This is a genomic window from Kordia sp. (genome assembly GCF_022447245.1).
In the GTDB taxonomy this organism is placed as follows: domain Bacteria; phylum Bacteroidota; class Bacteroidia; order Flavobacteriales; family Flavobacteriaceae; genus Kordia.
On the sequence record NZ_JAKVBC010000001.1, the window covers coordinates 1 to 230,686 of the forward strand.

A 230,686-nucleotide genomic window follows, 5' to 3' on the forward strand; every position below is an offset into this window, starting at 1 on the left:
TTTATAGCTAAAACAAATTACTGGTTATCAGTAAGATGAACAATTTTTTCTTTTCAAATCAAAATGCTCAACAGGTTTATAGTTATCTTTATTTAAAGAGCTAGTAAAGTTCCCCTCACTAGAATTAGTTAGTATAAAAACACTTTGTTCTATAAATCCTTGAAACTTAAAATTCATTCTTTAAAAATATATCGTTATTCCTTTGTTCTTATGTAAAAGTAAGTTGTGAAACTAAGCAAAGGTATTTAGTTTTTGATTAAAAGTATGATAGATAAAACTATTCTTATTGCACTTTTTCTTATATATATCCAATTGCGATTTCAGTAATTTACAATAATTTTACATTTAAATTTTTAACAAAATCTTATGAAAGGTTCTGAAAATATATGACTAAATCTTACGTTTTACCCATCTTTGGTAAACATTAATTAAAGTTTAGTATTTTTACTCAAATTAAAGAAATCTTTATGGATACTCTTATTATTGAAGCTGAGAAGTTTGTTATTGACTTTTTAAACACGAATTTAGATAGCAAATTTGTGTATCATAATTTATCACACACCAAACGTGTCGTTTCAAAAACAGAAGAAATTAGTGAAGGCTTATCGCTTTCTGAGATCGAGAAAGAGCAGTTAATATTAGCAGCTTGGTTTCACGATACAGGATATACAAAAAGCATGGACGATCATGAAGATAAAGGTGTTGCTATTGCCACAGATTTCTTAAAAATGCATTCGGCTACTGAAGAAACCATTACAGCTGTTAGCCAATTAATTATGGCCACAAAAATCGGACACAAACCACAAACACAACTTGAAAAAGTAATTTGTGATGCAGATTGTTCACATATTGGAAGTAAAAACTTTAGCGATTTAACAGAGTTACTTCGCAAAGAATGGGAACTTACTAAAGATCGAGTTTTAACGGAGAGCGAATGGCTTAGTGAGAATATTGAGTTTTTAACACACTCGCATAAATTCCATACAACATTTGCTTCCAAAAATTGGGAGAAACAAAAAGGGAAAAATTTAGCGAAGCTTTTAAAAGATAAAAAGAAGATTGAGTTAGAAGGTTCTAAATTAAAGCAGAAAAAAGCAGAGTTAAAATTTAAACAAGAGAAAATAGAATTGCCAGAACGTGGAATTGAAACCATGTTTCGCGTTGCGTTGCGAAATCACATCACCTTAAGTGATATTGCAGATACCAAGGCAAACATACTATTATCGGTAAATGCCATTATTATTTCTATGGTATTATCAAATTTGGTATCTAAACTTGACAATCCTTCAAATGACTATTTAATTTACCCAACTATTATCTTCGCCACTTTTACGGTGATTTCTATGGTACTTTCTATTTTGGCAACACGACCAAATGTAACACAAGGAAAGTTTAGCAAAGAAGATGTGGCTAATAAGAAAGTGAATTTATTATTCTTTGGAAATTTCCATCACATGAAATTAGATGATTTTGAATGGGGAATGAATGAAATGATGAAAGATCGCGATTATTTATACGGTTCACTTACCAAAGATTTATACTTTTTAGGATTGGTATTGAATAGAAAATATAGTTTGTTACGAACTACTTATACCGTTTTTATGGTTGGTATTGTAGTTAGTGTATTATCATTCGTAATTGCTTTTTATACAAGAGATCCAGAAGCTGGCAGAAAAGTTCATGAGACTACTACCGCATTACTTTATTAATGTACGAATGTTTCTATTTTAAAAATATAATAATTTGATAATTCTATGTTCTTTTTGAGAAATGAAAAAGCTCGATTCAAATTGTTCAATTTCTTCCTAAAATATTGGTTTTATATACGTATTCCCATGGCATAAAAATCATTGGCACAATAATTAACATAAAGATTTGTGGCCAATCGGCGGCTTCACTTCCTTCAAGTGTACCGTTTTTCCACATTGGATACGCAACAAAACATAACCATAATCCTTCGTATAAAAACATAAAGAGCATTATAGGCAATATTTTGAGCGTATGAATAATTCCCAAGCCTGATAAGGTTGTATACGCTGCTATGACACACCAAGCAACTGCAATTTCAGGATTCCAAGGACCTTCATGTCAAATCAATTCTATCCATGCGTCTTTGCCTGCTAATACAAACACCATTGCAAAAAATAATTTCATCACATATATTTTGATAGCCCAAATTCCTTGATATTTTTAAGATGGAGTAAAGAGATGTTGTACGACTTTCATAATAAGATGCTTTAAAAAGTTAAAGATTGGAATTTTAAAGCAGTTTAAACTTCACATTTGTGAAGAACTTAAAACAAGGGGAATACTACTTATGATACTTCTTGACGAATTCTACTCACACTTCCAGCATTCAACCCTAAATAAGAAGCTGTGTAAACCAAAGGAATATCGTGAATGATTGAAGGACTAAATTTCATGAGTTTTAAATAGCATTCTTTTTCTGATAATGTTGTAGGATCAACCATTCTTTGTTTACTTACGTGTAAATAATATTGAAGAGCTTTTTTTGTATATTCTTGAGATGTTAAACCAATAGCGGCAGCTTTTTCAACATTTTTTCTGGTAATTCGAAGTAATTCACAATCAGTAACGCATTGCAATTTTTCATTAGAGACTGTTTGAGAAATGAAATGATTATACGAGGTAAAAAAACGCATTTCATCACTAATTTCTGTAGTAACTTCTTTTCCATTTTCAGTATGATGGAAATTACGCATATGTCGAGAAACAATAAAGTTATGGTATTTATGTATGGGGCTTTCCGATTACAGAATGGTATTCTTTCTAACAAAAACAGGTTCAAATAATTGACGACAATATTCACGATCACTTTTAGGTATATCTACCAAAACTCTAACATAATCAAAGAAAACTTGAAACACCCGAGAGATTTGATCTGGATCAGTAATAACAGTACAATGATTCATGCAGGCGATAAAATTTAGTCAATCATATTTAAAACTTATCTAAAATTTGAAAAAAATGATAAAAAAAGAAAGAATTTTTACTTGAATTCTTCCATTAATTCATCAATAGTGATGGATGATTTGTCACAAAAATCGTCTTGGTATATAACTTCTACACGTAACGCTCGCAAACCAGAAACACCTTGCAAATCTTCCAATTCTAGCTTTTCAAGCTTACCAAAATAGTTTTTAGACTGCATGTATTTAATATACTTAATGTATTCACGTGCATCTTTATCTTGCGAGTATACAATAGCAATTTTTCCTGGAACTGTTAAACGTTCCGTTGTATTTTTGATATTGGCTTTATCAATACGTTTTTTAATGATTTCATAGCGAATATTATAAGCGCCATCTACATCAAACTGCTTTTCGTCCATACGGAATTTAATCGCTAACGGATTGCTGTGTACTAAGATTAATGAAGCTACTTGTAAGTCATGATCCATTTCTTTGCGCGCATTGTGCGCTACTTGCTCCATTTCATACATATTTTGCAACTGCCACAAACGTAAATTATATAAATACAATGAGTGGAAAGTTTTGTCGCGCACTAACGATTGCCCAATATACATATTGTACTCAACTCCGTCAGTTTTGTAACGTTCAAAATAATGTGGAAACATTTTTTGCGCTTCTTCCTGCTTTTTGTCTATGTAATTTGCCAGTTTATTATTTAAAATCGTAACGCTATTCTCATAGGCTTTTCGCTTTTCGTACACTACTTTTAGATTGTCATCCAAACGATCCATGTAGGTATTTACTAGCTTTGCTATATCTTCGTCTGTATCTTTTAAATGTCTAAAAACTGGATAAATATCTTTCTTTAAGAATTCTAAAATCCCCAATTCATCTCCCGCATTCAAACCTTCTTTTGTGCTGTCTAAATACTCACTAATTCTAAATGCTAACTCTTCATAAATTGGCAAGTTTGCCTTTTCTAACGCGCCTTTTAGTACATTAATAGCCAACTCTAATTGAAGCGTTAAATCTTCTTGAATTGCCGTATTTCTTGCGATAGATGAACCTTTAATGTCGCTTTGTCCAAACAATGGATGCACTTCATCAAAAATGATATCTTCTACCACAGGATTTTCTACATTTTCAGTCAACGCAGCTTGATATTTTTCGGCAGCTTCATAAAAACGCCATTTTACTGATGGATGAATCGATGTGTAATGTTCTTGAATAGTAGCTTCTAATATATTTTGAAACGATTCTGATTCACGAGTTACTGCCGCTTCAAATACTGGAATAATATCTCGTAACTTTTGCTGATTTACAGAATTGAGCTCATATGGTCTTGGTGATGCAATTTCTAATATTGCCAAATCTCCGTTATCTCTCGCATTAATTGGAATTAAGATAATACTACGTATGTTTATTGCTTTTAAACGCTTGTAGAATTCGTTTTGATGCGTTCGTTCACCGTATACATCCACATCCGAAATAGCCATGGTTTCTCTGTTGTGAAATACTCTTTGAGCAATCCCGTCACAGAAAAATGTACTACATGAAATCTCTTTGTCTTTATTGAAAATTAAGCTTTCAGACTTTTTGATTCGCGTAATATTTTTTCCTCCTTTGGTTCCATTAATGTATACAGAATATCCTAATTCTAAATCTTTTATATTGAAAAATTCACGCAAATTCTGACGTACATCTTCTAACAGATTGTCATCACTACGTAACAAATTGGCACGAATAGAAGAAAGTGTTTCATCAAACGTAACATCAAATAAATTCATGATTCCGAATCCTTTGAAGATATAACTATCTAATGGAAATTTTTCTTTCCAAACATCAATATTGTCATAATTATCAAGCAATACTTGTACATCTTCATCAGTGATTTTTGGTGCGTTTTCTGTTGGAATTACTTGACAGAAATCTCCATTAAACGCAACTCGGTAATGTTTTGTTATCCCTAAATTCACATCAGGAATGTCGAAATAAAATGGGCGTTTTAAATCAACTTTATGACCATAACATACATTCAAAATCAAAACACAGGCATGCAAATACATTTCCTTTTCAGCTAAGTTTCTAGCTGTAAAGTCATAATCATCTCCTGCATTTTTTAAAATCGTTTTCAGTCTGTTTGTATAATAAAAAGATTGAAACGAGAATGGAATCGTTGCCACTTTGATTTCATTATCCGTAAGAATTTGTGGGAACAAACCATCCATTATCAAATGAATTTGATCTTTATATTGTTCAAGTCTAGAGAAATCTTTGATTCCTTCTCTCAACTCAGGATAATTGTCTAAATATTCAACTATTCCGACCGCTGATTTATGATACGGATGATTTTCATCTTCTACATATTTATCATAAAAAGACATTACTTGATCAAAACTGATCAAGAGTTGTAGCGGTAAATGTATATCGTTTTGTGTATGTTTCTTGTCCATGATCGAAACTATTTGATTTACAAAGATACGAAATCCTTGGTTGTGCAGCTATGAAAGCTATTTTGAAAGCTTTATGGTGCTATTATTTTTTCTATTTGAAACAGTACAATTTAGACGTATTTACAGGTAAAATGTTACAGGTTTTTACGCTTGATTTGCCTTTTTGTTGATTCGGCTATTTACTTGCCTTTTGTTTGAGAAATACTCAATTTTTTAACATTTATAGACGCAACTATTGTATATGTCGTTCATCTTACAGACATAATAATCAATACCATGATAAAAATATATTTTTTACTTCTTTATCGGATTCACACTTTTAAGTTGCTCAAACGATGATGATCAAACAGCTGTTACAGAGCCAAGGATTATTGGAAATAGGAGCTGGATTCAATCTTCTGGAGGAATTGGCGGCTGGACGAATACGCCAGAATCTACTGGAAATACGCAACAACTTCAAATTTCTGCAACTACCATTAAACGCTATGTAAATAACGAATTGGTTTCAGAAACTAATTATACTATAGAAACAGGAGAATCTACTATTCTTAGCGGCGAACACGAATTACTGATTGAAGATAGCGGATTTAAAAGCATTATTGAGTTGCATGATGGCAATTTATTCCTTAGTGGCGATTGTAATGATTGTTTCGTTTCTGAGTATTCTAAGGTGTATGTGTATTAGTTTGTTGGACTTGCTTAGATTTTTATTTTCTACTTCCAAGCGCTTCTCAACACAAAATTTTACACTAAAATTTCACTCGAAGTGAAGTTTTTTTTTAATTTGACAATGAAGCGATTTGATAATTTGAAAATGTAGCAATGTTTTAATAATTCGTCATTGCGAACGTAGTGACGTAATTCTACACTTTAATGAATGAGTACATTTTAAAATAAACAGGTTACCACGCTATCACTCGTAGAGACGAATCATAATTTTTACAATTGTAATAGCTAAATCAACTCTCAGGAGCCAATTCCACTTCCAAACCTTCCAATTCTGGAGTCATTTGAATTTGACAACCTAAACGGCTGTTGTCTTCTACATAAAATGCCTCTGCAAGCATCATGTCTTCATCAACGCTCATTTCTGGCAATTCATGATCAGAGTGTACATAACATTGGCAAGAAGCACACATCGCCATTCCACCACAAATTCCAATAGTTCCCTCTGGCGCTAATTCGTACGAACGTACTACTTCCATTAAGTTCATTGCCATGTCGGTAGGCGCTACTATTTCGTGAGTAACGCCTTCTCGATCTTTTATTTTTATGCTGATGTCTGCTGACATGATTTTAACCTATGAGACTTTATGTATCGATTTTCAGTTCAAAAATAATTAAATAATCTACTACTGATAAAGAGATTGACGTGATTTTCACAAAATCTCTCTGTAATGTTTTAAAGTTTAATTAATTGCCTTTACTACTGCTTTTGGGGCTTCTTTACGTGATCCATCAAAACCATTAATTCCACTTACCGTTGTGTATTTAAGCACAAACTTTTTATCTGGATAGATACGTTGATACGCACTTTGACACATTAAGGTAGCTTCATGGAATCCACAAAGAATCAATTTTAACTTTCCTGGATAGGTATTTACGTCACCAATAGCATAAATCCCTGGAATATTGGTTTGATAGTCTAGCGTATTATCTACTTTTATAGCGTTCTTCTCAATTTCTAATCCCCAATCGGCAATTGGACCAAGTTTTGGTGCCAATCCGAATAATGGAATGAAATGATCTGTTTCCAACGTAAACGATTCTTCTCCTTTTTTGGTTACCTCAACACCAGTGACATGATTTTCTCCATGAATTGCTGTAATTTCAGCAGGTGTAATTAGATTGATTTTTCCAAGATTTTTAAGCTCCTGTACTTTTTCAACAGAATCTAACGCGCCACGGAATTCTGTACGTCTGTGAACCAACGTCACTTCTGAAGCAACATCCGTTAAAAAGATACTCCAATCTAAGGCTGAATCTCCTCCACCAGCAATTACTACTCTCTTATCTCTATAAATTTCAGGATCACGAATAATGTATTCAACTCCTTTATCTTCGTAGTTCGCTAAGTTTTGAATAGGTGGTTTTCGCGGTTCAAAACTTCCCAATCCACCAGCAATGGCAACTATTGGCGCATGATGTTTTGTTCCTCTATTTGTAGTTACGATGAAGGTTCCATCGTCTAGTTTTTCAATGGTTTGAGCGCGTTCCCCTAAGGTAAATGTAGGTTCAAACGGTTCAATTTGCTTCATTAAATTGTCTACCAAATCACCTGCTAATACTTCTGGATATCCCGGAATATCATAGATTGGTTTTTTTGGATAGATTTCTGCACATTGTCCACCAGGTTGTGGAAGCGCATCTATGAGGTGACATTTTAATTTTAATAATCCTGCTTCAAAAACAGTAAATAGTCCTGTAGGACCAGCTCCAATAATTAGTATATCGGTCTTAATCATTTTGTTTGTGTAATTGTATTGTAAGAAATATTTTTAGTCGTGTCTCATTCTTAATAACAATTTGACGCTTAGTCAACACTTATCACTTTTTCGATTTGTGGCACATGTTTCTTAATCGTCATTTCAACACCAGATTTGAGTGTCATTTGATTTACACTACAGCCAGCGCAAGCTCCTTCTAGTTGTACTTTTACCAACGTATCATTCTCTATTTCTACGAGTTTGATATCGCCGCCATCACTTTGTAAAAAAGGACGAATTTCTTCTAATGCCTTTTCTACGTTGTTTTTTATTTCTTCGCTTGTCATCTGTATATTGTTTACTAGATTTATTTTTTCACGGCTGAACATCCAGCCATTGTTGTAATTTTTATAACTTCCGTAGCAGGTAAACTTTCATTACGGTTTACCACTTCTTGCACTACATTTTGTGTCAACTTTTCAAAAGCTGCTTCAATTAATGTAGCAGTTTGCATTGCTGCTGGTCTTCCAACATCTCCTGCTTCACGAATGCTTTGTACCAATGGAATTTCTCCTAAGAATGGCACCTCAATATCTTCTGCTAGGTTTTTAGCACCTTCTTTTCCGAAGATGTAATATTTATTATTAGGCAATTCTTCAGGAGTAAAATACGCCATATTTTCTATAATTCCCAATACAGGAACGTTAATACTTTCTTGTTGAAACATTGCAACTCCTTTTTTAGCATCTGCCAATGCTACATTTTGCGGTGTACTTACTACAACTGCACCAGTTATTGGTAGTGATTGCATAATGCTTAAGTGAATGTCTCCTGTTCCTGGAGGTAAGTCTAACAATAAAAAGTCCAATTCATCCCAAGCAGCATCAAAGATCATTTGGTTTAAGGCTTTGCTTGCCATTGGTCCACGCCAAACTACTGCTTGATTTGGTTTTGTAAAGAATCCGATGGAAAGAATTTTAACTCCGTAACTTTCAACAGGTTTCATTTTAGAAGCACCATCTATACGAACCGCCAAAGGTTTTTCTCCTTCTACATCAAACATGATTGGCATCGATGGTCCGTAAATATCAGCATCTAATACACCAACTTTAAAGCCCATTCCCGCCAAGGTCACCGCTAAGTTTGCAGTTACGGTAGATTTACCAACACCACCTTTTCCAGAAGCAACTGCAATAATATTTTTGATGTTTGGTAATTGTTTCCCTTTAATTTCTGGTTTTTCTGGTCGTTCTACCTTGATATTCACTTTCACCTTTGCCTCCGCATATACTTTTTCACGCATTACAGACGTAATATCTGCTTGCACTTTTTTCTTAGCTTGTAAGGCAGGATTCGTTATGACAATATCTACTACAATTTCATCTGCAAATGTCATAATATTTCGTACAGCTCCACTAGCAATCATATTAGCACCTTCACCAGGAACGGTAATGGTACTTAATGCTGCTTCTATATCTTTCTTTTGTATTTTCACGAAGTCTTATTTTTTATCAATAATGTAAATTGATTATAAATTGCAAAGATACTATGAAAAGTTCGGTTTATGAAGTTCCTAAATCAAAATCGTCTATACTGTCATTTGACAAGCTTATACTTACCAAATAATTTATTATTATTGCGAATATTAAAATCATTTAATGCAAATAAAGATTGTTACCACGCTCTTTTTTTAACTTTTTCTTTTCTTTTCTTTTTCTCAAAATAAAACAAACGATTATTCGTCAATTCAAACAGATTCACTGTCTACAAAATCAATTAAGGTACTTCAAGAATTAACTCTAAATCACTTAAAAAGTGATTTGGACAAAGCACGAGTATATACCATTGCATACCTTAAAAAAGTAATAGAAGAAGATGCTAACAAGTATTTAAATCACGCTTACTACACGCGTTATTTGGTAGAAGAAAAATCGGGAAACTATGCGTTAGCGCATACAAACATTAAAAAAACCATTTCGTATTATCGAAATAACAAACCTCAAACTATTATAAAACATTTAATGATGAAAGGAAATCTTGAATCTTTACTTGTTTTAAATGAAGAAGCTATTAATACTTTTTCTCAAGCATTAGATATTTAGTTATGAGATCAAAGACACAAACTCTCAGGCTTTTATTAAGGATAATATTGCTATCATTAAGTTAGATATTGGTAATTACTTTAAGATAGAAGATATTGAGAAGATTTTTAAAAAGAATTAAGTGTATTATGTAAAGGAATATACGGAAACAAAAAAAGAACTTTATTTGATGGCGTCTGTTAAGTCTCTTTAGTATTTGGGGCTCATAAGTATTTATAAATACAATTATATAAATGCAGTAAAGATATACGAACAAGCTTTAGATATTTGTGAAAAGTACGGTTACACAAAAAGAAAAGTAGTTTTACTCTGCGGATTGGCAAATGCATACACACGATCTAATAGAAATTTTGAAGAAAATGAACTCGCATTAGATTATTTAATGCAGGCTGAAAAAGTTGCGTATTCCAATCATCAAAAAGAATACATTCCTCTTATCTTATTATTGAAAGGGAGAGCTTTGTATCATCAGGAAAAGTATCAAGAAGCAATTGATGTATTAGTTGCTATTGAAAAAAATCCGCTCCCAAATGCCAAAGATTTTGAGACACAATAGTTTTTATCAATTTTAACTAATTGTTATTTAAAATTAGACGATCCTAAAAATGCTAAATCTAGACTTGATCAGTTTACTGAAACGAATAAGAAAAATGAATATCAAAAAGTAAAATTAGCCAATAGAGTATTTCAAAAAATTGATCTTCAAGAGGCTACTCAAAAAATTGAAAACCTAGAAAAAAAGTTAGTTGAACGAGATCAAAAAACGTTGTTTCTTGCTTCTCTCATTTTTATATTACCAGGGATTGTGTCCCTTATTATTTTCTTCTTCAGAAAAGACAACGCATTTATAGAAATCGTTTTCAAATGTTGGTTGAAAACCTAGAGTCTAAAACTAAACTTGAAACAACCGAAACTACAAGTCATATTATCTCATACAAAAAAGTACAAGAGATATTAGATAAGCTTATTGCTTTTGAGAACAAAAAATTATTTAGGAATAATAAATATACTCTTGGTAGTGTTGCTAAAAAGCTGAACACAAATTCAAGTTATTTATCTAAAATTATTAATGCTCATAAAGAGAAAACATTTACTGAATATATTACAGAATTAATAATATTGTAGAGCGCTTACAAAAAGATGCTAAATTACGTTATTTCACCATGCAATCTATTGCTGAAGAAGCTGGTTTTAGAAAAGCGCAGTCATTTTCTAAGCATTTAAAAACCACACTGGAATTTACCCTTCATTCCTCATAAAAAGAATTGATAATCAACAAAATAAACACTCTTAAAGACACTTTATTTTCATAAAATTAAAGTCCTACTTTTTTCTTTTTTATGAAAAGTAATCTATGTTAGCGTTTTAACATTAAAACAATTCACAAATGAGAAAAATGAAAAGATTAAGTTTAGGAAAAGTGAAGGAAGTAACATTTAGTAATTCAAAACAAATTTATGGAGGCTAACAAGGAGTAACTTACTTATGTTCCTCGTATACGACACTTGTTAAAACTACATTGCAAAATCAATCGCATAACAGTAACAGTACAGATGATTTATCAGCCGATACTGATTGTATTGTTTAAAATAGCTTTAAGTTGTATGAAAGCCCGCTTTTTTGCAGGCTTTTTTTGTTAATGCATACAATTCGTTCGCAAACCTGTTTGCAAGCCACAAATTGTTGGTTGTGTTCCACAACAGACAGAGTTATTCGTTGTTTCACAATTAATAGCGTTTGTCCCATATTGACAGGTTTCAGTATTTGGCGGCAAATCGCAATCTCAAGAATCTCTTTGAAGTGTTTCTGTACATCTTGTATCTTGCGAAGCTTCTAGGGTAACAGAGGTGTTGTTACCTCCTTAAATACTTTTAAAGTTTACTACCGAAACTTTTTTAAGTGCTAACTTCCTTGTCAATCTCTTTTTCTTCATAATTTGATCATTTAAAAATTATTAATTTGATGATCAAAACTATAACCTAGGATACTCTTCAACAACTCATTACACCTGACTTTCATATAATTCAACTTGATTTTTATAAAAATAAACACCAAAAACAGCTACTAAACAAGCAATCTATTCTATTCAAAAAAAGAAAAAAGATTCATGCTCTTTAAACGAGAAAAGAGTTCATTAAGAATGATTTTGATTAAAAAAATAAAGAGAGGTTTACAACTCTTGAGAAGGATCCCAAAAGTATTTTTCAAGATTTTGAATTTGATTTTCAACAACTTGTACACCTTCACTTTCTAGGAGTTGCTGCATCAAATTTGTTCCTTGGAAATGATGTTTTCCGGTGAGCAAACCTTTTCTATTTACTACACGATGTGCGGCAATATCTTCATATTTACCAGCTCCATTCATTGCCCAACCAACCATACGAGCACTTCTTGCAGCGCCTAAATACTTGGCAATGGCTCCATAACTGGTGACTCTTCCGTAAGGAATTAAACGAGCGACTTCGTATACACGTTCAAAGAAATTTTGATTTTCTGGTTTCATACGGAAGTGTCTTTATTGTAAAAAATACGAAACAGCGTTACGATGACTAAAATCAACATTAACACGCTTAAAATATGATCTGAATACTTAGAAAAGCTTCCCGATTTGGATTGCGATTTGTTAAAGTAAAAAACATACATATACAACATGGCAAAAGTTCCAAATCCTGTTCCAAATACAAATACAATAATATCAGGAATGGTAAACTCCATCAAACCAGAAGTTCTCCACAAAGCATTTAATCCTACAAAATAAGGAATGGGTAATACATTGAGCATCGCCAAGAAAATTCCTTTAAAGAAACTTCCCTTTTTGCTCACTTTTACCATACGGATTCGTTTTTCTTTTTCTTTTTTCTTTTGAGCAATGATAAAAAAGTAGATTCCTAACAGTCCAAAAATCACCAAGGCAGCTTTTTCCAATACTGCTATAATTTGTTGATTATTGTATAAATATTTGGAAATCATCACCGCAATAATTGCCTGAATCAATACAACAATAGAAGCTCCAATAGAAAAAACAACGCCATTCATTTTCCCTTTTTGCGTACTAATTTTAGCTGCTGTAATATTAATTAAACCTGGAGGCACTACACCTAAAAGTGCTGCTGAAAAGGTGATAAAAAAGAGAATAATGAGATCCGTCATTACTTGATTTTGAAGTGAATATAAGTAATTGCTTTGTTAACTTCCAAATATTGTGACTCGTAAAATGTTTGTATATCAGTAACTTCTTCAGGACTTCCTTCATTTGTATACACATCATGATTTGCATATAACACCTCGTGTCCTGCGCCATGTAAAAGTCCTAGAGTATAGCCGTGCATAAATTCGCTATCCGTTTTTAGGTGCACAGTACCTTCTGCATTTAATATGTTTTTATAACGTGCCAAAAATGCTTCATTGGTAAGTCTGTGCTTGGTACGCTTGTATTTAATTTGCGGATCGGGAAATGTAATCCAAATTTCAGCTACTTCATTTTCTGAAAACATTCCTTCTATCAATTCTATTTGCGATCGGATAAAAGCTACATTTGGCAGTTCTTCTTCAATAGCGGTCTTAGCTCCTCGCCAAAATCGCGCACCTTTAATATCAATTCCAATAAAATTTTTGTTTGGAAATTTTTTAGCCAAAGCCACAGTATATTCACCTTTTCCACAACCTAATTCCAATACAATTGGCGCATCATTCTTAAAGAAATCACTGTTCCATTTTCCTTTGTATGGAAACTTTTCTGCTACAATTTCCTCACGTGTTGGTTGTATTACATTTGAAAATGTATCGTTTTCTCTAAAGCGTTTTAGTTTGTTTTTACTTCCCACAATAGTTTCTTAATATTTTGACAAAACTAAGGAAATCTTGCAGACCTTTTTATATTCTTATCTTTGATTTTATGAAGAATTCAAAAACTGTGCTGGTTGCTCCACTAAATTGGGGCTTAGGTCACGCCACAAGATGCATCCCGATTATACGAGGTTTGCTTGCTGAAAATTTCACGCCTGTCATTGGTTCAGATGGAGTTGCGCTTCAATTGTTAAAAAAAGAGTTTCCCGATTTAGAGACTATTACACTACCTGATTATCAAATTGAATACGCAAAAAAAGGAAAGAATTTTAAGTTGAAAATGCTGAAAGATTCTCCTAAAATGCTAAAAGCTATTGCTGAAGAAAAGAAGATTATCAAGAAGCTGGTCAAGCAACGTGATTTTTGTGGAATTATTTCTGACAATCGCTTAGGTGTTTACAGTAAAAAAGTACCTTCTGTTTTTATAACGCATCAATTGAATGTATTAAGTGGTGCTACGACTTGGTTCAGCAGTAAAATTCATCAAGCTATTATAAAAAAGTTCGACGAATGCTGGGTTCCTGATGTTGCTGGAAAACCAAATCTTTCTGGGAAATTAGGCCATTTAAAGAATAGCTCGCTTCCTATAAAATATATTGGTCCACTGAGTCGATTACAAGCGAAAGAAATGCCTCTTGTATATGATTTAATGGTGATTCTTTCTGGTCCTGAACCACAACGTACGATACTAGAAGAAAAATTATTTGAAGAAGTAAAACACTTCAATGGAAAAGTATTATTTGTTCGTGGAAAAATTGAACCAAAACAAGAACATTTTCAGTTTTTGAATTGTGAAGTGTATAATTTTATGCAAAGCGATGAACTTGAAAAAGCATTCAACGAAAGTGCTTTTGTATTATCGCGTTCAGGCTATACCACTGTGATGGATTTAGCAAAATTGAATAAGAAAGCCTTTTTTATTCCAACACCTGGACAATTTGAACAAGAGTATTTAGCCAAACGTTTACAAAAACACAAACTTGTACCTACAGCTAACCAAGATGATTTTTCGATTCATCAATTAGCTCGTGTGGAAGATTTTGAAGGATTAAGTCAGTTTAATTATGACGAGGATTATAAAGCGCTATTCCACCTTTTCCAAGGTAAATGAAAACTCTGATCCGACATCGTATTCACTTTCAACATATATTTTTTCGTTATGTGCTTCAATGATATGTTTTACGATAGAAAGTCCTAAACCAGAACCACCTTCTTTTCGAGCTCTACTTTTATCTACGCGATAAAAACGTTCAAACAATCTTGGAATGTTTTCTTTTTCAATTCCCTCTCCATTATCTGTAACACGAACAATTACTTTATTTCGAATTAGGTTTTCGATACTAATTTCAGTGGTTCCTTTTTCGCGACCGTATTTGATGGAATTTACAATTAAATTTGTCAATACTTGTTGAATGCGTTCTTTATCAGCAGACACTATAATTGGTTTCGTATAATTCATATCAAATGCCAAAGAAATCTCTTTCTTTGTCGCTTTCATTTCTAGCAAATCGAGTACATTTTGTACTAGTTCAACAATATCAAATTCCTCTACATCCAGATTTAAATCACCTGTTTCCAGTTTGGTAATCATATCCAAATCTTTTACAATATAGATCAATCTTTCAACACCTTTTTCTGCGCGATTCAAGTATTTTTTACGAATTGCTTTGTCTTCCATGGCACCATCTAACAAGGTCAAAATATAGCCTTGCACCGTAAACAATGGCGTTTTTAATTCGTGTGAAACGTTTCCAATAAACTCTTTTCGGTAATTTTCTCGAACTTTTAAAGTTTCAATTTCTAATTTTTTATTGGTAGCAAATTTTTCAATTTCTTTGGTCAAAGTTGCCATGTCTGTTGTAATTGGATAGTTATGAAAGTCACTCACATCCAACAAGGTTACATCATCATATATTTTTTTGACCCTTTTGTAGATAAATCGTTCTACTCGAAACTGAATAATAAAAAAACAAAATGCAAAACTTGTGGCAAAAAATAGCATTGGAACTACTATATAATTCTGAATCTCAAAAAAAAATAGTAAGGCAACTAAGATAGACGTTGTAAACAATGTAATATACAACGACGAACGCAATGCAAAACGATATGATTTCTTAAGCTTTCTAGTCATTTTCTTCCTCTACTTTTGAGATACAATCATTTCTTATTTATACTATTCAATTTAATGTACATATTTGTACCCAACACCTTTTACAGTTTTGAAGTGGTTTTCGCCAATTTTTTCTCTCAGTTTACGAATATGTACATCAATGGTTCGTCCACCAACAATTACTTCATTTCCCCAAACTTTATCTAAAATTTCTTCTCTTTTAAACACTTTTCCAGGACGCGAAGCTAACAATGATAATAATTCAAACTCTTTTCTTGGCAAGATGATTTCTTCACCATCTTTTTCAATCTTGTATTCTTCTCTATTAATTACAATGTTTCCAACCGTAACAATTTGCGGATTTTCATCATCATCTTTTAATCGACGAAGCAATGCTTTTACCTTACTTACCAACACCTTTGGCTTAATTGGCTTTGTAATAAAATCATCTGCTCCAGCATCAAAACCAGCTACTTGCGAATAATCTTCTCCTCTTGCCGTTAAAAATGTAATAATGGTATGGGCCAAACTGCTATCTTTTCTAATATTTTCACAAGCTTCAATACCATCCATATCGGGCATCATGACATCCATAATGATTAAATGTGGTTTTACTTTTTTTGCTTTTGCAATCGCATCAACTCCATTAGAAGCTGTTGTTAATTGATAGCCTACAGAAGATAAATTATATCCTACAATTTCTAAGATATCTGGCTCATCATCGACAAGCAATATTTTAATATCCTTTTTTTTCATTGCGTACTGTTTTAGTTTAAGTAGTTGATTTTGTTTCTATTATATCTTCTTTAAATCAAAGATAACTCCACAAAAGTAAATATAAAATTAATTATTGAAACCTGTTAACACTCTTTTAATATCATAACATTAAGCTAACATACATATTACAAAGTTTTAACCTGCAAGTAACATCATCTTTACACTTTGCTCATTTCTTTGCGCTGTGAAATAAAAACTTAGATGAGACAAAAATTTACACTTACGATTCTCCTATTCTTTACCTTTATTATAGGATTTGCACAAAACGGTTCTATCGTTGGAAAAGTGCAAGATAAAGAAGTTAATAATGAACCATTACCTTTTGCTAATATAACAATTAAAGGTACTACAAAAGGAACCACTTCTGATTTTGACGGTTTATACCAATTAAACGATGTAGCTCCTGGTACTTATACATTAATATTTAGTTTTGTTGGATACAAGACACAAGAAGTTGCTAATGTTATTGTAAATCCTGGAAAGATTACAAACGTAGATGTAATTTTATCTGTTAATGCTGCTGCATTAGACGCTATTGTCATTACAGCGACAACTCGAAAAGTTTCAGAAGCTGCTACCTTATTAGAGCAAAAGAAATCTAAAGATATCAAGCAAATTATCGGAGCAGAGGAATTGGCTAGAAAAGGTGTAAGCGATGCTGCTGGTGCCGTAACTAAAATCTCTGGTGTATCAAAACAAGAAGGATCTAGCAACGTGTATGTACGTGGTTTGGGTGACCGTTACTTAAACACTACTTTTAATGGATTGCCATTACCATCAAACGATATTAACAAAAAGAATATTGAATTAAGCTTATTTGCTTCTGATGTTATTGAAAATGTAGCTATCAGCAAAGCGTATTCTGGACAACAATACGGTGATTTTGCTGCTGGTAATGTAAACATCAACTCAAAAGATTACAAAGGAAAAGGATACGTAGAAGCTTTTGCTGGATCGAGTGTAAACACAAACGCTATTGGAGAAAACTTTGTAAAAAGTGAAGGTTCTGGTTTCTTTGGAGATTATGCAAGACACAATCAAAACCCTTTTGCCGTGATTTTATCTCATGGAGTTGACCCAGAAGAGGTAAGCGCACCTATCAATGTTACTTTTGGTGTTTCAGGGGGAAAATCATGGGATTTTGAAAATGATTCTCGTTTAAGTGTTTTCGGAACAGTTTCTTTTGATAATAGTTACGAATACAGAAGAGGAGAAGCAACAGACTTTACAACAGTTGAGAAGAAAGCTTTCCAAGATGCAGAAGAGTTTGAATACAGTACCACTACTACTGCTATGGGAACTTTGAATTATAAAATCAATGATAAAAACAAGTTAAAATTCAACTCTTTATTTATCAACAGTTCTTCTAATGAAGTTGGATACTTTGGTATTGATGGAAAAGGTAGAAACAGAGATGCTATTTTAAATACAGATGAAGGTTTTTATCAAATGAACGCACAGTTTGATCAAAATCAAGTTTTTGTAAACCAATTAATTGGTAATCATAAATCAGGAAAGTTTGAATTGGATTGGGCAACAGGATACAACGTGGTATATGCAAAGCAACCAGATCGTAAGCGTATTAGTATTGAAAATTATCAGTTTGCTTTGGATAATGATCCAACAACAAATCCGACATTCTTTAGCAACGTAGATTATGATAACCAACGTTACTTCCAAGATATTGATGATACAGAATTTAATGGACGTGTAAATACTAAGTATGAAGCTAACGAAAACTTTACCTTAAACTTTGGTTTCAACGCAAGAAGCAAAGAGCGTAACTTTGAAAACATCCGTTACGGATATGATATCGTAGATTCAGATTTTCAGATTACTGATGTAAACAATTTAAATAATGTATTTACTCCTGGAAACTTAAACTTAACTTCTGGAGGAATTTACGAAATCAAAGTTATCAATGCATTCCCTGGATTAAGCAATACCAACAGACCTGGATTGGCTGAAAACACATACACAGGAAATTTAGACATCTTTGCAGGATATGCTGACGCAGAAATTAAAACTGGTAAATGGTTAATCGTTCCTGGTGTTCGTGTTGAATCATTTGATCAAAGTATTGCTTATGATGTAATCAACTTAGGAAACAATGGTAACTCTAGCAGAAGTGCTAATGAAAACTTCATCTTACCAAGTTTAAATATTAAATACGCATTAACTGAAGAACAAAATCTTCGTTTCTCTGCAAGTAGAACGGTTTCATTACCTGAATTTAAAGAAACTGCACCATTCGTATACATCGATGTAACAAATAGAATTGGTGGTAACCCTGACTTATTAGGAGCTAATGATGCAAGCTTTGTAAACGTAAGTGATAAATCATACTCAAACGTATTAAACTTCGATGTAAAATATGAGTGGTTCTTTGGAAAAGGTGAAATCTTCTCTGTATCTGCATTCGCAAAACAAATCTCAGATCCTGTAAACCGAGTAGTTGCTTTTGATGCTACAGGAACACAACGTTACTTTAGAACTGGTGAACAGGCAGATGTATATGGAGTTGAAATTGAAGTTAGAAAGAACTTATTGGAAAACGAAGATGAAGAAACATTGCTTTCAGCAGGATTGAATACAACATTCATGCATACAGAACAAGATTTATATGATGTCATTCAAGGAACTTACAGTGTAAACTTTAGAAATGACAGTGAGCAATTACAAGGAGCATCTCCATTCATTATCAATGCAGATGTAAGCTACTCACCAACATTTGGAAGCTACAAGCCAACTGGTAACTTAGTATTCTCATACTTCGCAGATAGAATTGATGCTTTAGGTTCTGGACAATTAGGGAATATTGTAGAGAAATCAGTACCGACTTTAGATTTCATCTTAAGAAATAAAATCACAGACAAGTTCGAAGTGAACTTTAGCCTAAGAAACATATTAAATCCTGACATCAAATACGTTCGTGAAACTAGCGGAGGAGACGTACTAGTAACATCTACAAATGGTAAAGGAGTCTCTGGATTTGATAGAGGTAGAAATATCGGATTACAATTAAAATACAAATTTTAACAAACACAACAATTAAGAAATTACAATTAAAACAAAAAACACAATGAAAAATCGCATACTACTTGGATTTGCACTTTTAGCAGCTTTAGCTTTAACTTCATGTGCATCAGATGACACTGCAGATATCAATATTACAGATAACAGTGTAACGAACAACACAACAACTGGAGGAGGAAATACTGGAGGACAAACAATCTTCTTATCAGGAACATATACTACTGACTTAACACTTGACGCAAATAACACATATAAAATCAATGGTTCTTTAATCATGGCTGCAGGAACAACATTAACGATTCCTCCATGTATGACAATTGAAGCTTTAGCTGGTGGAGCTGATGTTTATATTGCTATCTCTGTAGGTGCTCAAATTGACGCTCAAGGAACTGCTGATTGCCCAATTGTATTTACATCTGATGCTGCTGCACCTGCTGCTGGTGACTGGGGTGGATTAATTATTTTAGGAAGTGCGCCTATTAACTCTGTATCTGGAAACGCAACAGCAACTTCTGAAATTGCAAGTTTACCTTATGGAGGAACAGTAACTAATGATAACTCTGGTACATTACGTTATGTACGTGTACAATATTCAGGAGGATCTGCTGATGGACAGTCTGAAAACAATGGTGTTTCTTTCTACGGTGTAGGAAATCAAACTACTGTTGAGTATGTACAAGTATTTGAAGGAAAAGATGATGGATTTGAATTCTTTGGAGGAACGGTAAACGCTGATTATATTTCTGTTGTAAATTCACAAGATGATTCTATCGACTGGACTGAAGGATATACTGGAACTATCACAAATGCATATGTAAAGCATGGAGCTGATCACGATAAAGGAATCGAAGCTGATGGTTTCAACACTGATATCGGAAACAACTCTAGCCCAATCTTTTTCTCTGCTCCTAATGTAACTAACTTAACTATTATTGGATTAGGTTCTGCTAACAGTAGTGAAGCTATCCGTTTAAGAGCTGGAACAAGAGCGATCTTTAACAATGTATTATTAGAAGGATACAATGAAGGTTTTGATTTAGATGGAAATGATACTGATAGCCCAACTGGAGCTGGAGTAACGAGTGGAGAAACACAAGTAACTGATATTACATTTACTGACATCACTACAAAAGTTAAAAATGATACTGGAGTTATGTTTACAGAAGCTGATTTAATCGCTGGTGACGGAAACGGAACTGGAACTGACTATGCAACTTGGGGAGCTGGTTGGACTGTAGGAAACTAAACTTAAAAAAACATATCTGTAAAAAAACACTTTCATTTGAAAGTGTTTTTTTGTTTTATACCTATTAATACTTTTGTTATCAAATGGTTAAAACAACCTACAAATACGTAAGTCTAGTGTTTCAATTCGGCTACTTTTGTATATTTGTGCTATAATTACAAATAGTTAAAATTTATCGTATGAACAAAAATTACTTTTTATTAGTTGCATTATTGATCTCTTCTTTGTCATTTGGACAAGTATTGGAAGAGAATTTCGATTATGGAATGACGAATGGAGACTTGACTGCAGCTAGTGGAGGTGCATGGGCTCAGCACTCAGGTACTTCAGATCCAGTACAGTATGTGGCAACGCCAAGTTTGACAATGACAGGATATCCTTCATCAGGAATCGGTGGACATGTATCAGTTTCTGGAACTTCTCAAGATGTGAACAGATCTTTTTCAGGAATTTCATCTGGGACAGTATATGGAAGTGCACTAGTAAACTTAAGTGCTGTAGGTAGCGGGAACTATTTTATGCACTTTAATATTGCTGGTGGTTTTACTACAAGAATTGGAGCAAGAGATGATGGAAGTGGTGGTGTACAATTCGGTGTTGGAACTAGTAGTTCTACCTTAACATACGGAACAACATCGTACGCTTTAAATACTACATACCTTTTAGTATTTTCTTATGAGGTTTCTTCAGGAGTGTCTAACTTACACGTTTTATCTGCAGTAACTGCTACTGAACCTGCAATGCCAGAAGCTACAAATACTGGTACTACTGGAAGAACCATAAGTGCTATCGCTATTCGTCAATCTAACAATATTCCAACGTTCCTTATCGATGGTATTCGTGTTGCTGAGAGCTGGACAGAAATTATGAACAACTCTTCAATACCTTCTGTAAGTATTGTAACGCCAGGTGACGGCGCTACTTTTGATCCAGGTACTTCTAGTGTTGATGTTTCTTTTACAGTACAAAACTTAGACTTAATGGTAGCCGGAAATCAAGTAAATATTACAGTAAACAGTGATCCAACGGATACAGATGTTTCAAGTCCTTACGCAGTTCCTACTATGAACGGAGGAATGTACAGCGTTACTGTTGAGTTACTGGAAAATAATATAGTTATTGATACAAAGATGGTATCTTTCTCTGTTGCAAGTATCACACAAGTAAGTAGCATAACAGAGTTGCGAAATGGAAATTTAGGAGATTACTATGAGTTAGATGCGGAAGCTATCATCTCTTACATCGTAACAGAAAATACAAGAAACCAAAAATACATCCAAGATAGTGGTGCTGGAATCTTAATTGATGATACTGCTGGAACACTTAGCACTACTTTAGCAGCAGGAGACGGAATCTTCGGATTACAAGGACAATTATCTCAATTTAGTGGAGTACTTCAGTTTGTACCTATTTCAAACTTACCTGGAGCTTCTTCTAGTGGAAATTCAATTACACCTTTATTTGTAACTGCTAACGAATTAGCTACAAATGGAGAAGCATACGAAAGTAGATTAATTAGAGTATTAAACGTAGAGTTCTCAGATATGGGGAATTTTGCGGATAATACAAACTACACAGTAACTACTGCTGGTGGTTCAGACACAACTGTTTGTAGAGCATCTTTTGGTGATGAAGACTTAATAGGAACTGCAATCCCTGCTGTACCAGTTGATATTATTGGTTTAGGTGGTGAGTTCAACGGATCATACCAAGTTTTGCCAAGATTTTCTAGTGATATTGATACTACATTAAGCACTGAAGAATTTGGAACAACTGAATTCAACATGTATCCAAACCCTGCTACTGGAAATATAGTAACTATTGCTTCTGCTTCAAACAATACAAAAGATGTTCAAGTATATAGCATTCTTGGAAAGCAAGTAATCAACACCACAATTACAAATACATTAAACATTGCTGATTTACAATCAGGAGTATATGTAGTTAAAATTACAGATAACGGTAAATCTGCTACTAAGAAATTAGTGATCAAGTAATTTTATCACACACAATATTCAAAAAGCATCTTGAGTTTTCAAGATGCTTTTTTTTATTTTATACTTTTGCAGCATAGTTTACATCAAAATGAATTCCAACACTATTTTCAATATTAAAAATGAAGCTGATTTTGAAACCTGCGCATTTCAAACATTTCAGTATCAATTTGAAAATAATCGTACTTATCGTTCGTTTTGTGACTTACTATATGTGCACCCAAGCGACATTACAAAAATTGAAGATATTCCGTTTCTTCCCATACAATTTTTCAAGTCACATGAAATTGTCTCTAATCAGCATCCTTTTCAAGAAACATTTACAAGCTCAGGCACTACAGGAAGTACACCAAGCAAACATCTTGTCACAGATATTTCCGTCTACGAAGAAAGTTACCGCAAAGGTTTTGAATACTTTTATGGAAACATTGAAAACTATGTCGTTTTAGCTTTATTACCAAACTATTTAGAACGAAAAGGCTCCTCTTTAGTCTATATGGCAAACGACCTAATACAACGGAGTAAACAGCCTGAAAGTGGATTTTATTTGCATGATATAAAAGCTCTCACTGAAAAACTCGTGCAACTCGATCAACAAGGAAAAAAAGTATTGTTAATTGGTGTTTCTTTTGCGTTGTTAGATTTGATTGAAACAACACAATTTAACTTGAAACATACCATTGTAATGGAAACTGGCGGTATGAAAGGTCTTAGAAAGGAAATGATTCGTACTGAACTACATCAACAACTCTGTGAAGGTTTTGGAGTCTCAGAAATTCATTCCGAATATGGCATGACCGAATTACTTTCGCAAGGCTATTCTAAAGGAGACGGAATCTTTGATACACCGCCTTGGATGAAACTCTACACACGCGATCCAGAAGATGCGTTAACCATTCAACCCAAAGGAAAATCAGGAGGAATTAATGTAATTGATTTGGCAAATATCAATTCCTGCGCTTTTATTGCTACACAAGACTTAGGTAAAGTACATACTGATGAAACTTTTGAAATCCTCGGACGTTTTGATCATTCTGACATCAGAGGCTGTAATTTGATGGTATTTTAAGCCCCAAACAGCTCACTTTTACACATTCAGGTATTTCAAAAATATCATTATCTTAACAGTTACAACAACCTAACTGTTAACCACTAAAAATATGTCAAAAACATGTATTGAAATTGCCAAGGTTTCTGCCCTCGAAGAAAAGAAACCTTCACACGCATTAGTGCTCAATACTGATTTAGTTATTATAAAATACGGAGAGGACATTTCCATTCTCTATGGAAGATGTTTGCATCGCGGCGCATTAATGTCTGATGGTTTTATACAAGGCAACAATCTTATTTGTGGACTTCACGGTTGGGATTATCGCTATGATACAGGAGTTAGCGAATACAATGACGAAGAAAAACTACACAAATTCACCACCTATATTGACAGTGATATCTTAGCTGTTGACGAAGCAGAAATTAAAGCTTTTCAAACAGAACATCCACAACCTTTTCAGCGAGATGAATACTTAGGAACGTATGCCGATACACATCCTGAAGCAACAGAACCTTATACTGGGTTTATTAAAGAGTTGGCTAAAAACAGACTCAAAAATTACGGGCATCACGGACCATCTTCTTCTATGGGAGTTGATAGAAATACTTTGCCTAAATGGGAAGATATTCAGTTTTTACCTGCACAACTTTCCAAACGTCCTTTATTAGATCATGAAGGAGTGAATACAGAAGTTACTATTGGTTCGAGAGCAAAAAAACCTTTGTATTTAAACATGCCTGTTTTTGTGTCTGACATGAGTTTTGGCGCTTTATCTAGAGAAGCAAAAATTGCCTTATCAAAAGGAGCTGAATTAAGCGGAACTGGAATTTGTTCTGGTGAAGGCGGAATGCTTCCAGAAGAACAAGCCAACAATTCACGCTACTTTTACGAACTGGCTTCTGGAAAATTTGGCTTTTCTTGGGATAAAGTCAAAAAAGCACAAGCTTTTCACTTTAAAGGCGGACAAGGAGCTAAAACAGGAACTGGTGGCCATTTACCAGGAAGCAAGGTTACCAAAGAAATTGCAGAAGTTCGTGGTTTAAAAGAAGGCGAAGCTGCCATATCACCAGCAGCATTTCCAGATTTATTTACCGTAAATGACTTTAAAGCTTTTGCAGAAGAAGTTCGCCAACAAACAGATGGAATCCCTATTGGTTTTAAAATTGCCGCGAGTAGAATTGAAGAAGATATCGATTTTGCGCTAGCAGTTGGTGTAGATTATATCATTTTAGATGGCCGTGGTGGCGGAACTGGTTCTGCTCCAAATATTTTACGAAACAACATCAATGTGCCAACCATTCCTGCATTAGCAAGAGCCAGAAAACATTTAGACAATGTTGGCGCAAAAGATGTAACTTTAGTGATTACAGGTGGATTGCGTGTTGCAGAAGATTTTGCCAAAGCCATGATGCTTGGCGCAGATGCAATTGCCGTTTCGAATGCTGCTTTACAAGCTATAGGCTGCTTAGGTATGCGTGCTTGTGGAAGTAATAATTGCCCTGTTGGAATTGCCACTCAAAAAGAAAACTTACGTGCACGACTTATTATTGATCAATCAGCAAAACAATTACACAACTTCTTTACTGCTTCCAACGATCTTTTAAAAGTTGTAGCACGATCTTGCGGACATGACAATATTAAGAAGTTTAACTTTTCAGATTTAAGTACATTAAACATAGAAATGCACAGACTTACGGGCATACCATACGCTGGTGTAAACCCGTAAAATAAAAATTTTAATAAGCTTGTTTGTAAGGTTTATCGCAACAATACGAACAAACTGTAAGTTTAACATCTTATTAGTTTATTATTTAATAAAATCAAAACCCTGAATATAGATCCTACTACACTATATTCAGGGTTATTTATTTTTAATATCTAAGAGGTAAAGCCGACACTAACAATCTAAAAGCATCAGTGTGTCTAAAAGGTGAAGCCGAGTCTAAACCTTACTTCACAATCAACAAGAAATTTTTCTTCCTTCCGCGTTGAATGGTTATAAATTTATCATTGATTAAATCGTCTGTAGTGATTTTATAATCTTCCTTTACTTTCGTTTTATTCACTGCTACAGAATTCTCTTTTAAAGCTCTTCTTGCATCTCCATTAGAGTTTAAGAAATTTGTTTTAGCAGACAATGCAGCAATCATATCTAAACCTTCTTCAATATCAGCTCTATCGATTTCCGCTTGAGGCACACCTTCAAACACATCTAATAAAGTTTGCTCATCCAATTGCTTGAAATCTTCTGCAGTAGATTTCCCAAATAGAATTTGCGTTGCTTTAATAGCATTTTCTAAAGCTTCCTCCCCATGCACTAAAGTAGTTACTTCCTGCGCTAAACGCTTTTGTAAAACTCTTGCGTGTGGCGCTTCAGCATGCTCAGCAATCAAACCTTCTACTGTTTCTTTATCTAAAAATGTAAAGATTTTAATATACTTTTCTGCATCTACATCCGAAGCATTTAGCCAAAACTGGTAGAAACGGTATACCGAAGTTTTATCAGCATCTAACCATACATTTCCTCCAGCTGTTTTTCCAAATTTAGAACCATCAGCTTTAGTGATTAATGGACAAGTCATGGCGTATGCTTTTGAAGCTTCATCGTTCATTCTACGCACTAATTCTGTTCCTGTCGTAATATTTCCCCATTGGTCCGATCCTCCCATTTGTAACAAACAGTTGTGCGTTTTATGTAAATGGTAAAAATCGTATCCTTGAATCAATTGGTAAGTAAACTCCGTAAACGACATTCCTGCTCCTTCGCTAGAAACACGTTTCTTTACAGAATCTTTTGCCATCATGTAATTTACGGTAATTCGCTTCCCTACATCACGTGCAAAATCGATAAATGAAAAATCTTTCATCCAATCGTAATTATTCACTAAAATTGGTGCATTATCAGTATTTGAATTAAAATCTAAAAAGCGAGATAACACACGTTTAATTCCAGCTACATTATGATTTAAAATATCTTCTGTTAACAAGTTACGCTCGTCCGACTTTCCTGAAGGATCTCCAATCATACCTGTTGCGCCTCCAACCAAAGCAATTGGCTTATGTCCAGACTTATACAAATGCATCAACAAGATAATAGGAACCAAACTTCCAATGTGTAATGAATCTGATGTTGGGTCAAATCCAATATACGCAGTCGTCATTTCTTTGTTCAATTGTTCTTCAGTTCCTGGCATAATATCGTGTATCATTCCTCTCCAACGTAATTCTTCTACTAAATTGCTATTCATTGTATATTCTTTTTAAAGCTCCGCAAAGATATAAAAGTGAAAAGAAAAAAGTTTATTTTAGTGGCATGATATTAGTCACTGGAGGAACTGGATTGGTTGGTGCGCATTTATTGGCACATTTAGCACAAACGGAAACGCGTATTCGTGCCATTTATAGAACGTCTGAAAAACTAGAAACTGTCAAAACTGTTTTTGGGTATTATTTTGACGATGTTCCTTATTTTTATGATAAGATTGAATGGCATCAAGCAGATGTGACCGATGTTCCTTCCTTAGAAAATGTATTTCCAGATATTACCTACGTATATCATGTAGCGGCTTTGATTTCGTTTGATCCGAAATTGTTCGAAAAACTCCGTAAAGTCAATATCGAAGGTACTGCTAATATTGTGAATTTATCGATTGCACATGGCGTAAAAAAAATCTGTTTTGTAAGCTCTATTGCTGCGATTGGTGAAAATACAGATCCTACTATTCCAATTACAGAGGAAACACACTGGAATGCTGAAGCTGATAATAGTGTATATGCAATTTCCAAATACGGCTCTGAAATGGAAGTTTGGCGTGGTTCGCAAGAAGATTTAGACATGGTGATTGTGAATCCCGGAATTATTTTGGGTGCAGGATTTTGGCGTGGTGGCGGAAGTGGTTCCTTGTTCCGAAAAATTGACAAAGGATTAAAATATTATACTAAAGGAATTTTAGGCTATGTTGATGTGATAGATGTCGTTTCTGCCATGGTTCAATTGATGAATAGTGATATTAAAAACGAACGCTTTATTCTAGTTGCCGAAAATTGGAGTTTTGAAAAATTCTCAAATCTCACCGCAAAAACATTGAATGTGCAAGCTCCAAAAAAAGAAGCTAGTTCATTTTTACTGGGAATTGCTTGGCGTATGGATTGGTGGCGACAGTTTTTTACAGGAAAACACAGAAGATTGACGCGTTTGATGGCTAAATCAATTCAATCACAAACACTTTATGATAGTAGTAAAATTCAAAAAGCATTAGATTTTTCGTTTACACCTGTAGAAGAAACTATTGCACGTGTATGTAAGCGCTATAAAAATAATGTATAAAATGAGATTTTTTAGTGACTTTGTACAGTATGTAAAGCCTTCGATACTTCCAATACTAATTGTGTCAGCACTTATTTTTTTGGATTGGCATATAATGACGCCACATATAAAGCAGAAATACTTGTTTATTGACACAGTGAATTTCGAGTACGATTATTGGAAATACTTTTTTATAAGCGCAGGAATTATGTATGCCACATTTCTGATTGGTCTTCTATTTGTTAAAAATAAAAAAAGTCTCATTGCGAGTGGTTTTTTAGCAATCTTCCCTGCAATATTTTCAGCTTTCATTTTAGATAGTTTTGTTGAAAAAACAGTATTATGTGCAAATACTTACTATACTTCAGAGATCATTCAAAAAGAATATAAAATTGAAAGTGACAATACTCAAAAAAAGCTACATGCAATTAATGGAGAATACGTTATTTTTAATAAAAGAGAAATATCCATTATTGATGATATCCGTAAAGAAAAAAATCTACCATCAATTTACGATCTAAAAAACGGAGACACTATCCTCGTAGAGTTTCACAAAGGCTATTTGGACACTAAATATTTCAAACAATAAATTACTATCCATCATTTGAAGCATCTCCAAACTCCGTTTTTGGTTTTGCTTTTGTTAGAGAATCATTCTTTTTCTTGCGTGCTAATTTTTTCGATTTCTGAACAGAATCTCTACGTTTTTGTTCAGCTTCCAACTCGTCGCCTACTTTTTTTCGTTCTTTAGTTAGCCTAGCCGGAACTATTCCATAAATTTCATTGTATAAAGCTGGATTGGCAGCATAATAATTATTACTTGACAAAAACTGTGTGCTATCTGTATCATGTTTTTTGTACAAATAAGTATCTAAATGCATATATCCATCTTCCAATTTCTTTTTATTGACTCCTTTTATCGAATTAATCAAGGATATATCATATAAAATTGCTGCCATTCGCTCTTTAGACAGCAAATTATCAGGCTTTGGCACAGCTTCTTCATTACAAGAAACTATTGTCAACAGTACAGTTAGTAAGCAAATTATATATTTTTTCATCTGTTAAATTCTAATTGTTTTCCATGACGTTTTTCAGAAAACGTTCCTTCATGATACGCCAAGTTACCATTTAAAAATGTGTGCGTAACGACACTATCTAGCGTGACTCCTTCAAATGGCGACCAACCACATTTGTACAATACGTTGTCTCTAGAAACCGTGTATGATTTTTCTAAATCTACTACAACCAAATCAGCATAATAGCCTTCTTTGATAAAACCTCTTTCTTTTACTTGGAACAATCGTGCTGGATTGTGGCACATTTTCTGTACAATTTTCTCCAAAGAAATTTTTCCTTGTTTGTGTGCTTGAATCATAGCGTTTAACGCATGTTGCACTAACGGTCCGCCCGAAGGAGCACTTGTGTATGGATTGTCCTTTTCTTCTAAAGTATGAGGAGCATGATCGGTTGCAATAACGTCAATACGATCGTCCAATAAAGCTTCCCACAATTGATCTCTGTCATTTGCAGTTTTCACCGCAGGATTCCATTTGATATGTGTTCCTTTTCGTTTATAGTCTTCATCCGAAAACCATAAATGATGAATACATACTTCGGCAGTAATTTTCTTTTTTTCTAACGGAATGGAATTGTCAAACAAATTGGTTTCTTTTCCTGTTGATAAGTGAAATACATGCAAACGCGCACCTGTTTTCTTTGCCAATTCAATCGCTCTTGAAGAAGATAAATAACATGCTTCTTCACTTCTAATGATCGGATGATACTCAATTGGAATATCATCTCCATATTTCTCTTTGTATTCTGCTAAATTCTTTCGGATGGTTCCTTCATCTTCACAATGCACAGAAATCACCATATCGGTACTTGAAAATATTTTTTCTAAAACTGCTGCATCATCTACCAACATATTTCCTGTAGACGAACCTAAAAATAGTTTTAATCCAGCTACTTGTGTTGGATCAACTTTTAAGATTTCATCTAAGTTGTCATTTGTTCCTCCAAACATAAATGAATAGTTGGCAAACGAAGTTTTTTTTGCAATGTCTAATTTCTCTTGAAGCTTTTCAACAGTAGTTGTTTGTGGTTTTGTATTTGGCATTTCCACAAAAGAAGTAATTCCACCTGCAATGGCTGCTCGTGATTCTGTACCAATATTTGCTTTATGCGTTAATCCTGGTTCTCTAAAATGCACCTGATCGTCAATTACGCCTGGGAAAATATGCTTTCCAGTAATATCAATCACTTCATCAGCCTCTTCGGTGAGGTTGACTCCAATTTTAGCAATTCGTTCCCCTTCAATTAAAATATCAGCCGTTTTTACTTCGACTTCACTAACTAGTTGTGCGTTTTTTAGTAGTATTTTATGCATTGCGTTTTGTTTTAGTAAACATACTTCGAATTTTCATTTTTATAATTCCGAAAAAGGCTTCTGAGAATATAGAGCTATCCATTTTAGATTCTCCCTTGGTTCTATCGGTAAAAATAACTGAAACTTCTTTGATATTGAAACCGAGTTTCCAAGCTTTGAACTTTAATTCAATTTGAAATGCATATCCGACAAATCGGATATTCTCCAAACCAATGGTTTCGAGCACTTTTCTATGATAACAGACAAATCCTGCCGTAGTATCATGAATGCGAATTCCTGTAATAAAGCGTACGTACTTTGAGGCAAAATATGACATTAGCACACGATTCATTGGCCAATTGACTACATTTACACCTTTTACATAACGTGAACCAATAGCAACATCTGCGTCTTCTTCTTGACAAGCAGCCAATAAGCGAACTAAATCTTTTGGATTATGTGAAAAGTCAGCATCCATTTCAAAAATATATTCATAAGCGCGTGCTAAAGCCCATCGAAAACCATAAATGTAAGCAGTACCCAAGCCTGTTTTAGCTTCTCTGACTTCTAAAAATAATTGTGTTGGATATTTTTCTTGAAGTTCACTAACTTTTTTGTGAGTTCCGTCAGGAGAATTGTCGTCTACAATCAACACATGAAAAGTCCTTTCTTGAGCAAAAACTGCTTCAATAATCGCTTCTATATTATCAATTTCGTTATACGTTGGTATGACTACAATTGCGTCTGACATTTTCTAAAATTAGGCTAATACCAAATAAACTTTAAAATAACCGATAAATTTGTTTCTAATTCCTTTATATTTTCAATATGAAACAGAACCGTAACTAGGGCTATGCTTATATTTTCTATTTCATCTAAAGAAACTATAATTCAAATTTTGCATCAATCATTTTAAAGCTTATTGAGCATGACAAAAGTACACAAATTATAAGTTCTGCAACTGTCTATAGTATTTTGTCCTAAATTTTTATGTATTATTTAACATACTTGCTAATTTTACCAAATGTTATCTACCGTAGTAAGAAGTGTAATTTCGAAAGATTGGCTCACATTGTTATTTGTAACGACTTTGTGTTTGCTAGTTATAACACGTTTTGTTTTTCGGAAAAAGTTTGCACTGTTTTTTACGTTTCTCTTTTCGAATAAATATCAAACCCAAGTAGAATCGAAGCAAGAAAACATTATCAACGGATTTACCTCTTTGTTATTTTGTGTGCAAGTCATTTCGTTTTCTATTTTTGGATACATTGCGGTTACTTTTTTCCGTCCGTATTTGATTGATGCGCCATTTTTATTCGTGAAAATTATCTCGTTTATGATGTTTTTCATCATGATTAGATACATTTTGGAAAAAATTATGGCAGTTATTTTAGATATCGAAGTGTATATTAACGCTTATAATTTTCACAAAATTAACGCTCGAAACCTATTTGGTTTATTATTGATTCCCATCAATTTAGTCCTTGTTTACTACGATTATAAGAATAAGATTATATTTTTCTCAGTAATTTTTATATTTTTCTCCTATAACCTCATCGTATTATTTCTTCTACTGAAGAATTATCAAAAATTGATAATCAACAAGTTGTTTTATTTTATTTTGTATCTTTGCGCACTTGAAATTGCCCCTTATTTAGTTATCTATAAATTATTAATTGAATAACGCGACATAAAACATAGGTTTATGAAAGTAAAAACCATTTTAGTTTCTCAACCGGAACCAAAAATTGAGAACTCACCTTACTCAAGGCTTATTGATAAGCAAAAGGTAAAAATTGATTTTAGACCGTTCATACACGTTGAAGGTGTAAGCGCAAGAGATGTGCGTCACCAAAAAATAGATTTGACAAAGTTCACAGCTATCATTTTAACGAGTAGAAACGCCGTCGATCACTTTTTTAGAGTAGCAGAAGAAATGCGCTTCAAAGTGCCTGATACCATGAAGTATTTCTGTCAATCAGAAGCTGTAGCATACTATTTACAGAAGTATGTAGTTTACAGAAAACGTAAAATTTATGTAGGTAAGCGTACCTTCCAAGAATTATCTCCGCTTATCAAGAAATACAAAGATGAAACATTTTTGTTACCGTCTTCAGATGCGTTGAAACGTGCAGTTCCAGAGACTTTAAATTCTTTAAATATTACATGGGAACGTGGAATTTTTTACAAAACTGTAGTTAGTGACCTTTCAGACTTACGCGATGTGTATTATGACATTTTAGTGTTCTTTAGCCCATCAGGAATTAAGTCCTTATTGGCAAACTTCCCAGACTTTGAACAAAATGACACACGTATTGCTGTATTTGGTAATTCAACCATTAAAGCAACTACAGAAGCAGGTTTACGAGTAGATATTAAAGCACCAACTCCTGAAACACCATCAATGACAATGGCATTGGCAAAATACATTGACGAAGTGAATAAGAAATAATTACTTTATACAACAATTAAAAAAGCGTTTATCCATTTTAGATAAACGCTTTTATGTTTTTTGGTTGGTTACAGTATTTTAAACTGATTGTTTCTTATTAAAATCCATATCGTTGTGGTCCTCCTCTACGGATTTCTTCACTAGCATACGATTCAAACTTTTTAAAGTTTTCTCTAAATGCATTTGTTAGCTTAAATGCTGTTTCGTAATATTTTTGATCATCATTCCAAGTTGCTCTTGGACTCAATATAGAATCTGGCACACCAGGACATTTTCTTGGCTGCGCTACTCCAAAAACAGAATGTATATGATAATCTTCATACGTGTAGTCACCTAGGGCTCCATCTAAAACAGCGGCAATCATTGCTCTAGTGTATTTTAAAGCCATTCTTTTCCCTACACCATATTGACCACCAGACCATCCAGTGTTTACAAGCCAAACATTTACACCAGCTTCTTTCATTTTTGCACTTAACATTTCAGCATAAGCTGTTGGATGTAATGGCATAAATGGTGCTCCAAAACATGCTGAGAAACTTGGCACAGGTTCTGTTACCCCTGCTTCAGTTCCTGCAACTTTGGCTGTATATCCAGAAATAAAGTGATATGCTGCTTGACTAGGCGTAAGCTTTGAGATTGGAGGCAATACTCCAAAAGCATCAGCCGTTAAGAAAAATATATTCTTAGGATTTTTCCCAATAGAAGGCACCTGAATATTATTTATATGATGAATAGGATAGCTTACACGTGTATTTTGCGTAATAGAGGTATCTTTAAAATCAACGTTTCCATTGTCATCCATGATAACGTTTTCAAGAATTGCTCCTTTTTTAATCGCGCCATAAATATCTGGTTCTTTTTCCTCGCTTAAGTCGATCACTTTTGCATAACAACCACCTTCAAAATTGAAGACTGTGTTTTCGTTTGTCCATCCGTGTTCATCATCACCAATTAACTTACGATCTGGATCTGCTGATAAGGTAGTTTTTCCTGTTCCTGATAGTCCGAAGAAAATAGCTGTATCACCATCTTTACCAACATTGGCACTACAGTGCATTGGCAAAGTGTTTTTAAATACTGGAAGAATAAAGTTCAATGCAGAGAAAATTCCTTTTTTGATTTCACCTGTATATCCTGTTCCACCAATAAGTGCAATTTTCTTTTCAAAGTTTAAGATTGCAAAGTTATGCTGGCGTGTTCCATCGACTGCTGGATCTGCCATAAAGCCTGGCGCATTTACAATAAGCCATTCTTCTTTAAAATCTACAAGTTCTGCTTCTGTTGGACGCAAAAACATGTTGTGTGCAAACATATTGCTCCAAGGATACTCATTTACGACACGAATATTTAGTTTGTAATTTTCATCAGCACAAGCATAGGCATCACGCACATATACTTCCTTTTCAGATAAATACGCAACTACTTTATCGTATAGTTTATCAAAAGCAGCTGGCTCAAAAGGAATATTGATGTCTCCCCACCAAATTTTATCTTCTGTGATGCTGTCTTTCACAATAAATCGGTCCTTAGGGGATCTTCCTGTAAACTCTCCTGTATTTACTGAGATAGCTCCAAAAGAAGTTTCAATTCCCTGTCCCTTTTGGATTGTTGCATCATGAAGCTGACCTGAGGAAAGTTGGTAGTGTGCTTTCGCATCTTTGATTCCGTATTGATTTAACGAAATCGTTTTCGTTGAGAAGGTGTTATTCGTCATAACTTTTAACTCTTGTTGTGTTTTGTGTAAAGAGCAAAAGTATAAATATTTTTATAGATATCGTATTTTCAAACGATTTAATCTACTTTAATTAAAAAAAGTATTTGCTTTTCTTAAAATTCTGCATTTTCAATTGATTTTCTCAGTTTTAAGTTTGATAAAATTAATAATCAGTGCTATCCATCCAATTATTAATAAAGTTCCTCCTATTGGTGTAATAAAACCTACTGAAGAAATATCTATCGAAGTCACATCTTTCGATGCTAATAGATAAATAGAACCTGAAAAAAGTACAATTCCCCACAAAACAAATACATAGATCAATCGTTGCATTTTAGGTGTGATAAACCCAGAAATTCCAACAATCAATAATAAAAGAGCATGATACATTTGGTAACGAACACCTGTTTCAAAAGAATGAAGTTGATCTGCACTTAGTACTTTTTTGAGTCCATGTGCCGCAAAAGCGCCCAGTATAACAGCCAAACATCCAAGAATTGCACCTGTAATCAATATTTTTTTTCTCATAAAATCACGAAGTTATTTTTATAAATGTAACAATTTGCTACATTAGTGTTATATTTGTCATTTTACAAAATTACGCAACAAAACCCACTATGCGAAACATTTTAATTATTGGTGCAGGAAAATCTGCTTCGTACCTTATTAAATATTTTTTAGATAAAAGTCATAATGAAAACTTACATATTACTGTTGGAGATATCAACATTAAGAATGCACAAAAATTGGTTGGAGACCACGAAAACGCTTCTGCCATTTTACTAGACGTCTTTAATGCCGAAAGTCGAAAAGCAGCTATCGAGAAAGCTTCTATTGTAATTTCGATGCTTCCTGCGCGCTTTCATATTGAAGTCGCAAAAGATTGTGTGCATTTTGGTAAAAATATGGTTACAGCATCCTATATCAGCAAAGAAATGCAAGCCTTGGATGAAGCTGTAAAAGAAAAAGGATTGGTGTTTATGAACGAGATTGGTGTAGATCCAGGAATTGACCACATGAGCGCCATGGAAGTGATTGATCGTATTCGCGACAATGGCGGAAAAATGATTTTGTTTGAGTCGTTTACAGGTGGATTGGTTGCTCCAGAAAGTGACACAAACCTGTGGAACTACAAGTTTACATGGAATCCAAGAAATGTGGTACTGGCCGGACAAGGCGGAACTGCTAAGTTTATTCAAGAAGGAACATACAAGTATATTCCGTACAACCGATTGTTCCGTAGAACAGAATTTTTGAGTGTAGAAGGCTATGGAAAGTTTGAAGCTTATGCAAATCGTGATTCTTTGAAATACAGAAGCGTATATGGTTTGGATGACATTTTGACTTTGTACCGTGGAACGATTAGAAGAGTTGGATTTTCTAGAGCCTGGCAAATGTTTGTCATTTTAGGAATGACTGACGATAGCTACACTATTGAAAACTCTGCTGATATGAGCTACCGCGATTTCGTAAATTCATTTTTACCTTATAGCCCAACAGACTCTGTTGAGCTGAAAATGCGCCACAATTTAAAGATCGATCAAGATGATACGCTTTGGGAGAAGTTATTAGAACTCGATCTTTTCAATCCAACTAAAAAAGTAGGTTTAGAGAATGCTACTCCTGCGCAAATTCTACAAAAAATATTAATGGATAGCTGGACATTGGCTCCCGATGATAAAGATATGATTGTGATGTATCACAAGTTTGGCTATGAAAAAGATGGCAAGAAGCATCAAATTGACTCCAAGATGGTGATTTTAGGGGAAGATCAAACATATACAGCAATGGCTAAAACCGTAGGATTGCCTGTGGCTATAGCTGCTTTAAAGATTTTGAACGAAGAAATCACAACACCAGGTGTACAATTGCCTATTACAAAGGAAGTATATACGCCAATCTTAAAAGAATTGGAAGATTACGGAGTATTGTTTAAAGAAGAAGAAGTTCCGTATTTTGGGTATAATCATGATAATGTGTAGAAACATTTTCAAAGTACTTCTTGATACTATTTTTCTTCACTTCCTTTTAAAAAATCACTCGAAGTGACCTCAGGAATTTTGTATTAAGAGCTACTTTCTCACAAATACCTCGTTATTTTTATAAAACTTCAATTATAAAGTAAATGTGTTGGAAAAATATCAGATTCACTTAAAAAATTAGCAAGCGATTTAGATTTAAAACAAAAACCCGTATTTTAGATTTTCATTTGAAAAACAGCTGTTTATGAAAGTGATTAATGAACAAATTGAAATTGACGGAATCGATAAAAAGATACTCCGTGCCTTGATGAAAGATGCGCGTACACCTATTTTAAGTATTGCGCGAAGCATTGGTATTTCTGGTGCAGCCGTACATCAAAGGCTTCGAAAGTTAGAAGATGCAAAGTTAATTGTAGGCTCTAAGTTTGTCATTAATCCAAAAGTTTTAGGTTATAAAACAATGGCATTTATTGGTGTGTATTTAGATAAAGCTATGCGAAATCCAGATGCGGTGAAGGCTTTGGATCAAATTCCTGAAGTTATGGAAAGCCACTACACCACAGGAAATTGGTCGTTATTGATAAAGATTTTATGTAGAGATAATGAGCACTTAATGCACATTTTAAATCACAAAATACAAGCTATCAAAGGCGTTTCTAGAACGGAAACGTTTATCTCTTTAAATCAACAAATTGATCGACAGATTAAAGTATAATTTGCAAACGATATACATCTAAGCTTAACAAAACATAAAAAACCAAATGTTTCTATACATTCAGTTTTTTTTATGCCTGTTTATAATATAAGTTACCTCCGTTTCAAATATTTCATAAAATACACCAAGGTTGCCAAGGAGCCTAAAGCTGCAACCACATAGGTCCTGGCTGCCCATTTAAGTGCGTCTTGTGAACCAGCATATTCTTCTTGGGTTACCATGTTTTTATCTTTTAACCAACGTAAAGCTCTGTTACTTGCGTCGTATTCTACAGGTAAGGTTACAAAACTAAAAGCGGTTCCTGTTGCAAACATAATCAATCCAACGATTAAGATATTTTTTCCTATTGTTGTATCGCCTGCTACTTGTTGACTTGCTATCATTGCAGCACCTGCATAAATGACCCATTGCGAAAATTTAGATGCAATACTTACCAACGGTACTAATTTCGATCGCATCTGCAACCATTTGTAGGAACGTGCATGCTGAATAGCGTGTCCTACTTCATGTGCTGCAACAGCCGCGGCAGCTGCATTTCGCTCATGATATACAGCTTCACTAAGGTTTACCGTTTTATTTCTTGGGTTGTAATGATCGGTCAATCTCCCTTTTACATGTGTTATTTCCACATCTCTAATTCCATGATCTGCTAACATTTTTTCAGCGATTTGTGCACCGCTCATTCCATTTCGTAAGTGTAGTTTTGAATAGTGTGCAAATTTGCTTTTGAGTTTATTACTCACAAAAATACTTACTAACATAATTACTCCTGCCAGTATAAAATATCCGCTATCGTAGGTCATAATCCATATTATTTATTTAATTAAAATACAAAAATCATACTAGTTTAATTTTTACTCAAAAAAGTACTTATTATACTTTGTAATCGGAAACCACATTCCTCATTTATTAGACTTTACGATAAAAAATACAAAAACCTCGTCAAATAGTCGAGGTTTGCTTTATATGATTCTTTTATTGATCTCAGAACTTAGTCACGTTCTACTTTACGCAAAGTAGCTTTTTGAAGAAATGTTGTATGGTAACTTATAACCGAAAGTTTTTCATCTCCTGTTTTTCTTGCATCTGCTTTTTCAGTCACTGTAATTGAGAAGAAAACACGTCCATCATTATTAAATTCTACACGACTATTTAAGATTCTGTTATTAAGTTCGAATGTGCTAAATAACGTTTGTCGCATATAATTAGCTCTTAATACTACTCCATTATTTTCATCCAAATCGTATAATCCTTTTTCTTGATCTACTAAGTTCAGCGTATACTTTCGTTCATCTTTTTTGTTTGAAACAATGTAAGCAAGCGTGTACGAGTATTTCATTGGATCGTCAGTTGGTTCAATAATCAGCTCCATTGGAACATTTTGCAAAACACCAGTAGCATCTGCTATATTTAGATTTCCAGCATAGGTTCCTACATATTCTTTTGGAAACGCATACTCAGTAGGAAATTCCTTGTCTTCAGAACTTTTTCCAGCACGCTCTTTTACTTGCTTTTTTTGCGCCATGACATTCGTGGTCATACAAACTAGCGCGATTAAAAAGACGATTTTTTTCATTTTTTTATAAGTTTTTTACAATATAACAATTATATTTAAAAGTCACATAGCGATTATTATACCAAGTCTGCTATACTAACCAACAATATTGATAATTCTTCCTGGAACTACAATCACTTTTTTAGGAGTTCTTCCGTTTAATTGTGCTTGTGTACGTTCGTCTTCCAAGATAATTTTCTCGATTTCTTCTTTTGATAATTCTAATGATAATTCTTTCTTGAAACGCATTTTTCCGTTGAACGACACTGGATATTCTTTTGAGCTTTCGACCAAATGTTTTGGCTCAAATTTTGGAAATTTCGCTGTAGCGATAGAACCTTCGTTTCCTAGACGCTCCCATAATTCTTCAGCAATGTGTGGTGCATACGGAGAAACTAAAATCGTTAATGGTTCTAGAATTTCTCTGCTGCTACATTTTTGATCTGTCAATTCATTAACACAAATCATAAAGGTACTTACAGATGTATTGAACGAGAAATTTTCAATGTCTTCCGCTACCTTTTTGATGGTTTTATGCAAGGTTTTCAAATTGTCTTTTGTTGGTACTGCATCCGTTGCTTTTGACACACCTTCTTCTCCAACATACAACTTCCAAAGTTTCTTTAAGAATCCAAAAACTCCTGTAATTCCGGCAGTATTCCAAGGTTTTGATTGCTCTAATGGCCCTAAGAACATTTCATACAAACGTAGACTATCTGCTCCATATTCCTCACAAATTTCATCTGGGTTTACAACATTAAACCAACGTTTTGACATTTTCTCTACTTCACGACCTACAATGTATTTACCTTCTTCTAAAATAAATTCAGCGTTTTCAAATTGCGGTTGCCAAGCTTTTAAATCATTTATATCTAATTCATCAGATGTGTTAATCATATTTACATCTACACGAATTTCATCTACTTCATGTTGGTCTTTTAAACCTTTAGACACATACGTATTTGTTCCAGTAATTCTATACACTAATGCACTCGTTCCTAAAATCATTCCTTGGTTGATCAACTTTTTAAAGGGTTCATCAACACCAACAAAGGCTCTGTCTTTTAGGAATTTTGTCCAGAAACGCGCATACAACAAGTGTCCTGTAGCATGTTCGCTTCCTCCAATGTATAAATCTACATTTTCCCAGTATTTTAAAGCAGCTGAACTTGCAAAATCACCTTCACGAGCTGCTTTTTCCATATAACGGAAGAAATACCAAGAACTTCCTGCCCAACCTGGCATCGTATTTAATTCTAATGGGAATATAGTTTCGTTGTCAATTTTATCATTACCAACTACTTCATTTGTTTCCGTATTCCAAGCCCAAACCTCAGCATTTCCTAATGGTGGCTCACCTGTTTCCGTTGGTAAGTATTTTTCTACTTCTGGCAATGTGATTGGTAAATGCTGTACATCTATCATTTGTGGCATTCCATTCACATAATACACTGGAAATGGTTCTCCCCAATAACGCTGACGCGAGAATACCGCATCACGCAAACGATAGTTGATTTTCCCTTTTCCAAAACCGCGTTGTTCCATTTCATAGATCACGGTTTTCATCGCTTTTCTATAGGTTAAACCATTTAGGAAATCGGAGTTGGCAATTTTTACACCTTCTTTTTCACTAAACGCTTCTTCTGAAATGTCTTCATTTTCAAAGATGTTTGGAATCTCTAAACCGAAATGTTTCGCAAAGTCATAATCACGTTGATCTCCACATGGAACTGCCATTACGGCTCCTGTTCCATAACTTGCCAAGACATAATCTCCAATCCAGATTTGTATTTTTTCTCCTGTAAATGGATGCAATGCATACGCACCCGTAAAGACTCCAGAAATGGTTTTTACATCCGCCATACGTTCACGTTCACTACGTTTTGAAGTTGCTTCTACATAGTTTTCTACCGCTTCTTTTTGATCGGCAGTCGTAATTTTTGCTACTAAATCGTGCTCTGGCGCCAAAGTCATAAAACTTACACCGTAAATAGTATCAGGTCGTGTTGTGAATACATCAATATTTGCATCGTGCCCATCTACTTTAAACGTCACCATTGCTCCTTGCGAGCGACCAATCCAATTGGTTTGCGAATCTTTTAAAGGTTGTGGCCAATCAATCGTATTCAAACCGTCTAATAAACGCTGTGCATACGCGGAAATTCGCATGCTCCATTGCGTCATTTTTTTACGTACTACAGGATGACCTCCACGTTCAGAAACTCCATTCACGATTTCGTCATTCGCTAACACAGTTCCCAATGCAGGACACCAGTTTACTTCGGTTTCTGCTAAATACGTAAGTCTATATTTTAATAATATTTCTTGTTTTTCTTCTGAAGAATAATTGTTCCATTCCGCCGCAGCGAATACAGTTACATCATCATCACAAACTGCTTTTACCGTAGCATTTCCTTCTGCTTCAAATGTAGCTACAAGCGTGTCAATATGTTCCGCTTTATCTGTTTCAATATTATACCATGAATTGAACAATTCGATAAAAATCCATTGTGTCCATTTATAATATGCTGGCTCAGACGTACGTACTTCTCTACTCCAATCGAATGAGAAACCGATTTTATCTAACTGCTCGCGGTAACGTTTGATGTTTGTTTTTGTAGTAATTGCTGGATGCTGTCCAGTTTGAATTGCATATTGTTCTGCTGGCAATCCAAAACTATCGTATCCTTGTGGATGCAATACATTAAATCCTTGATGACGCTTGTAACGCGCATAGATATCTGAAGCAATATAACCTAATGGGTGACCAACGTGTAATCCTGCTCCTGATGGATATGGAAACATGTCGAGCACGTAATATTTTGGTTTGTCAGAATTATTTTCGGCATGAAAGGTTCCGTTTTCTGCCCAATATTTTTGCCATTTGGCTTCAATTTCGTTGAAATTGTACTTCATCATGATCGTTTTTAAAGAAGCGCAAATTTAACGGTTATTGTATGAAAGACAAAAGATTATTTGGTTGTTTACTCTTACATAATGTTTTATGTTTTTGTTCCTAACAGGCGTATCTATTTTTTTCCTTTATTTTTACTTAAAAAATCAGATGAGTTCTAAATACGAATACAATTATGTTCCTGTTGAAAATGATGTTCAAGATACTACTACGGAAGCATGGGTAAAATTATGTGAATATGTGGAAATAATTGCAGAAAAAGGACTTACAGAATTTAATCTTGGTGAAGCAATCGACGCAAAATATTGGAGTCATATCCATACACTACCTCCTTCCATTGCTAAATTAAAAAAGGTTAAAAAACTATTTTTATATGGAAGTAACATTAAAAGAATTCCTCCTGAAATTGGTGAAATGGATGCTTTAGAAGAGTTTACACCGTACACTTCATACAATTTGCATTGGTTTCCCTATGAAATTACCAATTGCAAAAGATTAAAAAATAGCACTGTAAGTACGAGAGCGTTATATGGAAATTATAAATACAGAAAACCTTTTCCTGACTTAAAAGACAATCCAGTAACTTATGATAAAGAAATGATTGCCTGTAGTGTTTGCAGCAAACCTATCAAACAATCTGAAACCGAGCAATGGTGGATTTCAATTGGCATCGCAACAGATGTGCTACCCTTATTAGTAAATGTATGTTCAAACTCGTGCAAAAAAGCACTGCCCAAGCCTGCAAAAGGGTATTTACAATATCCACACAAAGGCGCGAAAAATTTAGGTCAACCACCTCGAGATGAATGGTATAGATAAGAAACTACAAGAATTAAGATGTCATTTATATTTCTTTAAACTATAAGAAAATTCTAGATACGTTCACTCATTAATCCATTGTGTTCACTCATCTGTGATTTTTTATGAAATTATAAATCTTAGTTTTGAGTATACCAACGAATACTTTACAGATGAAAAAGACAGTTCTTCTATTATTTTTAGCAATTCCTTTTTTAGGAATAAGTCAAACCGATTATCTAAGTCTATACCAAGAAGCAAAACAACTTGCTGAAAAAAACCAAGTAGATGCTTCGTATGTAAAATTTAAAGCTCTTGAGGAAAGAATTCCTAAAAGTGACACTTAATACGAACATATTGTTTGGTATAAAACCGCAACTGCAACGTATTTGGAAGAAACTAATCGTTACCAACAAGATTATGATAAGTCTCTTGTATATGGTTTAGCTGCACTTGGCGACATCCGTAAAGGAAGATTTATGTTTGGAGAAAAATTTGCTAAACGCGAATATTTTATGATGAAAAATATCATCGTTTCTCACTTTGGCTTGGGCAATTTTGAAGAAGGTAAAAAGTGGAAAGAAAAAATGTATGCTGCTCAAAAAGAAAATAAGCTTCCTGAAGGATTGGACACTTATTTCAATTTTGACTTTTTTAAGATCGGTGATAAAAATGTTTGGGGTTATGAATGGTTTGAAGAACTTCCAAAAAATAGATTCTCAAAAAGTTTTACCAAAGTCGTGTATTATGTGTGTACTACAAATCCTGACGGTTCTGATAAGGATCAATTGTACAGATTGCATGTATTAATGTTTCATTCATCAGATTCGAAGTTTGATCATGTATTAACAAAACGTCTTGAAACTGCTAAAAATGAATTTAGCGGAACACTGTATCAATATACATACCAAGAAGATATTGATTTTAAGAAGCTTCAAAACGATGTCAAGGAAATTGTTAGTGGTAATATGAAATCAATTGAAGAGTATTTGGAGGAACAAAAAAGAAAAAGGAATCTTAGGAGAAAGAAAATTAAACTTTATAACCTTTTATATACGAATTCACTCTTATAGGCGTTTTTTTAGATATACCTGTTTTGAGTAACTGCACTTTTACATTTAAAATTCGATATTTATAATTATTAATTTATAATTTTACCTAATTAATGCACTGTTTATGAGTTCTTCTTTTGAAAAATATCAAAAAAAACGATTGATTTCTTCTTATTTTTCTGTGGTATTGAGTACAACGCTAGTACTTTTTTTACTTGGAATTTTAGGATTGTTGGTTCTGAATACAAAAAAAGTAGCCGATTACTATAAAGAACAAATTGCACTGACGGTATATTTGAAAGATAGTGCCAAAGATGTAGAAATTAAACAATTACAGAAGATATTGGCACTGGCAGAATATACTAAATCTGCCGAGTTTGTCTCTAAAGAAACAGCTGCTGCTAATTTAACCGCTGATATTGGAGAAGATTTTGTAGCATATTTAGGAGAAAATCCATTGTTGAATTCGCTGGATGTATATTTGAAAACTGATTTTGTTTCTAGTAGTGAATTAGAAGAAATTGCTGCTGAGATTAGTGAAAAGAATTTTGTTGAGGAAGTAACGTTTGATAAACAATTGGTTTCTAAACTCAATGCCAATATTAAGCGTGTGGGACTTGGTATTTTGATTGCTTGTATCTTTTTTGCTTTTGTGGCTGCTTTGCTGATTAATAGCTCTATTCGACTGTCTATTTATGCAAAACGTTTTACGATTAAAACCATGCAAATGGTTGGCGCTACTAAAGGTTTTATTCGCAGACCTTTTATTTGGAATAGTGTAAAAATGGGACTTATTGCAACCATTCTAGCTTTAGGAGGAATGGCAGGCGCTTTGTATTATGCCGATAAATCACTTCCTCAATTGCAACTAACAAGTGACACTACTAATATCGGAATTGTATTTTCAGGTATTTTAGTAATTGGCGTTTTGATTACCTTAATCAGTAGTTTCTTTGCAACGCAACGTTTCTTGAATTTACGTACAGATCAGTTGTATTATTAATTCTGTATTAAAAAATCATTACTTCCTCTTTTATTGAGTGTTTTTGATTATTGTCAATTTGGCGACTTCTGAAGCTTTAGACAGAGGCTTTTGGATGCGATCGCTTTCGAGTGTTTTGTTGATTCCCGCGATGATTCTTACCATTAAAAGTCAACCGAAAAGGAACTAATATCAAGGTTTTACTTTTAAATAATGTGATTTCAACACGACTTTAAATTGAATATATAATATTCGGTTAATTACAACTAATTTAATGATTTCATTGAAGTTTACAAAGATTTGTAGGTAGTCAAAACTGATTAAGGAGCAAAAGGTATCTTTTAAGATTGCACCATTTTTGAAGCTAATATTGGTTTCCCTTTTTATTTACTAGTAATTTAAATAGTTTTCTAATGCGTTGTTCCTATTAGGAATACTTTTTTAGTGCATGCTGCTTTTATAATCATGATATTACGGAATTAAAAGTTAATACTTGTTTAAGAGACAAGTGAAAAAAATTCCATGTCAAGGAGAATAAGGCATTTCAATTTTTAACGATTCCCTTTTCAAAGATGCTTGATTTTCTAAACATTAACAAAATTTAACCCTTCATTATAAAATAATTAGGAAAATAGGCTGTTATATTTGTAACAATAAATCAACCCCAAAATTTATATGATGAAAATATTTACGTGATTGAATAAGACATTTTAATTTTTAAAAAATTATAAATTATGAGAAGATTCACATTTATATTTTTAGGCATAGCACTTGTTGTATTTTTAGCATATTCGTTCAAGCCAGTAACTGCGGCTAAATCGGACGTTTGTGTACTTATTTCTGGAAAAATAGTTTCTATTAAAAAAGGAGCTTCTAACGATATACAAATCCGATTGGAAAACGATAGTCATTATTACTATATCAATCGTGGTTTAGAGAAAGGAATAAATTTAGCGCAATTAAGTTCAAAAGTTTTAAATAAAACCGTTACTTTGTATTGTCTGAACCGATGGACAATTGTCAATCCTGACGGAATTGTTCCGCATATTTCAAAAATGGAAAAAGGCACTACCGTTGTTTACAGCGAATTTTAAAACCTTTTTTATTTGATTTATGTTTCGGTTGACACTTTGTAAACTTGAGCGTACATGAAAAACAAAAAGTCAAAAAGCAACCGCAAGAAAGCAAAAAATACTCCACAACAAACGGAGCAAGTTGCTGCTACTAAAAATTCACCAAAAGTAGACAGCACGAGTCAACAACAAAAAGATACATTACAAGCTAAACATGGATTTGTTTTTGGAAAGAAAAACTATATGTTCATGTTTATTGGTTTGGCTGTCATTGCTTTAGGTTTTATACTTATGGCTGGTGGCGGAAGTGATGATCCAAAGGTCTTTAACGAAGACGTCTTTAGTACGCGTAGAATACACATTGCACCTATGGTTGTTATTATTGGATTTATCATAGAAGTGTATGCTATTTTGTTGAATCCGAATTCAGACTCCTAATTCATGGATACAATTAATGCAATTATCCTTGGTATCATACAAGGACTAACGGAGTTTCTACCTGTTTCATCTAGTGGCCATATTGAGCTAGGAAAAGTCATTTTAGGTGCCGAAATCAAAGAAGATATGTTATTTACTGTCGTAGTTCATTTTGCAACGGCTTTGAGCACGATTGTTATTTTCCGAAAAGATATTATGGAGTTACTAAAAGGTATATTCCAGTTTAAATGGAATGAAGAATTTCAATTTGCCTTAAAGGTGTTGATTTCTATGATTCCTGCAGCTATCGTTGGTGTGTATTTTGAAGATCAACTAGAGGCCTTGTTTGAAGGAAATCTTTTATTAGTAGGTTGCATGTTGATTATTACTGCAGCGCTGCTATTTTTTGCAGATAAAGCCAAAAACACCAATAAAAATGTGAGTTATTCCAATGCTGCAATTATTGGTATTTCGCAAGCCATAGCCATGTTACCTGGAATTTCACGTTCTGGCGCTACTATTTCTACCTCTGTGCTGCTTGGAAATGATAAAACCAAAGCTGCACGCTTTTCATTTTTAATGGTTGTACCGTTAATTTTTGGAAAGATTGGGAAAGATATTTTTAGTGGTGAGCTTGCGCTAGAAAGCTCTGATATTTTACCAATGTCACTTGGGTTTATAGCTGCCTTTGTTGCTGGATTGTTTGCCTGTACTTGGATGATTAACCTAGTAAAGAAAAGCAAACTTACTTACTTCTCTATATATTGTTTGATTGTCGGATTGATCGCAATCGGTTATGTTGGATACCAAACGCATTTGTAAAATGAAGACGCTCGAAGAATACCAAGCTGGACAAACTTTATTGATTGACAAACCATTGACATGGTCTTCGTTTCAAGCTGTAAACAAAGTGAAATGGGCATTAAAATCAACGTTTAAAGTCAAAAAATTAAAGGTTGGACATGCAGGAACACTTGATCCTTTAGCCACTGGATTGTTGATTATTTGTGTTGGAAAAAACACGAAGAAAATTGCAGAATTTCAAGGACAAACTAAAGAATATACAGGAACCATTACTGTTGGCGGTACAACACCTTCGTATGATTTGGAAAGTGAAATCAATGAAACATTTCCAACAGTTCACATTACTGATCAATTGATTCATGAAGCTGTAAAACAGTTTTTAGGAGAAATTGATCAAAAACCACCAATATTTTCTGCACTTAAAAAAAGATGGAAAACGCTTATACGAATTAGCGCGTGCTGGCGAAGAAGTAGAAATTCCATCACGAAAAATTACGATTCACGAATTTGAAATTACACGTATTGACTTACCAGAAATTGATTTTCGTGTAGTTTGCAGTAAAGGAACATATATTCGTTCCTTGGCGCATGATTTTGGAAAAGCGTTAAATTCTGGCGCACATCTTTCGGCATTGCGTCGTACAAAAATTGGAGACTTTGATGTTAAAAATGCCATTTCTCCTGAAGCTTTCGGAGAAAGTCTGAGAAGTATTGAGTAGTACTCCTCGACTTCACACATGCACTACATTTTCAATACAATTTGCTTCATAAAAAAGGACTGAAACATACTGCTTCAATCCTTAATCTTGTATTATAATTTTACTAATTCAATATAGGCTATATCAATTTCAGTAAATCTGCAACTGTGTTTTGTCCTTTGTCTTTATTGTACCAAACTTGTAAATCTTGCTTAAACTCTGGAGTTAACTTTCCGTGTTTAGCTTTGTAATCATGTACCATTTGTGTTGCTATTGAAGGTCTTGGTCCCCAATCACCTATTACATTTCCTGAAGTATTATCAATAGCAATTAGCTTTGGAATTGACTTTCCACCATTTGTCAAAAACTCATTCATCAACGCTTCATTTTCATCACGCAATACTACTTTCATTGTAATATTATCATTCAATTCTGCTAACTTATTAATTATTGGCATTGTTTGCGCGGCATCACCACACCAACTTTCGGTTAATACCAACCAAGTTACATTACCATTATATGCTGTAACTTCGTTAATAGTTTCTTCCGTTAACTTTGTAGTTTTGTCCAAACGCTTCATACGCTTATCATTCAACATTGAGTAATTAGACAAAGCATCCGTTTGTGTTTCTCCTGTAGATTTTCCTTCAGCGACTAAGTTTTGCACTAAAGTTCTATATTCTTGGTATGAAGTTGCTTTTAACAAGCTCTCTTCAATTATATTCTTTATTTGTGTGTCTGTTGTGATCATACCATACATACTTTTTACACGAATTCAGTCGTGGTTTTTTATAAAACTTACGTTCTTATTTTTCGTTGGGCTTTTGCAGTTTATTTTTAGCGTTGTAAATTTACGAAACGATTCAGTGGAAGCAGCTGATGTTTGTCATGAAATGATTAAAAACTAGTACTCAATGAATTTTACTGAAAAAAGAAGATGTGCATGGTGTGGCGATGATCCTTTATATGTTGCCTATCATGATGAAGAATGGGGCGTTCCTGTATATGACGATGACAAATTATTTGAGTTTTTAATTTTGGAAACGTTTCAAGCAGGTTTGAGCTGGATTACCATTCTTCGGAAGCGTGAAAATTTCCGAAAAGCTTTTGATGGTTTTGATTATAAAAAAATTGCGAACTACGGAGAAGATAAATATGAAAGCTTACTACAAGACGCCGGAATCATTAGAAATAAACTAAAAGTAAAAGCAGCTATTAGCAATGCGCAAATGTTTCTAAAAGCGCAAGAAGAGTTTGGCAGTTTTTCTAAATATATTTGGCAATTTACAGATGGAAAGCCGATTCAAAATGCTTTTGTTCGAGAAGAAGATGTTCCTGCAACAAGTGAAATCTCAGATAAAATATCTAAAGACTTAAAAAAGCGAAGTTTTAAATTTGTCGGTTCAACCGTTATGTATGCATATATGCAAGCAGTTGGAATTGTAAATGATCATATTGTGAGTTGTTTTAGATATGAAGAAATAAAAAACGGACTATCATGAGGTATTTTTGTTTACTACTATTTTTAGGTTTTTCCTTGTGTTGCTCTGCACAAAAAACATACAAACATGAAAAAGAAGAGCGCATTGAAAAAAAGGTATTTCCTCAAAATGCATTACATCTTTTAGAAGAAACCTTACCTAAAAAAATCAAAAAAGCAAAGTACTATAAAGAACAAGACAGCTCCAAAATTAGCTACGAAACAAAACTTAAGTATAAGGGGCGAAAATACAGTGTTGAGTTTAGTCAAAAAGGTATTTTGGAAGATGTGGAAGTTACTGTAAAGCAGAAACATATTCCACCAAAAACACTTGAAAAGATAAAGAAACATTTATACAATAACTACAGCGCTTTCCGTTTCATAAAAATACAACGTCAATACAATAACAGCAATACTATTGATGCAGAGACAGTCATAAAAAACGCATTTTCAAACGATCGAAAAAGCCCATATTTGTATGAAATCATAGTAGAAGTAAAAACAAAGAAGAAACGCTATTTTATTGAAATTACCTTTACTAAGGATGGCGATTTTAAAATGGAAAGAACCATTATTCAAAGCTCATATGATCATATCTTGTATTAAAAAAACATCCTTTTTGTCTGTCTGATATGTTCATTTGCAGCTTTTTCACAAAACGATTTTACGACATTTTTTGAACCATTATTTGCTGTAAATCATAAAGTAAATGATAGTTATAAGGTAAATTTTGCTACTGTTTCAAGAAACTATGTGTATCGTGATAGCGAATTTGAATTTACTACTCGACAGCTTCAATTTGTACATTTTTCTACGTTAAGTTTTAACTCTAATCACAGTGTAAGTGCTGGCGTAATGTATCGTTTCCGAGAAAATTTTGAAGACAAAAGCAACGAGTTGCGATTCACACAACAATACAATTATGCACATCGTCCGAATATAGTTCGTTTTGGACATCGCTTCCGCACCGAACAACGCATTACTACAAACAATACTGTACATGGTTTCCGTTACCGATTTACCATTGACTTACCATTATCTGGAGAAAAGCTAGATGTTGGAGAACCGTATTTTGTCGCCAATACCGAGTCGCTATTAAGTGTTGTAAAAGCGAGTACACCGCAACTAGATCAACGATTTACTACTCAGATTGGTTGGTTATGGACGAAGTCGTTAAAGTTTCAAACTGGTTTGGAATATCGTTTTGAAAACTACAATCAAGACACTAAAGAAATTCTATTTATTCTTACATCTGTGATATTGAAATTGTAGAGACCAGAATGTATTTTATGTTTTAAGAAATTTCTTTTCTAAAATCACAAGTACGACAAAAACACTTCTCTAGCAACTTCATACGCGCCTAAACTTGCCAAATGGTTGGTATGCATCTGACAATCGATGATTTGACAACCATTTGCTTTTAGTTGTTGTACCAAATGAATGAAGCCAAATTTGCTGGCATTGCTTTCAAAAGCAAACATACTTTCGCCACAAAAAACATGTCCGAGATTCACACCGTATATGCCGCCAACAAGCATATTGTCCCGCCACACTTCTACGGAAGTGACATATCCCATTTTGTACAATTCAATATAGGCTTCTTCCATTTCATTGGTAATCCACGTGTCGTCTTGTCCAGGACGCTCAATCAAGGCACAAGCGCGAATTACATGTTCAAAAGCTGTATTATAGGTTACAGAAAATGTTTCACGACGTAGCAACTGCTTCATACTTTTAGAGATTTTTAAATCTTCTGGAAACAATACCATTCGCGGATCTGGCGACCACCAAACGATAGGATCTTCTTCGCTATACCAAGGGAAAATTCCGTTTTGATATGCTAATAATAAACGCTCAGGCTTTAAATCGCCACCTATGGCTAAGATACCTTCTGGCGACGTTTCTGAGACTGGAGGAAATACGATTTCGTCTGTTAAAAGATACATGTAATTGTTGTTTTCTGAGAGTTCATGCAAGAAAAGAAAGGGTAATTCTTTGATTTTAAGTATTTTTTCGTCAAATTTGTAATTAGTCTAAATACGTCTAAACATTTATTTTCATCATTGCTTTTTGAATTAGTGTATGAAGACTAAAGCCTAAAACCACAATATTAAGTCCCGTTTTCGGGACTTTTTTTATAGCAATAGCAAGCCTAAAACATATACTAGAATACCAACCAACATTAAAATAATGGTGTATGGTAATATTTCTTTTGCTTTTAATCGTGTAATGCCCAATAATGGTAATGCCCAAAACGGTTGTAACATGTTTGTTATTTGATCACCATACGATAATGCCATGACTGCTTTTTGCAACGGCACACCTAATTCTATTGCCGATTGCACTACGATTGGACCTTGTACAGCCCATTGCCCGCCGCCACTTGGTACAAAAATATTGACCAATCCTGCGCTAAAGAATGTATAAATTGGCAAGGTAGTTTCGTTGGCAATAGCTACAAAACTATCCGAAATCATTCCAATCATTCCTGAACTTTTCATAATGCCCATGATTCCAAAATATAAAGGAAATTGAATCAATATACCCGAAGTTCCTTTAATTGCTTCTTCTACTGCATTGAGGAAACTTTTAAAATTTCCATGCAATACAATTGCCAAACCTAACATAAAAAAGTTCAACATGTTGGGTGAAATTTTTATACTTGAAAGTGAGCTTAAGTTTTTAGCATATTGAATAAAGAATACGATTAATAGTAGCACACCGAACGCGATGGCAAACACAGAAGAATGATCTAGTTTGTCTGCTCCTTCTATGTCTTCTTTCTCTTTTTTGTTGAATTGATATTTTGGCAGATTTAATTTTGTCGGAGCTACTTTTTTAGAAAGCATTGTTAATGTCAAAGGAATCAATACAAGTAATATTCCAAATAAGAGTAAATTCCACCAACTAAAGATGGTACTACTTGAGGTAATAACTTCTGGCACTTGTCCAAATTGATCAACAGTCAATACGCCATTCATCATTTCGAGTAGATGTCCTTGTTCTGCTACTTTTGATGGTGCCGAACCACTGATTCCACCATGCCAGATCATGAGTCCAACATATCCTGCTGCACCTACCAATGGATAATTGATAGGAATATTATTTTCTTGCGCATGTTCGCCAACTTTCCGAGCTAGAATGGCGCCGAATATCAAACCTAATCCCCAATTGAAAAACGCCACTAACATTGTGGTTACACTAACCAATACAACCGCATTTGTCGTATTTGTGACAGACTTTGTTAGAGTCACAATCAGCGAATTCATCGGTTTACTGAGTACTAACACGTGTCCGAGTACCAAAATCAGCATCATTTGATAGGCAAAAACTAGCAAGCCAGAATTCCAGATGCCATCTTCCCAAAATGACAGCACTTCAACTAAATGATCAATAGTACTGATACTTTCTGGTCTGGTAAAAAACGTTGCCAGCACAATCGTAAGCAGCGTTAATAGAACCGCAATGGTAAACGGCGAAGGTAAATATCGCTGAAAAATAGTTTCTATGGTTTTGGTAATGCGCATGGTTGATTTTTGCGTGAATTTACGATTTTTTTAGACTTGTTTCTATGTAGACAGAAATCTCTTAGATTGCTTACTTTTATCATAGAAATTGAAGGAGCAACTAAAATATTTTGAATTGAATATATACAATAACCTATTTTTCAAAGTCAAAAAAACCTCTTGATGAGTAAGCAATCAAGAGGTTTTTTATTTGTTTTACAATTTTCTTAGAAAGGCAAATCGTCGTGATCTTCTTCTTTGAAATCGTTTACTGGTTCAAACGCGTCTGCTGGTGGCACTGGCGGCATTCCTGCAGGTGGTTGCTGTTGTTGTAAACTTTCAATTCTCCATCCTTGAATAGAGTTGAAATATTTTGTTTCTCCTTGTGGATTTACCCATTCTCTACCACGTAAATTGATACTGATTTTTACAGGTTGTCCTACTTGGAAATTGTTTAATAAATCTACTTTATCTTGTACAAATTCCACCATAATGTGTTGTGGATATTGCTCTTCTGTTGTTACGACAATTTCACGCTTTCTGAATCCGTTGTTTCCAAACGTCTGCGTTTGCCCGATCATTTTTACTTTTCCCTGTACTTCCATGTTATTTATTTTGCTAATAAGATTTTCCAAGCAGTTGCTACATCTCCTTTTACCAAAAATGTTTGCGCTGCTTTGTGATTTGTTTCTATACTGTCTGAAATATCAATTTCAGTTGTTTGTTTAAATGCTTGTATTTCTGCTTCAGTTGGTAGTTTTTCTACATTTCCTAAGATTCCAAGATCATTTCCAGTCAAGACTTTACTAGTTCGAATTTCTGTAGGAATTTGATCCACACCAATTCCTAAAGTGGCAATTGGTTTTGGAATTTCAAAGAATCCGTCTCGTGCTCTGCTATAGAAGCTTCCTCCTGCTCTGGCTACCAAATCAATTTTGTAATGATCAATGGTTCCGCGATCGTTCAACACGTCTTCACTGATATGCAGTTTTACGACTTCACAAATGATTAAATTTCCTGCGCCACCTTCATCTCCTAAAGAAACCACTTCTCGCACTTTGCATTCAAACTGTGCAGGCGATTCTGCTACGCGAAATGGTTTTACTTTTTCAGAAGGCAGCATTGTCAATCCAGCTTTTTCAAACTCGTTCACACCTTCAGCATATTCTGTACTACTTAAGGACATTTGTTGCACAATAGCATGGTTCACTACATTAATTACTACTTCTTTTGTAGCAATTGCATTTTCAAGTGTATGTTTTGTAGTGTTATTACGAACTCTACGCGCAGGCGAAAAAATCATAATTGGCGGATTGGCACTAAACACATTAAAAAAGCTATACGGAGATAAGTTTGGATTTCCTTCAGCATCTACTGTACTTGCAAATGCAATCGGTCTTGGCGCTACTGCACCTAATAAATATCCGTGCAATTTTGCTGTTGGAATTTCTTTTGGATCTATTGATAACATTTTTGATGTTTTTAGTGCGACAAAATTAATGTAAAAAAGCGGAGCAAGCAATAATAGTTATCAACGCAAAAGCAGTGTTTTTAACATGTAAATTTCCTTTGCAGCACTTTTCTATTTTATTGATCTTCAAAAGTTCAATACAATCACAATAAAACTGCTGCTTTTCGTTTATATTAGTGGTTTCAAAGTATTTGTATGATTTTAAAAAACAGACCTGTTTTAATTCGTTGGATATTAATCCTAGCTTCTTTTGCAATTGTGTCAGGGATTTTATGGAATACCTATATTTTCTTTCAAGAGTTTAAGAAAGATGAACGCACTAAAATGCAAATTTGGGTAAGAGCACTAAAATCAATTAATGCTGGAGAAGATTTACTTTTGGCAGGAGACATTATTGCCTCTGAAAATTCAAACCCAAGAATTATCAAAAATTACAAAGGAGGTATAGAAACACTCAATATCGATGAAGAAAAGATTAATGATTCCATCTATATTCAAGAGAAAATTGTTCAATTCTCCAAAGAGAATCAACCAATTGACATCACTTACTTTGACGAGGAATTAAAAAAAGATGTAAAACAAGGAACTTTATATTACGGAAACTCCGAAACCTTAAACAAACTCAAATATTATCCACTTGCCTTATTATTGATTATTGTCCTGTTTGCTGGTGTTGCGTACTTCTTTTTTAGCGCTTCCAAAGCTTCCGAACAGAATAAATTGTGGGCAGGAATGGCAAAGGAAACCGCGCATCAAATTGGTACGCCGCTTTCGTCTTTGGTCGGTTGGACTGAAATTTTAAAGACCGAAAATGTAGATCCGGATTATATTCAAGAAATTGAAAAAGATATTGACCGTTTGCAAACCATTACAGAACGTTTTTCCAAAATTGGTTCTATTCCAACCTTAGAACGACTTGATATTGTAAAAGAAACGAAAGATTCCTATGACTATTTACTTTCGCGAACTTCTAAATTGGTCAACTTTACGTTTGAAGCTCCAGAAACACCTATTTTTAGCGAAATTAATGCGCAATTGTTTAGTTGGACCATTGAAAATATGGTAAAGAACGCCATTGACGCTATGAAAGGAAAAGGCGATTTGAAACTAGAAATTATGCAAGCAGATACGTATGTAAAGGTTTTGATCACCGACAATGGAAAAGGAATTCCAAAACGAAACTTCAAAAAGGTTTTTCAACCAGGATTTACTAGTAAAAAACGTGGTTGGGGATTAGGTTTGTCCCTAGCAAAACGTATAGTTGAGAATTACCACAAAGGAAAAATTAAAGTCTTAAAATCAGAACTTGGCAAAGGAACTACAATGCAGATTTCTTTAAAAACAGTTGGTTAGACTTTTAGACTTGCTTTGCTTTTAGATTATTTTAGATGCGCTTCATTCCGATTCCGTTCAATGTACCCCTTTTTAGAGTTCCGCACGAATTTTAGCTGCAACTGCTTCAAAATCTTCTGGAGATAGTTTTTGACTATTTTTGAAATTCATACTATCCATTCCGTGTAATGGAATTAGATGTACATGTGTATGAGGCACTTCCAAACCAATCACAGTAATTCCAACACGCAAACAAGGAATTGCTTTTTCAATCGCCATTCCCACTTTTCTTGAGAATTGCATTAATCCCATGTATGTTTCTTCTGGAAGATCAAAAATTTTATCAATTTCTACTTTCGGAATGCATAATGTATGACCAACTGCATTCGGGTTAATATCTAAAAATGCATAGAAATTTTCATCTTCTGCAATTTTGTAAGATGGAATTTCTCCGTTTATTATTTTGGTAAAAATTGATGCCATGTGTAGAAATTTGTATGGTTGGTAAGATAAAAAAGTTCTTGCGTATTTATATAGAAAAATCCTTTTTTAACAAGTAAGAAAGGATTTTATAATATATTATTTTTTTGGAATGTTAGCCACGTGTAATTTCTAACACTTCAAATTTCATTGTTCCGTTAGGCACTTGTACATCTGCAATTTCTCCAACAGATTTCCCAAGTAAACCTTTCCCGATAGGAGATGTTACTGAAATTTTTCCTGAAGCTAAATCTGCTTCACTTTCTGCTACTAACGTATAGGTCATTTCCATACCATTTACGGTATTTTTGATTTTTACAGTGGAAAGCACTAACACTTTTGAGGTATCTAATTGACTCTCATCAATGACTCTAGCTGTTGATAAAACGGTTTCCATTTTTGAGATTTTCATCTCTAACAATCCTTGTGCTTCTTTTGCCGCATCATATTCTGCATTTTCACTCAAATCTCCTTTATCTCTCGCTTCTGCAATTGCCTGAGACGCTTTTGGTCTTTCAACACTTTTTAAGTGCTCTAACTCGTCTCTTAATTTTTTTAGTCCTTCAGCTGTATAATAAGATACTTTACTCATAATTTCTTCGTTTTCTATATGTTCATAGATTTTTAGTTGCTTAATACACACAGACAAAGTGTATTATATAACGCAAAAAAATCCCATTAGAACGGGATTTGTTATACAAATATAAGAAAATATTTAAAGTGTTTGCCTATGTTCGTTTTTAAAAAAATGATTTATGTAAATTTGTAGAACTTTTAAAATTCTTTATAAATGAAACGATTTTTGATGATTTGTTGTGCCGTAGTATGTTTGATGTCGTGTAGTCAGGATGATGGTGGCGTAAATAACAACCCTTTTATTCCTAATGCATTAGTGCAGTTTCAGATAAATTTGAATTTACCTCAATTTGATGATTTACGCTTTGCAGGCGGATCTGTTTATATCTCAAACGGTGGTGGTGTCCGTGGATTTTTTGTGTTTAATTTATCTGGCGATCAGTTCTTAGCTTGGGAAGCAAGTTGCCCTAACCAAGTTCCTAGCAGCTGTACTACAATGTATATTGAAGGAGTTTTAGCAATATGCCCTTGTGATGATTCTCAATATAGTTTGGCAACTGGTCAGTTATTAAATCCTGAGGAAGGCACGGAAAGTTACCCAATGGTGAATTATCGTGCAACAAAATCCGGTGATATAGTGACAATCTCGAATAACTAGTTATATCCATTTATAATATATACAAAATAAAAAAGCGACTCAAAAGAGTCGCTTTTTCAATATGGTAATGGTTGGTATTTCCTAGAACTTCAATGTCATTCCAACTAAAAAGTTTCTAGTGGCTTGTGGATAGAATCCTGCGCCTTCGATGGTTGTTGTTGTACCAGGATTTGTCCATGTATCATCGAATGTAAAGAAGTATCCGTTAGATACATATTCTACACCAAAAACATTGTTGATTAATCCTGTAAACGCTATAGATTCAAAGATAGAATTCACTTTGATTTCGTAATTCAAATTCAAATCATTGATAAAGTAGCTATCTAATTTTGACACATCTGAGTCAATATTCCCCATGTATTGCTCGCCTACATACTTAGACAATAATGATACTTGGAAACTACGAGATGGTGCATACGACATAATATTTCCTGCGATGAAGTTAGGAGAAAAAGAAATATTTGTATTTCCTAAATCCACTAAACTTCCATCTTTTGATGTAATGAAATCTACATTTTTATTAGTACTGATTGCCACATTCGGACGTACTATAAATTGGTCACTTAACTTTACAGTTGCGTCAATTTCCAATCCTAAACGGTAGCTTTTTCCACTGTTTGTACGCAATGGCGTTCCTGTATCATCCAATGCACCAGTTAATACCAATTGATCGTTGTATAACATATAATATGCATTTGTATTTACAGTGAAGTTTTCTCCATTCCAACGCCAACCTAATTCAAAGTCATCTAATTGCTCAGACTTTACATTGTTGTTATTTTCAAAGTCGCTTCTATTTGGCTCTCTGTTTGCTCTTGCATACGAGAAATACAAACTATTATTATCGTTTACTCGATAGTTAATACCTGCTTTTGGATTAAAGAATGTAAAATCTTCATTAATATTAAAAGGATCTAAATCAGAGTTGATTCCATTCGTTTTATAACTTACCGTACGTAACTGTAGATCTCCAAAAAGACTTACTTTTTCGTTCAAACGAATTGTTGCTTTGGTAAAGAAGCTTAATTCATTTTTCTTTCCTGTTCCATCATAATAACGATCTCTAATTTCGCTGTCACTTGCAAAACGTGCCCAGATTACTTCTCCGAAATGATCTCCTTCGTAGATTCCTAAAAAGGCTCCGAAGTCCATATCCAAGTTATTTTTTCTATAGTTTGCATTCGCATTGATTACATAGAAATCATTGTCTAACCAACGTCTGCGAATTAAGTCTGTTTCGTTGATCGTAGTTCCATCAATTACTATTTCTTCAAAACCGTATTCATCAAAAGGTTCATCTTCTTTGTATTGCTCAAAGAAACCTCTTCCTTGTGTATAGTTTAAACCAAGATTTGTTGTCCAGCTATCAGAAATCTTCTCATTCCAGTGAAATTGGTAGTGATCTTGACGATAATTATCTACTTCATTATCATGGAAACGTACATTTCCGTTTTCATCTGTAAATTGTCCTGAAGGATTGAAGGTACGATTGGTTTCTAATGTTTGTCGGTCAATTCCATTCCATGCTTGGTATGTAATTTCGTGTCCTCCAAATGCCAACGCTTTAATCAAAGTAGTTTCTGTTACATACGAACCTTGTAAAAAGTACGCGCTTAAATTAGAAGATGCACGATCGATATATCCATCAGATTTAATTTTTGACAAACGTCCTGCCAACTCAAAATTATTAGCTAGTTTTCCAGTACTAAATTTTACCGTATGTTTTCTGGTGTTGAAGCTACCAAATGAATTTGAGATTTCTCCGTTTGCTTCCTCTGAAACTGCATCTGTTAATAAACTTAAACTTGCTCCAAAAGCACCAGAACCGTTCGTAGAAGTTCCTACTCCACGTTGCAACTGAATACTTTCTGTTGAAGAAGCCAAATCAGGCATGTTTACCCAAAAAGTTCCTTGACTTTCAGCATCGTTGTACGGAATTCCGTTAATCGTTACATTGACACGTGTTGCATCGCTACCACGCACACGAATTCCTGTGTATCCAACACCTGCTCCAGCATCTGAAGTTGTAACTACAGATGGCATGAAGTTCATTAAAATTGGTACGTCTTGCCCCAAATTACGTTCTGCAATTTCTTCTTTTTCTATGTTGGAATACGTAATTGGTGAATCGGCATTTACACGAACCGCTGAAATTAATACAGCATCAAGTGCTTCTTGCGAACTAGATAAGGTAAAGTTTAGCGTAGTGTTTCCTGTAACCGCCACTTTTTTCGTGACAGATCTCATTCCCACAAAAGAGCAAACAATTTCAACATCTCCTTGAGAAATGCTCAAAGCATATTTCCCATCAGCATCGGTAGTTGTTCCAATAGAAGCTCCTTTTAAGACTACAGTTGCTCCTAATAATGGTGTTCCTTTTTCATCAGAAACAGTTCCTGATAAAGTAACGTTTTGCGCTTGCATGCTGACTGAAAGCACGAAAAGGCATAAAAAAGCGAATAAATTCTTCATATTCGTAATACAAATTTGTTACGAATAAAAGGGGTAATTATTCTTTGTTAAAAATTAAATATATGATTTTGCTTTGGACTACGAAGTCCTCCCGCTAGCTGGCACTTTCGCTAAAAATGTCCACTGGATATTTTTTCGACGCGCAGTCCTCCCTTGGCAGCATTACCTGCCCAGGTTCATTGGGTATAATCTCAGCGTTTTAAACATTGTTCAAGTTGCACCCCTTTGAGATAGCGCAAAAATACGCCAGTTTTTTTAATTGCCCAGTGTTTTTTTTAACAAATATCATGCAAGTTGACCTTTCAGACTTCTCCTATTTGTCAGTAAGAAAAATTAACTTTTTAAATGTGAAAATAAACTGAAAATCAGTAACTTTAATTATTAACCAAAAACTTTATAATCATGAAAAAACAAAATTTTCAAAAGAAGCTAAACTTAAAGAGTAGAAAAATTTCCAATTTAACTACGAAACGTGAAATTATTGGAGGAAGAACACTTACGTGTAATCCTTGTATTATTTCTGATGTGGAAACATGTACTTCAATAAAACAGACACAAGCAATACGTTGTGGACATACGATTGGAAATGGTCAAAATCCAGATGGAACTCCGTGTACACATTAATACAATAACATTGTTATTTTAAAATGCATTACAAATTGCATTGATATAGGTTTTAAAAGACTCATTATCAATGCAATTTCTTTTTTTTAAGAACTATTTCTTACTTCCTTTAATTATCGAATCATGACTTGCTTCCTTTTTATAAACAGCAGAAATGTAGTTGTTTTACCATCGTAACATTAAAACTTGTTAAGTATGAAAAAACAAAATTTAAACAACAAATTGTCACTTAAGACTTCAAAAATCTCAAAGTTAGGAAACGCGTCAGAAGTTATTGGAGGAGCTACAACATTTTGTCCTTCTGCATTTTTATGTGAAATTACGGAGTATCATCGTTGCGGACATACGATTGGAAACGGTCAAAATCCAGATGGAACTCCGTGTACATTCTAATTTTAGAACTTAGAGAAAGTACTGCTGGGAATGATTGATTCATGACAATCAACGATTGTCTCGGCATGCTTTACTGGGAACTGTAAGATTGAAAGATTCAATAATACAAGAATTAAAAATTGTTTTAGCTTACTTGATGTGTTGGTTTTAGCAAGTCATTGATAGTTTTTACAGGATTGAATGTCACTAAAGGAACCTCCACAAAAATAGTATTCCAAAAGGCCATTCCGCCATTCCATAAACCTGGCAACTCTAAGGCTTTTATTTTTTTACCGCTTTTTGATTTGGAAGCGATAAAATATGATTTGCGATCTACAAATTTTGTAAGATCGTATTTATTTCCTAGATAATCTTTTACACCACAAACAATATCTACCGGATTAAAATGTGTAGCTAACTTTTGAATGCTTTGGTGATACTCATTCTTTTTGTCTATTTGTACAGACTCTACAATTTGTAAAGAAATGGAACCATTTTCGTGCTTTACCCAAAACGGTCCACCGCCAGGTTCACCTTCATTTTTTACCATACCACAGACACGAATAGGTCTATTTAATTTATCAATGAGGTATTCTATTTGATACTTTTGTGAATATTTTTCAAATTCTTCACTGATTTGAATATTGAGTTCTTTGTATAGAAATTTTAAAATTGTATGCAATTCTTCACTTGAAACTCCATTGTGCAGCATTTCCATGAATTTGAATGCTTTTTGCTGAACAGAAATAAGTTTCCCTGCAAGGATTTTTTTGTAACGCGATATTTCTTCCGAATAGGTTTTTACAACAACATTGTCTATGTTTTTGATAAAGATTAAGTCTGCATCCATTGCATTCAAATTCTCAATCAAAGCGCCATGTCCGCCAGGTCGAAATACTAGATTTCCTTCCTCATCTAGAATTGGTCTATTTTTCGGATCAACTGCAATTGTATCTGTTTCTTCTAATTGATATGAGTATGAAATCTCAAAATCGCAACCCGTTTTCTCTTTAATGCTTGGAAGAATTTTAGCTTCTATTGCTTTAAATTTATCATAATGTTGTTTAGAAATCGTAAAATGTAATTTTGCTTTTCCTCCTCTACAAGCATAGCTTGCTGCTTCATATAAGTGTTCTCGAAACGGTGTAGAAAGGTTATTTTTATATTTATGAAAAGGCAACAAGCCTTTTGGATAGTTTCCGTAGTTTAAACCTGTTTCTGCTAATAGTGTGTGTACAAAATCACGGTCAAATTCGTCTGGTTTTTTGATGCGATCTATCTCTGTCTTATTCATGAGTTTTATTACATCTTTATAAAAAGGGAACTTTTCCAATCCAATGAAAAACAAGCGAATTTCTGGTTCTTTTTCTTTGTTTATGTACGAGTTAATTGAATCCTTTTTGGGATTGTAATTCTGTAAAAATTTATACAAGAATTTAAACATTCGTGTGGCAGCTCCAGAAGCAGGTGTGAACTTGATAATTTCTAAGGTTTGATACTCGTCTTTGTAAGCTTGAATATACGCTTCTTCTGTTTCTTCGGTAAGTTTTAAAATACCTCGATGTATACTTGCATGTTCAGTAATATCTGCATACGGTATTTTTTTTTCAAATTTATCGAGTTGCTCTTCAACTTCAAGCAACGTCAATCCTTTTGCTTCTATTTGCGCTGTATGTTTTTTTGAAAAATTCAATGTCTTCTTAGCAGTTTGTCTATTGTTGCAACGGCGGTTTGAAAACGCAGTTCTATAGCACCTTTTAACAATAGATGCGGTTGGTTATAGGTTTGTAAGGTTTGCTGAAATTCTAAAAAAGCCTCTTCTCTTTTATGAGGCAAATCGCGAATTCCATCGTTTTTCCAAGGCGTATCAATATAAGTCAAAAAATAGAAAGTAGCAGTACTTTTTTCTACATATTTTTCCAGTGTTTTGCTTTTAAATTCAGGGTAATAAATTCGTGCATACGTAAGTGTTTCTAAAATATCTGTATCACAAATGAACATTGTGTTTTCTTCTGCTTGACACTCTAAACGCAATTGTCCTTTGGCAATCGGAATTACATCATCGGATGTTAGTATTTCTCCTTTTCGCTGCTTTTCTTCAGCATACATACGCGCATATTCAGGAACATAAGCTGCATTGTAATGTGCTGCTAGTTGCTTAGCAAGTGTTGTTTTCCCTGTTGATTCAGGACCAAATACTACGATTTTAAAGCGACTTCTGCCTTGTTGTTCAATGTTTTTCTCCATGCAATGTATCCAAAGATGGCTAAAATTAAGAAAATTGTGAATTGAATTGCTGTGAAACCAAGTCCTTTAACAAAGTATAACGGTACAGAAATGATATTTCCAAAAATCCAAAACATCCAGTTTTCAATCTTTTTGTTTGCCATGAGCCACATTCCCGAAAAGAAAATCCCTGTAGTAAATATGTCTAAATATGGTGTAATGGTTTTAATTTCTTCAATGGAACCGAAGCTAGAGAAAAATAAATCGATCGTTTCTGCTACATTTAAGTGAACATCTATTTTTTCTACTTGGATATACACAACATAGGTAAAAGCTGCGGTGAATAGAAAAATCCCGAGTGTTATGAGTTTTTGTGAAAAATTGGTTCGAGAAATTTCAAGTTGCACCTCATCTCTAATTCGTGTCCACATATACCAACCATAGATACTCATAATAGAGTAATACACGTTGATAATCATATCTCCATATAAAATAAAATTATAGCAGATATAGATATAAATCAGTGTACTGATAATTCCTGTGGGATATACCCAAATTTTCTCTTGTTTGGCAAACCAGACACTGGCAATTCCAAAACCTGCAGCAAGAATTTCTAAAACTACATCTACCCAAAAGGCACCTTGATACGGCTCCAATAAAAAATCAAAAAACTGGCTCATAGTTACTTCGGTCTGATTTTACAATTTTCATAGTTAGTAGAATGTGTTCTGACTTTTCAAATGCTGTTTTCACTTCAGAAGTCAACAATTTCATAATTTCGTCATAGTCACCATAAATTTGCGTGCTTAATGGATTTTCTAACACTGTATACTGAGATGTTCTTAATTTTTTAATAAAGTTGATAATAGGTGTTTCAAAGTCATCTTGCAAAGGTGTTAAGGTGAGTTCTACTGAGATGTTCATTTTTTAGGTGTTTGACTATTGATTTGTCTTTTTGTTTATTCTTTGATTTGGCTGGTTGTTAAATGTATCTTCTCAATTCAACATTTAGCATTCCAAATTCTTAAGTTCTAACAAAAACGCTTCGTTTTCTTCAAATGCTGTTCCAATTACAACTAAATCTGCACCTGCATTAAACGCTGCATTAAGCTGGGTTTTGGATCGAATTCCGCCACCAACAATTAGTGGAATTTTCAATTTGCTCGAAACTTCTTTTATAATATTTGTATTTACTGCTTTTTTAGCGCCACTTCCTGCTTCTAAATATATTAGTCGCTTTCCTGAAAACTGTCCTGCCAGCGCTGTATGCATTATGGTTTCTATACTATCTTGCGTTATTGGTTTGGTTTCACTTATGCGTTGTACGGCTGTTTCTACACCGCCATCAATTAAAATGTAACCTGTTGGGATAATTTCTAAACTCGTGTTGATCAACTTTTCTACAGATTGTACTTGTTGCTCTATTAAATATTTTGGATTTCGTCCAGAAAGCAATGACAAAAATAAAATTCCATCTGCGGCTTCCGTAATTTGCTCATGACTTCCAGGGAATATTAAAACGGGCAAATGTGTATTTTGTTTGATCGTTTTTACAACTATTCCCATCTTTTTTTCAGCATCTGTACTTCCACCAACAAATACATGTGTAATGATGGACGTGTGTACTTTTTTGAAAAATTCAGGAATATGATCAATATCAATCTTGTCAGGATCAATCAATACTGCCAATAGTTTTTGATTGCCTTTTTTTGCTTCAAGGATATGTTTGTACATTGTTTGCATGTTCATTTTAACGACTTTCTTCTAGTGCATATACACAGGTAAATCCTTCAAACTCTAAAAAATTTAGTGAGTACTTTGCCGTTTCTTTTCCATAAAACACCATTCCTTTTGTATGTGAAGTTTCCATTGAAAAATCATCAATATCAATATGTTTTAAAAAGCTAAGTCCTTTTTTGGCATATACTTTATAAACAGATTCTTTTCCGCCCCAAACTATGGTTAATTTTCGAACTAACGCTTCATGATTGGCAATAGTTTTGTATTCTTCTAGTGGTGTAAATTTATGTGCGATACGTAAAATTTTATCGCGTTGTTTTTCAATATCGATACCAACTGGAGTTGTATTGCTCACAATAATCGCTGAAAATTGAAAAGAATGTGTGATTGAAATGTATTTTCCATCTTTTAGATGTGGTTTTCCTTTTTCTTCATAATAAAGATCAAAATCGGTGTAACCAACCTCCGCTAATAAATGACGTACACTTATAAATCCGCGTTGATGAATTTCGGAACGCATACCATCTAATCGTTGTTGACAGTGATTTGTAAGTTTTATATCACGATTTAATTCTTCAAAAGACTCTTCTATCTTCCAAATCAGCACTTTAGTATCATTATTTACTGTTATAGTTTTGTAAAGAGCCATTATATTAAAAAGTTATTTAGTACCTTTGCACTCGCAAACTTTTGACATGCAAATAGTATGCTAAAGTTATGCAGCGAATTTAAACATATTTTAGGTCACAAACCATAATTTATTCAAACTATAAAAAAAGAAAAGTATGAGTACAAAATCAGTTCCTTACGTAGCATACAAAGTTAAAGACATTTCTTTAGCGGCATGGGGAAGAAAAGAGATCGAGTTAGCTGAAGCTGAAATGCCAGGACTTATGAGTCTTCGTGAAGAATACAAAGATGAGCAACCATTAAAAGGAGCAAGAATTGCAGGTTGTTTACACATGACTATCCAAACAGCTGTTTTAATCGAGACTTTAGTTGCATTAGGAGCAGAAGTTACTTGGAGTTCATGTAACATCTTCTCTACACAAGATCAAGCTGCTGCTGCTATTGCTGAAGCTGGAATTCCAGTATACGCTTGGAAAGGAATGAACGAAGAAGAGTTTGATTGGTGTATTGAGCAAACATTATTCTTTGGAGAAGATCGCAAGCCATTAAACATGATTTTAGATGATGGTGGAGATTTAACAAATATGGTTTTAGATCGTTACCCAGAATTAGTTGAAGGAATCAACGGATTGTCTGAAGAAACTACAACAGGAGTTCACAGATTATACGAAAGAATGAAGAATGGTACATTACCAATGCCTGCAATCAACATTAACGATTCTGTAACGAAGTCTAAATTTGACAACAAATACGGATGTAGAGAAAGTGCAGTAGACGCTATTCGTCGTGCAACTGACGTTATGTTAGCAGGAAAAAGAGTTGTTGTTTGTGGATATGGAGATGTTGGTAAAGGTACAGCAGCTTCTTTCCGTGGAGCAGGTTCTATTGTAACAGTTACTGAAATTGATCCAATTTGTGCTTTACAAGCTGCAATGGACGGATTTGAAGTTAAGAAATTAGAAAATGTTGTTGGAAAAGCTGATGTTGTAATTACAACTACTGGAAACAAAGATATCGTCACTGGAAAGCATTTCGAAGCAATGAAAGATAAAACAATCGTTTGTAACATTGGACACTTTGATAATGAAATCGCAGTTGCATGGTTAAACGATAATCACGGGGCTTCTAAAGTTGAAATTAAGCCTCAAGTTGATAAGTATACTGTAAACGGAAAAGATATCATCTTATTAGCAGAAGGACGTTTAGTAAACTTAGGTTGTGCTACAGGTCACCCAAGTTTTGTAATGAGTAACTCATTTACAAACCAAACGTTAGCACAAATCGAGCTTTGGAACAACATTGAAAAGTACGAAAACAAAGTATACATGTTACCAAAACACTTAGATGAAAAAGTAGCACGTTTACACTTAGCAAAAATCGGAGTTGAGTTAGAAGAACTTTCACAAGATCAAGCTGAATACATTGGTGTAACAGTTGAAGGACCATTTAAGCCAGAGTACTACAGATACTAAGATTCATCTTAACATAATATGTAAAAGCCTTTTATCGTTTGATTAAAGGCTTTCTTTTTTTCTTATACTGAGCAACCAATAATACAGATTGACATCTAAACAGTAACGTTTTGCACCTTATTTAATACCTTGTTCTATGAATTTTGGTTTCCGATTTGTTTTCATCTTTCTTTTTTGTTGTATGAATAGTAGTGTTGCACAACAAGTTGATTCTTTACTGATTTTTTCATACGAAGAATTAAAAAATCAATATCTAAACTTTGAGTATACAAATCCTAACTTAGCACAAAAATATGCACAAGCATCCTAATTGAAAGTAAAACAAGAAGGCAATGAATTTGAAAAAAACACAGCATACTTAATTATTCCTTCTTCCGAAAATTATTTTGATAATATTGAAGTCTCAATGAAATATATAGACTCTTGTATTTCGAACGCGAAAACAGAAAAACACAATTCCTTATTGATAAGAGCTTTAAGCCAAAAAGGATGAACTTATTACAAATTTGGAAAGTATACGAAAGCCACTCAAAATTATTTGAAATTTGATTCTATAGCGACCGCAACAAAAAATGTACGCTACTTGATGTATGCAAATCAAGGTATTGGTTCTATAAAAAATGTCATGGGCGATCATAAAGGTGCTGCAAAATTATTTCTAAAAAATAAAGAAATCATTGCGCCTATTATGGAAGAGAAAGGGTATCATACAGAATACTTTGATAGCACTTTCTTCTGCATATTCTTATTTTGATGTAGATACTGCTGCTAGTTATTTGCCTGAACTCAAATAAATTAATTAGTATTGAAGAAGGTGATATGGATGCTCTAGCCTATTGCTATTCATTACAGGGGATTGTAGATAATAAAAAAAAAGAATATGACAAAGGGTTGACGGTTTTACAACAAGCAGATCTAGCTTTTAGTCAACAATATAAAGATTACTTCAGATGGGATTTAAAATTTGGAATTAAGATTAATAGTAAGAAAAAGAAATTATCACATCAATTTTATGTTGATTTACAAAATATCACCAATCAAGAAAATGTGTTTGAACGTCGTTACAATCGTTTGACCAATAATGTCGATCAAGTCAATCAAATTGGTTTATTTCCTGACGTTGGCTACAGATTGCAGTTTTAATCGTTCGTTTATGTAATTCAAAGATACGCTTTGCCTTATAAAGCGCAGAGCGTTTCCTTAATATTTTAAAAACCAGATTATGAAAAGACGCATACTTTTAATCATACTAGCCGTTATTATTTTTTTATTCATCTTTATCAAAATTAGAATGAATCATTCCAATCCTGAAGTATTACTTCCTCAATTATCCGAAATAGAAAACAACATTGAATATAGAGATGTTAGAAACATAGCCGTTTCCAAAGCAGATGTCGCTTGGCATTTAGATCATATATTGAAAACCGTCAACAGATTGACAGAAGCTTTAGAGAATTCTGATCCTAATACATATGAAAGTTCTTTTAACGTACCGCGAATTATGTAATTAACTGCAGGATACATTCCTCGTGGAAGAGCACAATCACCACAAAATATTCGTCCGCCTAAAATTATTGTTACAGATGATATCTTACGGCAATTGTCAGAAGCTCGAAAAAATATAGAAAAATTACGATCCTTAGATGTAAACGCAAACTTTGATCATCCTGTATTTGGTATGTTGATCAAAGCACAAACCATTCGTTTTTTAGAAGTACACACCAATCATCATTTAAAAATTATAGCCGATATTTTGAAAGAATAAGGATGTATTACAAAAATAGACGTAGCAAGGTTCGCTTTATAAAAATAAAAAGGTGAATACACAGATTAATACCCCGTAACTAACAAACCTCTAGCACCACGCATCCCGCATTTTTGATACTTATTGTAGGCTTTGGCGGCGCGTTCTCGGATTTCAGCATCAGACTCGTTTAAAATCCAGCCGTCAATTGCCCATTTTAAGGTATATGCTTCTGGTGACATCAAACCAGTAGACCAAACTAAGGGATTGGCTCCTGTTTGTTGCAGATAAGGTTTAAAATAATCTTTGCTTATACAAGCTAGTATAATAGCGTCTCTCTTTTTCTTATTTTTTGGATTGAACTTCGTATCTAAACTAAATTCCATCAAACCATCATGCCCTACATAGGCTAGCAAATTTGAATTTCCTCCGAAACTCATTTTTTTATTATTCTCTATAATTTCAATTGGATTTGCTCCACTACTTGCATCTAAAAAATCAATGGTAGTTTGCTTAATATATTTTCCATCATACGCATCTGCCAGCAAATAGGTATTGGATGTTCTGTGTTTGAAAAGTACGCGTTCTAGTATTTTTGGATGTTTTGTTGGAAGCGTTTTTACAAATTGCCAATCTTTACTTCGTTTAAAATGTGTTTTCACGCCATACAGAGCACCCCAATACAAATTTGTTCTTGGATTTTGTCCATTTCCTAATGTTTTCGGAACAGGTACAATTCCCTGATTCGCATTATCACACAAAGCAACAAACACATGAATTTTTTTCTGTCCAAAAACGGCAAAACTCATACAAAAAAAGAAAATAGTAAACATTGACTTCATAGAATTCGGTTTATGGTCATGTATCATTATAACGAAGAAAAGTGTAAACTTTAGTATAGAGCGTTAAAATCAATAATAAAATTTAAAAAAATAGTATCTTGTTGGACCAAAATCATATACAAAATGAAACGTATTTCCATAGCCATTGTTTGTAGTATATTATTCTTTGCATCCTGTGAAGAAACTACAAAAAAAGAAAAATCAAATACTCCTGTGAATTCAGAAAATCCATTCTTTGCAAAATGGGACACTCCTTTCGGGGTACCTCCTTTTGATAAAATAAAGAATGAGCATTACATGCCAGCATTTAAAAAAGGGATGGAAGAAAACCTTGCTGAAATTGATGCAATCGTAAACAACTCTGAAGCTCCCACGTTTGCCAATACACTTGAAGAGTTAGAAAGATCAGGTAAATTACTTACCAAAGTTCAACGCGTGTTTTCTAATTTGACAGGTTCAAACACCAATCCGAAATTACAAGAATTACAACGTGAATTAAGTCCAATGCTCTCTTCGCACAGAGATAAAATCACACTTAACGAAGGATTATTTAATCGTGTTGAAACGATTTGGCAAGCACGAGAAAATCTTGACCTTAATAGTGAACAACTCAAACTTTTAGAATATACACGCAAAAGGTTTGTACGTAGTGGAGCATTACTAAATAAAGAACAAAAAGCTAAAGTCACAGAAATTAACTCCAAGATTTCCGAGTTAACAACAGCATTTGGCCAAAATCTATTAGCTGAAACTAATGGCTTTGAACTCATTTTAGATAAAGCTGACTTAGATGGCTTGTCTGATGGCATCATAGCGGCAGCAGCAGAAACAGCTACGCAAAAAATGAATAACGCGAAAACAGAGGAAGAAAAAGCAAAATACAAAGACAAGTATGTATTTACACCGCATCGTAGCAGCATGTATCCATTCTTAACAGAATCTAATCGACGTGATTTACGTGAACAATTGTACAAATCTTACGTTCAACGTGGTGATAATGACAATGAAACAGATAACAAAGAAATCGCTGCAAAAATAGCTAAACTTCGAGCAGAGCGTGCAAAATTAATGGGCTATGAGACCCATGCACATTTTGTATTAGAAGAACGTATGCTAAAAACTCCAGAAGAAGTTTATAACTTATTAATGCAATTATGGAAACCTGCTCTAGAAAGAGCCAAAGTAGAGGTTGCCGATATGCAGGCAGTTGTCGATGCAGAAGGACACGATTTCAAAATAGCAGCATGGGATTGGTGGCAGTATTCAGAAAAAGTACGTAAAGCAAAATACGATTTGGATGAAGCAGCATTAAAGCCTTACCTATCTCTTGATAATGTACTTAATGGTGTATTTGCAACAACAAATAAACTTTGGGGTATTACATTTACAGAACTTTTTGATATTAAAACATATCATCCTGATGCACGTGTATGGGAAGTAAAAGACAAAGATGGTACACACCTTGGAATCTTTATTGGTGATTATTTTACACGTTCAAACAAGCGTGGCGGAGCATGGATGAGTAGTTTTAAAGGGCAATCTAATTTTGATGGAAAAGAACGCCCTGTTGTTGTAAATGTATGTAACTTTCCTGCTCCAGTTGGTGATGCGCCAGCACTTCTTAGCTTTGATAATGTGACTACTTTATTCCATGAATTTGGGCATGCCATGCATGGTATTTTATCGAATGTAAATTACAGTAGTATGTCTGGTACATCTGGACCTCGTGATTTCACCGAATTTCCTGCTCAAATTCTAGAACACTGGGCAAGTGAACCAGAAATTCTTAAATCGTTTGCTACACACTACAAAACAGGTGAAGTTATTCCTGATGAATTAATCAATAAAGTTTTAAAGGCTTCTAAGTTCAACCAAGGTTTTGCAAATACAGAATATCTAGCAGCTTCATTACTAGATATGGATTGGCATACTATTAATGCTGATGAAGATTTAAAAGATGCAGATGCTTTTGAAGAAGCTTCAATGTCTAAAATTGGATTGATTGGAGTAATAGCTCCACGTTATCGCAGTACGTACTTTGCTCATATTTTTGCGGGTGGATATGCTGCTGGATACTATAGTTATGTACACTCAGCAGTTCTTGACTCAGATGGTTTTGAAGCATTTAAAGAAACAGGAGATGTATTTAATCCTGAACTAGCAGCAAAACTAAGAAAACATGTGTACGAAAAAGGTTCTACTGAGGAAGCTATGGAACTATACAAACAATTCCGTGGTCGTGAACCTAAAATAGATGCATTACTAAAAGTGAGAGGATTAGACGGTTCATCTGACTAACCACAATAAAATTATCTAAAAAGCGGCATGGAAACCCCGAGCCGCTTTTGTTTTTAAATATACTTGCTATACTTATGAGATTTCTTAAAACTCTAATTTTCTGTATTATCTTATGTTCAGGTTTTGCAATGTATGCGCACTCAGAAGATGAACTTATAATATCAGAAATTGAACAAGGTCAACTTGATATGCAAGACCAACAAATGACTGCTGAATATGAAGCTGCCTTAAAACGTCTGCGGATGCGAAAATTAGCAGCAATGCCTTGGCAAGAAAAGTTTTTCATATTCATTAAAGCAGGTATACAACACATTATTCCAAAAGGTTTAGATCACATTCTTTTTGTATTAGGACTATTTTTTTCTAGTCTTATTTTTATGTCATTATTGAAGCAAGTAACGGCTTTTACACTCGCACACACCATTACATTAGCGCTTGCCGCATTAGGATTTGTAGAGATTCCATCTAGTATAGTTGAACCTCTTATAGCACTTTCTATTGTTTGGATAGCTGTTGAAAATTGTATGTTCAAAAAAACTAACAAGTGGCGACCAATCGTTGTATTTGTCTTTGGCTTATTACTCGGTTTAGGTTTCGCATGCGTTTTAAGTGAATATGGATTGCCTAATGACTATTTTTCACCTTGATTACTAGCGTTTAATATTGGGGTAGAACTTGGGCAGTTATTGGTACTTATTATTGCTGCCGCACTGGTATGGTTTATTAGAAAGAAAAGTTGGTATCGCCAAAGATTACAAATACCAGCCTCTATAGCGATCGCTTTAGTTGGTTTATTCTGGTTTATTGAAAGAGTATTTTTATAATAGTCCTCAAAAGATCATCGTAAGATTAATTTTCTACATAAAAAATTAGAACATATAACTTATAATCAACACATTTTTTTAACACTATGTGACGAGACATCGAACATATAAAAAAAAGCCTGAACCTATTGCTCAGGCTTTTTTATATTATTGTTTTAAAGTCATCAGCATCAAACTTCCCCCAACATCCTTCTAGATGCTCATATAACTGCTTCACAGTTTCTGTAAAATACTTTTCTTCAACATTGACCGCCTCTTCCCAAAGTTTAAAAAAAGTTTTATCAGGAAATGCAGTAAAATTATTTTTACTACGATACGTTTTGTCAAATAGTATCCTATCAAGCTTTTCTATTGAAGGGATCTCAAAACCTATATAAAAACTGTACGCTTTAAAAATATGATCTAGAAACTGAAAATAATGATACTTACGTAGATTCGTTTCGTTTTTAATTTTTATAAAATGGTTAAATAACATATATTTTTTTAGTGTAAATAAATCAGGTGTAGGTGATTCAAAATCTAATTCCATTACAACACTAGCTTTTTCCTTTAACTTTTCTACAGCTCCATTTTTATCATACAATATTACACCTAAAGAAAACATCCTTACTTCAAATTTAGACTGTCTATAAAATTGACTATGTATCGATCGAAGATAATCTGTAATTGTTCCTGTAATGTATGAATATGAATAACCATCAATTGTTTCCACTCCTTAATAGTGTATTTCCACATCATCTAGAAAAATAATTCTAAGATCAATATCAGAATTTTGCGTATGCAATTTTGTAGCATAACTTCCTGAAACAACAACACCTATAACGTTTTCATCAGATTTCCACTTATTAGTATATTCGTAAATATGTTCTTCCATTATGAAATTTACCTTAATTTTTTAGCAGGTCAAATAAATTATTTTCATTAAAAATATGAGATAAGCTTTATTAAAATATTTTTAAACTCATTAATTTTAAGTAAAATTTACCTTACTTTTAATTTAATTAAAACCAAATTATTTAAATTATGAAAAAAAGCACAAGCAAATCAATTAAAATTAAATAAATCAAAAATATCTGATTTGTTAGGATTGAGTATTGAAAAAATTAGAGGTGGAGTTGACTCTAGAACAAATGATTCAGGAAGAAGTTGTTTATGGAGTCCTGAATCGTGTAGACATCAAATGTGCGATGACTACGATTATTCTACAAATGGCTGCGATACCACTTGGAGTAGTCAATAAAAAAAGCCTGAACAATAAATATGTTCAGGCTTTTTTATTTGTCTTCAGATACTAATTATGCTTCGAAAGGTTCGATTGATACATAAGATCTGTTATTTGCTTTCTTTGTGAATTTCACAATACCATCTACTTTAGCATGTAATGTATGGTCTTTCCCCATATATACATTCTCTCCTGGATTGTGAGTAGTTCCTCTTTGTCTAACGATGATATTACCAGCAATTGCTGCTTGTCCACCAAAAATCTTAACTCCTAATCGTTTCGATTCTGATTCTCTACCGTTTTTCGAACTACCAACACCTTTTTTGTGAGCCATTTTCGTAAGGTTTTAAATTGTTATACTTAAGTGATTTGCATTTATGCTTTACCACCATCTAATTCGTCTTGCCATTTCTTTAACTCATCCCACTTTCCGTCAGCAGCTAATTGAGCTTGTACTGGCCAAGTATCAGTAACGTGGTTTCCGCGTACACCTGAAATGATTTCAGAAATTTTTGCTGGTTCAGTTTTCGCTAACTCAGCGAATGTTGAAATTCCAGCTTCTGCTAAAGTAGATGCAATCTTAGGTCCAATTCCTTCGATTTTCTTTAAATCATCTCCTTTAGTTGTTGCTTTTTTTGCTGCTGGCTTTGCAACTTCTTTTTTAGCTTCTTTCTTTGGTGTTGCTTTTTTAGCTCCTGAAGCTACGATGTTTTCAATTACAATTTCAGTTAAAGATTGACGATGACCATTTTTTACACGGTAACCTTTACGTCTTTTCTTTTTGAAAACAATTACTTTATCACCTTTAAGGTGTTTTAAAACTTTAGCCTCTACTGCGGCTCCGTTTATAGCTGGGGCGCCAATAGTAACTTGTCCGTTATCGTCTAACAAAAGAACATTGTCGAAAGTAACTTGCTTTCCTTCTTCTGTTGCTAAACGATGAACAAATACTTTTTGATCTTTCGCAACTTTAAATTGCTGCCCTGCTATCTCTACAATTGCATACATAGCGTATCGTTTAATTAATTAATTTTATCCAAAAATGGACGCAAATATACACCTAATTAATTAATCTACAAACACTTCTATGGCAGTTTATTAGTAATATTCCAACTTGGCTTAAATTTTTGCATAAATAAAAGACTCAAAACAACGGTAGATGCGAATCCTTCTATCAAAATAATAAAGAGCAAAAGTCCTGGTTCTGTGGATACACTACCCAAACTCATTGACATAATTTTTTCACCAAAAGCTACATCAATATGAAAGATGTATACAGCCATAAAGAAGGTAAAAACTAAGGTTGCAATAAATCCAGAGAAAATACCCGCTTTAAATCCTTCAAAATAATTAAAGCCAGCACCACTATCCTTTTTGGTATTTCTTATAACAGTGTAAATTCCATAAGCAACAATGACACCATTAAATAAACGTAACCATGGATTTTCATGTAGACCAAAAATTCTTACTAATAAAAAGTATAAAATAAGTCCTAAAGCTATAAATCCACCGTATTTTATTGTTTTCTTTTCCATATAATTTGGGGTTTTTATAAGTTATTAAACATCTGATTCACATAAATATACGAAAAAACTAAAACTTCTTAAAATAATCAAAAAATTAATTCTTTCCTTGCGAGGTGTAACAATTTTATAGAACTTGCGTCAGATGAAAAATAACTCAAAGTCAAAAAAATTAAATGCAATGAAAAAAAGACTATTTTCAATAGCTTCTTTAATGCTAGTTGGTTGGTTTGCCCAAGCACAAGAAGTTAAGTTTGAAGAATACGATTTAGACAACGGTTTGCACGTAATTCTTCACCAAGATAATGGAGCTCCTGTAGTAACTACATCTGTGATGTATCACGTAGGAGCCAAAGACGAAAACCCAAAACGTACAGGTTTCGCTCATTTCTTCGAACATCTTCTTTTTGAAGGAACAAAAAATATAGGACGTGGAGAATGGTTCAAAATTGTTTCATCTAATGGTGGCAGTAATAATGCTAACACATCAGATGATAGAACATATTATTACGAAGTATTTCCCTCTAATAATTTAGAATTAGGTTTGTGGATGGAATCTGAGCGTATGCTTCACCCGGTTATTAACCAAATTGGAGTAGACACACAAAATGAAGTGGTAAAAGAAGAAAAAAGACTTCGTGTAGACAACCAACCTTATGGACGCATCATTGAATTTATTAAAAAGAATATGTTTAAAAAGCACCCTTATCGATGGACAACTATTGGAGAGATGGCTCACTTAGACGCTGCTACGCTAGATGAGTTTTTAGCATTTAACAAAAAATTCTATGTTCCTAATAATGCAACTTTAGTTGTTGCTGGAGATATCAATATCCCATCAACTAAAAAATTGGTTAAAGATTACTTCGGAGATATTCCTAGAGGAAAAGATATAGAAAGAAGTTTCCCCAAAGAAGATCCAATTACAAAAGAATTTAAAGCAAAAGCATACGATCCTAATATACAAATTCCGGCAATAATTGCTGCCTACAGAACTGCTTCGTTCAAAACAAGAGATGCACGCATATTGGATATGATTTCAACCTATTTAAGTGGTGGAAAAAGTTCTAAACTTTACAAGCGTTTGGTAGATGATAAAAAAATGGCTTTAGCAGTTCAAGCGGTTAACTTAAGTCAGGAAGATTACGGAACTTATGCACTATTTGCTCTTCCTTTAGGTGAAAACACATTAGAAGATCTTGTAAAAGAAATAGATGATGAAATTAAAAAATTACAAACCGATTTAATCTCTGAAAAAGATTATCAAAAACTTCAAAATAAATTTGAAAATAACTTTGTGAATTCAAATTCAAGTGTTGAAGGAATTGCCAGTTCATTAGCAACATTCAATGTATTGTATGGAGATACAAATTTGATCAATACAGAAATTGACATTTACAGATCAATCACCCGAGAGGAAATCAGAGATATTGCTAACAAGTATTTAAAAACAACTCAACGTTTATTATTGGAATACTTACCATCTGAAAAAGACGCAGAAAAAAAATAAGATAGACTTATGAAAACAAAAATATATTCACTTCTTGTATTGTTACTTGCTACGCTAACAATGCAAGCTCAAATAGATAGATCTGTACAACCAAAACCAGGTCCTGCTCCAAAAATTAACATTGGAAAACCCACAACTTTTACGCTGAAGAATGGCTTAACAGTAATGATTGTTGAAAATAACAAATTACCTCGTGTTTCTGCAACACTCCGAATTGATAATCCTTTAATCGTTGAAGGCAAAAAGGCCGGTGTTAGTGGCTTATTGAGCTCTTTGTTAGGAAATGGATCGACTACAATTTCAAAAGACGATTTTAATGAAGAAGTGGATTATTTAGGAGCTTCTTTGAATTTTGGTTCTCAAAGTGCTTTTGCCAATTCACTTTCAAAATACTTCCCAAGAATTATGGAATTAATGGCTGATGCTGCACTACATCCAAATTTTACTCAAGAAGATTTAGATAGCGAAAGAGCCAAAGTTCTGGAAAACTTAAAATCTGAAAAGAAAGATGTAAAAGCAATTGCTAGAAGGGTAGAATCTGTACTAGCATACGGTGCTAATCATCCTTATGGAGAGTTTACAACTGAAGAATCTGTAAAAAGTGTAACACTTGATGATGTAAAAACTTTTTACGAAAAATATTTCAAACCCAATAATGCATTCCTAGTGATTATTGGTGATGTAAAAGCTAGAAAAGCTAAGAAATTGGTTAAAAAACTGTTCAATGACTGGGATAATGAAGCAATTACAGCAGACACATATGATACGGCAAAAAATCCAACTTCCACAGAAGTTAACTTTATCAATATGGAAAATGCCGTACAATCAGAAATTAGCGTACAGAATACTGTAAACTTGACAATGAAGGATCCAGATTACTTTCCTGTATTAATTGCAAATAACATCTTAGGTGGTGGTGGAGATGCTCGTTTATTCAACAATCTGCGTGAAGATAAAAAGTTTACTTACGGTTCGTACTCAAGTATTGGAAATAACAGAAAAACAACCTCTCGTTTTAGAGCCTCTGCAAGTGTTCGAAATGAAGTTACGGACAGTGCTGTAGTTGAAATTTTGAAAGAAATAAAAAAAATTACCACGGAATTAGTTTCAGATGAAGAACTCAATAAAGTTAAGGCTAAATATGTTGGGCGGTTTGTAACAGGAGTTGAACGACCATCAACTATTGCAAATTACGCATTAAACATTATTACTGAAGATTTACCAAAAGATTTTTACGAAACCTATTTAGAAAGAATTGAAGCGGTAACCAAAGAAGATGTATTAAGAGCTGCCAAAAAATACTTCCTGAGAGAAAATCTTAGAATTATTGTTACTGGAAAAGGAAGTGAAGTAGCAGATCGTTTAGAAAATATGATGTTTGAAGGAAAAAAAATTCCTGCAAAATATTATGACCAATTCGGTGAGCCAACGAAAAAACCAGAATTCAAAAAGCCAATTCCTGCTGGTGTAACTGCGCAATCAGTAATTGACAATTATATCAAAGCGATTGGTGGAAAAGATAAATTGATGAGTGTTTCGTCAATTGTTCAAGAAATGGGAACTTCTTTCCAAGGAATGGACATGTCAATGAACATGAAGCAAAAAAGTCCAAACATGCTTGCTGTTGATATGAGCATTGCAGGAATGGGATCTGTATTTAAGCAAGCTTTTGATAGTGAAAACGGATACATGGAGCAACAAGGTCAAAAAATGGACATGCCTAAAGAAATGTTAGACGGATTAAAAGCTAAAAAAGGATTATTCCCTGAATTATTCTATAGCGATAGTAAACTTACATTAAAAGGCATTGAATCTGTTGAAGGAAAAGATGCATATATTGTTGAAGTAGAAGATTCAAAAGGAGAGAAAATAATAAACTATTATGATGTGGCTTCTGGTCTGAAAGTTAAAAAAGTTGAAACTGCTAAAGGTCCAAGAGGACAAAAAGTTGTTCAAGAAACTAGCTACGGAGACTATCAAGATATTGACGGTGTTAAATTCCCTTATAAAATGGTTTTACCTATGATGGGACAAAAAGTAGAGTTTACTACAGTAAATGCTAAAATAAACGCACCATTAACGAAGAAAGATTTTCAATAGATAAAATCAACATAATATCAAGAAGCCGGAAGTAGATTACTTTCGGCTTTTTTTATTCACCAAATACACACCGAATAAAATAATAATTCCTCCCAAAATCTGATATACACTTAGCTTTTCACCTGCAAAAACACCCCAAAATATAGCAACAATAGGCATCGTATATGTAACGGAAGAAGCAAATACGGGACTAGAAATTTGAACTAATCTGCTGTAAATAACTTTTGCAATGGCAGTTCCAAAAAAGGATGAAATCACAACATAGCTCAACGCTTCTTGCATTTCTTCATTCGCTAAAATTTGATTAAAAAACCCTGTAGAAATTAAAATCACCAAAGCAGGAATTATAATAATTATAAAGTTTCCTGTTACAATCGCCAAAGCATTGACATCATTCAAATACTTTTTGATCATATTCACATTCAAACCGTAACCAATGGTTGCCATTACTATAAAAACGCTGTACCAATAATTTTGACTTTCATGAAAATTAGCACCTGCAATAATCAACACCAATGCGCCAACCAAACCTATTAGCACTCCTAAAATTTGTTTTTTGGAAACTGTAACACCAAACAACAACATTCCAAAAACAAGGGTGTTTAATGGCGTAAGCGAGTTTAACATACTTGCTACAGCACTATCTAGTTGTTCTTGTGCCAATGCAAATAAAAATACTGGGAATAATGAACCCGCCATCGCAGTCCAAAAAATCCATTTCCACTGTGATTTTTTAATAAGTTTTATCGTATTCAATCCTACAGAAAAGAGAAAAAAAGCAGTCACAGTAATACGCAACGCTCCTACTTGTACAAAACTCAAACCTTTCATGGCTTGATCAATTAGAATAAAAGAGCTTCCCCAAATTAATGACAATAAGGCAAGATAAATCCACTTTAATTTTGCGTCATCCATAAATGTATTTCATTAGACTCTGCAAAAGTCCAACAATTATTTCGAATATTTCATTCATATTTGTTTAATTTTGCAATGCTTGAATAAGCAAAAATTATACAGACTGTATGTTGAGTTATAAAATAAAAGTAAAGATGAAAAAAATACTATTTATATGTGTAATGACATTGGCTATTGTAAGTTGCAAAGACAACACAACACCTAAAACAATTTCAGTTGATACACAAACAAAAACTGTAACTAAAGAAACTAGTAAAGAAGACCTAGCTGCAAACTACAACAAAGCAGAATTTAAAATTGATGGTATGACATGTGCTGTTGGTTGTGCCAAGCGTATTGAAAGTAAATTAGCTGCTATGGAAGGTGTAAAATCTGCTACAGTAGATTTTGAACAGAAGTTAGCAAAAGTGGAATACAACGATGCTAAAGTAGATTTTGAAGCACTAACCAATCAAGTTGCAAAAGTGCCTGGAGAATACAAAGTATCTGATATGAAAAATGTAGAAGCTTTTACAAAATAAGACCATTTTATAAAAGCATAACTACATAGCAAATAACAAACGTTAAAGTCGTCAATTATTGGCGACTTTTTTTATGATTTTTGTTTGATCTTGAAGTTCCCTAAACTACCTTTGTATTCATTATTCTACTCGTGAAAACTATTTGGGCACATATCTTTATTTTACTATACGTAACTGCCATGCTACGCCCTGTAATGCCTTTAGTAAACTACATAATCAATCAAAATTATATTGCTGATTTTTTGTGTATCAATAAAGACAAACCTGAACTGGAATGTAACGGAAAATGTTACTTGGCAGACCAACTCAAAAAAGCTGCTGAAGAAAAGGAAAAAAATCTTCCTGCCATTGCTATGGAAGAATATCCAATCGGAATTATAATATTTACTTCATTTCAAGCTACTGAAATAGCTGAAACACACAAAGAAACAAATTTTCAATACCAAAACAGTTACACATTTTCGTATTTGAACTCCGTTTTTCATCCACCAACTTTCAATTCATAAACATACATGCTTTATGCTTTTTCTTAGATGGCTTTACACGATCTAAAAGCACTTATTATGAATTAAAATCAAAAACAATTTTGTTGCACATTTTAATACAATACTCTCGTGTGCAGCAATTTTACACTTAATTAATATACAGATGAAAAATATGATATCTGCTATTCTATTGATAGCAGCAACCTTCACATACGCACAAAAAACAGAAGACTCAACTACAAAATGGACAGGAAGCAGACCTGACGGACATGCACCAATCTCAGTAATGGGAGATCACACGCATGGGAAAGGCGAAATCATGTTCAGCTACCGTTACATGTACATGAACATGGAAGACCTAAATCGCAGTAGTGAAAATACGCCTTTTTCAGATGCTTTATCCCAATACATGGTAACACCGATAAAAATGCCAATGCAAATGCACATGTTAGGCGCTATGTATGCTCCTAGCGACAAAGTAACTTTAGTAGTGATGGCAAATTACTTAACTAGTGAAATGGATCACATAACACGCATGGGTAGAACATTCACTACAGAAACTTCTGGATTTGGAGATACAAAAGTGACTGCGTTGTACAAATTCTTCAACAAAGATAGACAGCAATTGCACGCACAAATTGGAGTTTCATTACCAACAGGAAGCATTGACGAACAAGATGTAACACCAGCTTCTGCGCCAAATGAAGTGATTTTACCATATCCAATGCAAATTGGTAGCGGAACGTTTGATGGAGAATTGGCATTAACCTATTTAAAGCAATGGAACAAATTCTCTTTTGGAACACAAGCAAGAACCACATTGCGTTTTGGAAAAAATGACAATGATTATCGTTTAGGAAATCGTTACAGCTTGAACAATTGGGCAGCATTTAAAGCTACAGAATGGTTAAGTTTTTCCGGAAGAGTAGAAGTTGTTGCTATCGATAAAATTGAAGGTGCAAATTCGGTATTGAATCCTATGATGGTGATTACAGCTGACACACAAAACTCAGGAATGACTTATGCAAATGCTGGACTTGGCTTCAATTTGTACGCGTTTAAAGGTTCCTTGAAAAATCTACGTTTCGGGTTTGAAGCTGCATTGCCGATCTTCCAAAACATGAACGGAATTCAATTGCGAAACAAAGAAACACTAACATTCGGGTTACAATATGCATTCAAATAGTATTGGACAAACTTCATAATCCACAATAACATTTATATACCATTTTCTCTTGAGAAATAGTTGGGCACATATCTTTATTATTTTATACATCACAGCAATGTTACGCCCAGTGATGCCACTAGCCTATTATGTAATTAATCAAGATTACATAGCTGATTTTTTGTGTATTAATAAAGATAAACCTGAATTGGAATGTAATGGTAAATGCTACTTAGCAGAACAGCTAAAAAAAGCTTCTGAAGAGAAAGAAAAAAATCTACCTGCCATTCAGATGGAAGAATATCCTATTGGCTCTATTGATTTTAGTTTTTTCCTTTCAGAGAAACCGTATATAAAATCTACCACAAACAATATAGGATACTGCAATCACTACAAATTCGCGTATTTAAGTCGTGTATTTCATCCTCCAAGTATTTTTCATCTAACATAACAAATTGCATCGCTTTCCCTAGAGCGATGTGGCACGCCTAGCAATAGAAAACAAGCTAGGTGTGCCTTCCCTATGTTTAATATTGAAGTCAACAATCTGTATACAACACAAAGATTGCTTAGACTTCTACGACTATAATTCGATGAAAAATATATTTTTTAGTGTTCTACTCGGAATTCTATTCACTTGCAATGCATTTGCACAAACCACATATCAAGGAAACATTACAGACATAGATAAAAAACCAATCTTTGGCGCTACAATAGTATCTGTAAAAAATGCTGAAAAAGGCAGCATGAGTGACGAGAACGGAAACTTCTCTATTACATTGAATGACACAAACACTGTTTATATTTCTATGATGGGATTTGCACGTCAAAAAGTAACTTTAGACGCTTCAAAAACTACACAAATTGTATTAGTAGAAAGTTTTGAAAGTTTAGACAATGTTATAATTTCCGCCAGTCGCGAGCAACAAAAAAGAGCTGAAGTTCCTGCTTCTGTTTCTGTGCTTACAGTAGAAAAAATACAAGAACGAAAAGCTTTTGGTATTGATCAACTGGTCAATCAAGTTCCTGGTGTGTTCCTTTCTACCTCAACAGCTGCAAGTAACGAGCAACATTTTATGGCAACCAGAACACCAATTTCTACAAAATCACTTTTTTTATATTTAGAAGACGGATTGCCAATTCGACCTGTAGCAGTATTTAATCACAATGCATTATTAGAAATGAACAACACTTCCTTTGGACGTGTAGAAGTATTAAAAGGTCCTGCTTCTAGTATTTACGGAAGTGAATCTGTAGGCGGAAGTTTTAACTTCCTAACCAAAAATCCAACGAAAGAACTTTCTGGAAGTGTCGGATTTCAAATCAATGATCTAGGCTTAACACACTATGAATTGGAAATATCCAACTCACCAAATGAAAACTTTGGTTTCTATTTAGGAACACATTATGTACAACGAAAAAAAGGTCCTGTAGGACATTCTGACTATGAAAAATTTGCATTGACATTTAAAACTGTAAATGACATCTCAGACCGTTTTCAATGGATCAATGCATTGACGTTGGTAGATTATCGCTCTGACATGACAGGTTCGCTATCTGAAAGAAACTATTCCGCAGGAAATTACGAAAGCAATCAAACATTTACAGAACGTGATGCCTTAGCGTTTCGTTTTAGAAGTACATTTGAAGCTTTATGGAATGTAAAGCAAAAAACAACATTCAACCTGATTTTTAGAAATAATCAAATGGATCAAAATCCTTCGTACAGAGTGCGTCAATTTCGCCAACAAGGTCAATTGACTGGTTTTGGTTCGGGAGAAGTAAACAGTAACAAATTCAAAAGTTATGTAGGTTTAATTCAACATAAAATCGATTTCAACTTTGCCGCTTCTTCTTTAATTGCCGGAATTACCGCTGATTTTTCACCTCAGAAATACATTGGACAAACTACGAATGTCATTGTAAATCCTGAAACAGGTCTAAACACAAGTTTTACTATAAATTCAAATGATTTTATACTTAATTACGAAGCTGATATTTTTAACTATGCTGGATATCTACAATATGAAATCTCTCCTTTAGACAAGTTAAAAATAACTGCTGCTATTCGTTTTGATAAATTCCTATATGACTACGATAATAAAATAGAAAATACTGCTGGTGTTCAAGATACTGAAGTAGATTACGACAATATCTCTCCAAAATTAGGTGTGAATTATAACTTTTCAAACACACTTGGAATCTATGCGAATTATGCTAACGGATTTACACCTCCGCAAACGTCAACACTGTTCAGAAAAAGCAGAAATAACGATGCTGGTGGAACTATTTTTGACTTGAATCCAGCCATTTACAACAACTATGAAGTTGGTGGATACTTTGCTATTCCAAACACCTTGCAAGTTGATCTTGCTTTGTACCAACTTGATGGAAAAGATCAATTAATTTCTTTACGTGATGATGAAGGAAACTTTATTCAGAGAAATTCTGGAGAAACGCGTTCACGTGGAATTGAATTAGGACTTACCTATACGCCTTATGGCTTTTTAGAATTAAATGCTAGTGGAAGTTATACTACACATGAATACATCTCTTTTTTTGACAACGGAATTGATTATTCTGGGACAGACATGCAAACTGCGCCTAACCTTTTAGCAAATACAACATTAGCATACAAACCTTTTAAAAACTTCAGAGTAGCAGTAAACTATGAACACGTTGGTGATTATAATACAAGTTTTGAAGGACAAGCCGTAATTGGTGAAGCAGCAAATGGCGATGATATTTTAGGAACAACAACTTATGGAGGACATCATATTTTTAATGCACAACTAAGCTATCGCTATCAAAATATTGAAGTTTGGGGACACGCATTGAATCTTTTTGACAAACTGTATTCCGTTCGTGCTTCATACAATCGTTTCCGCGGAGAGAATTCGTATACCATTGGAAATCCAAGAGCATTTCACTTTGGAATTTCATATTCGTTTTAAGAGATGAAAAACGCAAAATTAAATGCTTGGTTATGGAAGTGGCACTTTATTGCAGGAATCATTTCGCTGCCTCTTATCGTGCTACTTTCCATTACTGGCGGAATATATCTGTTCAATGCAGATTATGAACAAAAAACAAAAACTTCACTTCAAAAAGTTGAAGTCGCTGAAAACAGAATAAGTTTTCAAGAACAATTGGAACTGATTACTCAAGAAGTTGGAAAAAAACCAGCAAGTATAACTATTCCAATAGGTAAAAATGAAGCAACCGAGTTTGTATACGGTCGTTTTGGAAAAAAGAAAAGCTTCTTTGTTGATCCATACAAAGCAACTGTTGTAGGAAAATATGCTGCAAAAGACACCAATATGTACAAGGTTCGAAAATTACATGGAGAACTTTTAGGTGGAAGTTTTGGGACAAAAATCGTGGAATTGATTGCAAGTTGGATGGTTGTTTTAATTCTAACAGGAATCTTTATTTGGTGGCCAATTCGAAAGTGGAGCCTAAGAGGTTTGTTTACCTACCGAACAAAACTTGGCAAACGCACTTTCTTTAGAGACTTGCATGCTGTTACTGGATTTTGGATCTCTATTTTATTAGTATTAGTATTAGCTAGTGCATTTCCTTGGACAGATGTTGTAGGTAATAATTTTAAATGGCTGCAAAAAGTTACCAATACAGGATACCCAGAAACTTGGACTGGACGCAAATTGCAATCTAACATTGCAGAAAAACCTATTTCTTTGGATGAAATGATTGTTAAAGCAAAAACTCTACGACTCAAAGGAGTCGTTTCTATTGGCATTCCAAAAACTCCCGAAAGTACGTTTAGTGTTTCAAATAAAACTATATATTTAGATGCACAAAAAAAATATCATTTTGATCAATATTCAGGAAAGTTAATTGTGAAAAATAATTGGAAAGATGTCGGAATTCTGATGCGTGGACGGATGTGGCTCATGGCATTTCACCAAGGTGAATTTGGTGCTTGGAATTGGTGGTTGATGTATGGATTGGCCATCATTCTAACTATCATGAGTGTTTCAGCAATTATTTCATACCTATTACGAAAACGAAGAGATTCATGGGGAATTCCGAAAGTTCCTGCAAAATTTAAAGTTGGAAAAGGAATTGTAATTCTCATCATACTATTAGGAATTCTATTTCCTTTGTTTGGCGCAAGTATTATATTGATTTATCTCTATGAGAAGATTAAAGCTCTGCAAAAGTCATTGACTTAAAAATAAGAATCCTCAATTGTAATGATTGGGGATTTTTTTAATGTAATAACAAAACGTGGGTTTCCATCTACATCTTAATTGCGCTCGATGTGACACATAGAAATGATAAAAATATTAACAATTCAAAAGCGTTTGCACTGAGCTTTTCGAAGTGAAATAAGCGTGTCTAATGTTTCCACTCCAAAGATTCTACCAGCTTACGAATGTCTTTTTTAATATACATGACCGCTGGAAAAATAGAATCATAATTAGGTCGCGCATTAAAATATAATGAACCTGTTAAAAAGTGTTTGGTACTATCCGTTACATAAAACTGTGCTTGTGAAGCTGCATTTCCTGAAACCTCATACACCATTCCATATACACCTTGTTCCTTATTTTCATACACCGTTGGATCAATAGCATCTGCTTTTACCGCATGTTCATAAGTGAGTTTTTGCACATCTTCCAACAGTTGATTCAAGTTTCCATTTACAGGCACATACGATAAGTGTATAGTTCCATTTAAGGCAGGATATTCTAAATTGATCCAACAATTATTCTGAGGATCAATGAGAGCAAGTTCATTTTTATCAAATGCATACGGACAATCTGACTGCACTTTTGCATACTTTGGCAAAGGATATTCTAAACTTAAATAACCTTTTGGTTTTGGTAACACTTCACCTTCACAGGAAATAAAAAGAATGCTTAATACTAAAATGATGCTTGCGTAGGGTGTTATTTTCATTCTTTCAGGCTTACTTTTACTTGTTTCAATCGTTTATTGTCAATTACTTCCACAGTAAACGTATAATTACCAAAGTTTATTTTATCTCTTACTTTTGGAAAACCTCTAAAAATTTCCAACACAAAACCAGCAATCGTCTCCGACTCGCCTTTATGCGATTCAAACTCTGAATTATCTTCTAATCCGATTATTTTATAGAAATCTTTTAGGTTCGTTTTCCCTTCAAAGACGTAGTTTTTATCGTCAATTTTGGAATAGTTTACATCTTCATCATCAAACTCGTCACTAATATCACCCACAATTTCTTCAATCACATCTTCTAGTGATACCAAACCAGAAGTTCCTCCATATTCATCAACTACAATCGCCAAATGGATTTTCTTTTCTTGGAATTCACGTAATAAATCGTCTAACTTTTTATTTTCAGGAACAAAATACGCATCACGCAATAGCGGCTCCCATTCAAAGTTTTTGGTGTCTATATGAGGAATCAAATCTTTTACATATAAAATTCCTGAAATATCATCCAAACTCTCTTTATACACTGGAATTCGCGAATAGCCATTTTTTGTAATTTCACTTAAAACTGTCTCAAAGCTCATCCCTTCTTTTAAAGCAAAAACATCCATTCGTGGTTGCATTACCTGTTTAGTATCTGTATTTCCAAACGAGACAATTCCTTGTAGAATTTTCTGTTCTTCTTTGGTGGTTTCATTTTCTGAAGTCAATTCTAATGCTTGTGATAATTGATCCACTGAAAGATTCGATTTTCTTTTCCCCAACTTATTCTGAATTAATCCAGAAACAAAACTCATGGGCATACTAATCGGTGCAAATATTTTATCCAATACATTCAGTGGATATGCCATCATTGCCGAAAACTTATGTTTGTTTCTACTTGCATATACTTTCGGAAGAATTTCACCAAAAAGTAAAATCAAAAATGTAACCACGCCAATTTCAATAAACAAACGAAACCATTCTGGAGTAATTCCATCAAAAAACTTATCGCTAATAGATGCAAACAATAATACTGTTGCAATATTGATAAAATTATTAGCAACTAAAATAGTTCCTAATAATTTTCGAGGTTTCCGAAGTAATTTTGCAGCGAGTCGTAAACGTGCCGATTTAGATTCCTCAGCTTCATTGATTTCGGTTTGTGATAATGAAAATAATGCGACTTCCGCACCAGAAATTAAGGCAGAGCAAAACAACAATATACCAAAAAACACCATCTTAAAAATATCTAGTCCTTCAAGAGACGCTGTAAAGAGTAGTAAACTGGGTTCCGGATCCAAAATCAAACTGATTAATTAAACTTCGATTAAAATGGTAGATCATCGTCTTTCTCAACATGCGTAGCTTGTGGCGTATGCTGTTGTGGTTGTTGTACTTGCTGAACTGGTTGCGCAGCTTGATGATTCGTAGTTGTATTTGCAGAAGTATTGGCAGCCGCTGCATTGGATTGCGATTCTTGTTTAGTAGACAAAAATGTAAAGTCAGTCACTTGAATTTCTGTCGTATAACGCATTTGCCCATCTTCTCCTTGCCATTGTCTATTTTTCAAACGACCTTCTACATATATTTTGTCTCCTTTGCTTAGATATTTTTCACAAATTTCTGCGGCTTTGTTTCGCACTACAATATTATGCCAATCTGTGTTTACGACACGTTCGCCTGTTTGTTTATTTGTATATGAATCGTTGGTTGCTATCGGGAAACGTCCAATACAACCGCCACCTTCAAAGTAGTGCATTTTTACCTCATCTCCCAAGTGTCCTATCAACATTACTTTATTTAGTGTTCCGCTCATTGTTTAAAATTTATGTGTATAATCAAATGTACTAAAAAACCATTAAAAATTGAATTCTTCTATAAAGTTTCCAATTAGTATGGGTACTGGATATTGTCGAATTTCTTGCAAAAGTATTCCATTTTTTAAATTATCGGTCGTTTCTACAATCCAAAATGTAGTATGTAAGTGTTGATGCGATAATTTATGGACTTTTTCTTTTTTATTAAATGCCGTGATGGAGAAGTTTTCTATTTGAAGTACATCTTTTATTGCTGATTGATGCAAAGTGATATCTTTTACTGCTTTTTCTGTTTCTACCAAAGGAAATTGATACAATCCTTGCCAAATACCTTTTCCTTTTCGTTCCTCCAGAAGCGTCTCGGATTGGTTTGAAACTACTACGAGATAATTAAACCAGCGATGTTTTACCTTCGTCTTCTTCAACTTTACAGGCAACATCCCTACGCGCTGATTTTTCAATCCTTCACAACTTTCGTTTACAGGACATATAATACAGTATGGACTTTGCGGTTTGCATTGTACGGCACCAAACTCCATAATAGCCTGATTAAAATTGGCAGGATCATCTTCATCGATCACTTCAAAAGCCAATTCTTTAAACTTTTTGATACCTTCCGTACTATTAACAGGTGTATCAATATCAAAATAGCGCGACAAAACTCTATATACATTTCCATCTACTACAGGCGCAACTTCATCAAAACAGATGGAAGCTATAGCACTTGCAGTATAATCTCCTACACCTTTTAACTTCAAAAGTGCTTTATAATTATTTGGAAATTCACCATTATAATTAGTAACAATATCTTTTGCGGTAAAGTGTAGATTTCGAGCTCTCGAATAATAGCCCAATCCTTGCCATAATTTTAACACGTATGATTCTTCGGCTTTCGCTAGATCGTATACAGTAGGAAATGCTTCCGTAAACTTCTCATAATAAGGCAATCCCTGAGCTACACGGGTTTGTTGAAGCATAATTTCAGACAGCCAAATTCGGTATGGATCTTTCGTTTTTCGCCATGGTAAATCGCGTTTATTTTGCAAATACCAGTGTGTAATTTCTTTGGAAAAGTTCATCAAATCAAAATAATACACAAAAATAAATGTTTATATCGTTAAATTTTAATCAATTAGAACATAAATATTATCTAATTAATTATATATTTGCATCCCTTAATTTTATATAACGAATAAACAAAATATATTAAAATGACGAAAGCGGACATCGTAGCAAAGATTTCAGAAAAACTAGGAATGGAAAAGAGTGAAGTACAGGCAACTGTAGAAACTTTTATGGAAGAAGTAAAGAACTCTTTAGAAGGAGGAGACAATGTTTACTTAAGAGGATTCGGTAGCTTTATCATCAAAACTAGAGCTGAGAAAACAGGAAGAAACATCTCTAAGAATACAACTATTAAGATTCCTGCACACAACATTCCTGCATTCAAGCCTGCAAAAATCTTTGTTGAAGGAGTGAAAGACAACGTTAAAGTAAAGTAATTAAAAGAATACAATTTATTAATTAAAAACATAGAGCATTATGCCAAGTGGTAAGAAAAGAAAAAGACACAAGGTGGCTACGCACAAGCGTAAAAAAAGAAGAAGAGCCAACCGTCACAAGAAGAAGTAGTTTTCTATAAACTACTTCTTTGTTTTATACGTAAAACAAAACAACGTTCTTTGAAAAAAATTACATATTAAAGTAAGTACTACTGTCTTGTGCTTACATTCTTAGTATGTACATTTATTAGGTAAAAACAATACCTGTGAAAATTGTTTAATCCATCTGTACATTTTTGTATGGATAAAAATTGAATCAGAGTGAATAAAGAATTAATTATTAGATCCAATTCCTCTGAAGTTGATTTTGCCTTGCTAAAGGATGGAAAACTTATTGAATTACATAAGGAAGCAGACAATAATGATTTTGCAGTTGGAGACGTATTTCTTGCCAAAATAAGAAAACCCGTTTCAGGACTCAATGCAGCTTTTGTGAATGTAGGCTATGAAAAAGATGCCTTTTTACATTATCATGACTTAGGTCCACAACTTCTTTCCTTATTAAAATTTATAAAACGTGTAAGCACAGGTAAACTAAAAGATTATACTTTAAAAAACTTTCCGTTTGAACCTAATATTGATAAAAATGGTAGCATCATGGATGCGGTAAAAGCCAATCAATCAATATTAGTACAAATTGTGAAAGAGCCAATTTCGACCAAAGGTCCTAGAATTAGTTCGGAACTTTCTATAGCAGGACGATATATTGTACTTGTTCCCTTTTCGGAACGTGTTTCCATATCGCAAAAAATAGAAAGCAAAGACGAGAAAGACCGATTAAAACGTTTGGTACTCAGTATCAAGCCTAAAGGTTTTGGCGTTATTGTACGTACAGTAGCTGAAGGCAAAAAAGTAGCTGAATTGGACAAAGACTTACAAAATTTGTTGACTAAGTGGTCAACAATGTGTAAAAAATTGTATAAAGCAGATCATCCTTCGAAAGTATTAAGTGAAATGAACAAAGCGTCTTCTATTTTAAGAGACATATTTAATGAATCATTCACAGGAATTCAAGTCGATGATGAAGATCTTTTTTATGAAATTAAAGAATATGTGCACAAGATTGCACCAAAAAAAGAGTCTATTGTAAAATTGTACCAATCTAAAGTTCCACTCTTTGAAAAATATGGAGTAGAACGACAAATTAAAACCTCTTTTGGAAAAACAGTTTCCATGAGTAAAGGCGCTTATTTAGTAATAGAACATACCGAAGCGTTACATGTTATTGATGTAAACAGCGGAAACCGTTCCAACAAAGCCAAAACACAAGAGGACACTGCATTAGAAGTCAACCTAATTGCCGCAAAAGAAATTGCTAGGCAACTACGATTACGCGATATGGGAGGAATTATCGTAATCGACTTTATCGATATGACCAATGCAGAACACAGAAGAACTCTATTTGATCATTTGAAGGCAGAAATGAAAGATGATAGAGCGAAACATAAAATATTACCTCCAAGCAAATTTGGTTTGGTACAAATTACGCGACAACGAGTACGACCAGAAGTAAATATTAAGACACGTGAACAAAACCCTAATGGAAATGGTAGCGAAGTGGAAGCACCAATTGTTCTTGTCGATAAAATTACAACTGATCTAGAAAGAATTTTAGCCAAAAAAGAAGGCTTAAATGGAGTTACGCTCAACACACATCCGTTTATTGCGGCGTATCTCACAAAAGGATTTCCATCCATCCGTTTTAAATGGTTCCTAGAACACAAAAAATGGGTAAAAATATTACCAAGAGACGCTTACACGTATCTAGAATATCGTTTTAAAGACAAAAACGATGAAGTTTATAACTAACAAAAAGCGACCAAGTTTGGTCGCTTTTTTTGTTTGTTGTTTTTGACACAACTAAAAATAACTTCCCTCCAGTTGTTAATTAATCGAATCAATTGTGCACGAGAGGTAAGTGTCGTAATCTCAGAATTATCAGAAAGACTAATAGCCCTTCCGCTCGGAAGGTCGGTAATTTTTGCTATTTGATTTACAGAGATGACATGCACTACATCTTGCTTGTCGGTCACGGTTATAAATTTTGGCTCCATGTATGTTTGTATTCAATTCTTTATTTAACTTATTACTATTGAAATAAATCTAAGTGTTTTTTAAATTCAAAACTAGGGTGTTTTTCCTAAAAAATACTACATAGTATATCTGCCTTTTACAAGTAGCCTCTTTGTTTTTTAGTAACTTTATACAGTAAAACAATACCATGAAAAACAACAACCTACTTCTATTGCACGGCGCTTTGGGAAACAAAGTACAATTAAAAGCCCTGCAAAAACTTTTAGCAGACGATTTTAATGTGCATACACTTAACTTAGAAGGTCATGGCGGACGCGTTTCCAATGATGAGTTTGACATGGAACGATTTGCCGGGAATGTCCTTGAAAAACTTCAAACACTCGGAATTTTCAAAACAGATATTTTTGGCTATAGCATGGGCGGTTATGTTGCGTTGACTTTTGCAAAAAGACATCCAGAATTGATTGATAATATTGTAACTCTTGGCACAAATTTTAATTGAACCTTGGAAAGTGCACAACAAGAAGTCAGAATATTGAATCCAAAGAAAATTGAAGAAACTGTAGCAATACAAATTTTCACTAAAACTTTTTCTTTGCTTGTTAACTCAGTAAAAATTCGTGTTTACTCATTTATATTTTACTTGAACAAAGATTTAAACTACTTTTAAGCATAAAAGTTACCAAAACCAATCCATTATGAAGAAGATACTCACTCTTTTATGCGCTGTGTTCATTGCTACGATAAGTTTCGCGCAAAGCACACAAAAAGTATTATTCAAATTTGATAAAAATTATTTCGAAGCCGTTGACAAATGGGTTTTGTATGCGAGTGAAGAAGGAGATGCCAAATTAGGTTTAGGTTTTATTTACATAGATGAAGAAGCTGGTTTTACCTTAAATCATGAGCGTGAAATTTCTATAACTCCTAGCGGATTAAAAAACGGCAATGGTCTTAAAAATACTAACATCAAAATGAGACTTACACCAAATTCTGCAAAAGTTAGCATTTTAACTACCGAACAAATAAAAGAACTAGGTTTACCCGAACAGCCTGAATGGTTAAAAATCTACAAAAGAAATTCAGAAAAAGTGTCCTATTTAAAAAGCATAGGATATTATTACAATCATGTTGGCGCTAGTAAATTTGCCTTAGTTCCACTATTAAAAGCGTATGAAAAAGAGCCGCATTTTAATGGATTGGAGTTTGAGCTATCGTATGCATATAATGCAATTGGACAATTTAAAAAAGCCATTACGGTATTAGAAAAAGCCATTCATAACAATCCTAATAATTATTATTTCTTTCGCGAATTAGGCTTTGCCTATAAAAATTTAGACCGAGTTGAGGATGCTGAAAAGGTGTATAAAAAAGGAATTTCGATTTCAGATAACGACTTTGAAAAGAGCGAAATGGCTGTAAATATGGCACAAACTTATTTTCAACTTCGCAATAGCGCTAAGTTTGACGAATGGGCAAAATTGACACGAAAGTATGCTGAAAAAGGATCGCGTTATGCCCAATTTATTGACTATTTTGAAAGTAAGTGGGATAAAAAGTAACTTTACCCAATTAGAAATTCTCAATATATTTCATGCTTTTCTTAGTACAATCTAATATTTATTCAGATCCAGATCACAATCGTATTTTTGATGCGTTGTATGATTTGAATATTCCTTTTGAAAAAATTGAATTGAACTCAGAAACCCAAGAAATTATCGTAAAAGCGGATCGCAATGATGTTTTTGTATATGGTTCTGTAAAGCTCGCACGACTTGCTAAAGCGAATACTAATTGGTATCCAGGTTCATTCTATGGAGGAAATCATCAATATAAAATCTATTCGGAATACTATAAAGAAAATTTACTGAATTACGATGTAGAAGTGTTTCAATTTGGCGATACTAATTATTGGAAACCGAACGAGCAAAAATTTATTAAACCGTATAAAGATGCTAAGATTTTTACAGGAAAAGTATTTACCAAAACCAAATGGACTGACTTTGTTGAAAATTCACTGGAAAATCCTAAAACACCATTACTAAACGCAAAATCGTTGGTACAAGCTTCTATTCCTAAAGAAATATACAAGGAAGCACGTTTGTGGATTGTTGGCGAGCAAATTGTGGCAGCAGTGTATTACAAGTTCAATGGAGATATGGTTTTTGAAGCCGAAGTGGCGGAAGAAGGTATTGCTTTTGCCAAACAAATGATTGCCATTTATGAAGTAGCTGAAGCCTTTGTGATGGACATCTGTTTGACAAATTACGGTTGGAAAATTGTTGAAATCAACTGTATCAATAGTGCTGGTTTTTATCCAAACCTCAACGTACACAGTTTGGTAAAGGCGTTGAATATTTATTTTTCAAATTAATTCTACTGTATGAATTCTCCGCATCCATTCAGCCAACCTATTAGTAACGCACAAAAAAACATTCTCAAAGGCAATATTCATTTCACACAATCAAAAGGGAAATGGACTATTGAAGTTACTGCTGTTTGGAATAAAAGAATTCACAAAATAACGATTAAAGCAAGAAATTCAGAAATAACTTATAATTTCCCTTGCTGTAAAATTTTTAAAAGCACATTTCTAACACTGATTTCGTATGTAAATTTCGGACGAACTGAAGCCTACAGTTTTCAAGGGGAAAAAAGCATTTTCTCTGAAACAATACTCAAAAGCAAAACTACAATTCCACTAATGGAAACTAAAAACCCAATCATTTAGTTAAAAGATTCTTTTCTTATTTTTTCTGGCGGAATTCGTTCAAAAGACCATAAGAGTCTCTCAAATATATTTGTTTTGATAGATGTTTTATTAAATAAGATGAATCAAGCAATTGCCAACTCAAAATAAATATTACTAACAAAAAACTACTTCGACCTAAAATATACAAATGGATTGAGTAAAAAAGTATATGAGTTTTTATTTTTACATCAAATTTAATGGAATTAAAAACTCATGAAACTACTCTGTTCTTGGTCTGGCGGGAAAGATTCTTGCTATGCATTGATGCAAATGCAACAAAAACCAACTGTTTTATTAAATGCTTTAAATGAAGGAGGAGAAATAAGTCGTTCTCACGGACTTTCCAAAGCAATATTAAAAGCACAAGCAGATGCCTTAGGAGCTTCTATACATTACATCTCTGCAACTTGGAGTAATTATACCAATAAGTTTATTGAGAAGCTTAAAACGCTTGCAAATCAATATGAATTAACTCATGCCGTTTTTGGTGATATTGATATTGAATCGCACCGCGAATGGGAAGAATGTGTATGCAAAGCTGCTAATATCAAGTGTAATTTGCCGCTTTGGCAACAAGATCGTAGCACACTTGTTAACGAAATGATTGATGCTGGAATTGTCGCCATGATTGTTTCCTGTAATGCTGACCTAGGCTCAGACTTTTTAGGCAAAATCATCAATCAAGAAACTCTGGCTTTATTAGCCAAAAAAGGTGTTGATGTTTGTGGTGAAAATGGTGAGTTTCACACTGTTGTTTTAGACTGTCCATTGTTCAGTAAACCTGTTGAGGTTGTACAAGGAGCAAAATTAGTCAACGGAACTGGATATCATTTTTTGGAGCTATCACTTAAAAGCTAATTTATGAAAGACTATATTCAACTGAAAGATATACCTCAAGAAACATTAAAAAAAGCAGTACATTTCTTAATTCCTGAAATGAAAATTGAAGTTGCAGAAATATATAAAAGTAACGATAATTTAGACTTCATTATCATCTTTCCAAAAGGCATTACAAATGAACTTTTTATATTTTTTTATTGCGCCCTAATGGCAAAAGATACCGCCAATGCTAAGAATCTTTTAGGCTGGTTTTTTGCAAATGATGATATGACAAAGCCAAATGCAAAAGGAGCTGATTTTGGAAAATTTTCTAGTACTAATTTCTCCAGACGCATCATGATTACGCCTAATGGTGACGAAAAGGGAAATTTTCATCAACATGGAATTATTGAAACTGGTGTAGAAATCCATTTTGGCATGGATGGAATCTTTAAAACGCTTACAGAAACACAACTAACTTACATTCAACCTAAACAAAACTTAGCAGAATACACAAAAATAGATCGCATAGAAAAACCTATTTCTAAAAAAGCAGAAACAAAAGGTTGCCTTGGTGTAATAAGTAGTCTTTTTGGCTTTTGATTGAATTTATCGTGTAATCTTCTTCGTCAGCGAACCTTTTTCTGTATCAATCACAACTACATACACACCAGAAGCTTGCTCACGAAGTGATACTTTCTGATTCATATCTGTAGTAGTTCCTATCAATTTCCCCATCATTGAATATACGTTGACACTATTAATAACAGTTCGTGTACGCTGCTTGATTTCAATTTCTTTGTTCGTATTCAAGTACACCGCTACAGCATCTTCTGCGATAAGTTCTTCTTCAACACTTAAAACAGAATTGATAAATTGCAATTGAAATCGGTTTGGATACATCCCATCGGTCGTTGTAAATGTGTAAGGTGCTTGTTTTAAATTGTGTGTAATATTTAACTCTAAATCTTTCAAATATACTTCAACTACAGCTGTATTTAACACACCTTCTATTTGACTAATACTAATGGTTACATCTCCTAAAACAGCAGCATCATATCCTAACGGAACAACATCTGTATCTTCAAAAGCAGGTCTTCCCTGAATTCCATATTGATGCGTATCATCTTTGGAATAGAATCGCAAGTAATTAAAACCATTTAAACGAATTCCATCATACAATCTGTCTTTTTGCAACGTTGCTTCTTCAAAAAATCCAATTAAAATTTGACTAAACGCACCATCAGCATTGGTAAGATTCAACCAAATTCGGTCGCGCTCTTGTGAAGCTTGCATTATATTTTCAGCACTGCTCGGTCTAAAAAAGTCATTATTGCTATAGGTATTGCTTCGCATACTATTGTTAAATGTCACAGTTCCAGCCGTAATTGCTTCTATAAAAAATCCTTGCCCAGAAGCAATAAACCCAGTTGGCACTGTACTTCCACTGACAGAGCTCGTACCAACTCCACCTGAAGCATTGTACATGGCGTAATCGTCTGTACTGTAGTTGTACAAATCTGGTCCCGGATTTGACATGGAAGCATCGTCTACATGCGTCCAAAAATAAAGTGTCCCTGTAATGTTTGTATTTAATGTCACAAAATCGTCTGCGCTGATTGCTGACGGATATGGATTTCCAACAAAATTCCAGTCGTCATCTGTATCAGTAGCATCTGCACTTAAGCTGATTGGTGATGTTACAACTCCATTATTTACTTCGCCATTAAACGTAATATTTTCTGTTCTTGGAAAACTTCCCGTAGTTGGTCCCATAGAAGCATAACCAACACCAGGTGTCATCGTATTTCCTGATAAAACGTATGTCCATACATCATCATCGTCATCAATTTCATCATTATCTAAATCTTCAAAATTAGCAGCTACATAACTATAGGTTCTATCTAAACGCCACGTTCCTAAAGCAGTTCCAAAAGTTGTACTTGTCACTGGCGACGACCAATAAGTGTAATCGTATTGTTCAAAAGAAGTGGTTGTTTTTTCGACATTTACAATTCCTGTTCCATTGAGAGTAACTGTCCCAGAATCGTCAACCATAATTAATGAGCCTTCGTGTTCAACATCCAGAATTCCAGTAGTATTTATGGTTAAATCATTCTGAATATCCATATACGTTCCCGCTGGAATTGTTGCCGTTATGCCGCTATCTACAGTCAATGAACACGCAATTAAATTACCATTGGTTGAAGTATTGTAATTTCCCGATAGTACTGCTATTCTCGATCTATCTGAAGTTCCATTACTCCAAGAAGAACCATTCCATGTGGTTGTTCCTTCTTCATGTTCTCCTAAATACGGGTTTGTTCCAGACACTGGATTTTCTACTTCTGTATCTGTAAATTCTACCCAATCGTTAATGTCAAAAGTTGTAGAAGGTTCTGAAGATATACACGAATTTCGCACAAAGCATCTACGGTCTCCCCAAGTAGTTCCATCGCCAATAACATCTACTCTATTTGCCCAAGTATTACTATCTATTGTTGTTGATATAAGTACAATATCATCTCCACTAAATAAACTTGCTGTAGAAGGGAAATCGAATGTAGGATTACCATCATATCCGACTTCTCCAGGTGAAGCATAGGCTGGTAATACTGCAGAATCTTCTCTATAACGTCTTACCTCTCCAACTGCCATATCTGTAGCTATTAATATATTATTGTTGAATGATGGAGAAGCAGTATTCGAAGGATCTGCTGCTGAAGGATTGTCTGCATCAGCATTGTTTAAAACCACAATAAAATAGGTGTTTGCTGGAATTATACTACCACTTACATTTTTTACTTCTATCCATTTATTAAATGATGTTCCTTCGTAATATTGCGTGATCATAATGTCGTTTGAACCTGCGCCATCATTGTCTGTAATGGTTAATGTATGTGTTGAATTTGTTCCAATAGAATGCGTAGTTCCTCCTGAAACATTCTGTAAGTTTAAAATCACGGTTTCGCTAGGCTCTACAATCGCATCATCATTTGATATATAAATCGTTACACATTGATTCGCTGAAGATCCTGCTGGAAATGTAAGAGTTACAGGAAACGAGATTGCTGCAGGTGTTCCTGCACCATCATCATAATCTGTTCCATTGGTTGCTGTACTTCCTCCATCGAGTGCAACTTCGACTGTTGTTGCAGATGAGCCACTTGGATTTGTAATGGAAACACAAACATCTATAAATACTCCATCTTCCGCTAAGGTGGAGGTTGTAGCTACAAATTCAACTTGTGTACTGGCACAAGGAGAAGTTAATGAGTTTGTGCCTGGAGAACCGCCAATAGTTACTTCTTGCCAATTGGTTCCAGTATCGGAATTATCCATCGTAGCATCAATGACATGCAAAGAAGCATCATTTCCATCAGCTCCATCGGCATCATCATACGTTACTACATCGGCAACTGATGCTCCGTCTGCAGCAAATAAGATAATTGTATCTGTAGAATTTAACAGATTATTGGTACTATTTGTACTGGCATCTTCACCTTCATCTGGCGTAAAATTACATCCTGAATTGTACGTTCCATCGCCATTACTTCCAAGAGAAACTGTAATACAATCTCCATCAGCTAGCATTGTACTAGCCCCAAATGTATGTTCAGTAGTTCCTCCTACATCAATAATATATGAACTAATATTTTGAGAGCTTCCTGACACATTACAGATTTCTATCCACTCATCATCTGTTCCAGAAGTATTGTACATAATTTCTGTGATTACTACATCAGCTGTTGGTGGTGTATTTATGGTTAAAATTCCAGAATTATATGTTACTGGATCCCAAAAATTCCCCATATTATCTGCTAAAATTCCCCCATAGGTAAAATCGCTGTTGTTGATTCTAAAACGACTTGCATAATAATAAGTTCCAACGGCTAATGAAGAACCTATTTCTGCTGTATATTGATCGTTATTTCCAACATCAGAATCGTATGTAGCTGCAACCCAAGTCCAACCTCCATCAACTGTTGGGTCATTATCTGTTGTATTATACCCAATCCATGCTTCTGTATTGGCGCCTTCCCCAGCTGCATCTGTAATTCCCGGCTCATATACTTGCGCATATACATTAAACGTATTTCCTTGGGTAATTGTGGCAGTTTTTGGGAAATCTACGTTACAAAAATCAGCGATGACTGGATCTATTGTTAGTTGTACAGAATCATTACTCCAAACTCCGCCAGAACCTCCATACGTAAAGTTACAACTATTTAATCTGAAACGACTCGCATAGTAATAGGTTCCTGTAGGCAATGCGGCGCCTATTTCAGCACTAAATTCATCATTATTTCCAGCTTGCACATTGAATGTTGCTGCAACCCAAGTCCATCCAGCTCCTGAACTAGGATCGTTATTTGTTGTATTGTAACCAATCCATGCCTCTACTCCTGTTCCTGCTCCAGCTGTTTCAGTAACTCCAAGTTCATATCCTTGCGCAAATACTGTAAAATTATCTCCGACTGTTATTGTTTGTGAGGTTGTTGGAAATTGTATATTTACAAAATCCATGGCATCTGTACATGAAGAACTTACGGTTCCATTTACGATAATATCATTACCAGAACCTTCAAATCCTCCTGAGCCACCATTAGCTTCTGCCCGACCGTATATTCTATATGTAACTGCAGCTGTATTTCCTATTTGATTTACGATAAATGTTATTGTTTGCACACTTGTATTGTCGGCAATCGCCATTTCAGTGTCAATATTGGCAGCATAGTTGTCTACTGAACTACGCAAGGCAATTCCGCTGAGTCCAGTTCCTGAACGTTGTACATTGAACACTATGGTGGTTACATCAAATTCATAACCACTATTTGGCGTGATTGTAAATTCCATGTAATCATTTCCTGAAACTGCATTTGCGATGCTTGTTGTTGCCCAAGAAGTTGCATTAAATCTGTTTGCATTGTTCGATGCTGTTAATCCACTACCTCTCGTTATTGTAGAGCTAGATAGGTTAGCATTATTTGAGTTTGAGTTTGCCGAAAACTCATTTCCTGATAAGCCATTAAAGTCAAATGTTAAAATTTGAGCTTGTCCAATAAAACAGATTAGAAAGAAGAAAACAGGGGCTATTTTTCTTTTCATATAGCAACATAATTTATACCCCACAAAAATACTAGATTAAAAGTCAATTATCAAAAGTGCAAAAACTTGTCTCTGTAAATAAATAGTTATTCTTTTGTAAACTCGTATGGAAAAGAAGTCTTATTCAGTTACCGAAGCTACAGTAAAGCTGCAACAGTTTTGTGCATATCAAGATCGTTGTCATAAAGAAGTTGTGGAAAAGTTACAAAAAATGAACATGATTCCAGCAGCAATTGACATGATTGTAACGGAGTTGATTCAGGATAATTTTTTAAACGAAGAACGTTTTGCCAAAAGTTTTGCCAGAGGAAAGTTTAGAATTAAAAAATGGGGACGTTTACGCATTATTCGAGAATTGAAATTTCGAAATATTTCAAAATATAATATTGATATTGCGCTGAAAGAAATTGAAGAAACGACCTATTTAGACACACTTGATGAATTGGCTAAAAAACGCGCAAAAGCTGTTAAAGAGACGAATCTATTTAAGCGAAAAAAGAAAATTGCCGATTATTTATTGTATCGCGGCTGGGAATCGAATTTAGTATATGAAAAGATTAATGAATTGGTGAAATAACCTTTTACAACGCAATATTATTTTTGCGATGTGTTCTTACGATAGCTTCTTCATTTTTCCAATCAATCCACTTCTGACCTTTCATTCTACGCATCAAATTGTCATAGTGTCTCATCACAAAAATATTATAGATCGCTTTTCCTAAATTTTTTGGTTTTCTAGCAATAGCGCGCAAACTCATAGAGAAACCTGGCGTAATGTATTTCATATAATGCCACCAACCTTCTGGCATATATAGAACATTTCCGTGTTCTAGATTTGCAATGTGCCCCTGCGCTTTTTGTAATGCAGGCCATTTTTCAAAGTCAGGATTTGAAAAATCAATATCTTCTCTTACAATCAAAGAATGTGGAATTTTGTAGAGAAAATCGCTTTGTTTTTGATCGAATAGAATACACTGCTTTTTACCTTCAAAGTGAAAGTGAAAAATATTGGCCAAGTCAATATCATAGTGCATAAACGTATGCGAATCTGTTCCTCCAAAGAATAGCATTGGTAAGGATTTCATTAACTTTAGTCCAAAATCAGGATATGAGAAATCATCTTGTAAGGATGGTACTTCTTTTAAAATATTCCACAAGAAAATTCGATATTTAGTAGGTTCAAGCTTCAGTAAATCTACGTATTCTGACATTTTCATTTTGGCATGTGGCTCATTAAAACCATCTTTATAGTCTACAGGTCTATCATCATATAACGGCACTTCTTTATCGCCCGCTATTTCTTTCATATAATCCAAACTCCACTTGGTGTATGCAGGCCAATCTTCTATAAAATTTTCTATCACCACAGGCTTCTGTGGCTTAAAGTAATTGTTTATAAAGTCTTCTTTGGTAATTGTTTTAACCCTTGGAATTTCTTGCAGATTCAATTTCAAAATTCTAACGTTTATTCTAGCTAAGTTAATAAATTGTTATGAAATGAAAAATATAGTCGTAATAAAAAAGAGCTCATTACAAGCTCTTTTTTTTATTCTAGTTACCCTTTTACATTTTCAGGTTTAGAAGCTTTTTCGGGCTTGACTACCTCATCTCCATTTATAATTTCATCAATTTTGAGCTTAATTTTCTTTTCTTTTCCTTTTTGCTTGGCAATCTCATTACGCTCAATTGTATGCTCAGGTCTTGACCATTTTGGCTTTTCTCCTAGCGATTGATATTGAGAATCTTCTGCTTCTACTGTTTGAGGTTGCACCTTTTTTGTAAATGGTTTTTGAGGATTTAAACCTAACAACTTAAACATTTTCATGTCTTCATTTACATCAGGATTTGGCGTTGTCAATAACTTGTCTCCAGCAAAAATAGAGTTGGCTCCTGCAAAGAAACACATGGCTTGCCCTTCACGACTCATACTTGTTCTACCTGCAGATAAACGTACTTGCGTTTCTGGCATTACAATTCTTGTCGTTGCTACCATACGAATCATTTCCCATATCTCAACTGGTTTTTCGTTTTCTAATGGTGTTCCATCAACAGCTACTAAAGCATTGATTGGTACTGATTCTGGTTGCGGATTTAAAGTCGATAATGCTACAAGCATTCCTGCACGATCTTCAGTTGATTCTCCCATTCCTATAATTCCACCACTACAAACTGTAACATTCGTTTTACGAACATTTTCAATCGTTTCTAAACGATCTTCATATCCACGTGTAGAAATGACTTCTTTATAATATTCTTCCGAAGAATCTAAATTATGATTGTAGGCATATAATCCAGCTTCTGCTAGACGTTTTGCTTGATTTTCAGTCACCATTCCTAATGTACAGCAAACTTCCATATCCAATTTATTGATCGTACGTACCATTTCTAATACTTGATCAAATTCTGGTCCATCTTTTACATTTCTCCATGCTGCTCCCATGCACACACGTGAACTTCCAGAAGCTTTGGCACGCAATGCTTGTGCTTTTACATGACTTACTTTCATTAAATCATTTCCTTCAATGTCGGTGTGATATCTTGCTGCTTGCGGGCAATATCCGCAGTCTTCTGAACAACCTCCTGTTTTTATAGATAGTAAAGTGGAAACTTGTACGGTATTTGGATCGTGATGTATTCTGTGTATTGTTGCTGCTTCATACAGCAACTCCATCATAGGTTTATTATAGATTTCTAAAATTTCTTCTTTCGTCCAATTGTGTCGTATGTTGCTCATAAAAAAGTTAATTTGGTGACAAAAATAGTTATATCCATTTAGATTCTGCCTCTGTAGCGTCTAAAATATCAATTTTTAATATTTATGCTATTTACTTTGCTACTTTAAAAGCATCTTCTTTGTCGGTTGTAGAATAGGCTTTGATGCGATGATTTCCGTTATAGAACAGGTTTAATACAATAACATCATTCTTAACAGTTGCTTCAGCAGTGAGCGCTCTTACTTTTGCAGATTCGGTTGTACTGAATACAGAAATATAGTCTATTTCAGGTAAATCTTCCCATTTTCCGTACCTGATTCCAAACAGCTCCATAAAGTTTCTATAGCGTTGTATGTCAAGTTCTATTTCTGATCCATCTTTATTAAAAAAGAAAATAGACATTCCACAGAAAATCATTCCAAACAAATTCCCAGTAACAAGCCATGCTATTCCCATAAAGAAAAACGCAACGCCAAACACATAACGCATGATTGGCACTTTTCTTTTGAGTACTATTCTATTATTTTTCATTTATGAAATCTGTAAACAGTTGATAAAATTTCTCTGGCTCTTCTGAGTACGGATTGTGTCCGCTTTGCTCAAACATGACAAATTTTGCTTGTGGCATGAATTTCTTGTACTGCACTGCAAATTCAGGTGTAGAAACACCATCATAACGCCCTGCAACCACTAAGGTTTTTGGTTTTACATTTTTTAATTCTTTGCGATAGTCTTGATAGATCATACTTCCAAAAACATCAAAATCTACATCTTTTCCAATGATTGCTACATATACATCATTTGCCCAACTTCTGTGTTTGTATAAGGGTGAGTTTTGCTTGAGTTTTGTGTTGTGATAGTATATATATTTTGTTGGAAAACTTCCATATACTTTCATAAATTCAGGATCACTAGAAACATAGCCTAGCGCACGCAACGAGTCTAACTTTTTCCACTTTTCAGGAAAGTGCGTCTTTGCATAGCGGTTGTAACTATCGCAGTTTGCTTGCCACATGGCTCCGCTGTGAAAACCATTAATCAATACCATTTTGTCAACATTGTTTTTGTATTTGATAGCATACGCTTGTGCAGGAACTGTTCTGTAGGAATGTCCTACTAACGATATTTTTTTGAATTTTAAGAGTTTGCGTAATTTTTCAATGAGTTCTACATCATTTTCTACCGAATATTCCGATACATTTTTTGCATTATCACTTTTTCCTCTTCCCAAAAAATCAAAAAAGACCATTGTATGCGTTTTGTAGTAGTGTCCAAAGTTCCCTTGCATATAATCGTGAGAGTTTCCGGGTCCGCCTGGCAAAAAGAATATTGGATCGCCAGTTCCTTTGACTTCCACATTGATTTTATAACCATCAATTGTGTAGAATTTTGATTCAAATTTGTTAAAAATGTCAGGATCTTGTTCTCCTAAAATTGTGGTAGAATAGACAAATAAAAAGAGAGTAAAAACTCGTAACAGGAATTTCATACAAATGATTTATTGTAAATATAGTTATTTGACTACAAAATAGAAATTACGTTACAGGAAAGAAAAAACAACCACAAGTTTTAAAATATTAGACAAAAAAAGCCTTGAAAATTCAAGGCTTTATATACATCTTATTTACAGTTTATCTTCCTTGAGATTCAGTACATGCTTGTCCGTGTGTTGCGTCTTCTCCTGTGGCTCCTAAATCTTGATCTGTCTCTCCGTGTTCAGTATCAGTAGGGATACTTGAACCCCCTTTAATATGATACATATCTATTGGATTGATTCTTGAGATTATTACTTTTTTTAAACTGATTTTTCTCGATTGTTTCTTCATAATTTTAAATATTTTCAAAGTTAATAAGCCCAAGATATATTTAGATTCTAAATTAATAAAAATATCCTACCCTATTTCAATCAAAATAGGGAGTTTATTAGTTCTCAGATGCATCCATTTTATTGAGTTGCTTGATATAATAGGAAGGATTTAGCTCTGTTTTCTTTTTAAAGTGTTTTACAAACGAATCAGCACTTTTATAACCAATTTCTGTGGCGATCGCTTTGATAGAAAACATCCTAAATTTTTCATCATTCTTTAATCTTTTTAAAACATATTCAATTCGCAAATCGCTGATGTAATCATTAAAACTTTTCTCTTTGTGCTTGTTGATTATTTGTGATAGGTATGTACTATTCGTTTTTATTTTTTTTGCAACAGATCGCAAATTACATGTAGATTTTAAAAAGTATTCTTGCTCTTCTAATTTCTCCAATCTCGTCAGAATGGATTTTATAGTCTCATCATCTAAACGAATATTTTTCGTTTTGCTTTTGGGTTTATCGGACGCGATACTTTTTTTATTTGCTTCTAAGGTTGTGATTTTTTCTATGAGTGTATTAAACGTAGCTCTATTTGCCTTTTGCTTTTTGATGTATAAGAATGAAATTAGAAGAAATGCTATGGCTACTAATAGAATCACCCACCACATATAGCTAATGGTTTTCTTTTGTTCTTTTCCTTGATGTTGCAATGCTTCTATTTCAGATAAAAGATTATTACTATCTTCTTCATGAAACCTATTCACAGCAGCGTCTTTCCGAGCACGAGCTGTATCTTTCAATACATTTACCTTATCTAAAAAGAATGCAACTTCTTTGTAATTTTCTTTTTTTTTGTAGCAATCTGCCAAAAGCTCATAAGCTTTGATCATGTTATCCTTTACTTCATCTTCTTTTTTGACATCAACAGTTGAGTTTAATAATTCTTGAATGGCTTCGTCATACTTTTCTTGATCATAATAACATCCTGCAATGGCGCCACTAGTATTAATAGTAGGAAAGAAAGGACTTTCTATCTTACCTTCTTCTAAAATATCTTTACTCTTGTATAAATAATAAAAAGCTTCTTCCCATTTTTGTTGATGTCGGTAATACTTTCCTTTCTTGATATATAAATCAACAAGACCCGCATCAAAATGTAGTTCTTCTGCTAAATGAATCCCTGTATTTACATAAGAAAGCATCGTCTCGTAATCCTCTTTTGCCAAAAAAGCATCACATATCACTGTTAACAACTTGACATGACTTACTGTATTTTTAATTGAACTTTTATCAACTAATGTGAGCGCATACAAAGAAAAATTGACAGCTTTATCTTTTTTATTCACTGTAGGTAAAAAAGCTATTAATCCAGAATACGCTTTTAATTCATGGTCAATATCTTCATTTTTTTTTGCTACTTTCAATGCATTATAATAGGCTTCTATTGCTTTTTCGTTATTCCAACTGTATAGATATGATTTCCCGAGCTGCATATACGCACGAAATAACAAACTATCGTTGTTAAGCTCTTTTGAAAGAATAGCTGCATCTAGAGAATAGGCAATACTTTTTTGATATTTTTCTTTGATTTGTAGCTCACGAGCGAGATCTATATATCGTTTTAATGTTTGCTCTTTGGTTTCTTTTGTATTTTGAGTTTGTTGTGAAAATGAGTTATATCCAATCAAAAAAAAGATAATTCCCAAGAGAATACTTCGCGCTTTTTTATTCATATGCCTAATGGAAAAAGAAAATTTAATATTGACTACAAATTAATCATATTAATCTTATAACCATGAATCGTGTAAAATTTTAATTCGAATTTAACGCATAGGCGTATCTTTGCATCATATTTGTTAGATAAACAACACGCTTAATCAACACTTTACATAGAAACATATATTTATTAATTACGCCACAGTAAAAAGATTGTAATTGCTGTAGCGTAATTTTAAAAACTCTTATGAGTTACACCTCATTAAAAGTATCCAATTATTTCAAGTGGCAACCAATTCCTCCTAACCATCTAGGAACTGAATTACACATTAGAGCCGTTGCTCCACCTCCATTTACTTTTTTAAGATCAAAATTAGTAATTACCTCTTTGTTTAACTTTAAGCTTTTTAATGATTTTTTCATTTTATCAATTCTTATAATATAACCTACTCTATTAAAGGTTTTCGGTTTTCCCTGTGAACAAAATGCACGCTAGCTATGCTTTATTCTGAGAACCAATTTCTGTTATTAAAATCGTTTAAAAAATTATTGTGTCGCGAGATTAAAAAAATTCGGGCTCAAAAAAAGTCTTGTATAAAAACAAGACTTCAAAAGTGAAATACTATGTAATTATTTAGAGCGAAAGTGTAGGGCAATCTTCTTGAAATGTTTTTTCATCAAACTCCGTTGGAAGACTTGATCCTCCTTTGATTTGCTCCGTAGTTTCTGGGTTTATTGTAGCAATAGTAATTTTCTTTAAGCCGATTGTTTTTAAGCTTTTCTTCATGATTATAAGATTTTTGTTTTACGTACTAAATATAGGTGCTCATTGAAAATTAGCGAAAATATAATACCCTATTTTTTAAAAAATAGGGTCGATTTTCAACTTTCATCTGATTTCATTTTGTTCAGTTCTTTTATGTAATAAGAAGGGTTTAATCCTGTTTTCTTTTTAAAGTGTTTTACAAAAGAATCGTCGGTTTTATACCCTAATTCTGTGGCAATTCCTTTTATAGAGAAAGACCTGAATTTTTTATCATTTTTCAATCTTTTTAAGACATATTCTATTCGTAAATCATTGATGTACTCACTAAAACTCTTCCCTTTTTCACTTCTGATAATTTGTGATAAGTAGGTAACATTGGTTTTTGTTTTTTTAGCAATAGAAGCTTGTGTACAATTTGATTTTAGAAAATATTTTTGTGCTTCCAGTTTATCTAATCTTCCTATAATTACCTTGATTGTAGAATCGTCTACTAAGATATTTTTACTTTCTTTTTTAGGCGGTTTTTGCAATGCAACTTTTTCTTCTTCTTCTAAAGCAGATATCTTTTTGAGTAAATCTTGAAATGTTGCCCGATTCGCTTTTTGTTTTTTTACATACAATAGCAATGTTATCATAAATGCTGAAGTTGCCACTATGATTGTCCAAAACATATAACTCATAGTTTGCCTGTCTTCTTTTCCTTTGTTTTGAAGTGCTATTATTTGATTTAGAAACTTTTCACTATCCTGATCGTGAAATTTATTTGTTGCTATATTTTTTTTACGACTTGCTGTATTTGTTATGGTAATTACCTTATTTAATAAGGACGTTGCTTTTTTATAATTTTCTTTTTTTATATGACATTGAGCCAACAAATCATAGGTTTTGATTACATTATCTTTTTCTAAATCTCCTTCTTTAATAATAGGAATCGAATTTGACAAATGTGTAATGGCTTCATTATACTTTTGTTGATCGTAAAAACATTCTCCTATGGCATAATTGGTATTTACAGTAGGAAAAAAAGGATTTTCCAGATCGTTTTGGTCAATGATTTTTTTTGCGTAAAACAAGCACTCAAAGGCTTTGTCATAATTTTTTTGATGTCTATAAAACTTTCCTTTTTTTATATGCAAATCCACAAGTCCTTCTTGAAAACGTAAGGTATCCGCTATCTCAATTCCTTTTTCAATATGTGGATACATCGCTTTATAGTTTCCTTGCGCCATATAAGCATCGCATATCGTTGTCAATACACGCACATGGTTTTTTTCTCCTTTAAAAGAAGCTTTATCAATAAGACTCAAGGCATATATGGAGAAATCTACCGCTTTATCTTGTTTGTTTATGACTGGTAAAAAAGCAATTAATCCTGAATAGGCAATCAATTCTTGATCAATATTTTTATTTTCTTTAGCAATAGCAAGTGCGTTGTAGTATGCTTCAATTGCTTTTTCATTTTTCCAACTATAGTAATATGAGTTTCCAAGCTTCATATAGGCTTTAGACAATAGCTCTTTGTCTTCTATTTCTTTAGCAATTTTGGTGGCTTTTAAAAAATATGATATGCTACTTACATAGTTTTCTTTTTTCTGCAATTCATTCCCAACATCCATATACTGCTGTAATGTTGTTTTTTGATCGCTTTTTAAAGATTTTTGTTGTGAATATGCAAGTGCGCAGGTTAAAAGGAAAAAAGTTTTTAATACGATACTCCTTATTTTCAACTGTTTATTATACTCCATAAACTAAAAGAACTTTGTTTACTTTGTAAATATAGTAATTAACAATAGAGTGATTGCAAATAAGAATTACGCTACAGCATAGAAAAAGTCTGCGCATCAACCTTTTCTTCTGTAACGCAATTTACATGTATTTACAGATAAAATACCACTAACTTATTTTACATGGCAGCTTATTCCACCTTCCCTGAAATCTACTGAATTACACATTAACTCAAGAAGACCATATCTTCCAGAAATTTTTTCAGAAGTAAAAACAGTAACAACATTTCTATTTATTTTTAATTTTTTAAATGACTTTTTCATCATTTATATTTTTTAAAATTTAATGTACTTTGTTAAAGGCTTTAAGCTTTTATTTTGGATTAGTGTTTGTATAAAGTTTGCTAGAAATTACTTCGATAAACTCTATGTATGCACAAAAGCTAGTTTTTATTAACCACAAACCAATGCTCCAGTATGGCAAAAAAGATCTGTTGGTGGTTCTCCTGTTTTACACTCAGTAACTGTATTGAATATACTTCCTCCTGTCACTTTTTGAGCGTGAAAATTAGATACTACTTCTTTATTGATCTGTAGTTTTTTTAATGACTTTTTCATCGTTTTGTGTTTTTAAATGTGGCTTACTCTAGTAACGATTTTCAGCTTCCTCGTTTTCGAAATTGATCACAATTGTTTTTGATTTCTGACACGAATGTCTGGCTTTTAAAAGTCGTAAAAAAGAGACATATCACGACTTTAAACAAAATAGGGTTGAAAAAAACAGAAAGTATGAAATATATAAAAAACCTTCCTAAATTCGTTTGTATCTCAGCACTTCAGCAACACTTAATAACCTAACAAACAACACTTTAATCGTTTTTAGTTAAAAAAAATACCTTTATAACTATCAGATACGATTTTAAACGAAATAGGGTTTATTTTTTTAGTTAAAAAGTATAAAATATAGCTCATAAAAAAAATCCGCACGATGGCGGATTTTTAGTGATTGTACGATTGTATTTTTATTCTACTGTTTCAACATCTGTTGTATCAGAAGTCGTTCCTACTTCCGTAATATCTTTACCTTTTAGATATTCTGGTAATTCCATTCCTGCCATGTTGAACATTTCTTGTAATGGCGGAACTGCTTTGTACATTCCTGAGATAAAGTTAGAGGTAGATGTTTTTCCATCTTTGCCTCCGCCACCATTTTCCCAAACGGTTACTTTATCAATTTTGATATTTTTAATTGCTTCTGCTTGTGTTTTTACCAATTCAGGCAATTTATCAGCAATTAACAATAAAACAGCATCTTTTGCATCATCTCCAGCAGCTTTTACAATTTGATCTAAACCTTGTGCTTGTTTCGTTAAGACTTCATATAAACCTTGTGCTTCAGCTTGTGCTTTGAATAAGATCGCATCTGCTTCACCTTTTGCTTTTCTACGGATTCGCTCTGCTTCCGCTTCTGCATCAATTTCTACTTTTCGCTTGTCAATTTCTGCTGGTACAATAACGTCTGCTTGTTGCGATGAACGTTCTCTTTCTGCTCTCGCCATTTCTGCTTCGCGCTCCGCTGCATAAGACTCTTCTAAAGCTTTTGCTGCTTGTACTTTCTCCGAAGCTATCGCCACACGTTCTGCTTCTGCCTCTCGCTGTCTACGTAACGAATCAGAGTTGGCAACTTCAATTTTTGCTTTGTTTTCTCCATCAACAGCTTTTGCATTTGCGGCTGCTACTTGTGTACGCTCATCTTGCGATGCATTTGCTTCACCAATAGCACCATCTCTGTTTTTCTCTGCAACGGATTTACGAGCTGCGTTGATTGCGTGTGCTGCGGCTTCTTTACCAAGTGCTTCAATATATCCTGATTCGTCAACAATATCTGTAATGTTTACATTGATCAGTTTTAAACCTACTTTCTTTAATTCAGATTCAACACTTTCGGAGATGTTTGATAAGAATTTATCTCTGTCGGAGTTAATTTCTTCAATATCCATCGAAGCTACTACCAAACGTAATTGTCCAAAAATGATTTCCTGTGCTAACTCTTGAATTTCATTTTGTCCTAATCCCAGTAAACGTTCTGCTGCATTTTGCATTACACCCGGTTCAGTAGAGATACCAATGGTAAATCGTGAAGGTACATTGACACGAATATTCTGCTTACTTAAGGCATTTACTAAATTTACTTCTATAGAAATTGGAGTTAAATCTAAGTATTCAAAATCTTGGATTACTGGCATGATAAATGCCGCACCACCATGAATACATTTTGCAGATTTTCCTCCGCCAACTTTTCCATAAACTACAAGAATTCTATCCGAAGGACAACGTTTGTAACGACGTATAAATACTGTAATTATTAAAAAAATGAAGAGTACTATTGCTGCAACTAAAATTAACGAAGGCATACTTTCGAGCAGTGTACCTTCCTCACCACCAAGCTGCGTCTGCAATAAGAGAAGTGTTTTTGTCATAATTATTTTTTATTTATTGGTTGAACGATTAATATTCCAGTTCCTGTAATTTCTTTTACTTCTACTACAGTTCCTGTTTTAAGTGTTTCATCACTATCCGCAAGTGCATCTAATTCGCGTAAAGCTCCTTGAACATTGACATGAACTTTCCCTATTTTAGAACGATTGGCTCCAATAGTTAAATAAACTTCACCGACATTTCCGATTGCATTTTCTAACTTAAGCGTACCGCTACTTACTAGTTTATTGATATAATAAATAAGTGCTGCCATTACTGCCATCATTGCTAATCCAGCTAGTGTCGATATTAAAAGTGTTACACCTTTTCCGTAACCTGCATTGATACACGAAATTCCTGCCCAACTGAATATGGTAAAGAATGCCACTAGGTTTTTGAATGTAAAAAATTGAAATCCAATTCCTGTATCTGCTTCAATATCTGCATCTACATCACCATCTACGCCATCTGCATCACCTATCAAAAATGTAGTAATGAGTACAAATACGAAAATTGTTGATGATATTGCAGCGATAATCCAATACGCTTTTTCAAAAGCGGTTAATGCTGAAAACCAATCTCCCATAGTATACGGTTTTAATGTGTTATTTTAATCTCTGTTGAATTTTAGTCTTTGCATAGCAATACTGAAACAGCATTTCCTCCAAATCCGACCGCATTAACCAAAATTTTGTTTAGTTTTTGCGGAATATTTCTTTCGTCAAGATACGGAATTGATATGAATTGTTGTTGCTGTATCATGAGAATTGCTAATTCTACACTTAACATTCCTGAAGCTCCAAAAGTGTGGCCTATTTTCCATTTATTAGTAGTCAAACTCGGCATTTTGTTACAAAATATTTTTTTGATGGCTTGATATTCTGCCAAATCACCTTTTATAGTTCCAGGTGCATGAAGCACCACAGCATCAACTTCTTCTGGCGAATGTCCTTGTAATGCCAAACGCATTGATTTTTCAAAACAGATGCCTTCTGCCGATATGGACGTATTGTGTTTTAAAATTTCTGTAGCATAACCAATTCCTCTAATTTTTGCCAAAGCATGTTGCTTTTCTCCCTTTTCTAAACAGATAGAAGCCGCACCTTCACCCAAAATCATAGTGTTTCGCTTTTTTTCTAAATCCAATGACAAGCACGGATAGTCAGCTTCCTTTTTCGCATAAATATGCAATGCTTGCATCTGTGCAATGGTAAAAGGTGTTAAAGGTGCTTCACTTCCTCCTACTACAAATTTTTTTGCCATTCCTGACTGCAGCCAAGCAATGCCATTTAACAATGCGTGCAATGCCGTAGAACAGGTAATGGAATGTGATATTTGTGGTCCAGTCGTTTGCAAATCGTGTGCAACCCAAGACGAAATATTTCCGAGTGTTGTTGTTGGTGAACTTAAGGTTTGTGTGTGTTGATTTTCTAGGAAATCTTTGTGATATTTTTCAAAGAGTGTCGTTGCTCCTCTAGAGGAACCTATGTTGATTCCAAAATCATTGTCATCATTCCAACCTGCGTTTTCAACAGCAATTCGTGTAGCTAGTATTGCATATAATACACTATCATCTAGGTTTTTATATTTTGAATTGGAGTTTTTTAACGCTTCAACAGTACCTTTAGCCACTGCAGATAGTGGTGCTGTATACACCTTTTTATTGTGAATTGTGTATGTGTGAAAACCATGTGTGCTTTCGGTGTAGTGTTTCCAAATTTCAGCTTGTGCAATTCCCAAAGGAGATACTGAACCTAAGCCTGTTATAGAAATACAATCATGCATCATAATCAAATAAATTGAGACTGCTAATATCGTAAGAAATCAGTAATCTCAACTTCTTTTTCTATTTTTGATTTATTAAAATTCCCTTACTAATTTTTCATCTCTAAAATAGAATGCATTTTTTACATTTAAAATTCACTTATGTTGTTGTTTTATGTATGCTAATAATCGTTCCTGCTTTTGGTCAAGTTGATACTTCTTTTCCTCAAAAAGAACTTACAGCACAATCAAAATTTATAGAAAAACATCAAGGTTCAAAAGTAGATATAGAAGCGTATATAGAAACCTATCTTGCATCAGCCATACAGGCAAAAAATGCGAATCACGAAGCAAAAGCATATTATTATTTATGCCGATTGCATCGTAAAAAGAAAAATGCAGAACGCGCACATTATTTTATTGATAAAGCAATTTCTATTGCAAAACAAAAGAATGACTCGTATAGTTTAGGGCTTTTTTTACATAGAAAGGGAACTGTTTTTTATGCAACTGCTAAAAACGAACAAGCGTTAAAATATTACTTAAAAGCCTATGAATACTTACATACAAAGGAAACTCCGGTAGAAAAATTATTAAACTTACGATATGATATTGCAACGATAAAACTTAAAGCCAAACATTATAGTGAAGCTTTAACACGGTTTAAAAGTATTGCGAAATCATACGATTCTCTTTTTAAGCGACCTAACAATGCTGGTAAACATCATAAACCTTTTGTAAGTGTGTTAGCTACTTTGGCTGATACCTATACAGAGCAAGGCTTTTTGAAAGAAGCTATGGATGCTTACGAAAAAGCACTACATATTAGCATTACTTTTGATTATACATTTGGCACCTACGTCTCATTAGGTGGAAAAGGAAAAGTATTAAATCACCAAAAAGAATACGATAAAGCCTTAACAGTTATTAATGAGTCAATCCAAATGGCAACAACTGACACGCTTGCTAAAGGCGTAATTCCTTTTTTATATGCGCATAAAGGAGAAAGCTATTTTGGGTTGAAAGAATACAAAAATGCGATTCTAAATTTCAAAAAAACAGATTCCATCGTCAAAGCTGATAACTTGAATTTTATAGAGTTAGATTATGTATTAAAACTCATAGCTGCTAGTTATCGGGCATTAGAAGATTATGAAAAATCCTCCTTCTATTTTTATGCACATGCTGATAAAAGTGATTTGAATGAGAAGGAACGTATCAAATTACGCGAAACTATTTTTAATGATTTTGAGTTAAATAACATCTCCAAAGAACTAGAAACGATAAAAGAAGAAAAAGGTGTATTTAAAAACTGGTTTTATTTTAGTGTATTCATTATTCTTTGTGTAAGTATCATATTTGTGATTACGGTTTTTTATTACAAACGAAAACAACGGAATACTAAAGAAAAATTTGACAAACTTATCGCTTCTATTTCCACTAAAGAAGTAGCTAAAAGCAATAAAAAGAATTTTGTCATTTCAGATGAAACTTCTCAAGAAATTCTTGAAAAGTTAGATGATTTTGAGACCTCTCTAGCATTTTTAGACAACAAATACAATCTGGCCATTTTGGCAAAACAATGCAACACAAATTCTAATTATTTATCTAAAATTATTAATCATCATAAGCAAAAGTCGTTTTCTCAATATTTGACTGATTTGCGAATAAATTATATCATAAGAGAATTAAAAAATAATAAAAAATTACGGGCTTATACGATACAAGCAATTGCTGAAGAAATTGGTTTCAATAAAGCTGAAGCCTTTTCAAAAGCGTTTAAAAAGAAAACAGGTTTCAATCCTTCTTATTATATAAAAAACCTTGAAACTATTTGATTTTACTCGTATTTCAGTTCCCGTTTTTCATGAAAACAGCGTTGTCTTTTTTTGAATCATTCGAAAAATAAGATACTTTTCAATTCGAAAAAAATAATATAAATCTGATTTTATGAAGAAAAAAAAGAAAAGTTTATTGTCGCTAAACAAAGTACGTATTCATAATTTAAATCAACTGTCCAACATCATTGGCGGACTAGATGATGCTACTAAAGATTGTGAAACATATCAAGAAGATGTTTGTATATGCGAAGAAACCTTGAGCTGTAGAAGTAGTGCGTATGCGCCTCCAACTGGCTTTGACGATTCATTAAATCCTATGAATACTTCAACACAAACCAATGGTTTGCCTGGAAATGATTGTTGTTAACACTTAATAAGTACAGTTTTGTAAAAGGCGCTCAAATGAGCGCCTTTTTTTATGTTCAAATTCTATTAAAGACAATAGATAAAAGAAAAACAAACTGGATCGTTTGCAACATCTAAAGTGGCACAATTTTCTGTGTCTTTTGGGTCTCCACAAAGACAAGAAGCCGTTTCGCAATCTGTATCTACGGAAGCATTAATTGTTGGACCTTGATTCCAATATCCACCTTTAAGGTTTGCTACTTTAGCTTTTTTTAAACTCAACTTTGCTAATTTTTGTTTTTTCATAATTATAAGCGTTTGATTTTACAATGCTCCAAAACTATTGTCTAATAGCTGCGTTTACAACCTACTATACACGCATTTCTTGAAAAACGAGTTTTGTTTTCACGAAAAACGTGTGGTAGAATATTGATGAATTCTTCGAACGCTTTTTGTTTTTTGATTACTTTTAAAAACCGCATACATTAAATTAACAATATCGACATGGCTGTAAGCCACAAACGATTCTTTTATATATTTTTTCTACTTTCCTATGCTATTGGGTTTTCATCCAATGATTCCCTTGCAGTTTTTAAAGAGAAGAATCTTTCACAACAATATGTATATCTTAAAGAGCATTTGAATGCTGCTAGAGATATTGAAAAGTATATCGCAGCATTTTCAACAAAAGCAAATGCTCAAAAAGACACCAATTATATTGCGCAATCCTATTATTTTAAACACCGAATTCATAGAAAATCAAAATCATATGCAGAAGCACATTTGGCCATTGACAAGGGTATTTTATTTGCTCAACGTAATAAACAAGATTCACTAGTAGCGTCATTTTTTCATGCAAAAGGCGCTACTTTTTATATTCAATCTAACTACGAAAATGCATTAGATTATTATATACAAGCCTATGATTTGATGCGTACAAAAGGTGCTATTGAGAATCGATTGACCTTAGAGTTTGATATTGCCACCATTAAACTTAAAGTTGGGAAAACCAAATAAGCATTGCGTGAGTTTGATAAGATTATACACTCATACGATTCGCTGCTGAACATCAAACCTGATTCCCAATTTTTAAAGGTTCGCTGTATTAAAATGCTCAATAATACGGCAAAATCGCAAACAAATGTAGCTATGTATGAAAAGGCAATTGAATTGTATTCCAAAGGTCTATTATTGAATGAAACCACCAATTATCTATCGGGACAATGTATCGCTATTGGCGGAAAAGGAAATGTTTATACTGCTTAAAAAAAGTATCAAAAAGCACTTCTTACGTTAGAAGAAGCATTGGCAATTTCTACTAATAATGATGAACTGCACTTGATTACTCCTTTTTTATTACTAGATAAAGGGAAATGCTTATTTGGCTTAAAAAAATATAAAGAAGCATTGAAGAATCTTGAAGAAACCGATCGAATTATACGCGATAAACAACTGAATCTTATTGGTTTATACGAAACCTATCAGTTTCTTGCCAAAACATATGTACAATTAGGAAATCATGAAAAGGCTACCGAAGTATATGATCTGTATATCGAACGTAAAAACTTAAACACGGACAAACGTTTTGAATTGTATAAAACCATATTTGAAGGATATGATTTAAAAAATGTTGAATATCGTGCCGAGAAAGCCAAGAAAGAATCCAATTTGTTTAAAAGTTATTTTTCACAAGCCATCATTGCTATTGTAGTACTTTTGATTATAGCAATTAGCTTCTTTCTGTATCATAGAAATCAACAGAAGCAGAAGTTAGCAAAGTTTCATACAGTTATTGATACATTGAAAACTAAAGAGGTTTCAAAAGATACAACTCCATCGAAAGGCTATGTACTATCTGACTAAAAAGCAGCAAAAATACTAGAGGTTTTAGAAAAATTAGAAGCAAAATTTTTTTTCCTCGATAAGAAATAGAATTTGTCTACACTTGCAAAAAAATGCAATACCAATTCCTGCTATTTATCACAAGTCATCAATAAATATAAAGGAAAAACATTTTCAGAATATATGACTGATATGCGCATTTCATACGTTTTAAAAGCTTTAAAAACGACAAAAAGTTACGTTCGTATACCATTCAGTCTATCACAGAAGAAATTGGTTTTAAGAAGTCAGAATCGTTTGCAAAAGCGTTTAAGAAGCGAACTGGACTCAATCCGTCTTATTATATAAAAAACCTTGAAAACATCTAGTTTTCAGCATATTATTTAATAGCTATTTTTATAAAAATCGATTATTAACATTCGGATTTTTGTATGAAATTAACGGACTTATTAGTAGCATTAATCTTTAAAACGAATATTATGAAACGTACATTTTACAAAAAATTAGCTTTACAAAAAATTACTATCGCTCATCGTTTGTATGGTGGAAGCGCATCACCAAATACAGAGTCATCTCCTACACAATCAAGTACTTTCCACGAACCAACGGAAGTACCTACAGATTTTCCAGAAATTGATAAAACCGGTGAATCACAAAACACGACCTTAATTATTGGTAATCAACAATCGTGTGTGTAGTTATTTATCACTAAAAAATCAAAAAGCGAACATTTCTGTTCGCTTTTCTTATAACTTTATTATGCACAAACTTGCACTGATAAGCATATATTTGGAATTTCACCATAACAATACGAAAGTTAAATGGTTGGTCTTGTACAACCTTCCGTATAAGTTGCAACAATAGAAGGTCCTGTTACTACACAATCTTTTGAATAACACGCACCGTGTTCTGATTGTACTGGACATGGATACTCTTTTGTTACATTAGTTCCACCAACAATACCAGATGATTGCAAATTGGACACACGATTTTTTTTTAGACTTAATTTTCAGTTTATATTCTTTTTTTTCATGATGAATATATTTTTGATTAATAATGATACTAAGTTAGAAGGCTTTTTAGGCGAACACAAGCTATTACTAGCGACTTTCATAAAAATAGATCACGATTTTTATGAAAATAGATGTTAAGTATCGGGAATATTTTTAGGAATTAGTGTTCTTCATACCGTTAAATTATTTTTAAAAAGATCAATATGAAGAGTATAGCTAACAAAAAATTAGTTTTAAAAAAAGTAACTACTTCAACACACCAAATTTTTGGAGCTTCTAATGCAAATCCAAGCCAAGATGATAATACCGATAGCGAAACACTTTCGAGTGCATTTCATGATCCAACAGAATCTCAAATAAACCCCAGAGTTTTAAGTCAAAATGCAGAGATTTGCTTGTAAGACTTCTTATATTTTTAACGTATATAAAGAGCGAACCCAAAAAGGTTTGCTTTTTTAATAAATGTAATCCAACGATTAAGGTGACATACATTATGCACAAGCTTGTACTGATTGGCAACCTTGTGGTACACCGTTATTACAGTATGAAAGTTCTATCGTGGCTCTAGTACATCTATCTGCGCAGGTTACTGCTTCAGTAGCATCAGTTACTCCTCCTCCACAATTGTTTTGGCTTGTCGTACGACCAGGTTCACATGTAGCTAAATTTACAGAGATTGTTGTAAAGTGTGGAAATGAACCACCATTAATGTTTGCTAAGTTTGAAATCATACTTTTGTTAAGTCTCAACGTTGTTAAGTTCTTTTTTTCATTGTGATAAATTTTGATTTAATAATGCGTCAAAACTAGATTTGATTTCGTACTGACACAAGGCAGTATTTGCCGTTTTTATGAAAATCTATCACGTTTTTATCAAAACAGATAGTGTTATCTATTCATTTTTTTAAAAAATAGAAGTTTAAATATCAACATTTTACATCTTAAAAATAACTAATGAGAATTGTTTCGGTTAGATTCTTAACTATAATGCATCTAGCGTTTCTCGAATGGCCTGATATATTTGTTGCAATTGCACATCTGTAGTGATATATGGTGCTAATATATAGATGGTATTTCCTAGAGGGCGCAGACAAACACCTTTGCTCATAAACGAATTGAACAATTTGTCACGTAAATTTCCATATCGTTCCATTTCAATGTTAAGATCGAGTGCAAAAATTTGCCCTTGTTGTCGGGTAGATGCTACTTTTGAATGGTTTTCTATTTCTTGATTAAACTTTTTGTGCGATGCTTCTATGCGTTTCAAGTTAACTTGAATTTCTTCAGATTGCAACAATTCAATTCCCGCAACAGCGGCACTACAAGCAACTGGGTTTCCAGAATAGGTATGCCCGTGAAAGAATCCTTTTTTCATATCATCGGCATAGAAAGCATTGTATATCCTTTGACTACAACTTGTAATTGCCATGGGAACCATTCCTGAGGATAATGCTTTTGACAGACAAACAATATCTGGTTTTGTTTCTATAAAATCTGAAGCGAAATTTTTTCCTGTTTTACCAAAACCTGTCATAATTTCATCTGCGATAGTGACTACATTATGTTCTTGCGCTATTTTCAATATTTCATTGATATGTGCTGCTTTGTGTATTTGCATTGCAGCTGCACCTTGCACTAAAGGCTCGTATATAAAAGCAGCGACTTTATGTTCTGTTATTAGCTCTGTAAATACGGCTTTTACTTCCTCTAAATTTTCAGCATTTGGAACAGGAATTCGAGCTACATCAATAAAAAACTCTTCAAAAGGTCCGTTGTAGACAGATAATCCTGAAACAGACATGGCGCCAAAAGTATCTCCGTGGAAACCATTTTCTAAGGCAATGATTTTCCCTTTATGATCTCCGTTGTTGAAGTGATATTGCAATGCCATTTTTATTGCCACATCAACCGCTGTAGATCCATTGTCTGAGAAAAATAATTTTTCTTGATTTTCAGGTAGTATTTCAATGAGTTTTTCTGAAAGTTCTACCGCAGGTTTGTGCGTGAATCCTGTAAAAACTACATGATCTAAGTTTTGCATTTGTGTATGCACTTTATCTATGATGTATGGATTGCAATGTCCATATACACATGTATACCAGGAAGCAATTCCATCAATATACTCGTTGCCATTTTCGTCGTATAAAACTGCGCCTTTAGCTTTGGTGATCGCAATATGATTTGGATGCGATTTGTGCTGTGTTAATGGATGCCAAAGGTGTTTTTTATCTCTTTCTTGTAAGCTCATTATAATTTTTCTTTGAATGTTTCCGCATATTCGCGAATTACATTTTGATCAAAATACGGTTCTTCATCGATGCGTCCAATCACAGGGACATTAGTCATTTTTTTAATGATAGCTTCTGTCGTTGGATGTTCCTCTCCACTGAAAAGAATAGATACATTGAATCCTTTTTCTTTTAATAAATTCACCGTTAGTAATGTATGATTGATACTTCCTAAATAATGACGTGACACCACAATTACATGATATTCAGGTTTTATAACATCTAAAATTGTATGTAAATCATTTAACGGCACTAGAATTCCGCCTGCTCCTTCAATCACTAAATGATTGTCCGTTATTGGCTCTTGAATTTCTGCTAAATTGATCGTAAGATTGTCAATTTCTGCGGAAGCATGTGGACTCATTGGCGTATTGAGCGCATAACTATTTGGGTGAATTTTTGTGTTTTGGTTTGAAATGTATTTTTCTATTTTGTGACTGTCAGAATTGTCTAAATCTCCTGCTTGTACAGGTTTCCAGTAATCTGCTTGCAATGCTTCTGTTATGATGGCTGAAGCTACTGTTTTTCCTACTTCTGTAGAGATTCCTGTAACAAATATTTTTTTCTGCATTAGTTGTTTTTTGGTTTAAAAATTTCTCCGCAATCGATGCATTCGTAACGCTTTGGTTCTAAAAACGGAAATAGCATATAGAAGATGCTTTTTTTGAGCGGCGCAATGATGATACGGTTTTTTTCACAATTTGGACACACAATTCGATTGCCTTTCATGTCCTTTTCATATTCGCGCAATTCATTGTATAATTCAATTGATACTTCTTTATCTTGTAAATGTACTTGAAGTTTTACGCCACCAATTGCATGACTCACCATTGGATCAGTATCTATAGTATATTCATCTCTTAAAAATACTTCAATACCTTGCGATTCAAATCTTCCTTTCATTACTTGTGCTTCTGCAGTATACTCAAATGTAGCTACTGTATAGAAATCGTTTTGCATGTTTGTATTTTTTGTAAGGTGTTACTAATTGTTTTTATTTCTGCTTCTGTATTGTATGAATGCAAACAGAAACGCAAACGTTCTTTTCCTTTAGGAACTGTTGGTGATAGAATTGGTTTTACTTGAAATCCTCTTTCTTGAAGTATTTTTGCTGCGTTTTTTACATTTTCATTTCCCGAAAGGATACAACAATGAATTGCTGCGTTTCCGGGGATACAGTTGAGTTGTTTTGTGACTTCTCGAAAAATAGTTATGTTATTGCGTAAACGCTGAATTTCATTTGTGTTTAAAAGCTCTTCATACGCTATTTTGATTGTTGCAACTGCATGAGGAGACAATCCTGTAGTGTAAATTAAACTTCTTGAAAAATTGACCAGATATTTTTTTAAGGTTTCACTTCCCACAACAACTGCACCATGACAACCCAAGGCTTTTCCAAACGTGTAGGTTCTGGCAAAAACTTCATTTTCTAGATTTAATTCATGCAATAATCCTTGTCCATTTTGGCCAAAAACACCTAAAGCGTGTGCTTCATCTATTACTAGATAAACTTCTTCTTTTTTACAAAGTGCTACCAAAGCTTTCAAGTCTGGAGAATCACCATCCATGGAAAATACGGATTCCGTCACCACATATATTTCTTGATATGTTTTATTTACTTGTTTTACCTTTTGAATTCGTTCTTGTAAATCAGTAAGATTGTTATGTTTGAATTTGTATGATTTTGCATGTCCCATACCAATTCCATCACGAATAGATGCATGAATGGATTCATCATATAGTATTACATCTCCACGTTGTGGCACAGTTGAAAAGAAACCAATATTAGCATCGTATCCTGAGTTAAAAAGCAATGCTGCTTCACTGTTGTGAAATTTACATAATTGCGCTTCTACTTCTCGATATAGTTCATGGTTTCCAGATAGTAACCGCGAACCTGTAGCACCATTTTGTTGTATATTTCTATCTAGTAATAGTTGATGTGTTTTGTTAAAAATGCTTTCAGAAGTAGCAAATCCCAAATAATCATTCGAAGAAAAATCAATTCTATCTGAAGAAATAGGAAGTTCTCGCAAGCTGTTATTTTGCAAGCGACCTTTTAATTTTGCTTGTATTTTTTTGGGTGTTTTCATACATCAATCCACTTTGAATCGTGTGCTTCTGTTACGTCTAACAAATCTATTTATAGTGTTTTTGCCAATTGCTTTTCAACTTTTTAGTGCTTCTTCTTCAGAAGCGCTCGTGTAATTATAAAACAAAAGAAAGGCTGCTGTGAGTGATACAGCACAGCAAACAGCAGCAATTAGGTTCTGCCATAAGGGTCTATTTCCATGAGAAATTACGATTCTTTCATTTATAACGCAAAAATACTGATTATTCTATGGAGATTTGCTGTTAATTGATAGCTATTTTTTCACCTAGAAATTTTGGTTGCTTTCCAATGACTAAGTCAATACACATGGCGACACGCGCAAAGGTTTCTCGCACTTTTACTTTAAACCCATTGCTTCCGCCTACATCTTTTGCATTAAACCCAATGGCTTCAATTCCTTTGGCATTGGCAATTGCAATAGCTCGTTCGTTATGAAATTGTTGTGAGATGATTGTAACACTTTCTTGTTGAAATATTTCTTTGCATCGTATAACAGAATCTAAGGTTCGAAAGCCCGCATAATCTAAGAATATTTTATGCTCAGGAACTCCTTTTGTAATTAAGTCTTCTTTGAATGTTGTGGGTTCGTCATAATATTTACTTCCATTATCGCCACTTACCAATATATATTCTATTTTTCCAGCTTTGTAGAGTTGTACTGCTGCATTGATTCTGTTTGAGTAAAATAAATTGACTCTTCCGTTTTTGAGATATTTAGCGGTTCCTAGCAACAATCCGACTTTATTTTTTGGAATTTCAGAAACTTTATTGAATGTTTTCCCATTCGAACATACTTCAACATATACATTACAACTTATGATACCGACAACCAATAGTACAAGCGTCCAAGCTACTCGCTTTACCCATTTTTTCATTTGAAATTTATCTAATTTTCCCTTCATATATTAAAAAGCCCTTTCAAATTGAAAGGGCTTTCAGTTTGTTTAGTTAGCTATTTTTAAATAGTATTAATATACTGAATTAGTTTTTTAAGCTCTCTTCTTTATTGAGTTTGATACGGTTTTTCTTTATAAATGCACTAATTTGATTTACTTTATCAAGAAACAACTCTAAGAGTGCTTTTTTCCATTTTGGAAGCTTAATAGCATGCCCATTATGTGCCTTTTCAATGAAGAATTCGCAACGCATATCTTTGAATTCTGTAGTCACTGAAGAAGCTGAATTTCCATAGGTAGCTTTTTTACGCTTCACCATCTTTTTACATTCTTTCTTGTATAATGAAATCTTATCATTGTCTTCAAGACTGATCTAGTATAGCCTAAGTCATTTTCTTTTTTGCTATTGATATTTTCTAACACACCAAATGTAATATTGTTTGCATGTTGATTGATTACATAACATTTCTTTTTAGAAAATATCAATACATCTTCCTTTTTGGCTCCTTTACTACCATATCATCCATTAGTATATTGTAACGCATTAAATATATTTTGTTTACAGGAGCAATATTTGCTGTAGTAAACGATTCTTGTTTGTACGGCGTTCCAATGGTATTGGATTCATCTACAATTCCCTGATTTCTAACGATCACTGAATTGAGGTCATTATGCAAATCCATAGAAGCTCTTAAAGCAAGATCAATACCAGATGCAGGTGGTTTTTCTCCGTAGCTTCCTCCCTTACAATGTTGTGAAAATCCTTCAAAGCTTAGTAGTAAACAAAATACCATAAGGTATATTAGTTTATTTAACGTGGTTTTGGTGTGATTTATTTTATAATAAATCTTTTTTTGGTTTAATGTTAACTTAAAGTTACAAAAAATTATGAGCAAGCGAAATTATTGAGGCTGTTTTCACAAATAAGCATCTGATTCTGTATAATTTACATAAAAAAGCATCAACCTTTATTGCTTGATGCTTTCACTATTTTGTGTAATGAGTAAAGTATATGATTACAGTAAATTCACATAAGTCATTATTGTTTTCAAATCTTCATCTCTTGTTACTTTTAATTTATTTTCTTTCATAAATGCTTTTACAGCAGCTATTTTATCTCCAAAAAATTTGGCAATGCCTCTTCGTGTTCTTGACAGTTTTTAAGCATTTCCGCTTTTATTAAATTCTACGTAATACACCGTATTCATTGGCTGAAATTCGATAACAATTTCAGGAGCTGTCATCATGTATGACATATTTTTTAGACCAACTGCTAGTATTTTAGTATTCTTTTTGTGGAGAGAAACGTAATCGCTTTCCAATAAATCCACATAATAGCCTAATATGCTTTTATCTTTTCTATCGTCCGGATCTAGGATTTTATAAATAGCTCCATTTTCAGTAAAAACAATTTTATCTTAGAGACGACTTTTATTTATCCATCCCTCTTTTTCTTAACTCTTCACTTCCATTCCATCCAAAAACACATTGTAGCCTGTTTTAACTTCAGTTTCAGTTGAATCTGCACCTATTACTGGCTTAAACTCTTCATCAAAATACTGTGAACCATCTGCAATCTCAATTAGACTTTTATTTGGATTTATGTCCAAATAATGGGTTGTAATGTAGAACAATAAAAAATATAAGTGTCGGAGTATTGTTTCGTTTTAATATAATTGTTTGCTGCGAATATATATTGGATATAAATAACAGCATTACTACACAAAGACAACTGATCATTGAAAATGATCTCTTAGGTAATTGCTTTTAATTGTTAGTTTACAAACTTGTAGTTGCAATTTAACCAAAAAAAACTTAGCGAATTACATTATTTAGAATTCTATTTTATACCTAACACACTATTCTACAATGAGTTGACATATCCAATCAATTTAATCAAGTCTTTTTCTTTGGTGAGTTTGATTTTATTTTTTTTGATGAATGCCTTTACTTCTTTTTCTTTACTAGCGAATAGTTTGATTACTGATTTTTTCTTTTTAGGTAGTTTTACAGCTATTCCATTATCACCATACTCAATATAGAATTCACTTTTTTGCTTTTTGTATTTAGCAGAAGTTCCTCCTAAGTTTCCATTGTAAGCTGCTTTCTTAACTTCCACAAACTTTTTTCTATCTTTTCTGTATAGTTTAACCTTTGCTCCTTTAGTCAACTGCACATAATACCCTAGTTTTTCATCTTTTTTACTTTCGACATATTCTAGGATTTTATAAGTGACATTACCTTTATTCTGATTGATAATGTAATTTTTGTTACTCTTATTCATGATCAGTGTATCACTTTTTTGAATAACCTCCATTACATCTAAAGCTGCATTGTAACGCACCATAAATACTTTATCTATGGGAGCAATGGTTGCTGAGTTAAAACTTTCGTCATAATAAGGTGTTCCCTCGATATTAGCTGCTATTATTTTAGACATATTCTTTTGCAATATTGCTTGAGATGAAACATCATTGTGAAACATTGATGCTTGAACTGCCTGTCTAGGACTTTGGGAAAATCCTACTGTCGTTACTAAAATAACACCACAAAGTGCTATTAATTTTTTCTTTATTGTCAATTTCATTACATTTTGGTTTTATGTTTGAGTGAATTTACGAATTGAACCGTGTTCGCTCCAAATTATTAATTCTTTTTAATAAACATCAAATATTATTCCAATTTATGAAAATCAATTTTTTTAGCCTTAAAACTTGCTTTTCAATTTATATGACATCAGCCTAATTCTTTTATAGAATGTGAACCCATTTCATATAAGACACATAATATGTAATAAGGTTTAATGATGTAACTTTTAAAAATAAAAACGCATTAAACTTATGATTTGATGCTTTTTCTATTCAAAAAAGAAAACAATATTCACAATGAATTTACATGCATATTTACTGCTCTCTTTTGTTTTATTTTGATACGGTATTAGCATAAGTAATAAACTTAATAAAATCTTTTTCTTTGGTAACTTTGATTTCATTTTTTTTGATGAAAGCCTTTATTTCTTTTTCCTTACTGGCAAATAATTTGGTAACTGTCTTTTTCTTTCTTGGCAATTTTACCGCAGTTCCATTATTTCCATATTCTATGCAAAACTCACTTTTTTGTTCTTTATATTTTGCAATATTCTCTTCGATTTTACCGTAACTTGTTCGCTTTATTTCTACAAATTTCCTTCTATCTTTTCTGTATAGTTTTACTTTTTTCCCCAGTAGTCAACTGCACATAATATCCTAATTTATCTTTACTAGCACTCTCTACATGTTCTAGGATTTTATAAACAACATTTCCTTTATTTAGCTTTACAATATAGTTTTTGTTTTTCTTGTTCATAAAAAGTGTATCTCTTTTTTTAATCACTTCCATGATGTCTAAGGCTACATTGTAACGCACCATCAATATTCTATTTATCGGAATAATCGTTGCATAGTTAAAGTTTTCATCATAGTAAGGCGTGCCTTGTACAGAAAATCTATATTCCTTCCTCATGTTTTATTGTAATATGGGCTGCTTTGAAATATCATTGTGAAACATAGAGTATATTCCAGCATTTTGAGATAATGTTACTGCACTCAGTAAAATGACATAAACTTTTTTTTGACAACTAATTTCATACTATTATTGGTTTTATGTTTGACTTGACTACAGATTGAGTCATATTTTTAGGCAATGTCAAAAATCAATCCAAATGTAAAAAACATTATGATTTTTGATTAAAAAAAAAGCATCAAACAGTTTTGTTTGATGCTTTTATATATGATTATAAAATGTAATAGCTATAATTAGTATTAGTCTGCTAATACAATGACTTTATTATCTTTCATTTCAATAGTACCAGAATTAATCGCTAAGATTGTTTCTTTACCATTTTGTGTAAACTTGTCAGCGATATCTTCATCTAGAGTGATATCTCCTTGAATTTTCACACTTCCTGCACCTAGTAATGATACAATTGGTGCGTGATGGTTTAACATTTGAAACTCACCATTGATTCCTGGAACTGCTACCGAAGTAACTTCTCCACTAAATAACATCGCTTCTGGTGTAACAATTTCTAAATACATATTCTTCTAGTATTGAGTTATGAGTATTGAGTTATGAGTTGATAGTTTTCTCGCTATTCACAACTCAATTCCCTGTACTAAATTAAGCTTCTGCAAGCATTTTTTCTCCTGCTTCAATAGCGTCTTCAATCGTTCCTTTTAAGTTAAAAGCAGCTTCTGGTAAATGATCTAATTCTCCATCCATAATCATGTTGAATCCTTTGATCGTATCCTTTATATCTACTAATACTCCCGGAATTCCTGTAAATTGCTCTGCTACGTGGAAAGGCTGAGATAAGAAACGTTGTACACGACGTGCACGTCCTACCGCCATTTTATCTTCTTCAGATAATTCTTCCATACCTAAGATGGCAATAATGTCTTGTAATTCTTTATAACGTTGCAATAGCTCTTTTACTCTTTGTGCACAGTTGTAGTGCTCATCACCTAAGATATCTGCTGTCAAAATTCTTGATGTAGAATCTAATGGATCTACCGCTGGATAAATACCAAGCTCGGCAATTTTACGAGACAATACTGTTGTTGCATCTAAGTGAGCAAACGTTGTTGCTGGTGCTGGATCGGTAAGGTCATCCGCAGGTACATAAACCGCCTGTACAGATGTAATAGATCCCTTTTTAGTAGATGTAATACGTTCCTGCATCGCTCCCATTTCTGTTGCTAATGTAGGTTGGTATCCTACCGCTGATGGCATACGTCCTAAAAGTGCTGAAACCTCAGAACCTGCTTGTGTAAAACGGAAGATATTATCTACGAAGAAAAGTACATCTTTTCCTTGTCCGTCTCCTGCTCCATCACGGAAATATTCTGCAATTGTTAATCCTGATAAAGCTACACGTGCACGTGCTCCAGGAGGCTCATTCATCTGACCGAAAACGAATGTTGCTTTCGATTCTTTCATGGCTTTTTTATCTACTTTAGATAAATCCCATCCACCTTCTTCCATAGAATGCATGAAGTCATCACCATACTTGATAATTCCAGATTCTAACATCTCACGTAAAAGGTCATTTCCTTCACGAGTTCTTTCTCCTACTCCTGCGAATACTGAAAGTCCACCGTGACCTTTTGCAATATTGTTGATCAACTCCTGAATTAGTACTGTTTTACCTACTCCGGCACCTCCGAATAATCCAATTTTACCTCCTTTTGCATAAGGCTGAATCAAATCAATTACTTTAATACCTGTAAATAATACTTCTGTAGAAGTTGATAAGTCTTCAAATTTTGGTGCTTCTCTGTGGATAGATAATCCGTTTGAACCGTCTTTTGGCAATTCTCCTAATCCATCGATAGCATCTCCGATAACGTTAAATAATCGACCGTATACATCGTCGCCAATAGGCATTTTTATTGAGTCACCAGTGGTTAATACATCTGTACCTCTACTTAGACCATCTGTTGAATCCATAGAAATAGTACGTACTGTGTTTTCTCCAACATGTGACTGTACTTCTAATACTAATTTTGTACCATCTTCTTTTGCTATTTCTAAAGAATCATAAATTCTTGGAAGTTCGTTCCCAGCGCTGAATTCTACATCAACAACAGGACCTATAATTTGTGCAACTTTACCTGTAACTTTTGACATTACTTAAGTGTTTAATGTTTAGGTTATTAAATATCGAAAAACGAATTTCATATTTTATGCTAAAACATGACCGTTTTTCGCCGTGCAAAGATATATTTTTATTAATTAAAATTAGTAGTGTTTTGCAATGATTTTTAAGATTTACAAAAAAAACTTTTTGAGGTCTTTGTTTTCGTGTCCCTGGAATCGTAGTAATCACAAAAAAACTATATTTATTTCACCTTTTTGTGGTGATAATTTTCTAAATTTATTTAATATTACACCCAAATTTTAGGATTTGAAATCCTGATGCCGATAAAATAACAATAAAGTTCCCCTTTTCAATACTTGTTACCCTATCAAAAAGTAATCTTATTTAATAGCGTTATTGTTTGTATGACATCAACACAAAATGATTTTTTAAGTACTCTTTCTAAGGGAAAGGAAGAAGATATCCTTGTGTTTTACCAAAAGGTATTTCCGAAAGTGTCTCGTTTTATTGTAAGTAATAATGGCCGCGTGAGTGATGCTGAAGATATTTTTCAAAAAGCATTGCTACAAGTGATTGTTCGATACAGAAAGGAGCCTTTTGCCATTAAAACTTCTTTTGAGAACTATTTTTTTACTGTTTGTCGAAATTTGTGGCGACGCGAGTTAAATTCGTCTAAATTGAAAACACATCATTTGGATACGCTTGAAAATATAAGTGATGTTGAAGATTCGGCTTTTGCCATTGTAGAACAAGAACGTTATGAGTTGTTTTCTGAAAAACTAGCATTGTTGTCTGAGAATTGCGGAAACTTACTTTCACTGTTTTTTAAAAGAACACCTTACGTGACAATTATGCAAAAAATGGGCTATAATTCTGAAAATGTGGTAAGACAACGTATTTTTAAGTGCAAAAAGCGATTGATTGAGCTTATAAAGAAAGACCATAGGTATGATGATTTAAAAGATATATGATGGAAGACAATATATTAATTGAGCAATATTTAAAAGGTACACTGACCGATGCGCAAAAAACTGCTTTTTTGAAACGGTTGGAATCCAATGCTGTTTTTAAAGCGCAAGTACAACTTGAAGAGCAAATGTTGGCTGCGCTTGGTGAAACGTATTGGAGTTTTGCCAATAATACATCTCATGCAAGAGTTGAAGCTTACAAACAGCTATTGGAAAGCGAAGAAACACAATTAGTAAAGTCCACCATTGCAAATGCTCATAAAGCTTATAAAATTTCACAAGAGAATAAGTCAAAAGCTACGAATCCTATTTTTAAGCTACGAATCGTGGCAAGTATCGCTGCCATATTCATGATTTTGATTTCTATTTTTTGGTTTTTTAGTACTGATACTAACACCATTGATTATAAAGCGATTGCTACTAAAGCATGGAAGAAAGATGTCGGTCTAGATTTTACGGTACGAAATGGCACTGTAGATAGCACAAAAGTGAATTTAGCGAAAGCTTTACAGTTATATAAAAATAAAGAGTATTCACAAGCCATAGCTTCACTCCAAAAATATTCAAATACTTCTTCACATTACAAAGACATTTTAGTTGTACGTGCGCTGTCATATCACAAACTTCAAAAAACATCAGTTGCATTACAAACATTGGACAGCTTGAGTGCCTATACACCTAGAATTTCTCAATGGTACAAAGGATTGATTTATTTAGAAAAAAACAAACTCGAAAAAGCCGCTTTGTTTATACACATCCCCACCAAAGAAAACCAAGAAATTAAACTCAAATAAACTCATGAAGAACAGTTTTTATCTTTTTTGTGCATTTCTGCTACTAGGAATGCCCTTAAAACTACATGCTCAAAAAAACTCAACAACACAAACACAATTAAATCAAGGAAAAGAGCTTTTATTTTATGGAAAATACGATCAAGCCTCTAAGATTTTTCAAAAAATACTCATTACGGCAACTGCATCCAATAATGCTATAGAAATTGCCGCTGCTTATAATGGGCTCGCAAAAACATATACACATCAAGCCAAATTACGACAAGCACTTGACTATGCAAAAAAAGCATTGGAATATAGCGGCAAAAACAAAGAAACTGGCAAACTGCAAGAAGCGACTGCTTTGGAGAATCTTTCTGTCTTATTCGGCATATTTGGAGACTCTAAAATTGCACTTAAAAATAGTAACGAAGCTCTAGAAATTCGCAAAAAATACTTTAAAGATGATAAACTTTCCTTAGCACGTTCGCATTTTTACGTTGGACTTGCCTTGCATCGCGATAGAAAATTGAAGCTCGCTTCTAAAAAACTAGAGACCGCTTTATCCATAGACCTTGAAACATCAGTGGAGCGTACTATTTTATATGCTGATATTTATGAAACCCAAGGACATTTGTGTTACGACTTAGGTCAAATTAATAAGACACTTGCCCTTTTTGAAAAAACATTAGCATTAGCACAGAAAGTCTATCCAAAAAACAATCCATATTACGGGAAAGTATACAATAACCTCGGACTTATATATGCCACAAATAAGCGATTTAATGAGAGTTTAGAATACTACCACAAAGCGCTCAGTATCAGCATTCAAAATCATGGCCTTGACAATCATGATGAGCAAGTTCGTATTAATTTCAATATTGCAGATATCTACATGAATTTGGGTATCAAGGACAAAGCGTTTGCATATACTTACAAAACGATTGAATTGGGCACAAAGTTTTATGGTGCAGACCATCCGAAAATGCATTATCCGTATAGCATGTTAGGTACCATTTATGGTGATGAAAGAGGAATTCCAGATCTTGAAAAAGCGCTTTCTATTTGCTTAAATGCTAAGGAAGTCAATTATGTGATTGCTGGTTTTTTATATGAATATATATACAATATTTACTTTAAAGTTGAGAATTATAAGGATGCTTTGATAAATGCTGAAAAGTCATTAGAAATTCGTCGTAGGATTCACGGTTTGCAAAATGTGAACACCATTCGCACCTACAATGACATTGCAAAAACAAAAGCTCTTTTGAATGATTTTGAGAATGCATTCATTGCTAATGAAAAAGCACTCACATACAATAAGCTAATCAACACAACAAATGACAATCGCTTTTCGAATACCAATTATGTGAATAGCGAATTGCTATTGGAATCGCTAAAAACCAAAGGCGACATTTTATTTCTCCAATTTTTAAATACAAACAATGTTGCGTATTTAAGACAAAGTATTATTTTTTTTAATGAAGCGGTTTCGTTTATTGAATTAGCCAGAGAGTCGCGACAGAATCGCCAAGATAAAATTCAATTTTCTGAAATTGTAAAAACTGTATTTGCTAAAAAAATTGAGGCAGCGCTTTTACTTGAAGAAATTGAACCCACGAATAAAACTCTAGAGAATTCATTTTATGCTTCCGAAAAAAGCAAAGCGTATGTATTGCGCGAATTGTTGAGTAATGCCGAAGCAAAACGAAAGACCAATCTTCATAAGGAGATTTTAACGTTGGAAAAATCCATCAATAGAAAACTTGACATGTTGCGATCTCAAATCCTAACAGAAACGTCACAAAAAGAAGTAGACACTGTAAAATTATATGCATTACAAGGTGCATTTTTTGACGCTTCCAAGCAAAAAGATTCACTTGAAAATAGCATCGAAGCTGCAATGCCAAATTATTATAAGTTGAAATACGGAAATACGGTTATTACTATTTCCAAATTACAAGGAAAATTAAACGCCAGCACTACACTGATAGAGTTTTTTAGCACAAAGAATGCTCTATATGCTTTTATCATCTCAAAAGAAACATTCCATGTAGAAAAAATTGATGTTGATGCAGATTTGGCTAAGCTTATTTCACTTATGAATACAAGCATTATCTCAAAAGATCAAGCTACTTATGAAGTAACTGCCGAAAATTTGTATTCAGAAGTAATTGCGCCGCTTAAAAAATATTTTATAGGCGACGAACTAATTATTATTCCTGATGAATCTCTTTGGCATTTACAGTTTGATTTACTTTTAACAGGGAAAAATGAAAACAAAGAAAAGCCTGCGTATTTGTTGCACGATTACGCCATTAGTTATGCAAATTCGGCAAGTTTACTTTTTAATGAAAGTGAACCTATGCAAACTTCTAATTTCGCAAACGAATGTGTGGCGTTTTCATTTACTAGTACAGATACCATTTTAGCACAGAGCAATACCATTCGCTTGGCAGATTTAAGAAATTCACAAATTGATTTACCAGGAACACGTAAAGAGATTAAGGAAATTTCAACGATTTTAGATGGAACTTATTTTTATGGCAATATCGCTAATGAAATGAACTTTAAGAAGTACGCAAATACTTCTAGAGTGTTACATTTAGCCTTACATGGCGATATTGACAATAATAATCCAGAGAATTTGAAAATTTATTTTTCAAAAGGAAGTCCCAAAGATGATGACCAACTTTTTAGTCACGAATTGTATTCTATGCATATTCCAGCAGATTTGGTGGTTTTGAGTGCTTGCAATACAGGAAATGGTCAAGTAAGCCGAGCTGAGGGAATTCAAAGTTTAGGAAATGCATTTCAATACGCCGGAACCAAAAGTTTATTATTAAGCAGCTGGGAAATTTCAGATAAAACTACTCCAGAAATTATGCGTCAGTTCTATAAAAATCTAAAAGAAGGCATGCCAAAACACAAAGCGCTGCAAAGTGCTAAAATCGATTTTTTAGAAACATCAGACACCTTTAGTGCAATGCCTTTTTACTGGGGAAGCTTTTATATTTTAGGAAATACTGCCCCAATTCCTTTTGCTACAGCTAATTATACAATCTGGAGCATCGGGTTGACCATATTTGTGGTTATACTTTTAATTTTCATCATGGTCAAAAGAAGAAGCAGAACTTAATTTTAAAATTTATAACAACTTCAATATCAACATAATACGATTTTTATCATAAAAAAATAGAAATCTTAGGGTAATAAATTCCATTTTTTTGGAACTATGAAATGGAAGCAGTCACTGTTTTCCTTTCAATTTTTAACCAAAACTCAAAAGATAACATTAAAACCGATTATTATCTTTTTACAATATTCTTTCGCGAAGAATAGACATAAAAAGTGAGTGTCTCAAAATGTTCACTCGTTACATTACCTTTTAAATTTTATAGTATGAAAAAAAGAAAGCTAAATTCATTAAAATTAAACAAGAAATCAATTTCAGATTTAACCAAAGAGAAGAATATTGGAGGAATCAACACTGCTAATTGTGGACCTTCAAATAATGCTTGGTGTACTTATGATGACAGTTGTTTCAGCAAAGGACCTGGCTGTAGCAGATGGCAAATTTGCTAATGCATTAGCCAAACTATACTTAAGCGAACTTCGGTTCGCTTTTTTTTTATGATTTCTTCACTGTTAAACCACTCACAATCTGCACAATACACTTTTTAGGTGTGTTTTTTTAAAGAAAGTACAAAAATACTGGGTAACAAATTCCATTTTTTGGAACTATAAGTTATGAGAGATAACTGTTTTAAAACTAAAAACACATTTGTTTATACCAAATACTTACTTTCAAATAAGTATTCACAAGCTATTTATTCTTATCAAAAAGCAGGCAGTTTTTATCGTTTCTACTTTGGAGCACATACTATAATTCTCTCAAAATTTTCAACCAAAAAGATAAAAAGAATGTTCGCGCAAAGCGAATTACTACTATTCAAAAATATTTTTTCGCGAAGAATAGACACAACTGTGAGTGTCTTTAAATGTTCACTTTAAGAATTAACTATACAATTTAAATTATGAAAAAAAGAGATTTAAAATCATTAAGCCTTAACAAGAAGTCAATTTCAAATTTTGATAACAGCGAATTAGTTGGAGGAACAGGTATCACAAATATTTATGAGTGCCCATCAGCATTAGTAAAGCCTCATTGCTTTATTAAAGAATCATTCATTACAATATGTCAGTGCCCATCTAACGTATGCTAATTACCTATTTTAAACAACATACAAACAAGCTTTCAAGCTGTATTGTTCAAAAAAAAAGGCTGCCAATTGGCAGCCTTTTCCATACAATATATTTTAATTTTCTTATTGATTGATAACCCAAGAAATAAAGTATTGTGATCCAATAGTACCAACTCCTGGCGCACTTACATATTCGTATCCTAAAATGTTAGCTGCTCCAAGTTTGAATGTTGATTTCTTGTAACGGTAATTTACTTGCAAATCAACTAATGAACGTGCTGATACTGTTCCATCTGCAAAACTTGATTCCCAAAGGAAAGAATCATTCCATCTCCAATTAATGTTAAATCCAAAATTATCAAAAAGGTTTCTGTTTCCAAAAGAAGCTTTTACCTTGTGTTCTGGCGTGTTAAAGTTTGTTTCAAAATCTGGATCGCTTGCTCTATCAAAGTCAAGTTTTGCATACGTATAGTTGATTCCAAAGTCATAATCTCCAAATACTTTAGTATTCGCTCCAATTGCAACACCATAAGAACTGATATCAGCATTTGAATTAGAATACAATTGGAAAGGTGTAAAGTCACCATTGGCTGCTGCAATTAATGCGTTTGGTGTTGGCGCTCCACCTACTGGAGTTAAGTCTGTGATATCTGAAAAGTCTACATTACCATAGTTTGGAACAATTACGGTTCTGTTTGCAATGAAATCTTTGTATGAGTTATAGTATGCACTTACATCTACAGAGATATTATCATACACAATTCCACGATATCCAACTTCAAATGCAGATACTTGCTCTGGCTTTACAAAATCAATATTAGCTCTTTGTAATAATGCTGGGTTAGGTGCTCCTGCTGCTGAACTTGCTCCAAATTCCTGAAATGATGATAGTGTAAATGAGTTGTTATATGCATCACTTCCAGAAAGTGTTACTGTTCTCGGTAAGCCTAGTGCTTCTAATCCTGCTGGGAAGTTATTTGTAATTGGTCTACTCGTGTAACGATTCAAGTTATCAGGAGCCGAACCTACTAAGATTGCATTTCCAACATCTAAACCAATATATTGATCCTGCGTACTTGGGTTACGGAAACCTGTTTGGAATGAAGCTCTAAAGTTATGTTTTTTAGCTTCATCTGGAGAATATACCAATGATAATCTTGGGGAAACATTTCCATCAAAGTTTTGTGCTTTATCATAACGGATAGAACCTGTAAACTTCATCTTATCTTCCAAAAACTTTTTCTGTACTTGCACATACGCACCGTATTCATCATATCGAATTGGTCCATCAGTATCTGTAAAGATCGTTCCTTGAGAATCCAATACATATTCACGATATGACCCACCAACTTGAATGTCAGCAACATCAACTAAATGTGAAAAATTATAATTTACATCAACATGATATAATTTTGTATTGTCTATAAATCTTGCTCCAGTTAATAAATCTCCATCAGCAGTTACCGCATCTAAAGCATTTCTAAATCCTGTTGAGCCCGGCACTAAACGACCTGTATCTGCCAAGCCCCTTGCAAAAGCGTGTGCTACTGTTGGATCACCTGGTGTAACTCCAGGAATCGCTCCTGTGATAGCTCCTAAATATCCTGTTGCATATTCTGTAAACCATTGTTGATCTGATTTCCATCTTCTGTTTACATTGATTGCTGCAAAACGTGTATCGTATGAATCGTTTGCCTTTTCAGCAGTAACATATCCACGAACAAAGAAGTTATCATTACGAACTTCTAATTTGTGTTGTTGCATGAAGAAGTTTTTGATAGAATATCTATTTGCTCCTTGGTAGATTGTGTTACCACGACCAATTTTTGAATTCCAAATCACTGTAAAGTCATTTGCCCAAGGCTTGTAATGCATTGCTAAATCTGCTTTTACGCTTTCTGCATCATAATCCATTAAATCGCGTTCCTCGTAACCAGTTCTTGAAACTGCTGCAGAACCAAAAGTTCCCGCTGGAACCCCTGCTAAAGTATCAAAATTTAAAGTAGTTGAAACTTCATCTCCGTAAATATTCAATCCGTCATAGTTTGGATCAGATACTCTATCTCCAGCAATTGCATCACCAGAAGCTGCATCGAAGTTTGTATAATCAGTAGCAAACCATTCTGTTCCGTTTAAGAAAGAGAAAGAAGCTTTAATTGCAACTTTATCACTAAATGCATGTGCTGCTCTAAATCCAAAGTCAACAAAATTATTATCTCCTGCATTGTCTGATGAAGTCATTCCTGTTTTTGCATAAAAGCTAATTCCTTGCTCTTTGAAAGGATCTTTACTACGCATAAACATGATACCGTTAAACGCATTTGCTCCATATAGTGCTGAGGAAGCTCCAGGTAATAATTCTACCGTCGCTACATCTAATTCAGACATTCCTAATAAGTTTCCTAAGGCAAAGTTTAAGGCTGGTGAAGAATTATCCATTCCATCTACCAACTGCATAAATCGTGTATTGGCAAAGGTGGCAAAACCTCTTGTGTTAACAGATTTAAAAGTTAAACTATTCGTATTAATATCAACACCTTTTAAGTTTTCTAAGGCATCATAATAATTTGGAGAAGATGCATTCTTAATAGCTCTAGCATCCATACGCTCAACCGTTACTGGAGATTCTCGGATTCTTTCTGGTGTTCTCGAGGCAGAAAGAACGATTTCATCTAACTCTGTTCCTTCTTTTAGAACAATAGTAACGTCTTCATTGTCTTTGGTAATTTCTACAGTAGCAGAATCAAATCCGATACTACTAGCTGTAATTTTAAAAGGTGGGTCTTGATTTACCGATAGTTTGAATTTTCCATCAAAATCAGTACTAGTTCCAGTAGAAGATCCTACTACTACGATGTTTACACCTGGGATTGGCATGTTATTGCCATCAACAACTTTTCCACTAACATTGGTTTGTGCAAATAGACCTGCACAAACCAACATAGCTAAAATTGATAGATATGCTCTCATAAGTCTTTTTGGTTTAGTTATTACGAGAACAATATACGCTTTTTTAGGATATCCCTAAAAAAAGTGTTAATATTTTAAAGTTATTCTACTGTTACGGATTTTGCCAAGTTTCTTGGTTGATCCACATTACAATCGCGCATTACTGCGATATAATACGACAATAATTGTAGCGGGATTGTTGTTAATAAGGGAGTTAGCAACTCTAGTGTTTCAGGAATTTCAATAACGTAGTCCGCAATTTTCTTGATCGATTTATCTCCTTGCATGACTACTGCAATAATTTTTCCTTTTCTAGATTTTATCTCTTGAATGTTACTTACTACTTTTTCGTAGTGTCCTTTACGTGTAGCAATAACCACAACTGGCATTTGTTCATCAATTAATGCGATAGGTCCATGTTTCATTTCTGCTGCTGGATATCCTTCTGCATGTATATATGAAATCTCTTTTAATTTTAAGGCACCTTCTAACGCTACTGGGAAGTTATAACCTCTTCCTAAGTACAAGAAATTAGTAGCATCTTTATAAATATTTGAGATCGTTTTTACGTGATTATCTGATTCTAGTGTTTTTTCAACTTTTGCAGGAATAGCATCCATTTCAGATAAATACTAGTGGAATTCTGAGGTAGAAATGGTTCCTTTTTTCTGTGCTAATTTTAAAGCTATTAACGTCAATACTGTAATTTGCGTTGTAAATGCTTTTGTAGAAGCTACCCCAATTTCTGGACCTGCATGTGTGTATGCTCCAGCATCAGTTTCTCTAGAAATTGAAGATCCTACCACATTACAAACACCAAATACAAATGCACCCTTGCTCTTTGCTAATTTTATTGCTGCTAAAGTATCTGCCGTTTCTCCTGATTGAGAAATTGCAATTACTACATCATTTTCAGTAATAATAGGATTTCTATATCTGAACTCAGAAGCATATTCTACTTCAACAGGTATTCTTGTTAAGTTTTCAAATACATATTCAGCAACCAATCCTGCGTGCCATGAAGTTCCACATGCAACAACTAGGATTCTGTTAGCATTTAGGAATTTTTCAATATTATCGTCAATTCCAGCCATACGAATGATCCCTTCATTTGATAGCATTCTTCCTCTGAATGTATCCAAAATTGCTCTTGGTTGCTCGTATATTTCTTTCAACATAAAGTGATCGTAACCACCTTTTTCTATTTGCTCTAAGTTTAATTGTAATTCTTGAACGTACGGATCAACTAAAGAATCATCTTTAATTTTACGAACTTTTACTTTTTTACCTCTGCGCACAATTGCCATTTCTTCATCTTCAAGGTAAATAGCATTGTTTGTATATTCAATAAAAGGAGTGGCATCAGAAGCGATAAAAAATTCTTCTTCACCAATACCAATTACTAACGGACTTCCCAATCGTGCTACTACAATTTCGTCTGGTTTATTTTTATCAAATACGGCAATCGCATAGGCTCCTACAACTTGGTTTAAAGCAATTTGTACAGCTTTCCCAAGTTTTACATCTTCATTTTTCTTTACATCCTCAATAAGATTTACCAATACTTCAGTATCTGTATCCGATTGAAATGTATACCCTCTATTAATCAATTCTTGCTTTAACGGCTCATAGTTTTCGATGATCCCATTATGAATAATTACCAATTCGCCTGAATTTGAATAATGAGGATGCGAGTTTACGTCATTTGGTTCTCCATGAGTAGCCCAACGTGTATGTCCTATAGCTAAAGATCCATCGACTGAGATTTCATCTTTCACACGACTTTCTAAATCAGCAACCTTTCCTTTTGTTTTAGATAGTTTGATGTTTTTACCATCATATATGGCAACTCCTGCACTATCATATCCTCTATACTCTAGCCTTTTTAAACCTTTTAGCACCACAGGATATGCTTCTCTGTGACCTATATAACCTACGATTCCGCACATAATTTTCTTAGTTATTGATGTTTAATTGGTTTCTGAAATTGTGTAAAATATTTCTAACTTTAACCTTTTGTCTTCGGGAGAAGCCGTTGTACTTCCATGCAAAACAGTACCAAATGGATTAGTAATTGAAGCAGCAGGCACAAAATCATCATCTGTAGTCCCAGTTTCAATTTCTCCATTATTAATAATACGAATATCAGAAGTAACTACTAATCCAAGTTTTACATTATCTGCATCATTACGTATCACATTATTCAAATGTTCTGTTAACCTGATTTTATAACGCAATGGTTTATCATCATCATCTAACTCCAAAATTCCACCGTGTACCGCTTTTGACAAGGAAGGTGCCGTTGGATTTGTAGTTTGATCAACTGTATAATCTGCCAAAGGAATATTATCTTTCATGTTGTACAAATAGATACGTTGTGGATCTTCAGCACCATCAACCTGAATATTAGTATTTACATAAAACACTAAATTTGCATCATTGATAATCCATCCATTTTCTCTTATTTCTTCTAATTGATCTGCTACTCCGTTATTATCCGTATCAGGACCAAAAAGCTCAATAACGGTCATGGAACCTTCTCCTCCTTTTAGAAACAAGTTATTTTCATTTGCTTCTACATTTTGTGTAAATGTAGGTGTATTAAGTGTATTCACAACATTTGCTGTTGATAAGCTGAGCGTAAATGAAGCTTTTTCTGACTCAACAGTATCATCAGAAGGATCAGTATTTCCTTGTGTATTTACTTTCTGATAAATGTAGTTAATCTCAATATTTGCATTTTCAATATCTAACAACATTAACGCTTCTGCATTAGCTGCTGTTATGTGCAACCCTTTGAATAAATCTCCTGCACGGAAGACATTATTGTTTGAAAGATCAATACTTCCTTCGTTATCTATAATTCGCTCTTGAAAAAAGTCTTTATCTAATTCCACACGGATTCTTGGAGATAATGTTTGTGCAATGACAGGATTTCCGTTTTCGTCAAACACAATTCCCCCATCGATATCTGTTTCTGGTATCTCTACCTGTTCTTGATCGATCATAAAGTCAGGATTCTGATAGAGTGTTTCACCAACTTGCATCGAAAAATCTTCATTAGAAAAGAAAACTTGTGGATCTCCTTCTTCGTCAAAAGCTCTTAAAAAGTATGTAAGTTCTTGTACATTAAGATTGAAAGTCTGCTCAATATTTCCATATAAAGAATCTACTTCTACTTCCGTTTCTCCTTCATCATTAACACTACTCGAGCTGAAATATGGAATATTTAACCATACTTCTGTAACCGTTTCCATTTCTTCCGTATCTGTCAAGTCCGCATCTTCTTCTTCTTGACTTTTATCTCCAAATTCAGGGTTTTCTGTTCCTGAAACTAAACTTGCTTGTATCGTAAGACTTGAATATGTAGTTCCGTACACTGGATCTACATTTTTTCCAAGTTGATACACTGGTAATCCGTTTGCTTGTACTGGTCCCAAACGTTTGTTATACGCTCGTACTTGAGAGTCTACAAACAAAGCTGTAGTGAAGTTATTATTCTCAATAATTTCATCTCCAACTGTACTAAACTCATCATCACAAGCAACAAAGCCTAGTACCATCAAAAGCACTACTAAGCCACATGTTAGTGTCTTCTTAAATTTGTTCATAAGTGTAATCTGTTAACCTTAATTTAAAACTTTTGTATTGTAAAAATCTGTGTATGCATCGGCAAACTCTTCACTGTTTTTGTATTCAAGAACTGGTTTTTCAAGACCGGTGAGATATTCTTGAACATCAGTAGGAATTTCCTCAGATGCAATTACTACGGCATCCGAATGATCCACAGCAACTTTTAGAAGGTTAGAGTAGTTTGGCTCAGCAAGTATTTCTACATTACCATCGCCAATATTGTCAAACTTGATTTTGTTTAGCATTTCTTTATCTAAAGTTCCATCAAATTCTTGTTTGTATACAGAAGTAACAATTTTACTATCTGTAAACAATGGTTCGTCTTTGTAATATTTACGTAAGTATAAAGGCAATAATGAAGCCATCCATCCGTGAACATGAATGATATCTGGAGCCCAATTTAATTTCTTTACTGTTTCAATTACGCCTTTCGCAAAGAAAATAGCGCGCTCGTCATTGTCTGGAAACAAGTTCCCTTCTTCATCTGTAAATGTAGCTTTACGTTTAAAGTACTCTTCATTATCAATAAAGTACACTTGTATTCTTTCTTTTGGGATAGAAGCTACTTTAATAATTAACGGCATATCCATATCATTAATTACCAAGTTCATTCCTGATAAACGAATTACTTCGTGTAATTGATGTCTTCTTTCATTGATATTTCCAAAACGTGGCATAAATATCCTTATTTGTCCACCTTTGCTATTTACCATTTTTGGAGCTTCAAAAGACATTGATGAAATTTCAGTTTCTGGCAAATATGGTACTACTTCAGATGAAACGTACAAGACTCTTTTATTATTCATAAAAATACTTTTCCTTTAATAATTCAGCGTAAAACATGCAAAATTACAAAAATTATGCAGATTAACAGTAATATATTAAGTTTGCACGCTGTTAATTTTTTCCAAATGACTATATACTACACACAAAATACGCTAAAAACGTTTATTGAAACTCAAAAATCTGAAGGAAAAACCATTGGTTTTGTTCCCACAATGGGCGCACTACATAAAGGTCACTTATCGTTGGTAAGGAACGCTATGACTGATAATGATATTGTATTTGTAAGTGTTTTTGTGAATCCTACACAGTTTGACAATGCTACTGACTTGGAGAAATATCCTCGCACACTAGAAGCCGATGTAGCATTGCTAAAAACTTTAGGAAAAAATATTTTTGTGTACGCTCCAAGTGTGAAAGATATATACAATTCTGATGTAAATGCTGAAAAATTCAGTTTTGACGGACTTGAATTTGAAATGGAAGGAAAATTTAGAACAGGACATTTTGATGGTGTCGGAACGATTGTAAAACGTCTTTTTGAAATTGTCACACCAAACAATGCTTATTTTGGAGAAAAGGATTTTCAACAGTTAATGATTATCAAAAAACTGGTTTCAAAATATAAATTACCTGTACACATTGTTGGATGTAAAATTTTCAGAGAAGCTTCAGGACTAGCAATGAGTTCTCGTAATGATCGTTTGTCTGAAGAAGCAAGAAAAGAAAGTGCATTTATCTACAAAACACTTCTAGAAGCCAAGGAAAAGTTTGGCACAAAAAGTGCTAGACAAGTAAAAGAATGGGTTCAAAAAGAATTTAGCAAACATCCGTTATTAACCTTAGAATATGTTGAAATTGCTAACCTTAAAAACCTAAAAACGGTAAAAAGAAAATCAAAAAACGAAACGTATCGCATATTCATTGCTGCTTTTATTGAAAACATTCGATTAATAGACAACTTAGCATTGAATTAAGAACTTTAAAATTATTAACTTTGTCCCCTATGCAAGTAAACGTAGTAAAATCAAAGATACACAGAGTAAAAGTTACTGGAGCTGACCTAAATTATATTGGCAGCATTACCATTGACGAAGACCTAATGGATGCCGCAAATATCGTACAAGGAGAAAGAGTTCAAATTGTAAATAATAACAATGGAGAACGCCTTGAAACGTACGCTATTCCTGGACCAAGAGGTAGTGGCGAAATCACATTAAATGGTGCTGCAGCTAGAAGAGTAGCAAAAGATGACGTCCTTATTTTAATTACATATACCTGGATGGATATTGAAGAAGCGAAACAATTTAAACCTTCTTTAGTTTTTCCTAACGAAGCTGATAACACACTTACATAGTTGAAAATAAAGACCTCAAAAATACTAAAGATTCTACTCCCAATTCTTCTGGGAGTTTTTTTAGTTTGGTATTCTTTATCCAAAACACCTCTAGACGAACTTATTGAACATTTCAAAAAAGCAGATTATACTTGGGTAGCTTTAGGTGTAGTTTGTGGAATTTTAAGCCACTTATCTAGAGCATATCGCTGGCAGTTTATGTTAGAACCCATGGGATACAAACCTAAATATCCCAACAGTGTCATGGCAGTTTTTGTAGCTTATTTAGCAAATTTAGGAATTCCTCGTTCCGGCGAAGCTTTGCGCGCATTGACTTTGACAAATTATGAAGATGTTCCTTTTGAAAAAGGATTTGGAACTATTGTAGCAGAACGAGTTGCAGATTTAATTGTCATGCTATTAGTAATCATTGCAACGCTTTTTATGCAGTTTGATTTTATTTGGAATCTACTCATGACAAAGCTAAATCCTACAAAGGTTATTCTTTTACTTTCAGCAATGATTACAGGCGCAATTGCTTTAATTATATTTATTAAAAGAGCAAAAAAAGGCATTGCACATAAAATCAAAAATTTTGTTATTGGAGTCTTTGAAGGCGCCACTAGCATTTTAAAAATGAAACGCAAATGGGCTTTTATTTTCCACACGCTGTTTATTTGGGCAATGTACATTTTAATGTTTTATGTAACAATGCTATCTGTAGCTGACTTGCAAGGAAAAGTTCCTGTAGGTGCCATTTTAATTGCATTTATAGCTGGTAGCTTTAGCATTGCTGTAACCAATGGTGGAACGGGCGCGTATCCATTAGCAATAGCAGCTGCATTCTCATTATTTTATATAGAGCGCGGACCTAGTGAAGGTTTTGGTTGGATCATGTGGGCTTCGCAAACGTTAATGATTATTGTGATGGGCGGATTATCTTTTCTATACTTACCTATTTTTAATCGCAAAAAAAATCTTTAACTTGCTAATCTAAATCAACCAATCTACCTCATGAAAAAGTACCTCATGTTATTCGTTGCGTTTGTATGTTTCACAAATATCAATGCACAAACTTCTCTTGAAAAAATCAAGTCTAAAAAATTAAATGAAACTCGTGACATCCAATTGTATATCCCTGAAGGATATTCAGAAGACAAAGTCTATCCAATAATTGTGGTTTTGGATGCACACTATCTTTTTGAAACCGTTGTTTCCAATGCTCGCTATTACAGCTATTGGGACGAAATGCCAGAATGTATTGTTGTTGGCGTGAATCAGCCTAAAACAGAAGATCGTGCGCGTGACTGCATGTACGCAGACGCCAGCGGTTTACCTGAAGAAAAAGGCGCTAAGTTTTTTGAATTTATAGGAATGGAATTAATTCCTTTTATTGAAAAGAATTACAATACAGCCAATTTTAAAATGATTGTCGGACATGATTTAACAGCAAATTTTGCGAATTACTACCTCTTCAAAGAAGTTCCTTTGTTTGACGCTTATATAAACTTAAGTCCATATTTTGCTCCAAAGATGGAAGGTCGTATCGCAACACGATTAGAAGAGTTTGAAACTAAAAAATTCTATTATTTAGCTACCGCAGATGAAGACACAAAAAAAGCAGCACAGCGAATCAGAGAACTAAATGAATCATTAAGCGGATTAAAAAACGAAAATGTTTTTTATTACTATGATGATTTTACAGAAGCCAATCATAATTCGCTAGCGGTGCAAGCCATTCCTAGAGCAATGAGTAAAATATTTACCATTTATCGCCCAATTAGCGTTAAAGAATTCAAAGAGACTATTGTAAACCTAAAAACATCTCCATACTTATATTTAACAGATAAATACAATACGATTAAAGAACTATTTGGTTTTGAAAAACGTGTTTCTGTAAATGATTTTATGGCAATTTATTCTGCAGTTCGCAAATCAAAAATTAATAATGAAGATTTAAAATTACTTGCTAAGCTAGGCAAAAAAGAATATCCTGACACTTGCTTGTTTCACTTTTTTATGGGTGAATATTACGAGAAAACTGGAAAACCTAAAAAAGCATTACGCATGTACCAAAATGGCTTTAGCATGAATGCAATAGATTTCATCACAAAAGATTTAATGCTCGACAAAGCTGATAAACTCAAACAAGACTTCGGTTGGTAAATTAATATATGGCAAAAGTAAAAACTTCCTTTTTCTGTCAAAACTGTGGCACACAATTCTCTAAATGGCAAGGACAATGTTCTTCGTGCAAACAATGGAATACTATTGTAGAAGAAGTAATTCAAAAAGAAGTAAAAGCCAATTGGCAAAAACAAGAAAAAGGTAGTTCTCGAGTTGCAAAACCTACGTTAATTCATGAAATTAGTTCTGCAACCGAAAAACGTTTACCAACATCTGATAAAGAGTTGGACAGAGTGCTTGGTGGCGGAATTGTTCCAGGCTCTTTGATTTTACTTGGTGGCGAACCTGGTATTGGAAAGAGTACTTTATTGCTTCAAATTTCATTAAAATTACCTTACAAAACCTTGTATGTTTCTGGTGAAGAAAGTCAGAAGCAAATTAAAATGCGCGCTGAGCGTATCAGTCAAAAAAATTCCAATTGTTTTGTGCTGACCGAAACAAAAACCCAAAATATATTTAAGCAAGTTGCCGAAGTTGAACCAGATATTGTTGTAATTGATTCCATTCAAACCTTACATTCAGACTATATAGAATCGTCTGCAGGAAGCATTTCACAAATTAGAGAATGTACAACAGAATTGATCAAATTTGCCAAAGAAAGCGGTATTCCTGTATTTTTAATTGGTCATATTACAAAAGACGGAAATATTGCTGGACCCAAGATTTTAGAGCATATGGTGGATACGGTTTTACAGTTTGAAGGCGATCGAAACCACGTGTATCGAATTTTACGTTCGCTGAAAAATCGTTTTGGTTCTACTTCTGAATTAGGAATTTACGAAATGCTATCCGATGGCTTACGCGAAGTACACAATCCTTCCGAAATTTTGATTTCCAAAAACGCTGATGAACTTAGCGGAACAGCTATTGCAGCTACTTTAGAAGGCGCACGACCTCTAATGATCGAAATTCAAGCTTTGGTGAGCACCGCGGTGTACGGAACACCTCAACGAAGTGCTACAGGTTATAATGCCAAACGTTTAAACATGTTATTGGCTGTACTGGAGAAACGTGCAGGTTTTAAACTAGCCGCAAAAGATGTCTTTTTAAACATTACAGGTGGGATTAGCATTGACGACACTGCGATTGATTTGGCAGTAACTGCCGCTATACTTTCAAGCAATGAAGATGAAGAAATTTCAAAGACCAATTGTTTTGCAGCGGAAATTGGACTCGCAGGCGAAATTCGTCCTGTAAACAGAATAGATCAACGTATTTTAGAAGCCGAAAAGTTAGGCTTCACAACCTTTTTTGCTTCAAAGCACAACAAAATATCACTAAAAAACACTAAGATTAATATTGTTTTAATCTCGAGAATTGAAGATGTAGTAGCGCATCTTTTTTAATCTGAACTACAATAAATAAATATATTTACTAGTTTACATAAAAGCAAGATTGCCTAAAAAACCAGAAAAGGGAACGCAACGCAATGTCCGTTCCCTTTTTTATTGTCTGTTATATTCTTAAACGCAGATTGCCACAAGTTTTTTCAAAACTTTCGCAATAACGTTTGAAAGAAATCTAAAATTCCAATAGTATGAGTAAGCCCAAATTATGGTGCTGGATTTGGAATACTACTGTGAATTTCATTGATTCCATCAAGTACTTCTTGCGATAATTCCACATCAATACTTGCTATATTTTCTTTAAGCTGTTCCATATTGGTAGCTCCAATAATATTTCCAGTTACAAATGGTTGCTGATTGATATATGCCAATGCCATTTGCGGCAAACTTAAATTGTGTTTTTGCGCCAATTCAAAATATTTCTGTGTCGCTTCTGTAGCTTCTTTTCCACTGTAACGCGCAAATCGCGGAAACAATGTAAGACGAGAACCTTCTGGTGTTTTCCCGCCTAAATACTTTCCTGAAAGGACACCAAATCCTAATGGAGAATATGCTAATAAACCAATACCTTCTCGCATAGAAACTTCTGCTAAACTGGTTTCAAAACTTCTACATAATAATGAATATGCATTTTGGATGGTTACCATTCTTGGCAATCCTTTTTTAGATTCTTCCAAATAACGCATCGCTCCCCAAGATGTTTCGTTTGAGATTCCTACTTGACGAATTTTCCCTTCTTTAATCAATCCGCCTAAGGTTTCTAAACTTTCATGAAAATTATATTCCCAAGGGTCGTTTGGATTGTGTGTGTAATCACGTACTCCAAAGAAATTTGCATTTCGTTCTGGCCAATGCAATTGATATAAATCTATATAATCTGTTTGCAAACGTTGCAAGCTTTTTTCCACTGCATCTTTGATGGCTTCTGGCTTGAAACCATTCGTTCTAATATGCGCAGTATAGTCTCCTGGACCTGCAATTTTTGATGCTAATACAACTTTATCTCTGTTTCCCGTTTTTTTGAACCATGTTCCTATGATGCGTTCTGTTTCTGCATAGGTCTCTGCCGTTGCTGGCACAGGATACAATTCGGCAGTATCAAAAAAGTTGACCCCTTGATCAAGTGCATAATCCATTTGCTCATGACCTTCGGCTTCAGTATTTTGATTTCCCCAAGTCATGGTTCCGAGGCAAATTTTACTGACTTCTATGTCAGTATGTGGAATTTTTGAATATTTCATATTCTATTTTCTTTTTCGGTTTTTTATTTTTTTTTCTAATGTTTGACTCCGCATTAAGGATGGAGCATTTCGACTACGTTCAATACAAGCTTTTGTTGGAGCTCTTTGTGAGATGCTGAATCATACTGAACCAAGTTCAGCACAAGAGTTCAGCATGACGAACACAAGCGACCAACGAGAGCCTGACCTCTGATTTGTAAGAGGAAATACCAAAACTTTACACGTCAATTTCAACTAAAATTGGACAATGATCAGAATGTTTAGCTTCAGGTAAAATGGTAGCTCTGGTAATATTATCTTTTAATGGTTCGCTCACCATATTATAATCGATACGCCAACCTTTGTTATTGGCACGCGCATTCGCTCGATAGCTCCACCAACTGTAATGATGTGGTTCTTTGTTTAGGTGACGAAAAGAATCAATAAATCCGCTATCGATAAAACTTCCTATCCAAGCACGTTCTTCAGGTAAGAATCCTGAAACACCTTTCATTTTCGGATTATGAATATCTATTTCTTCATGACAAATGTTATAATCACCACACACGACTAAGTTTGGAATTTCTTTTCGGAGGTTCGTCAAATATTCTTTAATTTCGTCCATGTATTGAAACTTAAAACTCAAACGTGCATCATTAGTTCCAGAAGGCAAGTACATACTCATGATAGAGATATTATCATAATCGACACGCAAATTACGACCTTCAAAATCCATGGTTTCAATACCTGTTCCGTATTCTATATGATTTGGCTCTTCTTTACACAGAACAGCCACACCACTGTAGCCTTTTTTTTGTGCACTGAACCAATAATGATATTTGTAACCTAAAACCTCAAAAGCTTCTAAATCGAGTTGTTCTTTTTGTGCTTTAGTTTCTTGGATACAAAGCACATCTGGATTTGCTTGTTGCAACCATTTTAAAAAACCTTTCTTTACGGCAGCACGAATTCCGTTTACGTTATAAGATATTATTTTCACGCTTCTATTTTTTTAATTTCTGTGGAATGAATAAAATTGAAAAGCGCATATTAGGGTAGCGCTTTTACTCTTCCTCGTTATCGTTTAGTCTACGTTCTAGTTCTGCTTGAAATTCTTCCATTACAGGTTTTACAGTACATTCCGGAAGGTCAGCAATACGTATATACATTAAACCATCAACAGCATTATTGAACAACGGATCTACATTGAATGCAATTACTTTTGCATTTTGTTTTACGTATTTTTTGATCAATACGGGCATACGTAAGCTTCCTGGTTCTATTTCGTCAATGATTTTATCAAACTTATTTAAATCTGCTGCAGTTTCATCAAAAATAAAGTCTTTGTCAGCATCTTTAAGTTTTACTTTAAATTCTTTTTTCGGATGAATATATTGTGCGATATACGGATCGTAATAGTGCGATTTCATAAACTCAATCATCAATGATTTTGAGAAGTTTGAAAACTGATTACTAATACTCACACCACCAATAAGATATTTATGTTCAGGGTGACGCAAGGTTGTGTGTACAATCCCTTTCCACAATAAGAATAATGGCATTGGTTTTTGCTGATATTCTTTAATGATAAAAGCTCTTCCCATTTCAATGGACTGACTCATCATTTTGTGTAATTCTGGCTCAAAGCGGAATAAATCTTGCAAATAGAAACCATTGATTCCATAACTCGCATAAATCTGACTTCCAAGCCCCATTCGATATGCTCCTGCTATTTTTTTGGCATCACTATCCCACAAGAACATGTGATGATAATAATGATCAAACTTATCTAAATCAATTGCCTTATTGGTTCCTTCACCAATTTCACGGAAGGTAATTTCGCGAAGTCTTCCCATTTCACGTAATACATTCGGGATTTCTGAAGCTTCTGCCAAAAACACTTGATAGTTTTTACTCGTAAGTAAATGATGTTTTTTAGACAAGCTTTCAACTTCTTGCTGAATTACTTCAGCCGAAACAGGCGTAATGATTTGCTTTGGCGGCTTCGGAATTTTTAATGATGTTGGCACTTTACTCAACAGGTTTTGCTTTTCATACGTATTCGATAACATGTATGTCTTTTTACGTAGAAACTCTGTAAAGTCTGCTAAATTTTCATATTCATTTTGTGCTTTTACAGAAATAGGCTTTCCAATGCGCACTTTAATGACTCTATTTTTTTGCGTTAATAATTCTGATGGTAATTTTGCTGTTCTTAAAGTGTCACTAATTCTAGCTAATCTATAAAAGAAACGACTGTTTTTTGCATGAAAATAGATTGGCACTACAGGAACCTTTGCTTTTTGCACCAATTTCATGGCAGCTTCTTCCCAAGGCTTATCTACAATTAGTTTACCATCTTTATAAGTTGAAACTTCTCCTGCTGGGAAAATCCCTAATGGTTTTCCTTCACGCAAATGCATGATAGATTGTTTGAAACCGGCAATACTTGACTTTGCTCCTTTGTGGTCTTCAAAAGGATTTACAGGCATTACATACGGCTTTAACGGCTCTACTCGATGCAGCAAAAAGTTCGCTATAATATTATAATCAGGTCGCTGTTCTATCATTAATTTTAGCAGCAATATTCCATCAATTCCACCAAGAGGATGATTGGAAATTGTAACATACGCACCATTTTTTGGAAGACGCTTTAAATCTTCTTCTGGAATTTCAAATTTAATCTGATACTCTTCCAATAATGCATTCAAAAATTCTAAATCATCGAGGTGTTTGTATTTGTCATAAATTTTATTGACATCCGAGATACGCAACACGTTCATCAAAACCCAACTTACGAAGGTTCCGACGAAGCCATATTTATCTAATTTGACAGCTTTTGCAACTTCTTTTGCAGTTACCAATCCCATATACTTACTTTAACGCGAATTACAAATATAGGAAAACAACCTTAATAAAGGTCATTTATTTTACAACTAGCTGAATCGTTTGTTCCGCGCGCTGTTCCAATAGAATTTCTTTCTCTTTTTGCAATCCTTCAATCGCAGATTCTGTAAAGTGTCGAATTGTATACAGCGATACATTTTCGTGATGTGTAACCTTGAATTTTGAACGTAGCGTTTTAAGTAATTTTTCTAAATTATTGAACTTATTATCCACACAAACTGAAAAACTAATCGCAGAGTTTTGAATTACATCTACTTTCATTTTACAACTGTGAAGTAATTTGAATATTTTACTGATATTATCTTCTACAATAAAAGAGAAATCTAATGACGAAACTGAAATTAATACTAGATTCTTTTTGACAATAAAACATGGGACATTTGGCGTAATTCCAACTCCTTTTGCCACAGCAGTTCCTTCACCTTTTGGATTTAAAAATGATTTTACATACAATGGAATTTCTTTACGTTGTAATGGTTGTAATGTTTTTGGATGAATCACAGACGCTCCATAAAACGCTAACTCAATGGCTTCACGATACGAAATATTATGTAATAATTGTGCGTTTTCAAAATAGCGTGGATCCGCATTTAAAACGCCTGGCACATCTTTCCAAATAGTCACACTTTCAGCATTTAAGCAATACGCAAAAATTGCCGCAGTATAATCTGAACCTTCTCGCCCAAGTGTGGTTGTAAAGTTATTTGGATCACTTCCAATAAAACCTTGTGTAATATTGAGTTTTGAACGATTTACATTTTGTTTGATCTTTTCTTGTGTCAATTCCAAATTCACTTTTGCGTCACGATAATTCGTATCTGTTTTAATCATCTCACGGACATCCAACCACGTATTTTCGATAGAAATACTATTTAAATACGCACTAACTATTGTTGTGGAAATCAACTCTCCATACGAAATCAATTGATCATACACATAGTTATAATCTGGTGATTTATTTCGCCCTAAAAAGCCTTGCATTTCTTCAAAAAGCTGTTTCACTTTTCCGAAAATCGGATGGCTTTCATTTGGAAATAACTCTAACAAAATTTCATTGTGATATTTGGCAATTTCCTGAATAGATGCTTGCAATTCTTTATTTTCTTCAAAGTAATTTTTGATCACCACTTCTAGAGCATTGGTTGTTTTTCCCATTGCAGAAATCACAATTAGCATATTATCATAACCAACTTCTTGTAATACGTTGACTAAATTTTTGACGCCTTCTGCATCTTTTACAGACGCTCCACCAAATTTGAATATTCTCATGTGTTTATTTTTATTTCTTTTCTAACTAAAAATTAAATTTCACATTACTTCTCGATGCTATTTTTTTACAAAAAATCACTTAAAGTGACGAAACTCTAACTCGTTGTATCGAGATTTACTTTGTTTTTATATTATTATTTATTTTTTGCTAAATAGTTTTGAATTCCTTGCGCATCCAATTGCACAACATGCCAATCACGCATAACGTTAGCACCAATATGTTCGTAAAACTCAATGGCTGGCGTATTCCAATCTAACACTTCCCAACCAATTCGTTTGACACCTAAATCATTTCCAAATTCAATTACCTTCTGCAATAATGCGCCACCAACACCTTTACCGCGTGCTTTTTCACTCACTATTAAATCTTCTAAATGCAATACTTCTCCTTTCCATGTTGAATATCGCATGTATACGAGCGCTATTCCTATCACCTCCTCAGTAGTTTCCGCGACAAAACAATGAAATTTTGGCGCTGCTCCAAAACCATCCTCACGTAGTATTTCTGGCGATATAATAACCGCCTCAGGTTCTTTTTCAAATATGGCTAATTCATTAATTAGTTGAAAGATAGCATTAACATCTGTAGCAACGGCTTTTCGTGTGGTAAAGTTCATAGGTTGTAAAATCTTTACACAAAGGTAACAAGGCAAAAATTATAATTTTTACGAAAACGTTATAGTTTTACAAAATTATCGATATTTGTGATCTGAGAAACAAAGTAGACAAAATGGCTAAACAAAATCAAACCCTAGGAGAATTTATTATTGAAAACCAAGCTGAATTCAAATATTCTTCTGGAGAACTCTCCCGATTAATCAATTCTATCCGATTGGCAGCAAAAGTAGTGAATCATGAAGTAAACAAAGCTGGATTGGTAGATATCATTGGCGCCGCTGGCGAAACAAACATTCAAGGAGAAGACCAACAAAAACTGGACGTATATGCTAATGAGAAGTTTATCCAAACGTTGAGCAACCGAAATATTGTCTGCGGAATTGGTTCTGAAGAAAATGATGATTTTATCGCAATTAATAGTTTAGACGAAAACAATCAAAACAAATATGTGGTACTCATTGATCCTTTGGATGGTTCTTCTAATATTGATGTAAATGTTTCTGTGGGAACAATTTTTTCTGTGTACAGAAGAATTACACCAGTTGGGACTCCAGTTACAATAGAAGATTTTCTGCAAGAAGGAAACCAACAAGTTGCTGCTGGATATGTTATTTATGGAACGTCAACTATGTTGGTATATACAACTGGACATGGTGTAAATGGTTTTACTTTAAATCCTGCTATTGGAACATTCTACTTATCGCATCCAAACATGCAATTTCCAGAAACTGGGCGTATTTATTCTATCAACGAAGGGAATTATGCACATTTCCCACAAGGGGTAAAAGATTATATTAAATATTGCCAAGAAGAAAAAGAAGACCGACCATATACATCTAGATATATTGGTTCTTTAGTTTCTGATTTTCACAGAAATCTAATTAAAGGAGGAATTTATATTTACCCACAAACCTCCAAAGCTCCAAACGGGAAACTTCGTTTACTATATGAATGTAATCCAATGGCATTTCTTGCCGAGCAAGCTAATGGACTAGCAACAGATGGTTTTCAACGCATTATGGATATAAAGCCAACAGAGTTGCATCAACGTGTTCCTATCTTCTGTGGAAGTCGAAAAATGGTAGAAAAAGCAAAGGAGTTTATGAAGAACTCGTAGGAAACGTACTCACTTTCCTAAAAATTATTACTTTTGTGTTGAACCCTAGAACAATAAAATACTTCTAAATGGCAACAAAAGGTAAAAATACCAACGATGCTGATCAAACAAATCCAAGCATTACAGACCCGTCTACTAAGATTGAAGCAATTAAGAATTTAATTTTTGGAGAAAATATTCAGGAGTATAATTCTGAGTTCGACAATATTAAAAATGATATTCTTGCCAAAAAGCAAGCTCTTGAAAACTTGATTGAAGAAGTGCGTTCAGAATTGATCCAAAATATTGATAATCTCAGCACAGACTTAAATATTCGTATTACCGAATTGGAATCCAATATAGAAAATAATTTAGACGATTTAAACGAGAAAAAAGTGGACCGCAGACAATTAGGTCAGTTACTTATCAATCTAGGCGAAAAGATAGGAAAAGAGTAAAGCTCAACATAGTTCTCATGTGTATTTATGACGGAAGCTGATAAATTAGCGTTATTAAAAGATTTATTACTCACGGATGATCGTGCGTATGCAGAATCGATACACAATAAAATTAAAGCGCTCGAGCAAATTATAAACGAGCAAAAAAAACTTTCCAATAAGGTTGATCCAATTATTGATAATAAATTGGAAGAGTTTATTGAGGAAATTCCAGAAACACTTGGACCAACAATTACAGAAGCCTTAGCGGAACAGATTAAAAATTCCAAAGATCAGGTAGTAGAGGCATTATACCCTATTATGGGTAAAATGATTAAGAAATATATTTCTCAAGAAATCAGTTTACTTTCTGAACGTATCAACAAACAATTGGAAGATAGTTTTTCCACCAAAAGCTGGAAGCGAAAATTTAAATCGTGGTTTGGCGGTGTTAAGGAAGAAGAATTGTTGCTAAGCGAATTAAATGCTATCTCTAAAATAGAACAAGTATTAGTTATTGAGAAGAATTCTGGTTTACTTATTGGGCAATATGCTAAAACTGAAACGATTGACAAAGATATGGTCTCTGGAATGCTTACAGCCATTAAAAGTTTTGTGGAAGATGCCTTTCAAGGAAAAAGTCAAAACTTAGAGCTAATCGAATACGAATTATATCACATTCATATTCAGAGCTTTGTATCTTTTTACGTTGCAGTTGCTATTTCTGGCGAATATAATCTTATATTTAAGAACAAATTACAAGATATAATCTTTAATTTTACGGATAACTTCTTAAATTTATTTAACGATTTAAATGAAATTAAAGAAGAAGATATTACTAACGAATTAGAATTCTACTTTAGTACGAATGAAGAAAGCCTCTAAAAAAATAATTCTACTGGGTCACTTTGGTGTCGGAAAATCTTCATTGATCCGACAGTTTGTAGAAAACACTTTTACGAGTGATTACAAAGTTACCATTGGAGTTCACATCTTAAAAAAGGAAGTTGAAATTTCGCCTGACGAAACCATTTCACTTATTATTTGGGATTTGGAAGGATATGACGATATTAAAAAAACACGTGCTTCGTATTTATTAGGAACGCATGGATTTATTTATGTATTTGATGTGACTCGACCTGCTACTTTTGAAAATTTAGAAAACGACATTACCTACCTAACCAATCAATATGCAAATACTCCATTGAAAGTCGTTGGAAATAAAGTAGATTTAGTGACAAAAACCTATTTAAAAGAAAATAAAGACATGTTTGGTGTGGCACCTGACTTTTTTACAAGTGCAAAAACAGGTGATAAAGTAGACGATATGTTTATCGCACTGGCCAAAGAACTTGTGAAATAATATATGATGTTAGAAACATACAGAGAAATCTATTTTCATCCCAGAACACAGTTTATAACGATTGACACTTCTGGTAATGTATTGGAAAGCGACGATATTCTCTTCAAGCTTAAAAAAGGAGATGACATTAGCTCAGTGAGCCTTTTTTTTAAAGGACTTTCTGCTTATTTTGATGTTGATGAAGAAAATGACATCAAGTTTACCTGTATTCATTTAGAGAATAATGATCGGCAAGAATATACCTGTGATATTGAATTCAAAACTTTTGCAGGAGCCCAACCAACACTCATTATTATTCACGATTTTTCTGAGCATTATAAGTATTACCAAGAAGTGGCACAGAGCCGAAATGAATCGGTTATCAATTCGCAAATTTTAGAACTGAAGAATAAATATTTAAAAGAAAAAGAAGATTTTAAAAATACATTCATCGCGAATTTTAGTCATGAATTGCGCAATCCATTAACAGGCGTTACAGCATTTTGTTCCGTATTGCAAAAAACAGACATGACACCAGAACAGCAAGATTATGTAGAAGTTATTAAATCTTCCGCAGATCATTTGCGTAATATGATTGGCGATATTTTAGAAGTGTCTAAAATTGAAGTTGGAAAACTTTCATTACATGAAGAATTATTCGATTTTCATGAACTCATAGACATGCTGGAGTTTACGTATAGCGTAAAAGCTAAGCAGAAAAATATTGAGTTTGAAATTGATTTTGACGAAAAAATCCCAAGATATATTGAGAGCGATAAAACCCGTATCAAACAGATTTTAGAAAACTTGATTGAAAATGCATTAAAATTTACTTCGTCAGGAAAAATTACAGTATTAATCAAGGAAAATCAGCGTAGAGCACGAAAAGTAAACTTAAGTATTAGTGTTCAAGATACTGGTATTGGAATTCCTGACGAAAAACTAGTACTTATTTTCAACAGTTTTACACAACTAAACAACTCAAGAAAGTTTGTGGGCACAGGACTCGGTTTGTCTATTGTAAAAGGGCTGGTTGAGTTGATGGATGGTAAAATTACGGTGGAAAGCAAAGTAAAAGAAGGGTCAACTTTCAAAATAAATATAAACCTACGCTATCCTATTAACCAAGAAGCAACGTCTTTGGAAACTAAATCAGATATTGAACGAAAAAACTATTTATCAAAAGAGAAATACAATATTTTACTTGCTGAAGATTCAGAGCTAGCACAAATGGCTGTATTGAAAATATTAGCACAAGAAGGGAATTTCTTTTTAGATATTATTACCAATGGAGAAGATGTGATTGAAAGTGTAATTCACAATGAATATGACATGATTTTAATGGATATTCGCATGCCTGGTACTCACGGAGACGAATTGACAAAAATGATTCGTTCACTTCCTGTTCAAAATTGCAAAACCATTCCTATTTTAGCTTTAACAGCCAATTTATATGATGCTGACAAAAAGCGCTACAAAAAAATGGGTATGAACGATATCATTGAAAAGCCATTTGACGAAAGCACATTGCTCAAGAAGATTTATAAGCATTTGAAATAAAGTTTTATGAATTACGTTTGTACAGAGAACTTTATGTAATGTCTCTGTGCAAAAACAACTTATACTAAGTATTTATTTTATTTTGAAAGTTACCGCTACTTTTGGACAAACAGTAGCCGAAGTAAAACACGTCTTAAAAAACAAAAAATTTACTGCATTCATGAATCTTGTTCAAAGTGAAACGAATAAGCAACACGGCGTGCGTTTTTTTAAATTTCAATTACGAGATATTACTCCAAGTTATAAAGAAGGTATGTTTGCTTTTGAAAAATATATTCCAAATGATAAAAACCCAAGCATAAGTAGTGTTTATAGTTATAGAATACGAATCATAACCACTAAAAAAGAGCTAATTTTTTATGAATTTAATGAAGAAAAAAACAAAAAAGTAGCTGAGCATTGGAAACCTTACTATAACAACATTGTTGCTTTCAAAGATCCACAACACTACGAACAATTAAAGCTTGAATTCAAAAAAATTTTCCGAACAACTCCTCTAGAAAGTGAGTTATTTAAAAGAGATATTGTGTATGGAGAAACGTGTATTGTAGGCACAGAGCCTAGAGGAAGGGTATATATGAAAAAACTAGTTGATGAATTCAATAAGGAGAAAATTCTAGAATGGTTGAAATCAGTGAATACAGAAAAACAAATCTATGCAGTTGAAGCCTTACTACAATTAAAAGACTGTGGTATTGCATTGACACAACAAGAAGAAGAAATCATCAACTTTATCATAGCAAAAGAAGGAAGTATTGAAACTTGTGGCGGTTGCTCTTACCTTCAACGAGAAATCAAAGAGGTTGTTAGGCAGTTTAAACGTTAATAGCTACTTTATTTTCCAATCATGAAATCCAGCTCTTTTCCATTGTCCAGCTTCCGATTGCCAAATATTTGTAATTCGATATTCGTTGTGGGTAATTGTTCCTTCTTTTTTGTTTGAAACGGATACTTTCCCTGTAACAATAGCTGTATTTCCATAAAGTTCAATTTCAACCTCATCTATTTGGGAAGCAACAACTTCAAGGGTTCCTGATTTAATTTCTTGTGCTCTTTTCTTCAAGTATGCAAACCACTCTTTTTGCGGATCGCTTTTGAGTTTCCATTTGTATGTATATTAGTATCCATGACAAAAGATGCAATGGTTTCCATATCTCCTATTTGAAAAGCCTTATTGAATGTATCAATTGCTTCCAATAATTCTTTTTTGACACTACCACTTTCTTGATGTTTTGTTTCTTTATGAGAACAATTAAAAAAAACAAATACAGTACTAAAGATCACTAATCGTTTACACAATTTCATAAGTTCACAAATTAGTATTAGTGAATATAAATATACACAATAAAAAAGCCGAGTTCCACTGAAACTCGGCTTTTACATATCTTGAAATCGTTTTACAATTAACGATTCATATTTTTGATTTCATCTTTAAAATAGTCTGCATCTACTCCTTTACCTACCAACATTAATGCCTTATGCACAACATAGGCAACGTTCTCTGGAGAAAACCCTAAACCAATACCCAAACGCTCTAAAAGTACAGTTTGTTTTGGTCCTAATTCATGGTCAGCATACACCATTCTTGATAAATCATACAAACGATCTAAACGTTCGTTGTACATTGTTGGTGGATTAATCGGGTGTGATTTGTAATCTTTTAGAATCTCTTTGTAATCATCTTCAGAGACATCTAAATTTCTTGCCATTCTATCTAAAAACGCTTTTTCTTCGTCAGTAATAACGTCATCACTCATGGCTACACGAACGATGGCTGCAAAATGACTTTGATTTCTTTTCTGAAATCCACTTGAATATAAATCTGATATAGACATTTCTTAATTTTTAGTGCTGCAAATATAGTTATTCTATCGTCTTTTTCAGTCTGTTGCTTTATAATTTTTAACAGAAAAATCAGCTTCTATACAGATTCTCATTTTATTGATTAGAAACAAGAGTTACAGCAATGAATTTTTGATGTTTCTCAATCATTATTACATAGTCGTGACAACATTAACACAATATTAAATAACGCAAAAAAATCACTTCCTTTATCTGTTATAAATACCTTTTTATTACCTCTTTTATCAATAATCAATAATTCACATTCTAATTCTTTTTGGATACGTTTTTGACTTTTTGGAACCATAAATTGTAGTTCATAAAAGCTTTTAGAAGTAGAGCGTTGAATTTCATCTAGTGAAATGGAATTCATTCTTTCACCGTCATAACCAATAATCATTTTAGTTCCCACAGCTGTCCAATTATCTTCTGAATCTGTGAATAAAAGTACTATTTTCCCTGTTTTCTCACGGCTTATCTGTCTCATATATTGAGCTCTTTTTTGTTTATCCAAACCTTCAAAAAGGAATACGCGCTCATTAGGTAAATTGTATTGAGAAGCTTTCCATTTAATTCTATTCTCAATAAATGATTCTGATTTTTTCAAAAAGATGTTTTTAAGTCACTCTCAAAAATACAAATATCCTATAAAATTCTAGTTTGATTTTCAAGGTTTCTAAGGAGTTCAGTATATTTGCGTCTAAATTTTTAGTATCGTGAGTATATCCAAAATCTCGCAGCACTTTTCACAGTCTCCCGAACTTGGGAAATTGAGGCAAGCCATAGCCAAAAATCAAGAAAAAATACATGTAAAAGGAACTACTGGTTCAAGTTTATCGTTTATCATTTCAGAAGCATACAAGCAGTCTGACATGCCTTTTCTTTTTATTTTAGATGATAAAGAAGAAGCAGCGTATTACTTGAATGATTTAGAACATTTACTCAACGATAAAGATGTCCTGTTTTATCCCGGAAGTTACCGCAGACCGTATCAAATTGAAGAAACAGATAATGCCAATGTGCTGCTCCGTGCAGAAGTGTTGAACCGAATTAATTCGCGCAGAAAACCTTCATTAATTGTTACCTATCCTGATGCTTTATTTGAAAAAGTAGTCACACGCAAAGAACTGGAAAAAAACACACTCAAAATTTCACTAAACGATAAGTTATCCATCGATTTTGTAAACGAAACACTGTTTGAGTACAATTTTAATCGTGTTGATTTTGTCACAGAACCCGGAGAATTTTCCGTGCGTGGAGGAATTGTGGATGTGTATTCATTCTCAAATGATGAACCGTATCGAATTGAGTTTTTTGGTGATGAAGTAGATAGCATTCGTACGTTTGATGTGGAAACACAGCTTTCCACCGAAAAGGTAAAAAAGATTAGCATCATTCCGAATGTAGAAAATAAAGCCTTGCAAGAGTCTCGCGAAAGCTTTCTAAAATACATTCCTGGAAAAACCATTGTATTTGCTAAAAATACAGAGTTATTACTAGGCAGAATCGATAAATTATTCGGCAAAGCAACCACGGCTTTTACAGAATTATCGGAAGACATTAAACATAATACGCCTGAAGAATTATTCTGTACAAAGGCACTGTTACAACGTCAATTTTTAGACTATACAATTGTTGAATTGACCACAAATCCGTTGTTAAAAGCCGATACATTTATCAACTTTAATACAACACCGCAACCTTCGTTCAATCGCCAATTTGATCTATTGATTCAAAATTTGGACGAAAATCACGATAAAGGATATGTCAACTATATTACGTGTACTAGCGAACAGCAAGCAAAACGTTTTAACGATATTTTTAAAGATGTAGAACAAAAAGTATTTTACGAAACTGTTGTACTTCCGCTTTATCAAGGGTTTATAGATCATCAAGACAAAATTGTTTGTTATACAGATCACCAAATATTTGAGCGTTATCACAAATTCCATTTAAAGAATGGATATGCTAAAAAGCAGGCAATTACCCTGAAAGAATTGACCAATTTAGAAGTCGGCGATTATGTAACGCATATTGATCATGGAATTGGAAAGTTTGGTGGCTTAAAAAAGATTGATGTAGAAGGAAAGAAGCAAGAAGCGATCAAATTAATTTACGGCGAACGCGATATTTTGTATTTGAGCATTCACTCGTTGCACAAAATTTCTAAGTTCAATGGAAAAGATGGAAAACCTCCAAAAATATATAAACTAGGTTCTGGTGCTTGGAAAAAACTAAAGCAAAAGACCAAAGCCCGTGTGAAGCATATTGCTTATAATTTAATTGAATTATATGCAAAGCGACGCATGCAAAAAGGAATTCAGTATGGTCCAGATACGTATATGCAACACGAGTTGGAAGCTTCTTTTATGTATGAAGATACGCCCGATCAGTCGAAAGCAACTCGTGATGTAAAAGAAGATATGGAAAGTGAACGTCCAATGGACAGACTAGTCTGTGGCGATGTTGGCTTTGGTAAAACTGAAGTTGCTATACGTGCTGCATTTAAAGCTGTAGACAACGGAAAACAAGTAGCTGTCTTGGTACCAACAACTATTTTAGCATTTCAGCATTTTAAAACCTTTAGCGAACGTTTGAAGGATATGCCAATTACGATTGATTATTTGAATCGTTTCCGAAGCACCAAACAACGCAACGAAGTATTGAAAGGATTGGAAGCTGGAAGTGTTGACATTGTGATTGGAACACATCAATTAGTGAATAAAGCCGTTAAATTTAAAGATCTTGGTTTGCTAATTGTGGACGAAGAACAAAAATTTGGAGTTGCCGTAAAAGACAAGTTAAAAACCATCAAAGAAAATGTAGATACGTTAACCTTAACTGCTACACCAATTCCAAGAACCTTACAATTCAGCTTAATGGCTGCACGCGATTTATCAGTGATTACAACGCCGCCGCCTAATCGCTATCCAATTGAAACACATGTAGTTCGTTTTCAAGAAGAAACTATTCGCGATGCGGTAAGTTATGAGATTCAACGTGGTGGACAAGTATTTTTTATTCACAATCGTATTGAAAATATTAAAGAAGTCGCAGGCATGATTCAGCGTTTGGTTCCTGATGCCAAAATTGGTATTGGACATGGACAAATGGAAGGAAAAAAATTGGAGAAGTTGATGCTTGCTTTTATGAATGGAGAGTTTGATGTATTGGTGTCTACAACGATTATTGAAAGTGGTTTGGATGTGCCAAACGCGAATACCATTTTTATCAATAATGCCAATAATTTTGGACTGAGTGATTTGCATCAGATGCGCGGTCGTGTAGGAAGAAGTAATAAAAAAGCATTCTGTTATTTCATTACACCGCCAGATTCTGTCATGACGCAAGATGCCCGCAAACGTATCAATGCATTGGTGCAATTTTCTACTTTAGGAAGCGGATTTAATATTGCCATGAAAGATTTGGAAATTCGTGGTGCAGGAGATTTGCTTGGTGGTGAACAAAGTGGTTTTATAAATGAAATTGGCTTTGATACGTATCAAAAAATCTTGAACGAAACCATTGAAGAACTCAAAGAAAACGAGTTTAAAGAGTTGTATAATGCGCAACAAAGCAAGGAAGAAAAAGTATTCTTAAAAGAAACACAGATTGATTCTGACTTTGAGTTATTATTCCCTGATGCGTATATCAATACTGTTTCAGAACGATTGGTATTGTATAATAAATTGAGTGAACTCAAAACAGAAGAGGAACTACAAACCTATGAAAAGGAACTTATTGACAGATTTGGTCCATTACCTGTACCAGCCGTTGCATTGTTAGATTCGGTTCGTATCAAATGGATTGCAACACGATTTGGTTTGGAGAAAATCATTATGAAAAAAGGAAAAATGGTTGGATATTTTATTGCCGATCAACAATCTGAATTCTATCAAAGTACGGCATTTACGCGCATTTTACAGTTTGTTCAACACAATTCATCGATTTGTAAGATGAAAGAGAAGCAAACGCGAAACGGTTTGCGCTTATTGCTTACTTTTGAACAAATTACCTCTGCTAAGAAGGCCTTAAATGTGTTAGAAAAAATAGTGTAATTTGTTTTGGCTCAATTATTGAATTAGATTTAAAAAAAGAAGATCATGATAAAAAAATTACTTTGTATCCTCATCTTGATTCCTATGTGTATGCAAGCACAAAAAATCATGTCAGGTACATTTTCTCCAGCCGAAAAATTCGAATGGTTTATCATTTATAAATTAAAAACAACTCATCAAGCATACATAGATAATGGAAAGATTGTTGATGGAAAGTTGAATTATACCTTTAAGCCTGAAGCTAAAAAAGGAATGTATCGATTGGTGTATGGATTGCCGCAAGAATCTGAAAATTTCGATTTTATATACAACGGAGAAGAAGATATTACGTTTACATTTAATGCAGAAGAAGACAACGTAACGCTCGAATTTACAACTTCTAAAGAGAATCAATTACATACCTCGTATTTTGAAAACATTAACGAAGCTAAACGTTTGATCAATTCATTTTATAAAAGTGGAAGTACGAATGAAGCAGCTTTCTTAGAAGTTTTCAATACTATAAATACACTTCAAGAAACATTTGAAAAAGAAGCGAAAGGAACTATTGCATACGAGTTTATCAAAGCAAGTCGTTCATACATGCCAACTGCTTATGAGAAGCCACAAGTACTGGTTGATAATATTAAAAAACATTATTTTGATCATGTAGATTTTTCGAATCCAGTATTACAAAACTCTGATTTTATTGCTGATAAAATGTCTAATTACGTATTTACAGCATTGCCAATGAAAGAGTTTACTGCGGAAGAATTAACGAATGAATACAAAAAGAATATCGCGACAATTGTAGAAAAGATTACTCCTGTTGCAGCAGCTGATTATCAAAAATCATTACTCAATGTTTTATGGGAGCAAATGACTGTTGTAGAAAATCAGGATATTGCTGTTCATATTGGCGACGAATATTTGATGGCGCTCGCAAAGCAACTGAACGACAAAGTATTGATTGAAAAACTGCAAGTATACAAGCGTTTGGCATTTGGTGCTGTAGCTCCTGATTTTTCTTGGGTAAAAGATAATAAAACTCAAAAGCTAAACGAATTAGATGACGCTGAAAACTACATCATTGTATTTTGGAGTAGCACCTGTTCGCATTGTTTAAAAGAAATGCCAAAACTCAAAACCTTCGTCAACTCACAAGAAAAAGGAATGTTTAAAGTGATTGCCATTGGTTTGGAAGACGAGCACGCAAGTTGGGCAGATGAAAGTTCGTTTTATCCAGATTTCATTCACGTCTTAGGATTGCAAAAATGGGATAATGAAATTGGAAACTTATACGATGTAAGCGCAACACCAACCTTTTTTGTATTGAACAAAGACAAGCGTATTATTGGAAAGCCGTATGGAGTTAAAGAATTGAAAGAATTTTATACGAAAGAGTAAAAATCGTTATTGTAAACACAGTAAAGGTTGTATAGCATTTTATACAACCTTTTTTTATGCTCTTTTCAAAAATGGAATAGCAATAAAAAATTAGACAAAAAGTTAAGGGATTTATGCTGCTTTTCTACTCATAGATTGTTTGACAAACCCTTTATAACTTTTAAGAACAGAAGCGAATAGATTACTTGCATATTGCGAGCCTCTATCTGAATGAAAAATCAATAATTACAGTTAAATACAGCCAACCTTTGCTAGTGTGTAAATAGGTAATATCATATACCCATACTTAATTTTTTCTATGGACTTTAAAATCCTGATCTAATAGATTAGCTGCTACAGGATAGGTATGATTGCTATCTGTTGTAATTTTAAACTATGTTTACGCTTTACAATTAGATTAAGTTCTCGCATTAATCTTGCTATTTTGCGTTTAGATACATAATGATCATATTTTTCTAATTCAGCTTTCATTCTTTCTGCTCCATAGCTTTGATAACTATATTCAAAAATATGTTTGATGAAATACATAATAGAATGATTGTTTAACCATCGTTTTGATGGACCTTTGCTCAACCAACTATAATAACTACTCCTACTTACTTATAATACTTTACACATCTTCTCAACTGGATACTTCAATTTATGGTGCTTTATAAATCTATAGTTGTCCTGTCGCTCTTGGAAAAGATGCTTACCGCTTTTTTTAATATTTCATTCTCTAAGGGACACTCTGGTAATTGTTTCTTTAGTTTGGCTATTTCTTTTTGATCATCTGTTTGTTTTGGATTTGCGCGTCCTGGAAAACTGTTTTGACCATATTCATTATACGCTTTTCACCAACGTTGCAACACTGATGTTGATAATCCTAATTCTCGGAAAGTTTCTTCTACATTACCCTTTTGATGGCTTAATGCTAGAGCTTTGCGCTTAAATGACTCTGTGTGAGTCTTTCGTTTTGTTGACATCTTTACAAAGTTGAGTTAATTAATAATTTAATCTCTTAACTCTATGTCCAATCAAATGTAAACATTCTAGCATCTGTTTTACATAAAAAACGAACATTCAAAAAATAACAATCGTTTTCTCTCTATGTACAGGGTTACTGAAACAGTTTTTGAATGTGCTGTTTTACTAAATTACCAACCTGTACATATTTAAAATCCCGCTCTCTAAATAGGAGCGGGATTTCTCGTAAAACTAAAATTACGTAAAAAGTTTGTTAAATTCAAATCTGATAAATCTTTTTTTCTCTCGAAAATAGCCCTAAGATCTATCTACCTACTAAACAGAAATTGTCAATTCTTCCACGCAAACTTTTATATATCATATATGATACTGTTATATAAACAGTTCGTTTCTTATCACAATTATGTACAGCGTATGCTGCATAATAAAACAGCATAAGACGTAAATCGATAATTGCAATCGAAATCTTTATAGTCTCTTTGATTGATTCTTTACAGAATCATATATAAAGTGGGCGCTAGGGGTAACGTGTTGTGTAGTTAATACACTTTCTGCTTTATGAATTGTAAAAAATAGTTGTCTAAACATTTTTTTACATGCATCTAAAATAGTGAAAATATATTTCTACCAAACAAATTTCTGAATTAAAATTGAAGTTCTACCGCGTAGAAACACCTGTTTTTTTATCAGCAAAACTTCTTTGTAAGATTTTCAACTATTTCTATTACAGTGATTTCAAGTTTTTAATTACAGCAAATGCTTTATCAACTTGTTCATCGTTCACTAAAATGGTGAATTCGTTTGTGGTAGAAATCACTTCGTAAATATTTACACCTTCCCAAGACAATCGTTGGAAAATGAAATAATAAATTCCTGGCACATTTACGTTATCTTTTGGAAGCTTCACCGTAATTGAAGAAAGATTTTCTTGCTTTTCTAGTAAAATCTCATTCTTAAAAATCTTTCCTACCAATTCAGCAACTTCATTGCTTACTACAATATTTGATTCATTAACACCGCGAGATGATGTGTAAAAAACAGTGTTCAAACTTTCTATTTCCGACATAAACGTAGCCTGATTCTTCAATAAGGTTTCCGATACCTTAAACGTATAATCATTTAAAGAAGAACGAACCGTAATTTCACCAATATTTCGAACAAACTTTAATACACGATGCGTAACACGAAATTCTAATTCCGATGACAATCGCTTTAACGCCATTACAATAGCTCCATTCTTTACTTCTTTTCCTAACTGATGTTCTATTTCAGGTTTGATAAGTCGCGATAAAGAAGTTAAATTGATTATTCCTTGTGATAAGGCGCTTGATAAGAATGGTTTTGTTTTTATATATTCTTCTACAATTGATGAAATTGTTTTCATTTAGTCTATTCTTTTAGTAGGCTACAAAAGTACAAACCGAAATATTATTTTCAAAACAATTTGTTATAATTATAACAGTATTTTTTAAAAATGGTAAAAGGCGTCCTCTATGTGATTTATTGTGACATCGTTTTTTTGCATCAAAACAGCAATTACATCAAAGCGCACTTCTACATCTAAATCACTATCATTAATATAGTTATCTATCGCTTTTACTAATAATTGAATCTTCTTTTTACTAACAAACTCTTCTGGGTTTCCAAAATCAGCTGAAGTTCTTGTTTTTACTTCTACAACAACTAGTATATCTTTTTTTCGCGCAATAATGTCTACTTCTGCCTTTTGAAATCGATAATTTGTCTCCAAAACATCATATCCTTGCTTTTTAAGATGTATAACCGCTAATTTTTCTCCTTCAATTCCTACTTCGTTATGTGTTGCCATGAACTGTTTGTAATTTTTCACATAAAATACGTATCTTATAGTGATAATCAATGATAACAAACCAGAATTTTTGCATATTTCATCCCGATATACTATGCATAATTGCATCATGAAATATGCGTGATATATACTAAAATAACCCAAAGCTCCACCAAATGAATGCAAAGTATGATCATATTGGAAAAGGATATAATAATACCCGAAAAGCTGATCCCTATTTATTAGAACGATTGTCGTACCACTTAAATCCTATCAATAAAGGCTGGTACTTAGATATTGGTTGCGGCACAGGAAATTACACCTCTAAATTGCATAATAAAGAAACAAAATTTATCGGTGTTGATCCTTCAGAAAAAATGCTAGCAAAAGCTCAGGAAAACTATCCAAATCGTATTTGGAAATTAGGAACTGCAGAAGACATTCCTCTCGAAAATAATAGTATTGAAGGCGTTGTTGGAACATTAACTCTACATCATTGGACGAACTTAGAAAAAGGGTTTTCAGAGTTATTTCGAGTGATGAAAAATTATACAAACATTATTTTTTTTACGGCAACTCCTGAACAAATGAAAGGGTATTGGCTAAATCACTATTTCCCAAAAATGATGAAAGCTTCTATAGAACAAATGCCTTCGTTAGAAAAAATTAGCAACGCCATGGAAACTGCTGGTTTTAAAGACATTTTCACAGAAAGGTATTTTATCCAACCCGATTTAAAAGATCATTTTTTATATGTCGGGAAACAAGATCCAAAGAAATATTTAGACGAAAAAATCCGCAATGGAATTTCTTCTTTTTCACATTTAGCACATCAAGAAGAAGTCCAAAAAGGATTGACACAACTTGAAAAAGATATTGTTTCGGGAGAAATAAACAATATCATCAAATCGTACGAAAATCGTACTGGTGATTATCTTTTTCTTTTAAGTCAGAAAGGAAATTAAAAACGCAACGAAACTTCAGAAGCTACTTCTAATTGTGCTTTTTTACCAAAAATTAAAGCGCGATTATCATCTACATGTCCAGCTGGAAAATTGAAACAAATCGGAAAATCATATTCAGAAGTTACATCTAAAATAATTTCCTCAGCGTTCTTTCCAAAAGGAATGGTATTATCGTGCATATCGGTCATTCCTCCTACTATTAACCCAGACAAACCTTCAAAATACTTGTTGTGTTTCAAATTCATCATCATACGGTCAATATGATACAGGTATTCGTCTAAATCTTCTAAAAATAAAATTTTCCCAGTAGTATCTAACGACAAGTTTGAGCCAGTCATACTGTACAACATACTCAAATTCCCTCCAATAAGTTCTCCTGTAGCAATTCCCTTTTTATTAGAATATACAGTTGGAATTGTATAATTTAGATTTTCGCCAAAAAGTACTTTTCGTAAGCTTTCTAAAGATGCTGGACTGTTTTCTGCCACATTAATAGGCATGGTTGCATGTGCAGTTTCAAATCGCAGCTGCTGTCCTATTGCATGCAAAACGGTTACATCCGAATATCCAATAATCCATTTTGGTTGTTGAATGAATCTTGAAAAATCTAAATGATCTATGATACGGATAGTTCCATAGCCGCCGCGAGCACACCAAATAGCATCAATACTATCGTCGTCCATAAACTGCTGAAAATTAAGGACACGTGTCATGTCGTCACCAGCAAACTGGTGTTCTTCTAAGTCAATCGTTATTCCTAGAACAACTTTCAAATCCCAACTGTGCAGTAACTCTATGGCAGCTTCTATTTCAGCTATAGATATCTTGCGTGCTGTCGATAAAATACCCACAGTGGCTCCTTTGTGTAGTGGTTTGGGTTGGTTCATATACTAAAATTAATAGAAAAAATAAAGTATCAAGATTTCGTTAAAAACAAAATTCTATTTTAGATAATCTGCAAAAATCATCGTTTTAGTGAATTCTTGTTGAATTATTACTACGTAAATCTTTAAAATTTGTGGTGTAAATACGTATTTTTGCACGTTAAATACGCGGTTATCATACCGAACATATAATGAGAACTGCACCTTATTGAATTGAAAACAAACGAAATGAGTCAAAATAAACAACGATATACCATTACTGCAGCCTTACCGTACACCAACGGTCCCATTCATATTGGCCACTTGGCTGGTGTGTATGTGCCTGCTGATATTTATGCACGCTACTTACGATTAACAGGTAACGATGTCGCTTTTATGTGTGGAAGTGACGAACACGGTGTTGCCATTCCGATGCGTGCTAAGAAAGAAGGTGTATCGCCACAAGATATCATTGACAAATATCACGGAATCATCAAAAAATCGTTTGAGGATTTTGGAATTTCGTTTGATAATTATTCGCGTACTTCTGCGGAAATTCATCATAAAACCGCTTCCGATTTCTTTAAGAAACTATATGAAGATGGTGAATTTGTAGAAGAAGTAACCGAGCAATTGTATGATGCAGAAGCTGATCAGTTTTTAGCAGATCGTTTTGTGGTAGGAACATGTCCAAAATGCGGTCATGAAGAAGCCTATGGTGATCAATGTGAAAATTGTGGTAGTTCATTAAGTGGAACTGAATTGATCAATCCAAAATCAAAGATTACTGGAAATGTTCCAACATTAAAACAAACAAAACACTGGTTTTTACCTTTAGATAAGTACAGCGATTTCTTAAACGAATGGATTGTTGAAGGACATAAAAAAGATTGGAAACCAAATGTACACGGACAAGTAAAATCGTGGGTCGATGATGGTTTACGTCCTCGTGCCGTAACGCGCGATTTAGATTGGGGAATTCCTGTACCAGTAGAAGGTGCGGAAGGAAAAGTGTTATATGTATGGTTTGACGCACCTATTGGATATATTTCAGCGACCAAAGAATGGGCAGCACGCGAAGGAAAAGATTGGGAACCATATTGGAAAGATGAAAACACCAAATTGGTGCACTTTATTGGAAAAGATAATATTGTATTTCACTGTATCATTTTCCCATCGATGTTAAAAGCACATGGTGACTATATTTTACCAGACAACGTTCCTGCAAATGAATTCTTGAATTTAGAAGGAAACAAACTCTCAACCTCTAAAAATTGGGCAGTTTGGTTACACGAATATTTAGAAGATTTTCCAGGAAAAGAAGACGTATTGCGTTACACATTAACAGCAAATGCGCCAGAAAGTAAAGACAACGATTTTACATGGAAAGATTTCCAAACGCGTAACAACAGCGAATTAGTTGCCATATTAGGGAACTTTATCAACCGAGTAATTGTGTTGACACATAAATATTATGATGGAATTGTTCCAGAATCCGCAGGAAATTATGAAGAACTTGAACAAGTGAAACATTTTCCTGATGTAATTGCAAGCTCTATTGAACGTTACCGTTTCCGTGAAGCAAGTCAAGAACTAATGAACTTGGCACGTTTGGGGAATAAGTTCTTACAAGACAATGAACCTTGGAAGAAGATCAAAGAAGATCCTGAAACTGTAAAAGGTATCATGTATGTAGCATTACAAATTGCTTCAGCCATTGCAGTGTTGTCAGAACCATTTTTACCATTCACAGCGAATAAGTTGAAAAATATGTTATCGCTTGATACTGATTTAGGTTGGAATGATATTTCTACAAAATACATATTGATTCCTACAGGACATAAAATCAATCCAGCTGAATTACTTTTTGACAAAATTGACGATAAAACAATCCAAGCACAATTAGACAAGCTTGAAGCAACTAAAAAAGCGAATGAAGCTGCGAACAGAGTTCCAGATCCACAAAAAGAGATTGCTACATTTGACGATTTCACAAAGTTAGATTTACGTGTAGGAACCATCATAGAAGCAGAAAAAGTACGCAAAACCAAAAAACTATTGAAACTTACAGTTGATACAGGTTTGGACAAGCGAACTATTGTTTCTGGAATTGCAGAAAGCTTTACACCAGAAGAAGTGATCGGAAAAAGAGTTACCGTTTTGATCAATTTAGCACCAAGAGCATTTAAAAAAGCCAAAGCTGATAGTCAAGGAATGATTTTAATGACCGAAACCCCAGAAGGTAAATTGGTATTTGTAAATCCTGATGAAGACAACGTTAAAAACGGAGAAACGATCAATTAATCATGAGTTCTGCCAAATCACATTGGGATACGGTTTACGAATCTAAAGAAAATGAAGAGCTAGGCTGGTTTGAAGAACATCCAAAAACAACCTTAGATTTAATAGCAAAAATCGCTATCCCTAAAAATGCTAAGGTTTTAAATGTGGGAGCTGGTACTACAACGCTAGTCGATGCTCTTTTAGAGAAAGGATATACTAATATTATAGCTTCTGACATTAGTGACGTGGCAATGCAAAAGTTAAAACAACGCATTGCCGAAACTTATAATTATGAGCTTGAATGTATTGTTGATGATTTAACCAATTCGTCAAAACTCAACACACTTTCTAATGTTGATCTATGGATTGATAGAGCTGTACTGCACTTCTTTTTGGATCCAGAGGAACAAAAAGCTTATTTTGATTTGATCAAAAAAATAATCAGTCCTAAAGGTTATGTATTGATTGCTGTTTTTTCCTTAGACGGAGCTGATAAATGTAGTGGATTACCATTATTTAAATACAATTCTGAAATTTTAGCAAATCATCTAGGTAGTGATTTTACACTAGTAGAAAGTTTTGATCATGTATACACAAATCCTTTTGGAGGGAAACGACCGTATATTTTTACCTTATTCCAAAAACACTAACTATATACATTTCTTTAGTTAGAATAAATTAAAATTAACAAACGCGTAAGTAAAACTCACATCTTATGCGTATTTTTACATATCTCAATATCTCAAAAAAGACACGTTATGTTATCAAAAAATATGGAAAGCGCATTGAATGCGCAAATCAGAATAGAAGCAGAATCTTCACAAGTATATCTAGCCATGGCAAGTTTTGCCGAAGTTCAAGGATTTGAAGGAGTAGCCTCTTTCATGTATGAGCATTCAGACGAAGAACGTATGCACATGCTAAAACTCGTAAAGTATGTAAACGAACGTGGTGGACATGCAACAATTTCAGACTTAGCAGAACCACCAAGAGAATACGGATCATTTAAAGAAATGTTCCAAAAACTGTTTGATCATGAAGTAATGGTTTCGCAAAGCATCAATGACTTAGTGCATATATGTTTACAAGAAAAAGATTATGCTACACATAACTTTTTACAATGGTATGTAGCAGAACAAATTGAAGAAGAAGCGTTGGCACGTAACATCTTAGACAAAATCAACTTAATTGGCGATGATAAAGGTGGATTGTACTTGTTTGACAGAGATGTACAAGCAATTACGGTACAAGCTTCTACAAATATTACTGAGTAATAATAACACTAACTCAAAATTCGAAAGCGATTGGAAGAAATTTCAGTCGCTTTTTTTATTGTAGAAAATATTATAGTGCTTCTGGATACAATTTTCTAACAAAAACACATCTACAAAAATACCGTCTACTAAAGAAATAGATTTCCAAGTAGCTATAGCTATTTGCAAAAAAGTATTCAACATGTCCAAAATCTAATAGCAAAGCGATCTAACATCAAACAGCGTAAGCAGTCTAAGAGCGAAGCAAATCAAATTATCGCAACAACAACTTCGCCTTCGCATGAATAATCTCTGCAACTGGTTTGTTTTCAATTTTACTTTCCAGCCACGACAAAATATCTAAATACAAAAAGGCTCTGCGCTCGTACGGATCGTCTTCAAACGTTTTCAATTTTGCATGCAACGCTTCAAAAGCTTTCTTAATTTGATGCGGATAAATATTGCCTAAACCTCGTAAAACTTAATGACTTCCTTCTGAACTTCGTGCAAATCGTCCATTTTCAACAAATACTTATACGTACTTTTCAACTGTGTTTCCAGATGGTAATCCAAACCGAGTTCATAATGTGCTACCAAATTTAAAATTCGCGAGAAGCACAACAAGTCTTCACGCACTTTCAAGGATTTGTTTCGAATAATTTTCTGTAAATATTCAATACAATTTCTATTATCGCCAGCACCAAAATACAAGGATGCTATCTTGTAATAAAAAATCATCACATGATGTTCGTCAATTCTGTTTTCAAAGGTCTTTATGCGTTCATTGATTTCTGCTACCAAATGCAATCCATCACTAAAGGTTCCTGTCAGAAAATGATAATTCAGCTTATTCATATACACATATAAAAAGCTCAACACTCTGGTATTATCGTTCTGCGGAATAATATTGTGTTCAATATCGTGCTCCAATTGCAGCAAGACTTCCTTAAATTTTACTTCGTGTTTGATGTAAAACAAAGATTCTAACAAATAGTGATTTCCCTTTAAATAAAACACTGGATGAATCTCTTTCATCTTTGGTGTTTGATTGAATAATTCCACCCATTTATACGAAAACTTATAGCTCGACAGAAAATCTTGTGTCAAAAAACTATACCACAAATGCGCCTTGTACAACCATAATTTCTCTCTAAATCCAAGTTGCTCAATTTTTACCTCAGGTAATCGCTCATGAAAATATGTAGTAACCTCTTCATAATCTTCTTCGTCCTTTACATAGCCAACTTTCAATAACAAACCGTACAATTCTAACGACAAATTTGACAACTTACTTGTCAACGCATTTTGTATACTTAATGACTTCGCTTCCGCGGAAAGTTCATCAGCTCGGCTCGACATGCTTCGTGTGATATACTGTGTCTCTATTACTTTTTCTAGCTCTACAATTTCGTATGCAATGTTCTTTTCTTCATGTTCTAACGCTAATATTTTCGCTTTATCTAGCAATTTCAAACTTTGCGTATACAAACCTTTATTATATAAAATAGTAGCATAATCCAGCTGCTCTCTGATCGTAATTCGGATATTATATTGTGCTGGATTTAAGCGTAAACTTCGTAGAATTTGCTTGTACAAATTAGCCTTTAAATTGGACAGTTGCTGCTTGGTCACAATCTTCTTTTTCAAGATGGCTTGTTCGTCATAGGTTTGACTCTTCTCTAAAAACGTAAACAATGCTAAAAATTTAGAATTCACATTACCTTCAAATCGTCCTACATACAACTTAAATTGTCGTTTCTCAGATTTTGACAACGATTTGATTAATACAAATAAAGATTCCTTTTGTGAGTTTGACATTGTAAAAAACTATTCTATAAAAAACTTATTATCAGTCAATTACCTTAAAAACAAATGCAATTAGCACTGTAAAACAGAACGCTTTATCATTCGTTTTGGGAAATACAAAGTATACATTCGTATGAATAAAAAGAAATAAACACTCAAATTTTTAATTCATGAGTTCAAATCGAGTCTATATTTTTGACACTACCTTACGAGATGGCGAGCAAGTTCCTGGTTGTAAACTCAACACGGAAGAAAAACTAATGATTGCTTCCAAATTGGACCTCTTAGGAGTGGACGTTATTGAAGCAGGATTTCCTGTTTCTAGTCCAGGCGATTTCCAATCGGTTGCCGCCATAGCAAAACTAGTGAAAAATGCTACAGTTTGTGGATTAACAAGAGCTGTACAAAACGATATCAAAGTCGCGGCAGAAGCACTAACGTATGCCAAACGTCCACGAATCCATACTGGAATCGGAACTTCTGAATCGCACATGAAATACAAATTCAAAGCGACTCCAGAACAAATTATTGAACGTGCCGTTGCTGCCGTAAAATATGCAAAATCTTTTGTAGAAGATGTTGAATTTTATGCGGAAGATGCAGGAAGAAGCGACAATGTATTCTTGGCCAGAGTTTGCGAAGCAGTTATCAAAGCTGGAGCAACGGTACTGAATATTCCTGATACAACAGGATATTGCTTACCAGAAGAATACGGACAAAAAATAAAATACTTAAAAGAAAACGTGACAGGAATCGACAAAGCAATTCTTTCTTGTCATTGCCATAACGATTTAGGATTGGCAACTGCAAACTCTATTGCAGGTGTTATGAATGGCGCACGTCAAATAGAATGCACAATCAACGGAATTGGCGAACGTGCAGGAAATACTTCTCTAGAAGAGGTAACGATGATCTTAAAACAACATCCATATTTAGAACTAAATACAAACATCAATACAACGATGTTGACTGAAATGAGTCAGTTAGTTTCTGATACAATGGGAATGCCTGTACAACCTAATAAAGCAATTGTTGGGACAAATGCCTTTGCGCATAGTTCTGGTATTCATCAAGATGGTGTGATTAAAAATAGAGAAACTTACGAAATCATGGATCCAAAAGATGTTGGAGCAGAAACGTCTTCTATTGTTTTAACAGCAAGAAGCGGACGCGCTGCCTTAGCATACAGAGCTAAAAATGTTGGGTACAACCTTACAAAACGCGAATTAGATACTGTTTATAGTGATTTCTTAAATTTTGCTGATAAGCACAAAGAAGTAACCGATACAGACATTCATCAAATCATAAAAATGAGTAATGTTGACAAACGTATATATGCGTAAGTCAAAGAAAACTTTATACCAGATATGAAAAAGACATTATTTGATAAAGTGTGGGACACGCATGTTGTGGATAGCATTACCGATGGACCACAAATATTATATATAGACAAGCATTTAATTCATGAAGTAACGAGTCCGCAAGCCTTCAATGAATTAAAAAGGCGAGAAATTCCTGTTTTTAGACCAAAACAAATTGTCGCTACAGCAGATCATAATACACCAACGGTAGACCAGCATTTACCTGTGAAAGATGAAATGTCACGAAATCAATTACAACAATTACAGCAAAATTGTGACGAACACAATATTGAGTTGTATGCATTAGGGCATCAATACAATGGAATTGTACATGTAATGGCGCCCGAATTGGGCATTACGCAACCTGGAATGACACTTGTTTGTGGCGACAGTCATACCTCAACGCATGGTGCTTTTGGCGCTATTGCTTTTGGTATTGGTACGAGTCAAGTAGCACAAGTATTTGCGAGTCAATCTATACTATTAACAAAGCCTAAAAAGATGCGTATCACCGTAAACGGAAGTCTTGGGAAAAATGTACTTCCCAAAGATGTCATCTTATATATCATTTCGCAATTAGGAACTGATAGTGGAACAGAGCATTTTATTGAATTTGCTGGCGAAGTATTTGAAAACATGTCCATGGAAGGAAGAATGACTGTATGTAATATGAGTATCGAAATGGGCGCTCGTGGTGGTATGATTGCTCCAGACGAAACAACTTTTGAATACATAAAAGGAAGAAAATTTGCACCACAAGGTAAAGCGTTTGACCGAAAAGTAGCCTACTGGAAAACACTACAAACAGAAGCGGGTGCAACCTTTGACAAAGAATACTTTTTTGACGCATCGGATATTACGCCAATGATTACCTTTGGTACCAATCCGGGAATGGGAATTCAATTGACAGAACATATCCCGACAGACAATGATGCCAATTTAGAAAAATCGTTGCAATACATGAACTTTGAAAAAGGAGCTTCATTGCTTGGACAACAAGTAAACTATGTGTTTATAGGAAGTTGTACCAATTCACGTATTGAAGACTTTAGAGTCGCAGCCAACTATGTAAAAGGAAAACAAAAAGCACCAAATATCAATGCTTGGTTAGTGCCGGGTTCACAATTGGTAGTAAAACAAATAGAAGAAGAAGGTTTGGACAAAATCTTTGAAGAAGCAGGTTTCAAACTACGTCAACCAGGTTGTTCGGCGTGTTTGGCAATGAATGACGATAAAATTCCTGATGGAGAATACTGCGTTTCTACTTCAAACAGAAACTTTGAAGGACGCCAAGGACAAGGTTCACGTACTTTATTAGCAAGTCCGTTAGTAGCCGCAGCAACTGCCATTGCAGGTAAAATCGTAGATGTTAACGTTCCAATCCCAGAAGAAGTATAGTTATGAGTACATTCAACACATTTAGTTCTACAGCGTATCCATTACCTGTAGAAAATATAGATACGGATCAAATCATTCCTGCGCGTTTCTTAAAAGCAACAAGCAGAGCAGGATTTGGCGAAAATTTATTTAGAGATTGGCGTTTTCAAAAAGACGGATCTGTCAATACAGAGTTTGTTTTAAATCAAGAAAAATACAGCGGCTCTATCTTAGTTGCTGGACATAATTTTGGTTGCGGATCAAGTCGTGAGCATGCAGCTTGGGCATTAAAAGACTTTGGTTTCAATGTTATTGTATCTAGTTTCTTTGCAGACATTTTTAAAGGAAATGCATTAAACAATCATGTGTTGCCGATTCAAGTAACCCCAGAATTTTTAGCAAAGCTTTTACAAGCTATTCAAGAGAATCCAAACACACAAATTGAAGTCAATCTAGAAGCACAAAACATTGCTTTTGGAACAGAAAAGACTTCATTCGATATTAACTCATACAAAAAAATGTGCTTACAAAAAGGGTATGATGATATTGACTTTTTAGTCAGTAACTTATCCAAAATAGAAGCATTTGAACAACAACATATATACTAAAAATTAGTTATGAACTTACACATTGCAGTCCTTTCAGGCGATGGAATTGGTCCAGAAGTTACGGCACAATCCATAAATATATTAACTGCGATTGCAGATAAATATCAACATAATTTCACTTTTGAAAATGCATTAGTTGGTGCTACTGCTATTGATGCAACTGGAAATCCTTTACCTCAAAAAACATTGGATTTGTGTTTAGATGCTGATGCTGTTTTATTTGGAGCTATTGGTGATCCAAAATACGATAACAATCCAGATGCTAAGGTACGTCCAGAGCAAGGTTTATTGGCATTGCGTAAAGCCTTAGGTTTATTTGCCAACATTCGCCCTGTAAAAGCGTATGATACTTTATTAGACAAATCGCCATTAAAAAAACATATCATTCAAAATACAGACATTGCCATTTATCGTGAATTGACAGGTGGAATTTATTTTGGAGAAAAAACTTTAAATGAAGACGGAACAGCTGCTTCAGACTTATGTTCGTACAGCAAAGAAGAAATTGAACGCATTGCACATTTTGCATTCAAAGCGGCTCAAACAAGAAGCCAAAAACTAACTTTAGTAGACAAAGCCAATGTACTCGAAACTTCTCGTTTGTGGAGAAAAGTAGTGACTGCGATGGCTTTACAATATCCAGACGTTATACTCGACTTTTTATTTGTAGACAACGCTGCCATGCAAATGGTACTCAATCCAAGTCAGTTTGATGTGATTTTGACCGAAAACATGTTTGGTGATATCATTTCAGACGAAGCCAGTGTCATTGGTGGATCTATTGGATTATTGGCTTCTGCTTCGGTTGGAGAAAAATATGCGCTGTTTGAACCAATTCACGGTTCGTATCCACAAGCTACAGGAAAAGGCATTGCCAATCCGATTGCTTCTATCCTATCAGCAGCTATGCTGCTAGATCATTTTGGATTAGCAGAAGAAGCAGAAACGGTTCGTAAAGCAGTAGAACGTGCTATTGATCTTGAAATTTGCACGCCTGATCTCAATGCAAATGGAGGATACTCTACCCAAAACGTAGGAACTTTTATTGAAGAATTTATTGAAAATGTAGATACCTTGCACATCAACTCTGGAAATATCCGAGTTGGACAATCTACCATTATTTAGTGTTTTAGAGTGCTTACATTCCCTTTCGCCATGCTAGAAAGGGAGTGTTTTCTATTTGAAATATTTCTACCTGATAGGAATAATAAAAAACTTCATATCACACCTAAAACTTTCAATCTGAAAGTAAGATGTACAGTTATCAACAAAAGTATTAGAATTGTTAATCGATTGTCCTATAAGACATGGTATTTATAGAATGATTTTAATACTTTTAACCCTTATTTTATGACGACATGGAAACGGTTCAAAAAAACTACATTTTCGATTTTGATAGTACGCTTACCAGTGTAGAGGCGTTGGATGTTTTGGCTGAAATTACCTTGGCTAACAATCCTAAAAAAGAAGCAATTATTGATGAAATTCAAGAAATTACCAATTTGGGAATTGATGGTGAAATTTCGTTTACTGAATCCTTAGAAAGACGCATCCAATTATTGAATGCACACAAGTCTAACTTAGAAGAATTAATTGCAAAATTACGATTACAGCTTTCTTCTTCTATCGAAAGCAACAAAGAGTTTTTTGAAAATTTTTCGCAGGATATTTATGTGGTTTCTTGCGGATTTAAAGAATTCATCGATCCTATTGTAAAAGATTATAATATTCCTGCCGATCGTGTGTATGCCAATACGTTTACATTTAATGAAGAAGGGTATATTACAGGATTCGATGCTGAAAATGTATTATCACAACACAACGGAAAAATTCAATGTTTAAAAGACATGAATTTGGAAGGAGAAATTCAAGTAATTGGTGATGGATATAGTGATTATGTGACTAGAGAAGCTGGAGTTGCGGATAAGTTTTTTGCCTTTACAGAAAATGTAGCACGTGAAAAAGCCGTCAACAAAGCCGATCATGTAACACCAAATTTAGACGAGTTTTTATTTGTAAATAAATTACCTAGAAACATTTCGTACCCAAAAAATAGAATCAAAATATTACTACTCGAAAACATTCACTCTGACGCGTTTGATCGTTTGGCTGATGATGGTTTTAGTGTAGAAATTTTATCGCACAGTCTTTCTGAAGAAGATTTAATCGAAAAAATAAAAGACATTCATGTGTTAGGAATTCGTTCCAAAACACAAGTCACTCCAAAAGTCATTGCGGCAGCCAAAAAACTATTAGTTGTTGGTGCCTTCTGTATCGGAACTAAGCAAATTGACTTAGAAACCTGTAAAGAAAACGGAATTGTAGTATTCAATGCGCCGTATAGCAATACCCGTTCTGTGGTAGAATTGGCTATTGGAGAAATCATTATGCTCATGCGAAGCGTATTTCCAAGAAGTACAGAATTGCACAACGGACAGTGGAACAAAACAGCAAAAGGGTCACGCGAAGTTCGTGGAAAAAACCTAGGAATTGTTGGGTATGGAAACATTGGAAAGCAATTATCTGTCCTAGCTGAAGCCATGGGAATGAAAGTGTATTATTACGACATTGAAGATCGTTTGGCACTTGGAAACGCGCAAAAGTGTAAATCTTTAGAAGAATTACTCGCCATTTCAGATGTGGTTTCGTTACACGTAGATGACAATGCTGCCAACAGAAACTTCTTTGGGGCTGCGCAATTAGCACAAATGAAAGATGGGGCTTTATTGATCAACTTAGCCAGAGGTTTTGTCGTAGATATCGAAGCGTTAAAAGCCGCTTTGGAAAGTGGTAAAATTGCAGGAGCTGCGGTAGATGTATATCCAAAAGAGCCAAGAGCCAATGGTGCTTTTGAAACGGCTTTAAAAGGATTGCACAATGTAATACTAACACCTCATATTGGTGGAAGTACAGAAGAAGCACAACGTGATATTGCTGATTTCGTTCCAAACAAAATTATGGCATATATCAACTCTGGAAATACAGTAGATGCTGTTAATTTCCCAAATATTCGTTTGCCACGACAAACCAATGCACATCGTTTCTTGCACATTCACAAAAATGTACCTGGTATTATGGCAAAAGTCAATAAAGTCTTAGCCAAATACGAATTGAATATTACAGGTCAGTATTTATCAACAGATAATAAAGTGGGATATGTAATTGTAGATGTAGATAAGGAATACAACAAAAAAGTAACCTCAGCTTTAAAAAAGATAGAGCATACCATTAAGTTTAGAATTTTGTACTAAACTTATATCATTAGTATACTAAAAAAGCTACCTTTTTATGAGGTAGCTTTTTTGATTTTAAAGATTACTTAACATCAAGACCCAGGAGTTTCATCCGCCCATGGATCGTAGTCTCCTGTAATTCCTAGTAATTCTTTTTTGCTCAGTTCTTTCGTGAAAATTGTGCTTAAAACACTGTTTTTTTCTTCCATACGATTCGTTTTTAATTAATTGATTCCTTTAAAGAAATCAAAAAAATTGTTTTGTGCAAAAGAATAATTCTTATCAAGTATAAACTATTTAGCTGTATGGTTTCAAAAGACTAAGAAATGTTTAACACACTATATGCCGAAGTAACGTATCTTTGCATCAAATTGATTGACAGATGAAAGCAGAAAAGGACGGCGCGTATTATTATTCACCTTTTGAAGAAAAACTCAATATCATTTCGCATGGTATTGGTGTACTTTTAGGAATTGTTGCTTTGGTCTGTTTGGTTGTTCACGCTTCTGTAAACGGAACTGCTTTACATATTGTAAGTTTTAGCATTTACGGCGCCAGTATTATCATCTTATACCTTGCTTCTACCCTATATCACAAAGCTAAGAAACCCTTAGCACGCATGCGTTTACGTATCTTTGATCATGCTGCCATTTATGTATTAATTGCAGGCACCTATACACCTTTTGCTTTAGTTATCTTAGAAGGTGCTGTAGGTTGGACAATTTTTGGGCTTGTTTGGGGATTTGCCTTAATAGGAATTACATTAAAACTATTTTTTACGGGAAAATTTGACAAACTCTCTACCTTAATGTACGTATTTATGGGTTGGTTGATCATTTTTGTCATCAAACCGTTGATTGCTAATTTTTCGAGTGAAGGTTTATTTTGGTTATTAGCAGGTGGCGTCGCCTATACCATTGGCGCTGTACTATATAGCATTCAGAAATTACCTTTTAACCACGCAATCTTTCATGTATTTGTTTTAGCAGGAAGTATTTTTCATTTTGTTTCCGTGTATTCGTATGTGTTACCTACAGCATAAATAAAGTTAAATCTCAATAATTTTCTATGGTAAAAAATCATTTTACCATCATATTTTAGTAACTTATGGGTATATTATTTGCCATTTTAATATTTGTCAGGAAGCCATATTTTATTTGCAAAATCTTTAATAAGGATAAGTTAATACAACGAACAAGATTAAAAGCCCCTATGTTAATGTCTCAAAAAAAAGATTATCCAGATAACGCAAAGAAGAAGTTTATTTTATTTACCGCAGGTGTTTACCTATCACTCCTATTATTCACTATTTTCTTTGCTATTTTTAATTATCACAAAGGATTATATTATTCTTTTTATGCTGCTTCTTTTGGTATTTTCGGATACCTATTAAGCATGTACTTTTACATAAGAAAGAAAAAATACTTAACAGCCGTTTATATTGTATATCTAACTCTAGGACCTGCGGTAGTACTAGCTAGTTATGCTGAAGGCTTAATGTCTGGAAACTATTGGTTTGTTCTTACGATGCTTTATGCAATCCCTTTAATGATTAGAAGAAAGCACTATTTTTTAAAACACTCCAAAATTCTCTATGCAATTACTATTGTCTTAATTCTATTGATCAGTATTATTTCTCCTATGTACACAGAAATGTATCCACATTTAACGAAGGGAGAAACGCATACCAAATTATTGATTAATTCAACGGTTTGTTTTATTGTAATCATCATTTTTTCAATTATTGGTTTGCGGTCTGGTAAACTATTTATTCGGCAACTTTTTAAAGAGAAACAGCGTGCTGAAAAAGAAAAGGATAATAGGACACGTGTATTGGCAAATATCGGACATGAACTACGCACACAAATCAATAGTATAAATGGGATTACCCAACTCATCTTAGAACAAGATAAACTTGAGAAAAAAGAAAAGGAATATGCTGAAATTTTAGACTATTGCAATAATAAAATGTTAGTATTGGTGAATGATATTTTAGATATTCATAAAATTGAGTCAGGGAAGTTTGAACTTAATAATATTCCAAGAGACCTCAATAAAGTATTAGCAAAAATTACAATTCCATTCTTAAATATTGCTGAGAAAAAAAACCTAACGCTTAAAACTGTAATTGACAAAAAACTAAGTTATATCACCGTTAATTTAGATGAAACTAGGCTTACACAAGTACTGCATAATTTACTATCTAATGCATTCAAATTTACTGAATATGGAAGTATCTCTTTTACGGCAGAAGTCCTAGAAGAAAATAATGATGTAATAAATGTAAAATTTACGATAACAGATACCGGTATTGGAATCCCTGAAGAGCTACAGATGACTATTTTTGAAAGTTTTCAGCAGATAAAAAATGATAGCAGTTCCTTTCCTGGCGGCACTGGGTTGGGGTTAGCTATTTCCAAAACTATCGTTGAAAAGATGGGGGCTAATATTCAAGTAAAAAGTGAACTCAACAAAGGATCATCTTTTTCTTTTTCTGTTACATTTGAAAAAATCGTCAACAATGTTTCTAAAAATCAAGAAAAGATAAGTGCTAATGCAACACAGTTTTTGTCGAATACATCTATTCTTATTGTAGAAGATAATGTAGTGAGCATGATGTATGTAAACAAGTTATTAAAAAATCATGGTGCCAATACCTTTCAAGCAATCAATGGTGCAAAAGCCATTGAAATATTAAAAAACAAACACCAAGAAATTGAAATCGTTTTGCTCGACTTAGAGATGCCTGTAATGAATGGTTTTAAAGCCATTACCTTCATCAAAAAAGACTATCCAGATGTAACAGTTATCGCTTTTACTGCAAATATCCCAAGTGAAGATATGATGCAGAATTTAAAAGAACTAGGCTTTGATGATATGATCTCTAAACCTTTTAAAAAAGAGGAAATTTTAACGGTACTTCAAAAGAAAATAACTTCTTAGTTTGTTGCGCTACTAGCTATTGAAGCTGCTACAAAATTTTAGCCAACACGATAAAATACATTATGTGTTTCTTTTAGCTGGAAGCATTTTTCACTTGGTTTCTGTATATTCGTATGTATTTAGGTATCTTTCTCAACTATGACGCTAAAGCAAGTATTCTTTTATTTTTTAGTTTTTCTTACAGTTTCTTCATGTGGTTTTAAGGATGAAGAAGACTATTATAATGAGGCCCTTATTTTTCAAGGTGCAGGAGAATATGATCGCGCCATTGCCTCACTAGATAAAGCCATTGCTAGAAATCCTGACTATATGGATGCGTATGTATTAAGAGGATTTTGCAATGCCGCATTGGGAAATATTAAGAAAAGTATGGTTGAATATAAAAAAGCGCTAGCGCTTGAACCTAACAACACTATGACTTTGTACAATCTTGCGATAAACTATGGACACGCCAAAGAGTATAAAGAGGCGGCTTCTTATCTAACAAAAGCATTAAAGTCAAACTATGTAGAAGAGTGTGCTATTACTACTAGAGAAGAATCGCTAATTAAAGTTGTTTTTCATGAAGAAGATCCTGATAAAACAGGCTATGAAATTGAAGCTTGTAAGCTATATTTTCTTCGCGGTCTTAGCTATTTTAATAGTGAAGATTATGAATTGGCAATTGCTGATTTTAATAACATCGCTAGAGGAAGTAGTTACTACACTAGTGCATTTTTCTATTTAGGGGAAATCTACATAAAAAAAGGGGATGTAAGTAAAGCTTGCACCTATTTTCAAAAAGCTGTCGATTTAGGAAATATAAGCGCACAAGAGAATACAATTAAATATTGCAAAGAGCTTTCTAAAAAATAAAATCGCTATTTTTTTACTGGACGTCTAAGAATAGACATGAAAAAACAACTCAGAAACGCTAAAATTTTCATCTTAATTTTTCACGGCATTATCGTTATTACTGCAGGGCAGGGCATGGAATGGCAATTTTGGGCATTACAGATGTACTTTTTCCATGTTTTCTATTCCGAGGAGAATTGCAATTTAATAGTTTTGAAAATTTAATTCCTTGGGCAATACTAAGCTCATTTTTAGGAAAGATATCCATTCTTATAAGCTTATTTAGAATACAATCACTATGGAAGCGTGGCTTATGATCTTTGGACTAGTATTGTTACTATTTCCCTATCTGAGTATTGTTTCCTCAGATCAAATATCAGCTACGAGTATATCAGTTCTTTCTGGAGTTCGGTTTCTATTATACTTTGGACGTGTTGTCTATTTAATGTATCAATCAAAAACTAGATAAAATTTCATTGGAAAGCTTGTTGCAGCTTTGCAGGAACGTTTCAAACACGTTGGAAAGCTTGTCGCACGTGTGCAGGAACGTTTCGAAACTTCCCAAAAGCTTGTTGCACGTCTGCGAGACGCTTTTGTAAGCTCCCGAAACCATGTTGCAGCGTTGCGAGACGTTTTTGTAAGTTCCCGAAAGCTTGCCACAGTGCTGCGAGAAGGCTTCGGGAACATTTTTATTGTGAATTCTTCAAAAAAACACTAAAAAATGAACACTTTATTGAAAATTCCTCAAAACAGTGATTTTCATACAAATACTAAAAAATAGCTGATTCCCATCATAAAACATATTTTTTGACATTTCATCGCAATATAACTGCATTACATCGATAGTATTTTGTAAATCAGTTTTTTGAAACAAGGAATGGTTAAGATTTAATTTTTCTTTGTGGAAAATCATACAGTTATGAAATGCCCTAAACAAATAACTTTGATACTACTTTCTTTTATAGGTCTCAACTGTTTTGCCCAAACAGGACCTGGAGGAGTAGGAACTAATAATGGAACTTCAGATCTTGTAATGTGGTACCGAACAGACAATGCCATTACCACCAGTGGAAGCAATGTGATCGCTTGGACAAACTCAGCAGGATACAGTGAACACGACATGACACAAAATGGAGGTACAAATCCACAATTAATTTCAAGATCGCTGAACGGTTATGATGAAATACAGTTTAATGCTGCAGGAATTTTACAAACAGGACAAAATTTAACGACCAGTAATTTTGTAACCAATCAGGCATCATCGTATATATATGCTAAAGCAAATTCCATTACATCTTCTTGGCCATATTCAACATTGCCACACCAAGCACAACGCTTTTCTTGTCACATACCTTGGTCAAACGGTATCGTTTATTATGATATTGGACAATGTTGTAGTGCATCTGCCAGAATTCAAGTAGGCGGACAATCAAACTTAACAAGTTATTCATTATGGTCCTATGATGCCAATCCATCTACTGGAAAGCAATTGTATAGAAATGGAACTTTATTACAAAATAGAGCAAATACCACAACCTATTCAACACATGCTTCACACCGATTTGGCTTAGGTGATAATTTTAGAGGAAACATGACGGAAGTAATTATCTTTAAAAACAAGGTAAATACAGCACAGCGTTTAATTATTGACAATTATTTATCAGCAAAATACGGTCAGTCATTGGCTGCAAACGATTTATACTTTCAAGACAATACTGGAAACGGAAACTTTGATCATGATGTAGCAGGAATTGGTCAGGCTTCTGACGGAACCAACCATACAGATTCTAGAGGAACTGGAATTGTACGCATCAACTCACCTTCTGCCCTTTCTAATGGAGATTTCCTTTTTTGGGGAGAAGAAACCAAAGATCCAACGTATGATTTTACCGTAAATACAACAAGCTATTATGAAGAATTAAACTCTAAATGGCGTGTAAGTAAGGTAAATGATTTAGGAACGGTAACTGTTGCTTTTGATATTTCAGGAATCAATTTGTCAGGAAAACAAAGCTGTCAACCATTGCAATTCGTAGTTGATAATGATGTTAACTTTGGCTCGCCAACGGTGTATACTCTAACTATCTCAGGAACTACCGCTACAGCAACAGGTGTATCTTTTGCAGATGGTGATTATTTTACACTTCGTTATTTAGATCAAATTGTATGGGATGGAACTTCTTTTTTTAATGGCGCTGGCGCCGGAAATGCACCAGACAACACGAATGAATGTTTAAAACTTACTGTAAAATCAGGCGCTTCTGGAACGCTTACGTTTGATGCACATGTTCGTGAAGTTGAAGTAGAAAATGGGGGAGCAATCATTGTAGCAGATGGAATTTTATTAGAAATAGAAAACCAAGTGAAAATTGATGGAACCATTGACTTGGTGGGAGAAGCACAGTTGATTCAAAATCATACAAATGCAACTTCCAACTCTGGAACAGGAACATTACGAATGCGTCAACAAGGAACGGCGAATTTGAATAATTATAATTATTGGAGTGCGCCAGTAAATAGAAATGGTTCATGGCAAATTGGGTATTTGGAAGATACCAATGGCGTGGTCAACTTTACCAATGCCTTTGATGCTAATCCAAATACATCTCCAATTACTTTGAGTAACCGTTGGTTGTATGATTTTAATGCAGTTTCAGGGGAATATACAGGTTGGAATTTCTTATCGCCAACTGACAATCTAACACCAGGTAGAGGCTATACCATGAAAGGTTCAGGGACTGCTGCTACAGAACAAGAATATGTATTTAGAGGAATTCCAAACGATGGAAACTATAGTTATACCGTAACTGCAAATAACGATTTCTTAATCGGGAATCCGTATCCATCTGCCTTAAATGCTAAACAATTTATTACAGATAACTTATCTGTTATTGATGGAACCTTGTATTTCTGGGAACACTTCGCTACAAATGACAGTCATAATACTGCTTATTACGAAGGTGGATATGCTACCTATAACCTCATGATGTCTTTACCTGCCATTGCAGATGACTCAGGTTTGAGTTGTGTAATTGGAGTTGCTTCCAAAGATAAACCAACGGCAAATATTGCTGTAGGGCAAGGATTCTTTGTTACTATTGAGAATCCTGGTTCCTTAGTATTCAACAACAACCAACGAATCTTTGCTAAGGAGTCTGACGATTCTAGTATTTTTTACAGAAGCGAAACCATTCCAACTAAAAACGCAACAACAACTTCGGATAATCGCATGAAAGTTTGGTTGGCATTTACAGAGCCAGCGGAACACAAAAGAGTGATTGGATTTGGCTATGACGAGCATGCTACAGACGGATATGACAAAGGTTTTGATGCTAAAACATACGACGATCAAAGAAATGAATTGTACTGGATTTTAGGCGAAAACAAACTATCTATTTTAGCATTGCCGCAATTTGATGATACCGCAGCATTAAAGTTAGGAATCAAAACAGCAGCGACGGGCACTTATACATTTGGTATAGAAGACTCTGAAAATGTTCCAGATGATGTTACTATCTATTTAAAAGACAGTGTAACGGATACTTATTACAATCTTTCTGCGGGAGACGCTGAAATTAGTTTGGATGCTATTATTGAAAAAGAACGATTTAGCATCGTATTTCAAGAAGGTGGTACGTTAAGCATCAATAATGAAGTAGCTACCGATGATATTCGCTTGGTACACGATACCAACGCACAGGTATTGACGTTACAAAACCTACAAGAAAACGAAATAACGCAGCTATCAATTTACAATATGGTAGGACAACAAGTATTGGACAAAAAAGGATCAGCTGCCACCACACAAGTTAACATACTCACATTTAGTACAGGCGTATATATCCTCAAACTAAAAACGAATAAAGGAGATAAGAGTTTTAAGTTTATCAGATGATAACTTTTTTTAAGTCATGAAGGGCAATGACTTTTGTAAAGAGCGATAAAAAAGTAGGTTTATCGCTCTTTCTTGTTTTTATATAGTTCTGTTTTGTAGGTGGTTTATGTTGCTTTACGGGAAACCGTATTGAGTATTTATAATGTTTGGTTTACGTTTATGAAAAATAAGAGGAATTATTGTTAAACATATATTACCCACTACCTAAAAAAATTAGTACTTCGAAAGAAATAATAGAAAAATTATCAGAATTGAAAGCAGATAATTCAATTTCGAGTTATCCTCACATAAAAAATATTCTAAAAAATCAACGAATTTCTATAGCCTGTACTGAAGTAAAACCTTTTAAATTAATTAGGTATCGAAGGTGAAATGAATCTGGTAAAGGGCTTTTCAATTGTAATGATAACGAAAATCGAAACATTGGAATTACATAAATAGTATCAGTGTTTCGTGGAAATACAAATAGTGAAGAAGAAGTTTTAACTATTGGAGCTTGGGAGGTTAAAGAGAATTTGACATTAGCTATGATACTTCCAAGTGGCCAGATTATTGGAAACAATGAAGACTTTGATATGATGAAAGAAGATTTTAATCGCTTTGAAAAAAGTCCAGAATTTGAAGATTTAAAAATTTTCAATGAATTTTTAGAGAATGAATTTACCCTTGATATCAAAAAGCATAAATCTAATTATAAAATTTTTTGTGCTTTAACAATATATATAAAAGAGCAAATACCAGAAATAGATGGGATTATGTATGCGAGTGTAAAATCAGAATACAGAGGAGTGAATATAGTTCTCTGCCAGAAGTTGTAGATGAAAAATTAGAATTTATTGCTGCCCGAAAATCCGTTTTCAAAAAGAAAAAGACCAAAACATTTGTTGAGCAAGAAATAGTAGAAAGTGTTAGTTATGATAAAGACAAAGACAAAATTGATTGGGGAATGGTCAGAGAGTAACACTGTGTGTAAAAACATAGTAAATAAGTGTTAAATGAAAGGTTCTTGCTTATTTGCAAAACCGTCAAATTTGACTCTTTGTTAATTCGAAAAGTTAGTGTCTTTTTATACGCTACGTTTCATATACAAGACCGTTGCACAAAACTTTAACAAACATTGTTGAGTAAAATATTGAAAAAAATACTTCTAACGGAATTGCATTCTCTTATGAGAAAACTGACTTAAATTTATTATTGATTAAATTAGTGGGTAATCTTTTTCAAGAAGTAAAAGAATAAAAGCATTACTTTCCCAAACCACCTGTTAACATCCCAACCAAATCCAACACTAATACATAACCCATAAAATGTATTATCTTGGAAAACGACTATTCACGCAGACTCTTTTTTAAACAACTTATGCTTGGGAGTTTAGGACTTTATTTGCTTCCTACACTTCATTCTTGCAGTGACGAGGAAAAACCACTAAACTTAACGCCTGGAAAAGGTGCAGCGCCTTTTAATGTATGGCAAGAAATTATTGAAGCACTTGGGTATAGCTCGGATAATTTGCCTGCTTTGCGCAAGCATATAGTTGCTACCAAAGATCCCAAACAAATTACGGAGTTTGTGTTGAAAAGCTTATGTATCGTCCCGCATCATAAAAATTATTTTGGGTATAAATTTTCCAATCAAGTCTTGTATGGGACTGAAGTAGCACTTCGAACAGGTATTGCTTCTCCACGTGAAAAAGCAGAAATTTTAAAAGATATGTTGATTGAAGCGGGTTTTGAAGCTCGTGTAGTTTCTGAACATATTCCGTTGACAGAAAGTGAAGTAAAAGATATTTTATTCAAACAAAAAAAGGTTGATTTTCAACCCAATATTCCTAAAAGTCAATACAAAGACTGGCAACAAAGATTAGGGCTTGGCGCTTCTAAAAATGTGGAATATATGGCGGATATTTCCACAGAAGCCGAGCAATTGGCACAAAGCTTATTAGATCAACTAAGCGAAGAACAGAAACAAACAGAAGACACTTTAAAATATAAATTTAATGCAGATCAAATTCCTGCTGTCGTTTATACAAAAGACGGAACAGAAGAGCTAATTCATGTGTTTGATGCTTCGATTCCTTTTGGAGAAGCACATCCTAAAAACCCTTCTAAAAAGTTTGGACGCATTGCACGGTTTGAAAATCCAGATGAAGGTTTCAAGGTTACACTGAGTTATAGAACCGCTTTTCATACTTCTGAAAAAAAGCCATTACTTACAGGAACTTGGAAAGCTTCTCAGCTTGTTGGAAATCAATTAAAAGTAGGTTTTTTAAACAATATGTCTTTTGAAGATTCGGTATTAAAAACCGTTTCTGATATTTCAAGTTTTACGCCTGTAATGTCATTACAAGACTTGGATAAAGACGAAGCCTATTTGGAAGAGCATTCATTCTTAGGCGAACCGATCAATCTTACGGCAGAAAAACTCATCAATCCAACATTTGCAATCATCCAAGAAGACAAAGCAAAACGAGCGAGTAAAGCCAAAGAAATTGTTACGATAGACGTAAAAGCAAATCCAAAAACCTATCCAACAGTTAGTGTAGAACTCACGCCCAAAGACAAAGACGGAAATATTGTAGAAGGATTGTTAGCGAACGATTTTTCCATCCAAGACAATGGCAAAGACGTACAAGGATACCTTACGCAAAATAAAATGGCGCCTAAAATTCTGTTTATGTTCGACACTTCTTTGAGTATGCCAAGTGAATACCGAGGTGCAGGAGCCGAGAAGTTTCAAACAAATTTGGAATCAGCCATAAAAGAAGTATATCCAAATGCGATTGTGAATCATAAAGAAACAGGTTCTAATATTTATACAAGCCATCTAAAAGCAGCGCACCAAGATTATGACTTGATATTATATGCTACCGATGGTGATAACGCTGACAAATTTAATCACGCAACCACACAAATTTTTACACAAGGGCCAAAAACATTGTACATCAAAATGTATAATTCTTATAACCCCGAGTATACAGCCGTAGAGGATATTGCAAAAAACACAGGCGCTGAAGTTGTAGATGGCAAAGACCAAACAGCAACCGTTTCCGAAATTGTTGCTTACTTGAAAACCTTGCCGTTACCTGTGTATAAATTCAATTATAGTTCGTTTGACATTGATAAACCACATACGGTAAAAGTTAGTGTTGTAGCCACCAAAAAAACTGGGCAAAGTGACTTTACATTTTCCCCCTTGTTAGACGAAGGACTTGGCAATAGAATTATAGGATTGTATTTGGACATACAAATTAGTTACGATCGAAAATATAGCAGAGTGTTAGCAGGTTGGGATCCAAATACTTCGGATACACCTACCGCAGCAATGGCAAAAGAAGTACATGAATGTATGCTTGGGAATAGTGTGATTAGTTTTGAAAGAGAAGGCGCATCAACTTCCATCAGATTAGCAGAGTATTTAAAAGCAATGATGAGTAACCAAGAGTGGTTTGAGGCACAAAAAGCAGGTGATACCAAAAAGGCGTTGGAAGCTTTGGCGAAAGGAGTTCATACCTATCCGCAAATACTATTGTCTTTAATGCAACCTTTAGAGAATGCATTTACAAAAGATACCATTACCTATCCAGCAGGATATCGAATTGGAATTTTAAAAACCAAACCAGGACTATACAGCGCAACGAGTATTTCTTCTTTTGATTATGTGCGAAGTTCCAACTATGTAACCATCACTAAAAACAACCAAAACTCTTTTTCAGAAACGGCAAAAAAGACGGCACAATTTGCACTGCTTGAAGGCAAGATTTTTGAAAACAGTACGCTTCAAAATTTACAAGGAAAACCTTTGGTTGTAAATACTTCAGAAGCTTATAAAGAAGCGCTACGTGATCGGAACTTTGGAGAAAATTTAGGTTACTATAGAAGATATATCAACAGAGGACACGAATTTAAGTTTGTGGATATTGAGTCAAAATCCAAATCATACTGGTCCATGCATCCTAAAACGGGTGAATTGTATGGTGTGTTACCCGATCAAACAGGTGGCGGAACGCAGACCATAAAAGAACAACTACTTGCCTTAAAGGAAGTGATGAAGCAATATGAAATACTTTATGCGCAGTTAGGAATGGCAGCACTCGCTAGTGGTTCTGGTGTCATGGTTGGTATTGCAACGGTATATTCCAAAACACTCGTTAAACTTATTGCTTTTGCCACAGAATCTGTCATTATCATGGATGCTAACTTAAAAGACATTAATGGAAAATTAGATCTCGCTTTGCAGGAACTTGCCTGCTCTATTGCCAAAGAGATTGTGTATACGGTTTTTGGCATCTTTGGTCAGGTTGCATCCGGATTGGAAAACCTAATTGGCATGATGGGCGGTAGTTTTTCATTTGCGCCTTGTCCTTCGTTGTAAAACTTGCTATTGATGCGTTTTTGGTGTAAATTTACATCAAAGTGCACAATATGTCATGTCACGACAAAGTATATCTTTCACAGAACCTAATGATGAATGGTTAAAAGCACAAATCAAAAACAAAGAATACACGAGTAAAAGTGAATTAGTAAATGACTTAATTAGACAAGCTAGAAAACAACAAGCTGAAATAGATTGGATTAGAACCAAATTAGAAAAAGCCGAACAAAGCGGATTTACCTCTGATACAAAAGAACAAATACTAGCACAGTCCAAATCATTGCTAAATGAGTAAATACAAATTAAGTAATGTAGCTAAACAAGGCTTAATACGAATTCATCAGTATGGAATCCTGAAATTTGGAGTCATCCAAGCGGACAAATATTTTGATTCTTTTTTTGAATACTTCAAAATCATAGCCGAAAGACCTTATGCATTTGAATCGGTTGATTTTATTAAAAAAGGATATATATGCTGTGTATGCGGTTCTGATAGTATTTTTTATAGAATAAATAATGACATGGTAGAGATTATGGCGATTGTAGGAAGGCAAGATGCAAGCAAATTCTTTACAGATCTCTAACAATATTATTTTCCTGTTAATGAAACCAAGCAAAATATATCTTAAAGGAAAGTCAGTATTTATCGTGTCTATGCTAGTGATTGTTGTTACTGCACTGACAGTATATTTTACTGGAATTAATTCGCATAAAACTATCACCAACAACTTTTATATTTCTTTAGGAATTATTGCCTCTGTTTTGTTTGTGTTTTTAAGCTACGGACTCTATAAAGGCATTGCTATTGAAGATAATTTCCCCAAACTAAAAGGCTTTGAATTTCGGAAAAATTTTAGCAAACACCTTACACCATCAGAAATATCAATAATAGAGGTTCGCGAAGGTATTGCTGGAATCATCTTATCGATTGTATTATGGATTGTTATTTCAATTGTGCTCATTATACTATTTATTGTTTTAGAAACCGTAGTTTGGTTTTCGGTAGCACTTATCCTCGCCATGTTGTATTGGGTATTTTTTAGAGCCTTGCGTTTGGTGTTTTCAAAAGCAGCAACCATCGTAAATAATCTAATAAAATCCATAAGTTATGCATTTGGTTACACAATATTATATGTCGGTTGAATGTTTGCTATTGTATATGTAACAACACTTTTTAGATAAATTATACCGCATGAAGCCTTACCATATAGTTCTTATCCTAGTTTTATTTTTCAGTTGTAAACCCGCTAACAAATCAGATATTGGCTATGCTTCTGAGACCTTGAAAATTGAACAAATCAGTCCGAATGTATTCATACATATTTCCTATTTACAAACCAACGATTTTGGAAATGTACCTTGCAATGGAATGATTTATTTTAATAATGACGAAGCTATTGTATTTGATACACCAACCAACGATGCAGTTTCCAAAGAATTGATCAATTGGATTGAAAACGAACAAAAGAAGACCGTAAAAGCTGTTGTTGTGACACATTTTCATGTAGATTGCTTAGGTGGATTACAAGAATTCCACAACAATAATGTACAGTCTTATGCTAGCAATGCAACTATCAATTTGGTACGACAAGATGCTAAAAAAGTAATTCCGACACATTCCTTCAATGAGTCTACAAAACTTACTATTGGAGAAGAAAATGTGCTTTTAAAGTTTTTTGGAGAAGGACATACGAGCGATAATATTGTAGGTTATATTCCGAGTGAAAAAGCATTGTTTGGCGGTTGTTTGATTAAATCATTAAAAGCAGGCAAAGGCAATCTTGAAGATGCAAACATCAACGAATGGTCTACGACTGTAGAAATGATTAAAAAAGAAATCCCTGAGTTGGCTATTGTAATTCCCGGGCATGGAAAATATGGAAATGAAAAGCTTTTGGATTATACCATAGAGCTGTTTAGAAAATAAGTATCTTTTCACAAAATTCAATCAAAAACATAAAAAAACATGCAACCACGAGTTACCATTATAGGATTAGGTGTTGAAGATTTAAAAGCGTCCACTGCTTTTTATCAAGAAAAATTTGGCTGGAAATTAACCAATGCCAGCAACGAGAATATTTCATTTTTTCAGTTAAATGGCGTATTACTTTCGTTATATCCAAAAGATAAATTAGCAGAAGATGCTATGGTTGATCCAACAGGTGCTGGATTTAAAGGGTTTACCTTAGCTTACAACACACGTACAAAAGAAGAAGTGGATGAAATTTTTGCAGATTTAAGCAGTAAAGGTGTCAAAATCGTAAAACAACCAGAACAAGTTTTTTGGGGCGGTTATAGCGGTTATATTGCTGATTTGGACGATAATTTATGGGAGATTGCACACAATCCATTTTTGGAATTAGATGCGGATGGAAATACCGTTGAGTAAATAATTATCAAATGATAGACTTCACTAAAATTAACTATCTACATCAGGGAATACACGTCAGCAACTTGCATATCAAGAAATCAAAAAACTTCATATTTTAGAAGATTTGCAAGACTTTCATCCTGTATTAGTAGGAACGATTCCTATTGAAATTGATATTCCTGAAAGTGACTTAGATATTATCTGTGAATGCAAAAACTTGGAAGCTTTCAAGTCAAGATTGATGGCATTATTTTCAGAGAAGGATCATTTTAAAATAGAAAAAAGCAATGTCAATAAAATTCCGTCTACCGTATGTAATTTTAAAACAAAGCATTTTGAATTTGAAGTCTTTGGGCAAAACATTCCCACGCACAAACAATATGCATACAGACATATGCTGATTGAATATCAATTATTAAATGAAAAAGGTACTAACCTTAAAAAAGCCATTATTCAACTCAAAAAAGAAGGATATAAAAGCGAACCTGCATTTGCTAAATTATTGGAGCTTTCTGGAAATCCTTATGAGGCTTTGTTAACTTTAGAAACAAAAAGGATAGACTGTTAATATGGGATTAGATATTACACATTTCAAAGCCGCATTTCAAAAGGATTTTCCAGAAGATTTACCCTATGTAGGAGACTCTGCGGGAGAAAGTCTCATTGAAACTCGTGAAACATTTGCCAATTATAATGTGCCTTTTGAGCATTTTAAAAACTATATACAAATAGTAAACTGTCCAGAAATTTTACAAACCGCAATTATTGTTAAAGACGCAAAGGATCTGGCAGACGTAGAAAATCATTATCAAAACAATGACTATAAAATTTTCACAGATTCAAAGCAACTAGAAGAAGAACTAGCTATCCATGAAGCTAAAGAAAATCTAGATGGGCTAAACCGACATATTGATTCGGGATATTTATCGCGTTGGAAAATAGTTTCATACTATAAAAACATCCAAAAAGAAGGTATCTTTTTTAGAGAGGTAGGCTATCAACGAAAACGTATGAATACTGCTTTTTGGAAACGATTTTGCAGTAGTGACACATATTGTTACGCACTTGAAGAGGATTTTAATTTTGCTTTTTCATGTATAGAAAAACGAGATGATGAAACCTTGGAGGATGCCCAAGAGGTTATTGACAATTTTAAACAAAACTTTCTTGATAATTTTGAGTTAGGCTCCAGCTTTATGGTAGTTTCTTATTAATGTTTTATAACTGCAATAACAAATTTGGATCAGGGCAATTTTCTTTATAAAACATCAAATCTTGCAGAGAAGAAACACCTGGATAATCACCTGTATGATGTTGCATGTCTTTGATGACTTGAAAATGTAAATGCGGCGGATAATCCCCGTTGACATTGGCAGCTCCTAAAGTTGCTATTTGATCACCTCTTTTAAATGTTTGTCCCACGTGTAAATTTTCAATAGAAGCCACGCTTAAATGTCCGTATAATGTGTAGAATTCAACATTTTCAATTTGGTGTTTCAATATAATGGTTGGTCCATAATCGCCAAAATTGGTATTGTTTTGAAAACTATGTACTTCCCCATCTAAAGGTGTATAAATTGGTGTTTCAGTGGCAATCCATAAATCCAGACCCAAGTGAATATTGCGTTCTGTTTCGGGGTTTTGATCGTTAAAATAATCGCTTCTATTGTAAATGCCGCGTTTTTCTAAATAACCACCAAAAGCCACTTTTCCTTTATTCATCGCTATATGACTATTAACAAATTCACCTAATCTATTTGAAGAAGAAACATCAACGTTTTTTAGTTGTTCATTCGTCACAGATAAATCTAATGAAACATAGTCAGATTTTGGAATGTTTTGAGCTAACACATATAAAGATTGTGTCCCTAAATCGGCTAAAAATTGTTCAAAGGAAGTTGAGGTCATTACGTGTTTCTAATTTAAAATAAAGGAATATTAACGAATTATTACTTTTGTTATTAAAGTTGTTCTTTATACATTTTGTTTTACAAAAAATAACTTGAGCTTATATTTTGTTTTTTATTTGATTGGTTGAATTCAACGCAAGGTGTCGGTATGACACTACGAATTCATCTTCACAATCTCTTCATACGCTTTTTGCTGTGAATGAATCGCATTTTCATCTTGTGGAACGTATTTATTTTTCTGTTTGACATCAATGATTCTAGCTTTTACGGTATCATCCAATTGCCATTGCACATAACTACGTAATTGTTGATGCATATCCGCATCCAAAATTGGCGCAATGACTTCAATGCGGTGATCTAAATTTCGTGTCATCCAATCGGCAGAACCAATATACATTTTTTCATTGCCATCATTGGCAAAAATATACACACGTGCATGTTCTAAAAATTGCCCTAAAACGCTTTTTATCGTAATGTTTTCACTCTGTCCTGTAATGCCCGGAACCAAGCAACAAATACCACGAACAATCAATTCAATTTGCACACCAGCATTACTTGCCTCATACAAAGCTTCAATCATGCGCTTGTCTTGAAGACTGTTGAGTTTTAATATAATATAGGCTTCTTTTCCTGCGTTGGCATTTTTAATTTCTTGATCGATCAATTCTAAAAAAGTACTTCTAGTAGTAAACGGAGAAATCAATAGTTTTTTGCTTTTCGGAATGATGATTTTACGTTCCAATACTTGAAAAACTTGTGCCAATTCAGAAGTAATATTTTCTCGTTTGGTCATCAGACAGAAATCGGTGTATAAAGTAGCAGTTTTTTCATTGAAATTTCCTGTTCCAACATATCCATAACGCACTGGAAGTTCATTTTCAATGCGCTCTATACAGAGTATTTTTGAATGCACTTTGATGCCAGGATAACTGTAAATCACTTTGGCACCTTGGACTTCCAATATCTTTCCCCATTTGATATTATTTTGCTCATCAAATCGTGCTTTGGTTTCCATAAAAACCGTCACGTCTTTCCCCTTTTCTAATGCTGCAATTAACGCATTGGTTAAACGTGATTCTTTGGCAACTCGGTATAAAGTAATTTTGATTTTTGTCACAGTTGTATCTGCAGCAGCTTCTTCTAGTAATTCAGAAACGTGATCAAATGATTCATAAGGAAAATAGAGCAATCTGTCTTTCTCCGTAATGGCAGAAAACATACTATCGTACACACTTAATTCTGCATTTCTGATTGGTTTTACCTTTGGTAAAGAAAGGTTTTTGTCTGTCGGATTTGGAAAACCAAAAAAGTCTTTAAAATTATGATACGTTCCACCTAAAACGACATCGGTATCATTTACATTCAATTCGTCTTTGAGTTCATCTAATAAGTCTTCTGAAGCCGTTTGATCTACCAAAATTCTCGTTACTTGCCCTGTATTTCTATTGCCTAACGAGTTTTTAATTTTTTCTAATAAATTCCCAGAATATTCATTGTCAATATACAATTCAGCATCACGGGAAACCTTAATGGAATGGAAAGTATTTTCAGGATATACTTCTGTAAGATGGTACTTTAAGATATCATCTACAAATGTGATGTAATACGCATCATTTTCAGCAGGAAATACCACGAATCGTCCAGAATCTATAGGAATTTTTAATACTGCTAATTGCTTATCAACAATAGAAGCCAAGTATAATTTTTCATTCTCAATAAAAAGCGACGAATCATTAGAAGCATCCGTAAACAAGGTCAATTTTGAAGCTAAATTTTCTTGATAATAGACTTTCGCGAATTGTTGTTGCGCTTCTGAAAACTGCGTATAATTAATCAAGTTAATTCCTTCTTTCTCCAATTCAGGAATAATATGTTCTTTAAAGATTTTACCAAATTCTTCTTGTTGCAGATTGACTTCTTTTTTGATCTTTTTCAACAATTTATTTGGCTTTGTAATGAGTTTTTTACGCAAGCCTTTATCTAAGGTTTTGATTTGACGAATGGCAGAAACGCGCACTTTAAAAAATTCATCCAAATTAGATGAAAAGATTGCCAAAAACTTAATGCGTTCATACAGTGGATTTCGTGCATCAGCAGCTTCTTGCAATACACGATGGTTAAAGCGTAACCATGATACATCTCTGTTGTAATATTCGGTGGAAGTTAGTGACATTCTTAGGCTTTTGGTGTGAATTAATAAACGAAAGTAGACATTATTTATGGCATTAGACGTATTTTTTAAATAGGCTTAACAATATGATAATAAAGATTTTAATAACCATTCAACAATGCATATTGTTTATAGGATATTTTCTCACGACTCTTACTTTAGTATACTCAATGATTTCAATATCTTTAGAATCATGACATTCCACAAAAACTGAATAGATATCTAAAAACATGGGCAATATAAGTAGTATTATTTAAAAGGCGCAAGACGATTTATTTCTAGAACTAGAAGCAAAAATTCGTTCATAATTACAAAAGAAAGATAAAGAGTGGCTTATTGATCAAATTATTTATCTCACCTGTCAAAGACATAGTTTGCATGAACAATATGATAAGCTTCAATATATGAAGAGGCAATTGGCTCGAATTTATGAGAAACATATAATAATCAAACTATTACTGATTTTATTGAGCAGTATCGAAAAACGAGTTGAACGGATTTAGAAAACTCAGGTTTCTTGCTAAATGCACTACAAATGAGTTTAGCTAGTATTAAATCGAATCAAAAAACGAAAAAGGAGAAATACTACTTCAAGGAGCAAGAGATTTACTTTATGCAGCCTTGTATGATGATACAGCTATCAATGTGAATGTAACACGCGAAAAGGAGGAAACTCAAAACATGATACTACCAGAAAGCAAATCGGATGCATTATTTTTCCTAAAAGCATTAACTGAGGAAAGCGCTGCTGGAACTTGGAAAAATCCTGAAGGAGTCTCTTATGATGATCACACTAATAATATTGCTTTACATGTAGAGTTTCGCGACACCAAAAAAGGCAATATTAGAACTGCCATATTTGTAGCATTGAACTTAATTAATCTTTTACATGTAAATGAACAAATTTTGTATACCCGTATGGAAAAATAGAACGAAGTTTGCTGCAATCACTTTAAAAATATAATGTACGCTGACTAGCAGCAATTTTATATGCATTAGTTTTGTGCAACGAGTATCAACTTATCAGAAGCAAACATTGCCGCAGGAGAAATTACTTTTTCATTCATTGGAATATGCGATCCATAACGCTCTTTCATTTTGGCTTGTACGACTTTATGGTTTAGGTCAAAATCTGAAAGTTTTTCAAGCTGCCCGATTTCTACATTTACTGCTTCTTTATAAATTTTCCAAACCAATTCAGAACAATAAATTTTATCATCTGACCATTCAAAGTAAATATCATACGACTTTCCTTTAAACTTCTCGCCAATTTGCTTCATTTTAGAAAGCACTGTATTTGTTAGAATTTCATCAGCATTTGCCAATCTTTTAATCACATAATGTCCATTTTTTCCACGACGTATCCACTCTTGCAAAGGAGTTAGTTTTACAGGTTGTACTGCTTCATATACAAAATAGGTTCCTTCATTTTCGTAAATAATTCCCATGTGACTGTATTTTGAATCTGTTGCCAACTGAATCGCTTTACTTTGATTGGAGGTAGATGTTTGAAAGATAATATCTCCACTTTGAATTTTAGAATCCTTCGTCAGTTGTTCCGTTTTATGAGCATCTGTTTTTATGCCATCTGCAAACGTGATCATTTCAATTCCCCAATGTACCAGAAAACCTAAAACCGCCGTTATTATGATTATAAGAAGTGTTTTTTTCATTTATTCATATATGTATTTAAAGCTACAACAATCACATCTAGAGTCAAAACGATTAATCATTTTTTAACAAGAATGAAACCATCAAAAATTACACAAAATCTCCAAACATGATATAAATCATATATTGCCTGAAACGCGATTCCTAATTTTGAACTGTAACAAAATCAGCTATGTGCAATTTTGGACTTGCAACAAAATTGAGACAGTTTTTATCATTTATATAGATTTATAAAAGAGACTGATTCTTCCAAAAACCAGCCTCTTTACAGATAAGCAATAGATTTCCTCAAATCTATCTCCCTAACATTAATATTTCATTAACCAATACTTCAGTTACGTACTTTGTTTCTCCTTCTTCAGTTTCATAAGAACGATTTGTAAGTTTTCCTTCAATAGCAATTTCTTTTCCTTTGAGTAAATATTTTTCAACAATTTCTGCCGTTTTGTTCCATGCAATTAAATTGTGCCAGTACGTATTTTCAATTTTATCTCCTTGCGCATTTTTATAAGTTTCATTAGTTGCAATAGAGAATTTTGCGATTTTTTTACCGTCTTCTAAATTGATGATTTCTGGATCGTTTCCTAAGTTTCCGATTAACTGTACTCTGTTTCTAAGTGTGTTCATAACTATAATGTTTTAAAATTATTATTTGATGTTGTGACCGAATCGTTGTTGTGATTCAACAGTGCAAATATGAAACGACCTGCAAATTTTATTCGGTTACAACACACTTACTTTCGTTTACAAATATTTGTAGTCGTTTGTAATCGGATAAATATTCTTATATTAGAGCAACATAACATTACTCATGAACATACATATAGAAACCGAACGACTCATCATCCGAGACCTTACTGAACAAGACCTTGATGGTATGTTTGCCATGGATTCCGATCCAGAAGTACATAAATATTTAGGCAATAAACCCATCAAAGAGAAAGCAGAAGCATTGAAATATATTAAAAGTGCCCAACAGCAATATGTAGAACGTGGAATAGGACGCTGGGCAATGGAATTGAGAGAAACTGGCGAATTTATAGGCTGGTGCGGCTTGCGATTGTACACTGATTACACTTTCAATAATCGTACAAATTTTCACGATATCGGTTATCGATTGCGGCGTGAATTTTGGGGAAATGGATATGCCACAGAAGCTTCTGTAGCTTGCTTACGCTATGCTTTCCAAAATTTAAAATTGGACGCCGTGTATGGAATTACAGAAATGGGAAATGCTGCTTCACACAGAATTTTGCTAAAAATTGGACTCAATTATATCGAAGACTTCTATTACGAACCTGAAGATATGATGCTGCGTTGGTATGAACACAAAAAAGAAAATTACACTTTATGAAAAAAAGTTATCACATAATATTATGTTATATTTTCCCCCTTTTTCTTTTGGCAAATGGCGGTCCTATTGATGAATCAACTATTAGAAAAGTAGGCGATTTAAAGTTTATAAATACAGCAAGTATAAGTATTATCAATGAAGATTTAGCCATCAAAATTGAGGGAGATTATGCCGAAGTAAAAGTCATTTATACACTAAAAAATCATTACAATATTGATGAACATATTTTTTATGCCTTTCCGATAGATTTTGGGTTTTCAAATATAGAAGAAGAACCAGGTTGGAAAGAAGAATATATCAACTTTATTACCTTCAAAAAAAACGGCGAAGTATTACAGAAAGAATCACAAATTGATTTGCAAACCAACGAAGGTAGAACCCGAAAGCATTGGTATTTTGTAAAGTTTGATATCGGCAAAAATGAAAAAGAAGTAACGCTTGAAGTACATTATAAATTTAAAGTCGGCTTTGTAGATTTTGCGTATTCTAAATCTTTTTATCCCGTATTTAATGAACGAACTTTTATCTATGATTTTTCTCCTGCACAATATTGGGGCAATGGAAAAGGAACACCTTTAAATATTTCGTTAGACATCTCTTCTATCAAGCAACTTCATGGAAAAGTTTTAAAAATGAATGGTATTGATTTTAAAGAGGAAAATGGACTTTATACATTTCAAACAACAGATTTTGATTTTAAAGAAGCTCCAAATCTTGAAATAGAATACGAACTAAAAACACACAAAGCTTCCGCATATCTCTCAAAGAAATCGGTTAAAAAAGAACAAATAAAAAAGATAATCGCTTCTTCTCGATTGGAAAGAAAATATACAAAAGATAATCTGGTTGATTTCAATTTTTCAACCTGCTGGTGTGCAAAACCAAAAGACAAAAATCCAACACTTACGTTCACTTTTAAAGACAGTATTGATGTAGCCACCATTGTTTTAACCACAGGTTATCTCAAATCAAAAGATACGTATTACAATAATAATCGTCTCAAAAAAATAGGCATTACACAACATTATTTGGCCTATGATGGATCCATTAAACAGTATACGTATGAGTTAACGCCAAAAGATATTCCCTATCAAGAAATAGACTTGAACACTTTTTATAATATGACAGGTCATACCGATTCTGGAGATCTATACAAATATACAACCAAAATTGAAATCAAAGTTTTAGAAACATATAAAGGAAAGAAATTTAATGACACCTGTATTTCGGAAATACTATTTGCTGGTTATAAACATGGTGCTGATTAGTTGTTTTTGTTCTGAAGTGTTAGCGCAACAGCATAAAAAGATAATTCGTATGCATACTTTGAATGATTTTCCGTTCAGGGCAAAAGATTCCATCTATGAAATTGTGCCCATATATAAAGAATATGCATATGATATAACACAAGAAATTACATATTCATACAAACATGTAGCAACGAAAGATGTACTCTACAATTTTTCTGTGGGAACGCATTTATTCAGCTTTTCACAACCTAAAGAATTGCCTGAAACAAAATTACCGTTGCATTTAATACAGGATGATATCTATCAAATTGTATACACAAAAAATAAAGGGTATTTAGGACATTTAGAAGAATTATTGAATATTCCTTTTGTGCTTTCGCCTATATTTTTAGATGAATATGGGCACCAAACCGACTTACGCGTTGCTACGGATTGTGCCGAGCTTGCCATTTATGGAAAACGAAAACAAGGCATGAAAGTTCCGTACTGTGGGCCAAGAGGAATTATAAAGTATATGCAAAAAACAACGGTTATTAAAAAAGGAATTATTCTGCATTTTGGACATCAGGTTTCGGTTTTGTATGAAGATCGAGGCATTCCTAATGTAATTGATTGCGGAGACTTGCTCATACACGCTTATCAACTAAAAGCAGAAATTATTCCACTAAAAGAAACCAATTTACACAACACTCCTTATATTACATACCAATGGAAACAGTAGATCAAAAAAAATGTTTAGAATGTGGCGCTCCATTTAAAGGTCGTGTCGATAAAAAGTTTTGTAGTGATTATTGTAGAAACGCCTATAACAATCGATTGAATAAAGATGGAAAAAATCTGATTCGAAATATCAACAATCGTTTGCGTAAAAACTGGCGTATTTTAGAAGATTTGAACGTAAATCAAAAGACTAAAACTACGAAAGCGAGACTGTTAGAGAAAGGATTCGATTTTAATTATTTTACCTCTATTTATGTAACAAAATCAAATTCCACCTACTATTATGTATATGATCAAGGCTATTTACCATTAGAAAACGAATATTATTTGTTAGTAAAAAAGAACTCTTAAGATGACTAAAAAAAATGGAATAATTGTACTAGTTATTGTTGCTGCTGCAACTTTTAGACTATTTCTTTACTGAAACTATGCGCCTAAAAGTGAAGAATACAAAGCACTACAAAAGTTGATAATATACTTTCAAAAATGGAAGAAAACCTTAAAAAGCCGTAGAAGATTCTAAAAATTCAATAAAAGAATAAAGAGCAAAATCGACGGTGATTTTTTTAAAAAAAACATTTGATATGACTAAAAAGAAAGCTGGTCTTATAATTATTACCACAGTAGTTTTAGCAATTGCTGGATCGTTATTCTACAAGAATCACAAAAAACAGCAAGAAAATGAAGCATTCATTGAATCGTTTCAAAAAAGCTTTTTAAAGTTTAAAGAAAATAAAAAAGAAATTGAGCGCAGAGCACTTCAACAAGCTGAAAAAAGAATGCGCGATTCTATATATAATGCAAAGAAAAAAGAACGCGAAACACAACTGGAGCAATTAAAAGAGAATGTCCAAAAGTTGGAAGAAGCAAAACAATAATTAACTAAACAATTAGGAATATAACACAATTTATCATACTTGCATTCATTCTTATCTTCGTTCTTACAATTGTTGTTTTGGGAATTTATTTTAGCCCAAAAAATATAATTTTACGAGAAATCAAAAAAATAAGAAGAACTTCAATTCACAGTGTTCGCAATCATGAATATGCCAAAATTGTTGGAAAAGCAAAGTATGCTGGTCAGCCTTTAATTGCACTTTAAGCAAACGCAAATGTGTATATTACGATATAAAAGTAAAAGAGAAGCGCAGAAAACATTGGAAAATTATCATACACGATGTTCAGTTTCAAGATTTCTTCATTCAAGCAGGAACAGAAAATGCCGTTATTCATTTGAATAATACTCTCAAAGACAAAAAAAGAATTCACCTGGTAGCCGATCATAAACTCAATTCTGGCGTTTTTAATAATGCTGATGAAAAGACAGAACAGTTTTCGAGGCAATACGGTAAAAATAGTAAGGTAGCTTCGGTTTAAACAGAACGCTCCACTACACCCAACGCATCATAGAACAAGACGAAGAAATCGCCGTAATGGGTATTGGAAAATGGATAACTGTTGACAAACCAATTGATAGCTATTCCGGTACTAGAATTTTGGCTTTATCAGGAACGAAAAAGCAAAAATTACTAATTACAGATGAGCCAAAAGCTATGGAACGTGCAAACCGTAAGTTATAATTATTTCCAATTCTGCCCTTTTAACTTCATGGCAGCTTTTAAAATATCTTTTTGACTAATTTGCCCAACTAGTTTGCCATTTTCTACAATTGGAAAACGTCTTCTTTTGGATTGAAGAAATTTACTGGCTGCATCAAAAATATTGAGGTTTCCGTCAATAGTTTCAACATTTTTTACCATGTGTGCTTCTATCTTGTTGTGCTCAAACGGCATATTGTAATAACGACTATCCGAAATTTGTTTGATGCAATCTCCTTCCGAAATAATGCCAACTAATTCATTTTTATCATTCACTACTGGTCCGCCAGATATTTTATGCTGAATCAGTTTTTGAATCACTTCTTCTACGGTTTGTTCAGGTTTGAAAGTGATTAAGTTTCGCGACATATAATCGCTTACTTTTAGGGCTTCTGCTTTGCTTGTAGTTGTTGCTTGTGACTTTCGCGCTCCTTGAAAACTCTTTATTGCCATGACTTTAGGTTTTTTTAGATTCTCTTAAAGTTACTCATTTTTCATTAGTTAACCTAAAACATTACATACTTCGCTTTTTCTGTATACTTTTTTAGTATTTTTAAGCAACCATTCAATCAATCAATCAATATGACTACACCAAGAGCACGCTATACATTTTTATCGTTTATCCTTATTGCATGTGCAGTATACTACAGTTTTAAAACCGTAATGCCGCAAAGTCTTACGGAAGAAAATGTTCCCAAAGAAGAATTTTCAACCGTTCGCGCTTTTACACATGTAACTGAAATGGCAAAAGAACCGCATTATGTGGGTTCTAAAGCACATGCCGAGGTTCGTAATTATATTGTTGCTGAATTGAAGAAGCTCGGACTAAATCCAACGGTACAGGAAGGGTTTACACTCGATGCTTCTGGAAATATGTCCAAACCTAAAAATGTATTGGCACGCATTAAAGGAAAAAATTCTACCAAAGCGCTATTGTTATTGTCACATTACGATAGTGATCCACATTCTGCTATTGGAGCGAGTGACGCTGCTAGTGGAGTTGCGACAATTTTAGAAGGAACTCGCGCTTTTTTAGCCAAAGGAGAACAACCTGAAAATGATATCATTTTATTATTATCAGATGGAGAAGAATTAGGTTTGAATGGCGCTAATTTGTTTGTAAATGAACATCCTTGGGCAAAAGATGTTGGTTTGGTGCTCAATTTTGAAGCACGTGGAAGTGGCGGACCAAGTATTATGCTACTAGAAACCAATAATGGAAATGCCAAACTTATTAAAGCATTTCAAGATGCTGGCTTGCGTTATCCTGTAGGAAACTCGCTTGCGTATAGTATTTATAAAATGCTTCCGAATGATACAGATTTGACTGTTTTTAGAGAAGATAGAAATATTCAAGGATTCAACTTTGCTTTTATTGACGATCATTACGATTATCACACTGAAAATGATAACGTAGAAAATTTGGACTTTAATACCTTAACGCACCAAGGAACCTACTTGATGCCATTGCTTGACTATTTTTCCAAGCAAGATTTAACACAAATTACAACAGATGAGGATTTAATCTATTTTAACAGTCCACTAGGTTTTCATGCGTATCCATTCAGTTGGATTTTCCCAATTTTGATTGTAATTGCCCTTTTATTTGTTGGATTACTTTGGTACGGATTTAGAAAACGAATGCTTTCAACTAAAGGAATTTTACAAGGATTTCTACCTTTTATCATTGGATTGGTTGCCAGTTGCGGATTGACCATATTACTTTGGATTATTTTTAAATGGATGTATCCACATTATGCAGAAATTCAACACGGATTTACTTATAATGGCTATGTCTATATTTCATTATTTGCCTTTTTTGCCTTAGGAATCATCTTTTATGTATATCATAAATTTGGTAAAAAAGTAACAGCTGCCAACTTATCCATTGCTCCTTTATTCCTTTGGATTATTATTACAACTTTAGCTGGGATTTACTTAGATGGAGCTAGTTTCATTGCCATTCCAGTATTTTTTATGTTGGTTTCGTTGTTTATTCTTATAAAGCAAAAAGACAATCCATTGACCTTATTGTATACGGTTTTGGCTTTTCCTGCTATATTTATTTTAGTGCCTTTTATCAAACTAATTCCTGTCGGTTTGGGACTCAAAATTATTGCAGTTGTTCCCTTATTAGTCGTGTTAATTTTTGGATTAATGGTGCCTGTTTTCGGGTTGTATAAACGTCCAAAATGGACAGCACGTTTGTTTTTCTTATTGACGATTATTGCCTTTTTTGTAGCGCATTCACGATCTGATTTTACAGAAGAACGACAAAAACCAAACAGTTTGGTCTATATTTTAGATGCCAATCAACAAAAGGCAAGCTGGAATACGTATGATGGCATTTTAGACGATTGGACAAAGAATTACATTAAAGATGAAACAAATGTATCAAAATCGAAAGATGTGATGGATAGCAAGTATAAATCTGGATTTACGTATACACAAGACGCGCCTGTAAAGCAAATTCCATTGCCATTGATAGAAACATTAAAAGATACTATCTATAACAATGCACGTTATATTGATATTAAAATTACGCCGCAACGAGACGTAAATCGTATGGAAGTGTTTAGTAGTCATGCTAAATTTGCTTCTGCCAAAGCAAATGGACTTGACATTAAGTATCCAAATAATGATTGGAATCGTTTGACCAGTTATTATGTGTCTGACAATGATCCGTTAGAATTGTCATTTACCGTGAAACCAAATGCAACTCCTGAGTTAATTTTATATGAAGCTTCTTTTGATTTGATGAAAAATCCATTGTTTTCCATTCCGCCGCGAGCAAAGGATATGATGCCACGACCATTTGTATTGAATGATGCTGTTATTGTAAAGAAGACAATTAAGCTTTAGTTATTATATACATACTTAAAAGTCATTTTCTTTTGCGACTCAAATCCGTTGATGACCAAAGAATCGATCAATTGATTTTTGTTGTAATAATAGTGCATGCTGTTTTTTCCAGGCATCAATTCGCCACAGCAAAATACAAGATCATTTCCATAGCTTAGTATTATTTGTTTTGCACGATTGATTTTATAAGGTCCTGTACTTCTGTTATCTATAAAATTATGTATGCTTTTTTGTAAGCTTGTAGCATCTGTATTTGTGTATTGTGTTCTTTCTTTTGTATGCTGATTGTATTTAGAAACCACTTTTGGTATAGGTATATTCACTGTAGTTATTACTGATATTGTACAATCCTATGATTAATCCCTGATGATTTATTTTATATGTGTTTTCACCAACAATATGAAGATTCTCAATCTTCTGTTTTTTTAAAGTTTCACCTCTCCCTAATAATAACTGAGTTGATAAATATTCAGAAGCATCAAACGGTTCAAAACCCGTTTCATCAACCGTAATTACTGCTGTTTTTTAGGAAGACTATCAAGCTGCTGAGAAGTTTCAACTGTTTTCTTTGGTTGTTGTTTCTCCGTTTTTGTAGTATCGCTACAAGAAATCAAAACGGATAAAACCACAATTAGTATGACGCTATTTTTCATATTCAAATTATCATTACGATTAGCTAGCTTTGTATTTTTTTCAATATCAATTGTTTTTCCTTTTCTGAATTACTTGATTTTTTAAAGTGTTCCATCATCCAATATTTGGCCAGTTCTTTATCTCCTTTTTGTTTGTACAAAAAAGCCAATACATATTCAGAAGATATGACTCGTCGTGCAATTTCATACACAGGATTTTCTATATCTTTTAAAAGCGCTGCAATGTTTTGATCAATTGTATTTTTTTCAGCAAACCATTTGTTTAATTTTGGAATATTTTTATGCAATACTCGATTCAGACTTTTTCTAAATTTCTCTTCGTTTACCGTACTTATTCTATCAGGATTAATAGGTTTGTTTTTTTCATAGCTATTTTGCCAACCTTCTAAGCGTTTGAAATAAATAATTTTTGTTGATTTTTCTGTTCTGTGATTCACGAGTCTTTTCCCCGAAATTGTAGGAACATATTCAAAACAATTACCAAACGAGAAAGAACCGCCAAAACCTTTAAATACATTATACTCCACAACATGTTTTATTCCATCCTCATTAAAATCGCTAAACCATATATATTTTCCATTCCAGTTTTTTAGTCCAATTTCGTTAAATTTAGGCGTAACAACTTCTTTAAAAATTGCGAGTCTTTTATCTAAAAGAACTTCATCTAAATTTTTTATGTCATCGAACAATTCGTCAATAACTTTTTGTCTATTAAAGCTATCTATAATTTTATTGAAAATGTTCATATTTCAGGTTCCCATTATTAGTTTGACATACTGAAGTAACTTCTAATTTACTCAAAAAACTGAGTTTAATTCATCAAAAAAGCCTGAACTTCAACATTCAGGCTTTTAGTTTGAATTTATATGTATTTTTTTATTTCGAAAAGAACTTTTTCAACATTGCTATGGAAGTCAGTTTTACCGTCTAATCGCAATACATTACAGTTTAGTGATATAATCCATTGGGTATGCACTTCAAGGGTTGTTCCATTAAAGTAAGGATTGTCATAGTGATGTGCCCAATCTAAAAATGCATTAGAAGTTTCGCTGATTTTCGTATTGGTCAAAAGTTGATTTCCATACCGCTCTATTTCACGTTTTTTGAGTCGTTCAATTCTTTCTGTTTGCTCTAATGTGATAAATACAGCTAAATCAAATGCAGTTTGCCATGCTGCTCCCCAATTTACCAAGGAACCACTTACAATTACATTGCTTGTCTTTTCAAAATCTCTTCTTATATTTTGATTGCGTTCTTGTGGTGGGACTTTTTCTTGAAAAGGTATTTCTGTTTTTTTCCAATAATAATCGTCAGAATCTAAATGAGTAGAATTTGTCCTCTTAGCAATTTCTTTAGCCAAAGACGTTTTTCCACATCCTGATGCTCCAAATACCAATATTTTCATGGTTTTACTTTATTTTTTATAAGATAGACGCCGCTTGATAAAATCCAAAATGCAATACTGAATGTAAATATTCTAAAACCTGTCAAACTTGTAAAAACAAATGCTGTTACAAATCCTATGATCGCAAAAAGAGCAATGGCAATTCCCAAATAACCAATCCATCTCGGAAATATTCGCTTTGCCAAAATGATCATTGAATATATAAAAATTGAAAGGCAACAAGCAATGATAAAAATATAGTCTAACGGTAGATTGATTGCAAAACTAAAATTACTAATTGGTTTTAATATGTCCATCGTTTCAGTTAATCTATCTGAATATTGATGGAGAAAGTATGGCAAAACCAATCCATTGAATAATGCTGCAAACATGGCTGCAATAAGACCAAAAGCAATAATTATAAAGGACAACAAAGAAAACCTGTATGTATCCAAAAGACATACGCTGAGTCCGTAAAATCCAAACAAAACGATTGGCAAGCTAACGATAGCTAAAGAATGTGCTGTCGTGATAATGTTATAAATGCTAATAATACGTTCAATACTTCCTCCTAAAGGATGTAGTAGCATTGTAAAAATGATGAGTAACGCACCGCTAATAAGTGAAATTCCTGTGCTTCTGTAAAAATGATTTTTCATTGCTTATATATTTTTAAACAACAAATATCAATAGTATACAGAAAAGTGACACTTGATCGAAATCAAGAAATTATTGAATTCTTTTTCGAACCCTACTCAAGGTTTCAGGTGTGATTTTTAAATACGAAGCGATGAATTTTTGAGGGAATTTTTGAATCAGAACTGGTCTCGTTTTTAGAATACACTCATACTTTTCGTCAGGTGTATTGTTGTTGTCAAAAAAGTTAATTCTTGAAACAGCAGTATCTAAGATTTTTCCCATTTGAAGAAAATTTTGTGATAAGGCAATGAGTTTGTGTATGGATTCAATGGACAATTCATACACAGTACTTTCTTCAAACGCCTGAATGGTATTTTGAGACGGTTTTCTGGAAGTAAAGCTTTTATGGTTTAGTACCCAATCGTTTTCAGTGAAGAGATCAATAACATTTTTTTCTAAATCAGAATCTAGATTGTATTCATAAAAACTCCCAGAGATCACAAAATAAATCGTAGAACAAATATTTCCTTTTTCTAGTACACACTCGCCTTTTTTTAGCTCTTTGTACTGAAGTTCTTGTTTTAGTAGAACGATCTCGTCCTCAGAAAATTCACCAGCATTCTTCAGAAGTTTTGATAACGATTTCTCCATATACAGTTATTACTAATATTATTTTGAGATGAAAACCATCTATTTGTAGGCTAAATTAATAAATAACAACTCATTGAGTTTCTATTTTACTGTTTATTTCAAGTAAATTAAAAAGCCTGAATGTTTAATATTCAGGCTCTTGTTTTATTGTGATTTGGTATTTACCAAATTCGAACTCTATCTTCTGGAGCAATGTACATTTTGTCACCTTCTTTAATATCAAATGCTTCATAGAAAGCGTCGACATTTTGTAAAGGAACATACGCTCTGTATTGTCCTGGAGAGTGCGGATCCGTTTTGATACGTGTACGCAATGCTTCTTCTCTCATTTTTGTTCTCCAAACCGTTGCCCAAGAAAGGAAGAAACGTTGTTCAGCAGTATAACCATCAATTTTGTCTGGTCTTCCATGTTCTTTAATGTGACGTTGTAATCCATCATAAGCACCTAAAACACCTCCCAAATCTCCAATATTTTCACCTAAAGTAAATTTTCCATTAATGAATACGTCAGGTAATACTTCAATAGCGTTGTACTGTGCAACTAAGACATTTCCTCTTTCTGTAAATTGCTTTAAATCCTCATCTGTCCACCAGTTTGTTAAGTTTCCATTGGCATCAAAACGTGCTCCTGAATCGTCAAATGCATGTGAAATTTCGTGTCCAATTACAGCACCAATTCCACCATAATTTACAGCATCATCTGCTTGATAGTTGTAGAAAGGTGGTTGTAAAATTGCTGCAGGGAATACGATTTCATTGTTTAATGGGTTAAAGTATGCATTTACCGTTTGTGGTGACATTCCCCATTTTGTTTTATCAACTGGCTGATCAATATCATCTAGGTTCTTTCTGAATGCCCATTTTCCAACAGCAACCATGTTGTCATAGTATGAATTTCCTGCTTTTATATCTAAATTAGAGTAGTCTTCCCACTTGTCAGGATATCCAATTTTTACCGTGAATTTATCTAATTTTTCAATTGCTTTTTCTTTTGTTTCTGGACTCATCCAGTCAAGAACCTTAATTCTATCTTTGTAGGCAGCAATTACATTTGCAATCATTTTTTCTGCTTTTTCTTTGGCTTCTGGCGGGAATTTAGCATCTACATATAATTGTCCAATTGCTTCACCAACTGATCCGTTTACTGTTGCTAATGCTCTTTCTTTAGCATCACGTTGCTTTTTGGCTCCATTTAATTCTTTTGAATAAAACTCCCAATTTGCTTTGTTCAACTCAGTAGTTAACATTCCTGCTGCACCATCTAAAGTAGACCAACGCATTAGCGTTTTAATATCGTCAATACTTTCGTTCTTTAAGATCTCTTGTAACGCAGTCATATATTTTGGTTGCATCACAATAACAGTATCTAGTTCTTTAACTTCTAAATCAGCAATTAATTTTTCCCAATCAATTACTGGAGTCATTTCCGATAGTTCAGCAACCGTACGTGGATTGTTAAAGTTGCGCATATCTCTACTTTGTACTTTATCCAAACGTGGTGCTGCTAATTTAGTTTCTAAAGCTAAAATAGTCTCAGCGTCTTTTTTCGCTTTTTCTTCATCGTCACCTAAATATTGTAACATACGTGTAATGTGCACTACATATTTTGCTCTAATTTCTTTAGATTTTTCATCTTCAAGCAAGTAATAATCTCTCTCTGGTAATCCTAATCCACCAGGTACAACATACGCGGCGTTCATACTACTATCACTTAAATTAGCAAAAGCTGTTAGTCCTAAGAAAGGAGCTGTAATTGTTGCTGGATTTTTTGCCAATACTGTTTGCATATCTGCAATTGTTTGAATGCTTGCAATAGCATCTAAAGCTGGTTGTAATGGTTTTATTCCATCTTTGTTTCTTGCTACAGTATCTAAAATAGAATTGTATATTAATAATGCTTTTGCTTGATCAGTTCCTGCTGCATATTTTCCACTTTTGTTGGCTTTTTCAAGAATTTCAAGGACGTCATTATCTGTATCTTTACGAAGTACTCCAAATCCTCCCCAAGATGTTCTATCTGCAGGAATTTCAGTAGCTTCCATCCATTTACCATTTACATAGGTATAAAAGTCATCATTTGGACGTACTGAAGTATCCATATATTCCAAGTTGATTCCGGGAACTTTAACTTGAGCCACTTCTTTTTCCTTTAAATCTTTTTTCTCACCTTCGCAAGAGAAAAGGAGTGTGCCAGCAGTAAAGCAAAGTGCTAATCTTAAGGTATTTGTCTTCATTTTTTGGTTCTATTTAATTTTAGTCTCGTGTAGTTTAGTATAAATTGAGGGATGAATGTTACGAACATGTAACACATTAACATTTTTTTAAGAGAATTTTAGAATTTGGACTTCAAAATAGAGTCAAATTCTTTCTTTAAGCCAACGACTTCTTTTACATTATCGTTAGGAATTGCAATAGAAAGTACATAATGAGCTATTTTCCACTCGCCTCCTACTTTTTTGACAACTCCTGATCCTCGGCATAATTCCATTTGTGTATCCAACAATTCGTCAAACCAAGCAATATCTCCATATTCTGACATAAACACGTTTCGTTCTAGAGCAGTAAAACTCCATGCTTTTCCTTTGTCAAAATACGGCTTAGAAAACTCTTTGAACTCTTTATTCTGCCAGTTTTCTGTTGGATCAGTTCCAATAAAAATGGCATCATTTGTCATTTTAGAGAAATAATCGTCAAATTTTGCATCGGCCGCAGCTTTATGCCAAGCATCTAGCACTGCATTGATTTCTGTTTTACTTTGTGATAAGCGAAATTCTTCTACTTTTTGGCGTGCTTTTTCAGTATTGCACGAAATACATGCAATAACAAGAACCCACAGAATTATTTTTTTCAAGACTTAATTATTTTTTGGTTTTACTTGTTTGAATGGCTTTTTTGGTAGTTTTTGTTTTTGTGCCTTTTGTGTTGGTAATTGTTCTGTTTGCAGCACTTTCTTTGGAGCATTCTTAGTACTGTCTGTAACTTTAAATACGTCTCCTAATATTTCTTCAGCTTCAATATCGAGTAACGACGCCTGTTCTATTTGGCTACATACTGCATTGAATACTTTGTTCATTTCTACAATTTCTTTTTCTATAAACGTATTTGGAATGCTATCGTCAGTAGCATCATCTTGTAATTTTAATGCCTTCGTTTTAAGCACTAGAAAACGACTGCGTATTTGCATAATGTCTAAAGCTTCTGGCAACTTCTTTTTTTCTACCTCATCAATATTGCTTGCCAATTGCCCTAAATCTTCTATGATGGCAAAACGCGTACTTTCGTTAATGAGTTTCATATTTTCATGAACTGCATTGAATTCTAACCAATCTTGCACTAACTCCTTTTGAGTTGGTGTTAGTTCTTGTAAATTTCCTTTTCTAGGAATGTTTAGTTTATTTTTGGCGAGGTATTCTTCTTGGCTCTGAGTTTGTTGCATGCGCGTAGTTTGTTCTTCTTCTTTTCCACATGCAAAAAGAGTCATACAAACAAGAACAAATGCAATCCTATTTTTTATTAATTTTTTCAACTGTCTACTTTAATATTAAAAGAGGAACAAATATAGCCAGTTTTTTAAGTTTGCCTGTATTTTTAACAAAGTTTACCACTCTAAGGTATTGTATTTTATGAATTTATCAAAGTTTTGGCTTTTTTAGTTAATTTTTCGCATTCACTCGAATTAGATTTTTTTTATCTTTGTGGTTCTATTATTATCTCGATAATTGAGATTTATAATGCTCCGAGGTTTGCCTCAATATTTTATTATGAATTTTATGTATATATCCCAAGGGTTTGCCCTGAGCAAGTTTACTAATTATTGATGAGTACAAAAGTTTTAATTATTGGCGCCTGCGGGCAGATAGGTACAGAGTTAACAACTGCTTTGCGAAACACCTATGGTTTTTCGAATGTGATAGCATCTGATATTCGAAAAAGCGAGAGTGATGTTTTTAACCAAGGAACTTTTGAACTCTTGGATGCTCGTGATAAAGACGCTATCAAAGCTTGTGTAGAAAAGCATAAGATCACTGATGTGTATTTAATGGCTGCACTACTTTCTGCTACTGCTGAAAAAAATCCTGATTTTGCTTGGGATTTGAATATGAATTCACTTTTTCATGTACTTAACTTGGCAAAAGAAAAGGTAATACAAAAAGTATTTTGGCCGAGTTCTATTGCTGTTTTTGGTGAAAATTCTCCGAAGAAAAACACACCGCAACACACTATTATGGAACCATCAACTGTGTACGGAATTAGTAAACTATCTGGTGAACGTTGGTGTGAATATTACCATAAAAATTATGGTGTAGATGTACGTAGCATTCGTTATCCTGGCATCATTAGCTGGAAAGCAAATCCTGGTGGCGGAACTACAGATTATGCCGTAGAGATTTTCCATGAAGCTGTTCAGAAAGGTTCATACACTTGTTTTTTGCGTGATGATACTTCTCTTCCAATGATGTTTATGGACGATGCCGTTCGGGCTACTATCAATATTATGAAAGCTGAACCAGAATCAGTAAAGGTTCGTTCTTCATACAATATTGCAGCTATTAGTTTTACACCTGCTGAGTTGGCAACTGCTATTCAACAAATAATCCCTGAATTCGCTATTGCTTATGAACCAGATTCTAGGCAAAAAATTGCAGATACGTGGCCAGAAAGTATTGATGATTCAACCGCTACTGCAGATTGGAATTGGTCGCATGAATTTGATATGAAGACTATTGTTTCTGAAATGATTTCAAATTTACAACGTGTGTTGGTCTAACACATTTGAGAATGCTGAATTCTACATTATGAATTGAGTTTAGGCTACTTCTTTTTTGTTTCTTTTTCGACGAATGTATAATACTATTCCTGTGAGCAATATTCCTCCGAAAATATAATACAAATATCCGTTTGCTGATAGTTTTATTGGACTCTCATCACCTGTTAATGTCAAAGCACTCCAATAATACGGTGAGGCTTCACTCGTATTTTCATTGTTTTGAATGTACGTAAGTTTTGCTTTTTGTAAGGCTCCTGATTTGGAATCACCCGCTATAATATTTTTATAAAATTCTTCTATGATTTCAGTACTTGCCTTTTCATTAATATCCCATAAGGAAGAAATAACACTTTTAGCTCCAGCGTTAAAAAACCCTCTTGCCAAACTCATAACACCTTCTCCTTTTTTTAATTCTCCATCTGAAGTTTTACAGGCACTTAGCACGACCAATTCTGATTGGTTTTTGGTAAAATACAATTCATCTAACGTAATTTTTTCATCGTAAAATGCCAACCAAGGAATCGCGTTGTCAAGTCCACCATGCGTAGATAAGTGTACAATTTTGTAATTTCCATACGCTTCTGTAAACCGTTTTTTTGTCGCGTTTTCATATTGAAAATGATTGGCTCCAAAAATACGTGTCAACTTTTCCAGTTCAGCAGAACTTGTTGTTAGTGTAGCATATTGTTCATCTAGGAATTTTGTGGGAGCAATGGCAATAAATGAGCTTCCTGAAGACATTCTATTTTGTTGCGATTGTGCCGCAGATGACAATGAATAATTGTACTGAATTTGTGTGTTTTCAATTAAGTATTCGTTTGTTGGCGCTCGTAATGCTTCAAACGGAATGTATTGTAAAACATCATCAGGAATAATCGTCATTTGTTTTTGAGAAAGTGTTTCCGAAAATGGAAAAAGTTGCTGATATAATAGCGTTGCGACTTCCTCATACTTATTTTTATCATCTATATTTACAAAGGGTTTCGAGACTGCGTTTTTATATGTGGCAACTGTTTCTCTGAGTCTTGCTGTACTTGGTAATTCCTTTAATTGAATTGTTTCGGGTGAAATTAATGTTACAAAACCTTTTTCTTTGCCTACAATATATTGTAAAATCAGCTCGTCTTTTTGCAGATTACTTTGAACCTCTTGTAAGGTAACAACCTTTTTATTTTTTTTGTATTTGTAATATTTTGGATAATTCGTTTCTAAAGAATCTATAAACGCATTCAGTTCTTTTTTATAATCGAATATATTATCTTTTAAAGTATCTATATGACTTTCCGTATAAGAAGACATTTGTATTTCTCCTTCAAGTGTTTTGATTTTTTTGATCAAGTCTTGTTCTCGTTTTAAAATCTCTTTCGGAAGTTTTGACAAGCGTTTTGCAGTAGCATCTGTCATATTTTCCAGTAATAAGATTGCTTTATTTTTTTCCATGAAGAAGAAAGCTTTTTCAGGTTGTTGCAAACGATGGCACACCTCAACTGCTTTTGGATAAAAAGTAGCACTTTTTTTTCGCCAAAATAACTTCGATAAGTCTTCTCTGCTTTCAACATAAATAACATCAACCAAACTGTCAGCTAGTGCAAACGTTTCTAAGGAATTCTCAAGGTATTTGGCATTTTTTTCTGCTTCATAACAGGCAATCCATCCATTGGATTTATCAATTAAATATCCTAAGATATCTATTTTGTTTGGAGATAATTCAATGTCTTCAAACTTGGGTAGTGTTTGATATGGAAGCTCTTTAGAATGTAGTGCCTGCGTGATTGCTTTCTGGTAATGGATTAGTGCGTTTTTATAATTATTTTGAAGTTTGTAAATATCTGCCAAGTTATTAAAAACCATAGCTTCTTTATACTTTTCATCATAAGTATATTCAGAAGCTTTTTGTAAATATTCTAGAGCCTTTTCTATTTTTTTTTCCTTTTTGGATAAAACTCCAAGATTAATATAAGTATCAAAAACTTTTTCAAAATCTTCTGTTTGCATTGATATATCTAAAGCTTTCTCATAATTAATCTTAGCTTTAGAGTAATCTCCTAAAAAATCAAAAAAACAACCTAAATTATTTCTATACGCTTTTTCAAGTTTATCATCAAAGTCATATACTTTTTTTAGAGCTTCTGTTTGCTCTAAAAGTTTACCTATTTCACGATTATAAATACTATCTTCTAATTCTATATAAATTCCTAGCTTATCTCGTAAAGATAGAGCGAGCCCTTTATTGTCATTTTGTTTTTTACTAATATAAATAGACTTGTCAAAATTATCTATCGCTTTCTGTAAATCTCCTAAGTCACTGTAAGTATTAGCTATCAGACGATATACTTTTCCGAGTTGTGCATCTTTTTCAGGGTATTTATCTAAATACAAGTTTACATTCTTTAATACTTCATAGTATTTCTGAGTATTGTATAAAAATAATATTTTATTTCGATGTACTATCTTAATATCTTCAATATCATAATTATCAGATAAAACGGTCAATCTCTCTATTTTATCTATGAGACTGAATGATTTTTTATAATTAGAATGCCTTAAATCTGTCAAAAAACTACGATAGATTTTGATTAGTTTTAGTGTATCAATTTTGATATTATTTTCATGCAATAAACTATCTAAAAATTGTTCCTTCTCATCTACTGAAAAGTCTTTTGTTGCAATCTGTTGATTGTAATACTCGTGTAATTGTAGCTGCTGAGCTTCTGCAATAAAAAACAAAGAAAAAAATAATATGAACAACTTAAATTTTTTTGGGCGCAACACAATCATAAACAACAGAATATTAATCTTTTAATTCAAACATCAGTTATAAAACCTTACAATAAATACTCTTTTTTTAGAGTTATATGTGCATAAAATTTTATATTATGAAAAATCAATAAAACATTACACAATTTAAACAATTTAAACAATATAAAATTTCATCTGAACTTTTTACTAAGATTAATGGCGGCGAAAAGAAAGCTAGAGCAACATCTGACGAAGAAGTTGAGTAAAACATTTAAAGTAAAAGAGGAGCAACAAAACTCCTCTTTTTTAATAGTCTAAATGCAAGATTACCTAAACCTAATTTAAACTATATGCTATTGTATGGGAATACGCTTGGAATGTAGTATTTCATTTAAATAAGGACTGAAAACAGAATTTTCTATCACTGTAGCTTTTAATTCTATACCTGACATTCCACTTACATGTAAACTTCCACTGTATCCAGAGGTCAATGCTGCTGAATATGAGGTTCCATCAATATAAAAGGTTTCATTATTATACATAAAAGATAGCTGTTCTCCAGGCGCAGCAATATCTACAGAGCTTACTCCTATATTTGAAAAGTATGCCAAAGCAGACATATTTCCTCCTGGTGGATTTGTAATTGATCCGTTTACATTAGGGTTAGAATTACCTCCAACAGAGTTTACTTGATTTGAAAGTGCTGCAATAGCAAGTATATTTTCTGAATCATATGAAGATGGGTAATGTGGAATTTGATCGTTATCAAGACCTTTATTTCCTGCTGACGTTACAACTAATTTATCAGTAGCTTCAAGAATAAATTTCCCTAATAATTCTCGTTCTTGATGGTACCATCCAAAACTCATATTAATGATATCTACATCGGGCTTATTTGCTGCAAATTTAAACCCACACAAGGCATCAAAATAGTCAATATTCCCAGTTTGATTTGCTACCTTTACAGGTAATATTTGATAGTTTATGTTATCTGATTCTAGTTGAGAGATGATCAAATTGGTAACTATGGTTCCATGTCTTCCATAATGATTATCAAATGGATTATTATTTTCATCTACAAAATTCCAGCCAAACAATTCATCATATCCATTATCATTACAAGCTGTATCATTACTGTTATATAAAAACCTTTCTGGAAAATCATTGTAGTTATAATCGATTCCAGTATCCAGCACCGCAATGGTTACGCCTTGATTTACAGATACTTGTTTTTGCAAACCATCACCTACATTTCCAACACCTCCAGACAAGACAAATATGTCATCTTGAATTTTAATCTCTGTATTAAAGTCAACTCCTTCTACTTCCTCATCTCCTCTAATAACAGCCTTTTTCTCCTCAATACCACCACCATTAGGAAGTTTTCCTAATTCAAAAATCCAAAGTTCTAAAGTCGGGTCAGCGCATTCACATTTTTTGTATGATTGAATATTATATTCTGCTCTTTTTAGTATTTTTTGAGCTTCTGTTGTGCCTACAGGATATTGAATTACAAGCTCATTATTTGGATTTGTAAACGTTTTTTGTAAAATTTCTGTTTCTTTTGCAATCTCAGTTTCTTCAGAATTTAAAGCTTCTTTTTGACACCCTACTGTGGCTAATAACAGGAAAGCAAAACAATATACTATTACTTTTTTCATGTTTCTTTTAGTTTAAATTAATACTACTATTTTTCCAAGCTTGTATACTTGGTGTTGGTTTAGGTGTGATAAAAATTCCAGCCAACCAAAATTGGCTGGAATCCTCTTGCATTAAAAATATTATTTTATAATTACTTTTTTAGTGATTATTTCTGTATCAGTAGTAATCACGAAGAAATATATTCCTGGTGTTAATACTGACTTACCATTCCAAGAGATGGTAGTAAGTTTATTTTCTATACGATTGGCATCGAATGATTTGATCAAGATTCCGTCAAAACGATATACTTTGATTGTAAAGTTCGTTTTGTCTGCTCCTGAAATCTCGATATTCATATTACCATCATTTGGATTTGGTGAAATTTTAGCTTCAGTTCTCACATCTGTTGGTTCTTGTGGTCTAGTATAACAATCTACACACTCTGATGCTGACCACTCAATTTCATCTTCACATTTTGTTCCAACTCTCCAACTAAAGCATCCTGATCCATCAATATATGGCAACGAGAACGATGTTCCTTGTGTTTCCCAGCGCATCACTCTAGGTCTAGTTCCTTCACAGCTGCGACAGCTTGGATCATCCCAAGTTACCTCGACAACATATGTTAGAGAAGGATCTCCTAACCAACTCATTGTGGCAGTTCTACAATCAAATTGTAAATTAGTAGGTGCTTCACATTTTGGATTCAGAATTTCATCAATCAATGAACAATCAATTTCCGCGGCTACTGCGCTATTTTCAGTTGCTAAAGCCTCGCCTTCTTCTTGATATTGCACTTGTACATAACAAATTTCCCCACAATAACTTACCACTTTATGAACTACAGTATAGTATACTCCAAACTGAGCGTTTGTAAATAATGGGAAGTTTGATCCGCCTGTAGTAGTTGTACTAAATACTAGTGTGTAAGGTCCGCCTGTTTCGTTTAGACTAGATAATACATACCATTCATGGGTAGCACCTAGGTCTTCATATCCATTGTAGTTTCCTACCCAGAAATTATAATCAAAATCTACACCCAAACTAAAGTCTGCGGTATTGAATTCATCACAACAATCTGGTGTTAATGGAGTTCTGGTTTCTTGCCAAGGACAATTATTCGTCCAAACTCCATGTTTGATGTAATAAAATTTTGTAGGATCTAAGTTCGCAAATGTAGTGGTAATTCCTCCTTGATTTCCAGTAACAGGACCAATCGTATTAGCATCACTTGTGGCTCCTTGAGTATCTGTTTCGTATACACGCCACCATTGATTTGGTGCTGGATCTTGTGCAGTTACAGTCACATCAAATACACCATCATGACAATTGTAATCAACAATATCAAATTGAGAAGACATTTGTCCTTCTGTGTATGTAAATCTTTTTGTTAAAGAGACCCAACCACAATCTGGATGAGAAATAGCGATTTTAACTTCATAAGTTACACCCGCTTGAAATGTCACAGGGTGATTTATATCATTCACAAATGTTTCTGTTACATTTACCCAATCTGGACTTCCATATTTCCATCCACTTGTAAGTCCAGAATCTGGATCTTGTGCAGAAAGCCAGCTAACAGTCCCATCTCCATTTACCCTCCATATATCCATAAAAAATGTTCCAGTGTTGTCTGTAGCAGCTCCATCTATATACACATCTTCACATATATGAAAAACTGTATCTTCTACTTCGTTTTCATGTTCAAAGTGGAAGTCTACAAGTGTATCACAATCTATACATTGTGATGAAGCTAGCGTCATAGTTCCAGTATTGTTAGGATCTAGCCATGGCTGGATACTTCTTGCTGGATCATTAATAGCATTCCAAGAAACATCAAATCTACCAAACCAACCGAATTCACTGTTTGGATTATTGCAATTTTGATTACTTGACCTACGGTGCTGAGCAATTAACAAACCTTGATTATTAAAAACTCCTGCACCTGAACTTCCTCCTTCAGGAACAGAATGTCCATTAGCTGTTGCAGCCCAATCATTAATAAACCAATAATTACCCGGTTGTGGAGGTGGATTTGGATTTCCATTTGTACCAACTTGAAAATCAACTTCAATAGTTCCAATTTTCATAATATCGCCACTTGGATGATGTATCAAGGCTCCACCTGTTCCTGGCGCATTTCTTGACCATCCATTGAATACAACATTTATTCCTGCATCTACTGGATTTTCATCAAGCTCTAACAAAGAAAAATCTGTGTGAGCTCCATTAGCTCTAATAACAGCTCCGTTTGTACAAGGTGCAGTAATATTTACACCATTATTACATCCTGCACTTTCATATCCCCATAAAAATGAAGTAAAATCAAGATTAGTCCCTGCTGTACCAAAATCAACTGTACAATGATTGGCTGTTAGGAAATAAGGAGTACAATCCCCCTCAACATTATTCAACAAAGTTCCTGAACACCATACATTTCCATTTACTAAAATTAACGCAACTCCTCTTTTTTGAGTCTGCCAATTATCACCTTCAGGGCAATTAATATTTACCTGACAATCACCAGATGCTCCAAATGCTCCAGTTCCGTCTTCATCAAAATGATTGGCTACCATTCTATAGCCGTGAACGACATATTGCAAATTCAAAATACTCTCTCCTTTCACAGAAGCTGGCTCATAAAATTCCATAATTGCTTCGTCTCCTTGTAATAGTGAAGTTCCAAAACCTCTTTTATCTGTAGAAGAACTTCCTTTATTGTTTAATGAGGTAAATCCACCTAAAACTTGTTTTCCATCAGGTCTGAAAATATACAACTTTGCTCCAGGAGCAAGCCAATAGTGATCGAATAAAAAATTAAGAGTCAATGCCTTATCTGAGTGGATTTTAATTCTTGTCAATCGATCTCCATTTTCAAAATTCTTAACTTTGACAGACTCAAGAAAGTCTATATCAACTAACCGTTTAACCCCAAAACGAGGTGCTTTCCCATTTTCATAATTTCGTATGTCTTCTTTATCAACCTCGTCCATATCCAGTTGTTGTAGCTCTACAGAAACAATACTTTCTTCATCTATATTTTTTGCAAGAGTTTGTGGTATACCACCTATGTTTAATTGTCCTAAACACAGATAGGGTAACAAAATTGCAAAAAGTATATTAGTAACTTTTTTCATAATTACATGTTGTTGGTGTTGGTTATTCCTACTCTGTTGTAATTGAAGGTTTTTCGGATTCTACCTTGTTGAATGAATCGATTCATGAGATAGTTATGAGTCAGAAATTTTGTTACCCAATTTATTTCCTTATTTTTAAAGACGTTTATAGTCATCCCCATATTTATGTCAAATGATGCTTATTTTATTGAAGGACTTTGCTCTGGAGAAAAAACTGTAATAAAAGAAATTTACGATCGGTTTTTTACGAAAGTAAAAGTGTTTGTGGTACAAAACAAAGGCTCTGTAATCGATGCAGAAGATGTTTTTCACAATGCATTGATACAATTATATATTAGACTCAAAAACAGAAAATTAGTCATAAAATCTTCTTTTGAAGCGTATCTTTTTACTACCTGTAAAAATCTTTGGCGACGAGAATTGAATAAAAAACGGGTAACAAAACCCGAGGTTGTTGAACTTGAGGACAAAGAAACAGAAAACGCCTATGCATTACTTGAACAAGAACAGTGGGAGTTGTATATTGAAAAATTTCAGTTACTCTCTGAAAACTGTAGAAAAGTATTAACACTACTGTTTAACGGAACTTCTTATGATGAAATGGTGAAAATATTTTCATATTCATCAAAAGTAGTTGCCAGACAACGTGTTTTTAAATGCAAAGCTAAATTAACCAAGCTAATTCAGGAAGATGGTAAGTTTTCCCAAATAAAGAAATTATGAGTTTTGATGATAGCCAATATGAACAAATAGCTTCGTATATAAATAACCAAATGAATGAAGCAGAAAAAGCAGCCTTTGAAGCTTTGCTAAAAGATAATGACGAACTTGCATCATTTGTAGAAACTTGTGCTTCACTAGAAAGTGTATATGCTGAAAACTCTTGGGCAATACAGAGTACTGCTTCTATTGAAGAAATAAAAGCTTTAGCAGCAGCGTTTAGAGCTGAAGATGTGCAAACATTATCTGAAACCATACGTGAAATTCAAAGAGAAGGAAATCAAACCCAAACATCTAAAAATAAAAAATCATACTTCTATATTATTTCTTCAGCTGTTGCAATAGCTGCTGTCATGACTTTATTTTACTTTTCATTCATGCAATCCCTAACAGCTACTGAAGCATTTGATGAATATCACAATTGGAGCACACTACCCTCTTTTGTCGTAAAAAGCGATTCCCAAGAAAAAGTAGCTAAAGCACAAGAGCTTTTTAAACAGGAAAAGTATCAAGAAGCATTAACAATTTTCAAACAATACATACAAGAAAGTGATACGTACAATCAAAATGTACACCTCTACATTGGCGTGTGCTATTTAGAACTTGAAAACTATCACGAAGCCCTTCAAACTTTTGACAAATTACGCACTAGTAATACACTCGACAATCATAAAGCATATTGGTATACGGCACTTACTTATTTGAAGCAAAATAATGCCGAATCTGCAAAAAAAGTACTCAATGCTTTAGTTCAAAAACCAAGCAACTACAATTACCAAAAAGCCAAAGAATTGCTAAAAAATTTAAAATAATTCATAATTCTTCCCCATTTTTATAAATTTCGATAAGATATTACAGTTTTTATGGATGAATACTACGGCTTATTCTTGTAATAAAATAAAAAAAGCCTTTAATTTGAAGGTAGACCAAAACTTGAATCATTTGAAAAATTATGAATAAGGAACTATTAGAAAAAAAGTTAAAAGAAATTGACAAAACTATTAAATCAAAACACAAAGAAGAAACTCAAATTGGAGTATTAGCTGGACTTTCAGGAATCTCTTTATTTGAGTTTTATTATTCTAAATATCTTGATATTGACGATCATGCCGATATAGGTGTAGAAATGCTCACTGATTGTATTGACAAAATCAACGAAGGATATAGTTATCCTACATTTTGTACAGGTATTGCTGGTGCGGGTTGGGTTTTAGACCACTTAGAGCAAGAAGAGTTTATGGATGCTGATAATGACGATTTATTACCCGAATTAGATCAATATATTCATACTTTTATGGTAACCGATATGAAAAATGGAAACTATGATTTTCTACATGGAGCTATCGGATATGCATTTTACTTCTTAAATCGTTACAGAAACACTAAATCTGACGAATTAAAACAAAAATATGTAGGCTTTTTAGATGAGTTTTTAGGCTTATTAGAAGATCTTTCCGAAGATGCCGGAGATGGCAAAATACGCTGGGAATCTGAATTGAGTATTGAAACCAAAGAAAGAGGTTACAACTTAAGTTTATCACACGGAATGTCTAGTATTGTTGGTATTTTAACAAAGCTACATGAGCACGATCCTTTTAAAGAGCGAGCTGAAGTAATGCTAAAAGGTGCCATCAAATATATCTTAAGTTTTAAAACAAAAAAAGAAGATCCGTTTTCTATATTTCCTAGTTGGGTAACTGACAAAAAAGACGATGAAGAAGGACAAAGTCGTTTAGCTTGGTGTTATGGAGATTTAGGTGTTGCCATGCGTCTTTGGTTTGCATCCAAAACATTAGTTGATGAAGAATTAGGAAAAACTGCCTTAGAGGTATTAAAACATTCTGCAAAAAGAACTGCGGTAGAAGACAGTTTGGTACGTGATGCGGGTGTTTGTCATGGTTCGTATGGAAATGCACAAATGTTCTACAGAATGTACAAAGAAACTGGTGCCCAAGAATTTAAAGATGCTTTTGAATTTTGGATTCAAGACGGGATTGACAGAGGTACATTTGAAGACGGATACGCTGGTTATAAGCAGTGGAAAGGAATGGACAAAAGTTGGGAGCCAGAAGTATCACTCCTAGAAGGAATTGCAGGAATTGGTTTAACGATTCTTGACTACTTAGCAGATTACGATACCAACTGGGATGAATGTTTAATGATAAGCTAACAACAATGAGTAAAAACCCATATAAGAATTTTTCGAAATATATATTACGAACACCGCTTTTCTCTTTCACTTCTTATCAAGAATTGACAAAAAACAAAGAAATCTCAGATGAAGATTTTAAAGTCGTATGTGAAAATCCTGTTGTGAGAGAAGCATTATTTTTAGCTTCACCATCTTTGTATGAAGAAATGAATCGTTGGCTTGCTGGCGAAATGGACGATGCTAAAAAAGAAGAAAAACTACGCTATTCTATCTTAAAATATATCTCCAGAATGTCTTCTAGGTGTACACCTTTTGGGCTTTTTGCAGGATGTTCGGTAGGAGAATTTGGAGAAGAAACAGATATTCAACTCAAAGGTTCTGCCCAAAACAAACGTCATACGCGATTAGATATGAACTATCTAGTAGCGCTTTCGCAAGATTTGGTAACCAACAAAAAAATTCGTGAGCAATTACTGTTCTTTCCAAACTCAAGTATTTATAAAGCCGGACCGCAACTGCGTTATATAGAATACAAATACTTTAACAGTAGAAGACATCACCATATTGTAGCGGTTGATGATACTGAATATTTAGCTGTTGTATTAGAGAAAGCATCACATGGAGCAGCTTTGTCTGATTTGGCAAATTTATTAGTAGATGATGAAATTACAATTGAAGAAGCTACGGAATTCATAGAAGAGTTAGTATCAAGTCAGTTACTAATTAGTGAGTTAGAACCATCGGTTTCTGGACCTGAGTTCTTAGAGCAAATTTGTTCAGTATTAGAACGTTTGCAAGGAGTTGAAGGTATTTTGGCTGCATTAAAAGAAGCAGACAAAAAAATCAATGCAATTGATCAATCTATTGGAAACAATCCGAAAGTATACTTAGAACTCAGTGAATTTTTACAACAATTGGAAACTGATTTTGAATTAAAGTTCATGTTCCAAACAGATATGGTATTACAAAATACCAAAAATGTATTGAGTTCTTCAGTTGTAGAAGATATTCAAAAAGGATTTGCATTACTAAATCGTATGACATTTCCTCAAAATACAACAACGCTTACCAAGTTTAGAGATGCATTTCACGAACGTTTCGAAGAACGTGAAGTACCACTTTCTACAGCCTTAGACGTTGAAATTGGAATTGGTTATAAGCAAGATCAAGGAGCTGGAGATGTAAATCCGCTTGTTGACAATATTGTAATTCCAGGAAGACAAGCAAAACATCCAATGATGGAAGTACGTTGGTCTTCTATCAACAGTTTCTTCCAAGATAAGTTGATTGAAGCGTTTAAGAATGACGATTATGTCATTAAAATTGACGAAAAAGATTTTAAAAACTACGACCTCAACTGGAACGATCTTCCAGATACTTTGTCATGTATGATTGAAATCTTGGAAGATGAAAACGGTGAACACAAAATCAAATTTAGCGGTGGTGGTGGATCGAGTGCAGCAAACTTATTGGGTCGTTTTTGTCATGGTGATGAAGAACTATTTGCATATACACAAGAAATGGTCGATATGGAAGCTGAGATGAACAAAGATAAAATCTTAGCCGAAATTGTGCATCTTCCAGAATCGAGAGTAGGAAACATTTTGATGCGTCCAGATTTACGCAAACACGAAATTCCATACTTGGCAAAATCGATCAAAGATGAAGAAGATCAATTGCCAATTGACGACTTAATGGTTTCTGTAAAAGGGATGAGTAAAGTATTACTACGTTCTAAAAAGAACAATAAGGAAGTTGTACCGCATTTAACGAATGCACACAACTATTCACACAATTCTTTACCAATTTATCACTTCTTAGCCGATATGCAAACGCAAGGTATTCGTAGTGGAGTTGG

223 protein-coding genes and 5 pseudogenes (1 of these 228 cut by a window edge) are annotated in these 230,686 nt (G+C 33.7%); 116 read left to right on the top strand and 112 right to left on the bottom strand.

Annotated elements, in window-relative coordinates; translation table 11 throughout:
* Positions 1–467: 467 nt before the first annotated feature.
* On the top strand, positions 468–1,709 hold the full coding sequence (locus MK119_RS00005; protein ID WP_290669151.1) for a Pycsar system effector family protein: 1,242 nt from the start codon (positions 468–470) through the stop codon (positions 1,707–1,709).
* Between the two features lie 85 nt (positions 1,710–1,794).
* On the opposite strand, the gene MK119_RS00010 is transcribed toward MK119_RS00005, so the two are convergent.
* From MK119_RS00010 to MK119_RS00020, 3 genes are all read right to left on the bottom strand, one after another.
* Positions 1,795–1,971 (bottom strand): hypothetical protein, encoded by a 177-nt coding sequence (locus MK119_RS00010; protein WP_290669154.1) that lies wholly within the window; start codon positions 1,969–1,971, stop codon positions 1,795–1,797.
* Between the two features lie 344 nt (positions 1,972–2,315).
* Positions 2,316–2,723: a Crp/Fnr family transcriptional regulator gene (locus MK119_RS00015; protein ID WP_290669157.1), complete on the bottom strand. Its 408-nt coding sequence runs from the start codon at positions 2,721–2,723 to the stop codon at positions 2,316–2,318.
* Between the two features lie 287 nt (positions 2,724–3,010).
* The gene (locus tag MK119_RS00020; RefSeq protein WP_290669160.1) at positions 3,011–5,386 is read right to left on the bottom strand and encodes a GAF domain-containing protein; all 2,376 of its coding nucleotides are present in this window, start codon (positions 5,384–5,386) and stop codon (positions 3,011–3,013) included.
* Between the two features lie 499 nt (positions 5,387–5,885).
* Between MK119_RS00020 and MK119_RS00025 the strand changes: the two genes are divergently transcribed.
* Positions 5,886–6,071 (top strand): hypothetical protein, encoded by a 186-nt coding sequence (locus MK119_RS00025; RefSeq protein WP_290669163.1) that lies wholly within the window; start codon positions 5,886–5,888, stop codon positions 6,069–6,071.
* A 274-nt stretch (positions 6,072–6,345) separates the two neighbouring features.
* Here the strand turns inward: MK119_RS00025 and MK119_RS00030 are convergent, their stop codons facing one another.
* The 4 genes from MK119_RS00030 to MK119_RS00045 all read right to left on the bottom strand — a co-directional run bounded on the left by MK119_RS00030 (position 6,346) and on the right by MK119_RS00045 (position 9,307).
* Entirely contained in the window at positions 6,346–6,678 is a 333-nt protein-coding gene (locus MK119_RS00030; RefSeq protein WP_290669166.1) for a 2Fe-2S iron-sulfur cluster-binding protein, read from the bottom strand.
* A gap of 117 nt (positions 6,679–6,795) precedes the next feature.
* On the bottom strand, positions 6,796–7,851 hold the full coding sequence (locus MK119_RS00035) for an NAD(P)/FAD-dependent oxidoreductase (protein ID WP_290669169.1): 1,056 nt from the start codon (positions 7,849–7,851) through the stop codon (positions 6,796–6,798).
* Between the two features lie 68 nt (positions 7,852–7,919).
* Complete coding sequence (locus tag MK119_RS00040; RefSeq protein WP_290669172.1) at positions 7,920–8,159, bottom strand: NifU family protein; 240 nt, start codon at positions 8,157–8,159, stop codon at positions 7,920–7,922.
* A gap of 20 nt (positions 8,160–8,179) precedes the next feature.
* A complete protein-coding gene (locus MK119_RS00045) occupies positions 8,180–9,307 on the bottom strand; it encodes an Mrp/NBP35 family ATP-binding protein (protein WP_290669174.1) in 1,128 nt (375 codons plus the stop codon).
* Positions 9,308–9,632: 325 nt separating this feature from the next.
* On the opposite strand from MK119_RS00045, the gene MK119_RS00050 reads away from it, so the two are divergent.
* The 3 genes from MK119_RS00050 to MK119_RS00060 all read left to right on the top strand — a co-directional run bounded on the left by MK119_RS00050 (position 9,633) and on the right by MK119_RS00060 (position 11,039).
* Entirely contained in the window at positions 9,633–9,914 is a 282-nt protein-coding gene (locus MK119_RS00050; protein ID WP_290669178.1) for a hypothetical protein, read from the top strand.
* Between the two features lie 196 nt (positions 9,915–10,110).
* On the top strand, positions 10,111–10,470 hold the full coding sequence (locus MK119_RS00055; protein WP_290669182.1) for a hypothetical protein: 360 nt from the start codon (positions 10,111–10,113) through the stop codon (positions 10,468–10,470).
* Positions 10,471–10,778: 308 nt separating this feature from the next.
* Entirely contained in the window at positions 10,779–11,039 is a 261-nt protein-coding gene (locus MK119_RS00060) for a hypothetical protein (protein ID WP_290669184.1), read from the top strand.
* Positions 11,040–12,084: 1,045 nt separating this feature from the next.
* Here the strand turns inward: MK119_RS00060 and MK119_RS00065 are convergent.
* The 3 genes from MK119_RS00065 to trmB are packed head-to-tail and all read right to left on the bottom strand — an operon-like array spanning position 12,085 to position 13,738.
* On the bottom strand, positions 12,085–12,417 hold the full coding sequence (locus MK119_RS00065; RefSeq protein ID WP_290669187.1) for an MGMT family protein: 333 nt from the start codon (positions 12,415–12,417) through the stop codon (positions 12,085–12,087).
* Positions 12,414–13,064 carry a lysine transporter LysE gene (locus MK119_RS00070; protein WP_290669190.1) on the bottom strand — a complete coding sequence of 217 codons (651 nt, stop codon included), beginning with the start codon at positions 13,062–13,064 and terminating at the stop codon, positions 12,414–12,416. The genes MK119_RS00065 and MK119_RS00070 overlap by 4 nt, the downstream gene beginning before the upstream one ends.
* Positions 13,064–13,738, bottom strand: a complete 675-nt coding sequence (gene trmB / locus MK119_RS00075; RefSeq protein WP_290669193.1) for a tRNA (guanosine(46)-N7)-methyltransferase TrmB — start codon at positions 13,736–13,738, stop codon at positions 13,064–13,066. The genes MK119_RS00070 and trmB overlap by 1 nt, the downstream gene beginning before the upstream one ends.
* A gap of 71 nt (positions 13,739–13,809) precedes the next feature.
* Here trmB and MK119_RS00080 point away from each other — a divergent pair, with 71 nt between their 5' ends.
* On the top strand, positions 13,810–14,871 hold the full coding sequence (locus tag MK119_RS00080; RefSeq protein WP_290669196.1) for a glycosyltransferase: 1,062 nt from the start codon (positions 13,810–13,812) through the stop codon (positions 14,869–14,871).
* Here MK119_RS00080 and MK119_RS00085 read toward each other — a convergent pair.
* Positions 14,845–15,891 (bottom strand): ATP-binding protein, encoded by a 1,047-nt coding sequence (locus MK119_RS00085; RefSeq protein ID WP_290669199.1) that lies wholly within the window; start codon positions 15,889–15,891, stop codon positions 14,845–14,847. The two genes, MK119_RS00080 and MK119_RS00085, sit on opposite strands and share 27 nt — an antisense overlap.
* A gap of 51 nt (positions 15,892–15,942) precedes the next feature.
* On the bottom strand, positions 15,943–16,626 hold the full coding sequence (locus tag MK119_RS00090) for a response regulator transcription factor (RefSeq protein WP_290669202.1): 684 nt from the start codon (positions 16,624–16,626) through the stop codon (positions 15,943–15,945).
* A gap of 222 nt (positions 16,627–16,848) precedes the next feature.
* Between MK119_RS00090 and MK119_RS00095 the strand changes: the two genes are divergently transcribed.
* The 5 genes from MK119_RS00095 to MK119_RS00115 all read left to right on the top strand — a co-directional run bounded on the left by MK119_RS00095 (position 16,849) and on the right by MK119_RS00115 (position 25,700).
* Positions 16,849–19,686, top strand: coding sequence for a TonB-dependent receptor (locus tag MK119_RS00095; RefSeq protein ID WP_290669205.1), 2,838 nt, complete (start codon positions 16,849–16,851; stop codon positions 19,684–19,686).
* A gap of 43 nt (positions 19,687–19,729) precedes the next feature.
* Positions 19,730–20,929, top strand: coding sequence for a multidrug transporter (locus MK119_RS00100; RefSeq protein ID WP_290669208.1), 1,200 nt, complete (start codon positions 19,730–19,732; stop codon positions 20,927–20,929).
* Between the two features lie 179 nt (positions 20,930–21,108).
* Positions 21,109–22,926 carry a T9SS type A sorting domain-containing protein gene (locus tag MK119_RS00105; protein WP_290669211.1) on the top strand — a complete coding sequence of 606 codons (1,818 nt, stop codon included), beginning with the start codon at positions 21,109–21,111 and terminating at the stop codon, positions 22,924–22,926.
* Positions 22,927–23,014: 88 nt separating this feature from the next.
* Positions 23,015–23,992 carry an acyl transferase gene (locus MK119_RS00110; protein ID WP_290669214.1) on the top strand — a complete coding sequence of 326 codons (978 nt, stop codon included), beginning with the start codon at positions 23,015–23,017 and terminating at the stop codon, positions 23,990–23,992.
* 91 nt (positions 23,993–24,083) lie between these two features.
* On the top strand, positions 24,084–25,700 hold the full coding sequence (locus MK119_RS00115) for a glutamate synthase-related protein (protein WP_290669217.1): 1,617 nt from the start codon (positions 24,084–24,086) through the stop codon (positions 25,698–25,700).
* 223 nt (positions 25,701–25,923) lie between these two features.
* Here MK119_RS00115 and tyrS read toward each other — a convergent pair whose 3' ends face one another.
* On the bottom strand, positions 25,924–27,222 hold the full coding sequence (tyrS, locus tag MK119_RS00120) for a tyrosine--tRNA ligase (protein ID WP_290669220.1): 1,299 nt from the start codon (positions 27,220–27,222) through the stop codon (positions 25,924–25,926).
* Between the two features lie 65 nt (positions 27,223–27,287).
* Here tyrS and MK119_RS00125 point away from each other — a divergent pair, with 65 nt between their 5' ends.
* The gene (locus MK119_RS00125) at positions 27,288–28,301 is read left to right on the top strand and encodes an NAD-dependent epimerase/dehydratase family protein (protein WP_290669223.1); all 1,014 of its coding nucleotides are present in this window, start codon (positions 27,288–27,290) and stop codon (positions 28,299–28,301) included.
* A 187-nt stretch (positions 28,302–28,488) separates the two neighbouring features.
* Positions 28,489–28,869: a hypothetical protein gene (locus MK119_RS00130; protein ID WP_290669226.1), complete on the top strand. Its 381-nt coding sequence runs from the start codon at positions 28,489–28,491 to the stop codon at positions 28,867–28,869.
* Between the two features lie 4 nt (positions 28,870–28,873).
* On the opposite strand, the gene MK119_RS00135 is transcribed toward MK119_RS00130, so the two are convergent.
* Genes MK119_RS00135 through MK119_RS00145 form a run of 3 tightly spaced genes read right to left on the bottom strand, consistent with a single transcriptional unit; the run spans position 28,874 to position 31,402 of the window.
* Positions 28,874–29,341, bottom strand: a complete 468-nt coding sequence (locus MK119_RS00135; RefSeq protein ID WP_290669229.1) for a DUF4296 domain-containing protein — start codon at positions 29,339–29,341, stop codon at positions 28,874–28,876.
* Positions 29,338–30,672, bottom strand: coding sequence for a dihydroorotase (locus MK119_RS00140; RefSeq protein ID WP_290669231.1), 1,335 nt, complete (start codon positions 30,670–30,672; stop codon positions 29,338–29,340). The genes MK119_RS00135 and MK119_RS00140 overlap by 4 nt, the downstream gene beginning before the upstream one ends.
* Entirely contained in the window at positions 30,665–31,402 is a 738-nt protein-coding gene (locus MK119_RS00145) for a polyprenol monophosphomannose synthase (RefSeq protein WP_290669234.1), read from the bottom strand. Before MK119_RS00145 ends, MK119_RS00140 begins: the two co-directional genes overlap by 8 nt.
* A 273-nt stretch (positions 31,403–31,675) precedes the next feature.
* Between MK119_RS00145 and MK119_RS24150 the strand changes: the two genes are divergently transcribed.
* The gene (locus MK119_RS24150; protein ID WP_366512744.1) at positions 31,676–32,335 is read left to right on the top strand and encodes a DUF4271 domain-containing protein; all 660 of its coding nucleotides are present in this window, start codon (positions 31,676–31,678) and stop codon (positions 32,333–32,335) included.
* 21 nt (positions 32,336–32,356) lie between these two features.
* Complete coding sequence (locus MK119_RS00155; protein WP_290669240.1) at positions 32,357–33,103, top strand: uroporphyrinogen-III synthase; 747 nt, start codon at positions 32,357–32,359, stop codon at positions 33,101–33,103.
* 97 nt (positions 33,104–33,200) lie between these two features.
* Here the strand turns inward: MK119_RS00155 and pckA are convergent, their stop codons facing one another.
* Both pckA and MK119_RS00165 read right to left on the bottom strand, forming a co-directional pair.
* The gene (pckA, locus tag MK119_RS00160; protein ID WP_290669243.1) at positions 33,201–34,817 is read right to left on the bottom strand and encodes a phosphoenolpyruvate carboxykinase (ATP); all 1,617 of its coding nucleotides are present in this window, start codon (positions 34,815–34,817) and stop codon (positions 33,201–33,203) included.
* Positions 34,818–34,946: 129 nt separating this feature from the next.
* Positions 34,947–35,345 (bottom strand): DUF423 domain-containing protein, encoded by a 399-nt coding sequence (locus MK119_RS00165; RefSeq protein ID WP_290669245.1) that lies wholly within the window; start codon positions 35,343–35,345, stop codon positions 34,947–34,949.
* Between the two features lie 89 nt (positions 35,346–35,434).
* Here MK119_RS00165 and MK119_RS00170 point away from each other — a divergent pair, with 89 nt between their 5' ends.
* On the top strand, positions 35,435–36,799 hold the full coding sequence (locus MK119_RS00170; RefSeq protein WP_290669247.1) for a saccharopine dehydrogenase C-terminal domain-containing protein: 1,365 nt from the start codon (positions 35,435–35,437) through the stop codon (positions 36,797–36,799).
* Positions 36,800–37,043: 244 nt separating this feature from the next.
* A complete protein-coding gene (locus tag MK119_RS00175; protein WP_290669250.1) occupies positions 37,044–37,514 on the top strand; it encodes an Lrp/AsnC ligand binding domain-containing protein in 471 nt (156 codons plus the stop codon).
* A 92-nt stretch (positions 37,515–37,606) separates the two neighbouring features.
* On the opposite strand, the gene MK119_RS00180 is transcribed toward MK119_RS00175, so the two are convergent.
* From MK119_RS00180 to leuS, 3 genes are all read right to left on the bottom strand, one after another.
* Positions 37,607–38,317, bottom strand: a complete 711-nt coding sequence (locus MK119_RS00180; RefSeq protein WP_290669253.1) for a zinc metallopeptidase — start codon at positions 38,315–38,317, stop codon at positions 37,607–37,609.
* Positions 38,318–38,505: 188 nt separating this feature from the next.
* Positions 38,506–39,090, bottom strand: coding sequence for a hypothetical protein (locus tag MK119_RS00185; protein ID WP_290669256.1), 585 nt, complete (start codon positions 39,088–39,090; stop codon positions 38,506–38,508).
* 75 nt (positions 39,091–39,165) lie between these two features.
* Positions 39,166–41,985, bottom strand: a complete 2,820-nt coding sequence (gene leuS, locus MK119_RS00190; protein ID WP_290669906.1) for a leucine--tRNA ligase — start codon at positions 41,983–41,985, stop codon at positions 39,166–39,168.
* Positions 41,986–42,133: 148 nt separating this feature from the next.
* On the opposite strand from leuS, the gene MK119_RS00195 reads away from it, so the two are divergent.
* The 8 genes and pseudogenes from MK119_RS00195 (at position 42,134) to truB (ending at position 47,828) form a co-directional block, all read left to right on the top strand.
* Positions 42,134–42,802, top strand: a complete 669-nt coding sequence (locus tag MK119_RS00195) for a hypothetical protein (RefSeq protein WP_290669259.1) — start codon at positions 42,134–42,136, stop codon at positions 42,800–42,802.
* 152 nt (positions 42,803–42,954) lie between these two features.
* Positions 42,955–43,128, top strand: coding sequence for a hypothetical protein (locus MK119_RS00200; RefSeq protein ID WP_290669262.1), 174 nt, complete (start codon positions 42,955–42,957; stop codon positions 43,126–43,128).
* A gap of 42 nt (positions 43,129–43,170) precedes the next feature.
* The gene (locus MK119_RS00205; protein ID WP_290669265.1) at positions 43,171–43,854 is read left to right on the top strand and encodes a hypothetical protein; all 684 of its coding nucleotides are present in this window, start codon (positions 43,171–43,173) and stop codon (positions 43,852–43,854) included.
* Between the two features lie 103 nt (positions 43,855–43,957).
* Positions 43,958–44,836, top strand: coding sequence for a permease-like cell division protein FtsX (locus tag MK119_RS00210; protein ID WP_290669268.1), 879 nt, complete (start codon positions 43,958–43,960; stop codon positions 44,834–44,836).
* 713 nt (positions 44,837–45,549) lie between these two features.
* The gene (locus tag MK119_RS00215) at positions 45,550–45,909 is read left to right on the top strand and encodes a hypothetical protein (protein WP_290669271.1); all 360 of its coding nucleotides are present in this window, start codon (positions 45,550–45,552) and stop codon (positions 45,907–45,909) included.
* Positions 45,910–45,963: 54 nt separating this feature from the next.
* The gene (locus MK119_RS24155; RefSeq protein ID WP_366512745.1) at positions 45,964–46,326 is read left to right on the top strand and encodes a DUF3098 domain-containing protein; all 363 of its coding nucleotides are present in this window, start codon (positions 45,964–45,966) and stop codon (positions 46,324–46,326) included.
* A gap of 3 nt (positions 46,327–46,329) precedes the next feature.
* Complete coding sequence (locus tag MK119_RS00225; protein WP_290669274.1) at positions 46,330–47,127, top strand: undecaprenyl-diphosphate phosphatase; 798 nt, start codon at positions 46,330–46,332, stop codon at positions 47,125–47,127.
* A gap of 1 nt (position 47,128) precedes the next feature.
* Positions 47,129–47,828: pseudogene (gene truB / locus MK119_RS00230) on the top strand (tRNA pseudouridine(55) synthase TruB).
* A 118-nt stretch (positions 47,829–47,946) separates the two neighbouring features.
* On the opposite strand, the gene MK119_RS00235 reads toward truB, so the two are convergent.
* On the bottom strand, positions 47,947–48,558 hold the full coding sequence (locus MK119_RS00235; RefSeq protein ID WP_290669277.1) for a thioredoxin family protein: 612 nt from the start codon (positions 48,556–48,558) through the stop codon (positions 47,947–47,949).
* A gap of 163 nt (positions 48,559–48,721) precedes the next feature.
* Between MK119_RS00235 and MK119_RS00240 the strand changes: the two genes are divergently transcribed.
* The 3 genes from MK119_RS00240 to MK119_RS00250 are packed head-to-tail and all read left to right on the top strand — an operon-like array spanning position 48,722 to position 50,559.
* The gene (locus MK119_RS00240; protein ID WP_290669280.1) at positions 48,722–49,309 is read left to right on the top strand and encodes a DNA-3-methyladenine glycosylase I; all 588 of its coding nucleotides are present in this window, start codon (positions 48,722–48,724) and stop codon (positions 49,307–49,309) included.
* Complete coding sequence (locus tag MK119_RS00245; RefSeq protein ID WP_290669283.1) at positions 49,306–49,893, top strand: hypothetical protein; 588 nt, start codon at positions 49,306–49,308, stop codon at positions 49,891–49,893. The genes MK119_RS00240 and MK119_RS00245 overlap by 4 nt, the downstream gene beginning before the upstream one ends.
* 24 nt (positions 49,894–49,917) lie before the next feature.
* Positions 49,918–50,559 carry a DUF2490 domain-containing protein gene (locus tag MK119_RS00250; protein WP_290669907.1) on the top strand — a complete coding sequence of 214 codons (642 nt, stop codon included), beginning with the start codon at positions 49,918–49,920 and terminating at the stop codon, positions 50,557–50,559.
* Positions 50,560–50,603: 44 nt separating this feature from the next.
* On the opposite strand, the gene aat is transcribed toward MK119_RS00250, so the two are convergent.
* From aat to MK119_RS00270, 4 genes are all read right to left on the bottom strand, one after another.
* Positions 50,604–51,233, bottom strand: a complete 630-nt coding sequence (gene aat, locus MK119_RS00255) for a leucyl/phenylalanyl-tRNA--protein transferase (protein WP_290669286.1) — start codon at positions 51,231–51,233, stop codon at positions 50,604–50,606.
* A 189-nt stretch (positions 51,234–51,422) separates the two neighbouring features.
* On the bottom strand, positions 51,423–52,814 hold the full coding sequence (locus MK119_RS00260) for a TIGR00366 family protein (RefSeq protein ID WP_290669289.1): 1,392 nt from the start codon (positions 52,812–52,814) through the stop codon (positions 51,423–51,425).
* Between the two features lie 206 nt (positions 52,815–53,020).
* Positions 53,021–53,398, bottom strand: coding sequence for a DUF3127 domain-containing protein (locus MK119_RS00265; protein ID WP_290669292.1), 378 nt, complete (start codon positions 53,396–53,398; stop codon positions 53,021–53,023).
* Positions 53,399–53,403: 5 nt separating this feature from the next.
* The gene (locus MK119_RS00270) at positions 53,404–54,264 is read right to left on the bottom strand and encodes a flavin reductase family protein (RefSeq protein ID WP_290669295.1); all 861 of its coding nucleotides are present in this window, start codon (positions 54,262–54,264) and stop codon (positions 53,404–53,406) included.
* A gap of 195 nt (positions 54,265–54,459) precedes the next feature.
* On the opposite strand from MK119_RS00270, the gene MK119_RS00275 reads away from it, so the two are divergent.
* Positions 54,460–55,617, top strand: coding sequence for a HAMP domain-containing sensor histidine kinase (locus MK119_RS00275; RefSeq protein ID WP_290669298.1), 1,158 nt, complete (start codon positions 54,460–54,462; stop codon positions 55,615–55,617).
* 72 nt (positions 55,618–55,689) lie between these two features.
* Here the strand turns inward: MK119_RS00275 and MK119_RS00280 are convergent, their stop codons facing one another.
* Together MK119_RS00280 and greA are read right to left on the bottom strand one after the other, a co-directional pair.
* Positions 55,690–56,079 (bottom strand): HIT family protein, encoded by a 390-nt coding sequence (locus MK119_RS00280; RefSeq protein WP_290669301.1) that lies wholly within the window; start codon positions 56,077–56,079, stop codon positions 55,690–55,692.
* 112 nt (positions 56,080–56,191) lie between these two features.
* Complete coding sequence (greA, locus tag MK119_RS00285) at positions 56,192–56,668, bottom strand: transcription elongation factor GreA (protein WP_290669304.1); 477 nt, start codon at positions 56,666–56,668, stop codon at positions 56,192–56,194.
* Positions 56,669–56,881: 213 nt separating this feature from the next.
* Here greA and MK119_RS00290 point away from each other — a divergent pair, with 213 nt between their 5' ends.
* Positions 56,882–57,310, top strand: a complete 429-nt coding sequence (locus tag MK119_RS00290; RefSeq protein ID WP_290669307.1) for a hypothetical protein — start codon at positions 56,882–56,884, stop codon at positions 57,308–57,310.
* Between the two features lie 81 nt (positions 57,311–57,391).
* On the opposite strand, the gene MK119_RS00295 is transcribed toward MK119_RS00290, so the two are convergent.
* The gene (locus tag MK119_RS00295) at positions 57,392–59,782 is read right to left on the bottom strand and encodes a TonB-dependent receptor (RefSeq protein ID WP_290669310.1); all 2,391 of its coding nucleotides are present in this window, start codon (positions 59,780–59,782) and stop codon (positions 57,392–57,394) included.
* Between the two features lie 402 nt (positions 59,783–60,184).
* Between MK119_RS00295 and MK119_RS00300 the strand changes: the two genes are divergently transcribed.
* Positions 60,185–60,406 (top strand): hypothetical protein, encoded by a 222-nt coding sequence (locus tag MK119_RS00300; RefSeq protein ID WP_290669313.1) that lies wholly within the window; start codon positions 60,185–60,187, stop codon positions 60,404–60,406.
* 195 nt (positions 60,407–60,601) lie between these two features.
* Complete coding sequence (locus MK119_RS00305; protein WP_290669316.1) at positions 60,602–60,799, top strand: hypothetical protein; 198 nt, start codon at positions 60,602–60,604, stop codon at positions 60,797–60,799.
* 124 nt (positions 60,800–60,923) lie between these two features.
* On the opposite strand, the gene MK119_RS00310 is transcribed toward MK119_RS00305, so the two are convergent.
* The 6 genes from MK119_RS00310 to MK119_RS00335 form a co-directional block, all read right to left on the bottom strand.
* Positions 60,924–62,471, bottom strand: coding sequence for a DUF4301 family protein (locus MK119_RS00310; RefSeq protein ID WP_290669319.1), 1,548 nt, complete (start codon positions 62,469–62,471; stop codon positions 60,924–60,926).
* Positions 62,468–63,025 (bottom strand): ATP-binding protein, encoded by a 558-nt coding sequence (locus tag MK119_RS00315; RefSeq protein WP_290669322.1) that lies wholly within the window; start codon positions 63,023–63,025, stop codon positions 62,468–62,470. The genes MK119_RS00310 and MK119_RS00315 overlap by 4 nt, the downstream gene beginning before the upstream one ends.
* Positions 62,977–63,684 (bottom strand): nicotinamide riboside transporter PnuC, encoded by a 708-nt coding sequence (gene pnuC, locus MK119_RS00320; RefSeq protein ID WP_290669325.1) that lies wholly within the window; start codon positions 63,682–63,684, stop codon positions 62,977–62,979. The genes MK119_RS00315 and pnuC overlap by 49 nt, the downstream gene beginning before the upstream one ends.
* Positions 63,668–63,928 carry a YkoF family thiamine/hydroxymethylpyrimidine-binding protein gene (locus tag MK119_RS00325; RefSeq protein WP_290669328.1) on the bottom strand — a complete coding sequence of 87 codons (261 nt, stop codon included), beginning with the start codon at positions 63,926–63,928 and terminating at the stop codon, positions 63,668–63,670. The genes pnuC and MK119_RS00325 overlap by 17 nt, the downstream gene beginning before the upstream one ends.
* 84 nt (positions 63,929–64,012) lie before the next feature.
* Entirely contained in the window at positions 64,013–64,747 is a 735-nt protein-coding gene (locus MK119_RS00330) for a geranylgeranylglyceryl/heptaprenylglyceryl phosphate synthase (RefSeq protein ID WP_290669908.1), read from the bottom strand.
* A gap of 7 nt (positions 64,748–64,754) precedes the next feature.
* Positions 64,755–65,393, bottom strand: coding sequence for a 4'-phosphopantetheinyl transferase superfamily protein (locus tag MK119_RS00335; RefSeq protein WP_290669331.1), 639 nt, complete (start codon positions 65,391–65,393; stop codon positions 64,755–64,757).
* A 136-nt stretch (positions 65,394–65,529) separates the two neighbouring features.
* On the opposite strand from MK119_RS00335, the gene ahcY reads away from it, so the two are divergent.
* From ahcY to MK119_RS00360, 5 genes are all read left to right on the top strand, one after another.
* Positions 65,530–66,846, top strand: coding sequence for an adenosylhomocysteinase (ahcY, locus tag MK119_RS00340; protein WP_290669334.1), 1,317 nt, complete (start codon positions 65,530–65,532; stop codon positions 66,844–66,846).
* Positions 66,847–67,432: 586 nt separating this feature from the next.
* Positions 67,433–67,600, top strand: a complete 168-nt coding sequence (locus tag MK119_RS00345) for a hypothetical protein (RefSeq protein WP_290669338.1) — start codon at positions 67,433–67,435, stop codon at positions 67,598–67,600.
* A gap of 65 nt (positions 67,601–67,665) precedes the next feature.
* Positions 67,666–67,989, top strand: a complete 324-nt coding sequence (locus MK119_RS00350) for a hypothetical protein (protein ID WP_290669341.1) — start codon at positions 67,666–67,668, stop codon at positions 67,987–67,989.
* Between the two features lie 79 nt (positions 67,990–68,068).
* Positions 68,069–68,353: a hypothetical protein gene (locus tag MK119_RS00355; RefSeq protein ID WP_290669344.1), complete on the top strand. Its 285-nt coding sequence runs from the start codon at positions 68,069–68,071 to the stop codon at positions 68,351–68,353.
* A gap of 93 nt (positions 68,354–68,446) precedes the next feature.
* Entirely contained in the window at positions 68,447–68,611 is a 165-nt protein-coding gene (locus tag MK119_RS00360; RefSeq protein WP_366512746.1) for a hypothetical protein, read from the top strand.
* Between the two features lie 65 nt (positions 68,612–68,676).
* Here MK119_RS00360 and MK119_RS00365 read toward each other — a convergent pair whose 3' ends face one another.
* Positions 68,677–69,432 carry a hypothetical protein gene (locus tag MK119_RS00365; RefSeq protein ID WP_290669347.1) on the bottom strand — a complete coding sequence of 252 codons (756 nt, stop codon included), beginning with the start codon at positions 69,430–69,432 and terminating at the stop codon, positions 68,677–68,679.
* A 123-nt stretch (positions 69,433–69,555) separates the two neighbouring features.
* On the opposite strand from MK119_RS00365, the gene MK119_RS00370 reads away from it, so the two are divergent.
* Positions 69,556–71,730: a M3 family metallopeptidase gene (locus tag MK119_RS00370; protein WP_290669350.1), complete on the top strand. Its 2,175-nt coding sequence runs from the start codon at positions 69,556–69,558 to the stop codon at positions 71,728–71,730.
* Positions 71,731–71,990: 260 nt separating this feature from the next.
* Positions 71,991–72,554 (top strand): annotated as a pseudogene (locus MK119_RS00375) (HupE/UreJ family protein).
* 142 nt (positions 72,555–72,696) lie between these two features.
* On the opposite strand, the gene MK119_RS00380 reads toward MK119_RS00375, so the two are convergent.
* Both MK119_RS00380 and MK119_RS24160 read right to left on the bottom strand, forming a co-directional pair.
* Positions 72,697–73,266, bottom strand: a complete 570-nt coding sequence (locus MK119_RS00380) for a hypothetical protein (protein ID WP_290669353.1) — start codon at positions 73,264–73,266, stop codon at positions 72,697–72,699.
* Between the two features lie 3 nt (positions 73,267–73,269).
* Positions 73,270–73,428, bottom strand: a complete 159-nt coding sequence (locus MK119_RS24160) for a nucleotidyltransferase domain-containing protein (protein WP_366512747.1) — start codon at positions 73,426–73,428, stop codon at positions 73,270–73,272.
* A 204-nt stretch (positions 73,429–73,632) separates the two neighbouring features.
* Between MK119_RS24160 and MK119_RS00385 the strand changes: the two genes are divergently transcribed.
* The gene (locus MK119_RS00385) at positions 73,633–73,794 is read left to right on the top strand and encodes a hypothetical protein (protein WP_290669356.1); all 162 of its coding nucleotides are present in this window, start codon (positions 73,633–73,635) and stop codon (positions 73,792–73,794) included.
* A gap of 55 nt (positions 73,795–73,849) precedes the next feature.
* Here MK119_RS00385 and rpmA read toward each other — a convergent pair whose 3' ends face one another.
* The 3 genes from rpmA to MK119_RS00400 all read right to left on the bottom strand — a co-directional run bounded on the left by rpmA (position 73,850) and on the right by MK119_RS00400 (position 75,311).
* Positions 73,850–74,110, bottom strand: a complete 261-nt coding sequence (gene rpmA, locus MK119_RS00390; protein WP_046743080.1) for a 50S ribosomal protein L27 — start codon at positions 74,108–74,110, stop codon at positions 73,850–73,852.
* 41 nt (positions 74,111–74,151) lie between these two features.
* Entirely contained in the window at positions 74,152–74,784 is a 633-nt protein-coding gene (gene rplU, locus MK119_RS00395) for a 50S ribosomal protein L21 (protein WP_290669363.1), read from the bottom strand.
* Between the two features lie 77 nt (positions 74,785–74,861).
* Positions 74,862–75,311, bottom strand: a complete 450-nt coding sequence (locus MK119_RS00400) for a DUF4199 domain-containing protein (protein ID WP_290669366.1) — start codon at positions 75,309–75,311, stop codon at positions 74,862–74,864.
* Between the two features lie 169 nt (positions 75,312–75,480).
* On the opposite strand from MK119_RS00400, the gene MK119_RS00405 reads away from it, so the two are divergent.
* Positions 75,481–76,809, top strand: coding sequence for a pitrilysin family protein (locus MK119_RS00405; RefSeq protein WP_290669369.1), 1,329 nt, complete (start codon positions 75,481–75,483; stop codon positions 76,807–76,809).
* A gap of 9 nt (positions 76,810–76,818) precedes the next feature.
* The gene (locus MK119_RS00410) at positions 76,819–78,909 is read left to right on the top strand and encodes a pitrilysin family protein (RefSeq protein WP_290669372.1); all 2,091 of its coding nucleotides are present in this window, start codon (positions 76,819–76,821) and stop codon (positions 78,907–78,909) included.
* 36 nt (positions 78,910–78,945) lie between these two features.
* Here the strand turns inward: MK119_RS00410 and MK119_RS00415 are convergent, their stop codons facing one another.
* Positions 78,946–79,824 carry a DMT family transporter gene (locus tag MK119_RS00415; protein ID WP_290669375.1) on the bottom strand — a complete coding sequence of 293 codons (879 nt, stop codon included), beginning with the start codon at positions 79,822–79,824 and terminating at the stop codon, positions 78,946–78,948.
* 134 nt (positions 79,825–79,958) lie between these two features.
* On the opposite strand from MK119_RS00415, the gene MK119_RS00420 reads away from it, so the two are divergent.
* The 6 genes from MK119_RS00420 (at position 79,959) to MK119_RS00445 (ending at position 86,191) form a co-directional block, all read left to right on the top strand.
* Complete coding sequence (locus tag MK119_RS00420) at positions 79,959–80,345, top strand: heavy metal-associated domain-containing protein (protein ID WP_290669378.1); 387 nt, start codon at positions 79,959–79,961, stop codon at positions 80,343–80,345.
* A gap of 131 nt (positions 80,346–80,476) precedes the next feature.
* Complete coding sequence (locus MK119_RS00425; RefSeq protein WP_290669381.1) at positions 80,477–80,851, top strand: hypothetical protein; 375 nt, start codon at positions 80,477–80,479, stop codon at positions 80,849–80,851.
* A gap of 142 nt (positions 80,852–80,993) precedes the next feature.
* Positions 80,994–82,016 (top strand): transporter, encoded by a 1,023-nt coding sequence (locus MK119_RS00430; protein ID WP_290669384.1) that lies wholly within the window; start codon positions 80,994–80,996, stop codon positions 82,014–82,016.
* A gap of 49 nt (positions 82,017–82,065) precedes the next feature.
* Complete coding sequence (locus MK119_RS00435) at positions 82,066–82,446, top strand: hypothetical protein (RefSeq protein ID WP_290669387.1); 381 nt, start codon at positions 82,066–82,068, stop codon at positions 82,444–82,446.
* Between the two features lie 142 nt (positions 82,447–82,588).
* The gene (locus MK119_RS00440) at positions 82,589–84,949 is read left to right on the top strand and encodes a TonB-dependent receptor (protein ID WP_290669390.1); all 2,361 of its coding nucleotides are present in this window, start codon (positions 82,589–82,591) and stop codon (positions 84,947–84,949) included.
* Positions 84,950–84,952: 3 nt separating this feature from the next.
* Positions 84,953–86,191: a PepSY domain-containing protein gene (locus MK119_RS00445; RefSeq protein WP_290669393.1), complete on the top strand. Its 1,239-nt coding sequence runs from the start codon at positions 84,953–84,955 to the stop codon at positions 86,189–86,191.
* A gap of 166 nt (positions 86,192–86,357) precedes the next feature.
* On the opposite strand, the gene gldD is transcribed toward MK119_RS00445, so the two are convergent.
* Genes gldD through mutY form a run of 4 tightly spaced genes read right to left on the bottom strand, consistent with a single transcriptional unit; the run spans position 86,358 to position 89,817 of the window.
* On the bottom strand, positions 86,358–86,921 hold the full coding sequence (gene gldD / locus MK119_RS00450; protein ID WP_290669396.1) for a gliding motility lipoprotein GldD: 564 nt from the start codon (positions 86,919–86,921) through the stop codon (positions 86,358–86,360).
* On the bottom strand, positions 86,918–88,222 hold the full coding sequence (locus tag MK119_RS00455) for a gliding motility-associated protein GldE (protein ID WP_290669399.1): 1,305 nt from the start codon (positions 88,220–88,222) through the stop codon (positions 86,918–86,920). The genes gldD and MK119_RS00455 overlap by 4 nt, the downstream gene beginning before the upstream one ends.
* Positions 88,223–88,248: 26 nt before the next feature.
* Positions 88,249–88,737, bottom strand: a complete 489-nt coding sequence (gene ssb / locus MK119_RS00460) for a single-stranded DNA-binding protein (RefSeq protein ID WP_290669402.1) — start codon at positions 88,735–88,737, stop codon at positions 88,249–88,251.
* 42 nt (positions 88,738–88,779) lie between these two features.
* On the bottom strand, positions 88,780–89,817 hold the full coding sequence (gene mutY, locus MK119_RS00465; RefSeq protein ID WP_290669911.1) for an A/G-specific adenine glycosylase: 1,038 nt from the start codon (positions 89,815–89,817) through the stop codon (positions 88,780–88,782).
* A gap of 132 nt (positions 89,818–89,949) precedes the next feature.
* Between mutY and MK119_RS00470 the strand changes: the two genes are divergently transcribed.
* Positions 89,950–90,240: an HU family DNA-binding protein gene (locus MK119_RS00470; RefSeq protein WP_108115657.1), complete on the top strand. Its 291-nt coding sequence runs from the start codon at positions 89,950–89,952 to the stop codon at positions 90,238–90,240.
* Positions 90,241–90,561: 321 nt separating this feature from the next.
* The gene (locus MK119_RS00475) at positions 90,562–92,109 is read left to right on the top strand and encodes a ribonuclease E/G (protein ID WP_290669408.1); all 1,548 of its coding nucleotides are present in this window, start codon (positions 90,562–90,564) and stop codon (positions 92,107–92,109) included.
* Here the strand turns inward: MK119_RS00475 and MK119_RS00480 are convergent.
* Entirely contained in the window at positions 92,106–92,354 is a 249-nt protein-coding gene (locus MK119_RS00480; protein WP_290669410.1) for a hypothetical protein, read from the bottom strand. The two genes, MK119_RS00475 and MK119_RS00480, sit on opposite strands and share 4 nt — an antisense overlap.
* A 167-nt stretch (positions 92,355–92,521) precedes the next feature.
* On the opposite strand from MK119_RS00480, the gene MK119_RS00485 reads away from it, so the two are divergent.
* The 6 genes from MK119_RS00485 to MK119_RS00510 all read left to right on the top strand — a co-directional run bounded on the left by MK119_RS00485 (position 92,522) and on the right by MK119_RS00510 (position 96,508).
* Entirely contained in the window at positions 92,522–92,836 is a 315-nt protein-coding gene (locus MK119_RS00485; protein WP_290669412.1) for an alpha/beta hydrolase, read from the top strand.
* 196 nt (positions 92,837–93,032) lie between these two features.
* Positions 93,033–93,896, top strand: a complete 864-nt coding sequence (locus tag MK119_RS00490; RefSeq protein WP_290669415.1) for a tetratricopeptide repeat protein — start codon at positions 93,033–93,035, stop codon at positions 93,894–93,896.
* Positions 93,897–93,928: 32 nt separating this feature from the next.
* Positions 93,929–94,708 carry an ATP-grasp domain-containing protein gene (locus MK119_RS00495; RefSeq protein WP_290669418.1) on the top strand — a complete coding sequence of 260 codons (780 nt, stop codon included), beginning with the start codon at positions 93,929–93,931 and terminating at the stop codon, positions 94,706–94,708.
* A 9-nt stretch (positions 94,709–94,717) separates the two neighbouring features.
* Positions 94,718–95,065, top strand: coding sequence for a hypothetical protein (locus MK119_RS00500; RefSeq protein WP_290669421.1), 348 nt, complete (start codon positions 94,718–94,720; stop codon positions 95,063–95,065).
* A 234-nt stretch (positions 95,066–95,299) separates the two neighbouring features.
* Positions 95,300–95,944: a diphthine--ammonia ligase gene (locus tag MK119_RS00505; RefSeq protein WP_290669424.1), complete on the top strand. Its 645-nt coding sequence runs from the start codon at positions 95,300–95,302 to the stop codon at positions 95,942–95,944.
* 3 nt (positions 95,945–95,947) lie between these two features.
* On the top strand, positions 95,948–96,508 hold the full coding sequence (locus MK119_RS00510) for a hypothetical protein (RefSeq protein ID WP_290669427.1): 561 nt from the start codon (positions 95,948–95,950) through the stop codon (positions 96,506–96,508).
* 6 nt (positions 96,509–96,514) lie between these two features.
* Here MK119_RS00510 and MK119_RS00515 read toward each other — a convergent pair whose 3' ends face one another.
* The gene (locus tag MK119_RS00515) at positions 96,515–101,014 is read right to left on the bottom strand and encodes a lamin tail domain-containing protein (protein ID WP_290669430.1); all 4,500 of its coding nucleotides are present in this window, start codon (positions 101,012–101,014) and stop codon (positions 96,515–96,517) included.
* Positions 101,015–101,120: 106 nt separating this feature from the next.
* Here MK119_RS00515 and MK119_RS00520 point away from each other — a divergent pair, with 106 nt between their 5' ends.
* A complete protein-coding gene (locus tag MK119_RS00520; RefSeq protein ID WP_290669433.1) occupies positions 101,121–101,591 on the top strand; it encodes a regulatory protein RecX in 471 nt (156 codons plus the stop codon).
* Positions 101,592–101,595: 4 nt separating this feature from the next.
* Here the strand turns inward: MK119_RS00520 and MK119_RS00525 are convergent, their stop codons facing one another.
* The 14 genes from MK119_RS00525 to MK119_RS00590 all read right to left on the bottom strand — a co-directional run bounded on the left by MK119_RS00525 (position 101,596) and on the right by MK119_RS00590 (position 114,007).
* Positions 101,596–102,468, bottom strand: coding sequence for a cupin-like domain-containing protein (locus MK119_RS00525; RefSeq protein ID WP_290669436.1), 873 nt, complete (start codon positions 102,466–102,468; stop codon positions 101,596–101,598).
* A gap of 101 nt (positions 102,469–102,569) precedes the next feature.
* A complete protein-coding gene (gene bioB / locus MK119_RS00530; RefSeq protein ID WP_290669439.1) occupies positions 102,570–103,748 on the bottom strand; it encodes a biotin synthase BioB in 1,179 nt (392 codons plus the stop codon).
* A gap of 91 nt (positions 103,749–103,839) precedes the next feature.
* Positions 103,840–104,259 carry a hypothetical protein gene (locus tag MK119_RS00535; protein WP_290669442.1) on the bottom strand — a complete coding sequence of 140 codons (420 nt, stop codon included), beginning with the start codon at positions 104,257–104,259 and terminating at the stop codon, positions 103,840–103,842.
* A complete protein-coding gene (locus MK119_RS00540; protein ID WP_290669445.1) occupies positions 104,249–105,217 on the bottom strand; it encodes an alpha/beta hydrolase in 969 nt (322 codons plus the stop codon). Before MK119_RS00540 ends, MK119_RS00535 begins: the two co-directional genes overlap by 11 nt.
* Positions 105,218–105,359: 142 nt before the next feature.
* The gene (locus MK119_RS00545) at positions 105,360–105,554 is read right to left on the bottom strand and encodes a hypothetical protein (RefSeq protein ID WP_290669448.1); all 195 of its coding nucleotides are present in this window, start codon (positions 105,552–105,554) and stop codon (positions 105,360–105,362) included.
* 97 nt (positions 105,555–105,651) lie between these two features.
* On the bottom strand, positions 105,652–107,244 hold the full coding sequence (locus MK119_RS00550; protein ID WP_290669451.1) for an AraC family transcriptional regulator: 1,593 nt from the start codon (positions 107,242–107,244) through the stop codon (positions 105,652–105,654).
* A gap of 286 nt (positions 107,245–107,530) precedes the next feature.
* The gene (locus MK119_RS00555) at positions 107,531–107,677 is read right to left on the bottom strand and encodes a hypothetical protein (RefSeq protein WP_290669454.1); all 147 of its coding nucleotides are present in this window, start codon (positions 107,675–107,677) and stop codon (positions 107,531–107,533) included.
* A gap of 211 nt (positions 107,678–107,888) precedes the next feature.
* Entirely contained in the window at positions 107,889–108,041 is a 153-nt protein-coding gene (locus MK119_RS00560) for a hypothetical protein (protein WP_290669457.1), read from the bottom strand.
* Positions 108,042–108,136: 95 nt separating this feature from the next.
* Complete coding sequence (locus MK119_RS00565) at positions 108,137–109,765, bottom strand: tetratricopeptide repeat protein (RefSeq protein ID WP_290669459.1); 1,629 nt, start codon at positions 109,763–109,765, stop codon at positions 108,137–108,139.
* A 153-nt stretch (positions 109,766–109,918) separates the two neighbouring features.
* Positions 109,919–110,071 (bottom strand): hypothetical protein, encoded by a 153-nt coding sequence (locus MK119_RS00570; RefSeq protein WP_290669461.1) that lies wholly within the window; start codon positions 110,069–110,071, stop codon positions 109,919–109,921.
* Positions 110,072–110,197: 126 nt separating this feature from the next.
* A complete protein-coding gene (locus MK119_RS00575) occupies positions 110,198–110,362 on the bottom strand; it encodes a hypothetical protein (protein ID WP_290669464.1) in 165 nt (54 codons plus the stop codon).
* Positions 110,363–110,766: 404 nt separating this feature from the next.
* A complete protein-coding gene (locus MK119_RS00580) occupies positions 110,767–112,158 on the bottom strand; it encodes a flotillin family protein (protein ID WP_290669913.1) in 1,392 nt (463 codons plus the stop codon).
* 68 nt (positions 112,159–112,226) lie between these two features.
* Positions 112,227–112,808, bottom strand: a complete 582-nt coding sequence (locus MK119_RS00585) for a hypothetical protein (RefSeq protein WP_290669467.1) — start codon at positions 112,806–112,808, stop codon at positions 112,227–112,229.
* A 41-nt stretch (positions 112,809–112,849) separates the two neighbouring features.
* Positions 112,850–114,007 (bottom strand): beta-ketoacyl synthase N-terminal-like domain-containing protein, encoded by a 1,158-nt coding sequence (locus MK119_RS00590; protein ID WP_290669915.1) that lies wholly within the window; start codon positions 114,005–114,007, stop codon positions 112,850–112,852.
* A 158-nt stretch (positions 114,008–114,165) separates the two neighbouring features.
* On the opposite strand from MK119_RS00590, the gene MK119_RS00595 reads away from it, so the two are divergent.
* Positions 114,166–115,824, top strand: a complete 1,659-nt coding sequence (locus tag MK119_RS00595; RefSeq protein WP_290669470.1) for a helix-turn-helix domain-containing protein — start codon at positions 114,166–114,168, stop codon at positions 115,822–115,824.
* 112 nt (positions 115,825–115,936) lie between these two features.
* Positions 115,937–116,194 (top strand): hypothetical protein, encoded by a 258-nt coding sequence (locus MK119_RS00600; RefSeq protein WP_290669473.1) that lies wholly within the window; start codon positions 115,937–115,939, stop codon positions 116,192–116,194.
* 65 nt (positions 116,195–116,259) lie between these two features.
* Here MK119_RS00600 and MK119_RS00605 read toward each other — a convergent pair whose 3' ends face one another.
* Positions 116,260–116,478, bottom strand: a complete 219-nt coding sequence (locus tag MK119_RS00605; RefSeq protein WP_290669476.1) for a hypothetical protein — start codon at positions 116,476–116,478, stop codon at positions 116,260–116,262.
* Between the two features lie 198 nt (positions 116,479–116,676).
* On the opposite strand from MK119_RS00605, the gene MK119_RS00610 reads away from it, so the two are divergent.
* The 4 genes from MK119_RS00610 to MK119_RS00625 all read left to right on the top strand — a co-directional run bounded on the left by MK119_RS00610 (position 116,677) and on the right by MK119_RS00625 (position 118,712).
* Positions 116,677–117,189, top strand: a complete 513-nt coding sequence (locus MK119_RS00610; RefSeq protein ID WP_290669479.1) for a hypothetical protein — start codon at positions 116,677–116,679, stop codon at positions 117,187–117,189.
* Positions 117,190–117,282: 93 nt separating this feature from the next.
* A complete protein-coding gene (locus tag MK119_RS00615) occupies positions 117,283–117,438 on the top strand; it encodes a hypothetical protein (RefSeq protein ID WP_290669482.1) in 156 nt (51 codons plus the stop codon).
* Positions 117,439–117,477: 39 nt separating this feature from the next.
* Positions 117,478–118,035 carry a tetratricopeptide repeat protein gene (locus MK119_RS00620; protein ID WP_290669485.1) on the top strand — a complete coding sequence of 186 codons (558 nt, stop codon included), beginning with the start codon at positions 117,478–117,480 and terminating at the stop codon, positions 118,033–118,035.
* 458 nt (positions 118,036–118,493) lie between these two features.
* Entirely contained in the window at positions 118,494–118,712 is a 219-nt protein-coding gene (locus tag MK119_RS00625; RefSeq protein ID WP_290669488.1) for a hypothetical protein, read from the top strand.
* 119 nt (positions 118,713–118,831) lie between these two features.
* On the opposite strand, the gene MK119_RS00630 is transcribed toward MK119_RS00625, so the two are convergent.
* Complete coding sequence (locus MK119_RS00630; RefSeq protein WP_290669491.1) at positions 118,832–118,999, bottom strand: hypothetical protein; 168 nt, start codon at positions 118,997–118,999, stop codon at positions 118,832–118,834.
* 231 nt (positions 119,000–119,230) lie between these two features.
* On the opposite strand from MK119_RS00630, the gene MK119_RS00635 reads away from it, so the two are divergent.
* Positions 119,231–119,428: a hypothetical protein gene (locus MK119_RS00635; protein ID WP_290669494.1), complete on the top strand. Its 198-nt coding sequence runs from the start codon at positions 119,231–119,233 to the stop codon at positions 119,426–119,428.
* A gap of 90 nt (positions 119,429–119,518) precedes the next feature.
* On the opposite strand, the gene MK119_RS00640 is transcribed toward MK119_RS00635, so the two are convergent.
* From MK119_RS00640 to atpD, 13 genes are all read right to left on the bottom strand, one after another.
* Positions 119,519–119,758, bottom strand: a complete 240-nt coding sequence (locus MK119_RS00640; protein WP_290669497.1) for a hypothetical protein — start codon at positions 119,756–119,758, stop codon at positions 119,519–119,521.
* A gap of 250 nt (positions 119,759–120,008) precedes the next feature.
* Positions 120,009–121,274 (bottom strand): adenosylmethionine--8-amino-7-oxononanoate transaminase, encoded by a 1,266-nt coding sequence (bioA, locus tag MK119_RS00645; protein WP_290669500.1) that lies wholly within the window; start codon positions 121,272–121,274, stop codon positions 120,009–120,011.
* The gene (gene bioD / locus MK119_RS00650) at positions 121,274–121,885 is read right to left on the bottom strand and encodes a dethiobiotin synthase (RefSeq protein ID WP_290669503.1); all 612 of its coding nucleotides are present in this window, start codon (positions 121,883–121,885) and stop codon (positions 121,274–121,276) included. Before bioD ends, bioA begins: the two co-directional genes overlap by 1 nt.
* Positions 121,885–122,274: a DUF2007 domain-containing protein gene (locus tag MK119_RS00655; protein WP_290669506.1), complete on the bottom strand. Its 390-nt coding sequence runs from the start codon at positions 122,272–122,274 to the stop codon at positions 121,885–121,887. The genes bioD and MK119_RS00655 overlap by 1 nt, the downstream gene beginning before the upstream one ends.
* The gene (locus MK119_RS00660; RefSeq protein ID WP_290669510.1) at positions 122,250–123,407 is read right to left on the bottom strand and encodes a pyridoxal phosphate-dependent aminotransferase family protein; all 1,158 of its coding nucleotides are present in this window, start codon (positions 123,405–123,407) and stop codon (positions 122,250–122,252) included. Before MK119_RS00660 ends, MK119_RS00655 begins: the two co-directional genes overlap by 25 nt.
* Before the next feature lie 262 nt (positions 123,408–123,669).
* Positions 123,670–124,302: an ElyC/SanA/YdcF family protein gene (locus MK119_RS00665; RefSeq protein ID WP_290669513.1), complete on the bottom strand. Its 633-nt coding sequence runs from the start codon at positions 124,300–124,302 to the stop codon at positions 123,670–123,672.
* A gap of 106 nt (positions 124,303–124,408) precedes the next feature.
* Positions 124,409–124,642: a hypothetical protein gene (locus tag MK119_RS00670; protein ID WP_290669516.1), complete on the bottom strand. Its 234-nt coding sequence runs from the start codon at positions 124,640–124,642 to the stop codon at positions 124,409–124,411.
* Positions 124,643–124,805: 163 nt separating this feature from the next.
* The gene (locus MK119_RS00675) at positions 124,806–125,117 is read right to left on the bottom strand and encodes a hypothetical protein (protein WP_290669519.1); all 312 of its coding nucleotides are present in this window, start codon (positions 125,115–125,117) and stop codon (positions 124,806–124,808) included.
* Between the two features lie 660 nt (positions 125,118–125,777).
* Positions 125,778–125,933 carry a hypothetical protein gene (locus MK119_RS00680; protein WP_290669522.1) on the bottom strand — a complete coding sequence of 52 codons (156 nt, stop codon included), beginning with the start codon at positions 125,931–125,933 and terminating at the stop codon, positions 125,778–125,780.
* Between the two features lie 254 nt (positions 125,934–126,187).
* Positions 126,188–126,910, bottom strand: coding sequence for a hypothetical protein (locus tag MK119_RS00685; protein ID WP_290669526.1), 723 nt, complete (start codon positions 126,908–126,910; stop codon positions 126,188–126,190).
* A gap of 602 nt (positions 126,911–127,512) precedes the next feature.
* Entirely contained in the window at positions 127,513–127,824 is a 312-nt protein-coding gene (locus MK119_RS00690) for a hypothetical protein (protein WP_290669529.1), read from the bottom strand.
* A 299-nt stretch (positions 127,825–128,123) separates the two neighbouring features.
* A complete protein-coding gene (locus MK119_RS00695; protein ID WP_290669532.1) occupies positions 128,124–128,399 on the bottom strand; it encodes a F0F1 ATP synthase subunit epsilon in 276 nt (91 codons plus the stop codon).
* Positions 128,400–128,481: 82 nt separating this feature from the next.
* A complete protein-coding gene (gene atpD / locus MK119_RS00700) occupies positions 128,482–129,990 on the bottom strand; it encodes a F0F1 ATP synthase subunit beta (protein WP_290669535.1) in 1,509 nt (502 codons plus the stop codon).
* A gap of 375 nt (positions 129,991–130,365) precedes the next feature.
* Between atpD and MK119_RS00705 the strand changes: the two genes are divergently transcribed.
* The 4 genes from MK119_RS00705 to MK119_RS00720 all read left to right on the top strand — a co-directional run bounded on the left by MK119_RS00705 (position 130,366) and on the right by MK119_RS00720 (position 135,284).
* The gene (locus tag MK119_RS00705; protein WP_290669538.1) at positions 130,366–130,932 is read left to right on the top strand and encodes a sigma-70 family RNA polymerase sigma factor; all 567 of its coding nucleotides are present in this window, start codon (positions 130,366–130,368) and stop codon (positions 130,930–130,932) included.
* The gene (locus tag MK119_RS00710) at positions 130,929–131,723 is read left to right on the top strand and encodes a hypothetical protein (protein ID WP_290669543.1); all 795 of its coding nucleotides are present in this window, start codon (positions 130,929–130,931) and stop codon (positions 131,721–131,723) included. Before MK119_RS00705 ends, MK119_RS00710 begins: the two co-directional genes overlap by 4 nt.
* A gap of 4 nt (positions 131,724–131,727) precedes the next feature.
* A complete protein-coding gene (locus MK119_RS00715; RefSeq protein ID WP_290669546.1) occupies positions 131,728–134,838 on the top strand; it encodes a CHAT domain-containing tetratricopeptide repeat protein in 3,111 nt (1,036 codons plus the stop codon).
* A gap of 263 nt (positions 134,839–135,101) precedes the next feature.
* Positions 135,102–135,284, top strand: a complete 183-nt coding sequence (locus tag MK119_RS00720) for a hypothetical protein (RefSeq protein WP_290669549.1) — start codon at positions 135,102–135,104, stop codon at positions 135,282–135,284.
* Positions 135,285–136,027: 743 nt separating this feature from the next.
* On the opposite strand, the gene MK119_RS00725 is transcribed toward MK119_RS00720, so the two are convergent.
* The 4 genes and pseudogenes from MK119_RS00725 to MK119_RS00740 all read right to left on the bottom strand — a co-directional run bounded on the left by MK119_RS00725 (position 136,028) and on the right by MK119_RS00740 (position 143,292).
* Complete coding sequence (locus MK119_RS00725; RefSeq protein WP_290669552.1) at positions 136,028–138,874, bottom strand: TonB-dependent receptor; 2,847 nt, start codon at positions 138,872–138,874, stop codon at positions 136,028–136,030.
* A gap of 80 nt (positions 138,875–138,954) precedes the next feature.
* Positions 138,955–140,802: pseudogene (glmS, locus tag MK119_RS00730) on the bottom strand (glutamine--fructose-6-phosphate transaminase (isomerizing)).
* Positions 140,803–140,823: 21 nt separating this feature from the next.
* A complete protein-coding gene (locus MK119_RS00735) occupies positions 140,824–142,464 on the bottom strand; it encodes a DUF4270 domain-containing protein (protein WP_290669555.1) in 1,641 nt (546 codons plus the stop codon).
* Between the two features lie 18 nt (positions 142,465–142,482).
* Positions 142,483–143,292 carry a glycogen/starch synthase gene (locus MK119_RS00740; RefSeq protein WP_290669557.1) on the bottom strand — a complete coding sequence of 270 codons (810 nt, stop codon included), beginning with the start codon at positions 143,290–143,292 and terminating at the stop codon, positions 142,483–142,485.
* Between the two features lie 105 nt (positions 143,293–143,397).
* Between MK119_RS00740 and panC the strand changes: the two genes are divergently transcribed.
* The 5 genes from panC to radA are packed head-to-tail and all read left to right on the top strand — an operon-like array spanning position 143,398 to position 148,138.
* Positions 143,398–144,246: a pantoate--beta-alanine ligase gene (panC, locus tag MK119_RS00745; RefSeq protein ID WP_290669560.1), complete on the top strand. Its 849-nt coding sequence runs from the start codon at positions 143,398–143,400 to the stop codon at positions 144,244–144,246.
* A gap of 29 nt (positions 144,247–144,275) precedes the next feature.
* Positions 144,276–144,626, top strand: coding sequence for an aspartate 1-decarboxylase (gene panD / locus MK119_RS00750; protein WP_290669563.1), 351 nt, complete (start codon positions 144,276–144,278; stop codon positions 144,624–144,626).
* Positions 144,627–145,589 carry a lysylphosphatidylglycerol synthase transmembrane domain-containing protein gene (locus MK119_RS00755; RefSeq protein ID WP_366512749.1) on the top strand — a complete coding sequence of 321 codons (963 nt, stop codon included), beginning with the start codon at positions 144,627–144,629 and terminating at the stop codon, positions 145,587–145,589.
* Between the two features lie 30 nt (positions 145,590–145,619).
* A complete protein-coding gene (locus MK119_RS00760) occupies positions 145,620–146,771 on the top strand; it encodes an alpha/beta hydrolase-fold protein (RefSeq protein ID WP_290669566.1) in 1,152 nt (383 codons plus the stop codon).
* A gap of 8 nt (positions 146,772–146,779) precedes the next feature.
* Complete coding sequence (gene radA / locus MK119_RS00765) at positions 146,780–148,138, top strand: DNA repair protein RadA (RefSeq protein ID WP_290669570.1); 1,359 nt, start codon at positions 146,780–146,782, stop codon at positions 148,136–148,138.
* A gap of 206 nt (positions 148,139–148,344) precedes the next feature.
* Here radA and MK119_RS00770 read toward each other — a convergent pair whose 3' ends face one another.
* The 5 genes from MK119_RS00770 to MK119_RS00790 all read right to left on the bottom strand — a co-directional run bounded on the left by MK119_RS00770 (position 148,345) and on the right by MK119_RS00790 (position 154,151).
* On the bottom strand, positions 148,345–149,379 hold the full coding sequence (locus tag MK119_RS00770) for an NADP(H)-dependent aldo-keto reductase (protein WP_290669574.1): 1,035 nt from the start codon (positions 149,377–149,379) through the stop codon (positions 148,345–148,347).
* Between the two features lie 217 nt (positions 149,380–149,596).
* Positions 149,597–150,358, bottom strand: coding sequence for an exodeoxyribonuclease III (locus MK119_RS00775; protein WP_290669578.1), 762 nt, complete (start codon positions 150,356–150,358; stop codon positions 149,597–149,599).
* Positions 150,359–150,422: 64 nt separating this feature from the next.
* Positions 150,423–152,228 (bottom strand): GNAT family N-acyltransferase, encoded by a 1,806-nt coding sequence (locus tag MK119_RS00780; RefSeq protein ID WP_290669581.1) that lies wholly within the window; start codon positions 152,226–152,228, stop codon positions 150,423–150,425.
* 55 nt (positions 152,229–152,283) lie between these two features.
* Complete coding sequence (locus MK119_RS00785; RefSeq protein WP_290669584.1) at positions 152,284–153,534, bottom strand: aspartate kinase; 1,251 nt, start codon at positions 153,532–153,534, stop codon at positions 152,284–152,286.
* Between the two features lie 134 nt (positions 153,535–153,668).
* On the bottom strand, positions 153,669–154,151 hold the full coding sequence (locus tag MK119_RS00790) for a GNAT family N-acetyltransferase (RefSeq protein ID WP_290669587.1): 483 nt from the start codon (positions 154,149–154,151) through the stop codon (positions 153,669–153,671).
* A 113-nt stretch (positions 154,152–154,264) separates the two neighbouring features.
* Between MK119_RS00790 and fbp the strand changes: the two genes are divergently transcribed.
* The 6 genes from fbp to MK119_RS00820 all read left to right on the top strand — a co-directional run bounded on the left by fbp (position 154,265) and on the right by MK119_RS00820 (position 159,413).
* Positions 154,265–155,269, top strand: a complete 1,005-nt coding sequence (gene fbp, locus MK119_RS00795; protein WP_290669590.1) for a class 1 fructose-bisphosphatase — start codon at positions 154,265–154,267, stop codon at positions 155,267–155,269.
* A gap of 68 nt (positions 155,270–155,337) precedes the next feature.
* A complete protein-coding gene (locus tag MK119_RS00800; RefSeq protein ID WP_290669593.1) occupies positions 155,338–155,706 on the top strand; it encodes a fructose 1,6-bisphosphatase in 369 nt (122 codons plus the stop codon).
* 27 nt (positions 155,707–155,733) lie between these two features.
* Positions 155,734–156,570 (top strand): cell envelope biogenesis protein OmpA, encoded by an 837-nt coding sequence (locus MK119_RS00805; RefSeq protein WP_290669596.1) that lies wholly within the window; start codon positions 155,734–155,736, stop codon positions 156,568–156,570.
* On the top strand, positions 156,554–157,048 hold the full coding sequence (locus MK119_RS00810; RefSeq protein WP_290669601.1) for a Rab family GTPase: 495 nt from the start codon (positions 156,554–156,556) through the stop codon (positions 157,046–157,048). The genes MK119_RS00805 and MK119_RS00810 overlap by 17 nt, the downstream gene beginning before the upstream one ends.
* A 3-nt stretch (positions 157,049–157,051) precedes the next feature.
* Positions 157,052–158,587 carry an ATP-binding protein gene (locus MK119_RS00815; protein WP_290669604.1) on the top strand — a complete coding sequence of 512 codons (1,536 nt, stop codon included), beginning with the start codon at positions 157,052–157,054 and terminating at the stop codon, positions 158,585–158,587.
* A 160-nt stretch (positions 158,588–158,747) separates the two neighbouring features.
* On the top strand, positions 158,748–159,413 hold the full coding sequence (locus MK119_RS00820) for a hypothetical protein (protein ID WP_290669607.1): 666 nt from the start codon (positions 158,748–158,750) through the stop codon (positions 159,411–159,413).
* A 3-nt stretch (positions 159,414–159,416) separates the two neighbouring features.
* Here the strand turns inward: MK119_RS00820 and MK119_RS00825 are convergent, their stop codons facing one another.
* The 4 genes from MK119_RS00825 to MK119_RS00840 all read right to left on the bottom strand — a co-directional run bounded on the left by MK119_RS00825 (position 159,417) and on the right by MK119_RS00840 (position 161,036).
* Positions 159,417–159,650 carry a nuclear transport factor 2 family protein gene (locus MK119_RS00825; RefSeq protein ID WP_290669610.1) on the bottom strand — a complete coding sequence of 78 codons (234 nt, stop codon included), beginning with the start codon at positions 159,648–159,650 and terminating at the stop codon, positions 159,417–159,419.
* Entirely contained in the window at positions 159,647–159,892 is a 246-nt protein-coding gene (locus MK119_RS00830) for a hypothetical protein (RefSeq protein WP_290669612.1), read from the bottom strand. Before MK119_RS00830 ends, MK119_RS00825 begins: the two co-directional genes overlap by 4 nt.
* A 98-nt stretch (positions 159,893–159,990) precedes the next feature.
* The gene (locus tag MK119_RS00835) at positions 159,991–160,422 is read right to left on the bottom strand and encodes a TerB family tellurite resistance protein (RefSeq protein WP_290669615.1); all 432 of its coding nucleotides are present in this window, start codon (positions 160,420–160,422) and stop codon (positions 159,991–159,993) included.
* Between the two features lie 149 nt (positions 160,423–160,571).
* Complete coding sequence (locus MK119_RS00840; RefSeq protein WP_290669618.1) at positions 160,572–161,036, bottom strand: hypothetical protein; 465 nt, start codon at positions 161,034–161,036, stop codon at positions 160,572–160,574.
* A 109-nt stretch (positions 161,037–161,145) separates the two neighbouring features.
* On the opposite strand from MK119_RS00840, the gene mfd reads away from it, so the two are divergent.
* The gene (gene mfd, locus MK119_RS00845; RefSeq protein ID WP_290669621.1) at positions 161,146–164,487 is read left to right on the top strand and encodes a transcription-repair coupling factor; all 3,342 of its coding nucleotides are present in this window, start codon (positions 161,146–161,148) and stop codon (positions 164,485–164,487) included.
* A 45-nt stretch (positions 164,488–164,532) separates the two neighbouring features.
* Positions 164,533–165,873, top strand: coding sequence for a TlpA disulfide reductase family protein (locus MK119_RS00850; RefSeq protein ID WP_290669624.1), 1,341 nt, complete (start codon positions 164,533–164,535; stop codon positions 165,871–165,873).
* Positions 165,874–165,993: 120 nt separating this feature from the next.
* Here MK119_RS00850 and MK119_RS00855 read toward each other — a convergent pair.
* The 4 genes and pseudogenes from MK119_RS00855 to MK119_RS00865 form a co-directional block, all read right to left on the bottom strand.
* Positions 165,994–166,246, bottom strand: a pseudogene (locus tag MK119_RS00855) (IS3 family transposase); the annotation flags it as partial.
* A complete protein-coding gene (locus MK119_RS24165; protein ID WP_366512750.1) occupies positions 166,207–166,401 on the bottom strand; it encodes an IS3 family transposase in 195 nt (64 codons plus the stop codon). The pseudogene MK119_RS00855 and the gene MK119_RS24165, both read right to left, overlap by 40 nt.
* A gap of 1,162 nt (positions 166,402–167,563) precedes the next feature.
* A complete protein-coding gene (locus MK119_RS00860; protein ID WP_290669629.1) occupies positions 167,564–168,223 on the bottom strand; it encodes an aspartate kinase in 660 nt (219 codons plus the stop codon).
* Between the two features lie 84 nt (positions 168,224–168,307).
* On the bottom strand, positions 168,308–168,667 hold the full coding sequence (locus MK119_RS00865) for a YraN family protein (RefSeq protein ID WP_290669632.1): 360 nt from the start codon (positions 168,665–168,667) through the stop codon (positions 168,308–168,310).
* Positions 168,668–168,822: 155 nt separating this feature from the next.
* Between MK119_RS00865 and MK119_RS00870 the strand changes: the two genes are divergently transcribed.
* The gene (locus MK119_RS00870) at positions 168,823–169,611 is read left to right on the top strand and encodes a class I SAM-dependent methyltransferase (protein WP_290669634.1); all 789 of its coding nucleotides are present in this window, start codon (positions 168,823–168,825) and stop codon (positions 169,609–169,611) included.
* On the opposite strand, the gene MK119_RS00875 is transcribed toward MK119_RS00870, so the two are convergent.
* Positions 169,608–170,498 (bottom strand): LD-carboxypeptidase, encoded by an 891-nt coding sequence (locus MK119_RS00875; RefSeq protein WP_290669636.1) that lies wholly within the window; start codon positions 170,496–170,498, stop codon positions 169,608–169,610. The two genes, MK119_RS00870 and MK119_RS00875, sit on opposite strands and share 4 nt — an antisense overlap.
* A 225-nt stretch (positions 170,499–170,723) precedes the next feature.
* Between MK119_RS00875 and metG the strand changes: the two genes are divergently transcribed.
* From metG to MK119_RS00890, 3 genes are all read left to right on the top strand, one after another.
* Entirely contained in the window at positions 170,724–172,778 is a 2,055-nt protein-coding gene (gene metG / locus MK119_RS00880) for a methionine--tRNA ligase (protein WP_290669638.1), read from the top strand.
* A gap of 2 nt (positions 172,779–172,780) precedes the next feature.
* A complete protein-coding gene (locus MK119_RS00885; RefSeq protein WP_290669640.1) occupies positions 172,781–173,407 on the top strand; it encodes a methyltransferase domain-containing protein in 627 nt (208 codons plus the stop codon).
* 108 nt (positions 173,408–173,515) lie between these two features.
* A complete protein-coding gene (locus tag MK119_RS00890; RefSeq protein WP_290669641.1) occupies positions 173,516–174,031 on the top strand; it encodes a ferritin in 516 nt (171 codons plus the stop codon).
* A gap of 253 nt (positions 174,032–174,284) precedes the next feature.
* Here MK119_RS00890 and MK119_RS00895 read toward each other — a convergent pair.
* A pseudogene (locus MK119_RS00895) lies at positions 174,285–175,828 on the bottom strand (hypothetical protein).
* A 158-nt stretch (positions 175,829–175,986) separates the two neighbouring features.
* Here MK119_RS00895 and MK119_RS00900 point away from each other — a divergent pair.
* From MK119_RS00900 to MK119_RS00985, 18 genes are all read left to right on the top strand, one after another.
* Positions 175,987–177,159 (top strand): 2-isopropylmalate synthase, encoded by a 1,173-nt coding sequence (locus MK119_RS00900; RefSeq protein ID WP_290669644.1) that lies wholly within the window; start codon positions 175,987–175,989, stop codon positions 177,157–177,159.
* A gap of 24 nt (positions 177,160–177,183) precedes the next feature.
* The gene (gene leuC / locus MK119_RS00905) at positions 177,184–178,575 is read left to right on the top strand and encodes a 3-isopropylmalate dehydratase large subunit (protein ID WP_290669647.1); all 1,392 of its coding nucleotides are present in this window, start codon (positions 177,184–177,186) and stop codon (positions 178,573–178,575) included.
* 2 nt (positions 178,576–178,577) lie between these two features.
* Positions 178,578–179,162, top strand: a complete 585-nt coding sequence (leuD, locus tag MK119_RS00910) for a 3-isopropylmalate dehydratase small subunit (protein WP_290669652.1) — start codon at positions 178,578–178,580, stop codon at positions 179,160–179,162.
* A gap of 9 nt (positions 179,163–179,171) precedes the next feature.
* Positions 179,172–180,287: a 3-isopropylmalate dehydrogenase gene (leuB, locus tag MK119_RS00915; RefSeq protein ID WP_290669655.1), complete on the top strand. Its 1,116-nt coding sequence runs from the start codon at positions 179,172–179,174 to the stop codon at positions 180,285–180,287.
* A 233-nt stretch (positions 180,288–180,520) separates the two neighbouring features.
* The gene (serA, locus tag MK119_RS00920) at positions 180,521–182,413 is read left to right on the top strand and encodes a phosphoglycerate dehydrogenase (RefSeq protein ID WP_290669658.1); all 1,893 of its coding nucleotides are present in this window, start codon (positions 180,521–180,523) and stop codon (positions 182,411–182,413) included.
* Between the two features lie 364 nt (positions 182,414–182,777).
* Entirely contained in the window at positions 182,778–183,437 is a 660-nt protein-coding gene (locus MK119_RS00925) for a hemolysin III family protein (protein WP_290669661.1), read from the top strand.
* A gap of 176 nt (positions 183,438–183,613) precedes the next feature.
* Positions 183,614–185,338: an ATP-binding protein gene (locus MK119_RS00930; RefSeq protein WP_290669664.1), complete on the top strand. Its 1,725-nt coding sequence runs from the start codon at positions 183,614–183,616 to the stop codon at positions 185,336–185,338.
* 138 nt (positions 185,339–185,476) lie between these two features.
* Positions 185,477–186,193, top strand: a complete 717-nt coding sequence (locus tag MK119_RS00935; RefSeq protein WP_290669667.1) for a tetratricopeptide repeat protein — start codon at positions 185,477–185,479, stop codon at positions 186,191–186,193.
* A gap of 922 nt (positions 186,194–187,115) precedes the next feature.
* A complete protein-coding gene (locus tag MK119_RS00940) occupies positions 187,116–190,067 on the top strand; it encodes a T9SS type A sorting domain-containing protein (protein ID WP_290669670.1) in 2,952 nt (983 codons plus the stop codon).
* Between the two features lie 446 nt (positions 190,068–190,513).
* Positions 190,514–190,885, top strand: coding sequence for a hypothetical protein (locus tag MK119_RS00945; protein WP_290669672.1), 372 nt, complete (start codon positions 190,514–190,516; stop codon positions 190,883–190,885).
* Between the two features lie 499 nt (positions 190,886–191,384).
* A complete protein-coding gene (locus MK119_RS00950; protein ID WP_290669675.1) occupies positions 191,385–194,438 on the top strand; it encodes a hypothetical protein in 3,054 nt (1,017 codons plus the stop codon).
* 55 nt (positions 194,439–194,493) lie between these two features.
* Entirely contained in the window at positions 194,494–194,733 is a 240-nt protein-coding gene (locus MK119_RS00955) for a type II toxin-antitoxin system ParD family antitoxin (protein ID WP_290669680.1), read from the top strand.
* Entirely contained in the window at positions 194,726–195,022 is a 297-nt protein-coding gene (locus MK119_RS00960) for a type II toxin-antitoxin system RelE/ParE family toxin (protein WP_290669683.1), read from the top strand. The genes MK119_RS00955 and MK119_RS00960 overlap by 8 nt, the downstream gene beginning before the upstream one ends.
* A gap of 19 nt (positions 195,023–195,041) precedes the next feature.
* Positions 195,042–195,581 (top strand): hypothetical protein, encoded by a 540-nt coding sequence (locus MK119_RS00965; RefSeq protein WP_290669686.1) that lies wholly within the window; start codon positions 195,042–195,044, stop codon positions 195,579–195,581.
* A 49-nt stretch (positions 195,582–195,630) separates the two neighbouring features.
* Positions 195,631–196,365 carry a subclass B1 metallo-beta-lactamase gene (gene bla / locus MK119_RS00970; RefSeq protein WP_290669689.1) on the top strand — a complete coding sequence of 245 codons (735 nt, stop codon included), beginning with the start codon at positions 195,631–195,633 and terminating at the stop codon, positions 196,363–196,365.
* Positions 196,366–196,404: 39 nt separating this feature from the next.
* A complete protein-coding gene (locus MK119_RS00975; protein WP_290669692.1) occupies positions 196,405–196,827 on the top strand; it encodes a VOC family protein in 423 nt (140 codons plus the stop codon).
* A gap of 106 nt (positions 196,828–196,933) precedes the next feature.
* Complete coding sequence (locus tag MK119_RS00980) at positions 196,934–197,377, top strand: DUF4269 domain-containing protein (RefSeq protein WP_290669695.1); 444 nt, start codon at positions 196,934–196,936, stop codon at positions 197,375–197,377.
* Position 197,378: 1 nt separating this feature from the next.
* Positions 197,379–198,023 carry a hypothetical protein gene (locus MK119_RS00985; RefSeq protein WP_290669698.1) on the top strand — a complete coding sequence of 215 codons (645 nt, stop codon included), beginning with the start codon at positions 197,379–197,381 and terminating at the stop codon, positions 198,021–198,023.
* A gap of 4 nt (positions 198,024–198,027) precedes the next feature.
* Here MK119_RS00985 and MK119_RS00990 read toward each other — a convergent pair whose 3' ends face one another.
* Together MK119_RS00990 and ppk1 are read right to left on the bottom strand one after the other, a co-directional pair.
* On the bottom strand, positions 198,028–198,717 hold the full coding sequence (locus tag MK119_RS00990; RefSeq protein ID WP_290669701.1) for a peptidoglycan DD-metalloendopeptidase family protein: 690 nt from the start codon (positions 198,715–198,717) through the stop codon (positions 198,028–198,030).
* Positions 198,718–198,873: 156 nt separating this feature from the next.
* A complete protein-coding gene (ppk1, locus tag MK119_RS00995) occupies positions 198,874–200,892 on the bottom strand; it encodes a polyphosphate kinase 1 (RefSeq protein WP_290669704.1) in 2,019 nt (672 codons plus the stop codon).
* A 678-nt stretch (positions 200,893–201,570) separates the two neighbouring features.
* Here ppk1 and MK119_RS01000 point away from each other — a divergent pair.
* A complete protein-coding gene (locus tag MK119_RS01000; protein ID WP_290669707.1) occupies positions 201,571–201,819 on the top strand; it encodes a hypothetical protein in 249 nt (82 codons plus the stop codon).
* A gap of 65 nt (positions 201,820–201,884) precedes the next feature.
* On the opposite strand, the gene MK119_RS01005 is transcribed toward MK119_RS01000, so the two are convergent.
* Together MK119_RS01005 and ssb (MK119_RS01010) are read right to left on the bottom strand one after the other, a co-directional pair.
* A complete protein-coding gene (locus MK119_RS01005; RefSeq protein ID WP_290669712.1) occupies positions 201,885–202,562 on the bottom strand; it encodes a YiiX family permuted papain-like enzyme in 678 nt (225 codons plus the stop codon).
* A 292-nt stretch (positions 202,563–202,854) separates the two neighbouring features.
* Positions 202,855–203,187 (bottom strand): single-stranded DNA-binding protein, encoded by a 333-nt coding sequence (gene ssb, locus MK119_RS01010; RefSeq protein ID WP_290669715.1) that lies wholly within the window; start codon positions 203,185–203,187, stop codon positions 202,855–202,857.
* 184 nt (positions 203,188–203,371) lie between these two features.
* Between ssb (MK119_RS01010) and MK119_RS01015 the strand changes: the two genes are divergently transcribed.
* From MK119_RS01015 to MK119_RS01040, 6 genes are all read left to right on the top strand, one after another.
* Complete coding sequence (locus MK119_RS01015; protein ID WP_290669720.1) at positions 203,372–203,914, top strand: GNAT family N-acetyltransferase; 543 nt, start codon at positions 203,372–203,374, stop codon at positions 203,912–203,914.
* The gene (locus MK119_RS01020; protein ID WP_290669726.1) at positions 203,911–205,182 is read left to right on the top strand and encodes a hypothetical protein; all 1,272 of its coding nucleotides are present in this window, start codon (positions 203,911–203,913) and stop codon (positions 205,180–205,182) included. The genes MK119_RS01015 and MK119_RS01020 overlap by 4 nt, the downstream gene beginning before the upstream one ends.
* Positions 205,183–205,231: 49 nt before the next feature.
* Positions 205,232–205,885: a hypothetical protein gene (locus MK119_RS01025; protein WP_290669731.1), complete on the top strand. Its 654-nt coding sequence runs from the start codon at positions 205,232–205,234 to the stop codon at positions 205,883–205,885.
* Positions 205,873–206,235 carry a hypothetical protein gene (locus MK119_RS01030; RefSeq protein WP_290669737.1) on the top strand — a complete coding sequence of 121 codons (363 nt, stop codon included), beginning with the start codon at positions 205,873–205,875 and terminating at the stop codon, positions 206,233–206,235. Before MK119_RS01025 ends, MK119_RS01030 begins: the two co-directional genes overlap by 13 nt.
* A 233-nt stretch (positions 206,236–206,468) precedes the next feature.
* Positions 206,469–206,762, top strand: a complete 294-nt coding sequence (locus tag MK119_RS01035; protein ID WP_290669740.1) for a hypothetical protein — start codon at positions 206,469–206,471, stop codon at positions 206,760–206,762.
* A gap of 555 nt (positions 206,763–207,317) precedes the next feature.
* Positions 207,318–207,464: a hypothetical protein gene (locus MK119_RS01040; protein ID WP_290669743.1), complete on the top strand. Its 147-nt coding sequence runs from the start codon at positions 207,318–207,320 to the stop codon at positions 207,462–207,464.
* Here MK119_RS01040 and MK119_RS01045 read toward each other — a convergent pair whose 3' ends face one another.
* Positions 207,465–207,935 carry a CBS domain-containing protein gene (locus tag MK119_RS01045; protein ID WP_290669746.1) on the bottom strand — a complete coding sequence of 157 codons (471 nt, stop codon included), beginning with the start codon at positions 207,933–207,935 and terminating at the stop codon, positions 207,465–207,467. It lies immediately after the preceding gene.
* 129 nt (positions 207,936–208,064) lie between these two features.
* On the opposite strand from MK119_RS01045, the gene MK119_RS01050 reads away from it, so the two are divergent.
* Entirely contained in the window at positions 208,065–210,344 is a 2,280-nt protein-coding gene (locus MK119_RS01050) for a M28 family peptidase (RefSeq protein ID WP_290669749.1), read from the top strand.
* Here MK119_RS01050 and MK119_RS01055 read toward each other — a convergent pair.
* The 8 genes from MK119_RS01055 to MK119_RS01090 all read right to left on the bottom strand — a co-directional run bounded on the left by MK119_RS01055 (position 210,341) and on the right by MK119_RS01090 (position 217,152).
* Positions 210,341–210,667: a hypothetical protein gene (locus tag MK119_RS01055; RefSeq protein ID WP_290669752.1), complete on the bottom strand. Its 327-nt coding sequence runs from the start codon at positions 210,665–210,667 to the stop codon at positions 210,341–210,343. The genes MK119_RS01050 and MK119_RS01055 overlap by 4 nt on opposite strands.
* 353 nt (positions 210,668–211,020) lie before the next feature.
* On the bottom strand, positions 211,021–211,743 hold the full coding sequence (locus MK119_RS01060) for a hypothetical protein (protein ID WP_290669755.1): 723 nt from the start codon (positions 211,741–211,743) through the stop codon (positions 211,021–211,023).
* Positions 211,744–211,859: 116 nt separating this feature from the next.
* A complete protein-coding gene (locus MK119_RS01065) occupies positions 211,860–212,402 on the bottom strand; it encodes an AAA family ATPase (RefSeq protein WP_290669758.1) in 543 nt (180 codons plus the stop codon).
* Positions 212,399–213,040: a hypothetical protein gene (locus MK119_RS01070; RefSeq protein WP_290669761.1), complete on the bottom strand. Its 642-nt coding sequence runs from the start codon at positions 213,038–213,040 to the stop codon at positions 212,399–212,401. Before MK119_RS01070 ends, MK119_RS01065 begins: the two co-directional genes overlap by 4 nt.
* 70 nt (positions 213,041–213,110) lie before the next feature.
* The gene (locus MK119_RS01075; RefSeq protein WP_290669764.1) at positions 213,111–213,671 is read right to left on the bottom strand and encodes a Crp/Fnr family transcriptional regulator; all 561 of its coding nucleotides are present in this window, start codon (positions 213,669–213,671) and stop codon (positions 213,111–213,113) included.
* 161 nt (positions 213,672–213,832) lie between these two features.
* On the bottom strand, positions 213,833–215,905 hold the full coding sequence (locus MK119_RS01080; protein WP_290669767.1) for a M13 family metallopeptidase: 2,073 nt from the start codon (positions 215,903–215,905) through the stop codon (positions 213,833–213,835).
* A 98-nt stretch (positions 215,906–216,003) separates the two neighbouring features.
* Complete coding sequence (locus tag MK119_RS01085; RefSeq protein ID WP_290669770.1) at positions 216,004–216,522, bottom strand: nuclear transport factor 2 family protein; 519 nt, start codon at positions 216,520–216,522, stop codon at positions 216,004–216,006.
* A 3-nt stretch (positions 216,523–216,525) separates the two neighbouring features.
* Positions 216,526–217,152, bottom strand: coding sequence for a hypothetical protein (locus MK119_RS01090; RefSeq protein WP_290669773.1), 627 nt, complete (start codon positions 217,150–217,152; stop codon positions 216,526–216,528).
* A gap of 336 nt (positions 217,153–217,488) precedes the next feature.
* On the opposite strand from MK119_RS01090, the gene MK119_RS01095 reads away from it, so the two are divergent.
* On the top strand, positions 217,489–218,439 hold the full coding sequence (locus MK119_RS01095; protein ID WP_290669776.1) for an NAD-dependent epimerase/dehydratase family protein: 951 nt from the start codon (positions 217,489–217,491) through the stop codon (positions 218,437–218,439).
* A 39-nt stretch (positions 218,440–218,478) separates the two neighbouring features.
* Here MK119_RS01095 and MK119_RS01100 read toward each other — a convergent pair whose 3' ends face one another.
* The 3 genes from MK119_RS01100 to MK119_RS01110 form a co-directional block, all read right to left on the bottom strand.
* Positions 218,479–221,187 (bottom strand): CHAT domain-containing protein, encoded by a 2,709-nt coding sequence (locus tag MK119_RS01100; protein ID WP_290669779.1) that lies wholly within the window; start codon positions 221,185–221,187, stop codon positions 218,479–218,481.
* A 344-nt stretch (positions 221,188–221,531) separates the two neighbouring features.
* Positions 221,532–222,839 carry a S8 family serine peptidase gene (locus MK119_RS01105; protein ID WP_290669782.1) on the bottom strand — a complete coding sequence of 436 codons (1,308 nt, stop codon included), beginning with the start codon at positions 222,837–222,839 and terminating at the stop codon, positions 221,532–221,534.
* A 120-nt stretch (positions 222,840–222,959) separates the two neighbouring features.
* Positions 222,960–225,956, bottom strand: coding sequence for a T9SS type A sorting domain-containing protein (locus MK119_RS01110; RefSeq protein WP_290669785.1), 2,997 nt, complete (start codon positions 225,954–225,956; stop codon positions 222,960–222,962).
* Positions 225,957–226,121: 165 nt separating this feature from the next.
* On the opposite strand from MK119_RS01110, the gene MK119_RS01115 reads away from it, so the two are divergent.
* From MK119_RS01115 to MK119_RS01130, 4 genes are all read left to right on the top strand, one after another.
* Positions 226,122–226,679 (top strand): sigma-70 family RNA polymerase sigma factor, encoded by a 558-nt coding sequence (locus MK119_RS01115; protein WP_290669788.1) that lies wholly within the window; start codon positions 226,122–226,124, stop codon positions 226,677–226,679.
* Positions 226,676–227,488, top strand: a complete 813-nt coding sequence (locus MK119_RS01120) for a tetratricopeptide repeat protein (RefSeq protein WP_290669791.1) — start codon at positions 226,676–226,678, stop codon at positions 227,486–227,488. Before MK119_RS01115 ends, MK119_RS01120 begins: the two co-directional genes overlap by 4 nt.
* A 140-nt stretch (positions 227,489–227,628) precedes the next feature.
* On the top strand, positions 227,629–228,846 hold the full coding sequence (locus MK119_RS01125; protein WP_290669794.1) for a lanthionine synthetase C family protein: 1,218 nt from the start codon (positions 227,629–227,631) through the stop codon (positions 228,844–228,846).
* 5 nt (positions 228,847–228,851) lie between these two features.
* Positions 228,852–230,686: the 5' portion of a lantibiotic dehydratase family protein gene (locus MK119_RS01130; protein ID WP_290669797.1), read on the top strand. It continues 421 nt past the right edge of the window; 1,835 of the gene's 2,256 nt are visible here — the first part of the coding sequence; it begins with the start codon at positions 228,852–228,854; its stop codon lies beyond the right edge, outside the window.

Coding starts and splice junctions, on each gene's coding strand:
- MK119_RS00005 (WP_290669151.1), top strand. CDS start 468: ATGGATACTCTTATTATTGAAGCTGAGAAGTTTGTTATTGACTTTTTA.
- MK119_RS00010 (WP_290669154.1), bottom strand. CDS start 1,971: ATGTTTTTATACGAAGGATTATGGTTATGTTTTGTTGCGTATCCAATG.
- MK119_RS00015 (WP_290669157.1), bottom strand. CDS start 2,723: ATGCGTAATTTCCATCATACTGAAAATGGAAAAGAAGTTACTACAGAA.
- MK119_RS00020 (WP_290669160.1), bottom strand. CDS start 5,386: ATGGACAAGAAACATACACAAAACGATATACATTTACCGCTACAACTC.
- MK119_RS00030 (WP_290669166.1), bottom strand. CDS start 6,678: ATGTCAGCAGACATCAGCATAAAAATAAAAGATCGAGAAGGCGTTACT.
- MK119_RS00035 (WP_290669169.1), bottom strand. CDS start 7,851: ATGATTAAGACCGATATACTAATTATTGGAGCTGGTCCTACAGGACTA.
- MK119_RS00040 (WP_290669172.1), bottom strand. CDS start 8,159: ATGACAAGCGAAGAAATAAAAAACAACGTAGAAAAGGCATTAGAAGAA.
- MK119_RS00060 (WP_290669184.1), top strand. CDS start 10,779: ATGTTGGTTGAAAACCTAGAGTCTAAAACTAAACTTGAAACAACCGAA.
- MK119_RS00065 (WP_290669187.1), bottom strand. CDS start 12,417: ATGAAACCAGAAAATCAAAATTTCTTTGAACGTGTATACGAAGTCGCT.
- MK119_RS00070 (WP_290669190.1), bottom strand. CDS start 13,064: ATGACGGATCTCATTATTCTCTTTTTTATCACCTTTTCAGCAGCACTT.
- MK119_RS00080 (WP_290669196.1), top strand. CDS start 13,810: ATGAAGAATTCAAAAACTGTGCTGGTTGCTCCACTAAATTGGGGCTTA.
- MK119_RS00085 (WP_290669199.1), bottom strand. CDS start 15,891: ATGACTAGAAAGCTTAAGAAATCATATCGTTTTGCATTGCGTTCGTCG.
- MK119_RS00090 (WP_290669202.1), bottom strand. CDS start 16,626: ATGAAAAAAAAGGATATTAAAATATTGCTTGTCGATGATGAGCCAGAT.
- MK119_RS00095 (WP_290669205.1), top strand. CDS start 16,849: ATGAGACAAAAATTTACACTTACGATTCTCCTATTCTTTACCTTTATT.
- MK119_RS00100 (WP_290669208.1), top strand. CDS start 19,730: ATGAAAAATCGCATACTACTTGGATTTGCACTTTTAGCAGCTTTAGCT.
- MK119_RS00105 (WP_290669211.1), top strand. CDS start 21,109: ATGAACAAAAATTACTTTTTATTAGTTGCATTATTGATCTCTTCTTTG.
- MK119_RS00110 (WP_290669214.1), top strand. CDS start 23,015: ATGAATTCCAACACTATTTTCAATATTAAAAATGAAGCTGATTTTGAA.
- MK119_RS00115 (WP_290669217.1), top strand. CDS start 24,084: ATGTCAAAAACATGTATTGAAATTGCCAAGGTTTCTGCCCTCGAAGAA.
- tyrS (WP_290669220.1), bottom strand. CDS start 27,222: ATGAATAGCAATTTAGTAGAAGAATTACGTTGGAGAGGAATGATACAC.
- MK119_RS00125 (WP_290669223.1), top strand. CDS start 27,288: ATGATATTAGTCACTGGAGGAACTGGATTGGTTGGTGCGCATTTATTG.
- MK119_RS00130 (WP_290669226.1), top strand. CDS start 28,489: ATGTATGCCACATTTCTGATTGGTCTTCTATTTGTTAAAAATAAAAAA.
- MK119_RS00135 (WP_290669229.1), bottom strand. CDS start 29,341: ATGAAAAAATATATAATTTGCTTACTAACTGTACTGTTGACAATAGTT.
- MK119_RS00140 (WP_290669231.1), bottom strand. CDS start 30,672: ATGCATAAAATACTACTAAAAAACGCACAACTAGTTAGTGAAGTCGAA.
- MK119_RS00145 (WP_290669234.1), bottom strand. CDS start 31,402: ATGTCAGACGCAATTGTAGTCATACCAACGTATAACGAAATTGATAAT.
- MK119_RS24150 (WP_366512744.1), top strand. CDS start 31,676: ATGTTATCTACCGTAGTAAGAAGTGTAATTTCGAAAGATTGGCTCACA.
- MK119_RS00155 (WP_290669240.1), top strand. CDS start 32,357: ATGAAAGTAAAAACCATTTTAGTTTCTCAACCGGAACCAAAAATTGAG.
- pckA (WP_290669243.1), bottom strand. CDS start 34,817: ATGACGAATAACACCTTCTCAACGAAAACGATTTCGTTAAATCAATAC.
- MK119_RS00165 (WP_290669245.1), bottom strand. CDS start 35,345: ATGAGAAAAAAAATATTGATTACAGGTGCAATTCTTGGATGTTTGGCT.
- MK119_RS00170 (WP_290669247.1), top strand. CDS start 35,435: ATGCGAAACATTTTAATTATTGGTGCAGGAAAATCTGCTTCGTACCTT.
- MK119_RS00175 (WP_290669250.1), top strand. CDS start 37,044: ATGAAAGTGATTAATGAACAAATTGAAATTGACGGAATCGATAAAAAG.
- MK119_RS00180 (WP_290669253.1), bottom strand. CDS start 38,317: ATGACCTACGATAGCGGATATTTTATACTGGCAGGAGTAATTATGTTA.
- MK119_RS00185 (WP_290669256.1), bottom strand. CDS start 39,090: ATGAAAAAAATCGTCTTTTTAATCGCGCTAGTTTGTATGACCACGAAT.
- leuS (WP_290669906.1), bottom strand. CDS start 41,985: ATGAAGTACAATTTCAACGAAATTGAAGCCAAATGGCAAAAATATTGG.
- MK119_RS00195 (WP_290669259.1), top strand. CDS start 42,134: ATGAGTTCTAAATACGAATACAATTATGTTCCTGTTGAAAATGATGTT.
- MK119_RS00200 (WP_290669262.1), top strand. CDS start 42,955: ATGAAAAAGACAGTTCTTCTATTATTTTTAGCAATTCCTTTTTTAGGA.
- MK119_RS00210 (WP_290669268.1), top strand. CDS start 43,958: ATGAGTTCTTCTTTTGAAAAATATCAAAAAAAACGATTGATTTCTTCT.
- MK119_RS00215 (WP_290669271.1), top strand. CDS start 45,550: ATGAGAAGATTCACATTTATATTTTTAGGCATAGCACTTGTTGTATTT.
- MK119_RS24155 (WP_366512745.1), top strand. CDS start 45,964: ATGAAAAACAAAAAGTCAAAAAGCAACCGCAAGAAAGCAAAAAATACT.
- MK119_RS00225 (WP_290669274.1), top strand. CDS start 46,330: ATGGATACAATTAATGCAATTATCCTTGGTATCATACAAGGACTAACG.
- MK119_RS00235 (WP_290669277.1), bottom strand. CDS start 48,558: ATGATCACAACAGACACACAAATAAAGAATATAATTGAAGAGAGCTTG.
- MK119_RS00240 (WP_290669280.1), top strand. CDS start 48,722: ATGAATTTTACTGAAAAAAGAAGATGTGCATGGTGTGGCGATGATCCT.
- MK119_RS00245 (WP_290669283.1), top strand. CDS start 49,306: ATGAGGTATTTTTGTTTACTACTATTTTTAGGTTTTTCCTTGTGTTGC.
- aat (WP_290669286.1), bottom strand. CDS start 51,233: ATGTATCTTTTAACAGACGAAATCGTATTTCCTCCAGTCTCAGAAACG.
- MK119_RS00260 (WP_290669289.1), bottom strand. CDS start 52,814: ATGCGCATTACCAAAACCATAGAAACTATTTTTCAGCGATATTTACCT.
- MK119_RS00265 (WP_290669292.1), bottom strand. CDS start 53,398: ATGGAAGTACAGGGAAAAGTAAAAATGATCGGGCAAACGCAGACGTTT.
- MK119_RS00270 (WP_290669295.1), bottom strand. CDS start 54,264: ATGTTATCAATAGATCCAAAAGAAATTCCAACAGCAAAATTGCACGGA.
- MK119_RS00275 (WP_290669298.1), top strand. CDS start 54,460: ATGATTTTAAAAAACAGACCTGTTTTAATTCGTTGGATATTAATCCTA.
- MK119_RS00280 (WP_290669301.1), bottom strand. CDS start 56,079: ATGGCATCAATTTTTACCAAAATAATAAACGGAGAAATTCCATCTTAC.
- greA (WP_290669304.1), bottom strand. CDS start 56,668: ATGAGTAAAGTATCTTATTATACAGCTGAAGGACTAAAAAAATTAAGA.
- MK119_RS00290 (WP_290669307.1), top strand. CDS start 56,882: ATGATTTGTTGTGCCGTAGTATGTTTGATGTCGTGTAGTCAGGATGAT.
- MK119_RS00295 (WP_290669310.1), bottom strand. CDS start 59,782: ATGAAGAATTTATTCGCTTTTTTATGCCTTTTCGTGCTTTCAGTCAGC.
- MK119_RS00300 (WP_290669313.1), top strand. CDS start 60,185: ATGAAAAAACAAAATTTTCAAAAGAAGCTAAACTTAAAGAGTAGAAAA.
- MK119_RS00305 (WP_290669316.1), top strand. CDS start 60,602: ATGAAAAAACAAAATTTAAACAACAAATTGTCACTTAAGACTTCAAAA.
- MK119_RS00315 (WP_290669322.1), bottom strand. CDS start 63,025: ATGGAGAAAAACATTGAACAACAAGGCAGAAGTCGCTTTAAAATCGTA.
- pnuC (WP_290669325.1), bottom strand. CDS start 63,684: ATGAGCCAGTTTTTTGATTTTTTATTGGAGCCGTATCAAGGTGCCTTT.
- MK119_RS00325 (WP_290669328.1), bottom strand. CDS start 63,928: ATGAACATCTCAGTAGAACTCACCTTAACACCTTTGCAAGATGACTTT.
- MK119_RS00330 (WP_290669908.1), bottom strand. CDS start 64,747: ATGCAAACAATGTACAAACATATCCTTGAAGCAAAAAAAGGCAATCAA.
- MK119_RS00335 (WP_290669331.1), bottom strand. CDS start 65,393: ATGGCTCTTTACAAAACTATAACAGTAAATAATGATACTAAAGTGCTG.
- ahcY (WP_290669334.1), top strand. CDS start 65,530: ATGAGTACAAAATCAGTTCCTTACGTAGCATACAAAGTTAAAGACATT.
- MK119_RS00345 (WP_290669338.1), top strand. CDS start 67,433: ATGTATGCAAATCAAGGTATTGGTTCTATAAAAAATGTCATGGGCGAT.
- MK119_RS00350 (WP_290669341.1), top strand. CDS start 67,666: ATGGATGCTCTAGCCTATTGCTATTCATTACAGGGGATTGTAGATAAT.
- MK119_RS00355 (WP_290669344.1), top strand. CDS start 68,069: ATGAAAAGACGCATACTTTTAATCATACTAGCCGTTATTATTTTTTTA.
- MK119_RS00365 (WP_290669347.1), bottom strand. CDS start 69,432: ATGAAGTCAATGTTTACTATTTTCTTTTTTTGTATGAGTTTTGCCGTT.
- MK119_RS00370 (WP_290669350.1), top strand. CDS start 69,556: ATGAAACGTATTTCCATAGCCATTGTTTGTAGTATATTATTCTTTGCA.
- MK119_RS24160 (WP_366512747.1), bottom strand. CDS start 73,428: ATGGAAGAACATATTTACGAATATACTAATAAGTGGAAATCTGATGAA.
- rpmA (WP_046743080.1), bottom strand. CDS start 74,110: ATGGCTCACAAAAAAGGTGTTGGTAGTTCGAAAAACGGTAGAGAATCA.
- rplU (WP_290669363.1), bottom strand. CDS start 74,784: ATGTATGCAATTGTAGAGATAGCAGGGCAGCAATTTAAAGTTGCGAAA.
- MK119_RS00400 (WP_290669366.1), bottom strand. CDS start 75,311: ATGGAAAAGAAAACAATAAAATACGGTGGATTTATAGCTTTAGGACTT.
- MK119_RS00405 (WP_290669369.1), top strand. CDS start 75,481: ATGAAAAAAAGACTATTTTCAATAGCTTCTTTAATGCTAGTTGGTTGG.
- MK119_RS00410 (WP_290669372.1), top strand. CDS start 76,819: ATGAAAACAAAAATATATTCACTTCTTGTATTGTTACTTGCTACGCTA.
- MK119_RS00415 (WP_290669375.1), bottom strand. CDS start 79,824: ATGGATGACGCAAAATTAAAGTGGATTTATCTTGCCTTATTGTCATTA.
- MK119_RS00420 (WP_290669378.1), top strand. CDS start 79,959: ATGAAAAAAATACTATTTATATGTGTAATGACATTGGCTATTGTAAGT.
- MK119_RS00430 (WP_290669384.1), top strand. CDS start 80,994: ATGAAAAATATGATATCTGCTATTCTATTGATAGCAGCAACCTTCACA.
- MK119_RS00440 (WP_290669390.1), top strand. CDS start 82,589: ATGAAAAATATATTTTTTAGTGTTCTACTCGGAATTCTATTCACTTGC.
- MK119_RS00445 (WP_290669393.1), top strand. CDS start 84,953: ATGAAAAACGCAAAATTAAATGCTTGGTTATGGAAGTGGCACTTTATT.
- gldD (WP_290669396.1), bottom strand. CDS start 86,921: ATGAAAATAACACCCTACGCAAGCATCATTTTAGTATTAAGCATTCTT.
- ssb (WP_290669402.1), bottom strand. CDS start 88,737: ATGAGCGGAACACTAAATAAAGTAATGTTGATAGGACACTTGGGAGAT.
- mutY (WP_290669911.1), bottom strand. CDS start 89,817: ATGAACTTTTCCAAAGAAATTACACACTGGTATTTGCAAAATAAACGC.
- MK119_RS00470 (WP_108115657.1), top strand. CDS start 89,950: ATGACGAAAGCGGACATCGTAGCAAAGATTTCAGAAAAACTAGGAATG.
- MK119_RS00480 (WP_290669410.1), bottom strand. CDS start 92,354: ATGGAGCCAAAATTTATAACCGTGACCGACAAGCAAGATGTAGTGCAT.
- MK119_RS00485 (WP_290669412.1), top strand. CDS start 92,522: ATGAAAAACAACAACCTACTTCTATTGCACGGCGCTTTGGGAAACAAA.
- MK119_RS00490 (WP_290669415.1), top strand. CDS start 93,033: ATGAAGAAGATACTCACTCTTTTATGCGCTGTGTTCATTGCTACGATA.
- MK119_RS00495 (WP_290669418.1), top strand. CDS start 93,929: ATGCTTTTCTTAGTACAATCTAATATTTATTCAGATCCAGATCACAAT.
- MK119_RS00500 (WP_290669421.1), top strand. CDS start 94,718: ATGAATTCTCCGCATCCATTCAGCCAACCTATTAGTAACGCACAAAAA.
- MK119_RS00505 (WP_290669424.1), top strand. CDS start 95,300: ATGAAACTACTCTGTTCTTGGTCTGGCGGGAAAGATTCTTGCTATGCA.
- MK119_RS00510 (WP_290669427.1), top strand. CDS start 95,948: ATGAAAGACTATATTCAACTGAAAGATATACCTCAAGAAACATTAAAA.
- MK119_RS00515 (WP_290669430.1), bottom strand. CDS start 101,014: ATGAAAAGAAAAATAGCCCCTGTTTTCTTCTTTCTAATCTGTTTTATT.
- MK119_RS00520 (WP_290669433.1), top strand. CDS start 101,121: ATGGAAAAGAAGTCTTATTCAGTTACCGAAGCTACAGTAAAGCTGCAA.
- bioB (WP_290669439.1), bottom strand. CDS start 103,748: ATGAGCAACATACGACACAATTGGACGAAAGAAGAAATTTTAGAAATC.
- MK119_RS00535 (WP_290669442.1), bottom strand. CDS start 104,259: ATGAAAAATAATAGAATAGTACTCAAAAGAAAAGTGCCAATCATGCGT.
- MK119_RS00540 (WP_290669445.1), bottom strand. CDS start 105,217: ATGAAATTCCTGTTACGAGTTTTTACTCTCTTTTTATTTGTCTATTCT.
- MK119_RS00545 (WP_290669448.1), bottom strand. CDS start 105,554: ATGAAGAAACAATCGAGAAAAATCAGTTTAAAAAAAGTAATAATCTCA.
- MK119_RS00555 (WP_290669454.1), bottom strand. CDS start 107,677: ATGAAAAAATCATTAAAAAGCTTAAAGTTAAACAAAGAGGTAATTACT.
- MK119_RS00560 (WP_290669457.1), bottom strand. CDS start 108,041: ATGAAGAAAAGCTTAAAAACAATCGGCTTAAAGAAAATTACTATTGCT.
- MK119_RS00565 (WP_290669459.1), bottom strand. CDS start 109,765: ATGGAGTATAATAAACAGTTGAAAATAAGGAGTATCGTATTAAAAACT.
- MK119_RS00570 (WP_290669461.1), bottom strand. CDS start 110,071: ATGATGAAAAAGTCATTTAAAAAATTAAAAATAAATAGAAATGTTGTT.
- MK119_RS00575 (WP_290669464.1), bottom strand. CDS start 110,362: ATGAAAAAGTCATTAAAAAAACTACAGATCAATAAAGAAGTAGTATCT.
- MK119_RS00580 (WP_290669913.1), bottom strand. CDS start 112,158: ATGCCTTCGTTAATTTTAGTTGCAGCAATAGTACTCTTCATTTTTTTA.
- MK119_RS00585 (WP_290669467.1), bottom strand. CDS start 112,808: ATGGGAGATTGGTTTTCAGCATTAACCGCTTTTGAAAAAGCGTATTGG.
- MK119_RS00590 (WP_290669915.1), bottom strand. CDS start 114,007: ATGCATGATTGTATTTCTATAACAGGCTTAGGTTCAGTATCTCCTTTG.
- MK119_RS00595 (WP_290669470.1), top strand. CDS start 114,166: ATGCTAATAATCGTTCCTGCTTTTGGTCAAGTTGATACTTCTTTTCCT.
- MK119_RS00600 (WP_290669473.1), top strand. CDS start 115,937: ATGAAGAAAAAAAAGAAAAGTTTATTGTCGCTAAACAAAGTACGTATT.
- MK119_RS00605 (WP_290669476.1), bottom strand. CDS start 116,478: ATGAAAAAACAAAAATTAGCAAAGTTGAGTTTAAAAAAAGCTAAAGTA.
- MK119_RS00610 (WP_290669479.1), top strand. CDS start 116,677: ATGGCTGTAAGCCACAAACGATTCTTTTATATATTTTTTCTACTTTCC.
- MK119_RS00615 (WP_290669482.1), top strand. CDS start 117,283: ATGCTCAATAATACGGCAAAATCGCAAACAAATGTAGCTATGTATGAA.
- MK119_RS00625 (WP_290669488.1), top strand. CDS start 118,494: ATGAAACGTACATTTTACAAAAAATTAGCTTTACAAAAAATTACTATC.
- MK119_RS00635 (WP_290669494.1), top strand. CDS start 119,231: ATGAAGAGTATAGCTAACAAAAAATTAGTTTTAAAAAAAGTAACTACT.
- MK119_RS00640 (WP_290669497.1), bottom strand. CDS start 119,758: ATGATTTCAAACTTAGCAAACATTAATGGTGGTTCATTTCCACACTTT.
- bioA (WP_290669500.1), bottom strand. CDS start 121,274: ATGAGCTTACAAGAAAGAGATAAAAAACACCTTTGGCATCCATTAACA.
- bioD (WP_290669503.1), bottom strand. CDS start 121,885: ATGCAGAAAAAAATATTTGTTACAGGAATCTCTACAGAAGTAGGAAAA.
- MK119_RS00655 (WP_290669506.1), bottom strand. CDS start 122,274: ATGCAAAACGATTTCTATACAGTAGCTACATTTGAGTATACTGCAGAA.
- MK119_RS00660 (WP_290669510.1), bottom strand. CDS start 123,407: ATGAAAACACCCAAAAAAATACAAGCAAAATTAAAAGGTCGCTTGCAA.
- MK119_RS00665 (WP_290669513.1), bottom strand. CDS start 124,302: ATGAAAAAATGGGTAAAGCGAGTAGCTTGGACGCTTGTACTATTGGTT.
- MK119_RS00670 (WP_290669516.1), bottom strand. CDS start 124,642: ATGGTGAAGCGTAAAAAAGCTACCTATGGAAATTCAGCTTCTTCAGTG.
- MK119_RS00675 (WP_290669519.1), bottom strand. CDS start 125,117: ATGGTATTTTGTTTACTACTAAGCTTTGAAGGATTTTCACAACATTGT.
- MK119_RS00685 (WP_290669526.1), bottom strand. CDS start 126,910: ATGAAATTGACAATAAAGAAAAAATTAATAGCACTTTGTGGTGTTATT.
- MK119_RS00690 (WP_290669529.1), bottom strand. CDS start 127,824: ATGAGGAAGGAATATAGATTTTCTGTACAAGGCACGCCTTACTATGAT.
- MK119_RS00695 (WP_290669532.1), bottom strand. CDS start 128,399: ATGTATTTAGAAATTGTTACACCAGAAGCGATGTTATTTAGTGGAGAA.
- atpD (WP_290669535.1), bottom strand. CDS start 129,990: ATGTCAAAAGTTACAGGTAAAGTTGCACAAATTATAGGTCCTGTTGTT.
- MK119_RS00705 (WP_290669538.1), top strand. CDS start 130,366: ATGACATCAACACAAAATGATTTTTTAAGTACTCTTTCTAAGGGAAAG.
- MK119_RS00710 (WP_290669543.1), top strand. CDS start 130,929: ATGATGGAAGACAATATATTAATTGAGCAATATTTAAAAGGTACACTG.
- MK119_RS00715 (WP_290669546.1), top strand. CDS start 131,728: ATGAAGAACAGTTTTTATCTTTTTTGTGCATTTCTGCTACTAGGAATG.
- MK119_RS00720 (WP_290669549.1), top strand. CDS start 135,102: ATGAAAAAAAGAAAGCTAAATTCATTAAAATTAAACAAGAAATCAATT.
- MK119_RS00725 (WP_290669552.1), bottom strand. CDS start 138,874: ATGAGAGCATATCTATCAATTTTAGCTATGTTGGTTTGTGCAGGTCTA.
- MK119_RS00735 (WP_290669555.1), bottom strand. CDS start 142,464: ATGAACAAATTTAAGAAGACACTAACATGTGGCTTAGTAGTGCTTTTG.
- MK119_RS00740 (WP_290669557.1), bottom strand. CDS start 143,292: ATGAATAATAAAAGAGTCTTGTACGTTTCATCTGAAGTAGTACCATAT.
- panC (WP_290669560.1), top strand. CDS start 143,398: ATGACTATATACTACACACAAAATACGCTAAAAACGTTTATTGAAACT.
- panD (WP_290669563.1), top strand. CDS start 144,276: ATGCAAGTAAACGTAGTAAAATCAAAGATACACAGAGTAAAAGTTACT.
- MK119_RS00760 (WP_290669566.1), top strand. CDS start 145,620: ATGAAAAAGTACCTCATGTTATTCGTTGCGTTTGTATGTTTCACAAAT.
- radA (WP_290669570.1), top strand. CDS start 146,780: ATGGCAAAAGTAAAAACTTCCTTTTTCTGTCAAAACTGTGGCACACAA.
- MK119_RS00770 (WP_290669574.1), bottom strand. CDS start 149,379: ATGAAATATTCAAAAATTCCACATACTGACATAGAAGTCAGTAAAATT.
- MK119_RS00780 (WP_290669581.1), bottom strand. CDS start 152,228: ATGGGATTGGTAACTGCAAAAGAAGTTGCAAAAGCTGTCAAATTAGAT.
- MK119_RS00785 (WP_290669584.1), bottom strand. CDS start 153,534: ATGAGAATATTCAAATTTGGTGGAGCGTCTGTAAAAGATGCAGAAGGC.
- MK119_RS00790 (WP_290669587.1), bottom strand. CDS start 154,151: ATGAACTTTACCACACGAAAAGCCGTTGCTACAGATGTTAATGCTATC.
- fbp (WP_290669590.1), top strand. CDS start 154,265: ATGGCTAAACAAAATCAAACCCTAGGAGAATTTATTATTGAAAACCAA.
- MK119_RS00800 (WP_290669593.1), top strand. CDS start 155,338: ATGGCAACAAAAGGTAAAAATACCAACGATGCTGATCAAACAAATCCA.
- MK119_RS00805 (WP_290669596.1), top strand. CDS start 155,734: ATGACGGAAGCTGATAAATTAGCGTTATTAAAAGATTTATTACTCACG.
- MK119_RS00810 (WP_290669601.1), top strand. CDS start 156,554: ATGAAGAAAGCCTCTAAAAAAATAATTCTACTGGGTCACTTTGGTGTC.
- MK119_RS00815 (WP_290669604.1), top strand. CDS start 157,052: ATGATGTTAGAAACATACAGAGAAATCTATTTTCATCCCAGAACACAG.
- MK119_RS00820 (WP_290669607.1), top strand. CDS start 158,748: ATGAATCTTGTTCAAAGTGAAACGAATAAGCAACACGGCGTGCGTTTT.
- MK119_RS00830 (WP_290669612.1), bottom strand. CDS start 159,892: ATGAAATTGTGTAAACGATTAGTGATCTTTAGTACTGTATTTGTTTTT.
- MK119_RS00835 (WP_290669615.1), bottom strand. CDS start 160,422: ATGTCTATATCAGATTTATATTCAAGTGGATTTCAGAAAAGAAATCAA.
- MK119_RS00850 (WP_290669624.1), top strand. CDS start 164,533: ATGATAAAAAAATTACTTTGTATCCTCATCTTGATTCCTATGTGTATG.
- MK119_RS24165 (WP_366512750.1), bottom strand. CDS start 166,401: ATGTATTTCATCAAACATATTTTTGAATATAGTTATCAAAGCTATGGA.
- MK119_RS00860 (WP_290669629.1), bottom strand. CDS start 168,223: ATGAAAACAATTTCATCAATTGTAGAAGAATATATAAAAACAAAACCA.
- MK119_RS00865 (WP_290669632.1), bottom strand. CDS start 168,667: ATGGCAACACATAACGAAGTAGGAATTGAAGGAGAAAAATTAGCGGTT.
- MK119_RS00870 (WP_290669634.1), top strand. CDS start 168,823: ATGAATGCAAAGTATGATCATATTGGAAAAGGATATAATAATACCCGA.
- MK119_RS00875 (WP_290669636.1), bottom strand. CDS start 170,498: ATGAACCAACCCAAACCACTACACAAAGGAGCCACTGTGGGTATTTTA.
- metG (WP_290669638.1), top strand. CDS start 170,724: ATGAGTCAAAATAAACAACGATATACCATTACTGCAGCCTTACCGTAC.
- MK119_RS00885 (WP_290669640.1), top strand. CDS start 172,781: ATGAGTTCTGCCAAATCACATTGGGATACGGTTTACGAATCTAAAGAA.
- MK119_RS00890 (WP_290669641.1), top strand. CDS start 173,516: ATGTTATCAAAAAATATGGAAAGCGCATTGAATGCGCAAATCAGAATA.
- MK119_RS00900 (WP_290669644.1), top strand. CDS start 175,987: ATGAGTTCAAATCGAGTCTATATTTTTGACACTACCTTACGAGATGGC.
- leuC (WP_290669647.1), top strand. CDS start 177,184: ATGAAAAAGACATTATTTGATAAAGTGTGGGACACGCATGTTGTGGAT.
- leuD (WP_290669652.1), top strand. CDS start 178,578: ATGAGTACATTCAACACATTTAGTTCTACAGCGTATCCATTACCTGTA.
- leuB (WP_290669655.1), top strand. CDS start 179,172: ATGAACTTACACATTGCAGTCCTTTCAGGCGATGGAATTGGTCCAGAA.
- serA (WP_290669658.1), top strand. CDS start 180,521: ATGGAAACGGTTCAAAAAAACTACATTTTCGATTTTGATAGTACGCTT.
- MK119_RS00925 (WP_290669661.1), top strand. CDS start 182,778: ATGAAAGCAGAAAAGGACGGCGCGTATTATTATTCACCTTTTGAAGAA.
- MK119_RS00930 (WP_290669664.1), top strand. CDS start 183,614: ATGTCTCAAAAAAAAGATTATCCAGATAACGCAAAGAAGAAGTTTATT.
- MK119_RS00935 (WP_290669667.1), top strand. CDS start 185,477: ATGACGCTAAAGCAAGTATTCTTTTATTTTTTAGTTTTTCTTACAGTT.
- MK119_RS00955 (WP_290669680.1), top strand. CDS start 194,494: ATGTCACGACAAAGTATATCTTTCACAGAACCTAATGATGAATGGTTA.
- MK119_RS00960 (WP_290669683.1), top strand. CDS start 194,726: ATGAGTAAATACAAATTAAGTAATGTAGCTAAACAAGGCTTAATACGA.
- MK119_RS00965 (WP_290669686.1), top strand. CDS start 195,042: ATGAAACCAAGCAAAATATATCTTAAAGGAAAGTCAGTATTTATCGTG.
- bla (WP_290669689.1), top strand. CDS start 195,631: ATGAAGCCTTACCATATAGTTCTTATCCTAGTTTTATTTTTCAGTTGT.
- MK119_RS00975 (WP_290669692.1), top strand. CDS start 196,405: ATGCAACCACGAGTTACCATTATAGGATTAGGTGTTGAAGATTTAAAA.
- MK119_RS00985 (WP_290669698.1), top strand. CDS start 197,379: ATGGGATTAGATATTACACATTTCAAAGCCGCATTTCAAAAGGATTTT.
- MK119_RS00990 (WP_290669701.1), bottom strand. CDS start 198,717: ATGACCTCAACTTCCTTTGAACAATTTTTAGCCGATTTAGGGACACAA.
- ppk1 (WP_290669704.1), bottom strand. CDS start 200,892: ATGTCACTAACTTCCACCGAATATTACAACAGAGATGTATCATGGTTA.
- MK119_RS01000 (WP_290669707.1), top strand. CDS start 201,571: ATGATACTACCAGAAAGCAAATCGGATGCATTATTTTTCCTAAAAGCA.
- MK119_RS01005 (WP_290669712.1), bottom strand. CDS start 202,562: ATGAAAAAAACACTTCTTATAATCATAATAACGGCGGTTTTAGGTTTT.
- ssb (WP_290669715.1), bottom strand. CDS start 203,187: ATGAACACACTTAGAAACAGAGTACAGTTAATCGGAAACTTAGGAAAC.
- MK119_RS01015 (WP_290669720.1), top strand. CDS start 203,372: ATGAACATACATATAGAAACCGAACGACTCATCATCCGAGACCTTACT.
- MK119_RS01020 (WP_290669726.1), top strand. CDS start 203,911: ATGAAAAAAAGTTATCACATAATATTATGTTATATTTTCCCCCTTTTT.
- MK119_RS01025 (WP_290669731.1), top strand. CDS start 205,232: ATGCATACTTTGAATGATTTTCCGTTCAGGGCAAAAGATTCCATCTAT.
- MK119_RS01030 (WP_290669737.1), top strand. CDS start 205,873: ATGGAAACAGTAGATCAAAAAAAATGTTTAGAATGTGGCGCTCCATTT.
- MK119_RS01035 (WP_290669740.1), top strand. CDS start 206,469: ATGACTAAAAAGAAAGCTGGTCTTATAATTATTACCACAGTAGTTTTA.
- MK119_RS01040 (WP_290669743.1), top strand. CDS start 207,318: ATGGGTATTGGAAAATGGATAACTGTTGACAAACCAATTGATAGCTAT.
- MK119_RS01045 (WP_290669746.1), bottom strand. CDS start 207,935: ATGGCAATAAAGAGTTTTCAAGGAGCGCGAAAGTCACAAGCAACAACT.
- MK119_RS01050 (WP_290669749.1), top strand. CDS start 208,065: ATGACTACACCAAGAGCACGCTATACATTTTTATCGTTTATCCTTATT.
- MK119_RS01060 (WP_290669755.1), bottom strand. CDS start 211,743: ATGAACATTTTCAATAAAATTATAGATAGCTTTAATAGACAAAAAGTT.
- MK119_RS01065 (WP_290669758.1), bottom strand. CDS start 212,402: ATGAAAATATTGGTATTTGGAGCATCAGGATGTGGAAAAACGTCTTTG.
- MK119_RS01070 (WP_290669761.1), bottom strand. CDS start 213,040: ATGAAAAATCATTTTTACAGAAGCACAGGAATTTCACTTATTAGCGGT.
- MK119_RS01075 (WP_290669764.1), bottom strand. CDS start 213,671: ATGGAGAAATCGTTATCAAAACTTCTGAAGAATGCTGGTGAATTTTCT.
- MK119_RS01080 (WP_290669767.1), bottom strand. CDS start 215,905: ATGAAGACAAATACCTTAAGATTAGCACTTTGCTTTACTGCTGGCACA.
- MK119_RS01090 (WP_290669773.1), bottom strand. CDS start 217,152: ATGACTCTTTTTGCATGTGGAAAAGAAGAAGAACAAACTACGCGCATG.
- MK119_RS01095 (WP_290669776.1), top strand. CDS start 217,489: ATGAGTACAAAAGTTTTAATTATTGGCGCCTGCGGGCAGATAGGTACA.
- MK119_RS01105 (WP_290669782.1), bottom strand. CDS start 222,839: ATGAAAAAAGTAATAGTATATTGTTTTGCTTTCCTGTTATTAGCCACA.
- MK119_RS01110 (WP_290669785.1), bottom strand. CDS start 225,956: ATGAAAAAAGTTACTAATATACTTTTTGCAATTTTGTTACCCTATCTG.
- MK119_RS01115 (WP_290669788.1), top strand. CDS start 226,122: ATGTCAAATGATGCTTATTTTATTGAAGGACTTTGCTCTGGAGAAAAA.
- MK119_RS01120 (WP_290669791.1), top strand. CDS start 226,676: ATGAGTTTTGATGATAGCCAATATGAACAAATAGCTTCGTATATAAAT.
- MK119_RS01125 (WP_290669794.1), top strand. CDS start 227,629: ATGAATAAGGAACTATTAGAAAAAAAGTTAAAAGAAATTGACAAAACT.